General features: G+C 57.0%; 180 protein-coding genes, 4 tRNA genes, 3 rRNA genes and 4 pseudogenes (2 of these 191 cut by a window edge). 113 read left to right on the top strand and 78 right to left on the bottom strand.

Annotation, left to right across the window (positions count from 1 at the left end; all coding sequences use genetic code 11):
• The 50 genes from I9H09_RS03165 to bfr form a co-directional block, all read left to right on the top strand.
• Nucleotides 1–820: ribosomal RNA gene (locus I9H09_RS03165) — 23S ribosomal RNA — on the top strand (it extends 2,074 nt beyond the left edge of the window).
• A gap of 157 nt (nucleotides 821–977) precedes the next feature.
• Nucleotides 978–1,093: ribosomal RNA gene (gene rrf, locus I9H09_RS03170) — 5S ribosomal RNA — on the top strand.
• A gap of 147 nt (nucleotides 1,094–1,240) precedes the next feature.
• The gene (gene birA, locus I9H09_RS03175) at nucleotides 1,241–2,200 is read left to right on the top strand and encodes a bifunctional biotin--[acetyl-CoA-carboxylase] ligase/biotin operon repressor BirA (protein ID WP_122347372.1); all 960 of its coding nucleotides are present in this window, start codon (nucleotides 1,241–1,243) and stop codon (nucleotides 2,198–2,200) included.
• A complete protein-coding gene (locus I9H09_RS03180; protein WP_054997914.1) occupies nucleotides 2,190–2,939 on the top strand; it encodes a pantothenate kinase in 750 nt (249 codons plus the stop codon). Before birA ends, I9H09_RS03180 begins: the two co-directional genes overlap by 11 nt.
• A gap of 7 nt (nucleotides 2,940–2,946) precedes the next feature.
• A complete protein-coding gene (locus I9H09_RS03185) occupies nucleotides 2,947–3,375 on the top strand; it encodes a hypothetical protein (protein WP_005887062.1) in 429 nt (142 codons plus the stop codon).
• Nucleotides 3,376–3,517: 142 nt separating this feature from the next.
• Nucleotides 3,518–3,602 (top strand) — tRNA-Tyr (locus I9H09_RS03190).
• Between the two features lie 24 nt (nucleotides 3,603–3,626).
• Nucleotides 3,627–3,700, top strand: a tRNA-Gly gene (locus tag I9H09_RS03195).
• Nucleotides 3,701–3,726: 26 nt separating this feature from the next.
• Nucleotides 3,727–3,802: transfer RNA gene (locus I9H09_RS03200), tRNA-Thr, on the top strand.
• Between the two features lie 166 nt (nucleotides 3,803–3,968).
• Nucleotides 3,969–4,044, top strand: a tRNA-Trp gene (locus I9H09_RS03205).
• A gap of 46 nt (nucleotides 4,045–4,090) precedes the next feature.
• Nucleotides 4,091–4,459, top strand: coding sequence for a preprotein translocase subunit SecE (gene secE, locus I9H09_RS03210; protein WP_005887064.1), 369 nt, complete (start codon nucleotides 4,091–4,093; stop codon nucleotides 4,457–4,459).
• A gap of 9 nt (nucleotides 4,460–4,468) precedes the next feature.
• Nucleotides 4,469–5,002, top strand: a complete 534-nt coding sequence (gene nusG, locus I9H09_RS03215; protein ID WP_003186097.1) for a transcription termination/antitermination protein NusG — start codon at nucleotides 4,469–4,471, stop codon at nucleotides 5,000–5,002.
• 118 nt (nucleotides 5,003–5,120) lie between these two features.
• The gene (rplK, locus tag I9H09_RS03220; protein WP_002555500.1) at nucleotides 5,121–5,552 is read left to right on the top strand and encodes a 50S ribosomal protein L11; all 432 of its coding nucleotides are present in this window, start codon (nucleotides 5,121–5,123) and stop codon (nucleotides 5,550–5,552) included.
• Nucleotides 5,552–6,247: a 50S ribosomal protein L1 gene (rplA, locus tag I9H09_RS03225; protein ID WP_003400443.1), complete on the top strand. Its 696-nt coding sequence runs from the start codon at nucleotides 5,552–5,554 to the stop codon at nucleotides 6,245–6,247. Before rplK ends, rplA begins: the two co-directional genes overlap by 1 nt.
• Nucleotides 6,248–6,448: 201 nt before the next feature.
• A complete protein-coding gene (rplJ, locus tag I9H09_RS03230) occupies nucleotides 6,449–6,949 on the top strand; it encodes a 50S ribosomal protein L10 (protein ID WP_005887072.1) in 501 nt (166 codons plus the stop codon).
• Nucleotides 6,950–7,028: 79 nt separating this feature from the next.
• Nucleotides 7,029–7,394, top strand: coding sequence for a 50S ribosomal protein L7/L12 (gene rplL / locus I9H09_RS03235; RefSeq protein WP_005768921.1), 366 nt, complete (start codon nucleotides 7,029–7,031; stop codon nucleotides 7,392–7,394).
• 221 nt (nucleotides 7,395–7,615) lie between these two features.
• Nucleotides 7,616–11,689, top strand: coding sequence for a DNA-directed RNA polymerase subunit beta (rpoB, locus tag I9H09_RS03240; RefSeq protein ID WP_005887074.1), 4,074 nt, complete (start codon nucleotides 7,616–7,618; stop codon nucleotides 11,687–11,689).
• Between the two features lie 64 nt (nucleotides 11,690–11,753).
• Complete coding sequence (gene rpoC / locus I9H09_RS03245) at nucleotides 11,754–15,953, top strand: DNA-directed RNA polymerase subunit beta' (protein WP_005887076.1); 4,200 nt, start codon at nucleotides 11,754–11,756, stop codon at nucleotides 15,951–15,953.
• 197 nt (nucleotides 15,954–16,150) lie between these two features.
• Complete coding sequence (gene rpsL / locus I9H09_RS03250; RefSeq protein WP_002555494.1) at nucleotides 16,151–16,522, top strand: 30S ribosomal protein S12; 372 nt, start codon at nucleotides 16,151–16,153, stop codon at nucleotides 16,520–16,522.
• Between the two features lie 122 nt (nucleotides 16,523–16,644).
• Nucleotides 16,645–17,115 carry a 30S ribosomal protein S7 gene (gene rpsG / locus I9H09_RS03255; RefSeq protein WP_004397077.1) on the top strand — a complete coding sequence of 157 codons (471 nt, stop codon included), beginning with the start codon at nucleotides 16,645–16,647 and terminating at the stop codon, nucleotides 17,113–17,115.
• Between the two features lie 30 nt (nucleotides 17,116–17,145).
• Nucleotides 17,146–19,251: an elongation factor G gene (gene fusA / locus I9H09_RS03260; protein WP_122312248.1), complete on the top strand. Its 2,106-nt coding sequence runs from the start codon at nucleotides 17,146–17,148 to the stop codon at nucleotides 19,249–19,251.
• A 30-nt stretch (nucleotides 19,252–19,281) separates the two neighbouring features.
• A complete protein-coding gene (gene tuf, locus I9H09_RS03265; protein ID WP_024670793.1) occupies nucleotides 19,282–20,475 on the top strand; it encodes an elongation factor Tu in 1,194 nt (397 codons plus the stop codon).
• 158 nt (nucleotides 20,476–20,633) lie between these two features.
• A complete protein-coding gene (rpsJ, locus tag I9H09_RS03270) occupies nucleotides 20,634–20,945 on the top strand; it encodes a 30S ribosomal protein S10 (protein WP_002555491.1) in 312 nt (103 codons plus the stop codon).
• A gap of 81 nt (nucleotides 20,946–21,026) precedes the next feature.
• Nucleotides 21,027–21,662: a 50S ribosomal protein L3 gene (gene rplC / locus I9H09_RS03275; RefSeq protein WP_005887084.1), complete on the top strand. Its 636-nt coding sequence runs from the start codon at nucleotides 21,027–21,029 to the stop codon at nucleotides 21,660–21,662.
• A 12-nt stretch (nucleotides 21,663–21,674) separates the two neighbouring features.
• A complete protein-coding gene (rplD, locus tag I9H09_RS03280; protein ID WP_002555489.1) occupies nucleotides 21,675–22,277 on the top strand; it encodes a 50S ribosomal protein L4 in 603 nt (200 codons plus the stop codon).
• On the top strand, nucleotides 22,274–22,573 hold the full coding sequence (gene rplW, locus I9H09_RS03285; protein WP_002555488.1) for a 50S ribosomal protein L23: 300 nt from the start codon (nucleotides 22,274–22,276) through the stop codon (nucleotides 22,571–22,573). Before rplD ends, rplW begins: the two co-directional genes overlap by 4 nt.
• Nucleotides 22,574–22,587: 14 nt before the next feature.
• Nucleotides 22,588–23,412, top strand: coding sequence for a 50S ribosomal protein L2 (rplB, locus tag I9H09_RS03290; RefSeq protein ID WP_005887086.1), 825 nt, complete (start codon nucleotides 22,588–22,590; stop codon nucleotides 23,410–23,412).
• Between the two features lie 16 nt (nucleotides 23,413–23,428).
• Nucleotides 23,429–23,704 carry a 30S ribosomal protein S19 gene (rpsS, locus tag I9H09_RS03295; RefSeq protein ID WP_002555486.1) on the top strand — a complete coding sequence of 92 codons (276 nt, stop codon included), beginning with the start codon at nucleotides 23,429–23,431 and terminating at the stop codon, nucleotides 23,702–23,704.
• Nucleotides 23,705–23,717: 13 nt separating this feature from the next.
• On the top strand, nucleotides 23,718–24,050 hold the full coding sequence (gene rplV / locus I9H09_RS03300; protein WP_002555485.1) for a 50S ribosomal protein L22: 333 nt from the start codon (nucleotides 23,718–23,720) through the stop codon (nucleotides 24,048–24,050).
• Nucleotides 24,051–24,063: 13 nt separating this feature from the next.
• Entirely contained in the window at nucleotides 24,064–24,750 is a 687-nt protein-coding gene (rpsC, locus tag I9H09_RS03305) for a 30S ribosomal protein S3 (protein ID WP_003176422.1), read from the top strand.
• A gap of 12 nt (nucleotides 24,751–24,762) precedes the next feature.
• Complete coding sequence (gene rplP / locus I9H09_RS03310) at nucleotides 24,763–25,176, top strand: 50S ribosomal protein L16 (RefSeq protein ID WP_002555482.1); 414 nt, start codon at nucleotides 24,763–24,765, stop codon at nucleotides 25,174–25,176.
• Nucleotides 25,176–25,367, top strand: a complete 192-nt coding sequence (rpmC, locus tag I9H09_RS03315; protein ID WP_002555481.1) for a 50S ribosomal protein L29 — start codon at nucleotides 25,176–25,178, stop codon at nucleotides 25,365–25,367. The genes rplP and rpmC overlap by 1 nt, the downstream gene beginning before the upstream one ends.
• Nucleotides 25,368–25,369: 2 nt before the next feature.
• Entirely contained in the window at nucleotides 25,370–25,636 is a 267-nt protein-coding gene (gene rpsQ, locus I9H09_RS03320) for a 30S ribosomal protein S17 (RefSeq protein ID WP_002555480.1), read from the top strand.
• A gap of 23 nt (nucleotides 25,637–25,659) precedes the next feature.
• Nucleotides 25,660–26,028, top strand: coding sequence for a 50S ribosomal protein L14 (rplN, locus tag I9H09_RS03325; protein WP_002555479.1), 369 nt, complete (start codon nucleotides 25,660–25,662; stop codon nucleotides 26,026–26,028).
• An 11-nt stretch (nucleotides 26,029–26,039) separates the two neighbouring features.
• A complete protein-coding gene (rplX, locus tag I9H09_RS03330; RefSeq protein ID WP_005887089.1) occupies nucleotides 26,040–26,354 on the top strand; it encodes a 50S ribosomal protein L24 in 315 nt (104 codons plus the stop codon).
• Between the two features lie 20 nt (nucleotides 26,355–26,374).
• Nucleotides 26,375–26,914, top strand: coding sequence for a 50S ribosomal protein L5 (gene rplE / locus I9H09_RS03335; RefSeq protein ID WP_005887091.1), 540 nt, complete (start codon nucleotides 26,375–26,377; stop codon nucleotides 26,912–26,914).
• Nucleotides 26,915–26,927: 13 nt separating this feature from the next.
• Nucleotides 26,928–27,233: a 30S ribosomal protein S14 gene (gene rpsN, locus I9H09_RS03340; RefSeq protein WP_002555476.1), complete on the top strand. Its 306-nt coding sequence runs from the start codon at nucleotides 26,928–26,930 to the stop codon at nucleotides 27,231–27,233.
• Nucleotides 27,234–27,447: 214 nt separating this feature from the next.
• The gene (rpsH, locus tag I9H09_RS03345) at nucleotides 27,448–27,840 is read left to right on the top strand and encodes a 30S ribosomal protein S8 (RefSeq protein WP_002555475.1); all 393 of its coding nucleotides are present in this window, start codon (nucleotides 27,448–27,450) and stop codon (nucleotides 27,838–27,840) included.
• A gap of 12 nt (nucleotides 27,841–27,852) precedes the next feature.
• Nucleotides 27,853–28,386 (top strand): 50S ribosomal protein L6, encoded by a 534-nt coding sequence (rplF, locus tag I9H09_RS03350; protein ID WP_003369019.1) that lies wholly within the window; start codon nucleotides 27,853–27,855, stop codon nucleotides 28,384–28,386.
• A gap of 10 nt (nucleotides 28,387–28,396) precedes the next feature.
• The gene (rplR, locus tag I9H09_RS03355) at nucleotides 28,397–28,747 is read left to right on the top strand and encodes a 50S ribosomal protein L18 (protein ID WP_002555473.1); all 351 of its coding nucleotides are present in this window, start codon (nucleotides 28,397–28,399) and stop codon (nucleotides 28,745–28,747) included.
• 3 nt (nucleotides 28,748–28,750) lie between these two features.
• On the top strand, nucleotides 28,751–29,251 hold the full coding sequence (gene rpsE, locus I9H09_RS03360; RefSeq protein WP_003317099.1) for a 30S ribosomal protein S5: 501 nt from the start codon (nucleotides 28,751–28,753) through the stop codon (nucleotides 29,249–29,251).
• 2 nt (nucleotides 29,252–29,253) lie between these two features.
• Nucleotides 29,254–29,430, top strand: a complete 177-nt coding sequence (rpmD, locus tag I9H09_RS03365) for a 50S ribosomal protein L30 (RefSeq protein WP_002555471.1) — start codon at nucleotides 29,254–29,256, stop codon at nucleotides 29,428–29,430.
• Between the two features lie 3 nt (nucleotides 29,431–29,433).
• Nucleotides 29,434–29,868, top strand: coding sequence for a 50S ribosomal protein L15 (gene rplO / locus I9H09_RS03370; protein ID WP_020290695.1), 435 nt, complete (start codon nucleotides 29,434–29,436; stop codon nucleotides 29,866–29,868).
• Entirely contained in the window at nucleotides 29,869–31,203 is a 1,335-nt protein-coding gene (secY, locus tag I9H09_RS03375) for a preprotein translocase subunit SecY (RefSeq protein WP_002555469.1), read from the top strand.
• Between the two features lie 28 nt (nucleotides 31,204–31,231).
• Complete coding sequence (gene rpmJ, locus I9H09_RS03380; protein WP_002555468.1) at nucleotides 31,232–31,348, top strand: 50S ribosomal protein L36; 117 nt, start codon at nucleotides 31,232–31,234, stop codon at nucleotides 31,346–31,348.
• Nucleotides 31,349–31,478: 130 nt separating this feature from the next.
• Nucleotides 31,479–31,835, top strand: coding sequence for a 30S ribosomal protein S13 (gene rpsM, locus I9H09_RS03385; protein ID WP_002555467.1), 357 nt, complete (start codon nucleotides 31,479–31,481; stop codon nucleotides 31,833–31,835).
• Between the two features lie 30 nt (nucleotides 31,836–31,865).
• Nucleotides 31,866–32,255 (top strand): 30S ribosomal protein S11, encoded by a 390-nt coding sequence (gene rpsK, locus I9H09_RS03390; protein ID WP_002555466.1) that lies wholly within the window; start codon nucleotides 31,866–31,868, stop codon nucleotides 32,253–32,255.
• An 18-nt stretch (nucleotides 32,256–32,273) separates the two neighbouring features.
• Nucleotides 32,274–32,894, top strand: coding sequence for a 30S ribosomal protein S4 (gene rpsD, locus I9H09_RS03395; RefSeq protein ID WP_002555465.1), 621 nt, complete (start codon nucleotides 32,274–32,276; stop codon nucleotides 32,892–32,894).
• Between the two features lie 22 nt (nucleotides 32,895–32,916).
• On the top strand, nucleotides 32,917–33,918 hold the full coding sequence (locus I9H09_RS03400; RefSeq protein ID WP_002555464.1) for a DNA-directed RNA polymerase subunit alpha: 1,002 nt from the start codon (nucleotides 32,917–32,919) through the stop codon (nucleotides 33,916–33,918).
• A 41-nt stretch (nucleotides 33,919–33,959) separates the two neighbouring features.
• Nucleotides 33,960–34,346 carry a 50S ribosomal protein L17 gene (gene rplQ, locus I9H09_RS03405; protein ID WP_005887099.1) on the top strand — a complete coding sequence of 129 codons (387 nt, stop codon included), beginning with the start codon at nucleotides 33,960–33,962 and terminating at the stop codon, nucleotides 34,344–34,346.
• A gap of 263 nt (nucleotides 34,347–34,609) precedes the next feature.
• The gene (gene bfr, locus I9H09_RS03410) at nucleotides 34,610–35,074 is read left to right on the top strand and encodes a bacterioferritin (protein WP_122347371.1); all 465 of its coding nucleotides are present in this window, start codon (nucleotides 34,610–34,612) and stop codon (nucleotides 35,072–35,074) included.
• Nucleotides 35,075–35,168: 94 nt separating this feature from the next.
• Here the strand turns inward: bfr and uvrA are convergent, their stop codons facing one another.
• Entirely contained in the window at nucleotides 35,169–38,003 is a 2,835-nt protein-coding gene (gene uvrA / locus I9H09_RS03415; protein ID WP_024670796.1) for an excinuclease ABC subunit UvrA, read from the bottom strand.
• Nucleotides 38,004–38,132: 129 nt separating this feature from the next.
• Here uvrA and I9H09_RS03420 point away from each other — a divergent pair, with 129 nt between their 5' ends.
• The gene (locus I9H09_RS03420) at nucleotides 38,133–39,527 is read left to right on the top strand and encodes an MFS transporter (protein ID WP_005887108.1); all 1,395 of its coding nucleotides are present in this window, start codon (nucleotides 38,133–38,135) and stop codon (nucleotides 39,525–39,527) included.
• Between the two features lie 9 nt (nucleotides 39,528–39,536).
• Entirely contained in the window at nucleotides 39,537–40,103 is a 567-nt protein-coding gene (locus I9H09_RS03425; RefSeq protein ID WP_024691629.1) for a single-stranded DNA-binding protein, read from the top strand.
• A gap of 240 nt (nucleotides 40,104–40,343) precedes the next feature.
• Here the strand turns inward: I9H09_RS03425 and I9H09_RS03430 are convergent.
• Nucleotides 40,344–41,506, bottom strand: a protein-coding gene (locus I9H09_RS03430) for an IS3 family transposase (protein ID WP_122346372.1) whose coding sequence is annotated in 2 segments (ribosomal slippage) — nucleotides 40,344–41,251 and nucleotides 41,251–41,506 — 1,164 coding nt in all. Because the reading frame shifts where the segments join, the coding sequence is not laid out codon by codon here.
• Between the two features lie 195 nt (nucleotides 41,507–41,701).
• Here I9H09_RS03430 and I9H09_RS03435 point away from each other — a divergent pair.
• The 4 genes from I9H09_RS03435 to I9H09_RS03450 are packed head-to-tail and all read left to right on the top strand — an operon-like array spanning nucleotide 41,702 to nucleotide 46,805.
• Nucleotides 41,702–42,784, top strand: a complete 1,083-nt coding sequence (locus I9H09_RS03435) for a site-specific integrase (RefSeq protein WP_236502635.1) — start codon at nucleotides 41,702–41,704, stop codon at nucleotides 42,782–42,784.
• Nucleotides 42,777–44,345 (top strand): site-specific integrase, encoded by a 1,569-nt coding sequence (locus I9H09_RS03440; protein ID WP_236502636.1) that lies wholly within the window; start codon nucleotides 42,777–42,779, stop codon nucleotides 44,343–44,345. The genes I9H09_RS03435 and I9H09_RS03440 overlap by 8 nt, the downstream gene beginning before the upstream one ends.
• Entirely contained in the window at nucleotides 44,342–46,324 is a 1,983-nt protein-coding gene (locus I9H09_RS03445) for an integrase (RefSeq protein ID WP_248972595.1), read from the top strand. The genes I9H09_RS03440 and I9H09_RS03445 overlap by 4 nt, the downstream gene beginning before the upstream one ends.
• Nucleotides 46,317–46,805, top strand: coding sequence for a protein kinase (locus I9H09_RS03450; protein ID WP_236502631.1), 489 nt, complete (start codon nucleotides 46,317–46,319; stop codon nucleotides 46,803–46,805). Before I9H09_RS03445 ends, I9H09_RS03450 begins: the two co-directional genes overlap by 8 nt.
• Before the next feature lie 125 nt (nucleotides 46,806–46,930).
• Here I9H09_RS03450 and I9H09_RS03455 read toward each other — a convergent pair whose 3' ends face one another.
• Nucleotides 46,931–47,569, bottom strand: coding sequence for a hypothetical protein (locus I9H09_RS03455; RefSeq protein WP_236502632.1), 639 nt, complete (start codon nucleotides 47,567–47,569; stop codon nucleotides 46,931–46,933).
• A gap of 552 nt (nucleotides 47,570–48,121) precedes the next feature.
• Between I9H09_RS03455 and I9H09_RS03460 the strand changes: the two genes are divergently transcribed.
• Nucleotides 48,122–48,781, top strand: coding sequence for a hypothetical protein (locus tag I9H09_RS03460; protein ID WP_236502633.1), 660 nt, complete (start codon nucleotides 48,122–48,124; stop codon nucleotides 48,779–48,781).
• Nucleotides 48,778–49,884, top strand: coding sequence for a helix-turn-helix domain-containing protein (locus tag I9H09_RS03465; RefSeq protein ID WP_248972596.1), 1,107 nt, complete (start codon nucleotides 48,778–48,780; stop codon nucleotides 49,882–49,884). Before I9H09_RS03460 ends, I9H09_RS03465 begins: the two co-directional genes overlap by 4 nt.
• 365 nt (nucleotides 49,885–50,249) lie before the next feature.
• Here the strand turns inward: I9H09_RS03465 and I9H09_RS03470 are convergent, their stop codons facing one another.
• Nucleotides 50,250–50,861, bottom strand: a complete 612-nt coding sequence (locus I9H09_RS03470; protein ID WP_236502318.1) for a hypothetical protein — start codon at nucleotides 50,859–50,861, stop codon at nucleotides 50,250–50,252.
• 1,187 nt (nucleotides 50,862–52,048) lie between these two features.
• Here I9H09_RS03470 and I9H09_RS03475 point away from each other — a divergent pair.
• The 5 genes from I9H09_RS03475 (at nucleotide 52,049) to I9H09_RS03495 (ending at nucleotide 59,183) form a co-directional block, all read left to right on the top strand.
• Nucleotides 52,049–53,476: a protein kinase domain-containing protein gene (locus I9H09_RS03475; RefSeq protein WP_236502317.1), complete on the top strand. Its 1,428-nt coding sequence runs from the start codon at nucleotides 52,049–52,051 to the stop codon at nucleotides 53,474–53,476.
• Nucleotides 53,469–54,626 (top strand): UvrD-helicase domain-containing protein, encoded by a 1,158-nt coding sequence (locus I9H09_RS03480; protein ID WP_236502316.1) that lies wholly within the window; start codon nucleotides 53,469–53,471, stop codon nucleotides 54,624–54,626. Before I9H09_RS03475 ends, I9H09_RS03480 begins: the two co-directional genes overlap by 8 nt.
• Nucleotides 54,627–54,628: 2 nt before the next feature.
• Nucleotides 54,629–56,023 carry a hypothetical protein gene (locus tag I9H09_RS03485; RefSeq protein ID WP_236502315.1) on the top strand — a complete coding sequence of 465 codons (1,395 nt, stop codon included), beginning with the start codon at nucleotides 54,629–54,631 and terminating at the stop codon, nucleotides 56,021–56,023.
• 415 nt (nucleotides 56,024–56,438) lie between these two features.
• Nucleotides 56,439–57,128, top strand: a complete 690-nt coding sequence (locus I9H09_RS03490; protein WP_236502314.1) for a DUF6602 domain-containing protein — start codon at nucleotides 56,439–56,441, stop codon at nucleotides 57,126–57,128.
• Nucleotides 57,129–57,833: 705 nt separating this feature from the next.
• Nucleotides 57,834–59,183 carry an SIR2 family protein gene (locus tag I9H09_RS03495; protein ID WP_236502313.1) on the top strand — a complete coding sequence of 450 codons (1,350 nt, stop codon included), beginning with the start codon at nucleotides 57,834–57,836 and terminating at the stop codon, nucleotides 59,181–59,183.
• Nucleotides 59,184–59,899: 716 nt separating this feature from the next.
• Here I9H09_RS03495 and I9H09_RS03500 read toward each other — a convergent pair.
• A complete protein-coding gene (locus I9H09_RS03500) occupies nucleotides 59,900–60,466 on the bottom strand; it encodes a hypothetical protein (RefSeq protein WP_236502312.1) in 567 nt (188 codons plus the stop codon).
• Nucleotides 60,467–60,663: 197 nt separating this feature from the next.
• Here I9H09_RS03500 and I9H09_RS03505 point away from each other — a divergent pair, with 197 nt between their 5' ends.
• Nucleotides 60,664–60,954, top strand: a complete 291-nt coding sequence (locus tag I9H09_RS03505) for a helix-turn-helix domain-containing protein (protein ID WP_236502311.1) — start codon at nucleotides 60,664–60,666, stop codon at nucleotides 60,952–60,954.
• Between the two features lie 420 nt (nucleotides 60,955–61,374).
• Here the strand turns inward: I9H09_RS03505 and I9H09_RS03510 are convergent, their stop codons facing one another.
• From I9H09_RS03510 to I9H09_RS03545, 8 genes are all read right to left on the bottom strand, one after another.
• Nucleotides 61,375–61,674: a hypothetical protein gene (locus I9H09_RS03510; RefSeq protein WP_122347451.1), complete on the bottom strand. Its 300-nt coding sequence runs from the start codon at nucleotides 61,672–61,674 to the stop codon at nucleotides 61,375–61,377.
• Nucleotides 61,675–61,770: 96 nt separating this feature from the next.
• The gene (locus I9H09_RS03515; RefSeq protein ID WP_122347452.1) at nucleotides 61,771–62,874 is read right to left on the bottom strand and encodes an endo-1,4-beta-xylanase; all 1,104 of its coding nucleotides are present in this window, start codon (nucleotides 62,872–62,874) and stop codon (nucleotides 61,771–61,773) included.
• On the bottom strand, nucleotides 62,874–63,617 hold the full coding sequence (locus I9H09_RS03520) for an inositol monophosphatase family protein (protein WP_005887117.1): 744 nt from the start codon (nucleotides 63,615–63,617) through the stop codon (nucleotides 62,874–62,876). The genes I9H09_RS03515 and I9H09_RS03520 overlap by 1 nt, the downstream gene beginning before the upstream one ends.
• Nucleotides 63,614–64,375, bottom strand: coding sequence for a glycerophosphoryl diester phosphodiesterase (locus I9H09_RS03525; RefSeq protein ID WP_122347453.1), 762 nt, complete (start codon nucleotides 64,373–64,375; stop codon nucleotides 63,614–63,616). Before I9H09_RS03525 ends, I9H09_RS03520 begins: the two co-directional genes overlap by 4 nt.
• Before the next feature lie 6 nt (nucleotides 64,376–64,381).
• Nucleotides 64,382–65,488 carry an ABC transporter ATP-binding protein gene (locus tag I9H09_RS03530; RefSeq protein ID WP_005887123.1) on the bottom strand — a complete coding sequence of 369 codons (1,107 nt, stop codon included), beginning with the start codon at nucleotides 65,486–65,488 and terminating at the stop codon, nucleotides 64,382–64,384.
• The gene (locus I9H09_RS03535; RefSeq protein ID WP_054997918.1) at nucleotides 65,485–66,378 is read right to left on the bottom strand and encodes an ABC transporter permease subunit; all 894 of its coding nucleotides are present in this window, start codon (nucleotides 66,376–66,378) and stop codon (nucleotides 65,485–65,487) included. The genes I9H09_RS03530 and I9H09_RS03535 overlap by 4 nt, the downstream gene beginning before the upstream one ends.
• Nucleotides 66,375–67,268 carry a carbohydrate ABC transporter permease gene (locus I9H09_RS03540; protein ID WP_054989609.1) on the bottom strand — a complete coding sequence of 298 codons (894 nt, stop codon included), beginning with the start codon at nucleotides 67,266–67,268 and terminating at the stop codon, nucleotides 66,375–66,377. Before I9H09_RS03540 ends, I9H09_RS03535 begins: the two co-directional genes overlap by 4 nt.
• Nucleotides 67,265–68,581, bottom strand: coding sequence for an extracellular solute-binding protein (locus I9H09_RS03545; protein WP_236502310.1), 1,317 nt, complete (start codon nucleotides 68,579–68,581; stop codon nucleotides 67,265–67,267). Before I9H09_RS03545 ends, I9H09_RS03540 begins: the two co-directional genes overlap by 4 nt.
• A 166-nt stretch (nucleotides 68,582–68,747) precedes the next feature.
• On the opposite strand from I9H09_RS03545, the gene I9H09_RS03550 reads away from it, so the two are divergent.
• A complete protein-coding gene (locus I9H09_RS03550) occupies nucleotides 68,748–69,872 on the top strand; it encodes an ROK family transcriptional regulator (protein WP_005887129.1) in 1,125 nt (374 codons plus the stop codon).
• Nucleotides 69,873–70,113: 241 nt separating this feature from the next.
• On the opposite strand, the gene I9H09_RS03555 is transcribed toward I9H09_RS03550, so the two are convergent.
• Nucleotides 70,114–70,656 (bottom strand): P-loop NTPase family protein, encoded by a 543-nt coding sequence (locus tag I9H09_RS03555; protein WP_122346573.1) that lies wholly within the window; start codon nucleotides 70,654–70,656, stop codon nucleotides 70,114–70,116.
• Between the two features lie 311 nt (nucleotides 70,657–70,967).
• Between I9H09_RS03555 and I9H09_RS03560 the strand changes: the two genes are divergently transcribed.
• The 3 genes from I9H09_RS03560 (at nucleotide 70,968) to I9H09_RS03570 (ending at nucleotide 73,259) form a co-directional block, all read left to right on the top strand.
• Nucleotides 70,968–71,594 (top strand): FMN-dependent NADH-azoreductase, encoded by a 627-nt coding sequence (locus I9H09_RS03560; RefSeq protein WP_055002460.1) that lies wholly within the window; start codon nucleotides 70,968–70,970, stop codon nucleotides 71,592–71,594.
• Nucleotides 71,595–71,780: 186 nt separating this feature from the next.
• Nucleotides 71,781–72,482, top strand: a complete 702-nt coding sequence (locus I9H09_RS03565) for a glutathione S-transferase family protein (protein ID WP_122346572.1) — start codon at nucleotides 71,781–71,783, stop codon at nucleotides 72,480–72,482.
• A gap of 213 nt (nucleotides 72,483–72,695) precedes the next feature.
• Nucleotides 72,696–73,259 carry a TetR/AcrR family transcriptional regulator gene (locus I9H09_RS03570; RefSeq protein ID WP_005887136.1) on the top strand — a complete coding sequence of 188 codons (564 nt, stop codon included), beginning with the start codon at nucleotides 72,696–72,698 and terminating at the stop codon, nucleotides 73,257–73,259.
• 138 nt (nucleotides 73,260–73,397) lie between these two features.
• Here the strand turns inward: I9H09_RS03570 and I9H09_RS03575 are convergent, their stop codons facing one another.
• The 11 genes and pseudogenes from I9H09_RS03575 to I9H09_RS03620 form a co-directional block, all read right to left on the bottom strand.
• Nucleotides 73,398–73,964: a nucleotidyltransferase family protein gene (locus tag I9H09_RS03575; protein ID WP_081000167.1), complete on the bottom strand. Its 567-nt coding sequence runs from the start codon at nucleotides 73,962–73,964 to the stop codon at nucleotides 73,398–73,400.
• Between the two features lie 156 nt (nucleotides 73,965–74,120).
• Nucleotides 74,121–74,891, bottom strand: coding sequence for an SDR family NAD(P)-dependent oxidoreductase (locus tag I9H09_RS03580; protein WP_122346571.1), 771 nt, complete (start codon nucleotides 74,889–74,891; stop codon nucleotides 74,121–74,123).
• 171 nt (nucleotides 74,892–75,062) lie between these two features.
• Nucleotides 75,063–75,394: pseudogene (locus I9H09_RS26940) on the bottom strand (SDR family oxidoreductase); the annotation flags it as partial.
• Nucleotides 75,369–75,602: pseudogene (locus I9H09_RS03585) on the bottom strand (hypothetical protein); the annotation flags it as partial. The pseudogenes I9H09_RS03585 and I9H09_RS26940, both read right to left, overlap by 26 nt.
• A gap of 82 nt (nucleotides 75,603–75,684) precedes the next feature.
• Nucleotides 75,685–75,924 (bottom strand): hypothetical protein, encoded by a 240-nt coding sequence (locus tag I9H09_RS03590; protein ID WP_003317071.1) that lies wholly within the window; start codon nucleotides 75,922–75,924, stop codon nucleotides 75,685–75,687.
• A gap of 138 nt (nucleotides 75,925–76,062) precedes the next feature.
• The gene (locus tag I9H09_RS03595) at nucleotides 76,063–78,369 is read right to left on the bottom strand and encodes a TonB-dependent receptor (RefSeq protein WP_122346570.1); all 2,307 of its coding nucleotides are present in this window, start codon (nucleotides 78,367–78,369) and stop codon (nucleotides 76,063–76,065) included.
• Nucleotides 78,370–78,439: 70 nt separating this feature from the next.
• Nucleotides 78,440–78,844, bottom strand: coding sequence for an ExbD/TolR family protein (locus I9H09_RS03600; protein ID WP_005887149.1), 405 nt, complete (start codon nucleotides 78,842–78,844; stop codon nucleotides 78,440–78,442).
• Between the two features lies 1 nt (nucleotide 78,845).
• On the bottom strand, nucleotides 78,846–79,538 hold the full coding sequence (locus tag I9H09_RS03605; RefSeq protein WP_024669010.1) for a MotA/TolQ/ExbB proton channel family protein: 693 nt from the start codon (nucleotides 79,536–79,538) through the stop codon (nucleotides 78,846–78,848).
• A gap of 10 nt (nucleotides 79,539–79,548) precedes the next feature.
• The gene (locus tag I9H09_RS03610) at nucleotides 79,549–80,355 is read right to left on the bottom strand and encodes an energy transducer TonB (protein ID WP_122312255.1); all 807 of its coding nucleotides are present in this window, start codon (nucleotides 80,353–80,355) and stop codon (nucleotides 79,549–79,551) included.
• Nucleotides 80,356–80,487: 132 nt separating this feature from the next.
• Entirely contained in the window at nucleotides 80,488–82,272 is a 1,785-nt protein-coding gene (locus I9H09_RS03615) for an IlvD/Edd family dehydratase (protein ID WP_005887155.1), read from the bottom strand.
• A 50-nt stretch (nucleotides 82,273–82,322) separates the two neighbouring features.
• Nucleotides 82,323–83,504, bottom strand: a complete 1,182-nt coding sequence (locus I9H09_RS03620; RefSeq protein ID WP_122346574.1) for a fumarylacetoacetate hydrolase family protein — start codon at nucleotides 83,502–83,504, stop codon at nucleotides 82,323–82,325.
• Nucleotides 83,505–83,618: 114 nt separating this feature from the next.
• Here I9H09_RS03620 and I9H09_RS03625 point away from each other — a divergent pair, with 114 nt between their 5' ends.
• The 4 genes from I9H09_RS03625 to I9H09_RS03640 all read left to right on the top strand — a co-directional run bounded on the left by I9H09_RS03625 (nucleotide 83,619) and on the right by I9H09_RS03640 (nucleotide 87,761).
• Nucleotides 83,619–84,578: a LysR family transcriptional regulator gene (locus tag I9H09_RS03625; protein WP_054997922.1), complete on the top strand. Its 960-nt coding sequence runs from the start codon at nucleotides 83,619–83,621 to the stop codon at nucleotides 84,576–84,578.
• A 162-nt stretch (nucleotides 84,579–84,740) separates the two neighbouring features.
• A complete protein-coding gene (locus tag I9H09_RS03630) occupies nucleotides 84,741–86,138 on the top strand; it encodes an MFS transporter (RefSeq protein ID WP_122312257.1) in 1,398 nt (465 codons plus the stop codon).
• Nucleotides 86,135–86,875 carry an SDR family oxidoreductase gene (locus I9H09_RS03635; RefSeq protein WP_236502309.1) on the top strand — a complete coding sequence of 247 codons (741 nt, stop codon included), beginning with the start codon at nucleotides 86,135–86,137 and terminating at the stop codon, nucleotides 86,873–86,875. Before I9H09_RS03630 ends, I9H09_RS03635 begins: the two co-directional genes overlap by 4 nt.
• A gap of 37 nt (nucleotides 86,876–86,912) precedes the next feature.
• Nucleotides 86,913–87,761: an ureidoglycolate lyase gene (locus I9H09_RS03640; RefSeq protein ID WP_122312259.1), complete on the top strand. Its 849-nt coding sequence runs from the start codon at nucleotides 86,913–86,915 to the stop codon at nucleotides 87,759–87,761.
• A gap of 50 nt (nucleotides 87,762–87,811) precedes the next feature.
• Here the strand turns inward: I9H09_RS03640 and I9H09_RS03645 are convergent, their stop codons facing one another.
• Entirely contained in the window at nucleotides 87,812–88,630 is an 819-nt protein-coding gene (locus I9H09_RS03645) for an alpha/beta fold hydrolase (RefSeq protein ID WP_122325255.1), read from the bottom strand.
• A gap of 287 nt (nucleotides 88,631–88,917) precedes the next feature.
• Between I9H09_RS03645 and I9H09_RS03650 the strand changes: the two genes are divergently transcribed.
• The 3 genes from I9H09_RS03650 to I9H09_RS03660 all read left to right on the top strand — a co-directional run bounded on the left by I9H09_RS03650 (nucleotide 88,918) and on the right by I9H09_RS03660 (nucleotide 93,152).
• Complete coding sequence (locus tag I9H09_RS03650) at nucleotides 88,918–91,203, top strand: mechanosensitive ion channel family protein (RefSeq protein WP_122346568.1); 2,286 nt, start codon at nucleotides 88,918–88,920, stop codon at nucleotides 91,201–91,203.
• A 142-nt stretch (nucleotides 91,204–91,345) separates the two neighbouring features.
• Nucleotides 91,346–92,230 (top strand): sugar nucleotide-binding protein, encoded by an 885-nt coding sequence (locus I9H09_RS03655; protein WP_032618329.1) that lies wholly within the window; start codon nucleotides 91,346–91,348, stop codon nucleotides 92,228–92,230.
• Nucleotides 92,223–93,152 (top strand): NAD-dependent epimerase/dehydratase family protein, encoded by a 930-nt coding sequence (locus I9H09_RS03660; RefSeq protein ID WP_005887177.1) that lies wholly within the window; start codon nucleotides 92,223–92,225, stop codon nucleotides 93,150–93,152. Before I9H09_RS03655 ends, I9H09_RS03660 begins: the two co-directional genes overlap by 8 nt.
• 108 nt (nucleotides 93,153–93,260) lie before the next feature.
• Here I9H09_RS03660 and I9H09_RS03665 read toward each other — a convergent pair whose 3' ends face one another.
• The 5 genes from I9H09_RS03665 to I9H09_RS03685 form a co-directional block, all read right to left on the bottom strand.
• A complete protein-coding gene (locus tag I9H09_RS03665; protein WP_122346567.1) occupies nucleotides 93,261–93,947 on the bottom strand; it encodes an OmpW/AlkL family protein in 687 nt (228 codons plus the stop codon).
• Between the two features lie 103 nt (nucleotides 93,948–94,050).
• Nucleotides 94,051–94,575, bottom strand: a complete 525-nt coding sequence (locus tag I9H09_RS03670) for a DUF3299 domain-containing protein (RefSeq protein ID WP_024669001.1) — start codon at nucleotides 94,573–94,575, stop codon at nucleotides 94,051–94,053.
• 8 nt (nucleotides 94,576–94,583) lie between these two features.
• Complete coding sequence (locus I9H09_RS03675; protein WP_005887183.1) at nucleotides 94,584–95,849, bottom strand: ABC transporter permease; 1,266 nt, start codon at nucleotides 95,847–95,849, stop codon at nucleotides 94,584–94,586.
• A 1-nt stretch (nucleotide 95,850) separates the two neighbouring features.
• Nucleotides 95,851–96,561 (bottom strand): ABC transporter ATP-binding protein, encoded by a 711-nt coding sequence (locus I9H09_RS03680; RefSeq protein ID WP_005887185.1) that lies wholly within the window; start codon nucleotides 96,559–96,561, stop codon nucleotides 95,851–95,853.
• Between the two features lie 68 nt (nucleotides 96,562–96,629).
• Complete coding sequence (locus tag I9H09_RS03685) at nucleotides 96,630–97,223, bottom strand: DUF2796 domain-containing protein (RefSeq protein WP_122346566.1); 594 nt, start codon at nucleotides 97,221–97,223, stop codon at nucleotides 96,630–96,632.
• A gap of 301 nt (nucleotides 97,224–97,524) precedes the next feature.
• Here I9H09_RS03685 and I9H09_RS03690 point away from each other — a divergent pair, with 301 nt between their 5' ends.
• Nucleotides 97,525–97,947, top strand: a complete 423-nt coding sequence (locus I9H09_RS03690) for a nuclear transport factor 2 family protein (protein ID WP_005887188.1) — start codon at nucleotides 97,525–97,527, stop codon at nucleotides 97,945–97,947.
• A gap of 61 nt (nucleotides 97,948–98,008) precedes the next feature.
• Nucleotides 98,009–98,362: a hypothetical protein gene (locus tag I9H09_RS03695; RefSeq protein ID WP_122312263.1), complete on the top strand. Its 354-nt coding sequence runs from the start codon at nucleotides 98,009–98,011 to the stop codon at nucleotides 98,360–98,362.
• Nucleotides 98,363–98,411: 49 nt separating this feature from the next.
• Here the strand turns inward: I9H09_RS03695 and trxA are convergent, their stop codons facing one another.
• The 3 genes from trxA to I9H09_RS03710 form a co-directional block, all read right to left on the bottom strand.
• The gene (trxA, locus tag I9H09_RS03700) at nucleotides 98,412–99,284 is read right to left on the bottom strand and encodes a thioredoxin (protein ID WP_122346565.1); all 873 of its coding nucleotides are present in this window, start codon (nucleotides 99,282–99,284) and stop codon (nucleotides 98,412–98,414) included.
• A gap of 69 nt (nucleotides 99,285–99,353) precedes the next feature.
• Nucleotides 99,354–100,079, bottom strand: a complete 726-nt coding sequence (locus tag I9H09_RS03705; protein ID WP_122346564.1) for a class I SAM-dependent methyltransferase — start codon at nucleotides 100,077–100,079, stop codon at nucleotides 99,354–99,356.
• Nucleotides 100,076–100,525 carry a hypothetical protein gene (locus I9H09_RS03710; RefSeq protein ID WP_005887198.1) on the bottom strand — a complete coding sequence of 150 codons (450 nt, stop codon included), beginning with the start codon at nucleotides 100,523–100,525 and terminating at the stop codon, nucleotides 100,076–100,078. The genes I9H09_RS03705 and I9H09_RS03710 overlap by 4 nt, the downstream gene beginning before the upstream one ends.
• A 176-nt stretch (nucleotides 100,526–100,701) precedes the next feature.
• On the opposite strand from I9H09_RS03710, the gene nrdR reads away from it, so the two are divergent.
• The 9 genes from nrdR to I9H09_RS03755 all read left to right on the top strand — a co-directional run bounded on the left by nrdR (nucleotide 100,702) and on the right by I9H09_RS03755 (nucleotide 107,366).
• Nucleotides 100,702–101,166 (top strand): transcriptional regulator NrdR, encoded by a 465-nt coding sequence (gene nrdR / locus I9H09_RS03715; RefSeq protein ID WP_005887199.1) that lies wholly within the window; start codon nucleotides 100,702–100,704, stop codon nucleotides 101,164–101,166.
• A complete protein-coding gene (gene ribD, locus I9H09_RS03720; protein WP_122346563.1) occupies nucleotides 101,163–102,308 on the top strand; it encodes a bifunctional diaminohydroxyphosphoribosylaminopyrimidine deaminase/5-amino-6-(5-phosphoribosylamino)uracil reductase RibD in 1,146 nt (381 codons plus the stop codon). The genes nrdR and ribD overlap by 4 nt, the downstream gene beginning before the upstream one ends.
• Before the next feature lie 44 nt (nucleotides 102,309–102,352).
• The gene (locus I9H09_RS03725; protein WP_005887203.1) at nucleotides 102,353–103,015 is read left to right on the top strand and encodes a riboflavin synthase; all 663 of its coding nucleotides are present in this window, start codon (nucleotides 102,353–102,355) and stop codon (nucleotides 103,013–103,015) included.
• A gap of 16 nt (nucleotides 103,016–103,031) precedes the next feature.
• On the top strand, nucleotides 103,032–104,123 hold the full coding sequence (ribBA, locus tag I9H09_RS03730) for a bifunctional 3,4-dihydroxy-2-butanone-4-phosphate synthase/GTP cyclohydrolase II (RefSeq protein ID WP_122346562.1): 1,092 nt from the start codon (nucleotides 103,032–103,034) through the stop codon (nucleotides 104,121–104,123).
• A gap of 128 nt (nucleotides 104,124–104,251) precedes the next feature.
• Entirely contained in the window at nucleotides 104,252–104,728 is a 477-nt protein-coding gene (gene ribH, locus I9H09_RS03735; protein WP_024646173.1) for a 6,7-dimethyl-8-ribityllumazine synthase, read from the top strand.
• Complete coding sequence (gene nusB, locus I9H09_RS03740) at nucleotides 104,725–105,222, top strand: transcription antitermination factor NusB (protein ID WP_005887210.1); 498 nt, start codon at nucleotides 104,725–104,727, stop codon at nucleotides 105,220–105,222. The genes ribH and nusB overlap by 4 nt, the downstream gene beginning before the upstream one ends.
• A 16-nt stretch (nucleotides 105,223–105,238) precedes the next feature.
• Nucleotides 105,239–106,204 carry a thiamine-phosphate kinase gene (gene thiL, locus I9H09_RS03745; RefSeq protein WP_122325260.1) on the top strand — a complete coding sequence of 322 codons (966 nt, stop codon included), beginning with the start codon at nucleotides 105,239–105,241 and terminating at the stop codon, nucleotides 106,202–106,204.
• Nucleotides 106,205–106,338: 134 nt separating this feature from the next.
• Nucleotides 106,339–106,956 carry a GTP cyclohydrolase II gene (gene ribA / locus I9H09_RS03750; protein WP_005887214.1) on the top strand — a complete coding sequence of 206 codons (618 nt, stop codon included), beginning with the start codon at nucleotides 106,339–106,341 and terminating at the stop codon, nucleotides 106,954–106,956.
• Nucleotides 106,953–107,366 (top strand): hypothetical protein, encoded by a 414-nt coding sequence (locus I9H09_RS03755; RefSeq protein ID WP_005887216.1) that lies wholly within the window; start codon nucleotides 106,953–106,955, stop codon nucleotides 107,364–107,366. The genes ribA and I9H09_RS03755 overlap by 4 nt, the downstream gene beginning before the upstream one ends.
• Before the next feature lie 32 nt (nucleotides 107,367–107,398).
• Here the strand turns inward: I9H09_RS03755 and dxs are convergent, their stop codons facing one another.
• The 6 genes from dxs to yghU form a co-directional block, all read right to left on the bottom strand.
• Nucleotides 107,399–109,294 carry a 1-deoxy-D-xylulose-5-phosphate synthase gene (gene dxs, locus I9H09_RS03760; protein ID WP_005887218.1) on the bottom strand — a complete coding sequence of 632 codons (1,896 nt, stop codon included), beginning with the start codon at nucleotides 109,292–109,294 and terminating at the stop codon, nucleotides 107,399–107,401.
• 155 nt (nucleotides 109,295–109,449) lie between these two features.
• Nucleotides 109,450–110,337 (bottom strand): polyprenyl synthetase family protein, encoded by an 888-nt coding sequence (locus I9H09_RS03765; protein WP_054989637.1) that lies wholly within the window; start codon nucleotides 110,335–110,337, stop codon nucleotides 109,450–109,452.
• Nucleotides 110,334–110,579: an exodeoxyribonuclease VII small subunit gene (locus I9H09_RS03770; RefSeq protein WP_024668991.1), complete on the bottom strand. Its 246-nt coding sequence runs from the start codon at nucleotides 110,577–110,579 to the stop codon at nucleotides 110,334–110,336. The genes I9H09_RS03765 and I9H09_RS03770 overlap by 4 nt, the downstream gene beginning before the upstream one ends.
• 102 nt (nucleotides 110,580–110,681) lie before the next feature.
• A complete protein-coding gene (gene metC, locus I9H09_RS03775) occupies nucleotides 110,682–111,848 on the bottom strand; it encodes a cystathionine beta-lyase (protein ID WP_122346561.1) in 1,167 nt (388 codons plus the stop codon).
• Nucleotides 111,849–111,913: 65 nt separating this feature from the next.
• Nucleotides 111,914–112,933: a PDDEXK nuclease domain-containing protein gene (locus I9H09_RS03780; RefSeq protein ID WP_024668989.1), complete on the bottom strand. Its 1,020-nt coding sequence runs from the start codon at nucleotides 112,931–112,933 to the stop codon at nucleotides 111,914–111,916.
• A gap of 200 nt (nucleotides 112,934–113,133) precedes the next feature.
• A complete protein-coding gene (yghU, locus tag I9H09_RS03785) occupies nucleotides 113,134–113,976 on the bottom strand; it encodes a glutathione-dependent disulfide-bond oxidoreductase (protein ID WP_053480407.1) in 843 nt (280 codons plus the stop codon).
• A gap of 178 nt (nucleotides 113,977–114,154) precedes the next feature.
• On the opposite strand from yghU, the gene I9H09_RS03790 reads away from it, so the two are divergent.
• From I9H09_RS03790 to I9H09_RS03825, 8 genes are all read left to right on the top strand, one after another.
• Complete coding sequence (locus I9H09_RS03790; protein WP_005887232.1) at nucleotides 114,155–114,931, top strand: ABC transporter permease; 777 nt, start codon at nucleotides 114,155–114,157, stop codon at nucleotides 114,929–114,931.
• Nucleotides 114,928–115,632, top strand: a complete 705-nt coding sequence (locus I9H09_RS03795; protein WP_005887234.1) for an ABC transporter ATP-binding protein — start codon at nucleotides 114,928–114,930, stop codon at nucleotides 115,630–115,632. The genes I9H09_RS03790 and I9H09_RS03795 overlap by 4 nt, the downstream gene beginning before the upstream one ends.
• A 67-nt stretch (nucleotides 115,633–115,699) precedes the next feature.
• Nucleotides 115,700–116,461 (top strand): glycosyltransferase family 2 protein, encoded by a 762-nt coding sequence (locus tag I9H09_RS03800; RefSeq protein WP_054997927.1) that lies wholly within the window; start codon nucleotides 115,700–115,702, stop codon nucleotides 116,459–116,461.
• A gap of 1 nt (nucleotide 116,462) precedes the next feature.
• Entirely contained in the window at nucleotides 116,463–117,077 is a 615-nt protein-coding gene (locus I9H09_RS03805; RefSeq protein ID WP_054997928.1) for a PI-PLC domain-containing protein, read from the top strand.
• A gap of 7 nt (nucleotides 117,078–117,084) precedes the next feature.
• A complete protein-coding gene (locus I9H09_RS03810; RefSeq protein WP_005887241.1) occupies nucleotides 117,085–117,723 on the top strand; it encodes an HAD family hydrolase in 639 nt (212 codons plus the stop codon).
• Nucleotides 117,720–118,451 (top strand): glycosyltransferase family 2 protein, encoded by a 732-nt coding sequence (locus I9H09_RS03815; protein ID WP_122312268.1) that lies wholly within the window; start codon nucleotides 117,720–117,722, stop codon nucleotides 118,449–118,451. The genes I9H09_RS03810 and I9H09_RS03815 overlap by 4 nt, the downstream gene beginning before the upstream one ends.
• Entirely contained in the window at nucleotides 118,448–118,768 is a 321-nt protein-coding gene (locus I9H09_RS03820; protein WP_024668984.1) for a cupin domain-containing protein, read from the top strand. Before I9H09_RS03815 ends, I9H09_RS03820 begins: the two co-directional genes overlap by 4 nt.
• 227 nt (nucleotides 118,769–118,995) lie before the next feature.
• Nucleotides 118,996–120,039, top strand: coding sequence for a WavE lipopolysaccharide synthesis family protein (locus I9H09_RS03825; RefSeq protein ID WP_122346560.1), 1,044 nt, complete (start codon nucleotides 118,996–118,998; stop codon nucleotides 120,037–120,039).
• A 339-nt stretch (nucleotides 120,040–120,378) separates the two neighbouring features.
• Here I9H09_RS03825 and I9H09_RS03830 read toward each other — a convergent pair whose 3' ends face one another.
• The 8 genes and pseudogenes from I9H09_RS03830 to exaC all read right to left on the bottom strand — a co-directional run bounded on the left by I9H09_RS03830 (nucleotide 120,379) and on the right by exaC (nucleotide 127,959).
• Nucleotides 120,379–121,110 carry a LexA family transcriptional regulator gene (locus tag I9H09_RS03830; protein WP_005887249.1) on the bottom strand — a complete coding sequence of 244 codons (732 nt, stop codon included), beginning with the start codon at nucleotides 121,108–121,110 and terminating at the stop codon, nucleotides 120,379–120,381.
• A 358-nt stretch (nucleotides 121,111–121,468) separates the two neighbouring features.
• Nucleotides 121,469–121,996: an inorganic diphosphatase gene (ppa, locus tag I9H09_RS03835; RefSeq protein WP_003366402.1), complete on the bottom strand. Its 528-nt coding sequence runs from the start codon at nucleotides 121,994–121,996 to the stop codon at nucleotides 121,469–121,471.
• A 109-nt stretch (nucleotides 121,997–122,105) separates the two neighbouring features.
• Nucleotides 122,106–122,915 (bottom strand): M90 family metallopeptidase, encoded by an 810-nt coding sequence (locus I9H09_RS03840; protein ID WP_122346559.1) that lies wholly within the window; start codon nucleotides 122,913–122,915, stop codon nucleotides 122,106–122,108.
• A gap of 3 nt (nucleotides 122,916–122,918) precedes the next feature.
• Complete coding sequence (locus I9H09_RS03845; RefSeq protein WP_122346558.1) at nucleotides 122,919–123,566, bottom strand: DedA family protein; 648 nt, start codon at nucleotides 123,564–123,566, stop codon at nucleotides 122,919–122,921.
• Nucleotides 123,567–123,688: 122 nt separating this feature from the next.
• Nucleotides 123,689–123,859 (bottom strand): annotated as a pseudogene (locus tag I9H09_RS03850) (GNAT family N-acetyltransferase); the annotation flags it as partial.
• Between the two features lie 5 nt (nucleotides 123,860–123,864).
• Nucleotides 123,865–124,728 carry an ethanolamine ammonia-lyase subunit EutC gene (eutC, locus tag I9H09_RS03855; protein WP_005887255.1) on the bottom strand — a complete coding sequence of 288 codons (864 nt, stop codon included), beginning with the start codon at nucleotides 124,726–124,728 and terminating at the stop codon, nucleotides 123,865–123,867.
• On the bottom strand, nucleotides 124,725–126,119 hold the full coding sequence (locus tag I9H09_RS03860) for an ethanolamine ammonia-lyase subunit EutB (protein ID WP_005887257.1): 1,395 nt from the start codon (nucleotides 126,117–126,119) through the stop codon (nucleotides 124,725–124,727). The genes eutC and I9H09_RS03860 overlap by 4 nt, the downstream gene beginning before the upstream one ends.
• Before the next feature lie 319 nt (nucleotides 126,120–126,438).
• Nucleotides 126,439–127,959, bottom strand: a complete 1,521-nt coding sequence (exaC, locus tag I9H09_RS03865; RefSeq protein ID WP_005887259.1) for an acetaldehyde dehydrogenase ExaC — start codon at nucleotides 127,957–127,959, stop codon at nucleotides 126,439–126,441.
• Nucleotides 127,960–128,184: 225 nt separating this feature from the next.
• Between exaC and mpl the strand changes: the two genes are divergently transcribed.
• The 3 genes from mpl to I9H09_RS03880 are packed head-to-tail and all read left to right on the top strand — an operon-like array spanning nucleotide 128,185 to nucleotide 130,437.
• Nucleotides 128,185–129,534: a UDP-N-acetylmuramate:L-alanyl-gamma-D-glutamyl-meso-diaminopimelate ligase gene (gene mpl, locus I9H09_RS03870; protein ID WP_122346556.1), complete on the top strand. Its 1,350-nt coding sequence runs from the start codon at nucleotides 128,185–128,187 to the stop codon at nucleotides 129,532–129,534.
• Nucleotides 129,531–130,160 (top strand): flavin prenyltransferase UbiX, encoded by a 630-nt coding sequence (gene ubiX, locus I9H09_RS03875; RefSeq protein ID WP_005887265.1) that lies wholly within the window; start codon nucleotides 129,531–129,533, stop codon nucleotides 130,158–130,160. The genes mpl and ubiX overlap by 4 nt, the downstream gene beginning before the upstream one ends.
• On the top strand, nucleotides 130,153–130,437 hold the full coding sequence (locus I9H09_RS03880) for a YceK/YidQ family lipoprotein (RefSeq protein WP_005887267.1): 285 nt from the start codon (nucleotides 130,153–130,155) through the stop codon (nucleotides 130,435–130,437). Before ubiX ends, I9H09_RS03880 begins: the two co-directional genes overlap by 8 nt.
• Nucleotides 130,438–130,538: 101 nt before the next feature.
• Here the strand turns inward: I9H09_RS03880 and I9H09_RS03885 are convergent, their stop codons facing one another.
• From I9H09_RS03885 to I9H09_RS27050, 3 genes and pseudogenes are all read right to left on the bottom strand, one after another.
• A complete protein-coding gene (locus I9H09_RS03885; RefSeq protein ID WP_122325268.1) occupies nucleotides 130,539–131,180 on the bottom strand; it encodes an oxidoreductase in 642 nt (213 codons plus the stop codon).
• A gap of 26 nt (nucleotides 131,181–131,206) precedes the next feature.
• Nucleotides 131,207–132,934, bottom strand: a complete 1,728-nt coding sequence (locus tag I9H09_RS03890) for a C13 family peptidase (RefSeq protein ID WP_122346555.1) — start codon at nucleotides 132,932–132,934, stop codon at nucleotides 131,207–131,209.
• 140 nt (nucleotides 132,935–133,074) lie between these two features.
• Nucleotides 133,075–133,212 (bottom strand): annotated as a pseudogene (locus I9H09_RS27050) (hypothetical protein); the annotation flags it as partial.
• Nucleotides 133,213–133,398: 186 nt separating this feature from the next.
• Here I9H09_RS27050 and I9H09_RS03900 point away from each other — a divergent pair.
• The 3 genes from I9H09_RS03900 to I9H09_RS03910 are packed head-to-tail and all read left to right on the top strand — an operon-like array spanning nucleotide 133,399 to nucleotide 135,081.
• Entirely contained in the window at nucleotides 133,399–133,761 is a 363-nt protein-coding gene (locus I9H09_RS03900; RefSeq protein ID WP_005887274.1) for a CidA/LrgA family protein, read from the top strand.
• The gene (locus I9H09_RS03905) at nucleotides 133,758–134,474 is read left to right on the top strand and encodes an LrgB family protein (RefSeq protein ID WP_005887276.1); all 717 of its coding nucleotides are present in this window, start codon (nucleotides 133,758–133,760) and stop codon (nucleotides 134,472–134,474) included. The genes I9H09_RS03900 and I9H09_RS03905 overlap by 4 nt, the downstream gene beginning before the upstream one ends.
• Before the next feature lie 16 nt (nucleotides 134,475–134,490).
• Nucleotides 134,491–135,081, top strand: a complete 591-nt coding sequence (locus I9H09_RS03910) for an LON peptidase substrate-binding domain-containing protein (protein WP_005887277.1) — start codon at nucleotides 134,491–134,493, stop codon at nucleotides 135,079–135,081.
• A gap of 143 nt (nucleotides 135,082–135,224) precedes the next feature.
• Here the strand turns inward: I9H09_RS03910 and I9H09_RS03915 are convergent, their stop codons facing one another.
• The 6 genes from I9H09_RS03915 to I9H09_RS03940 all read right to left on the bottom strand — a co-directional run bounded on the left by I9H09_RS03915 (nucleotide 135,225) and on the right by I9H09_RS03940 (nucleotide 139,867).
• Entirely contained in the window at nucleotides 135,225–135,788 is a 564-nt protein-coding gene (locus I9H09_RS03915; RefSeq protein ID WP_122346554.1) for a DUF4136 domain-containing protein, read from the bottom strand.
• Nucleotides 135,789–135,805: 17 nt separating this feature from the next.
• Nucleotides 135,806–136,429 carry a DUF4136 domain-containing protein gene (locus I9H09_RS03920; protein WP_122346553.1) on the bottom strand — a complete coding sequence of 208 codons (624 nt, stop codon included), beginning with the start codon at nucleotides 136,427–136,429 and terminating at the stop codon, nucleotides 135,806–135,808.
• Between the two features lie 19 nt (nucleotides 136,430–136,448).
• Complete coding sequence (locus I9H09_RS03925) at nucleotides 136,449–137,198, bottom strand: methyltransferase domain-containing protein (protein ID WP_122312275.1); 750 nt, start codon at nucleotides 137,196–137,198, stop codon at nucleotides 136,449–136,451.
• Nucleotides 137,195–137,500: a MazG-like family protein gene (locus I9H09_RS03930; RefSeq protein WP_005887283.1), complete on the bottom strand. Its 306-nt coding sequence runs from the start codon at nucleotides 137,498–137,500 to the stop codon at nucleotides 137,195–137,197. Before I9H09_RS03930 ends, I9H09_RS03925 begins: the two co-directional genes overlap by 4 nt.
• 120 nt (nucleotides 137,501–137,620) lie before the next feature.
• Nucleotides 137,621–138,481, bottom strand: a complete 861-nt coding sequence (locus I9H09_RS03935) for a MaoC/PaaZ C-terminal domain-containing protein (protein ID WP_122346552.1) — start codon at nucleotides 138,479–138,481, stop codon at nucleotides 137,621–137,623.
• A gap of 30 nt (nucleotides 138,482–138,511) precedes the next feature.
• A complete protein-coding gene (locus I9H09_RS03940; protein ID WP_005887287.1) occupies nucleotides 138,512–139,867 on the bottom strand; it encodes a 3-oxoacyl-ACP reductase in 1,356 nt (451 codons plus the stop codon).
• A gap of 108 nt (nucleotides 139,868–139,975) precedes the next feature.
• On the opposite strand from I9H09_RS03940, the gene I9H09_RS03945 reads away from it, so the two are divergent.
• From I9H09_RS03945 to I9H09_RS03955, 3 genes are all read left to right on the top strand, one after another.
• Nucleotides 139,976–141,253, top strand: a complete 1,278-nt coding sequence (locus I9H09_RS03945) for an acetyl-CoA C-acetyltransferase (protein ID WP_122346551.1) — start codon at nucleotides 139,976–139,978, stop codon at nucleotides 141,251–141,253.
• A gap of 174 nt (nucleotides 141,254–141,427) precedes the next feature.
• Complete coding sequence (locus I9H09_RS03950; RefSeq protein WP_122346550.1) at nucleotides 141,428–141,706, top strand: hypothetical protein; 279 nt, start codon at nucleotides 141,428–141,430, stop codon at nucleotides 141,704–141,706.
• A gap of 31 nt (nucleotides 141,707–141,737) precedes the next feature.
• Nucleotides 141,738–143,153, top strand: a complete 1,416-nt coding sequence (locus I9H09_RS03955; RefSeq protein WP_122346549.1) for a DUF726 domain-containing protein — start codon at nucleotides 141,738–141,740, stop codon at nucleotides 143,151–143,153.
• Between the two features lie 6 nt (nucleotides 143,154–143,159).
• Here the strand turns inward: I9H09_RS03955 and I9H09_RS03960 are convergent, their stop codons facing one another.
• Entirely contained in the window at nucleotides 143,160–144,188 is a 1,029-nt protein-coding gene (locus tag I9H09_RS03960) for a bile acid:sodium symporter family protein (RefSeq protein WP_042931981.1), read from the bottom strand.
• 85 nt (nucleotides 144,189–144,273) lie between these two features.
• On the opposite strand from I9H09_RS03960, the gene I9H09_RS03965 reads away from it, so the two are divergent.
• Both I9H09_RS03965 and I9H09_RS03970 read left to right on the top strand, forming a co-directional pair.
• The gene (locus I9H09_RS03965; protein ID WP_122312279.1) at nucleotides 144,274–145,077 is read left to right on the top strand and encodes an AraC family transcriptional regulator; all 804 of its coding nucleotides are present in this window, start codon (nucleotides 144,274–144,276) and stop codon (nucleotides 145,075–145,077) included.
• 245 nt (nucleotides 145,078–145,322) lie between these two features.
• Entirely contained in the window at nucleotides 145,323–146,222 is a 900-nt protein-coding gene (locus I9H09_RS03970; RefSeq protein ID WP_005887299.1) for a PA4780 family RIO1-like protein kinase, read from the top strand.
• Nucleotides 146,223–146,550: 328 nt separating this feature from the next.
• Here the strand turns inward: I9H09_RS03970 and cueR are convergent, their stop codons facing one another.
• From cueR to I9H09_RS03985, 3 genes are all read right to left on the bottom strand, one after another.
• Entirely contained in the window at nucleotides 146,551–146,889 is a 339-nt protein-coding gene (gene cueR / locus I9H09_RS03975; protein ID WP_122346548.1) for a Cu(I)-responsive transcriptional regulator, read from the bottom strand.
• Entirely contained in the window at nucleotides 146,886–149,084 is a 2,199-nt protein-coding gene (locus I9H09_RS03980; RefSeq protein WP_005887302.1) for a heavy metal translocating P-type ATPase, read from the bottom strand. Before I9H09_RS03980 ends, cueR begins: the two co-directional genes overlap by 4 nt.
• Nucleotides 149,085–149,153: 69 nt before the next feature.
• Nucleotides 149,154–149,534, bottom strand: coding sequence for a hypothetical protein (locus I9H09_RS03985; protein ID WP_005887304.1), 381 nt, complete (start codon nucleotides 149,532–149,534; stop codon nucleotides 149,154–149,156).
• A gap of 145 nt (nucleotides 149,535–149,679) precedes the next feature.
• Between I9H09_RS03985 and I9H09_RS03990 the strand changes: the two genes are divergently transcribed.
• Together I9H09_RS03990 and I9H09_RS03995 are read left to right on the top strand one after the other, a co-directional pair.
• Nucleotides 149,680–149,877 (top strand): heavy-metal-associated domain-containing protein, encoded by a 198-nt coding sequence (locus I9H09_RS03990; RefSeq protein WP_005887306.1) that lies wholly within the window; start codon nucleotides 149,680–149,682, stop codon nucleotides 149,875–149,877.
• A 151-nt stretch (nucleotides 149,878–150,028) separates the two neighbouring features.
• Nucleotides 150,029–151,225: a multidrug effflux MFS transporter gene (locus I9H09_RS03995; RefSeq protein ID WP_122312281.1), complete on the top strand. Its 1,197-nt coding sequence runs from the start codon at nucleotides 150,029–150,031 to the stop codon at nucleotides 151,223–151,225.
• A 57-nt stretch (nucleotides 151,226–151,282) separates the two neighbouring features.
• On the opposite strand, the gene I9H09_RS04000 is transcribed toward I9H09_RS03995, so the two are convergent.
• Nucleotides 151,283–152,296 carry a zinc-binding alcohol dehydrogenase family protein gene (locus I9H09_RS04000; RefSeq protein WP_122312282.1) on the bottom strand — a complete coding sequence of 338 codons (1,014 nt, stop codon included), beginning with the start codon at nucleotides 152,294–152,296 and terminating at the stop codon, nucleotides 151,283–151,285.
• 111 nt (nucleotides 152,297–152,407) lie between these two features.
• Here I9H09_RS04000 and I9H09_RS04005 point away from each other — a divergent pair, with 111 nt between their 5' ends.
• Nucleotides 152,408–153,331 carry a LysR family transcriptional regulator gene (locus I9H09_RS04005; RefSeq protein WP_024670279.1) on the top strand — a complete coding sequence of 308 codons (924 nt, stop codon included), beginning with the start codon at nucleotides 152,408–152,410 and terminating at the stop codon, nucleotides 153,329–153,331.
• Between the two features lie 436 nt (nucleotides 153,332–153,767).
• Nucleotides 153,768–154,460: an ArsR/SmtB family transcription factor gene (locus I9H09_RS04010; RefSeq protein WP_005887316.1), complete on the top strand. Its 693-nt coding sequence runs from the start codon at nucleotides 153,768–153,770 to the stop codon at nucleotides 154,458–154,460.
• Nucleotides 154,461–154,575: 115 nt separating this feature from the next.
• On the opposite strand, the gene I9H09_RS04015 is transcribed toward I9H09_RS04010, so the two are convergent.
• The 7 genes from I9H09_RS04015 to I9H09_RS04045 all read right to left on the bottom strand — a co-directional run bounded on the left by I9H09_RS04015 (nucleotide 154,576) and on the right by I9H09_RS04045 (nucleotide 161,628).
• Complete coding sequence (locus I9H09_RS04015) at nucleotides 154,576–155,529, bottom strand: adenosine deaminase (protein ID WP_005887318.1); 954 nt, start codon at nucleotides 155,527–155,529, stop codon at nucleotides 154,576–154,578.
• A 78-nt stretch (nucleotides 155,530–155,607) separates the two neighbouring features.
• Entirely contained in the window at nucleotides 155,608–156,573 is a 966-nt protein-coding gene (locus tag I9H09_RS04020; RefSeq protein ID WP_122312283.1) for a 2-oxoglutarate and iron-dependent oxygenase domain-containing protein, read from the bottom strand.
• A 73-nt stretch (nucleotides 156,574–156,646) separates the two neighbouring features.
• Nucleotides 156,647–157,741 carry a BMP family ABC transporter substrate-binding protein gene (locus tag I9H09_RS04025; protein ID WP_236502308.1) on the bottom strand — a complete coding sequence of 365 codons (1,095 nt, stop codon included), beginning with the start codon at nucleotides 157,739–157,741 and terminating at the stop codon, nucleotides 156,647–156,649.
• 215 nt (nucleotides 157,742–157,956) lie between these two features.
• Complete coding sequence (gene fecE, locus I9H09_RS04030; RefSeq protein WP_122346734.1) at nucleotides 157,957–158,748, bottom strand: Fe(3+) dicitrate ABC transporter ATP-binding protein FecE; 792 nt, start codon at nucleotides 158,746–158,748, stop codon at nucleotides 157,957–157,959.
• Between the two features lie 4 nt (nucleotides 158,749–158,752).
• A complete protein-coding gene (locus I9H09_RS04035) occupies nucleotides 158,753–159,721 on the bottom strand; it encodes a FecCD family ABC transporter permease (RefSeq protein WP_122312285.1) in 969 nt (322 codons plus the stop codon).
• Nucleotides 159,718–160,707 (bottom strand): iron-dicitrate ABC transporter permease FecC, encoded by a 990-nt coding sequence (fecC, locus tag I9H09_RS04040; RefSeq protein ID WP_042931977.1) that lies wholly within the window; start codon nucleotides 160,705–160,707, stop codon nucleotides 159,718–159,720. The genes I9H09_RS04035 and fecC overlap by 4 nt, the downstream gene beginning before the upstream one ends.
• On the bottom strand, nucleotides 160,708–161,628 hold the full coding sequence (locus I9H09_RS04045) for a Fe(3+) dicitrate ABC transporter substrate-binding protein FecB (protein WP_122325279.1): 921 nt from the start codon (nucleotides 161,626–161,628) through the stop codon (nucleotides 160,708–160,710). It abuts the gene before it with no gap.
• 243 nt (nucleotides 161,629–161,871) lie between these two features.
• On the opposite strand from I9H09_RS04045, the gene I9H09_RS04050 reads away from it, so the two are divergent.
• Entirely contained in the window at nucleotides 161,872–162,960 is a 1,089-nt protein-coding gene (locus I9H09_RS04050) for a calcium:cation antiporter (RefSeq protein WP_005887329.1), read from the top strand.
• A gap of 63 nt (nucleotides 162,961–163,023) precedes the next feature.
• Here the strand turns inward: I9H09_RS04050 and I9H09_RS04055 are convergent, their stop codons facing one another.
• The 9 genes from I9H09_RS04055 to I9H09_RS04095 form a co-directional block, all read right to left on the bottom strand.
• Entirely contained in the window at nucleotides 163,024–164,379 is a 1,356-nt protein-coding gene (locus tag I9H09_RS04055) for an 8-oxoguanine deaminase (RefSeq protein WP_236502307.1), read from the bottom strand.
• 142 nt (nucleotides 164,380–164,521) lie between these two features.
• On the bottom strand, nucleotides 164,522–165,211 hold the full coding sequence (locus I9H09_RS04060) for an SDR family oxidoreductase (protein WP_005887333.1): 690 nt from the start codon (nucleotides 165,209–165,211) through the stop codon (nucleotides 164,522–164,524).
• A 280-nt stretch (nucleotides 165,212–165,491) separates the two neighbouring features.
• Nucleotides 165,492–166,418: an ABC transporter permease gene (locus tag I9H09_RS04065; RefSeq protein ID WP_005887336.1), complete on the bottom strand. Its 927-nt coding sequence runs from the start codon at nucleotides 166,416–166,418 to the stop codon at nucleotides 165,492–165,494.
• The gene (locus I9H09_RS04070) at nucleotides 166,418–167,518 is read right to left on the bottom strand and encodes an ABC transporter permease (RefSeq protein WP_005887338.1); all 1,101 of its coding nucleotides are present in this window, start codon (nucleotides 167,516–167,518) and stop codon (nucleotides 166,418–166,420) included. Before I9H09_RS04070 ends, I9H09_RS04065 begins: the two co-directional genes overlap by 1 nt.
• A gap of 11 nt (nucleotides 167,519–167,529) precedes the next feature.
• Entirely contained in the window at nucleotides 167,530–169,083 is a 1,554-nt protein-coding gene (locus I9H09_RS04075) for an ABC transporter ATP-binding protein (protein ID WP_122346723.1), read from the bottom strand.
• A 535-nt stretch (nucleotides 169,084–169,618) separates the two neighbouring features.
• A complete protein-coding gene (locus tag I9H09_RS04080; protein WP_005887342.1) occupies nucleotides 169,619–170,212 on the bottom strand; it encodes an IMPACT family protein in 594 nt (197 codons plus the stop codon).
• A gap of 33 nt (nucleotides 170,213–170,245) precedes the next feature.
• Nucleotides 170,246–170,908 carry a TetR/AcrR family transcriptional regulator gene (locus I9H09_RS04085; protein ID WP_005887343.1) on the bottom strand — a complete coding sequence of 221 codons (663 nt, stop codon included), beginning with the start codon at nucleotides 170,906–170,908 and terminating at the stop codon, nucleotides 170,246–170,248.
• Nucleotides 170,909–171,004: 96 nt separating this feature from the next.
• Nucleotides 171,005–172,420 (bottom strand): uracil-xanthine permease family protein, encoded by a 1,416-nt coding sequence (locus I9H09_RS04090; RefSeq protein WP_053480424.1) that lies wholly within the window; start codon nucleotides 172,418–172,420, stop codon nucleotides 171,005–171,007.
• A 186-nt stretch (nucleotides 172,421–172,606) separates the two neighbouring features.
• Entirely contained in the window at nucleotides 172,607–173,527 is a 921-nt protein-coding gene (locus I9H09_RS04095; protein ID WP_005887345.1) for a LysR family transcriptional regulator, read from the bottom strand.
• A 111-nt stretch (nucleotides 173,528–173,638) separates the two neighbouring features.
• On the opposite strand from I9H09_RS04095, the gene aptA reads away from it, so the two are divergent.
• From aptA to I9H09_RS04110, 3 genes are all read left to right on the top strand, one after another.
• The gene (gene aptA, locus I9H09_RS04100; protein ID WP_122350168.1) at nucleotides 173,639–174,985 is read left to right on the top strand and encodes an omega-aminotransferase AptA; all 1,347 of its coding nucleotides are present in this window, start codon (nucleotides 173,639–173,641) and stop codon (nucleotides 174,983–174,985) included.
• 84 nt (nucleotides 174,986–175,069) lie between these two features.
• Entirely contained in the window at nucleotides 175,070–176,563 is a 1,494-nt protein-coding gene (locus I9H09_RS04105) for a CoA-acylating methylmalonate-semialdehyde dehydrogenase (protein WP_236502306.1), read from the top strand.
• A gap of 556 nt (nucleotides 176,564–177,119) precedes the next feature.
• Nucleotides 177,120–177,500 (top strand): 16S ribosomal RNA (locus I9H09_RS04110) (it continues 1,158 nt past the right edge of the window).

Raw genomic sequence — 177,500 nt, forward strand, 5'->3', positions numbered from 1 at the left:
TTTGCACTGGACTTTGAATTTGCTTGTGTAGGATAGGTGGGAGGCTTTGAAGCGTGGACGCCAGTTCGCGTGGAGCCAACCTTGAAATACCACCCTGGCAACTTTGAGGTTCTAACTCAGGTCCGTTATCCGGATCGAGGACAGTGTATGGTGGGTAGTTTGACTGGGGCGGTCTCCTCCTAAAGAGTAACGGAGGAGTACGAAGGTGCGCTCAGACCGGTCGGAAATCGGTCGTAGAGTATAAAGGCAAAAGCGCGCTTGACTGCGAGACAGACACGTCGAGCAGGTACGAAAGTAGGTCTTAGTGATCCGGTGGTTCTGTATGGAAGGGCCATCGCTCAACGGATAAAAGGTACTCCGGGGATAACAGGCTGATACCGCCCAAGAGTTCATATCGACGGCGGTGTTTGGCACCTCGATGTCGGCTCATCACATCCTGGGGCTGAAGCCGGTCCCAAGGGTATGGCTGTTCGCCATTTAAAGTGGTACGCGAGCTGGGTTTAGAACGTCGTGAGACAGTTCGGTCCCTATCTGCCGTGGACGTTTGAGATTTGAGAGGGGCTGCTCCTAGTACGAGAGGACCGGAGTGGACGAACCTCTGGTGTTCCGGTTGTCACGCCAGTGGCATTGCCGGGTAGCTATGTTCGGAAAAGATAACCGCTGAAAGCATCTAAGCGGGAAACTTGCCTCAAGATGAGATCTCACTGGAACCTTGAGTTCCCTGAAGGGCCGTCGAAGACTACGACGTTGATAGGTTGGGTGTGTAAGCGCTGTGAGGCGTTGAGCTAACCAATACTAATTGCCCGTGAGGCTTGACCATATAACACCCAAGCAATTTGCGTCGAATGACCAGATTGCGGTGACTGTGAAGATGACACGAACCGAAAGTTTGCGTCACAAGCGACACCTGAATAACTGACTGTCACATACCCGATTTGCTGAAGCGCGCCGTATGGCACGACTCGGTACCCGAATTTCTTGACGACCATAGAGCATTGGAACCACCTGATCCCATCCCGAACTCAGTAGTGAAACGATGTATCGCCGATGGTAGTGTGGGGTTTCCCCATGTGAGAGTAGGTCATCGTCAAGATTGAATTCCAGAAACCCTCATCGCTTATGCGTTGAGGGTTTTTGTTTTTATGGCGTTCGCCATTTCTGCTTTGAAAACACGTTTTCGTTTCTATGCATCATGTCATTGCGTGGCTATGATGCGTGCCTTACTGCCGGGCGAATTTAAATGCTGACTTTGTTAACGCTTCTTGCTGATGGTGCATTTCATTCCGGCCAGGCTCTGGGCAAGACCTTGGGGGTGAGTCGCAGCGCCGTCTGGAAGCAGCTGCAGCAGGTTGAGGCCGATCTCGGTATTGCAGTTCACAAAGTGCGAGGCCGTGGGTATCGACTTGCGACGCCCATCTCTCTTCTAAGTCCCTCCGCTATAGAGAAAGCGGGCCTCCCTGCCGACTGGTCTGTCCAGACTTATGACTCAATTGACTCCACCAATGCCGAAGCAGTAAGGCTGATTGGTCAAGACGTTTCCATGCCCTTGCTTGTTCTTACGGAACGGCAGACCTCCGGAAGGGGGCGGCGAGGCCGCAAATGGGTAAGTCCATTCGCTGAAAATCTATACTACAGCCTGGTCTTGCGAATTGACGGTGGTATGCGCCAGCTTGAAGGCCTCAGCTTGCTGGTAGGGCTCGCTGTGATGAATGTCCTGCGTGACATTGGAGTTCATGGTGCCGGCCTCAAATGGCCTAACGATGTGCTTGTGGGAAGACAAAAGATAGCCGGCATACTTCTAGAACTTATCGGTGACCCGGCAGATGTGTGTCACGTGGTCATCGGCATAGGGGTCAACGTCAATATGCGGGCTTCTGCCGAGGTTGATCAGCAGTGGACATCTGTACGGTTGGAGACAGGGCGCTTTGTAGATCGAAACGATATTGCCGCTCGAATAAGCAGCCAATTGAATGCGCTGCTGGCTGTGCATCGTAAAGAGGGTTTTGCTGCTTTCCGGGAGGAGTGGGAGCGAGGTCATCTCTGGCAGGGCGCGAAGGTCACATTGCTCTCTGGCGTGGGGGCCGTTGAGGGGGTGGTATTGGGAATCGACTCGCTTGGAGCATTACGCTTGGAAGTCAGTGGTATAGAAAAAAGCTTTAGCGGTGGCGAGCTCAGCCTGAGGTTGCGTGATGATTCTTGAGCTCGATTGCGGCAACAGCTTCATCAAATGGCGGATAACGACCAGCGATCACGCAGTGATGGTCGGTGGCGGTGTAGTGGACTCGGACGCTGCCTTGCTTGAGAGTCTCGGCAAGCTTCCTGGGGTGCCGTTCAATCAGTGCCGCCTGGTCAGTGTTCGTAGCGCAGACGAAACGGCGAAGCTTGTTGCGCTGCTGATCGATGCCTTCTCGGTAACGCCCGTGTGCGCTGCTCCGGCGCGCCAGCTTGCGGGTGTGATCAACGGCTATGAAGATTTCGGGCGTCTGGGTCTGGATCGCTGGTTAGCTTTGGTGGGCGCCTATCATCTCGTTCGTCGCGCATGCCTGGTGATTGATCTGGGGACTGCAGTGACCTCTGATTTCGTCGATGCTACAGGAGGCCATCTTGGCGGGTTCATCTGCCCAGGCATGCCTCTGATGCGCAATCAATTGCGTACGCATACTCGCCGTATCCGCTATGACGATGTCGAGGCCGAAAAGGCTCTCGCTCATAGGGTGCCCGGACGTGCCACAGCGGAAGCGGTGGAGCGCGGTTGTTCTCTGATGCTCCGAGGGTTCGCTTTGACGCAGATCGAAATCGCACGCGGCTACTGGGGGGCTGACTTTGTTATCTTCGTGACTGGAGGTGATGCTGCGCTGGTTGCAGATGTGTTGCCAGAGGCTCGAATTGTTCCGGATCTGGTGTTTGTTGGCCTGGCTCTCGCTTGCCCTTTGCGCTGAGGTACTTATGCGTTGGTTATTTCTTCTCCTTTTGATGCTAAACGGCCTTTATTACGTATGGCACCAGCAAGAGGCTCCTCTCAGGGCAAAAGAGGTCATGCCCTTATCATTGCATAGCGCCCCACGGCAGGATATTCGACTACTGAGTGAGTCGGAGGGAGGCAAGGCAGTAGGTAGTCCCGAAGCAAAATGTCTGTATGTGGGTGGCTTCGCCAGGCAGGAAGAGGCTCGTCTGGTCGAGCAGCGACTGAATAGCCTTGATATTCAATCGCAGTTTCGGCCCGTTCAGTCGGGTGGTTCTACGGTGTACTGGTTAAAAATCACCCCGGAAAGTCGGCGTCTTGTAGAGGCAGATACAATCAGCCGGTTGAGCCAGGATTTTCCCCTGTTAAAAAATCAAATAATGTCATGTGAGGGCATTGCAACTGCTGAGTAGTTTGCATAGAATGGCGCCCGCTTCGCAGTGAGGTGAAAGTCTCATTAACGAAGCTGCAGTAGTCAACGCATGTAACCTCAGGTTTTTACTGAGAAAAAGGTTGACAGAAGGGCGGCATGAGTTGAGAATGCTGCCTCGCTTAGGAGGGGTTCCCGAGCGGCCAAAGGGATCAGACTGTAAATCTGACGTCTACGACTTCGAAGGTTCGAATCCTTCCCCCTCCACCAGATTTAGCGCAAGCTGCAAATTGCGCGGGTATAGTTTAGTGGTAGAACCTCAGCCTTCCAAGCTGATGATGCGGGTTCGATTCCCGCTACCCGCTCCAAGCTTGCAGCTTATGCATTGTGATTTGCTCTTGTAGCTCAGTTGGTAGAGCACACCCTTGGTAAGGGTGAGGTCAGCGGTTCGAATCCGCTCAAGAGCTCCATTGCTAAAGGCAGATATGAAAATATCTGCCTTTGTTTTAGGTGGTTCGGTTGTGTTGGTCCGCCTGATGTCTTGTTTGGATTCTGCTTTTGGGGCAGGTTAATCCTGAATAAGGCATTGAAAAACTCTCGTCAGGTCAGCATAATGTTCGGCCTGATTTTGCTTTTAGGTCAGTAGCTCAATTGGCAGAGCGACGGTCTCCAAAACCGTAGGTTGGGGGTTCGATTCCCTCCTGACCTGCCAGATTTCCTAGATGTAATCTGGCTTTCTTTTCACAGGATCTCCGTAGATGAATCCCAAGGCTGAAGCATCAGACTCTCGCTTTGACTTGCTGAAGTGGCTCCTGGTAGTCGTTTTGGTTGTCGTGGGTGTTGTCGGTAATCAGTACTACTCTGCTGAGCCGATCCTGTACCGCGTTCTTGCTCTCCTTGTGATTGCCGCTGCTGCTGCTTTTGTAGCGCTGCAGACTGGCAAAGGTAAGGCTTTCTTCGTTTTGGCGAAAGAAGCCCGTGCAGAGATCCGTAAAGTCGTTTGGCCTACTCGCCAAGAAACCACGCAAACCACGTTGATCGTTGTGGCTGTTGTGCTGGTTATGGCGTTGCTGCTGTGGGGGCTAGATTCCCTGCTCGGCTGGCTTGTTTCCTTGATAGTTGGCTAAGGGTGTCCCGTGGCTAAGCGTTGGTACGTAGTGCATGCTTACTCGGGTTACGAGAAGCATGTCATGCGCTCGTTGGTCGAGCGTGTGAAGCTGGCAGGCATGGAAGATGGCTTCGGCGAAATTCTGGTTCCCACTGAAGAAGTGGTTGAAATGCGTAATGGCCAGAAGCGCAAAAGCGAACGCAAGTTCTTCCCTGGTTATGTGCTTGTACAGATGGATATGAATGAGGGTACTTGGCACTTGGTCAAGGACACTCCTCGTGTCATGGGTTTCATCGGCGGTACTGCCGATAAACCGGCACCGATCACCGACAAGGAAGCGGAAGCGATTCTGCGTCGTGTCGCTGACGGTAGCGACAAGCCGAAGCCGAAAACGCTGTTCGAGCCGGGTGAGGTTGTTCGCGTCACCGACGGTCCGTTCGCCGATTTCAACGGTACGGTTGAAGAAGTTAACTACGAAAAGAGCCGTATTCAGGTGGCGGTGCTCATTTTCGGACGCTCTACTCCGGTAGAGCTAGAGTTTAGCCAGGTCGAAAAGGTCTAGCTGAGCTGAAATCCCATACCCCGCAGCTTATAGGCTGTGGGGTTTTTTCGTCACTGGGATATACGTGTAAGTAACCGGGGAGCCTTTTTGGCGCTTGAACCCGTAATTGGAGTGCCTCATGGCCAAGAAGATAACCGCGTACATCAAGCTGCAAGTGAAAGCCGCTCAGGCTAACCCAAGCCCGCCAGTTGGTCCTGCTTTGGGTCAGCACGGTGTGAACATCATGGAATTCTGCAAAGCGTTCAACGCCCGTACCCAGGGTATCGAGCCAGGCTTGCCGACTCCAGTGATCATCACTGTATACAGCGACCGTAGCTTCACCTTCGAAACAAAAAGTACCCCTGCATCGGTTCTGCTGAAGAAAGCTGCAGGCTTGACCAGCGGCTCGGCTCGCCCGAACACCGTTAAAGTTGGCACCGTGACTCGTGCTCAGCTGGAAGATATCGCTAAAGCAAAAAATGCGGATCTGACTGCAGCTGACATGGAAGCGGCCGTGCGTACCATCGCCGGTTCCGCTCGTAGCATGGGCCTTAACGTGGAGGGTGTGTAATGGCTAAGCTGACCAAGCGTCAAAAGGCAATCGCCGAAAAAATCGAAGCTGGCAAGTCTTACAATTTCGTAGACGCCGCTGCGCTGCTCACTGAGCTGTCGACTGTCAAGTTCAGCGAGTCCATCGACGTCGCTGTCAACCTGGGTGTTGATCCTCGTAAATCCGACCAGGTTGTTCGTAGCGCTACCGTCCTGCCGCACGGCACCGGTAAAACTGTACGCGTTGCAGTTTTCACCCAGGGCCCGGCTGCTGAAGCTGCTCTGGCTGCAGGCGCTGATCGCGTTGGTATGGACGATCTGGCTGCTGAAATGAAAGCGGGCGATCTGAACTACGACGTCGTTATTGCTTCTCCTGATGCAATGCGTGTTGTTGGCCAGCTGGGTCAGGTTCTCGGTCCTCGTGGCCTGATGCCTAACCCTAAAGTCGGCACCGTTACTCCTGACGTCGCTAACGCCGTCAAGAACGCCAAGGCCGGTCAGGTTCGTTATCGCACCGACAAAAACGGCATCATTCACACTTCGGTTGGCAAGGTCGGTTTCGACGCTGTCAAGCTGAAGGAAAACGTTGAAGCCCTGATCGCTGATCTGAAGCGTATCAAGCCTGCTTCCTCGAAAGGTATTTACGTCAAGCGCATCACCCTGAGCACCACCATGGGCCCAGGCCTGGTCATCGACCAAGGTTCTCTGGAAGCGTAAGACAGAATGGCGCGGTGTTGTTTGCCGCGCTGTTTGAAAGATTGGGGTCCCTGCATGGCGGGGGCTATCCAAGACCGTAGGCGACGCAAGTCTTAAACCACAAGCCTACGCAGATGGTGCTCCCGGTTCCTTACCGAATCAGACACCAAAACGACATCTGGCTTCGGTCGGATGAAACGGTAACAAGCAGGAGTTAAACCCGTGGCAATTAAACTCGAAGACAAGAAGGCCATCGTCGCTGAAGTCAACGAGGCTGCCAAAGCTGGTCTGTCCGCTGTCGTGGCTGATGCCCGTGGTGTGACGGTTAGCGCAATGACCGGACTCCGTAAAGAGGCTCGTGAAGCTGGCGTTTACGTACGCGTTGTACGTAACACCCTGCTCAAGCGCGCTGTTGCTGACACTGAATTCAGTGTCCTCAACGACGTGTTCACCGGCCCGACCTTGATCGCGTTCTCCAACGAACATCCTGGCGCTGCTGCCCGTTTGTTCAAGGAATTCGCGAAAGGTCAGGACAAGTTCGAGATCAAGGCAGCTGCGTTCGAGGGCAAGTTCCTCGCAGCTAATCAGATCGACGTACTGGCAACCTTGCCGACCCGTAACGAAGCAATTTCTCAGCTGATGAGCGTGATTCAAGGCGCTACCAGCAAATTGGCTCGTACTCTGGCGGCTGTTCGCGACCAAAAAGAAGCAGCTGCAGCTTAAGGCTGAGTCAGATCTTTTCGCGTATTTTTGTTTATTTTGATGGTCGCGTAGGCCGTCCCCCAATTCAGGAAATTGAGTCATGTCTATCTCTCAAGACGATATCCTTAACGCCGTAGCTGAAATGTCCGTTATTCAGGTTGTAGAACTGATCAAGGCATTCGAAGAGAAGTTCGGCGTTACTGCTGCTGCCGGTTCTGCTGGTCCAGCCGCTGCTGCTGCTGTTGTTGAAGAACAAACTGAATTCAACGTCATGCTGCTGGAAGCTGGCGAGAAGAAAGTTAACGTGATCAAGGCAGTACGTGAGCTGACCGGTCTGGGCTTGAAAGAAGCCAAGGCAGTCGTTGACGGCGCTCCAGGCATCGTTCTGGAAGCTGTTGCCAAAGACGCAGCTGACAAAGCCAAAGCTACTCTGGAAGAAGCAGGCGCTAAAGTCGAGCTGAAATAAGCATCGATTTTGAGTGTCCAGCCCACGCGTTTAGCGAAAGGCTGATGGCTGGTGGCTTTTGCCACCGGCCTTTTTCCGTTATAGACGATTGGCGCGGTCAACGTTTATAGCGTGTGGTATCCACCGATGGCGGTGGCGCAAACCAAGGGGTTTGCAAGATTTTCTGGCTGCTTCCGTCGGGAGGGAGCCAAACAAGCAGGTGACCAAGCTGGGGAACGCTGATGGCTTACTCATATACTGAGAAAAAACGTATCCGCAAGGACTTTAGCAAGTTGCCGGACGTAATGGATGTGCCGTATCTCTTGGCCATCCAGCTGGATTCGTATCGCGAATTCCTGCAGGCGGGAGCGACCAAAGATCAGTTCCGCGACGTCGGTCTGCATGCAGCCTTCAAATCCGTTTTCCCGATCATCAGCTACTCCGGCAATGCTGCGCTGGAGTATGTAGGTTATCGCTTGGGCGAACCGGCATTTGATGTCAAGGAATGCGTGCTGCGCGGTGTGACTTACGCTGTACCTCTGCGAGTCAAGGTCCGTCTGATCATTTTCGACAAAGAATCGTCGAACAAAGCGATCAAGGACATCAAAGAGCAAGAAGTCTACATGGGTGAAATTCCCCTGATGACTGAAAACGGTACCTTTGTAATCAACGGCACCGAGCGCGTTATCGTGTCTCAGCTTCACCGTTCGCCTGGCGTATTCTTCGACCACGACCGTGGCAAGACTCACAGCTCCGGTAAGCTGCTTTACTCCGCGCGTATCATTCCTTACCGCGGTTCGTGGCTGGACTTCGAGTTCGATCCGAAAGACTGCGTATTCGTCCGTATCGACCGTCGTCGCAAGCTGCCTGCGTCCGTACTTCTGCGCGCTCTGGGTTACACCACCGAGCAAGTGCTCGATGCTTTCTATACCACCAACGTATTCCATGTGCGCGGTGAAAACCTCAGCCTGGAGCTGGTGCCTCAGCGCCTGCGTGGTGAAATTGCCGTTCTGGACATCCTGGACGACAAAGGCAAGGTCATTGTCGAGCAGGGTCGCCGTATCACTGCCCGTCACATCAATCAGCTGGAAAAAGCCGGGATCAAAGAGCTGGAAGTACCTCTGGACTACGTCCTGGGTCGTACGACTGCCAAGGTCATTGTGCATCCGGCCACTGGTGAGATCATTGCTGAATGCAACACCGAACTGAACACTGAAATCCTGGGCAAGATCGCCAAGGCTCAGGTTGTCCGTATCGAGACGTTGTACACCAACGACATCGACTGTGGTCCGTTCGTCTCCGACACATTGAAGATCGACTCCACCAGCAACCAGCTGGAAGCCTTGGTCGAGATCTATCGCATGATGCGTCCTGGCGAGCCGCCTACCAAGGATGCAGCTGAAACGCTGTTCAACAACCTGTTCTTCAGCCCTGAGCGTTATGACCTGTCTGCTGTAGGTCGTATGAAGTTCAACCGTCGTATCGGTCGCACCGAAATCGAAGGTTCGGGCGTGCTGTGCAAGGAAGACATCGTTGCGGTCCTCAAGACCCTCGTTGACATCCGTAACGGCAAAGGCATCGTCGATGACATCGACCACCTCGGTAACCGTCGTGTTCGTTGCGTAGGCGAGATGGCCGAGAACCAGTTCCGCGTAGGTCTGGTCCGTGTCGAGCGTGCGGTTAAAGAACGTCTGTCTATGGCAGAAAGCGAAGGCCTGATGCCTCAGGACCTGATCAACGCCAAGCCTGTTGCGGCGGCGGTCAAGGAATTCTTTGGTTCCAGCCAGCTTTCCCAGTTCATGGACCAGAACAACCCGCTTTCCGAGATCACCCACAAGCGCCGTGTTTCTGCACTCGGCCCTGGTGGTTTGACTCGTGAGCGTGCTGGTTTTGAAGTTCGAGACGTTCACCCGACTCACTACGGTCGCGTGTGCCCTATCGAAACGCCGGAAGGTCCGAACATCGGCCTGATCAACTCCCTGGCAGCCTATGCCCGCACCAACCAGTACGGCTTCCTTGAAAGCCCGTACCGTGTGGTCAAGGAAGGTCTGGTCACCGAAGAGATCGTTTTCCTTTCGGCAATCGAAGAAGCTGACCACGTCATTGCACAGGCTTCGGCCGCAATGAACGACAAGCAAGAGCTGATCGACGAGCTGGTTGCCGTGCGTCACTTGAACGAGTTCACCGTCAAGGCGCCAGCCGATGTCACCCTGATGGACGTTTCGCCCAAGCAGGTTGTTTCGGTAGCCGCTTCGTTGATTCCGTTCCTCGAGCACGATGACGCCAACCGTGCGTTGATGGGTTCGAACATGCAGCGTCAGGCTGTACCGACCTTGCGTGCCGACAAGCCGCTGGTTGGTACTGGCATGGAGCGCAACGTTGCACGCGACTCCGGCGTTTGCGTCGTGGCTCGTCGTGGTGGTGTGATCGATTCGGTTGATGCCAGTCGTATCGTGGTTCGCGTTGCCGATGACGAAGTTGAAACAGGTGAGGCGGGTGTAGACATCTACAACCTGACCAAATACACCCGCTCCAACCAGAACACCTGCATCAACCAGCGTCCGCTGGTCAGCAAGGGCGATCGCGTTCAGCGTAGCGACATCATGGCTGACGGCCCGTCCACCGATATGGGTGAACTGGCGCTGGGTCAGAACATGCGCATCGCGTTCATGGCCTGGAACGGTTTCAACTTCGAAGACTCCATCTGTCTTTCCGAGCGCGTTGTTCAGGAAGACCGCTTCACCACGATCCACATTCAGGAACTGACCTGTGTGGCTCGTGACACCAAGCTTGGGCCTGAGGAAATCACAGCTGACATCCCTAACGTGGGTGAAGCTGCTCTGAACAAGCTGGATGAAGCAGGTATCGTTTACGTAGGTGCCGAAGTTGGCGCTGGCGACATCCTGGTCGGTAAAGTCACTCCGAAAGGCGAGACCCAGCTGACTCCGGAAGAAAAACTGTTGCGCGCGATCTTCGGTGAGAAGGCCAGCGACGTTAAAGACACTTCCCTGCGCGTGCCAACCGGCACCAAAGGTACAGTCATTGACGTTCAGGTCTTCACCCGTGATGGCGTCGAGCGTGACGCACGTGCCCTGTCCATCGAGAAGTCGCAACTCGACGAGATCCGCAAGGACCTGAACGAAGAGTTCCGTATTGTCGAAGGCGCTACTTTCGAGCGTCTGCGTTCTGCGCTGGTGGGTCGTGTAGCGGAAGGCGGTGCTGGCCTCAAGAAAGGTCAGGAAATCACTAACGAAGTACTCGATGGTCTTGAGCATGGTCAGTGGTTCAAACTGCGCATGGCTGAAGACGCTCTGAACGAGCAGCTTGAAAAGGCTCAGGCCTACATCGTTGATCGTCGCCGTCTTCTGGATGACAAGTTCGAAGACAAGAAACGCAAACTGCAGCAGGGCGATGACCTGGCTCCAGGCGTTCTGAAAATCGTCAAGGTCTACCTGGCAATCCGTCGTCGCATCCAGCCGGGCGACAAGATGGCCGGTCGTCACGGTAACAAGGGTGTGGTCTCCGTGATCATGCCGGTTGAAGACATGCCGCACGATGCCAATGGCACGCCGGTGGACATCGTCCTCAACCCGCTGGGCGTACCTTCGCGTATGAACGTTGGTCAGATTCTCGAAACTCACCTTGGCCTCGCGGCCAAAGGTCTGGGCGAGAAGATCAACCGCATGCTCGAAGAGCAGCGTAAAGTGGCTGAGCTGCGCAAGTTCCTTAACGAGATCTATAACGAAATCGGCGGTCGTCAGGAAACCCTGGAAGACCTCACCGACAATGAGATTCTGGACCTCGCGAAGAACCTGCGTAACGGCGTACCGATGGCTACCCCGGTTTTCGACGGTGCCAAGGAAAGCGAAATCAAGGCAATGCTCAAACTGGCAGATATGCCGGAAAGCGGCCAGATGCAGCTGTTCGACGGTCGTACTGGCAACAAGTTTGAGCGCCCGGTAACGGTCGGCTACATGTACATGCTGAAGCTGAACCACTTGGTGGACGACAAGATGCACGCGCGTTCCACTGGTTCTTACAGCCTGGTTACCCAGCAGCCGCTGGGTGGTAAGGCACAGTTCGGTGGTCAGCGTTTCGGGGAGATGGAAGTGTGGGCGCTGGAAGCATACGGCGCGGCGTACACTCTGCAAGAAATGCTCACAGTGAAGTCGGACGATGTGAACGGTCGTACCAAGATGTACAAAAACATCGTGGACGGCGATCACCGTATGGAGCCGGGCATGCCCGAGTCTTTCAACGTGTTGATCAAAGAAATTCGTTCGCTCGGTATCGATATCGATCTGGAAACCGAATAACACGTGACGCGAATCGGGGGCAGGGCGGTATTGCCTGCTCCCCTGCTCCGCCAGGAGGAAAGCCTTGAAAGACCTACTGAATTTGCTGAAAAACCAGGGTCAAGTCGAAGAGTTCGACGCAATCCGTATCGGACTTGCATCGCCTGAGATGATCCGCTCTTGGTCGTTCGGTGAAGTTAAAAAGCCGGAAACCATCAACTACCGTACGTTCAAGCCTGAGCGTGATGGTCTGTTCTGCGCCAAGATCTTTGGCCCGGTAAAAGATTACGAGTGCCTGTGCGGTAAGTACAAGCGCCTGAAGCACCGTGGTGTCATCTGCGAAAAATGCGGTGTTGAAGTGGCCTTGGCCAAGGTTCGTCGTGAGCGCATGGCCCACATCGAACTGGCTTCGCCAGTTGCCCACATCTGGTTCCTGAAATCGCTGCCGTCCCGTATCGGCTTGCTGATGGACATGACCCTGCGTGATATCGAACGCGTTCTCTACTTCGAGAGCTATGTCGTTATCGATCCAGGCATGACCACCCTCGAAAAGGGTCAGCTGCTGAACGACGAGCAGTATTTCGAAGCGCTCGAAGAGTTCGGTGATGATTTCGACGCCCGTATGGGTGCCGAAGCTGTCCGCGAACTGCTGCACGCTATCGATCTTGAGCACGAAATCGGCCGTCTGCGTGAAGAAATTCCGCAAACCAATTCCGAGACCAAGATCAAGAAGCTGTCCAAGCGTCTGAAGCTGATGGAAGCGTTCCAGGGTTCCGGCAACCTTCCTGAATGGATGGTGCTGACCGTTCTGCCGGTTCTGCCGCCAGATCTGCGTCCTCTGGTTCCGCTTGACGGTGGTCGTTTCGCGACCTCCGACCTCAACGATCTGTATCGTCGAGTGATCAACCGTAACAACCGTCTGAAGCGTCTGCTGGATCTGTCTGCTCCTGACATCATCGTGCGCAACGAAAAGCGTATGTTGCAGGAAGCAGTCGATGCACTGCTCGACAACGGTCGTCGTGGTCGTGCAATCACCGGTTCGAACAAGCGCCCTCTGAAATCCCTGGCTGACATGATCAAGGGTAAGCAGGGTCGTTTCCGTCAGAACTTGCTCGGTAAGCGTGTTGACTACTCGGGTCGTTCGGTAATTACCGTAGGTCCGACCCTGCGTCTGCACCAGTGCGGTCTGCCGAAGAAAATGGCTCTCGAGCTGTTCAAGCCGTTCATTTTCGGCAAGCTGGAAATGCGTGGCCTGGCCACGACCATCAAAGCTGCCAAGAAAATGGTTGAGCGCGAGCTGCCAGAGGTCTGGGACGTTCTTGCTGAAGTCATTCGCGAACACCCGGTGCTTCTGAACCGTGCGCCTACGCTTCACCGTCTGGGCATCCAGGCATTTGAACCGGTTCTGATCGAAGGTAAGGCTATTCAGCTGCACCCGCTGGTCTGTGCTGCGTACAACGCCGACTTCGACGGCGACCAGATGGCTGTTCACGTGCCTTTGACGCTGGAAGCTCAGCTCGAAGCGCGCGCGCTCATGATGTCGACCAACAACATTCTGTCGCCAGCCAACGGTGAGCCAATCATCGTTCCTTCGCAGGACGTTGTACTGGGTCTGTATTACATGACTCGCGAAGCGATCAACGCCAAGGGCGAAGGTCGTGTGTTTGCGGATCTGCAGGAGGTCGACCGCGTATTCCGCGCCGGCGAAGCGGCTCTGCACGCCAAGGTCAAGGTTCGTATCCACGAAACGGTCAACGACCGTGATGGTGGCAGCGTCAAGAACACTCGTATCGTCGACACTACTGTTGGCCGTGCGCTGCTGTTCCAGGTGGTTCCGGCCGGCCTGTCCTACGACGTCGTCAACCAGCCTATGAAGAAAAAGGCGATCTCCAAACTGATCAACCAGTGCTACCGCGTGGTTGGTTTGAAAGAGACCGTTATCTTCGCTGACCAGTTGATGTACACCGGTTTTGCCTACTCGACCATTTCGGGTGTTTCCATCGGCGTTAACGACTTCGTTATCCCTGATGAGAAAGCTCGCATCATCGACGCGGCCACCGAAGAAGTTAAAGAGATCGAAAGCCAGTACGCATCGGGCCTGGTTACTCAGGGCGAGAAGTACAACAAGGTAATCGACCTTTGGTCCAAGGCGAACGACGAAGTCTCGAAAGCGATGATGTCGAACCTGTCCAAAGAGCGTGTTATCGATCGTCACGGCGTCGAAGTTGATCAGGAATCCTTCAACTCGATGTACATGATGGCTGACTCCGGCGCGCGTGGTTCTGCTGCCCAGATTCGTCAGCTGGCCGGTATGCGTGGTTTGATGGCCAAGCCTGATGGCTCCATCATCGAAACGCCGATTACTGCGAACTTCCGTGAAGGTTTGAGCGTACTTCAGTACTTCATCTCCACTCACGGTGCTCGTAAGGGGCTTGCGGATACTGCACTCAAAACCGCTAACTCCGGTTATCTGACTCGCCGTCTGGTAGACGTGGCTCAGGATCTGGTAGTTACCGAAGTGGATTGCGGTACCGAGCATGGCTTGCTGATGACTCCGCATATTGAAGGCGGGGACGTTGTAGAGCCGCTGGGTGAACGCGTATTGGGTCGAGTGATCGCCCGCGACGTATTCAAGCCGGGTACCGAAGAAGTCATCGTGCCTGCAGGTACGTTGGTCGACGAGAAGTGGGTCGAGTTCATCGAGCTGAACAGCATCGACGAAGTGATCGTTCGCTCGCCAATCAGCTGTGAAACCCGCTACGGCATCTGCGCCAAGTGCTACGGTCGCGACCTGGCTCGTGGTCACCAGGTCAACATTGGTGAAGCTGTCGGCGTAATTGCTGCACAGTCCATCGGTGAGCCGGGTACACAGCTGACAATGCGTACGTTCCACATTGGTGGTGCGGCAAGCCGGACTTCGGCAGCCGACAGCGTTCAGGTCAAGAATGGCGGTACCGTCCGTCTTCACAACCTGAAGCACGTCGAGCGTGTCGACGGTCATCTGGTAGCGGTATCCCGCTCTGGTGAGCTGGCAATCGCCGATGACTTCGGTCGCGAGCGCGAACGTTACAAACTGCCTTACGGTGCAGTGATTTCGGTGAAGGAAGGCGACAAGGTCGACGCTGGTTCGATCGTGGCCAAGTGGGATCCGCACACCCACCCAATCGTCACCGAGATGAAAGGTACTGTTACCTACGTTGGCATGGAAGAGGGCATCACGATCAAGCGTCAGACAGACGAATTGACCGGTATGACCAACATCGAAGTGCTCGACGCAAAAGACCGCCCGGCCGCTGGCAAGGACATTCGTCCTGCTGTGAAGATGGTAGGTCTGGATGGCAAGGATCTGCTGCTGCCAGGTACTGACGTACCGGCTCAGTACTTCCTGCCGGCTAACGCCCTGGTTGGTGTAGCTGACGGTGCGCAGATCGCGATCGGTGATGTTATCGCTCGTATTCCGCAAGAGACTTCGAAGACACGTGACATCACCGGTGGTCTGCCGCGTGTTGCCGACCTTTTCGAAGCACGTCGTCCGAAAGAGGCGTCGATCCTTGCAGAAGTCAGCGGTACCATCGCATTCGGTAAAGAGACCAAAGGCAAGCGTCGTCTGGTCATTACCCCGAACGACGGTAGCGATCCGTACGAAGAGCTGATTCCGAAGTGGCGTCACCTGAACGTCTTCGAAGGCGAACAAGTGAACCGCGGCGAAGTTATCTCCGACGGTCCTAGCGATCCACACGATATCCTGCGTTTGCTGGGTGTCAGTGCGCTGGCCAAGTACATCGTCAACGAGATTCAAGACGTATACCGTCTGCAAGGCGTGAAGATCAACGACAAGCACATCGAGACCATTCTGCGTCAGATGTTGCGTAAAGTTGAGATTGCCGAATCCGGCGATTCCAGTTTCATCAAGGGCGACCAGATGGAATTGACTCACGTCCTGGTAGAAAACGAGCGTTTGGGCGCAGACGACAAGTTTGTTTCCAAATTCACTCGCGTGTTGCTGGGTATCACCAAGGCATCGTTGTCCACCGAGTCGTTCATCTCCGCGGCCTCCTTCCAGGAGACAACCCGTGTACTGACCGAAGCGGCTGTGACAGGCAAGCGCGACTACCTGCGTGGCCTGAAAGAAAACGTGGTTGTGGGTCGTCTGATCCCGGCCGGTACCGGTCTGGCTTATCACAGCGAGCGCAAGCGTCGTCGTGAAATGGACAAACCGACCCGAGTCAGTGCAAGTGAAGTTGAAGCTGCCCTGACGGAAGCGTTGAACTCCAGCGGTAACTAAGACCAAAGCCTCGGCATTTTCTTCCGGCAACCCGCACATTTCGTGCAGGTTGCCGGGCGAGGCGGCCGGGGCTTTGTCTTGACTGGGCACAGGATCCTCTTTAGACTCTTGTACCCCTAAATTTGGCGGGGCGTTTGTCTCGTCAATTGCTTTTCTTGTAAGACAATAGCGTCGCAAGACAACAGTGGAGCTAGTAGATGGCAACTATCAACCAGCTGGTACGTCAGCCGCGTAAGCGTATCGTCGAGAAATCCGACGTGCCTGCGCTGCAGAACTGCCCGCAACGTCGCGGTGTTTGCACTCGTGTGTATACCACCACGCCGAAAAAACCTAACTCGGCATTGCGTAAAGTCTGCCGTGTTCGCCTGACCAACGGTTTCGAGGTTTCCTCGTACATCGGTGGTGAAGGTCACAACCTGCAAGAACACAGCGTGGTACTGATCCGTGGCGGTCGTGTAAAAGACTTGCCAGGTGTTCGTTATCACACCGTTCGTGGTTCTCTGGATACTTCCGGCGTTAAAGGCCGTAACCAGGGTCGCTCGAAATACGGTACCAAGAAGCCTAAGTAGTATTTGGCTTCTGTTTGAAATTGCAGATTTCTATTTTTCTGAGTCGATAAGAGTAAGGTCGGGCGCATCCTTTGTTGGATGGTGGTCCCGAGCTAACCTGAAGACCGTTTGAGGGCTTATCCATGCCAAGAAGACGCGTAGCAGCCAAGCGCGAAGTGCTTGACGATCCAAAATACGGCAGCCAGATCCTGGCCAAGTTCATGAACCACGTAATGGAAAGCGGCAAAAAAGCCGTTGCCGAGCGTATCGTTTATGGCGCGCTGGAAAAGGTTAAAGAACGCAAGAACAGCGACCCCCTGGAAATCTTCGAGAAAGCTCTCGACGCCATCGCTCCGCTGGTCGAAGTGAAGTCGCGCCGTGTAGGCGGTGCTACTTACCAGGTTCCTGTCGAAGTTCGTCCGTCCCGTCGTAATGCTCTGGCAATGCGTTGGCTGGTAGACTTCGCGCGCAAGCGCGGTGAGAAGTCTATGGCTCTGCGTTTGGCTGGCGAACTGATGGACGCCGCCGAAGGTAAAGGTGCTGCGGTCAAGAAGCGTGAAGACGTGCACCGTATGGCCGAGGCCAACAAGGCTTTCTCGCACTACCGCTTCTAATTTCAGCGTCACTATATTTGCGAGGGCTTTATGGCTCGTACTACTCCGATTAGCCGTTACCGTAACATCGGTATCGTCGCTCACGTGGATGCTGGTAAAACCACCACCACCGAGCGCGTCCTTTTTTACACCGGCAAAAGCCACAAAATGGGCGAGGTGCATGACGGCGCCGCGACCACGGACTGGATGGTTCAGGAGCAGGAGCGTGGTATTACCATTACTTCTGCTGCTATCACTGCCTTCTGGCAGGGTTCCGAGAAGCAACACAAAGACCAATACCGTTTCAACGTTATTGACACCCCGGGCCACGTAGACTTCACCATTGAAGTTGAGCGTTCCCTGCGTGTACTCGACGGCGCGGTCGTTGTGTTCTGCGGTACTTCCGGTGTAGAGCCTCAGTCCGAAACCGTATGGCGTCAAGCCAACAAATACGGCGTTCCACGTATCGTCTACGTGAACAAGATGGACCGTGCCGGTGCTAACTTTCTGCGCGTAATTGCTCAGATCAAGCAGCGTCTGGGTCACACTCCGGTGCCTATTCAGTTGGCCATCGGTGCTGAAGACAACTTCCAGGGTCAAATCGACCTGATGGCTATGGAAGCTGTTTACTGGAATGACGCTGACAAAGGCATGGTTCCTGTTCGCAAGCCTATCCCTGCTGAATTGCAGGAGCTGGCTGATGAATGGCGCGCCAATATGGTAGAGGCTGCAGCCGAAGCCAACGAAGAGCTGATGAACAAGTACCTTGAAGGTGAAGAGCTCACCAACGAGGAAATCAAGGCCGCTCTGCGTCAGCGTACTATCGCTGGTGAGATCGTTCTTGCTGTTTGCGGTTCTTCCTTCAAGAACAAGGGTGTCCCCCTGGTTCTCGACGCCGTGATCGACTACCTGCCGGCTCCAATTGACATTCCAGCTATCAAGGGTACAGACCCTGATAACGAAGAAATTCAGATGGAGCGTCATGCGGACGACAGCGAGCCGTTCTCGGCTTTGGCGTTCAAGATCGCTACCGACCCATTCGTGGGTACTTTGACCTTTGTCCGTGTTTACTCGGGCGTGTTGGCATCCGGCGACGGCGTGATCAACTCGGTCAAAGGCAAAAAAGAGCGTGTGGGTCGTATGGTGCAGATGCACGCAAACGCTCGCGAAGAGATCAAGGAAGTACGCGCTGGCGACATCGCGGCCCTGATCGGCATGAAGGATGTCACCACTGGTGAAACCTTGTGCAACGCTGACAAGCCAATCATCCTGGTTCGCATGGACTTCCCGGAACCGGTTATTTCGGTCGCCGTTGAGCCGAAGACCAAGGATGACCAGGAAAAAATGGGTATTGCACTGGGCAAACTTGCTCAGGAAGACCCGTCTTTCCGCGTCAAGACTGATGAAGAGACTGGTCAAACGATCATCTCTGGCATGGGCGAGCTCCACTTGGACATCCTGGTTGACCGGATGCGCCGTGAGTTCAACGTCGAAGCCAACATCGGCAAGCCTCAGGTTTCCTATCGTGAGCGCATCACGAAGAATTGTGAAATCGAAGGCAAGTTCGTTCGTCAATCCGGCGGTCGTGGCCAGTTTGGTCATTGCTGGATCCGTTTTGCACCTGCTGACGAAGGTCAGGAAGGTCTGCAATTCGTAAACGAAGTGGTAGGTGGTGTTGTTCCGAAGGAATACATCCCGGCTATCCAGAAGGGTATCGAGGAGCAGATGAAGAACGGTGTTGTTGCCGGTTATCCGCTGATCGGCCTGAAGGCTACCGTGTTTGATGGTTCCTACCATGACGTCGACTCGAACGAGATGGCGTTTAAGGTGGCTGCTTCCATGGCGACCAAGCAACTGGCCCAGAAGGGCGGTGGTGAGTTGCTTGAGCCGATCATGGCGGTAGAGGTTGTTACGCCTGAAGACTATATGGGTGACGTGATGGGCGACCTTAACCGTCGTCGCGGCATGATCTTGGGTATGGAAGATACGGTTTCCGGTAAAGTGATTCGTGCCGAGGTTCCGTTGGGTGAGATGTTCGGTTATGCGACTGACGTTCGCTCCATGTCCCAGGGTCGCGCAAGCTACTCTATGGAATTCAAAAAATACAATGCAGCTCCGTCGCACGTCGTCGAAACTGTAACCAAAAAACAAGGCTGATTCAGCGCCTTAGGCTAGGAGTTATTTGTCGTGGCTAAAGAAAAATTTGATCGTTCCCTTCCGCACGTCAACGTTGGCACTATCGGTCACGTTGACCACGGTAAAACTACACTGACTGCTGCTCTGACTCGCGTTTGCTCCGAAATTTTCGGTTCTGCAGTCGTCGATTTCGATAAAATCGACAGCGCACCAGAAGAAAAAGCTCGTGGTATCACCATCAACACCGCGCACGTTGAATACAACTCGCTGATCCGTCACTACGCTCACGTTGACTGCCCAGGTCACGCTGACTATGTGAAGAACATGATCACCGGTGCTGCCCAGATGGACGGCGCGATCCTGGTTTGCTCGGCCGCTGATGGTCCGATGCCGCAAACCCGTGAGCACATCCTGCTGTCCCGTCAGGTAGGTGTACCGTACATCGTTGTCTACCTGAACAAGGCTGACCTGGTAGACGACGCTGAGCTGCTGGAACTGGTTGAGATGGAAGTGCGCGATCTGCTGAGCACTTACGACTTCCCAGGTGACGACACTCCGATCATCATCGGTTCTGCTCGTATGGCTCTGGAAGGCAAAGACGATAACGAAATGGGCACCACGTCCGTTCGTAAACTGGTTGAGACTCTGGACAGCTACATTCCAGATCCAGTACGTGTTATCGACAAGCCGTTCCTGATGCCAATCGAAGACGTATTCTCGATCTCCGGTCGCGGTACTGTTGTAACTGGTCGTATCGAGCGCGGTATCGTCAAGGTTCAAGATCCACTGGAAATCGTTGGTCTGCGTGACACTACCGTCACCACCTGCACCGGTGTTGAAATGTTCCGTAAGCTGCTCGACGAAGGTCGTGCTGGCGAGAACTGCGGCGTTCTGCTGCGTGGTACCAAGCGTGACGACGTTGAGCGTGGCCAGGTTCTGGTTAAGCCAGGTTCGGTTAAGCCGCACACCAAGTTCGAAGCTGAAGTGTACGTGCTGAGCAAAGAAGAAGGCGGTCGTCACACTCCGTTCTTCAAAGGCTACCGTCCACAGTTCTACTTCCGTACTACCGACGTAACTGGTAACTGCGAACTGCCAGACGGCGTAGAAATGGTAATGCCAGGCGACAACATCAAAATGGTTGTCACCCTGATCAAAACCATCGCGATGGAAGACGGTCTGCGCTTCGCAATCCGTGAAGGCGGCCGTACCGTTGGTGCTGGCGTTGTAGCTAAAATCCTCGAGTAAGCTCTTTTTTGAGTGACCTTTAGTGTTTTGAAGGGGCCCCCGCTTAGCGGGGGCCTTTTTTATTGGGTTGACACCCTGTTAGGTCGTCTATAGAATTGCGCCTCCTTTTAACGGGCGTATTGCGCTCGGTGGGAACAGCAATCTGGAGTCTGAATCCAATGCAAAACCAGCAAATCCGTATCAGGTTGAAGGCTTTTGACCATCGCCTGATCGACCAATCAACCCAGGAAATCGTGGAAACCGCGAAACGTACTGGTGCACAGGTGCGTGGTCCGATTCCACTGCCGACTCGTAAAGAGCGGTTCACCGTTCTGGTTTCTCCGCACGTCAACAAAGACGCGCGCGACCAGTATGAGATCCGTACTCATAAACGCGTTCTGGACATTGTTCAGCCAACGGAAAAAACCGTTGATGCGCTTATGAAGCTTGATCTTGCGGCCGGTGTGGAAGTTCAGATCAGCCTCGGCTAAGACTTGGGTCTTAGTCGTGTAACGCTCTGAAATGGGCGGCCATAGCGGGTGAAAGCCCCGTACACTCATGAGGTTTACAACATGACTATTGGTGTAGTCGGTCGTAAATGCGGTATGACCCGTATTTTCACCGAAGAAGGTGTCTCCATTCCGGTCACGGTCATTGAGATCGAGCCGAATCGCGTCACTCAGTTCAAAACCGAAGAAACCGATGGCTATCGTGCAGTGCAAGTCACTGTCGGCGAGCGTCGTGCTTCGCGTGTTACAGCCGCTCAGGCTGGTCACTTCGCTAAAGCGAACGTAGCCGCCGGTCGTACCGTCATGGAGTTCCGTCTTGAAGAAGGCGACTACCAGACTGGCGATCAGATCAACGCTGAAATCTTCGCCGCTGGTCAACTGGTCGATGTGACCGGTCAGTCCAAAGGTAAGGGCTTCCAGGGTACGATCAAGCGTTGGAATTTCCGTGGTCAGGACAATACCCACGGTAACTCCGTCTCCCACCGCGTCCCGGGCTCTATCGGCCAGTGCCAGACTCCTGGTCGTGTATTCAAGGGCAAAAAAATGTCCGGTCATATGGGCGCTGAGCGCGTGACCGTGCAGTCCCTCGAAGTAGTGCGCGTGGACGCTGAACGCAATCTGTTGTTGGTCAAGGGTGCTGTTCCTGGCGCTACTGGCGGCAACCTGGTTGTACGTCCGGCAGCCAAGGCTCGCGGTTAAGGGGAAGCTGACATGCAATTAAATGTAAATGACGCTCAGGCAATCGAAGTTTCCGAACTGACATTTGGCGGCGAATTCAACGAGACGCTGGTTCACCAGGCAGTCGTGGCCTACATGGCTGGCGGTCGTCAGGGTAGCAAGCAGCAAAAGACCCGTTCCGACGTTCGTGGTGGCGGTAAGCGCCCTTGGCGTCAGAAAGGTACTGGCCGTGCTCGTGCCGGTACTATCCGTAGCCCAATCTGGCGTGGCGGCGGTACCACTTTCGCAGCTCGTCCTCAGGATCACACTCAGAAGCTCAACAAGAAGATGTACCGCGCAGCTCTGCGCTCCATTCTTGCTGAACTGGTCCGTACTGATCGTCTGGTCGTGGTTCAGGACTTCGCTGTTGAAGCACCGAAAACCAAAGATTTGCTGAACAAGCTGACTGGCATGGGCCTGACTGACGTCCTGATCGTGTCTGACGCTGTTGACCAAAATCTGTACCTGGCTGCTCGTAACCTGCCTCACGTCGATGTGCGTGATGTTCAAGGTTCCGATCCAGTTAGTCTGATCGCATACGACAAAGTGTTGATCACTGTGTCGGCCGTGAAGAAATTCGAGGAGCTGCTGGGATGAACCAGGAACGCGTATTTAAAGTTCTGCTTGGCCCGCACGTTTCCGAGAAGGCTACGGTTCTGGCAGACAAGAAAGGTCAGTTCGTTTTCAAGGTTGCTACTGACGCAACCAAGCTGGAAATCAAGAAGGCCGTCGAAAGCCTGTTCAGCGTGAAAGTAGAGCGTGTTACTACCCTGAATGTTCTGGGTAAGAGCAAGCGCACTGCTCGCGGTCTGGGCAAGCGTAATGACTGGAAGAAGGCAGTTATCTCCCTTCAGCCAGGCCAAGATCTCGATTTCAGCAGCAGTGCTGAGTAAGGAAGGGGTGCATCATGGCAATCGTTAAATGCAAACCGACTTCCCCTGGCCGCCGTTTTGTGGTCAAGGTGGTCAACAAGGAGCTCCATAAAGGCGCTCCTCACGCACCGCTGCTCGAGAAAAAATCGAAGTCTGGTGGTCGTAACAACAATGGTCGCATTACTACCCGTCATATCGGTGGTGGCGCTAAACAGCATTATCGTCTGGTCGACTTCCGTCGCAACGACAAGGATGGCATCGCTGCCACCGTCGAGCGTATCGAATACGATCCAAACCGTACTGCACACATTGCCCTGCTGCTTTATGCAGACGGCGAGCGCCGCTACATCATCGCCCCTAAAGGCGTGAGTGCTGGCGACCAGCTGGTTGCAGGTGCTTTGGCACCAATCAAGCCAGGCAACGCTCTTCAACTGCGCAACATTCCAGTTGGTAGCACCGTACACGGCATCGAATTGAAGCCAGGTAAAGGCGCACAGATCGCTCGTTCCGCTGGTGCTTCGGCACAGTTGATCGCTCGTGAAGGTGTGTACGTTACCCTGCGTCTTCGCTCCGGTGAGATGCGTAAAGTATTGGCTGAGTGCCGTGCGACGCTGGGCGAAGTCTCGAACTCCGAGCACAGCCTTCGTTCGCTGGGTAAAGCTGGTGCCAAACGCTGGCGTGGCGTTCGCCCAACCGTTCGTGGTGTTGCCATGAACCCGGTTGACCACCCACATGGTGGTGGTGAAGGTCGTACCTCTGGTGGTCGTCATCCGGTATCGCCGTGGGGCTTCCCGACTAAGGGCGCGAAGACTCGTGGTAATAAGCGTACCGACAAAATGATCGTCCGTCGTCGCAAGTAAATAGAGGGATACGACAGTGCCACGTTCTCTGAAAAAAGGTCCTTTTATTGATCTTCACCTACTGAAGAAGATCGAAGTGGCGGCGGAAAAGAACGATCGCAAACCAGTTAAAACCTGGTCGCGTCGTTCGATGATCCTGCCACAAATGGTCGGTTTGACCATTGCAGTGCATAACGGTCGTCAACATGTTCCAGTTCTCGTGAACGAAGACATGGTCGGCCATAAACTAGGCGAGTTTGCCGGTACCCGCACATATCGTGGGCACGTGGCAGACAAGAAAGCCAAGCGTTAAGGGGTAAGGAACGATGGAAGTAGCCGCTAAGTTGTCGGGCGCTCGAATCTCCGCCCAGAAAGCCCGCTTGGTCGCCGACCAGATCCGCGGGAAGAAGGTGGGCGAAGCGCTCAACCTGTTGGCTTTCAGCAGTAAGAAAGCCGCCGAGATCCTGAAGAAAGTGCTGGAGTCGGCTGTAGCCAACGCCGAGCATAACGAAGGCGCAGACGTTGATGACCTTAAGGTCTCCACCGTTTTCGTCAACGAAGGGCGTTCGCTGAAGCGCATCATGCCACGTGCTAAAGGCCGTGCTGATCGCATCGTCAAGCGGTCTTGCCATATAACTGTCAAGGTTGCTGACAAGTAACGGAGTCGAAGAGATGGGTCAGAAAGTACATCCCATTGGCATTCGCCTGGGAATCGTCAAGGAGCACACCTCCGTCTGGTACGCAGACGGTCGGACTTATGCGGACTATTTGTTCGCTGATCTGAAAGTGCGTGAGTACCTCCAAGACAAATTAAAAAGCGCGTCCGTCAGCCGTATCGATATCCATCGTCCGGCTCAGACAGCACGTATCACCATCCACACCGCTCGTCCCGGCATTGTTATCGGGAAGAAAGGTGAAGATGTTGAGAAACTGCGTCAGGACCTGACCAAGCAAATGGGTGTGCCTGTGCACATCAATATCGAAGAGATCCGCAAGCCGGAGCTTGACGGTATGCTGGTTGCGCAGAGCGTAGCTCAGCAGCTGGAGCGTCGTGTAATGTTCCGTCGCGCGATGAAGCGCGCTGTTCAGAACGCCATGCGCATTGGTGCCAAAGGCATCAAAATCCAAGTGAGCGGTCGTCTCGGCGGTGCTGAAATCGCACGTACTGAATGGTATCGCGAAGGTCGTGTGCCACTGCACACCCTGCGTGCCGACATCGACTATGCCAACTACGAAGCTCACACCACTTACGGTGTGATCGGTGTAAAGGTTTGGATCTTTAAAGGCGAAGTAATTGGTGGTCGCCAAGAAGAACTGAAACCACAAGCACCAGCGCCTCGTAAAAAAGCTGCTAAGTAAGGGGTACGCCAAATGTTGCAACCAAAGCGTACGAAGTTCCGCAAGCAGATGACCGGCCACAACCGTGGTCTGGCGCTGCGCGGTAGCAAAGTCAGCTTCGGCGAGTTCGCGCTGAAGTCTGTAGCTCGTGGTCGTCTCACCGCTCGTCAGATCGAGTCAGCGCGTCGTGCGCTGACCCGTCACGTTAAACGTGGCGGCAAGATCTGGATCCGTGTATTCCCGGACAAGCCTGTCACCAAGAAGCCACTCGAAGTTCGGATGGGTAAAGGTAAGGGTAACGTGGAGTACTGGGTTGCCCAGATTCAGCCAGGCAAAGTCCTGTATGAAATCGAGGGTGTTACTGAAGAGCTGGCGCGTGAGGCTTTCGCCCTGGCTGCTGCAAAGCTGCCGCTCGCCACCTCCTTTGTTAAGCGGACGGTGATGTGATGAAAGCGAATGAACTTCGTGAAAAATCAGCACAGCAGCTGAACGAGCAACTGCTCGGCCTGCTGCGCGACCAGTTCAATCTGCGTATGCAGAAAGCAACTGGCCAGTTGGGGCAGTCTCATCTGCTCTCGCAAGTTAAGCGTGACATCGCTCGCGTGAAAACTGTGCTCAACCAGCAGGCAGGTAAGTAATCATGGCTGAAGCCGAAAAAACTGTCCGTACGCTGACTGGCCGTGTTGTCAGCGACAAGATGGACAAGACCATCACCGTTCTGATCGAGCGTCGCGTTAAGCACCCGATCTACGGTAAATACGTTAAGCGTTCGACTAAGCTGCACGCACACGACGAAACCAATCAATGCCATATCGGCGACAAGGTCACTATTCGTGAAACCCGTCCCGTAGCCAAGACCAAGTCTTGGGCATTGGTTGATATCCTCGAACGCGCTGTGGAAGTCTAAGGGCTAGGGGTCGGAGAAATTATATGATTCAGACTCAATCCATGCTCGATGTGGCCGATAACAGCGGCGCTCGCCGTGTTATGTGCATCAAGGTGCTGGGTGGCTCCCATCGTCGTTACGCTGGTATCGGTGACATCATCAAAGTGACCGTCAAGGAAGCAATTCCGCGCGGCAAGGTGAAAAAAGGCCAAGTGATGACTGCTGTCGTAGTCCGCACTCGCCATGGTGTTCGTCGTGCAGACGGCTCCATCATCCGCTTCGATGGCAACGCTGCTGTTCTGTTGAACAACAAGCAAGAGCCGATCGGTACCCGTATCTTTGGGCCAGTGACCCGTGAACTTCGTACTGAGAAGTTCATGAAGATCGTCTCGCTCGCCCCTGAAGTGCTTTAAGGAGATCCGACATGCAAAAGATTCGTCGTGACGACGAGATCATCGTGATCGCCGGCAAAGACAAAGGTAAGCGCGGTAAGGTGCTCAAGGTTCTCGCTGACGACCGTTTGGTCGTTGGTGGGGTCAACCTTGTGAAGCGTCATACCAAGCCAAACCCGATGTCGGGCGTACAGGGCGGTATCGTCGAGAAAGAAGCGCCACTGCACGCTTCCAACGTCGCCATTTTCAACGGCGCAACCAACAAGGCTGACCGCGTTGGTTTCAAAGTTGAAGACGGCAAGAAAATTCGTGTCTTCAAGTCGACCCAAAAAGCGGTTGATGCTTGAACACTGCTAGGTAGAAGACCATGGCACGACTAAAAGAGATTTACCGGAAGGAAATCGCTCCGAAACTTAAGGAAGAACTTAAGCTTTCGAACGTGATGGAAGTTCCGCGCGTTACCAAAATCACCCTGAACATGGGTCTGGGCGAAGCGATCGGTGATAAGAAAATCATCGAGCACGCTGTTGCTGACCTGGAAAAGATCACCGGTCAGAAAGTCGTTGTGACTTACGCTCGGAAATCCATCGCTGGTTTTAAAGTCCGCGAAGGCTGGCCGATCGGCGTTAAAGTGACTCTGCGCCGCGATCGTATGTATGAATTCCTGGATCGTCTGCTGTCGATCTCCCTGCCTCGGGTTCGCGACTTCCGCGGCCTGAATGCCAAGTCCTTCGATGGTCGTGGTAACTACAGCATGGGCGTAAAAGAGCAGATCATTTTCCCGGAAATCGATTACGACAAGATCGATGCTCTCCGCGGTCTGGACATTACCCTGACCACCACTGCCAAGAACGATGACGAAGGCCGCGCATTGCTGCGTGCTTTCAAATTCCCGTTCCGCAACTGATTGGAGTAGGACTATGGCCAAGAAGAGCATGAAAAACCGTGAGCTGAAGCGTCAGCTCACCGTTGCCAAGTACGCCAAGAAGCGTGCAGAGCTGAAAGCTATCATCGTTGATCTGAACGCAAGTCCAGAAGCGCGTTGGGAAGCTACCGTAGCCCTGCAGAAGCAACCACGTGACGCAAGCGCTGCGCGCATGCGTAACCGTTGCCGCATCACTGGTCGTCCACACGGCGTCTATCGCAAGTTCGGCCTCGGCCGTAACAAGCTGCGTGAAGCAGCAATGCGTGGCGACGTTCCAGGTCTGGTCAAAGCCAGCTGGTAAGGCGCACCTCTCGTTTCGGCCCGGCTGGTTACGAAAGTCACCGGTCGGGACGGAGCCTGAATTTGAATCAAGCCCCTTTTGGGGCTTGATTCATTTCCGGGGTAGGACTAGAATTGCCGGCTCGCCTGAGCCCGTGTTTTTACTTGCCCGGAAGTTCTCGGCGATCAAGCTGTAGCCGCAAGGCTAATTATTTTGTTTTAGGAGCGTCTAGCCCATGAGTATGCAGGACCCGTTAGCGGACATGCTAACTCGTATCCGTAATGCCCAGATGGCTGAAAAGCCCGTCGTAAGCATGCCATCTTCCACGTTGAAGGTTGCTGTAGCAAAAGTCCTGAAGGACGAAGGCTACATTGCGGGTTATCAGATCAGCAGCGAAGTTAAATCCTCGCTGTCCATCGAGCTTAAGTACTTCGAAGGCCGTCCGGTCATTGAAGAGGTTAAGCGCGTCAGCCGCCCAGGCTTGCGTCAGTACAAGTCCTCCGATGATCTGCCGAAAGTTCGTGGCGGTCTTGGTGTGTCTATCGTCTCCACCAGTAAAGGTGTGATGACGGATCGTGCTGCGCGCGCTGCCGGTGTCGGTGGCGAAGTGCTTTGCACTGTGTTCTAAGGGGGGATAAGCATGTCACGCGTAGCTAAGAACCCCGTTAAGTTGCCATCCGGCGTCGAAGTCAAACTCGTCGGCCAGCAGCTTTCGGTGAAGGGTGCCAAGGGCACTCTAGAACTGAACATCCATTCGTCCGTTGAGATTGTTGAAGAAGCTGGTGAGCTGCGTTTCGCTGCTCGCAATGGTGATCAACAAACCCGCGCAATGGCAGGCACCACTCGTGCACTGGTTAACAACATGGTCCAGGGCGTAAGCCAAGGCTTCGAGCGTAAGCTCCAGCTGGTCGGTGTTGGTTACAAGGCGCAAGCAAAAGGCACGGTCCTGAACCTTGCACTTGGCTTCTCGCACCCGGTGGACTATGAATTGCCGAATGGCATCACCGCTGAGACCCCCAGCCAGACCGATATCCTGATTCGCGGTATCGATAAGCAGTTGGTTGGTCAAGTGGCCGCTGAGATCCGCGACTTCCGCCGTCCTGAGCCTTACAAAGGCAAAGGTGTGCGTTACGCGGACGAAGTCGTCCGCCGTAAAGAAGCCAAGAAGAAGTAGGGCATAGCAAATGACCGTCAAAAAAGTTACCCGACTGCGTCGCGCTCGCAAAGCACGCCTGAAAATGCACGAGCTAGAAGTCGTGCGTCTCTGCGTGCACCGCTCTTCGCAGCACATTTATGCCCAGGTCATCTCGGCCGACGGCAGCAAAGTTTTGGCAAGCGCCTCGACTTTGGACAAAGAACTGCGTGATGGCGCCACTGGCAACATCGACGCGGCCACTAAGGTTGGCAAGCTGGTCGCCGAGCGCGCGAAAGCCGCGGGCGTATCGCAAGTCGCTTTCGACCGTTCTGGCTTCAAGTACCACGGCCGTGTCAAAGCGCTGGCTGATGCTGCTCGTGAAGGCGGGCTGGAGTTCTAAGTTATGTCAAATCACGACCAAAAACGCGACGAAGGCTACATCGAGAAACTGGTTCAAGTTAACCGCGTGGCCAAAACCGTAAAAGGCGGCCGTATCTTCACTTTCACTGCGTTGACCGTAGTGGGTGATGGTAAAGGGCGCGTTGGCTTCGGCCGTGGCAAGTCACGTGAAGTGCCTGCTGCGATCCAGAAAGCGATGGAAGCTGCTCGCCGCAACATGATTCAGGTTGATCTGAACGGCACTACCCTGCAGTACGCAATGAAGTCTGCTCATGGCGCCTCCAAGGTGTACATGCAGCCTGCTTCCGAAGGTACCGGTATCATCGCTGGCGGCGCAATGCGCGCAGTGCTGGAAGTTGCTGGTGTCCAGAACGTATTGGCCAAGTGCTATGGCTCGACTAACCCTGTAAACGTGGTTCACGCCACATTCAAGGGTTTGAAAGGCATGCAGTCTCCTGAGTCTATCGCTGCCAAACGTGGCAAGCGTGTTGAGGAGATCATCTGATCATGGCTACCGTTAAAGTAACGCTGATCAAAAGCATGACCGGCCGCATCCCTAATCACAGATTGTGCATTAAGGGTTTGGGTCTGCGTCGCATCGGTCACACTGTAGAAGTCCTGGATACTCCCGAAAATCGCGGGATGATCAACAAGGCTTACTACATGCTGCGAGTCGAGGGTTAATCGATGAAACTCAATGATCTGAGTCCAGCGCCGGGTTCCCGTCGCGAAAAGCATCGTCCGGGCCGTGGTATCGGTAGTGGTTTGGGCAAGACCGGTGGCCGTGGCCACAAAGGTCAAAGCTCCCGCTCCGGTGGCACAATTGCTCCGGGCTTTGAGGGCGGCCAACAGCCGCTGCATCGTCGCCTGCCAAAATTCGGTTTCGTTTCCCTGAAAGCCATGGATCGCGCAGAAGTGCGTTTGTCCGAGCTGGCCAAAGTGGAAGGCGACGTCGTAACTGTGCAGTCCCTGAAAGATGCCAACGTGATTAACCAGAACGTTCAGCGTGTGAAAATCATGCTGTCGGGCGAAGTTACTCGCGCTGTCACTATCAAAGGTATCGCTGCCACCAAAGGTGCGCGTGCGGCTATCGAAGCAGCTGGCGGCAAGTTCGAGGAATAAATGGCTAAGCAAGGTGCTCTCTCTGCGCTCGGCAAGGGCGGTATGTCTGAACTCTGGGCTCGTCTGCGTTTTCTGTTCCTGGCGATTATCGTCTACCGAATAGGCGCACACATCCCGGTTCCAGGTATCAACCCTGATCGACTCGCAGAACTGTTTCGACAGAATGAGGGGACCATTCTTAGCTTGTTCAACATGTTTTCCGGTGGCGCGCTGGAGCGGATGAGCATCTTTGCACTGGGGATCATGCCGTACATTTCGGCATCGATCATCATGCAGCTGATGACAGCCGTAAGCCCGCAACTGGAGCAGTTGAAGAAGGAAGGTGAAGCTGGCCGTCGCAAGATAAGCCAGTACACCCGCTATGGCACCGTTGTTCTGGCTCTGGTCCAAGCTATCGGCATGTCCGTTGGTCTGGCGAGTCAGGGCGTCGCGTTTTCTGGGGACCTGGGTTTCCATTTTGTCGCCGTAACCACCTTCGTGGCAGGTGCGATGTTCATGATGTGGCTGGGCGAGCAGATTACCGAGCGCGGTGTCGGCAACGGTATCTCGATGTTGATCTTCGCAGGTATCGTCGCCGGTCTTCCGAGAGCAATAGGGCAGTCTTTCGAGTCTGCACGTCAGGGTGATATCAATATCTTCGCTCTGGTTGCTATCGGTTTGCTGGCAGTAGCGATCATCGGTTTTGTGGTGTTCATTGAGCGTGGTCAGCGTCGTATTGCTGTTCACTACGCCAAGCGTCAGCAGGGCCGCAAGGTCTTTGCTGCACAGACAAGCCACTTGCCGCTGAAAGTGAACATGGCTGGTGTAATCCCAGCCATTTTCGCAAGCAGCATTTTGCTGTTCCCGGCTTCGTTGGGGTCCTGGTTTGGTCAGTCTGAAGGTTTGGGCTGGTTGCAGGACATCTCGCAGTCGATTGCTCCTGGTCAGCCGTTGAATATTCTGCTGTTTAGTGCAGGGATTATTTTCTTCTGCTTCTTCTATACGGCGTTGATGTTCAATCCGAAAGACGTAGCGGAAAACCTGAAGAAGTCCGGTGCCTTTATTCCGGGTATTCGTCCAGGCGAGCAGTCAGCGCGCTATATTGATGGCGTTTTGACTCGCTTGACCATGTTCGGTGCTCTCTATATGACGGCCGTGTGTCTGCTTCCCCAGTTTCTGGTGGTCGCGGCAAACGTACCGTTCTACCTTGGCGGGACCTCGTTGCTGATCGTGGTCGTGGTTGTGATGGACTTTATGTCGCAAGTGCAATCTCACCTCGTTTCGCACCAGTATGAATCCCTGATGAAGAAAGCCAACCTGAAGGGCTACGGTGGCAGCGGCGGTATGCTGCGCTGAAGCACCCCTAAGGTTCGAGGAGTTGGTGATGAAAGTTCGTGCATCGGTGAAAAAGCTGTGCCGTAACTGCAAGATTATTCGCCGCGAAGGTGTTGTTCGAGTAATTTGCAGCGCGGAACCACGTCATAAGCAGCGCCAAGGCTGATTGTGATTTGTGCTTAAGCCCAGCAGCTAGTGCGCTGCTGGGTTGATTATTTGTTACTACAGCGATATTATCTCGCGCCCTATTTCTTGGCTTCCGGGGCGTAGGTAGCTGTCAATTGGAGTCCCACTGAATGGCCCGTATTGCAGGCGTTAACATTCCAGATAACAAGCATACTGTTATCTCGCTGACCTACATCTATGGTGTTGGTCGCACCACTGCACAGAAAATTTGTGCAACCACCGGGGTTAACCCGGCGGTGAAAATCAAAGATCTGAGCGACGAGCAGATTGAACAGCTGCGTGGCGAAGTGGCGAAGTTCACCACTGAAGGTGACCTGCGTCGCGAAATCAACATGAAAATCAAGCGCTTGATGGACCTGGGCTGCTACCGCGGTCTGCGTCATCGTCGGGGTCTTCCAGTACGCGGTCAGCGTACCAAGACCAACGCGCGTACTCGCAAAGGTCCGCGTAAGCCGATCCGCAAGTAATCGCACCAGCGCAACGACAGGAATTTAGTCATGGCAAAACCTGCTGCTCGTCCTCGTAAAAAAGTTAAAAAGACAGTGGTTGATGGCATCGCCCACATCCACGCGTCGTTTAACAACACAATCGTCACCATTACCGATCGTCAAGGTAACGCTCTTTCGTGGGCTACCTCCGGCGGTTCGGGTTTCCGTGGTTCGCGCAAGTCCACCCCGTTCGCTGCTCAAGTAGCTGCTGAACGTGCTGGTCAAGCTGCGCTGGAGTACGGTCTGAAGAACCTCGACGTCAATGTCAAGGGTCCAGGCCCAGGTCGTGAATCCGCTGTCCGTGCATTGAACGGCTGTGGCTATAAGATCGCCAGCATCACCGACGTGACGCCAATCCCGCACAACGGGTGCCGTCCGCCGAAGAAGCGCCGCGTGTAATCCAGGAGACTGTAAGAAATGGCTCGTTACATTGGTCCAAAATGCAAACTTGCTCGTCGTGAAGGCACCGATCTCTTTTTGAAGAGCGGCGTTCGCGCTATCGAATCCAAGTGCAACATCGAAGCAGCTCCAGGTATCCACGGCCAACGCCGCGGTCGCCAGTCCGATTACGGTACTCAGCTGCGTGAAAAGCAAAAAGTCCGTCGTATCTACGGCGTTCTCGAGCGTCAGTTCAGCGGCTACTACAAAGAAGCCGCCGGCAAGAAAGGTGCAACAGGCGAGAACCTGCTGCAACTGCTCGAATGCCGTCTGGACAACGTTGTATACCGCATGGGCTTCGGCTCGACGCGTGCCGAATCCCGTCAATTGGTTTCGCACAAGTCGGTCAGCGTAAACGGCAAAACCGTTAACGTTCCTTCTTATCAGGTTCGTGCTGGCGACGTTGTTGCTATCCGCGAAAAAGCTAAGAATCAGCTGCGTATTGTCCAGGCTCTCGATCTGTGTGCCCAACGTGGCCGCGTAGAATGGGTAGAAGTAGACACTGAGAAGAAATCGGGCGTTTTCAAGAACGTACCAGCTCGCAGTGATCTGTCCGCCGACATCAACGAAAGCCTGATTGTCGAGCTCTACTCCAAGTAAGGGCTAGAAAATAGGTGCATCCATGCAGATTTCGGTAAATGAGTTCCTGACACCCCGCCATATTGATGTGCAGGTTGTCAGTCCAACCCGCGCCAAAATCACTCTCGAGCCTCTCGAGCGTGGTTTCGGCCATACCCTGGGCAACGCGCTTCGCCGCATTTTGTTGTCCTCCATGCCCGGCTGTGCAGTAGTCGAGGCCGAGATTGACGGTGTGCTCCATGAGTACAGCGCCATCGAAGGTGTACAGGAAGACGTCATTGAAATCCTGTTGAACCTTAAAGGTCTGGCTATCAAGCTGCACGGTCGAGACGAAGTTACGCTGACCTTGTCGAAGAAGGGTTCGGGGGTGGTTACCGCTGCCGATATTCAGCTGGATCATGATGTCGAGATCGTTAACCCCGATCACGTAATCGCTAACCTGGCGTCTAACGGCGTCTTGAACATGAAGCTCACCGTAGCTCGTGGTCGTGGTTATGAACCGGCAGACTCGCGTCAAAGCGATGAAGATGAAAGCCGCAGCATTGGTCGCTTGCAGCTCGATTCCTCGTTCAGCCCGGTTCGCCGTATCGCATACGTGGTGGAAAACGCCCGTGTCGAGCAGCGCACTAACCTGGACAAGCTGGTTATTGATCTGGAAACCAACGGTACTCTGGACCCTGAAGAGGCAATCCGTCGCGCTGCAACCATTCTGCAACAGCAGTTGGCTGCGTTCGTCGACCTCAAAGGCGACAGCGAACCAGTGGTTATCGAACAGGAAGACGAGATCGATCCGATCCTGCTTCGTCCGGTTGACGATTTGGAACTGACCGTGCGTTCGGCCAACTGCCTTAAGGCGGAGAACATCTACTACATCGGCGACCTGATTCAGCGCACCGAAGTAGAGTTGTTGAAGACTCCGAACCTGGGCAAGAAATCCTTGACCGAGATCAAGGACGTTCTGGCTTCTCGTGGTCTCTCCCTCGGCATGCGCCTCGACAACTGGCCGCCGGCAAGTCTTAAGAAGGACGACAAGGCTACGGCCTGATCGTCGTAATCACCGAACGCGAGTTTGGTAAGGAATGAACCATGCGTCATCGTAAAAGTGGACGTCACCTGAGCCGTACCAGCTCTCACCGCAAAGCCATGTTTCAAAACATGGCGGTGTCGCTGTTCCAGCACGAGTTGATCAAAACTACCCTGCCGAAAGCCAAGGAACTGCGCCGCGTTGCCGAGCCGCTGATCACCCTGGCCAAGGAAGACAGCGTTGCCAACCGCCGTCTGGCTTTCGACCGTACTCGTTCGAAAGAAATCGTCGGCAAGCTGTTCAACGATCTGGGCAAACGCTATGCAACCCGTCAGGGCGGCTACCTGCGTATCCTCAAGTGCGGTTTCCGCGCTGGCGACAACGCGCCTATGGCGTACGTCGAGTTGGTTGATCGTCCTGTCGGTGGCTCTGTAGAAGCCGCTGAATAAGACACCAGTTTGAACAGAAGACCGGGCCCAGTGCCCGGTTTTTTGTTATCTGCATTTCAGTAAAGCCAAATGTCAGTGCCAATCATCCGTATTGCCATTCTCGGATTGAGTCGAAGTGAGAAACAGAACCGCCCTCATTTAGGCGGTTTTTCGCTTCTGAACGGCGTAGTTTCCCCGCTTTTTGTCGGTTTATTGCGTTTTTTCGGATGACCTCGTGCGGCGCTTGGTTCAAACTATCGGCTTTGAAGCAGGAGTTCGTTGCGATGTTAGGCCACCCGGAAGTAATCGATTATCTCAACACGTTGCTCACGGGCGAATTGGCGGCTCGTGACCAATATTTCGTTCACTCGCGCATGTACGAAGACTGGGGCTTTTCCAAGCTCTACGAGCGCATCGACCACGAGATGGAAGAAGAGGCACAACACGCTGATGCGTTGATGCGTCGTATCCTGATGCTGGAAGGTACGCCGCGCATGCGTCCGGATGATCTGGATGTGGGCACGACGGTCCCTGAGATGCTCGCCAGCGACCTTCGTCTGGAATACAAGGTACGTGCCGCCCTGTGCAAGGGTATCGAGCTCTGTGAGCTTCACGGCGACTATGTCACCCGTGAAATTCTGCGCGTGCAGTTGGCGGACACCGAAGAAGACCATACCTACTGGCTCGAACAGCAAATGGGTCTGATCAAGTCCATAGGTCTGCAGAATTACCTGCAATCCCAGTTCTGATTCAACGCCCCATAAAAAAGCTCCTGCACGCACGTGACAGGAGCTTTTTTGTTTCCGGACCTGAATGAACCCAGGTCCTTCATTAGCGTATTCGCTACGCTTTGTCTCGGGTCAACAGAGGCTTGAGGTAGTGCCCTGTGTATGACTGCTTCATCTCGGCGACCTGTTCAGGCGTGCCGGTTGCGATGATCTGGCCACCTCTCGAGCCACCTTCCGGACCGAGGTCCACCAGCCAGTCTGCCGTTTTGATGACATCCAGGTTGTGTTCGATCACCACCACCGTGTTGCCGTGGTCGCGCAGACGATGCAGCACATCCAGCAACTGCTGAATATCGGCAAAGTGTAGCCCTGTCGTCGGCTCGTCGAGGATGTACAGCGTCTTGCCCGTGTCACGCTTGGAAAGCTCGCGTGACAGCTTGACGCGCTGCGCCTCGCCACCCGACAGCGTCGTCGCCGACTGCCCCAGCTTGATGTAGGAAAGCCCTACATCCATCAAGGTTTGCAGTTTGCGAGCCAGCGCAGGGACCGCATCGAAGAATTCACGCGCTTCTTCGATGGTCATTTCCAGCACTTCGTGGATGTTCTTGCCCTTGTATTTGACCTCAAGCGTTTCGCGGTTGTATCGCTTGCTCTTGCACACGTCACACGGCACATAAATGTCCGGCAAAAAGTGCATCTCGACCTTGATCAGGCCGTCGCCCTGGCACGCTTCGCAACGCCCGCCCTTGACGTTGAACGAGAAGCGACCCGGACCATAGCCTCGCGAGCGAGATTCCGGCACGCCGGCGAACAGCTCACGAATAGGCGTGAACAACCCGGTATAGGTCGCCGGGTTAGAGCGCGGCGTACGACCGATCGGGCTTTGGTCGATGTCCACGACCTTGTCCAGATGCTGCAGGCCATTAATGCTGTCGTGAGTAGCCGCTTCAAGCGTTGTTGCCCCGTTAAGGGCTGTCGCGCTGAGCGGGAACAGCGTGTTGTTGATCAGCGTCGATTTGCCCGAACCGGAAACGCCCGTCACGCAGGTCAGCAAGCCAATTGGGATTTCCAGATTGACGTTCTGCAGGTTATTGCCGCGCGCGCCCTTGAGGGTCAACGAGAGCTTCTTGTTGCGCGGCGTGCGTTTGGCTGGCACTGCAATTTTCACGCGGCCTGACAGGTATTTGCCTGTCAGAGAATCCGGGTGAGCCATCACTTCGTCCGGCGTACCTTGTGCAACGATATGGCCGCCATGCACGCCGGCGCCAGGGCCGATATCGACCACGTAGTCGGCCAGACGAATCGCATCTTCGTCATGCTCGACCACAATCACCGTATTACCGATATCACGCAGGTGCTTGAGCGTACCGAGCAGTCGGTCATTGTCGCGCTGATGCAGGCCAATAGAAGGCTCATCGAGGATGTACATCACCCCGACCAGGCCCGCACCGATCTGGCTGGCCAGACGGATACGCTGGGCTTCGCCGCCAGACAGCGTGTCTGCGCTGCGATCCAGGGTCAGATAGTCCAGCCCGACGTTGACTAGAAACTGCAGGCGCTCGCGAATTTCCTTGAGGATCTTGTCGGCAATTTCGCCGCGTCGTCCGGTCAGTTTCAAAGTGTCGAAATAATGCGTGGCATCGCCAATCGGCAGACTGGTGACTGCGGGCAACGTCTTTTCACCTACCCACACATGACGCGCCTCGCGACGCAGACGAGTGCCGCGGCAATCAGGGCATGGCTGAGTACCGAGAAACTTGGCCAGCTCTTCGCGCACGGTGGCAGATTCGGTTTCCCGGTAACGACGTTCCAGATTCGGCACGATGCCTTCGAACGGGTGCGCACGTTTGACAATATCGCCGCGATCATTCAGATAGCGGAAGTCGACACTCTGCGAGCCGCTGCCGTTAAGCAGAACCTTCTGCATGTCGGCCGGGATTTCTTTGAACGGCACTTCCAGGCTGAAGCCATAGTGCTTGGACAACGAGCCGAGCATCTGGAAGTAATAGACATTACGCCTGTCCCAACCACGTATTGCGCCCTCGGCCAGCGTCAGTTCGGCGTTGACCAGTCGCTTGATGTCGAAGAACTGCTTCACGCCAAGACCATCACAGGTCGGGCATGCGCCAGCCGGGTTGTTGAAGGAGAACAGTTTGGGTTCGAGCTCGCTGATCGCGTGGCCACAGATCGGGCAGGCGAAGCGCGCGGAGAAAATTACTTCTTCGCCTGGCTCGTCGTCCATCGGTGCGACCAGCGCAATGCCGTCTGCCAGCTTCAATGCCGTCTCGAAAGACTCGGCCAGACGCTGCTGCAGATCTGCGCGGACCTTGAAGCGGTCCACCACCACATCGATGGAGTGCTTTTTCTGCTTGTCGAGCTTGGGCAGCTCATCCAGCTCACACAACTTGCCGTTGACCCGAGCGCGAACAAACCCTTGCGCGCGAAGTTCTTCGAAGACTGAAAGGTGTTCACCTTTGCGCTCGCGAATGACCGGGGCCAGCAGCATCAGCTTGCTGCCCTCAGGCTGGGTAAGCACCAGGTCGACCATCTGGCTGACGGTCTGGGCTTCCAGCGGAATATCGTGATCCGGGCAGCGAGGCTGTCCGACCCGCGCGTACAGAAGACGCAGGTAGTCGTAAATCTCGGTAATCGTGCCCACGGTCGAGCGCGGGTTGTGCGACGTGGACTTCTGCTCGATGGAAATAGCGGGCGACAAACCTTCGATCGTATCGACGTCCGGTTTTTCCATCATCGACAGAAACTGCCGGGCGTAGGCCGACAGCGACTCGACGTAGCGGCGTTGCCCTTCGGCGTACAGCGTATCGAAAGCCAGTGAAGACTTGCCTGAGCCGGAGAGCCCGGTAATAACGATCAGTTTGTCGCGGGGAAGTGTCAGGTCAATATTTTTCAGGTTGTGGGTTCGTGCCCCACGTATCAGGATCTTGTCCACTGCGGCCTCGCTTGGCGGGCATAAACGACGGAGTATAAGGCTCCGAGCCATTACGCGGCAAAGCGTCGCGTATGTGCTGTACAACGATGGGACTGGTAGAATCGCCGCCGGTTCACACGAGGTTATTCCATGCACGACACCCACAGCGAGCGTATGAGTAGCGGCGAGACCCGCGCAGCAGGCGGTCTGGCCCTGGTGTTCGCGTTCCGCATGCTTGGCATGTTTATGGTTTTGCCGGTTCTGGCAACCTATGGCATGGACCTGGCGGGCGCGAGTCCTGCACTGATTGGTCTGGCAATTGGCGCCTATGGCCTGACCCAGGCGGTGCTGCAGATCCCGTTCGGAATACTTTCCGACCGGATCGGCCGACGACCGATCATTTATTTCGGGCTGATCATCTTCGCGATCGGTAGCGTGGTGGCGGCCAATGCCGACTCCATCTGGGGGATTATCGCCGGGCGCGTCCTGCAGGGCGCAGGCGCGATCTCTGCCGCCGTCATGGCGTTGCTTTCTGACCTGACTCGCGAGCAGCATCGAACCAAGGCAATGGCCACTATCGGCATGACCATCGGTCTGTCTTTTGCCATCGCGATGGTCGTTGGCCCGGTGATCACCGGCGCATTCGGTTTATCGGGACTGTTCCTGGCAACCGGTGGCATGGCGTTGCTGGGTATCCTGATCGTCGCCTTCGTTGTGCCCAAGGCCAATGGTCCCTTGCTCCACCGAGAGTCCGGGGTTGCGAAGCAGGCTCTGGGGGCAACCTTGCGTCATCCGGACCTGCTGCGTCTGGATTTGGGTATCTTCGTGTTGCACGCCATGCTCATGTCCAGCTTCGTGGCGTTGCCGCTGGCTTTGGTCGAAAAAGCCGGTCTGCCCAAGGAGGAGCACTGGTGGGTGTACCTGACCGCCTTGCTGGTTTCTTTCTTCGCCATGATCCCGTTCATCATCTATGGCGAAAAGAAACGTCAAATGAAGCGTGTTCTGCTCGGCGCCGTGACAGTTTTGATGCTGGCTGAGCTATTCTTCTGGGCATTCGGAGATACGTTGCGGGCACTGGTCATCGGAACAGTGGTATTCTTCACGGCATTTAATTTGCTGGAAGCGTCCTTGCCGTCGCTGATCAGCAAGGTTTCACCGGCCGGCGGAAAAGGCACGGCGATGGGCGTTTATTCAACCAGCCAGTTTCTTGGTTCGGCCGCAGGTGGGATACTGGGCGGCTGGTTGTTCCAGCACGGTGGTCTGGATGTGGTGTTCCTTGGCGGTGCAGCCATGGCCGCCGTCTGGCTCGTCTTCGCAGTCACCATGCGAGAACCGCCTTACGTGACCAGCCTACGTCTGCCGTTGTCGCCGCAAGCGCAGCGTGAAGCAGGCCTGGCAGAGCGTTTGATGTCCGTAGCCGGCGTGACAGATGCAGTGGTGGTTGCTGAAGAGGCAGCCATCTACATAAAACTCGACACAAAATTATTGGATCGCGCCTCTCTCGAGAAGCTGGTCAACCCAGCATCAGAAGCGTGCGAAGCCTAGGAGAACGTTATGGCCCGTGGGGTTAACAAAGTCATATTGGTCGGTACATGCGGCCAGGATCCCGAAGTTCGCTACTTGCCTAACGGTAACGCCGTGACCAACCTGAGTCTGGCAACCAGCGAACAATGGACTGACAAGCAGACCGGCCAGAAGGTCGAAAAGACCGAATGGCACCGTGTTTCGATGTTCGGCAAGGTTGCCGAAATCGCCGGCGAATACCTGCGCAAGGGTTCGCAGGTGTATATCGAAGGCAAGCTGCAAACCCGCGAGTGGGAAAAAGACGGCATCAAGCGCTACACCACTGAAATCGTCGTAGACATGCAAGGCACCATGCAGCTGCTGGGTGGCCGTCCACAGGGCGACGCTCAACAGGGCCAGGGTGGCGGCAACTACAACCAGTCTGCACCTCGTCCACAGCAGTCGCGCCCCCAGCAATCGGCGCCGCAGCAGTCCGCACCTCAGCAAAACTACAACCAGCAGCCGCCACAGCAACGCGACTCGCGTCCTGCGCCGCAACAGCAAGCGCCGCAGCCAGCTGCTGATTTCGACAGCTTTGATGACGATATTCCGTTCTGACCCTCATAAGGTGAAAATGTAAAGATTTTCTGATTACTATTTTTGGATAACTCCAAGTAATCAAAGGGATTTTTGCCGTAGACGAAGGCCTCAGCTCTGTAAAGAGTCTGGGGCCTTTTCTTTACGTCAAAAAAAATAATAAAAAGTTAGGCATAACGGGCAGATGTAAAGTAAAAAGTCGCCATAAGAAATCGTGTAAAGGAACGACATGAAGCTTGAGATCATCCGTCACTGTAGTGGTCAACTGATCCCGGACACGACGTTAAGTTTTTTCTCGTACTGAGCGGGTGCCAGTCCATTATTGAACTGGTGTGGCCGAACCCAGTTGTAGCGATGCATCAGATAATGACTGATATCCCGCTGTGCCTCTTGGGCCGTCATGTAGCCCACGGCGGGTATCCACTCGGTTTTCAAGCTGCGGAATACACGCTCCATCGGCGAGTTGTCGTAGCAATTACCTCGGCGACTCATGCTCTGGCGCATGCGGTATCGCCAAAGCCGCTGGCGAAACTGTCGGCTCCCATATTGGGAGCCCTGATCTGAGTGAAACAGCAGGCCCTGAGGCTTGCCGCGTTGCTCATAAGCCATGTCCAGCGCCTTGATGACCAAGTCCGTGTCCGGTTTGTTTGAAAACGCCCAGCCCACCACCCGACGCGCATAAAGATCCATAACCACCGCCAGGTAATGCCATTTTCCTTGCGCCCAGATGTAGGTGATGTCGCCACACCAAACCTGATTGGGCGCGGGTACATCGAACTGCCGATTCAAAATGTTCGGAATGTCAGGCCTCTCCACTGTTGCTTTTTTATAAGCATGAGAGCCAGGTTGCTTGCTGATTAATCCCAGTTCCCGCATCAGGCCACGTACCTTGAACCGGCCAATTTGCTCGCCATCTTCCTGCAATACCGAAACGATACTGCGGCTGCCAGCAGCGCTTCGACTTTGCCCGAACAGCTCATTGACTCGACTGAGTAAACGAACCCGCTCGGTGTCTGGAGCCCGACGCCGCTGGCAATGGTCGTAGTAGCACGAGCGAGGTGTCTCGAACATCTCGCACAGCAATTCGATCGGCTCATGGGCACCTAGCTGATCGATCAGCGCAAGCGCTCGTGTTCTTCCGACATCAAGAGCGCGGTAGCCTTTTTTAAAATGGATTTCTCCCGCTCAAGACGAGCGATGCGCGCTTCCAGCTCCTGAATTTTCTGCTGCTCGGGCGTCAGGGCTTTGCTCTGAGGCGTCACGCCATTGCGCTCCTGCTGGAGCTGGCTAACCCAGCGACGCAGCGCAGACTCGACCACTCCAAGCGAGCGAGAAGCTTCGACATGGCTATAACCTTGATCGAGCACGAGGCCTGCGGCCTCACGTTTGAATTCAGCGGAGAAGGTACGGCGTTGCTTGGTCATCAGACACCTCTATATCTGGCGATATTCTCGCCTAAATGAGTGTCCGGAATCATTAGACCACTACATCACCCCTCAGGGGAGCAAATCCCCCTAATTCTCGATAGGGAAGGCTTTCCTGTGGCGGCTCCGAACGAGTGGCTTCTTTCGCGCAGGGCGCTTAGCGCGAATACTCTCACGCGTAACGCGAGGGAGTTGATGATCTCGTTGTCGTGGTTTGAGGAGAGAGGGGTAGATCTTGAGCAGCGTATACGTTCCGACCGCATGTTCACTGAGGCTGAAATAAATGGGGGGTTAATCGAGCGCCTACGTCATTCGGTTAAAGAAACAGCTGCTGGATCTGGAGCGAACCTGAGGAGTCTTGCGCGAATTATATCAACCAAAGTTGCCGTCGGTGAGGAGACCTTCAATCAGCGTCTCGGCACAGTTAAAGCTTTCTTGGTGTGGTGTTTCAACGTTCAGATTACAAGTTTGAGCAGTATGGATCCGATGTCTGAACGAGTGAGAATCCATCTGAAATTGGTAGAGCGGCTCATAGATAAAGCATTTATAGCTCAAGCTTCGCCCGTGTCGTCAATGAGGAAAGGGCTGTCTGATTCTGATCGAAAGGAATTTGAGGCCGCAGTCTCTTACAGTAATCCTGATGCTTACGGCAAAAATCAATCTGTGCTCTTTCGGAACTACATATGTGTGACGATTATGCTGAGGTATGGGTTGAGGATGGGGGAGTTATTAAGCTTAAGAATTGACGATATCGTATTCGGGCGTATCTCAGAAATAAGAGTGATCCGTAGACCTGCTGATCCAAATGATACAAGACGCGTTAAGCCAAAAATAAAAAGGCTTGGCAGAGTTCTGCCTTTGGATAACCCTCAATTTGAACGAGAGCTTGCGGAGTATATAGAAGTCCATCGTGAGGCGATGATGGATTACGGAGATGCCCGAGATCATAACTACCTCATCGTCAGCGACGTGGGTGACCCACTTTCCTTGAATTCCTTGGGGGAATACTTTAGGAAGGTACGCCAAACATTCCCCAAAGTTTTGCCGGAAAACCTGACGTCCAAAATGATGCGGCATACCTTTTCCACGGCAGTTGAGCAAAAGCTCCGAGCTGACGGGCACGATGAAGATAGCAGGCGACAAGCCCTCGCAGGTCTGCGTGGTGATGGCACTCTGGAAGCGCAGGACACGTATATTAGAGCAGGAATTGTCGATGAGGCTAATAATACGTTGAGAAAATATCAGTCCGCGTCGATACCGGATTTCAAAAATGAATAATGCTTTGGCTATAAAAGAACTTTTCGATATCTATGAGTGGGAGCAGATCCCAGCAGAGGTAACAACCGCCGAGGGGCATGCGCTAGATACTACTGGCGCGGACTGGTATTTTCCAACGACACTGCGGAGTGAAGTTTCACGGTTTTCGAGTATTAAAAATGAGTCAGCCCGTCTCTCCTTACAATTATACTGCGTTGACCGTGCAAGGACGATTTCGTCTCATGCAGGGCAGGTCATGTTTCTGGACGTTTGGTATGTGATCCTTAAGCGCGCAGAGGCGGAGAGAGCGTTGTCTGACGATTTCAAAGAGGGCCTCATAGGCTTGTTTCAGAGCGCCTTGAAGTCGACTAGAGAAGATCGCCAACTTTGGAGGATGTACAGGCCAATTCGCTGGTATATTTGGTGCTCTGAAAACTATCCTGAGATTGGATTTTGTGAGGCATTTGCCTTAGAGCTTGATAGCATTTCCATCCCTGGTAACCCTAAGGGGGAGTCAGTTCGTAGTGAACATGTTGATAAGGGGCCGTTAAATCGAGGTTTAGAGCTTCAGCAACTGATTAATGCGATGGCGCACTCCACGGATAGCTCGTTGAAGCAGTTACAGGAGCGTGCTGCATTAGCTCTGTTTATTGCCCATGGTAGAAATCCAGCAAACCTTACTCAGCTGTTGGAAACTGATCTCGTTAACCTCACTCCCAATAGCAGCATTCCTACGTGGGTATTAAACTACCCTCGAATAAAAAAGCGCTTAAAACATCCCCGCGATGATATGAAGCAAGTACCAATTCCTACTGAGTACGCAGAGTACTTGCAGGCCATGATCGCAGCAGGAAGAAGCATTGAATGCTCAGTGATGGTCCGTGGTGAGTTGGTGTTCCTGCCAAGACCAATGTTTATCAACGAAAAGACCAACTTGCTTGCGCAAAAAAGCGGGCGTTTGGATCAGTCCTACAACTATGCCTCTTTCGGAATTACGGAACTGCTTCGCTCATTTGTTCGTCGTCACGAGATTATGTCGCCCATAACCCGGCGGTTATTAATAATTTCTGCGCGTAGGTTACGATATACGCTAGCGACTAATTTGGTTCTCGACGGCGTTTCACGGCGTGAGCTTGCAGAAATTCTTGATCATTCAGACTTACAACATGTTCAGGTTTACTTTGAGTTGGCTAGCGGTATTGTCGAGCACTTGGATAAGGCACTTGTAGGTTTTTATGCTCGATTTCTGAAATATTTTCGTGGTCGAGTGGTGCGGGAGGGCGAGGCTGTCATAAATGCAGGTGACGCAAGTAAAATCATTCCCTGTATGGATGTTGGGGAGGAGGTTGGGGTCTGTGGACAGAATGATCTCTGTCGTTTGTATCCACCCTACTCATGCTACAAATGCCCTAAATTCCAGGCTTATGCTGAGGCTGACCATGAGTCGGTATTTGAATTCCTATTTAGTAAGCGTGAGAAAGCTATCAGCGCCGGGAACTCCCGCATCGCTGTTCAGCTTGACGAGATCCTTTACGCAGTCAAGCAAGTAGTGACACTGTGCGAGGAAAGTAAAGTAGCATGAGAAAAATTTCTAAGGTGGTCCCGTTTGTTTCCGGATTGGAGATTGATCGAGAAAAGAATGTGCGTCTTTTAGTTGAGCGCGCAAAAAAAATAGTTCCTCTGGGCTTTGATGCGGTAGAGTGGTACGCATCTACTTGGTTAATTACAGATGGTCCGCTTTCTGTTAGTCCAGGTAAGCGGGCCGGGGATGCAAGTATAAATTTTATCACTCCTCCTAAGTTGGGTGCCAAGCCTTTCACTGGAGAGTGGGGGGATGTAATCAAAGCTCTTATGATGCTGGGTTTCCATAGGAAGCCAACTGCAATGGCAAATATCAGAAAGTTTGTGGCCTCGGCAGGATGCATAGTGCACTTCGCAGGGACCACTCCGCTGCGGGCACTGACTCACGAGATTTTGGATAAGGCGTGTGCGGAGATCAGTGCCGTGTACTCCGAATCTACTGCTTATGGCATGCATAAGTCTATCCATGAATTCGCTGATTATTGTGATTCTAATTATTTATGTAATTCGTTATTAAGCTATCGTTATTCGGCTTTTAAACGGCCTTTATCTAGTAACTCTCGGGAACAGCGTCGTTTAGAAGATGCGGAGTCTGAGATAACCAAGTCCGAAAAAATGGTTTCGGAAAAAGTGCTGGAATCTATCGGTGCGCTGTTTGTAGATGTTCCAAAAGATCACAATCTAAGAATTTATGTCGTGATGCTCACGTTTCTTGCATTTCTGGGCCGTCGATTTAGTGAATTGGCAATGCTCCCCATTCAGTCTTTCCCGCCCGCCCCCAATGGTGAGCTAAGAATTTACACCTTTCCGGGGAAAGCATCGAGCGCAGATGAGCCCGACCCCTTGGAGGCGGTGTATGTGCCTACTGAAGCCGAGGAGGTTATAAAGCAGTGCATGGAAGAGTTTGAGTATTTAAGCAGTAGCCCGAGACTGACTGCGCAGCGTATGAGACTCAATAATGGTCCAGACTTGACATTTGTTCCAAATGTCTCATCCATGCATCGGTTCTATAAGCAGGATCTCATTGATCTTGGTCTGCCGAACTTATTAGGTCTGAACGGGTGGGCAAGGCTGAATGGTTTTGCGTTTCCTGATGATGCCAGGCCGAACTCCGCAGGCGTAGCGACAGGCAAGATTTCATACTTTACCACCAGAGAAGGTATTGTTGGATATTGCAGATCACATTTTGATCGTCGTCAGGTAATGCCGCTCAAAATTGCTAGCACTGGAAAGAAGTATTTTGCTGAGGACATGCTGCTCTTACGGTTCTTGGGGACTTCATCAGGAGCTTATGCTAAGTGGATTGCTCAGCCTATTTCTCATGCACAGCTTACGAGATTTATCAGACATGATATTCGAAATCTGGTAAAAAAATACGTAGGCGAGGATCTACAGCTACAGTTTACAAGCCACCAATTTAGGCACACGTTGAATACCTTGCTGGACGAGGGGGGACTCAGCGAGCTTATGCAGACGCATTGGTTCAATCGCTCGAATCCCCGCGATACAAAGGCATATCAGCATTCGAGTCCGCAGAAAAAAGCACTCATCTTCCGTGAAATGATTAAGTTAGGTGAGGTGGGCGGGCCTCTGGCTGACACCTACCACCAATTACCGGTGCATCAGCGGGATGCTTTTCTCCTTGCTCGTACACGAGCTATCCATGACCTCGGTGTCGGTATATGCTCGCATTCGTTCGCGCAAAGCCCTTGCCCCAAAGGGGTAGAATGTCATGCTGAATGTGATGAGTTCTCATGGATTAAAGGAGATGAGGCCGCTAAGGAAGAGACATTAAGGCTTTATAAAATTAATGTGGTGCAAATTGAGACCGCGACCCAGAAGTATTCTTCTAAGCGGCCAGGGGCGAGCGAACAATGGCTCGATTTCTTACATAAGAAAAAAGTAATTATGCAGAAGCAGCTCACGGATCACGGAGTAGATGTCGTTTCCTTCAAGCTTGAGGCAAAAGCACATGAGTGACCAGAAACCAGTAAGGGCACGGCGCATGTCGAGCGTAGATATACGCTTGATTATTCATGAGCTTGATTGCTGGGCTAGGGGAGAACGAACCGGAGAGTTATCGTGGAGTTTAGTTGAGGAATATTCTGGATTTACTCGCCAAGCACTAAATTCGCGGCCTGAGATCAAAGCTGCATTTGGGACTGCTAAGGTTGCGTTAAAAGGCGGCATCGCAAAAACTCGGATGGATGCAGTCGCCGATAATGCATCGCTCTTGGCAGAGAATAATAGGTTAAAGGCAGAAATTGCACTTTACGCTGCGCGGGAGGCTGGTTGGAAGGCTAGGTGGCAGCGAATCGCATACCATATTAGGTCAGAAGGTTTTCAGATGGGGCGCATTGATCGTCCCGCTCCGGACGGGGCTAAGCTCTCTTCAGATCGGGATGTTGAATCGATTTTGAAGACTGTGGATATGCCTATCCCCCCGTCCGGTCGAGTTTGAGGCAGCGGTGTTGCCTTTAATGAAAACTGGCCTCTTGCATCAGTTTCAATCAGCACCAACACTTGCGGCACTGAGATTTTTGTATGGCTTGATGAGCGTTATTTAAATAACAATGGTCGCTGTGGTTATAGTTCGATCTCGGTTGTTATTATATGAAAATCTTTTTCTCTATTGTCATAAGCCTTTTTTTTCGTATCAAAAAATAAGCCTTTAGTGCCGATTTTGCAGTTCAGAAAATCGGTCGCTAATAATTCGCCTAGGTTTTGCATTGAAAAGTTATTTCTGCTACCACCCGATGCTAAAATACTGTCAGCCATGCACGCAGTATACCCAGTTGCCCTAAAATCGATAATTATGCCACCAGGAGTATGCAGTTCCATTTTCGCAGCTTGCTTGGATAACTCAGTAAGTTTGTGAGTCCAGTTTTTCTTGGATTGAAAGGGTAGTCCCTTGGACATTAGCAGTCTGCCCTGATGGTCTAGAACTTCAATTTGAAATATACCATCAGAGCCGTATAGCTTTTCGGGGGCTCCTTTTCCTCGGCCGCGAAGTTTTGTATGGCTCACCTTCACGGATGCGTTACCGCCCTTGTAGCTGAAAAACTGCTCTCTCGGCATCGCCAGTGCCTGGCCCAGGGCACCGGTAAGGCAGTCTTCATCGGCTTCGTTCATATCGAATGTGGAGACTGCATCAGATACGCCCTTCTTGTATCTGTCCTGCAATTCCTCAAAAATGCTCTTAGGTAGATCAGTCAAGGTAAACAAAAGGGTTCTCTATGTCTGTTTATGGATGTTTATGGCTGTGATTATCGTGTGCCTGATAGCATTATGCCTGACCCGCAGCCCTAAAGGTTTTTACTAAAAAGCAGTAGCAGGCTTGATGCGAAAGGACTTTTTTCCTGAAGTTATCAGTGCTTCCCCCTTCAAAATCGAACAGAACAGCACTTTCAAGTACAGGTCTGTAGCAATGCTTACGGCTTCGCGCAGATGCCATCTGCGGTCAGCCGCATCCACGGACCAGTTAGATTTCCTAGGCGAATACCTGCGCCATCAAAGCTGTATGGATGATACTCACAAGCCGTTACCGCTCTGGTCTCCACCTGACTAAGCCCTTTGTGCGTCTGCGAGGCGGGTCTGACGCTTGGCACCGATAATGACAGGGCATCGTAGCGACGATCCTCAGCATAGCTACTCGCGCACCAGACCTCATGGCCTAGCGATGCTGACCAAAATGTTTTGGTCAGCTATCGTCTCATTTCCTTTTTTTCAACATCAAATGATGTAGAATATCTGGAGATCCCTAGAGGCATACCCTCAATGCATAGCGAAGATTTTGCTTACAGTGACGTCCCTCCTGAGCGCGCCATCGAAGATCTCTTTGGGATAACGGAGTCGGATTTACGCGATACGATGTTTGATTGCTTCAGATCATTCGTAAGCGCTGGTCCTCTTCACCCGAAAGGTTCGGGAGGTACGCTTGCCTGGATTCATGGGATTCGAGCGCTGCGAGCAAAACTTCTTGCTAAGGGCTGGACCTCTGACGATCCGCGCAACCAGCCAAGGGTCGTCTCTCCGGATGGTAAGCATGCAATCACTGTCATCTGCGGTGATGCCAACACGGGCAATCCAAATCAAAAACCCCTGACCCGCAATAAGCGTGGGAGTCAAACGACTAGCAGCGTTTACTACAATGCGGGGCAGCAAGACCTGTTTCCTGTATCACTGGAAGAGCTTCAACGTTTCACTCCAGGACGTAATCAAGAGCAGACGCTTTGGATTTTGCTTTTCCATGTAGATGTTCCCAATCGTGTCGTTCATTACGAGCTTTCTCGTCCGATCAATATGGCCGAAAATGAAAAGGTTGACGACTGGGCCCCTCGGTTCATCATGCCACCGCTGAAACTCGGCGAGCCTGACGAATCCCAAGGACCGGCATCCAGCCCAGACATAGATATTCCTGTCACTCCGAGATCATGAACGAATTAAGCGATTTCAATCCCAACCGTCTCATCCTTGCTAGACAGCGCCGGAGTTTGACCAAGAAATTGCTCGCTGAACGTGCAAGTCTTAGCAGTAAGCTGATTACCCTTTATGAAACCGGTGCTCAAGAGCCGACAACCGAAAGTTTAGGAATGCTTGCCCAGGTCTTGAGGTTCCCTATGAGTTTCTTTTTAGGGCATGACATTGAGGCACCCACTGGTGACAACGCTAGCTTTCGATCCTTTTCGAGGATGACGGCTGGTCAGCGTGACGCTGCGTTGGCGGCAGGGGGTATTGCGTATTTGCTCGCAGATTGGATTGACCTCAAGTTTAATCTGCCAGATGCGGACATTCCGGATTGCTTTGGTATGGATCCTGAGTCTGCTGCCATGGTCGTAAGGACCGAGTGGATTCTTGGCCAAACCCCCATCAAAAACCTAGTTCATCTTTTGGAGTCGAAAGGGGTGCGGGTATTTTCGTTGGCCGAAGAAACTAATCAGGTGAATGCTTTTTCTTGCTGGCGCCGGGGAACCACGCCTTTCGTTTTTCTCAATACTCAAAAGTCTAGTGAAGCCAGCAGGTTCGATGCTGCTCATGAACTTGGGCATTTGGTGCTTCACCGCCATGGGGAAAACAAGGGGAAAGAGATAGAGGCGGAGGCAAATGCTTTTGCGTCTGCCTTATTGATGCCCAGAGATAGTATCCTTGCATATGCATCTGGTTGCAGGACGACGGCTGACATATTGAAGGCCAAAAAACATTGGAACGTGTCCGCGATGGCTCTGACCTATCGTCTGCATAAGGTCGGAATAATTACTGAGTGGGTGTATAGAGATCTTTGTATTGAGTTCTCTGCAATGGGAGCCCGGACTACCGAAATCGACTCATCCCGGAGAGAAACATCTCAAGTGCTGCAAAAGGTTTTAGGGTTTGCACGCGATCAAGGGAAGTCGCTTCAAGGGATTGCTGCTGAGTTGAATGTTACTCATGAAGACCTCGCGCCAATTCTCTTTGGTCTTGCGCCAGTTATTGTGGCAGGGAATCAGGATGGAATTAGGACTACCAGAAAATCTGTTGGTCTCAGGTTAGTTCCAAACTAGGTTCATGATGGTGAGGGGCTCGTTCTAGTGTCCAGATTATGTCGATTTGAACCGGCACATACTGAGAATGCTACGTAAACGTCCGGCCAAGCCACCTTCCGAACTCCAGCATTAAGGGCGATGGTGTCCGCGTATTTTCAAGCGGATACCATCGCCCTTAATGCGTAAGCGCCTGGCGAACGCATCTTTCTAACCCGAAGCTGTAACATATTGGTGTACCGCAAATTTGAGATACTGCGGACACTTCCTCGGTCCATCAAGCGCATTTTTCATGAGTCTTCAGGGCCATATCTAAGAGCCCCCCATTCAGCAGTGCTCTAATCCTGGCGCCTGCGTTATGAAAAAACGCATTGGCTACAAGCCGTTCAGCGGCGCAGCTCCTGGAGATATCCCCGGAGTTTGATGCCTGTATCACATACCTCATTAAAGCCGTGGAGTAGTTCGCCTTGCTGCTTCGGGTTGATCAGTTTGAGCGCAAGTAATGCGTAGAGGAACCCGCTAAACTGGCGTCGGATGTCGTTCTGTGACCATTCAGTAGTCAGGTTGTGAAGAATGTTACCTAAGATGGTTTCGGCCTCAGGCCCTTTCGACTCACCCATAGTGGCAACCACTGACTGAATTAACTCGGAGCGCTTCGCTTCGTATAGTGCGCCGATCTCCAGGGCCATCTGCTGTTGAGTTGCCTCGTCGGACGGTCTCGGGGTGCCTCGCTCGTAGATCGGAACCAAGGTGCCGTCAGGTAGGTGTGCGATAAGCCCCCAAATTTCGATTTTGTCCCACCATTCAGACGGTAGCTCTATAGAGCTACTGCGAGGTATGTAAAGCTTTCCTTCCACAGCCTGGCGGCGACCAATGTTCCGGCCATTGATATGGCCACTATGGGGAGCAGGGCAGATCTTCCCATCGTGAAGTATAAGGTCATGCAGGAGGGGGTGGTCGATTCGATAAAATTTATCAGAGTCCATTTTTGCTGGCATGTCGATTCCTTTACTGATTTTAGGCTAACCCTGATGGCGACGTGCCGGCAGTTCGAGTGAGGGGTAGTGATCAAGCGGTGACGAATATCGCACCTGTGCATTTTATATTCGTCAATGCGATAGTCCAGCTTTACGTCTTATCAAGGCTATGTCGCTGTCGTGCAGCAGCAGCAGCAACGTCAACGTCTAGCCAAACGGGCACATCCTTCAGGGTCTGAGATTAGCCATCTCACCGTGATCGGTTGCTCGCCCAATGGCAGCTCGATGATCGCTGACGCTTGAGGCTTTGGTTTGGGGGCAGCGACCGCGATATTCACAACAAACGCTGGCAGCGCGACCGTCTGCTGATCGCAGAACAGTGGTATCCACCGTCGAACGACGTTTTGGTTGATACAGTGACGATAGCTGCCACGGAGAAGCCAGGTTGCTCGAACTCTTGGGCGACTTGGGTTTTGAAGGATTTCGGGTAGGACTTACGTTGGCGCATGGCGATCCTGGGTTAAGGGTAATTGCGTCCGCTTAAAGATAAGCGGACACAATCGCCCTTATCGAGTAGGTCCGGAAGGTGTGTTCACCGGCCCCTCACAATGCTGCTGCCTGCGGACCTTTTTTCGAGACTTTTTGCGATGAATCGCATCGACTCCATCTAGCTCGCCACCGAACCTAAGAACATGCGCACAGGCAACCGCCTGTTCCGCCTAGGCTTCAGATACCGCGAGGTCGAGCTGTTGCTGATGAATTTCAGGCGCCCATGTGAATTCATCAATGACCTTTTCGCTCATTCACAACCGATGGCAGCCGACAAGGTGAGCGTGCTAGACGAGATCAATGATCGATGCGGCGTGCGGCGCTACGGGTTGCCACTGTGCCCAGCAAGCCTAGCTTGTCTATCTGAAGGAATTGGTGAGCCAGAGCCATACGAAAAGGCCTAGCGAATTGTGGACTGTCAGCTGATACCGAGCCATCCAGCTTTGTGAGAGTACCGTGGTGGTCTGGGAGTGGTGATTGATAGGGTATTATGACGTTTTTCAGCTCATGCTGATTGGCGATTTCTGACGTAGGAATGGATGAAGAATTAGCGAGATTCAAAGGCGTAGCGTTCATCCGGCGATGATGGCAATCTGGACTGCGGAAATGCCGATTGCCCAAACGGCAAGCCTGCCCACCGGCACCTAAAGGAGTTAGGTATGCCAGATTTGTCTCAAGAGAAAATAGCGGATTTACAGAAGAAGTTAGAAACGTATCTAAAACGTCATGGAACACCTGAAGAACCGGAGTTTCTTGCCGCAGGCGGCTCGGCAGCAGTCTTCAAGGCTGTCGCCAAAGGAGGAATGCGAGCGTTTAAGGTGTTCGATCCGAGGTTCATTAGCTCCGAGGAAGGTTCGAAAGAGAGGGAGCGTCTTGAGTTGCAGGGGAGACTCATAAATCACGAATGCGAGAATTTAGTCCAAACGTACGACATTCAGTACCATGAAGACACTGCAATCGTGGAAATGGAGTTTGTCTGTTGGCCACAGCTTAAGAATGTTTTGAGAGATGTTCCAGATGATTGCGTCGAGTCTCTAATTATTCAGCTAATCAGTGCTGTGCGTTTTCTAGAAAATTATGGAGTTGTCCATAGAGATATTAAACCGGAGAATATACATGTATCCGGTGACTTTACTAAGTTAAAGCTACTAGATTTAGGTGTAGTGAGGGAGTTTGACCCTGGGCCTGATGCCGCTGAAACTGATCAAGGTAATCTACGGCCTTTCCTCTCGACAGCCCAGTATAGTTCTCCCGAGTATTTGTTCAGACTTGATGAACCATCGATTGCATTATGGCAAGGGTTAAACTTGTATCAGGTTGGAGCAGTTTTACACGACCTCATCATGAAAGAACCCGTTTTCAGAGCCGAAATGGAGACAGGAAATAGATGGCTGGTAGCTAAAGCCGTTCTTCTTCAACCGCCCAGCTTCAAGGATGGAGATTCGAGACGATTGGCATACCTCAAGGGGCTGGCGGCTAAGTGTCTTATGAAAGACTTAGCAGTTCGTCTCTCTCTTGTTAAATGGGATGACTTTGCCGCCTCAGAAGCCGCATTAGGATTGGCTTCGCTAAAGCAGCGGGTAAAACTGAGGCCTGCTTCACAGCCCGAACATGAAAAGCAGATTAAATTTCAGCGTGAGGCACATCAGACTGCATTGAATGAAAAAATAAGGTTGTTACTAATTTCAGCCTGCGGTACTGACTTGCCACTAGAGTGCGCAGTCTCTCACCTTAATAGCCATTGGGTGGCGACATTTCAATTTGACTGCTCCCGAACAATTAGAGTAGCTGTGCATATGATGCTGCAATGGCAGGATGGGCTATATTCAACGACGGCGAACGTGCTTTTAGCAGGTCGAATTATAAGCACGGGAATGGATTCTAATCTCGGCTCATGTCGTTTCAGAGTTGTTGGTACGACCACTATTGAGGCGGGTGGAGGGACAAATGCAACGTCTATTGTTGAAGATATTTCGGTCGTCGTGGCCGAGGGCTTGACTTTGTTTGATAGCGTTAATGCGGCTGGCGCTAATGTTGAGGAACTAAAGAATAAAGATTTAGGTTTAGGGGAGGCGACGGATGAATAATAATTGGTGGCGCAGTAAAAAAGAAATGGACCAAGCGCAGAAAGATTTTATTGGTCTCCCAGTGGAAGGACGATATCTACTGTCTGGCCCACCAGGTTCTGGAAAAACTAATCTTTTACTACTACGTGCCGAAGTCATGGTGGGTAGTGGTGAGAAGGATATTTTGTTTATTACTTATACCCGGTCCCTAGCGGATTTTATCCGGAGCGGAGCTGTTAACAAAGGATTCGTTAAGCCGGAACAAATTAGAACATTCCATTCTTGGGCGGCTGAGTACGTAAAGCTAAATCTCCGACAAAACTTGAGTTGGGCAGAGGGTGATTTTGATGATGACTCTCGGGCCGCTGCTCTTGCACAGTTGGTTGCCGCCAACGCTTCTAGGCAGTCAGAAAAGATGTACAGCGCTATTTTTGTGGATGAGGCACAAGATCTTTCCGTCGGCGAGCTAAAAGCTTTGCTAGAGTTATCTGACAAAATTTGTGTCTGTGGAGATGATAGGCAAGGGATTTATCACCAAGATGGTATGGATATAGCCGAAAAAATCGGATTGGAAACGCACGCGCTGACAAAGCATTTTCGAATAGGTCAAGAAATCGCAAAGGTTGCAGACCGGCTTATGTCTCCCCCAAAAGGCGGCGTGTCACTAGAGTCCACTTGTAATTATGATCCGACGATCCAAGGCGCTTCGAGTGCCGTGCTGCATACTTGCGCAACAAGGCAGGAGCAGCTTGAAGAAATGCACAGAATTATTGCTGTCCAGCTAGATGCGTTCCCAGGGGAGGCTTTGGGTATATTTTGTCCGATGCAAGAGGACAGACTGGAAGTCAGAAAGTATTTATTAGAAACTGACCTTGCTGAAAAAATTTGTACACATGGGGTGGACCAAGGTGCTACTTTTTCCAGTGATGCAGTAATTCATATAATGACTCTCCATGCTTCGAAGGGGACGGAGTTTAGAGGTGTTCATATATTCGGTGCAGAAGGGCTGCGCAAGTTTCCATTGCGGCGGACGACCTTGAGCTACACAGGAGTCACACGAGCTAAAACAGCGCTGAACGTTTATAAAACCGGTGACACAACGGTTAAAGTGGAAAGCGCGTTCGCTAGGCCAACCCTATTTGGGCTCGATAACATATTTCCGGATGACTAAGCATGACAGATCTTAGATACTTATTTTCGTCTAGAGATGATCTCCCGGATGCATTGTTTTCGATGATGGGGGCGAAATTTAAGACACAAAGCTCATATGAGCTGTTTTCGGAGGGCAGGCAAGGTGCGGTCCTCGGCTTTTCAAGTAAAAGCCTGGAGATTGGCTATGCATCTCCTGCGCTGGTCATTCTTCCAACGGGTAAAACGGCTGAACTTTTTTCTTGGCTTAACACATATGCCACTGAGACCTATCCCCTAAGCCAATTTGGCAGAGTGGTGAGTATTGATGACTTACGTTCTGTAGAGAGCCTTAAAAATACTGGTAACGTGTTTTGGAAGCGGCCCGATCGGTGGCCGTCAGTTATTTTGGGTGAAATCCTTGCGCAGAGCGACTCTGACCCAGCTGTATCTTCCCTTCCCTTATCGAGAGCTAATGCTACCTTCAGTTTTGCAGTCGCCAAATCGGCAATTGCCCACCGCAGCGATTCGGTTTCAGAGGAGTGTTTACGTCGACTTCGAATACTATCCGAAGATAAACGGTTCTTGGAAAGATCCGTAACGTTGACGGACATTATTCCAATTTGGAGAAGAGTCGGATTTAGATGGAATGACGCGGAAGGCCTCCCGCAATTGCTAAAATTAGTACAAGAGTCTCGGCCTGGAGATCTTTTCGAGCCTTCCCACGTCGCTGCACGTGATAGAGTATTTGATGAGTTATTAAGCGATTCTGTTGAACATAGGGTGCTAGCTTTTAGAGATTTCGTGAGTGTTCAAGCATCTGTGGAATGCTACCAAACAGATTCCTTTACCGTTGCTTTTGAAATAGCACTGGCTGCATTCTTGGTAGGAAGAGGAACATCTCACTTCTTTTTACTTAAAGACTTAGCTCGTAAACATCCATCTGTCTATGTCTGGTTTGGGCTATTTGCAGGTCTCGCAGGACCGGTATATTGGGACGTTGCATGGGCGAGGGCAGCGAAAGGAATTGAAAAAACACTTAATACGCATTTCTCTTGGGCTGAACCTCCTATATGTGATATTTCATGGCTGGAATATTCGTGGATAGTGTCCACGGATAATGAGAAGCTAATTACTGAAATTCCTAAGCAGTTGCCGAAGGTATTAACGATTGAGATTTTTCCAGGCACGACTTGCCAGCTAAGACTGAAAGTGGCAAGCCCAGTACAGAAAAATTTGGTCGCGCCGCCTGAGCCACTTTCTGAAAGCGTTTCATTTCCGCAGTCAGATTTAGTTTACGCTTTCGTGAAGGAATTTATTAGGGTCTCGGACAAAGCCAAACTAGATCTGGGCACGGTCCTAAAGGAAGATAAAACCATTGCTACATCTGAGTTGCGGCCTCCAGCTAAAATGACTAAACGTAGCTCAAAAAAACAATGAGATAGTGAAGCAAGTGAGGCGGCGGATCTTCAGCCTGAGCGTGTAGGACTCCCGCCTTTGCTTAGCATTTCTGGGTGTCCACTGGCCTCCGCCCACAGCCGCCACTTTGTAAGCGCTCCCTAAACCCCACTTAGCTAAAGATGAGCAGCGATTTACGCGTTTAACATGTTAGATCGCACGAAAATGCCCTCAATACACGTAATGTCTGACTATTTTCGGCAAATAGAAATGAGTGTCGGGTGGGATTCTGCTTGCCGCGACCATGCGGCAAGTTTATCGGAGGACGTCGATTTAAATTTCATATTTAGGCAAAATCTCATGTAAGTATGTATTGATATCTGCCACTGGAAGAGGTAGGTTATGGTCGAAATTTGTGGTGGATTAGTCTTGATTCTATATATCGAAGGAGTGATAAATGAATAGATTGTTTAAGCGAAAGCTCGAGAATATCCACTCTAATTTGATGGAGGCTCATCGTGACTCTCAATACTACTCATCATCTATCGCTGGTGCTGAGCGAGAAGCGGTCAAGAAGAAGCTTTTATCACTTGCGCTACCCCCAGGTTATCGAATTGGCAGTGGAACTATTGTAGATGCTACTGGGAAGGAAACCGGGCAAGTTGATGGTGTCATCGAGCAGCCTTACTCTTTAAGCTTTCCAGTGGCAACCGATAGTAATAGGCTATACTTGGCCGATACCATTGGCGCCGCATTTGAGATTAAATCAAATCTTAATAGCCAGGGTGATGAAGCCCTAGCAAAGATTAGAGAGATTAGAAGAATCCAAAAGCACCATGTGGAAAGTGATGATATAACGCTTTATGACCTGCTTTTTATCCCGTCATTTATTGTTTCGTTTCTAGGGCCTAAGAAAAAGAAGACGATAGTAGATAACTTTATAAACGTGAGGAATAGTTTTTTTCCAAATGGGGTTCTCGTCCTTGAGAGTGAAATATTTGTTGGGCGAAGTTTTGAGGCTCGCTGGTATTCGGGAGAAGGTAAGGCTGAATGCATTCATGCATTTCTATCATGTTTAATCGAGACGTTAAGATATGGTGAACAAAACGAATTGGATTTGTTGAGGTATTCAGCGCTGCTGAAGTGAGTAAGTAAGGAGGCATCTTAAGAGCTGGGTGCGGAGCCTTATACTTCGTATCCGCTCCAAGAACCTCCTATTCCAAGCCGATAGCTGGAGCTTGATGCTGTGCTCCCGATTTCTTTCTGGAGCCAGCTCGCCATGATGCGACCCTACAAAAAAATCGAAAAAGTTTGTCTGTCTCCCATGCCCTTGGACTTCCGAAAATTTACTCAGATGGATTTGCGGCCTTGGTCGAATTGCATATCAAGATAGCGGTATTCGAACTCGTAGTTTTCGTTTTTCTGAATCCCCCTGTAACCGAGTCAAAATCCTTTACTGGGCTGTGTCACCAAACTCTGGCGTCAGCCTGTGATTCTGTATCAAAGACGGGAGTAGGCCTCCCGGAGTCTGCTTGCGGGGGCTGACTTGAAGCCGCCCAGCGCTGCTGCATTCAGAAGACGAGGTGGTGAGCTACTGTCGGAAAAGGCGCCGATTCTCCGAGCTACCCGTACCGACCCACCTTTGACTAGGTGGGTTCATGGAGCGTTTACAGATCTAGGATTCTGTGGTTACCATCCAAGGAACTAAATTTGTCCATCTTGTTCAATCCCCTAGCCAGTCAGGATGGCTAGTGGCTATTCTTGATTCGCTCACTGGGGGGCCGAGATCCTTGACGAGTCTCGTCAGGTGGCCGCCCCTCGCTCAGCAAGCAAAAAACACTAGGGAGTGTGTATGAGCGATTATGAAAAGTATAAAGACGATGTGACCGATGATATTAAAACTTGCATTGAGGCGATGGGGTGCCAGCCTATACTTTTCGTAGGTTCAGGCCTTACCAAAAGATACCTTGATGGACCTAATTGGGAAGAGTTACTGCACTCGCTAAGTGAAATTTGCCCCGAAATCGATAAGAAATTTGCTTACTATTTGCAGCGCTATCCTAACTTGGTCGACATTGGGACTGTATTCTCAGAGAAATTCAATGACTGGGCTTGGAGTGGAGGTGAGGACCAGTTTCCTAGTGATCTATTTGGCTCGGGTAATGAGTCTGATATTTACTTCAAATATACAGTATGCGAAGTTTTTAAGAGATTATTGAATGAAACGGTTACTACGGGCAAGGAAGAAATTGAACTGCTAAAAAAAATTCACCCTCATTCAATTATCACAACCAATTATGACTGTCTGCTTGAGAGTATTTTTCCTAAGTTTACCCCGATTATTGGGCAGCAGATACTCTATGCAAATCATTCAAGCATAGGTGAGATATTCAAGATACATGGATGTGCTTCGGATGCTAGGAGCATAGTCATTACGCGTGAGGACTATGATAACTTTCTGAAAAAGAAGAAGTATCTAAGCGCCAAAATGCTCGCCTTTTTTGCGGAACATCCGCTTATTTTCATTGGTTACAGTGCCGAAGATCCAAATATCAGGGCTATTCTTTCGGACATTGATGAAATTCTTTCTGAAAGTGGTGCGTTGATTCCCAATATATACCATTTAGAGTGGTCGAGCAAAGAAGTTAGTGACTATCCTAGACGTGAGCGCCTTATATCGGTATCCGAAAATAAGAGTATCCGCATAAAAAGTATCGTTGCGCATGACTATAGTTGGGTATACAAGGCTTTTGGTGCGAATCAAGCCTTAGAGAATGTAAACCCAAAGTTGCTGCGTGCCTTATTGGCAAGGACCTATGAGCTAGTGCGTTCTGATATTCCTAAAAATCCCATACAAGTTGATTATACTGTACTTGCAAATGTCTCCGAGTCAGATGGAGCATTAGCCAAGCTCTATGGGATAGCTAACACTTCTGACGGGCTAGCTTTCAATGTGAACTTTCCGCATACACCGTCCACGTTAGGAGTAAGTTTAGGTTTCAAAGGGTGGCATGATGCGAATAAATTACTTGAGATATTGAAAAATACAACGGGTGTTGATATAAAATCCTTCGATAACAAATATCACTGTGCTGTAATGAATGGCAGTGAGGTTCAAGCACACCGATATTCTAATCTGCTGCGGCAGTTGCTTGAGAAGATAAAAAACGGAGATGAGTATACATTAGATTTGCCCACATAGTCGCTTGTGCCTATGCTCAGCTTGGAGTGCTTGCTAGCCTGGGCGTAGGTTAGGAAGGCCGCTATCGAGCTGATAGCTGCCAGTGGACGGTCGCTGGAGGGCTAGAGTGGCAAAGCATCGGAGCAGCACCGATTTTATTTTTGTAACGCAAAAATTTTACGTAACGTAGGTCATGTTACGCAAAAATATAGCGTTACAGAAATCAGCAGGCAGGGTCTGTGCATCCAAATAGATACATTAGCAATGTGCAGTTTTCACACATTGCTATTAGTCCGCATCGAATTCTCGGATGTACAGCTTATGCGGCTCGCAGCGCACCCTTTGCCAGCCGTCAATGTACAAAAGCTTGCCGCTTCCTCCACATATCTCGCACGTGTGCAGCGCATGTCGTTCTGCATACTTTACCCATTCATTAGCATGAGGGTTGCGACCGGCTACCAAGATCCGTAGGGTCCCCAATTTTTCTACGACGCTCAGCAGATGCGTCGGCGCTTGGCCGAGATGTCCATTCGCCTCGGATACAAGTGAGCAGAGTGTTGCCACTATCGCGAACCATCCCTCGCCGCATCGAAACGTAAATTGGGGGGCGATATCGTCTTGGAAGGCCCTAGGGAAACGAAGTTTAAGATCTGATTCGAGATCGGCCAGCTTGACCATCTTTTTAGCACCTTTTTTTAGTTCATGGGCTTACAGGGTTGCTAGAGTTGGATGCTTAATCATTCCTCGGGATCGAAGGTTTTTGCACCATTTCGGGCGAGAGTCTCTATGGTCTCCTGAACGAAAGCTTCCATGCGGTTCATATATTCTGTGTTTTCCCTAGGGCCGCGCAGCTCGCGCTTGCGATCTATTCGGTTGAGCGGTGCAGGTTTGAGCTTAGATTTTTCGGCATGCTTTTTCGCTAAGCCGAACTTCTCTACGGGTGGTAATGACATGTGGAAAGTCGGTGATCCGGGAGGTAGCGTATCAAGCCGTTGATGGGCCTGATAAAAATTGGCAAAGTACGTCCAGCCAAGAGGCGTAAAAGAGAGAATTCCGTAGTCGCTCCCACTGCGGGTGGTGACCCACAAACTATCTCCCCGAGCATGAATCTGGACAATATCGGAGGTCTCAATCCGATGGCTGTCAGCAAATGTTCCAAATCCATCAGCGCAGACATGCCTCCAGACTTCCCCCTTCAACATAGCGGGGGGCTGAACATGAGCGTTCGTGACGAAGCCCGTGAACACGACTCCAGCGGCATCGGCTTTCAACTTTATTATTGCTGCTTCAATTCTGTCATTCATCTCATTCCACTCTCCGCATTAGGGGATACGGATGGACACGCAGGCCAACAACTGACGATTCGGAATCCCGGGCGCAGCCAAAACATTCGCAATCGTTAACGAAAAATCGATTAAGATATATCTTAAAATCATCTATCGTTGATTCCAAAAATAACCTATCCCTGTGTCCAATGCCAGCTTTGCTTGGGCAATGACTGATGGATTTCAATGAAGCGGTCGGTTTGGCCGTCCAGACCCTGCGTCGTAATAAAGGACTCACACAAAAAGATTTTTTAGGGACGGTATCCACCCAATATCTGAGTGATTTGGAATGCGGAAAGCGAACACCTTCCCTTGCAGTTTTAGCGCGTATTTGCGAGCGGTTGGACGTGCATGAAGCTTTGCCGTTGATCTTGGCAAAGCACTTTATGCGGCCAGCCGATTCCGTCCCTCAGGCAATTCGTGATATTGAGAGGCAGCTTTGCATGGCAGGATTTCTCAGGTCGTGACCCGATGGCGAAGCACTAGGCCAAACAAAGCGTGCGGCAGATATCTGTCCTTGGCGATCACTAGCGAGTAGAAAAAACGTAAAGCATGATCTTTACGCAGGCTTGTTAGATAAGCGTGTCCGGTATTTTTCGACCGTTGATATGGAGCCGTTCTTTACGTTTTTCAAGTTGTGGACCTTGACAGGTTGGCTGTAGACCTCGTAATATAAGGGCTATAGAGAAATTGGCTTGGTTTTTCGTCGACCCTTATGGGAACTACCGTTCTAGGATATAGCTGACACCGATGACATAAAGGCGATTGATTGTCTGGCAGGAAAAGCCTGAATAATCACCTTTAGTCATTAAAAAACCCTCTTCGCCGTAAAGCCAAGAGGGTTTTTTTTGACCTGTGCAAGCTACCAAGGGGGAGGCCCAGAACGATTATTGATGGGTGTCGACTTTCTCGGCCGGGTAAAATTCGCCCTCTCGGCCCATTTCTGCCAAACGCTCGCGCACGATAACTTCGGCGCTGGCCACGGCGGCTTTGTCGTCAGGGTTTACCAGTTGCAGGCACAGGCGCCGCGTATTCTGATCGTGGGTACCTTCGCTGAGCATGTCGTGGGTGAAGACCTGTTCACCACGCCACAGGCATAACTGGGTATGCGTCCCTCCGAGCCATATTTCGTTGATTGAATCGAGGTCGCTGGTGGCCAGTTGGTCCACGGTGATCGTCTTGTCCATTACGCTGTACCTTTCAGTGAGTCGATAAGGGTCTGACGTGCAGGCGCAGCGGGTCGTTCCCGGCATCGGCTGTTTGATCGCGCCAACGGTGGCCGATCAATCAGAAACAGGCAGCGCTCGCTCCAGACAATGCTCAACCACCCAACTCGCGGGCTTCACCTCGCCCTGCGGCCCGAATACCAGTGCTCGCTGTGCCAATGGCCCATTGTGCAGCGTAGCTCCGGCAACATGCGGGCTGTCCCATACGCCCCAGGCAATGACGGTAGATACAGACCGCGTGGCAAGGACCAGGTCGAGATACCGTTTGTAGGTTCCTGCAACCGAGTTATCACGGTCTGCGACAGAGCCGGTGAGTCGGCTGTCATCCACGTCCAGTTCGGTGACGTGGACCGATAAGCCCATATCCCGAACTGCCAGGATGAAGCGCGACAGGCCCGGACCAAATGTGTCTCCAGCACGCAGGTGTGACTGGATGCCAAGACCATGCACCGGCACGCCGCGCTGCTTGAGCCCACGCAGCATGGCGAGTACCGCTGCGCGTCTGCCTTCACCGTAGGGCGTGTCCTTTTCCAGTCCATAGTCGTTGTAGCAAAGCAGGGCGTCCGGATCGGCTTTGTGCGCTGCTTGAAAAGCGATATCCAGATAGCGGGGGCCGAGTTGCTGATACCAGAATGAGTTGCGCAGCCCGCCTGGCTGGCCGTCTTCTGGCTGGATGGCTTCATTGACAACGTCCCACGCGCTGATCAGGCCGCGGTAATGACTGGCGACAGTCGTGATGTGCGCAGTCAGCACGTCTTCCGCATTGGTTGATGTGACTGTCCTATGAACCCAGTCGGGCAGAGATCGATGCCAACAGAATGCATGCCCGCGCATGCGCTGATCATGCGCTTTCGCAAAAGCTGCAATGGTGTCGGCAGGCGTGAAGTCATAGCGCTCCGGCTCTGGATGGATCGAGTTCCATTTCAAGGCATTCTCGGGCACCAGGATATTGGCTTGGCGGGCGACCAGATCAAGGTAGACCGCATCGTCTTTCAGCTTTGCCGGATCAACAGCGAAACCTGTCCATATGCCTTTTTTGGCTGCGAGCTCACGCAAGGGGGTCAGGGTTTCAGCAGCAGACAGCAGCCTGCTGCCCACGAACGGCGCGCAGGCCAGCAGGCGCAGAAATACTGTCAGAAAACTACGTCGGGTAGGGCGCATTACGCACCAAAAATTCCCATCAACTCTTCATGCCCGACCATTACGGTCATCGAGCCTTGCTTCTGTTCGCCCTCTATCTCACACAGCAACCCGGCCTCACGACAAATTACCGCACCCGCGGCGATGTCCCACAGGCTAGTGAATTTCTCCATGTACCCATCCGTCTGCCCCAATGCGGCAAAGGCCAGGCCGATGGTAGCGCAGCGATAGCCTGCGAGCCCCCAGCCTTGTTGGCGCAAGGTCAGTTGTAGTCGGCCCAGTTCTTCAGCGTCCCAGCGGGTGTTTTCGCCTATGCCGGCAATGCGCAGGTGCTCTGGTGGTTGTGGTCGCACGAAAGGGACGCCGTTGCGCAGCAGGCCATCGCCAGTGCGGGCTGCCAGTGTGTAACCCAGCGCCGGGTAGGCGACAACGCCGATTTCCGGCACGCCGGCCGACATGTACGCGACTGCGATGCCCCACAGCGGTGTGCCGCGCAGGTAGTTGCCGGTGCCGTCGATGGGGTCGATGACCCAGCCGTCGGTGATGAATTCACCGCCCATTTCTTCGCCGAGGATTGCGTCGTCCGGGAAATGCTTGCTCAGTTCTGCGCGAAGCAACTGTTCCACTTCAAAGTCGGCACGGGAGACAAGGTCTTGCGGGCTTTTGGTGGTGACGTCTAGCGTATGGCGGTCGTTGAAGTAAGCCATGGCCAGGCCAGTGGCCTTTTCTACGGCTTGCATGGCGACGCTGAGTCGGTTGTTCATTGCAGACGGTCTCCGTTTGGCAGGCTCAGCAGGTCCGGGTAGTCGCTGAGTATTGACTGCGCGCCGCGTTCAAGCAGGTAGCGCGCGCGTTCCGGGCTGTTGATGGTCGCAACGGCGAACTCGATGCCGCTGCTTTTCAGGCGCTCAAGGTGATGGTCATCGAGCATGTCGTCAAGTACATGAAGTATTCGACAGTCATATTCGGCGAGCAGGGCGACTGGATCGGCCGGCGCCACTACCGAAGCTATGGCCAGCGGCACTTCGGCCCATAAACGGCGAGCAGCCGTGAGCGAGCGTACTGAAAAACTGGAAACAAATAGTGCTTCGTTGTCGGCTGGCCACAGTCTTTTGAGAATGGGCATGACAACCTCCGCTGTCTCGACGTCATCACCGATGGTCGGTTTGAGTTCAACCTGCAGGCCAAGCTTCAGGCGTAAGGCGCAGTTCACGACCTCTTCAAAAGTGGGGACCTGCAAGCCAGCGAATTCAGGTGCGAACCAGCTGCCTGCATCGAGTTGGCGGATGGCATTCAGGTCATGCAGCACCACAGCGCCGCGACCGTTGGTGGTTCTGTCCAGCAGGTCGTCATGAATGACAACGGGCTGACCGTCGCGCGTCAGTTTGACATCGATCTCGACCCAGCGAGCGCCGCGTTGCGCAGCTGTCTCAAGGGCCAACAAAGTGTTTTCCGGCGCGTAGGCCTTGGCACCGCGGTGAGCGATCAGTGGCGAGCGGACGAGGGGAGCGTGTTTGGGCATGGACGATCACTTGGCGGGTTGGGAAAAGGAGACGAGCTGGCGCTTGCCACTCTCGACATCGAACAGCAAGGGTGTGGCATTGAGCCCCAGTCGGACTTGGGTGCCAGGCATCAGCTGCTGGCGCCCGGCAAGGCTGACAACGCAGCGTGTCCCGGCCAGTTGGCAATAGAGCAGGCTGTGGCTGCCGAGGTTTTCAGAGGACTCGACCGTCGCAGTCACACCTTCCTGGTTCAGCGTGAGTGTTTCAGGCCGCAGCCCGAGCAACCATTTGCCCACGTGGTTGGTGGCAAAGCCGAGTTTGACGGGCAGGCGTTGCCCGTCTGCGAGCATCAGCACGTTGTCTTCCTGACAGGTCACGGGCAGCAGATTCATGGGCGGCGTACCGATGAAACCGGCGACAAAGGTGCTGGCCGGCTGATCGTAAATATCGGCGGGGGTGCCCACCTGCTCGACGTGCCCCCGGTTGAGAATCATCACGCGATCTGCGAGCGTCATGGCTTCGGTCTGGTCGTGAGTGACGTAAAGGATCGTGGCACCGGTCTGTTGATGCACGTTACGGATCAACAGACGTGTTTCGTGACGCAAGGCGCTGTCCAGATTGCACAGTGGTTCGTCGAACAGAAGCACCGGCGGCTTGCGAATCAACGCCCGTCCTATGGCTACACGCTGGCGCTGACCCCCTGAAAGCTCTCCGGGCTTGCGCTGCAGCAGGTCCAGCAACCCCAGCGAAGCGGCGCAGGCTTGAATGCGCTCATCCCGGTCCTTGCGTGAAACGCCTTCAAGCTTCAGCGCGTAGCCTATGTTCTGGGCCACGCTCATGTGCGGGTAAAGCGCGTAGTTCTGAAAAACCATCGCGCAGCGGCGTTCTTTGGGCGCAAGCCGGGTGACATCGCGGCCACCCATCATGACCTGCCCTTGGCTAACCTCTTCCAGACCGGCAATCAGGCGCAGCAGTGTGGACTTGCCGCAGCCGGACGGGCCAAGAATGACGCTCAGTTCACCCGCCTTGAAGGTCAGGTCCAGACCGTGAAGAACAGGCTCCGCACCGTATGTCTTATGCAGGCCGCTGAGAACGATAGCCGGAGCGCATGCAATGGGGGTGAGGGCGGTCATTTACCGACTCCAATCAAGCCTTTGACGAACCATCGCTGCATGAGCGCGATGACGAGGACTGGTGGCAGCATGCTGACTACAGCGGCGGCCATCAGCAGGTTCCATTCGGGGATTTGCGTATTGTCGGTTGGCAGGAAGCTGGCGACACCCAGTACCAGTGTGCGCATGTCCTCACGATTGGTCGCGACCAGCGGCCACAGGTAGTCTTTCCAGGCACCGATAAACACCAGCGTGCCCAGCGCTGCGAAGTTGGTCTTGGACAGTGGCAGCAGAATGTCGACGAAAAAACGCCACGGTCCTGCGCCATCCATTCGCGCGGCTTCGACCAGTTCGGCGGGCAGCGTCTGGTAGAACTGTCGAAACAGAAAGGTACCGGTAGCCGATGCAATCAGCGGCAGCGCCAGGCCGGGGTAGCTGTCCAGCAGATTGATGGTCGGCACCGGGAGCCACTGGATGCCCAGCCATTGCAATACGCTGCGCACTGGGCCGAGCAAATCACTGGCGACCGAGTAAGTCGGAATGATGCGCACCTCCAGCGGCAGCAACAACGCGCCCAGTACGGCGAAGAAAATCACCGAGGTGTAGCGGCTGCGAAAGTACACCACCGCAAAGGCGGTCAGCGCCGAGAGCGTCAGCTTGCCGATTACCACGAGTGTGGCGACCAGCAGGCTGTTGCCGAGCAAACGCAGCAAGTCCAGCCGCTGTGTCACTTGCGCAAGATTTGTCAGCAATTGGTCGCCAGGTATCACTGCCAGCCCTTGGCTGAACAATTGCGAATTGCTGACCGTCGCCGAGCAGAACGCCAGGTACAGAGGCCCCAGCGCGAATATCAGCCCCAGAATCAGCAGCAGGTAGGCGCCTGCGTCGAGCAGTCGGTTGCGCTCGTTCATGTTTTCACCCCGCGTCGCTTGAGGCGCGTCATGAGCTTGAACTGGGCAACGCTCAGCCCTACGACCGTCAACAGCATGAGCACCGAAAGCGTGGATGAACCTGCCAGGTCCAGCCCCATGAAACCGTCGGTGTAAATCTTGTAAGCCAGCACGTTGGTGGCATCGCCAGGCCCGCCGTGGGTAAGGGTGTCGACCAGGCCGAAGCTGTTGGACAGGCTTTCCAGCAGGTCGATGACGAACACGAACAGCAGGTAGGGCGCTATCAGTGGCAACTGAATATCGAGCATGCGCCGGAACGGGCCTGCACCGTCCAGTGCCGCAGCGGCAAGGTAATCGTCGGGTACTGATTTCAGGCTTGCGACCAGCATCACGAAATTGAACGGCACCAGGCACCACGCATAGGCCACGATCAACAACAGCATGCTTTGCATCGGGCTGGCGTAGGGCGCCCAAGTGCCGGGAGCAATTGCGTTGAGCCAGGCAAAAATGCCCATAACCGGGTTGGCCAGCACGTGAAAGACAATGCCGATGGTGGCGCCCGACACTGCGTAGGGCCAGATCAGCAGGTTACGAAACACAGCGTTGCCGCGCAGTTTCAGCTCAAGGCACAGCGCAAGCACCAACGCGATGAGGATCGAAAGCACCACACTCGACAGGCTGAACACCAGCGTCGAGCCCAACGATGCGAGCACGCCGGGGTCTTTCAGTACACGCCAATAATTGCTCAGGCCGACAAATACCTCGTTGCCTCCGAAGGGCGGTACAAGGTGAAACGACCACCAGACCGCCTGCACCGCAGGCCAGTAGAAAAACAGCCCGAGCGCCAGCAGTTGCGGCAGGGCAAACAGCAGCGCTGTACGTGGCTGAGGAAAGTGTGCGGTCGGCTTCATGGCGTCGCCTCGTCAGTCGGGTGGCTGGCCTGGCTCTGGTGCATCTGTTGAAACAGACTGAGCAACTCGTTGGCGCGCAGGGTTGACTGGTGCAGCGCGTGATCAACGCTTTGTCGGCCTGCGAGTGCGTTTTCCATCTCCTGCGACCAGATCAGGCGCATCAGCGTGATGAAGCCGCAGCGCAGCGGGGTAGATGGCTGGCCGTCAATGTCATTGAGTGCAGCCAGGCCGACCGTCACCGCCGACGGTTGCTGTGCAGTGGATTGCAGCGTCGCCGCTGCAGCCTGAGTGACTGGCAAGTAGCCGGTCCGGGCGCTGAACATCAATTGGTTTTCCGGTTGCAGTAAGAACGTCAGGAATTGCGCTACCAACTGGTCATCCTGAACAGAATGCCCACGCATCACCCACAACGAGGAACCTCCGGGAACGTTGGCGCGCCGCTGGCTATTCGCATAGACCGGTAGCGCTGTGACGTCGATATCGGATTTGAGCGTGCTGCTTACAACATTCCAGGCGCCCGTGGAATCAATCAGCATGGCGCAATCGTCAGTGGCGAACGCCAGCGCCTGCTGGCCACTACGGGTTGAGTCCTCGTATCTAACCAGCCCTTCGGCAGTCCATTGAGCAAGGTCATTCATCAGGCGCAAATGCGTGCCTTTATCGAACTGGTAACGATCCGTTCCGTCGACACGTATCGCGACATCAGTACCCTGCGCTGCGCTGGTTTGCTCCAGCCAGATCCACGACGCGAACTCGGTGGCGACAGGGCAGGCATGACCATTTTTCTTCAGGGCACGCAGGGCCGTGGCAAATGCTTCCCAAGTGGCGGGCGGCTGTTGAATGCCTGCTGCGGCCAACGCGTGGCGATGGGTGTACAGCACGGCGGTCGACACAGCGAAAGGCTGTGCTGCCAGAGCGCCGCTATCGTCTGCGTAGTAGCGGCGCAGCGCAGGCAGAAACGTGTCGGTCGAATAGGCTCTCTGATGTTCGGCCATCATGGTTTCGACAGGCTGCGTGGCGCCACCCAGCAGCATGTCCGGCGTGGCTACGTCATAAATCTCCACCAGAGCGGGACCAATGCCCGCTCGATAAGCCGCTACGGTTTTTTGTAACGTCTGCTCGTAGGTTCCCTGGCGGATACAGTGCAGGCTATCGCCTTCTTCATGCTGTGCATTGAAACGTTTGCACAGGTCAGCGATGGCGCTACCGGCCGCACCACCGTGGCTGTACCAGAACTCGGCTGGCGCAGCACAGGTCTGGGCGGCGAGGGGCAGCAGAGCCAGCACGGACAGAATTTTATGGATGAAAGGCATGAGGACACTCACAGGATCTGAGTGTTATTTAATACAGGTAGTGTGTAGTATTTGTGACCTGCGTGGTTTTTATTAAATTTTCATGATTGAGGCGTGTAATCGGCGACGAGCGATACACTGCCCCACACGCCGACAGTTTTAACCCTCTTCTGACACGTTGACCCTCATGCCCCTCGACCTTCAAACGCAGCCGCACCCGCTATTGAGCCTCAACGAGCGCAAGTTGCTGGACATCCTTCGGCGGCGTGGCGCCATCACCCGCGCTATCGTATCGACCGAAATGGATCTGGCTCAGCAGTCGGTTCATCGTCTGATCGAAGAACTGATCAGCCGAGGTCTGCTGCGCAGTGGCGAACGTGTGAAGAACGGTCGCGGTCAGCCCAGCCCGCGTATCGAACTGGTCAATGAAGCGGTGTACGCAATCGGCGTGTCGATCAACACTGACTCGGCGGTGGTCTGCGTTGCCGATCTTGGCTGCAACGTCTTGGAGCAAGTCACCCTGCGTACGCCACCGTTGAGTCGCAACAGCACGCTGGATTCGCTGGAAAAAACCATCGAGCGCATGCTGCAACGCAATGGTATCGACGCTGAGCGTGTCATCGGAATTGGCTTTGCCATCGCCGGTTTCTTCCTCCAGAACCGCCAGGTCAATGCCCCCGAACCGCTGCGCGACTGGTCATTGATAGACTTGCAGCCAGTCCTCGAAGAGCGCTTCGGCATGCCGGTCTGGCTGGAAAACAACGCCACTACAGCGGCCATCGGCGAAAGCCTCGTGGGGGCAGGGGCCTGGGCGTCCAACTTCATCTACCTGTCGTTCAACTTCGGCTTCGGCGCAGGCGTGGTCATCAACGGCAAACCGTATTTTGGCAGTCACGGCAACGCAGGGGAGATCACCCTGTACAACGATGAAGAGTCGGTAAACCGCCCGGCGTTGCGCTACCTGCTGGAAGAGTTGCACCAGAACGGCGTGCAGGTCGACTCAATCGAAGACCTGCGCTTGCGCTTCGATCCCTACTGGCCAGGCGTGGACAACTGGCTAAAACGCATCCAGCCAACCCTCGACCGTCTGGTCAACGCACTGGCAGGGCTGTTTGACCCTCAGGCCGTGGTGTTTGGCGGGCAGTTGCCACCTGAACTGGGCAGGCGCCTGATTGCCGCTACAACGTTCTGGGGCACCCACCGCTACAACTCGCCACCGCCTCGGCCGCAGTTATTGCTGAGTGAGACCAATGGAGATGCAGCGGCTATTGGTGCGGCGCTAGTGCCGTTGAAAGAGCGGTTTTTTGTTTGATCAAGTGGTACGCGCTCGGGTCTGGTAAGCGGCTTGCCGATAGTCGACGACTCCCGGATCTCGATCTCTGCGTGATCAGCGCCGTCGCTTTTACCACCAGCGTCATAGAACACGCGCAGAAATGCCTGGTCCGCAAGCTCATGCCGGCCATGCGACTGGCGCAAAGCGTTACCGCTTATGAGTCAAAACGCATATTACGAAGGTGTGCTGAAAGTCGTGCTTTTCCTTTTCCAGTTTCTAGCTATGGCGATACTTTTGACAAAGCCTGAATAACATCCGCTGCCATCTTTTCAGCACTGCTCAACCCAGCAACTCTAACAATTGGAACTGTTTGCCTGGACAGCCACGCCTCGTGCCACGCCCTGTTGCGTCCTGAAAAAGTCGGGTCGTCATACTTCGATGCCCATTCCCGGAAGGCCAGATGAATCTCATGCATGTCGCCACCTGGCGCGATCCGGTCTCCAAAGCGCTTCTTTTCACGCGCCGCTAATCTTTCAAGGCGAACGGCGGTTGGCGTTGCGACAAACACAATCACGTCGGCGTTGTTAATTAATGCATCTCCCCAACCCATACAGGATCCGGTCAGCACCCAGTTGTCGTCCTCTTGGCTTTGCTGAATCAGGTCCACGCGCTCACTGGGCGCGCGTTTGGTTGTAAAAGGTGGGTCGGTAGGCAGCCAATAGAAGTCATCCACGTCTAGATGAAGAAGGCTGAGCAAGGAGGCGAGGGTATGACCCAGCGTCGTCACGCCGGCACATGAGGCACCTGTGATGTAGGTCCGCAATTTTTTACTCCATAAGTAACTGCCAGCGTTGAGCAGTCTGCTGTTAATACCATCCAAAGTCGTACATTTTTGTGGATTATCGATTACAGCTTTAGCCGATTTTGTAAAAAAATCACTCACTCAGGTCTGAATTTAAGGCGCCTGAAACAGACAGCAAGCATTCGTGAATGCGGTCTGACGAAGTCGCCGCGTCGCTTTCGGTCAGTGGCAGACTTCCAGATATCTCCGCATTACCACCGGGAACATCAGCGACCGCCTGATGGACTAAATTAAGTTACTTCTGCGGCTGTCCCCCAACAGGAATGAAATCGATGCATATTCTTCACATCGCCAGTTCTCCACGCGGGGAGCGCTCAGCCTCCCTGAAATTGGCCTCGCGCTATCTTGAGACGCTAACCTCGCTTCATCCCGGCGCTACCATAGATGTTCTGGATGTCTGGACGACAGAGCTGTTGCCGTTCGACGGTCCTGCCTTGAATGCGAAGTACGCGGACCTCCAAGGCTTGCAAATGAGCCCTGAACAACAGGCGGTGTGGAAGCAGATACATGCATTGAGCGAGCGTTTCCATCTGGCCGACGTCATCCTCTTTAGCGTGCCTATGTGGAATTTCGGTATCCCTTACCGGCTCAAGCATTTGATTGACGTAGTTTCCCAGCGTGGCGTGCTGTTCGAGTTCGACGCCCAAGGCATGCGAGGTCTTCTTAAAGGCAAGAAGGTAGTGGTGTTCGCCACCCGCGGTGTGGCGCTTGGGGAAGACTTCCCTACTGAAGCTTACGATCATCAGGTCGCGTACATCAGAACCTGGGCGCGGATGGTGGGCATTACGACCATTGATGCGATCCTGTCAGAAGCAACGCTTGCGGATCCTGCAACGGCAGATGCCAATTTTGCTGCAGCGCTGACAGAGGCGTCTAAGCTGGCTACAAGCGTTGTATGAAACGTCAGCGTCTAATGTCGATGGGCAGGGCGCTCTGACCGGGGCGAAAGCACGCGCTGCAGCTAATGCGGCGCTCGCGGCTACCTAACAAATGTTAGGTGGCCTATTGACGCAGGCCACTTATCATCCTATGGTTTACCTAACTAACAACCGTTAGGTAGATTTTTCTCACTCCAAGGTATGCCCATGAATTCGAAATTGCAGCTGTTTACGTCCCCTTCGGCTTTCCCCAATCCCCAGCGGCTGCGCTTATTCATTCATGAAAAAGGCATCGCCGACCAGTTTGATGAAATCATCTATGACATGGCCCCGGGAGGCGAGCAGCGCGGCTGGCGTCACCTGAACATGAATCCATGGGGTGAAACACCAACTCTCCAGCTGGCCGATGGTGGCTATATTTCCGAAACCCCGGCAATCGCTCGTTTTCTCGATCAGTCCTACCCTGGTCGCAAGATCATGGGCGATGGGGCCCTTGAGCAGGGACTCGACAATATGTGGGATAACCGCATATGGGTGCATATCCTCTATCGGATTGTTACGGCTTTCCACGTATTGCACACAGGACTCGGATTCAAGCTCGAACTGACCAAGAATGAGGCGTGGGGTGAGCACTGCCGCAAGGAGGCGCTTACACACGCGGCACTGGTTAATCGTCATTTGTCTGATGGTCGCGAATGGCTGCTCGGCGGCACTGAGCCCACGTTTTCCGGTATAACGCTGGCTACCGCCATCGCATTCTCCAAGTTCCCCGTTAACGCTACCCCTCTGGATGAGCGTTTCGAACATCTGGACGCTTACTGGAAACGCTGGCAGAAACGGCCAGGCTTTCAGGCTGCTTATGCTGATCGCAGCAGCGGTATACCAGAACTGGATTCGCCCACTGTGTAATTTCCGCTCGTTAAACACTGAGCAATCGTCGAGACAGCGGCTGGATGGCAGTCTCGGCGTAAATACCTTGGGCGCGCTCGACGTGTGCCAGCCATGCAGACGTCAGGTAGATACTTTTTGCAGCCCGATCTTGCCTACCTGACAAATGTTAGTTTTTTTGCTTTACCATGCCCGGCTTCCTCGAAACTCGCCCGAAGTGCGAAAGGCACGACAATGAGCACCAACGCCCGAGAGGCCATACTCATGGCCGCCAGGAACATCGCCCAGTCACAGGGTTACAACGGGCTGAATTTTCGCGATCTTGCTCATGAGGTCGGCATTAAGCCAGCCAGTATTTATTACCACTTTTCCAGCAAGGCCGATTTGGGTGTCGCTGTTGCCAAACGGTACTGGGAAGACGGTGCAGCTGCGCTCGAAACTATCTCTGAGCAAACTCCGAATCCTGTCGAAGCACTTCATCGTTTCCCCGAAATTTTTCGGCGCTCGCTTGAAGCTGGAAATCGCCTGTGCCTGTGCAGTTTCGTGGGGGCTGAAACCGATAATTTACCCACCGAAATGTCCCAAGAGATACAAGCATTCACAGAGGTCAATGTTGACTGGTTGAGTAAGCTACTTGTCGCCGCACACGTCTGCGAGCCAGTTGATAGCGACGCGCGCGCGCGAGCTATTTTTTCTGCCGTGGCGGGCGCCCAGCTCATCGCAAGAAGCAGGTCAGATATCTCGCTTTTCGATACCCTGATCGACGCCTACCGAATGCATGGGCCGCTCCCGGCATAATTTAAAACCATCCGCCGTGTACCTCGGCAAGAGTCCGCATTCGTTCGAGACACTCTGCTCTGAAGATTTGGCATGCCGGAAGAAGCGGCGTCTGCAGCCCAATAAATTCGTTCATCGGCATACTCCGCGCCTTCCGATTCAACTTTGCGGATCTACGATCCTGAGCCAAGGCCAGCGAGCTTGATAACTTTTCGCCTTCTGATCGAACATATCCGGCTTGGGATTCTTTGGATTGATACGAAGTAGCCCTTGCTCGGTGTCTGCCAGGCCATTGGGAGCATAGACTTCGCCAGTTTCAACATCCCAACCAATGCAGGTACCGGCAATCAGGTAGCGATCAATCCCTTCTTTAGCAGAATGAAGCTGAGGATAATCCCCGCCAAACCGCTGGTTGTACCACAGGTGAACGCGAGCCTGATTCTTGATCTCAATGTTAACTTCGAGATCCTGGAAGAGACGCTGAACAGAGCCGATGACCTCATTCTCGGCCTCCCAGGATAGATCATTGTCGAAGTAAAAAACGTCGTAATCCTTCACCCCCCAGGCTGACGGCAGGCGAGCCTGATGATTCCAGAATGCTTGGAACAGGCAGCCAGCGGTGAGCATGCATTGATTCAAGCCGAGTGAAGGCAAGCGTGAGATGATTTCAGCATTTATCGGATTGGCCATTGCTATCCTGGCAAACCTCTCGACAGTCAACGTCATTTTCATCCAATCTAATCCTGGCGACCGGCAATACATCTTGGCCTTGTAAAACTCCGCCAAGGACAGCGTTTTTACACACTATGACTATGGGCCAAAACAGCCGCTCAAATAGGCAGGTCAGGCCGGCAGCGATCCTGTTTTCGCGAGCGACATAAGTCACCAGACAATAGGTTTGTCGTCCCACGCCCAGAAGGACCCGCTGTCGGATGGTCCATGTGCTCCTACCAGCTCAATAATGCGATCCGCCGAGAACGCCGGTTCGAACAGTTGGCCATCAGGCACGTTCGCCTGGAATGGCTGAGACAGATCCGTGTCCGTCGTGCCTGGGTGTATTGCCAGAACAGTGGAGGCAGGATTCAGGCGTTTCAATTCGATACTGGCTGTGTGCATCAACTGGTTGAGCGCTGCTTTGCTGGCTCTGTAGCTGTACCAGCCGCCCAATCGATTATCGCCGATAGAGCCGACTCTGGCAGAGAGCGCCGCGAAGGTAGAAGGTTGTTTGCGCAATAACGGGAGCAGGTATTTGAGCAAAAGGATTGGAGCAAACGTATTGGTCGCAAAGCTTGCTTGCATGCCCGCAAGGGTCAACTGTGCCAGACCCTTTTCTGCTCTTGCGCCGTCCTGATGAAGAATGCCTAGCGTACTAATGACAAGGTGCAGATGATCACATCCTTCAAGTATCTCGCTCGCGAGTGCTTCAAGGGACTGCTCGCTACGCGCGTCGCAGTCGACCCGTTTCAGGCGGTCGCCATATTGCTCTGCAAGCTTTGCCAGTTCCAGGGAAGTGCTGGCTTCTCGCGCTACCGCCCATACCTGAGCCACATCATCGCGAGCAAGCAAAGCCGCGCAGAGTGCCAGTCCGATACCTCGGCTGGCTCCGCATATCAGCACGTGAGCTTCGCTGTTCAGTTCGGGTATCAAACTCATAAGGCACCTTGAGGAGCGTGGTTACGCTGGTCGCTTTGTCACGATAAGCAGCATTTAGTCCAGAGACCGCAGAGAGTAGCAGTCGAAGCAAATGATGGGCAGCTTCTGGCTGATTGCTGTCTGTCGTAATGGGCAGTTATCGACCCGTTACAGCCATTCGTGCGGCAGTGTTCAAGTTTCGCTGTCATCCAATACCACTGGCGTCGCTGCCGACCCTGCCAGCAGACCTCCATCAATGTTGAACTCACTGCCGGTAATGTATGTAGCCTCATCGGTGGCCAATAACAGGGCCACAGCCGCCATTCTTCGGGCATGCCAAATCTTCTGAGTGGAGTGTCTCGAACGAGTGCAGCCATTCGCTCTTCACGACCCACATCAGCACCCAGCATGGGCTCCCAAATGGGGGTAAGGATGGCGGCCGGGTGGATAGAGTTGCATCGAACTTTCAATCCTTGCTCGGCGCAGTAAAGCGCCACCGTCCTGGATGTATTGCGTGATGCTGCCGCTAGGGGATGTCACAGGATTACCCCGCACTTGCAGAGAATCCTGACCTGCCGCGGCGCTGACCTGAGTCTGACGGATCGGTTGAAGGGGAGGGGTTTACTTGAGCTTCTGGACGTTATTGAAACTTGACTCGTAACGCGTCATGGTCACGCCACAGCCTTGCATCAACAGTGCAAGCAACGCAACCACCAGAAGGCTTCCTTTCACTGCGTTTCCTTGCTTGAGTTATTTGAGGGCGTGATTATCAGAAACCTCAAATTCAAGGGCAATGCTTGATGGCAGGCGTGACCTACATCCTCAGCGCGATAGCCTCGGCCACAAGGCACTCCAGTGCAAACTGCTCGGTATAGGTCATCTGAATCGGCGTGGTTTCGCCCTTGACGGTCCTTTCACCATCAAGAATGTAGCGAATACGTTTGTCAGTCACACCGATACGCTTGGCGATCCACGATGGGGTTTGCCCGATGCGCGAGATCAGTTTGTCGGCGTATTCGGTTGAAGGGTTATAGAGTTCTGCGTTGGGTGTCATGGGGTGTCCAGATATAAGTCGGCGCTATGTAGATGGGGAGTATGCAGCACCGTGCGCTATTCGTCGCCAGTCGCCCGGCTCACTCCCGCAAGCAAGTGAGCAGCAGGCCGGGCAACACACGTCCACCATCAGCAACAATTACAACTTCACCCCCAATGTCACAAACGCACTACGTGGCGTCCCCACTTGAAGAATCTGCAAGTTGCCTGACGGGTCGGCAGCGGCACTGGCGTCGGTGTTGAGGGTAGATATGTAGCGCTTGTCGAACAGGTTGACCATGTTCAGCGAAACGGTGGTGTCCTTGAGGGCGCCGAGTTTGCCGAAGTCGTAACCCAGGTTGGCGTTTGCCAGCCAGTAGCCGCTGACGCTGGAGTCGTTGGTGTAGGTGTAATAGCGTTTGCTGACGTAATTGCCTTGCAGGCCGGCGTTCCAGTGTTCCCAGTTCCAGTCCAGGTTGCTTGAATACATCAGCTTCGGCGAGTCGACCACGGTTTTGTCTTTGACATGCACGGTGCTGCCGCCGCTGGAGTAATCATCATCGTAAGTGCTGCGGTTATAGGACATGGAGTTGCTCCAGCGCCAGTGTTCGTCGGGTGTCAGGCCGAATGACAGCTCCAGCCCTCGACTGGTGACCGAGCCGACGTTGGCCACGCCGTTCTGGCAGATCACGATCCCGGTGCAATTGGTGATGGCGACCAGGCGATTGTCGAACTTCGTGCTGTATACCGCCGCCGATGCCGAATACAGCTTCGTGCTGCGACGCAGGCCCAGTTCGACGGTTTTCGAGGTTTCGGGTTTCAGGTCCTTGAAGCCATTTTGCGCGTCTACGGCAGTCTGGGTGGTGAAGAACGGGCTGTAACCGCCGCTCGGAAAGGCTGCCATGTTTTCCGAGTAGGAAGTGAAGACCTCGTCGTCTTCGTCGAGCTTATAGGTCGCGCCCACCTGCGGCAGGAAGCGGTCCCGGGCTTCCAGTGAGCCATTGGCGTAACCGCCACCCTTGCCTTCGGCGGTAGATGTGGTGACCGTATTTTTCGCGCCGAACTCGAGTTTGAGGCGGTCATCGAGCAGAGTGTAGGTATCACGCAAGTAGAACTGTCGGGTCAGGTCGTTGTAACTCTGGTCCAGCACAGTAGCCGCCAGCGGCAAGCCGTTGGTTTTGACGATGTGGTTCTGCGGTGTCGCATTGGTGGTGTCGAACAGGTAACGAGCAATGTCGTTCTTGTTGGACTGAATCCAGAACCCGCCCTGAATTTCATGCTGGCCCAGGTAGTAGGTCAGCGAGCTCTGGAACCCGGTTCTATCAATACCGTACTGCGTGCTGCGAATCGAGTTGCTGGGCACCGTGTTAGCGCCGCTGGTGTAGATGAACGGGTAATAAGAGTTGCCCCGGCCCGAGTCGTGATGGTGATAGACGGTGGCGTCGAGGACCAGATCATCGGTCAGCGAGAAGTTGCCGTTGAGGATATCCAGTTCGTCGTCGCGCAGGCTGCTGGCGTTGTAGGTTGCATCGCCTGCGCTGGTTACACCGCCGGTATAAATGCCGTTGGCAGCGTTGACTGCGCGGGGCCAGTCGGGTGTGTAATAGCTCCAGTTGTAGCCCAGTCGCTGGATAATGCTTTGCGACATGTTCGGCAAGTTGGCTTCGTCATGCGACGAGGTGCTGTGAAAGAAACTCACGCGGTTGTCGCCGAAGTTGTAATTGACCTTGGCGTTCACAGCATCGGACTTTTGCGGGTTGTTGTGGCCTTTCCAGGCGTCGGCGTCGTATTTTTCTCCCGACACGTAAGCCGACAGGCCGTTGTATTCCCCTGTGTCGACCCGCATGAACGTGCGCGAAGTGTCGTAGCTGCCCATGGTCTGCGACAGCCGCGCGCCGAACTCTTTATCGGGGTTGGAACTGGTGAACTGGATAGTGCCGCCCAGATCACTGTTTGACGCCGTGCCAAGCGAACCCATGCCGGGAGCCACTTCGCTGGCTGCAATGTTTTCCGCAATGATCGCTCGGGTAATGCTCAGGCCGTTGAAGTTGCCGAAGCTCATGTTGCCGAGTGTGACGCCGTCCAGTGTGTAGCCCAGGTGGTGCATGTCGAAGCCGCGCAGGCTGATGCGCTGGCTGCCTTCTTCACGGCCCAGCGGGTCGCCGGACTGGAAGTTGACTCCCGGCAGGCGCTGCAGAACCTTCAGCGGGCTGGTGCCTGCGGAATAAGCCTTCACGTCTTTTTGTGTGACGCGTTGCACCTGACGGGTTTCGCCCTGGCCGATCACCGAGACGGTGCCCAGCGTCGTGGCCGTGGCATCGTCGCTGGCTGGCGGCGTGACAGCCACTGGCACATTGTCGTCGGCCCGAATGAACGGGCTGATCAGGCACAGTGAATTCAATGAAATCAGCAGCGCAAGACGCGTTACTGGAAATCGAGAGGCGCGCGGTATCGATCGAGTGTTCATGAAAGGTTTTCCTGGGGCGTCAGGGGGCCGCACTGGCGGCATGTGTCATTAGGGAGCGGCAGGTTTTATGTCAGGGGCTTTCGGTTACGACCGACAGGCGACTGATCCCGGCTTTCTGGACATCGGCCAACACCTGAGCGACTCGGCCATAGCCGGTCGCCTGGTCGGCGCGCAGGTTGATCGCGACGTCCGGATCCTTGTCGTGAAGGTTTTGCAGCGCGTCCGGCAGTTGTTCCAGCGCTACCGCTTCACTGTCGATAAACACGCCACCGCTGGCATCGACGCTCACCACTACCGGGCTGGCCTGATCCTGTGAGGGCGTGGCGACCGTTTGCGGCAGATCCAGCGGAATGGAATTATTGAGCAGCGGCGCGGTGATGATGAACGTCACCAGCAGCACCAGCATCACGTCCACCAGCGGCGTGATGTTGATGTCGCTGATTGCATCGTCATCACTGGAAGTTGAAAAGGACATGTCAGATCACTCCTTTCAGGTTGGGGGCTGCCTTATCGCGCTTTCCGGGTTGAAGCCGGAACGCGTTGCGTTGCGAGAGGTTGAGAAAGTCCACGGCGAACTCGTCCAGATCCGCGATCACCAGTTTCATGCGTCGTCCGAAAAAGTTGTAAGCCAGCACCGCAGGCACGGCGACTGCTATGCCGACGCCGGTCGCGACCAAGGCTTCGCCGATAGGCCCGGCGACCACAGCGATGCTGGCAGACTTGGCCTGGCTTATCGCAGTGAGCGCATGAATGATTCCGAACACGGTGCCGAACAAACCAATGAACGGCGCGGTGCTGCCGATAGAGGCGAGCAGGATCATGCCGCTTTCAAGATGACGTCGTTCCTTGTGGATCTGCTGGCGCAGGCTGCGCTCCAGCAGGTCCTGGCGATTCCAGCTGTGGCCAAGGTCTGGCGAGTCATGAGGCGCGGCGAGGGCTTGTGCGCCAGCATCGGTCAGGCGCGCCAGGCTGCCTTCGCCGTGGGGCAGCTGCAGTGCATTTTGCAAGTCGCGTGCGGCCCAGAACTGCGTGGCGTAACGTCGATTCTGCCGCGACAGTCGCCAGTGCTGGAACGTCTTGCCAAGCAACAGCGCCCAGGTCACCAGCGAGAAGATCACCAGCAGGATCATCGAGGTCTGGGTAATGATTACGGAGTAAGCGGTGTTCATGACGTAAGCCTCAGGGTGCGAGTTTGAAAGCCAGGGGCACGTTGACCCAGCCTTCGACCGGGGTGTCGCCGCGTTTGGCGGGAATAAAGGTCCACTGCCGAACAGCCGCTTGCGCGGCTTCATCCAGCGCTGGCACGCCGCTCGATTGCTGCACCTGTACCTGGTCGGCACGTCCGTTGGGCAGCACGTGGACGCGCAGCAGCGTCGTGCCTTCCTGGTGTCGGCGTGCGGCGGCGGGCGGGTATACCGGCGGCGGGTTATTCAGGTAACCCGCCCGGCCAATTGGCGCGGTAGTTGACTGCGTCGCAGCCGCGGCAGGCGCTGGCGCCGGTCTCGTCGCCGGCGCAGGTGCGGGTGGCGCTGCGGAAGGGGCTTGCGCAACTGGTTTGGCCACGGCTTTTATCGGCGGTGATTTTGCTTGGGCCTTGGGCCTTGGCAGCTCGGCTGGCGCAGGTTTGGGAGGCGGCGTGGGCGCAGGGCGCGGCGCTTCTGGCTGAGCTACAGGTTCGGGCGGCTGCGGTGTCGGCTGGGCTGACGGCGGAGCAGGCGGCGGCACCCATTGCACGGTGATCGGCATCGGTGGAGTCGGTTCGGGCGCTTGCGGATGATCGGCCGTCAGCCACAGCACCAGTGCCACATGCAGCCCGAGCGCTGCCAGAATCGCCGATGTATTGCCCAGCCACGCTTTCGGAACGTTGCCTCCATGAGGCGGGACGAACAGCGAAGATGGCGCCACACAGCGCGTGCCGACAGGCGGTTCAGGCCAGGAGCGGCATTCATGCGGCGGCAGTCGGCGGGGCAGGATCAGCGTTGACATGGAATCGGCTCACCATCGAAAGAGTACGAACCCGCGACGTAACAATGCGGGCTCGTTTCAACTGGTGAGGATATTAATACTCATTGTGTGTATTAATTATGACCGCCTCCGTTCGATCCGATTTTCTTTCGCTTAATGCGAATGCCTTGGCGGCCCATTGCGGGCGATGATTCTCATGTGCAGGGTGGCCGGTTCCAGGCAGCCACCGGTGGACAGCTGCCCGACCAACTGTCGGTAGAGTTCCTGCCAGGGCGTTTGTGACGGCGCCATTGAAGGTGTCCAGGCTTGTCGACGTACGGCAAGTTCCTCGTCGTCTACCAGCAGGTTCACCGAACGGGCATTGAGGTCCACCCGCAAACGATCATTGGTGCGCAGCAATGCAAGGCCGCCACCGATGGCGGCCTCCGGAGACATGTTGAGTATTGACGGGCTTGCCGAGGTGCCGCTCTGGCGCCCATCACCCAGACAGGGCAGCGAGTCGATGCCGCGTTTGATCAGCGCTGCGGGTGGGTCCATGTTCACCACTTCAGCGCTGCCAGGGTAGCCGACGGGGCCTGCGCCACGGATTACCAGAATGCAGCGCTCGTCGATATCCAGCGTCGGATCATCAATGCGCGCGCGGTAATCCTCGGGCCCCTCGAACACGATAGCGCGCGCTTCAAAGCTGTTTTCGGCTCCGGGTTCGGACAGATAGGTTTTGCGGAAGGCCTCGCCGACGACTGACATTTTCATGATCGCGCTGTCGAAAAAGTTGCCGCTGAGCACGATAAACCCGGCACCGTATTTGAGCGGTTTGTCGTAGGGCAGGATGACTTCGGTGTTGCTGGTGACTGCCGTGCGGACGATGTCGCCTATCGATCGGCCGCTGACCGTGGCGCAGTCTTCATGCAGGCGCCCGGCTTTTTGCAGTTCGTGCATCACGGCAGGTACACCGCCTGCATGGTGAAAACCCTCGCCAAGGTATTTGCCGGCCGGCATGCAGTTGACCAGCAAGGGGACATCGACGCCGATACGCTGCCAGTCTTCCAGGCTCAGTTCGACGCCCATATGGCGGGCGATGGCGATCAGATGTGGCGGACAGTTGCTCGACGCACCCAGTGCCGAAGCGACAGCAATAGCGTTTTCGAACGCTTCTCGGGTCATGATTTGCGAAGGGCGGACGTCTTCCATTACCAGTTCACAAATGCGTTTGCCGGTGGCGTAGGCCATCTGCCCGCGTTCGCGATAAGGTGCAGGAATACTCGCGCAGCCGGGCAGCGACATGCCCAAGGCTTCAGCGATCGCGTTCATCGACAGGGCGGTGCCCATAGTGTTGCAGTGGCCGATCGAAGGCGAGGCGGCGGTGGTCATTTCCATGAAGCCTTCGTAGTCGATCTCTTGAGTCGCCAGCAGCTTGCGCGCATGCCAAAGCACTGTGCCGGAGCCGATCAATTCGCCTTTATGATGGCCGTCGAGCATCGGCCCGCCGGATAGCACAATGGACGGCAGGTCGGTAGTCGCGGCGGCCATCAGGCACGCAGGCGTTGTCTTGTCGCAACCGGTAGTCAGCACGACCCCGTCCAGCGGGTAGCCATGCAGAATCTCCACCAGCCCCAGGTACGCCAGGTTGCGATCCAGCGCAGCAGTCGGGCGACGGCTCTGTTCGGCGATCGGATGCACCGGGAACTCCATCGGGATGCCGCCCGCGTCGCGAATGCCGGCCTTGACCCGTTGGGCCAGTTCGATGTGATGGCGATTGCAGGGCGTCAGGTCGCTGCCGGTCTGGGCGATCCCGATGATCGGACGACCCGATTGCAGCTCACTGCGTGTCAATCCGTAATTCATGTAGCGCTCGACATACAGCGCAGTCAGGTCGGCATGCTCAGGGTCGTCGAACCATTGCTGGCTGCGCAGAGAGCGTTTGGGTGGCAGGCTCATGGGCGTGTTCTCTTGTTATGTGGTGAAGCCGGAAGAGTGCGCAACGTCGCTTAGCGTTTCAGAAGGCCTCGGGCTGACAGGTTATGAAACAGCGCGCCGATCCCGAACGTCCACGGCGCGGCGGCATTGCTGTACGTCACCTCGTTGTGCAGGCTGCCGAGAAACGGGCTGCTGATGCGCACCAGGTCGCCGGGTTTGTGAGTGAAGCCAGCGCCAGGGTGATCGCGATCCTGGGTCGGGGCGAACAGCGTGCCAAGGAATAGCACCAGGCCGTCCGGGTACTGGTGACAGCCATTGAGGGTCTGCGCCACGATATCCAGCGGGTCGCGACTGATCTGATCCATCGAACTGGCCCCTTGCAGCCGGTAAGCGTCGGTCCCCTCAACTGTCAGGTCGATCACGCAGTGGCGCACGTCATCAAGGCTGAAATGCTCGTCAAACAGCCGAATAAACGGGCCGATGGCGCATGAGGCGTTGTTGTCCTTGGCCTTGCCCAGCAACAGCGCGCTTCGTCCTTCGAAGTCACGAAGGTTCACGTCATTGCCCAGCGTCGCGCCTACAACATGACCGCGACTGTTGACCGCGAGCACCACTTCGGGCTCGGGGTTATTCCAGTGCGAATCCGGGTGAATGCCGATCGGGCTGGCGCTGCCAACGGCTGAAAGCACAGGGGCCTTGGTGAAAATCTCTGCGTCGGGGCCTATCCCGACTTCCAGGTATTGCGACCACATGCCTTTTTCGAGCAGCACCGCCTTCAGCAGCATAGCCTGCTCGGAGCCAGGCTTGACCGCGCGCAGGTTGTCGCCGATGACCTTGCGCACCGTCTCGCGGACACTGTCGGCAAGCGTTGCGTCGCCTCCGGCTTTTTCCTCGATGACTCGTTCGATCATGCTGGCGGCGAAGGTCACGCCGGCGGCCTTGATCACCTGTAAATCCAGTGGCGCCAGCAAGCTGGGACGGTCACGGTTGGTGTGTACGCCACTGTTCGCCAGCAGCGCCGCAATGCTTGCGACAAAAGTACCCGAAGCGTTGCGCACAGCCTCTACTGGGGAGTCCTGCTCCAGCAATTCGCTGACCGTGGCGAAGTGCGCCGACAGGTCGAACACCCCATCAGCGCGCAGTACCACAGGCGAGGGGCCAGCCACGTTGCCGGGAATCCAGGCGCGTCCGATCAAGGTGGCAGGCGAGCCATCGGTTGGCAGGGTGTTTTCAGGCGTAAGACGGATGGGCATGGCGAACGCTTCCTGGTCCATAAAAACTGCACGCTAGGTGGCTGCCTGGATAAACTCCAATGGCAAATATTCACTTATCGATAACCTGGCGTTATTGCTGCGCAGAGGGAACCCATGTCGGACCTGTCGTTTTCGAGCTTCTGTAACTGGTTGAAATATCGCCATCTGATTCTGATCGACACCCTCGGGCGTACCCAGAACATGCACCTTGCTGCGCAGCAGATGAACCTCAGCCAGCCTGCGCTGAGCAAGATGCTCAAGGAAATAGAGAGTCTGCTGGGTTTCGCGATTTTCGAGCGTTTGCCGCGCAGCATGGTGCCGACTTCACTGGGCGTGCAGGTGGTGCGTTACGCCCAGCTTGCCTTGAACGATGCGCGTACGTTCGTCGAACAGATCAACAACCTCAGCGCCGGTGGCCATGGACACCTCAAGGTCGGCGGCATCTTCGCTGCCACGGCGGTGGTGCTGCCCGAGGCCATCGTGCAGATCAAGGAACGGTGGCCGTTGCTGTCCATCGAGGTGGTCGAGCAGACCAGCGATCACCTGATGGAAATGCTGGAAGAGCGAACACTGGACCTGGCCATCGGCCGATTCACCGAAAAGGGCCAGCAGCAGCGTTATGATTTTCAGGCACTGGCGCCCGAACCGTTCAGTATCGTGGTCAACAGCCGTCATCCGTTATGCGATGCAGGGCCGATGAGCTTGCAGCAATTGGTGGACTGGCCATGGATGCTGTATCCGAAAGGCACGCCGATACGCGGACGTATGGAAGCAGCATTTGCCGAGGCCGGTGTCGGCGTGCCGCGCAATACCATCGATACCATCTCGATGCAGACCTTCCTCAAGGTGCTGCAAAGCGGCCCGATGATCGGCATGTTGCCTGACGCGATGGTTGCACCTCATCTCGAAAGTGGGCTGCTCAGGACATTGCAAACGCAGATGCATCTGGTGCCGCAGTTCTACGGGATTCTGACCCGCAAGAGCGAGCCACTGACCGGCCCCGCTCAGGAATTCGCCAATATCCTGCTGGAAAACGCGCGTCTGGTTCAGGAAAAGCAAGCGCCAGGTTCATGAGGTAGAGCAATAACCGTGCGTTATCGATTAATCCAAAAATGCCATTGGGATTGAATCACTCCCTGACCTAGATTATTGGCCAGCACATGCAATGGGGCATTCAGTGATTTAGCTGTGTCTGCCCGCACGACCCACTCAATAAAAACAATGAGGCATGCCCGCATGCCAAGGGTTATTCACATGCAGACCAATGCCGAACCGCAGAGCTCCGACGCAGGATTTGAAGACCGCACTTATCGCAAGGTTATCTTGCGAACTCTGCCGATCCTGCTGCTGTGTTACATGGCCGCCTATCTGGACCGGGTCAATATCGGTTTCGCCAAGCTCGACATGCTCAACGATCTGCAATTCAGCAATACCGTCTATGCGCTGGGCGCGAGCATGTTCTTCTGGGGTTACTTTCTGTTTGAAGTACCCAGCAACCTGCTGTTGCACAGGCTTGGCGCGCGTTTCTGGATTGCCCGGATCATGTTCACCTGGGCACTGGTGTCCATTGCAGTCGCCTTCACCGTACCCCTCGCACAGTTCTTCCGCATTGAATCGAGCAGCATGTTCTACGTGCTGCGCTTTTTGCTGGGTATCTGTGAGGCAGGTTTCTTTCCCGGGGTCATTCTGTACCTCAACTACTGGTTTCCAACGCACCGTCAAAGCCGCGTGATGTCCGGTTTTCTGATGGCGCTGCCGGTCAGCCTCACGCTCGGCGGCATGCTGTCCGGCTGGCTGATGAACAGCATGAACGGCATACACGGCATGGCCGGATGGCAGTGGATGCTGATCATCGAGGGTATCCCGTCAATCATCATGGCGGTCGTGGTGATCGTTTACCTGTGTGACAACATCGACTCGGCCAAATGGTTGTCGGCACCTGAGAAAGCCATGCTCAAGGCCAATCTGGTCAGCGACAATCACGGCAAGGCCTCGCGCCTGAGCGAGGTGTTTTTCAACCCGCGCGTCTGGCTGCTGGTGTTGATTCTGCTGACATTCAACACCGGCTTTTATGGCCTGGCGTTCTGGATGCCGTCGATCATCAAAAGCGCAGGTATTGCCAATACCTTTCATATCGGTTTGTTGACCGCCATTCCCTACAGCATCGCCACCGTTGCCATGTTGCTCAATGCACGGCACTCCAATCGCACTGGCGAGCGGCGTCTGCACGCGGCAGTGCCCGCGTTCATTGGTGGCGTCGGTCTGATTCTGAGTGCTTACTTTGCTCACAATCTGGTGCTTTCGGTGCTGTTTCTCAGCGTGGCGGCGTCAGGGCTGCTCAGCCTGATGCCGATATTCTGGACGTTGCCGGGGACCGTGCTGTCAGGCGTTGCGGCAGCAGCCGGGATCGGGATGATCAATGCGATCGGCAACCTGTCCGGTTTCACCGGCTCGATGATCACTGCTGTCGCTGAGACCATGACGGGTGACATCAATAACGGCACGTACGTGCTGGCCCTGTGCCTACTGGTCAGCGGCGGGTTGATTCTGTTGATCCCGCGCAGCATGCTCGACAAGACCGGCGCTGCTCCGGTAATGGTTACTCCCACTCTTTCTGGCATGGAGAAAGTATGACCATGAGCGACAAACGAGTACTGATTACCGCGGCTGGCCAAGGTATCGGGCTGGCCAGTGCCAAGGCGTTCGTCGAGGCTGGCGCTGAGGTCATTGCAACTGATCTGGACCTGAGCAACCTGAGCGGTATAAGCGGACTGCAAGCCATTAAGCTGGACGTTACCTCGGCCCAGGCGATCCGCGAACTCAGCGAGCAGATCGGCCCCATCGATGTGCTGTTCAACTGCGCAGGCTATGTGCATTCCGGCACCATCCTGGAATGTGACGAGGCAGCCTGGCTGCACTCGATGGATCTCAATGTCACCGCCATGTACCGCATGATCCAGGCCTTTCTGCCGGGCATGCTGAGCCGCGGTGGCGGTTCGATCATCAACATGGCGTCGGTGGCGTCCAGCGTCAAAGGCGTGCCCAATCGCTTTGCCTACAGTGCCAGCAAGGCGGCGGTGATCGGGCTGACCAAATCGGTAGCTGCAGATTTCATTGGTCAAGGCATCCGTTGCAATGCTATTTGTCCGGGCACGGTGGATTCACCGTCTCTGCGAATGCGCATTGCCGCGCAGGCCAGACAGCAGGGCATTACCGAGGCACAGGTCTATCAGCAGTTTGTGGATCGACAGCCCATGGGACGTATCGGCAACGTGGAGGAAATCGCGCAACTGGTTATTTATCTGGGCTCTGATGCCTCGTCCTACACCTCCGGTGCTGTGCATGTGATCGATGGTGGAATGAGCATCTGAACCCATTTTTGCAGCCTCGACAGAACAGGAGAACTCGATGAAATTGCTACGTTACGGTGAAAAAGGTGCTGAAAAGCCCGGCCTGCTGGATGCAAGCAACCAGATCCGCGATCTCTCCGCGCACATCAAAGATGTTGCAGGCGATGCGTTGAGCCCAGCCAGCCTGGCCAGCCTTGCGGCACTTGACCCTGCAAGCCTGCCGCTGGTGCCGGGTCAACCGCGTATCGGCGCCTGCGTCGGGCAGGTCGGCAAGTTCGTCTGCATCGGCCTGAACTACGCCGACCACGCCGCCGAATCCAATATGGAAATCCCGAAAGAGCCGATCATCTTCAATAAATGGACCAGCGCCATCTGCGGCCCGAACGATGACGTCCAGATCCCGCGTGGCTCGCTCAAGACCGACTGGGAAGTGGAAATGGGCGTCGTGATAGGCAAGGGCGGGCGTAACATCGACGAAGCCAATGCAATGGAGCACGTCGCTGGCTACTGCGTGATCAATGATGTGTCCGAGCGCGAATGGCAGCTCGAGCGCGGCGGCACATGGGATAAGGGCAAGGGCTTCGATACCTTCGGCCCGCTTGGCCCTTGGCTGGTGACCCGCGATGAGATCGCCGACCCTCACTCGCTTGACCTGTGGCTTGAGGTCGATGGCCATCGTTACCAGCAGGGCAATACCCGCACGCTGATTTTCTCGGTGCCGCAATTGATCGCTTACCTGAGCCGGTGCATGAGCCTGCAGCCGGGTGATGTGATCTCGACCGGCACGCCACCGGGCGTCGGCCTTGGCGTCAAACCCGAGCCCGTGTTCCTGCATGCCGGGCAGCGTATCCGCCTGGGCATCGCCGGGTTGGGCGAGCAGAATCAGTTGACCGTTCAGGCCGACTGATTCTGTGTGAGAGGGGAGTCGGCAATCGACTCCCTGTTGTACGCAGGGCTTCAGCTCTGCAGAAACGTCAGCAAATCCTCGTTCAGTTGTTGCGCATGGGTCACTGCAAAACCATGCGGAGCGCCAGGATAAACCTTCAGTACCGCGCCCTTGATCATCTCAGCAGCCCGCTTGCCCGACGCCTCGAATGGCACGACCTGGTCACCATCGCCATGAATCACCAGGGTCGGCACATCGATTTTGGCCATGTCCGGACGGAAGTCTGTGGCGGAAAACGCCGTAACGCAATCCAGCGTGCCCTTGAGTGAGGCGAGCAGGGCGATGTTCAGGGTTTGGGTCTGAACGCCTTCAGAAACTTCCTGACCTTTATTCAGGCCGTAGAACGGTGTCGCAAAGTCACTGATGAACTGGGCGCGGTCCTTCATCAGGCCGTCCTTTATGCCATCGAAAACGGATGCGTCGACACCTTCAGGGTTGTCTTCGGTCTTGAGAAAAAACGGCGTGACGGAGCCCAGCAAGGCGAGCCTGGCGACTCGTTCGCTGCCATGCCTGGCAATGTAGCGCGTCACGTCGCCGCCGCCCATGGAGAAGCCGACCAGCGTTACGTCGCGCAGGTCGAGGTGCTCGATCAGCTCAGCGATATCGTCAGCAAAGGTGTCGTAATCGTAACCGCTCCACGGCTGGCTCGAACGGCCAAAGCCGCGCCGGTCAAAGGCGATGGTGCGGTAGCCGTTGCTGCTGAGGTGCTCCATCTGGTATTCCCACATGTCGCCATCCAGCGGCCAGCCGTGGCTGAACAGCACCGGTGTGCCCGTGCCCCAGTCCTTGTAATAGATATCGGTGCCATCTTTGGTCTTGAACGTGCTCATGCCGATTCCTCTCGTTTCAGATGATCTGGCTTGCCAGTCAGGTTGCCACGTGTCGAGCCTGTTGACTGTACGCATGCAGATGTTACGGCTCTCGTCTTTTCCGGCATTTGGCCTGTTGCATAGTTCAGTCCGAATGTCCGAGAGGCATGCCTGACTCGTGCTGCAGAGCGCTCCGCTGAAACATCGGCTCATTGTATTTCCCTGTGCAAACCGAACTTGCCGGGCAAACAGGAATCAGTTCCTTGGGTTGAGGCTTCCTGAACCTGAATATTGAAGGAGAAAACGGCGTGGCGTCTCAGCTGAAAATCTTGATCCTGTCGGGTCTGTTGTTATTCGCAGGCAGCTTCAACCTTCAGGCGGCCGATGTACCCGCACTGCCAATGGGCGCTGCGGTGCCCGCCGATGACAAGGCGGCGGACAAGGCCGACAGCAAGGCAGCCGACAAAGCGCCCGCCAAGCCGGACGACAAGGCCGCAGCCAAACCGGATGCAGCGTCAGACGCTGCTGCAGACCCCGCCGCCGCTGACCCGGCTGCCGAACTTCTGGTGCAGGGCGGTTTGCTCGGCGCTATCAGTACCAGCATTGATGACGTGCAGGAAAAGCTCAATCTGGATGACAACCTGTTCGACGCCTGGCGATTGCGTGCCGACCGTGCAGCCGACGAACTGGAAAAGCTGGTCAACAAGCGCACCACGCGTTCGCCCTGGAGCGTGGTCGGCGACTTCCTGGCCTTGTCGTTCGTGTGGATGGGAGCGTTCGCGGTTCTGACGACATTGGGTCGCTTTCTCGCCGTTCGCTTGTGCAAAACCCCCTTCATGCAGGTTCGCGAGCGCAGTCAGGCGCTGCTCAAATACGTCTTGCCGTTTACTTTGCCAGCCATCATCTGCCTGCCACTGACCCTCTATGTCAGCCACTTCATGCCGTCCTCGGTCGGTCGCGCTCTGGCGCTGTGTTTTGCCTACGCCACCAGCAGCGGCATCGTTTCCACTTCGGTGCTGCTGTGCGTGATCGTGATGTTCAACGCAGGGCACAAGCGCGCTGCGGTGCGCATGATTCGCCGTTATTCACCCAAGCCGTTGTTCGTGGTGGGCTTTCTGGCAGCGCTGAGCGATGCGCTGACCAGCCCGCAGATCGCCCGGCAACTGGGCAGCAACGTCACCACCAGTGTTGCGGTGTTCACCGGCCTGTTCGCGTCGGTGGTGTTCTGCATGCTGATCATCAAAGTGCGTCGGCCAGTGTCGCATCTGATCCGTAACCGGTCGCTGAGCAGCCGCTTGCAGCGGCCTGCACTGCAACAGTCGCTGAAGATATTCTCCAACCTGTGGCACCTGCCTATCCTGCTGATGATTCTGGTCTCGGCGATCAACCTCATCGGCGCCGGTGAAGACAGCCAGGAGGCGCTGCGTTGCGCGCTGTTCACCACCATATTGCTGATTGCCACGGTTTTCCTCAGTATCGTGTTCCAGCACCTCTTCAAACCCGCCGAATCCCTCGGGCGCGGCGGGCATGTGTACAAGGCACGCTTGCTGAGCCTTGTGTACGCCGTGTTGCGTATCGCACTGGCGCTCACCTTCATCGAAGTGTTGGGGCGTATCTGGGGGTTCTCGATGTTCGAGTTCGCCCAGCGCAATACGCTGGGTCGGGTGATCAGCGATTCACTGAGCAGTATCGGGCTGATCTTTGTGGTCACCTGGCTGCTGTGGGTGGTGCTGGACACTGCGATTCAGGAAGCCCTCAAACCACCGATCAATCATCGCAGCGGCCGTCAGCCCAGTACGCGGATCAAGACCATCCTGCCGTTGCTGCGCAATGCGGTAAAAATCATTCTGGTGGTGATCTGCGCGATCACCACCATGGCCAATCTGGGGATCAACGTTGCGCCACTGCTGGCGGGTGCCGGTGTTGTCGGCCTGGCGATCGGTTTTGGCTCGCAGCAATTGGTTCAGGATGTGATCACCGGCCTGTTCATCATCATCGAAGACACGTTCTCGGTGGGCGACTGGGTGGTGCTGAGTACCGGCCATTCGGGGTCCGTGGAAAGCCTCACCATCCGCACCGTGCGTCTGCGTGACGGCAAGGGCTTCGTCCACTCGGTGCCGTTCGGGCAGATCAAGGCGGTCACTAACCAGTCACGCCAGTTCGCCTATGCGTTCTTCTCGGTGCAGTTCACCTACGACTCGGACATTGATGACGCGCTGGCGCTGATCCGTGAAACCGGTCAGTCGATCAGCGAAGACATCCTGCTCAAGCACAACCTGCAAGGCCCGCTGGAAGTGTTCGGGGTCGATCGCATGGACCTGAATGGCGTGGTGCTGACCGCGCAGTTCCGCACCTCGTCAGGCGGGCAGTATGCGGTCGGGCGTGCGTTCAATGAGCGTCTCAAGCGGCTTGTGGACAAGAACCCCAACGTGCGCTTCGCGCAGACTTATCCACAGATGGTCATGGGGCCGGGCTTCAATAATCCTCAGGCTGGCGTTGAAGCCGAAGGGCCGCCGGCGCCATCGGACCCTGCCGTCGCTACGCCATCTGCGCCGACACCTGCGCCGCTCGGTCTGCCCAAAGGAAATGCATGAGGCCAAGGCGCTGCAACGTGTTGTTGTAGCGCCATCGCCCAGCCAGACTGCGCAACTGTTGGGGGTTGGCAGCCAACGTGTTATGTTTGCAGGCGTTTTTCAATTGTTTGTTTGATTACCTGATTCCGAGCCTGCTGACTCTATGCGAATGCGCCTTATGCTGTTGGGCGGCGGGAATGCCCTCGGGCAGGCGCTGATTCGTCTGGGTGCCGAGGAAGACATTGGCTTCCTCGCACCACGTCCACCGCAAGACGGCTGGGACGTGGCGAGCCTCACGCAACTGCTTGACGACACCCGTCCCGATGCCTTGATCAACCTTGCTTACTACTTCGACTGGTTTCAGGCAGAGGTGGTCAGCGAAGCGCGTCTGACTCACCAGGAGCGCTCTGTCGAGCGTCTGGCCGAACTGTGTCAGCACCACAACATCACTCTGGTACAGCCTTCCAGCTACCGTGTGTTCGATGGCTCGCGTGCGACCGCCTACAGCGAAAAGGACGAGCCAGTGCCGTTGGGCTTGCGTGGCCAAGCGCTGTGGCGTATCGAACAAAGCGTGCGCGCGACCTGCCCGCAACATGTGCTGGTGCGTTTCGGCTGGCTGCTGGACGACAGCGCCGACGGCGTATTGGGTCGCTTTCTGTCGCGCGCCAAAGAGCCTGGCGAAATACTGCTGGCCGATGATCGACGTGGCAATCCGACGCCCGTCGATGATGCTGCGCGAGTGCTTATTTCGGTGGTCAAGCAACTCGATTGCGAAGCGCCGCTGTGGGGCACTTACCACTATGCCGGGCACGAGGCGACCACGCCATTGGCGCTAGGACAGGCAGTGCTCACCGAGGCGCGTATTGCGCATCCGCTGGCCATCGAGTCGCCTACCGCGCAGGCCCACGCCGCGCGCCCCGATGCAGCCGAAGAGCCGCAGCACGCGGTCCTCGCCTGCAAGAAGATTCTCCACACTTTCGGCATCAAGCCTCGCGCCTGGCGGGCCGGCTTGCCAAGCCTGCTGGATCGGTATTATCGACATGTCTGACGCTCCTGTTCTGATCACTGGGGGGGCTGGCTTCATCGGCTCGCACCTGACCGACGCATTGCTCGCCAGCGGGCACAGCGTGCGCATTCTCGACAACCTTTCGGCGGGCAAACGCAGCAATCTTCCGCTCGACAACCCACGGGTCGAACTGATCGAGGGAGACGTGGCAGACGCCGCACTGGTCAAACGTGCCGCACAGGGCTGCCGGGCAGTCGTACACCTTGCTGCCGTAGCCTCGGTGCAAGCGTCAGTCGATGACCCCGTACGTACCCATCAGAGCAACTTCATCGGGACGCTGAATGTATGCGAAGCGATGCGCGAAGCCGGCATCAAACGTGTGATCTTCGCCTCCAGCGCGGCGGTCTACGGCAATAACGGCGAAGGCGATGCGATCACCGAGGACACCGTCAAAGCGCCGCTGACCCCTTATGCGTCGGACAAGCTGGCCAGCGAGTTCTACCTGGATTTCTATCGCCGCCAGCATGGTCTGGAGCCAGTGATCTTTCGCTTCTTCAACATCTTCGGCCCGCGCCAGGATCCATCTTCGCCATATTCCGGGGTGATCAGCATCTTTGCCGAGCGTATCCAGAACGGTTTGCCGATTGTCGTGTTTGGCGATGGCGAGCAAACGCGCGACTTTTTCTACGTAGGGGATCTGCTCAAGCTGCTGCTGCAGGCCCTGTCGCGGGAAAGTGCGATTGAAGGTGCGATCAACGTGGGTCTGAACAACACGACCTCGCTCAATGAGCTGCTGTCGGCGCTCTCGCAAGTGGTCGGCAAACAGCCGGAAGTCAGCTACCAGGCGCCGCGCTCGGGCGACATAAAACATTCCCGCGCCAGCAACCGGCGTTTGCTGGAGCACTTCACGGTGGATGAGCCGACACCCTTGCATCGCGGCCTTGAGCTGTTGATAGGGCAGTGAATCCGGCGTTCAGCGTTACACACACACACAAATCTGGCTGACTACTAAAAACGACAAAGGCACCCGCTGAGGGTGCCTTTGTGTTTGTGGCGCTTGAAACTGTGCAGGTCAGAACTTGTAACCCACGCCCACCATGTACACCCACGGGTCGATATCCACATCCACTTTGGTCTTGCCGACAGCCAGCGCAGAAGGCCCGTCGACGGTAGCTTTGGTGTCGATGTCGACGTACCAGACCGAGGCGTTGACCAGAACGTTTTCGGTGATCATGTAGTCCATGCCCAACTGTGCAGCCAGGCCTACCGAGTCCTTGAGCTTGAGGTCACTGAAACCCTGATTCTTGAGGTCGCCGGTCAGGTCGGTGTCGAAGAACGTGGTGTAGTTGATACCCACGCCCGCGTAAGGCTGGAATCTGGACGAGGGTTCCATGGGGTAGTACTGCAGCGACAGGGTGGGCGGCAGTTGTTTGATGTCCGCCAGCTTGCCATCCAGTCCAGGGCCCAGGCCTTTGACCGATACGGTGTGGCTGAATGGCGTGGCGGCCAGCAGCTCGATGCCGACATGTTGAGTCAGCATGTAAGCGAAGGTCAGGCCCAGCTGGTTTTCGCCATCGACAGTGGCTTTGGTGCCGGAAACCTTGGCGCCGTCGAGCCTGACTTCGCTGCTGTCTTCGTTAGGCTGGACGTGCGCGACACCGGCACGGACGATGAAATCGCCTTTTTCGTAGGCGTGTGCCGCAACCGGGGCAGTGATGGCGAGCGCGACAAGGGACGCGCTTAGCAGGTGCTTGTTCATGGAGGCTCCAGAGATCAGTCAAAATTTATGGGCGTAATGTTAAAGCGCTGTCGAGCGGCGGCTTTGACTCAGCTCAATGAAATCGCTGGGAACCTCGTCATCCTCATGAATCCGGCAACTCGTAGACAAGGATCTTGTCTGCCTGCATCTGATAACCCGCTTCTGCCAGTTCGCTGCTAGACGACTTGGCCTGCATCGGTCCTTCGATCCAGTACGGCTGATACAGCTCATCGACCTTCACGCCCAGCTCACTCGTGACATGCACGATCTGGTTCGCTGGTGGCGGCGGCACATGGATGCAGGCACCGAAATACGGCACCAGCAAAAACTCCGTCACTCTGCCTTCTTCACTGACCTCGAGCGGCACGATGTAGCCCGGCAAACGCACCATTTGTCCATCCAGTGCCTTGACCACCGGCGCATGCGGTGCCAATTGATGGGCCGCAGGCGCTGCCTCCATGGCCAGTGCATCGGACAGCTTGGACATATCGTGTATGGGAGCCGTTACCGGCTTCACCACAGGTGCATCGGGCGGAATCATGTCATTCCAGGTCAGTATCCGCGGCTCGGCGGCCCACAGTTGAGTGGTCACCGAGAGCAGCAGAGTGAGTAGCATGCGCCGCATCATGAAGGTCCTCATAAACGAATCGACAGTCCATCGGCCAGTGACTGCCTGTAGGCTCGCCAGGCTGGCACGGTTCCCATCAACAGCGCGCAACCGAGAATGCCACCCAGTAAAGTCCATTCATATTGGCCAGGTGGCATAGACGAGAGGTACAGGCCGTAGTTGTCCAGTACGTAGTCACGTGCCGCAAAAATGCCGATATAGAGCAGTGCAAGGCCGCTGATGACACCGGCCAGCGCGAGTGCGAAGGCCTCGAGTATAAGCAGGCTTGCGACGTGCCAGGGACGCGCGCCGACCGAGCGTAGAATCGCCATTTCCCGGCGTCGCTCGTTGAGGCTGGTGAGAATCGCGGTGAGCATGCCGATCAGGCCGGTCAGCACCACAAACAGAGAAATCACGAACAGCGCTTTCTCGGCGGTGCCCATCAAGCCCCACAGTTCTTGCAACGCCACACCCGGGAGAATCGCCAGCATGGGTTCGCCCCGGTATTCATTGATCTCGCGTTGCAGGCTGAACGTCGAAATCTTGCTGTTCAGGCCCAGCATGAATGCAGTAATTGCGGTGGGTGTCAGGTCCATGTTGCGCGCCTGATCGGCCGAGATTCGCTCATTGCCGCGTGCCGGAGCGCCGTTATGCCAATCGATGTGAATGGCCTCCATGCCGCCCAGGCTGATGTGCAGTGTGCGGTCAACCGGCGTGCCGGTCGGTTTGAGAATGCCGACCACAGTGAACGGCTTGTCGTCATGCTTGACCAGGCTGATCGCCGCCACACCGTGCGCCAGTACCAGCTTGTCGCCCAGCTTGTAATGAAGCGCCTTGGCCACTTCAGAGCCCAGCACCACTTCGAACGGGTCGGTGTTGAACTCGCGCCCATCGGCCATCTGCAAGTGCTGCTGGCGGCCGAATTGATAGTGTTCGAAGTACGAGGCATTGGTGCCCATCACCCGATAGCCGCGGTGCGAATCGCCGAGGGAGATCGGGATTGCCCATTTGACCTGCTTGTTCTCGGCAAAATGCTCGAAGCTGTCCCAGCGAATATTATTGGTGGCGTTGCCGATGCGGAACACCGAATACAGCAATAGATTGATGGAGCCGGAACGTGCGCCGACGATCAGGTCGGTGCCGCTGATGGTGCTGGCGAAACTGGAACGGGCTTCGGTGCGCACGCGCTCGACGCCGAGCAACAGGCAAACCGAGAGAGCGATGGCGAAGGCGGTGAGAAACGCAGTGAAGCGGCGATTGGCGAGGCTGGCGAGCGCCAGACGAAACAGATACATCTCAAATCTCCACGGCAACGGCGGCGCGATTCAGGTCGCTCAGCGACAGGTTGCGATCAAACAAGGGCGCCAGGCTCTGGTCATGACTGACGAACAACAGGCTGGCCCCGGCTTCGCGGCATTCGGCGAACAACAGGCGAATGAACGCCTCGCGCGAATCGGCATCCAGCGCAGAGGTGGGCTCGTCGGCAATCACCAGCTCCGGCTGACCGATCAACGCCCGTGCGGCGGCCACACGTTGCTGCTGGCCGATGGACAGGGAATCGGCGCGGCGGGCGAGCAGTGCCGGATCTTTCAGGCCCAGGTGGGCGAGCAGGGTAGTGGTGGCTTTTTCAACGCTGCCGTGACGTTGCCTGGCGCGTTCTGCACGGACGTTGGAAAAGTGGCAAGGCAGCTCGACGTTCTCTCGGACCGACAAAAAGGGCAGCAGGTTGAACTGCTGGAATATGTAGCCGGTGTGATCGACACGGAAGCGATCACGGGCTGCCGACGACAGGCTCGATAACTCCTGATTCAGTAGTTTGATGCTGCCACTGACGGGTTTTTGAACGCCGCCCAGCAGGCCCAGCAATGTGGTTTTGCCGCTGCCACTGGGGCCTTTGAGGAACAAGGTTTCGCCGGTTTCCAGACGAAACGCCGGGATGTCCAGCAACTGCGGTTGGCCTGGCCAGTTGAAGGTCAGGTCCGACAGCTCGATCAGTGCTTGGGTCATGGCTGACTCACGCTCGGTTGGAAATTAAAAGACCGGGCCAGGCCCGGTCGTTGTGCCGCAAAATGCGATCAGAATTTCAGCGTAGGGTTGGCCGCTATCACTTCCGCGCCCGACTGGCCGCCTGGCGAGATCAGTTGTACCTGAAGCTTCTTGGTGTCGGGGAAGGTTTTGAAGATTTGCGACAGGTCGAGCTTCTTCAAAACGGACGGTGCGTCGCAGACGAACTTGTAGTGACCATGAATTTCACTGTGCTCATGATGATCTGCGTCGCCTGCTGCGGCGTGTTCCTCGTGGTCATCATCCTTGTCGCCAAACAGCGGGCTTTCCAGCTTCACCGAGCTGGCCGAGCAGTTGGCTGCATCGGCAATGCTGAACAGTGCATTGGGCTTGAGCAGCAACTCACGTGCCTTGGCCACTTTGGCCTTGTCTTCGGCAGAGGTTGCCACGTGCTCGAAGCCCACGATATTCATGGCCGGGCTGTCAAACTCGAACTCCAGCGTCTTGCCTTCCAGCACCACGTCCAGACGCCCTACGCCGTGCTCATGGGCGCCAAGGCTGCCATGTTCCTCACCATGGTCGTGGTCATGATCGTGTTCTTCTGCCGCATGAGCGGCAAAGAGTGGCAGCAGGGCGAAAGGCAAAGCGAGTAGCAGGCGGCGCATAGCGAACTCCGGAACAATATTCAAAAAACTGTTATGTGATCTTATAACAAGTGTCGATGTGGGTGGACGTGTTTTTATCCTGGGCGTGGCCTGACGAGCCTCTTTGGGGGCTGAGTTGTTGGTGCTGACTGGAATACCTTGCCCAGTGCTTATGCAGAAGTAGTCTCACACTTTGCGTCATCAAGTCCTACTCTGAAAGATGAAAGTCTCTACACCTGCGCCGGATGCGTCAGGAAGGTTTTCAGCGCCAGCCGGGCCATGTGTTCGACGTGGGTCGAGTGCGACATCAAGGAAGATACCCATGAACAAGCTCCATCCGAACAGAGAAATCCTGCGCGCGGTGTACAAGGATCTGACACGCATTACCGAATTCGCCGACGCTGACATCGTGCTGCACAAGGCTGATCAGGGCGCGGGTGGCGGTCTTTCCATTGCCATCGGTAGAGACGCGGTGCTGTCCCACGAGCTGAACCTGCTCAAGCGTACGCATCAGACGCTGTACATGGATGTTCACGAGATCGTTGCCAACGCACATTTCGGTTCGGTGGTGGGAGAGATACGCGCTCGCTGCGAGGGGCGGAAGATCATCATGCCGTTTTGCGGTCTGTGGCGGTTTCGTGATGGACGGATCGTCGAGCACTGGGAAAACGTCTACGACGTGCGGTCGCTTGGCGACTTCATGAACGGCAAGGCGCCGGCAGCCAATCAGTGGCATTACGGTTGAGAATGGGAAAGTGCGTCTGCCTGTGGGAGCATGTGTGCCTGACTGTCAGCAGGTACACATCATGTTGCGTATTCGTGGAACCGTAGGCCAGTGGCCGGTGGATTTGACCTTGGAACTGGATGAAGGTGACTGGGCTCAGCTGGGCGCGCAGCTCAAGGTTGCCGCGCCTGATATATCGGTCGCCGAGGTTGAGAGCAAGCCGCTTGGCCAGGACGACAGGCTATGGCAGGTCGCTCAGGAGCTGCTGCAGAAGGCCGGGCAGATGAGTGGGCCGGATTTACTGGGGCAACTGGAGGGGCTGGCCGGCAGCACGGCAGCCGGCAAGCATCTGCTGGTGCGTCTGAGGCATAGCGCAAACGTGAAGGTAGAAAGCGGCGGAGATGCGCCGCTTTACAGCTGGATCGAAGCTGTTTGATCTGACGCCGTCCACACACTGGCACCCATGCGGTGCCAGTGTGTTGAGCTTAGTACAGCGCGGCGAACAGCTTGCGACGATAGGCAGTGACCAGCGGGTGATCATTGCCCAGCAGGTCGAACACTTGCAGCAGCGTCTTGTGCGGCAGGCCCTCGGCGTAGCTGCGGTTGCGAATGAACAGCTTGAGCAGGCCTTCCAGTGCAGCTTCGTACTGCTGGCGCGATAACTGCTGAATAGCCAGTTGGTGTGCGGCTTCGTCATCCTGCGGGTTTTGCGCCAGGCGGCTTTTCAGCTCGGTGGCATCCGGCAGGGTCGCAGCTTCAGCCAGAAACGTCAGCTGTGCCTTTGCACCGGCCAGTTCGGCTTTGTGTTCGTCCCCCGTGACCGCATCCAGCACTGCTTTGGCTTCGCTCAGTTCGCCACGTTCGGCCAGGCAGCGTGCATACAGAATCAGCGCGGCAGCGTTGGTGTTGTCCTCGCCCAGCAGCAGCTTCAGTACTGCTTCAGCCTCGGAAAAACGGCTTTCGGCGAATAAGGCCTGTGCCTGCTTGAGCGGGTCGGCAGCCGGTGGCGGCGGCATTACCACATGTTGTTCGAGAATTTTGCGAATCTCCGACTCCGGCTGCGCACCGGCAAAGCCATCCACCGGCTGACCGTCCTTGAACAGCACCACGGTCGGCAGGCTGCGAATACCGAAGCGTGCTACGACATCCGGCTCGGCATCACAATTGACCTTGGCTAGCAGCAGTTCGCCCTGATAACTCTCGGTGATCTGCTGCAGCAGCGGCATCAAGACCTTGCAGGGCGCACACCACTCGGCCCAGAAATCGACCAGCACTGGTTGATCGAATGACTTGTCGATCACCATCTGATCGAACGTAGCCGTGGTGGCGTCGAAGATGTAAGCAGTGTCCTGGCTCATTGCGCGTCTCGAAGAATCTGAATGCCGCCAACTATAAAGCCCGCAGCGCAATGCGCAAAGCGGCGTCGGCTATAGTGCGCCGAATGCAGGCTGATCCAGCGTGGTAACGCCGTTCCGGGCGCTCTGCGTCTGGTCCTGAGTGCATCGCACGGCGTGATACAAACTCACGTCGCGAAACTCGTGGGGTTCTGCCAGGTCCGGCAACGTGTGTGCATGCAGTATCGCCAGGCGCTGGTAGGCAGCGTGCCTGAAGTCGCGCACGCGCGAGTCTGCCACCAGGGCCTGGCGGCCTCGAGAGAGAAACTGATCAAGCAGCGGCAGATTGGCGCGGTCGTACAGCACGTCGGCGACCAGGATCAGGTCAAAGCGATCAGCTTCGGCGAAGAAGTCAGCGGAGTAATTCAACTGTACCTGATTGAGCTCGGCATTGGCCCGACAGGCGGCAATAGCCAGTGGGTCCAGATCACACGCCACCACCTCGATTGCCCCGGCTCTGGCCGCCGCAATGGCCGCCACACCTGAACCTGCGCCGAAATCCAGTACTCGCTTGCCTGTTACCCATTGCGGGTTTTCAGCCAGAAAACGAGCCAAAGCCAGACCGCTGGCCCAGCAAAAGCTCCAGTACGGCGGATCTTCCAGGATGCGGCGCGTTTCATCCGGGCTGAACGCTCGGTCCATGTTGGCATCGTCGATCAGCCACAGTTTCAGTGCTGTGCCCGGCAGTGCCGTTACCACCAGTCGGGCGTCGCCGAGCAATTCTCCCAGCGCGTCTTGCAGATGTTGCGGGGCGATCATGGCGCCTTGACGAACTGTAGTTGGCCGAGCATTTGAGTGGTGGGCTGATCGATGCGCATCGACGGCAGGTGCAGAATGAGCTGCCCTGACTGGCTGGCTCGACCGCGCAGCTCCACTCGTCCGCCTACCGGGAAGGCCTCCGGGTTGAAGCGCAACTGGAAGGGCAGCGACTTGCCGTTGCCTTTAAGCAAGGTGTTGGTCAGCAGCTTTTGCGGACGACCGCGATCGTCGATCACCAGCATTGCCAGTTCGACCTCGGCCCCGGCCGGCACGCCCAGCAACTGACCGCTGATCTCGCGCTGATAAGGTTGCAGCGGCCCTGGGCCGGCAGGCAACTTGATCGCCGGCGCAACGGGAGGAGCGGCAACAGGTTTCGGGGCATCGTTGCTGCTGCACGCGGCGAGCAGGCCAACGAGGCCTAGCAAAAACAGGGGTCGTAGCGTCATCAAAAGCTCCATAAAACAAATATCGAAAGGCTGTGCGACGCCAGAGGTGCAGTATTACCGAGCCAAGGCAATTTAACATCGCTTTAATGCGCGTCTATATACCGCAAACCCTCAGCCTTGTCTTGCCGACAGGATGCGCTAACATGGCGCTCCTCATTCTTTCGTTGCCAGCCACCATGCACTGTCCCTTCTGCGGTGCCAATGACACCAAAGTCATCGACTCCCGCCTCGTCGCCGAAGGCGAGCAAGTACGCCGCCGACGTGAATGTCTGGCTTGTGGCGAGCGCTTCACCACGTTCGAGACCGCCGAGCTGGTCTTGCCGCGCCTGATCAAGCAAGACGGCAGTCGTCAGCCTTTCGATGAAGAAAAGCTGCGCGCCGGCATGCAGCGGGCTCTTGAAAAGCGCCCCGTGAGTGTAGAGCGTCTTGAAGCGGCGCTGGCCCATATCAAGCACAAGTTGCGCGCAACCGGCGAGCGTGAAGTCAAATCCCTGGTGGTGGGCGAACTGGTCATGACCGAGCTGCAAAAGCTCGATGAAGTGGCCTATATTCGTTTCGCTTCGGTGTACCGCCGCTTTCAGGACCTCAACGAGTTTCGTGAAGAGATCGACCGTCTGGCCCGCGAGCCGGGTAAGGAATGAGTGCATTGTTGACTGAGCAGGCTGCCCTTGACGTTCATTACATGGCCCATGCGCTGGAACTGGCGCGCAAAGGCCTGTACTCCACCCACCCCAACCCGCGAGTCGGTTGCGTCATCGTGCGCGATGGCCAGATCGTCGGTGAAGGCTGGCATGCCCGCGCGGGCGAGCCTCACGCCGAAGTGCATGCCTTGCGTCAGGCTGGCGAGCTGGCAAGAGGCGCTACCGCCTACGTCACGCTGGAACCGTGCAGCCACCAGGGCAGTACGCCGCCCTGTGCCGATGCGCTGGTCGAGGCCGGGCTGTCCCGCGTCGTTGCTGCCATGCAGGACCCCAATCCCGAAGTTTCCGGTCGCGGACTGCTACGTTTGATGAACGCGGGCATCGGTGTTCAATGCGGTGTGCTGGAAAACGAAGCGCGAGCACTGAACAAAGGCTTCCTCAAGCGCATGGAAACCGGACGTCCCTATATCCGGGTCAAGCTGGCAATGAGCCTGGATGGCCGCACTGCGATGGCCAGTGGCGAAAGCCAGTGGATCACCGGCCCCGAAGCCCGTTCTGCGGTGCAGCGTCTGCGCGCGCAGTCGAGTGTCGTTCTGACGGGCGCCGACACCGTGCTGGTGGACAGCGCCAGGCTGACCGTGCGCCCTGAAGAACTGGGGCTGAGCGCAGAGTTGACCGCATTGGCTGCTGCGCGTCCTCCCTTGCGCGTATTGATCGACGGAAGGCTGCGCGTGCCACTGGACGCGCCGTTTTTTCAGGCAGGTAATGCCCTGGTCGTGACCTGCGCGGCTGCGTCGGCGCGGGGTCGCTATCAGGAAGACGGCCACGAAATGCTGGCGCTGGCCGACAGTGCGGGCCATGTGGACCTGCGCAAGTTGATGGGCGAGCTGGGCGCGCGTGGCGTCAACGAGGTGCTGGTCGAGGCTGGCCCGCGTCTGGCGGGTGCTTTTGCGCGTCTCGGGCTGGTCGACGAATTTCAGATATTCATTGCCGGGAAGTTTCTCGGCTCATCGGCCCGGCCGCTGCTGGATCTGCCACTGGCGCAGATGAGCGAAGCGCTGGAGCTGAACATCGTGGAAATGCGAGCCGTCGGCAATGACTGGCGAGTCATTGCTCTCCCAGTCTCCGTACCCGGCGTATAATTCCCGGCTTCGCCTAGCGCAGCCCTTGTTCCCCCGGAGGACCCATGTTTACCGGCATCATCGAATCCATTGGCAGCATCCGCGCCCTGACTCCGAAGGGTGGCGACGTCCGCGTTTACGTGGAAACCGGCAAGCTCGACCTGAGCGACGTCAAGCTCGGCGACAGTATTGCCGTAAACGGCGTGTGCCTGACCGCAGTGGAACTGCCCGGCGATGGCTTCTGGGCTGACGTCAGTCGCGAAACCCTTACCGTTACCGCGTTTGTCGATCTGAAAAGCGGCAGCCGGGTCAATCTGGAAAAAGCCCTGACACCGACCACGCGCCTGGGTGGCCATCTGGTCAGCGGCCATGTCGACGGCGTAGGCGAAATCGTCGCCCGTGCCGACAACGCCCGCGCCATTCAGTTTACGGTGCGTGCGCCGCGTGAACTGGCCAAATACATCGCCCATAAGGGTTCGATCACGGTCGACGGCACCAGCCTGACTGTCAATTCGGTCAATGGCGCGGAGTTCGAACTGACCATCGTGCCTCATACCTGGAGCGAAACCATCATGGCCGACTACCAGCCTGGTCGTAAGGTCAATCTGGAAGTCGACCTGCTGGCGCGCTATCTGGAGCGTCTGCTGCTGGGCGACAAGGCTGCCGAGCCGGGTCATGGCACAATCACCGAAAGCTTTCTGGCCGAGAACGGCTACCTGAAATCCTGAACCAAGGGGGTGCCGCGTGGCGCTCAACAGTATCGAAGAACTGGTCGAAGACATTCGCCAGGGCAAAATGGTCATCCTCATGGATGACGAAGACCGCGAGAATGAAGGCGACCTGATCATGGCCGCCGAGTGCGTGAGGCCTGAAGACATCAACTTCATGGCGCGCTTTGCCCGTGGCCTGATCTGCATGCCGATGACCCGCGAGCGCTGCGAAACCCTCAAGCTGCCACTGATGGCGCCGCGCAACGGTTCAGGTTTCGGCACCAAGTTCACCGTGTCCATCGAAGCCGCCGAAGGCGTGACGACCGGCATTTCCGCCGCAGACCGCGCGCGCACCGTACAGGCAGCGGCAGCCAAGGAAGCCAGAGCTGAAGACATCGTCAGCCCGGGGCATATATTTCCGTTGATGGCCCAGGCCGGTGGCACGCTTGCTCGTGCCGGCCACACTGAAGCCGCCTGCGACCTTGCACGGATGGCCGGGTTTGAGTCCACAGGCTTGATCTGTGAGGTCATGAACGACGACGGCACCATGTCGCGTCGCGCCGAACTTGAAGCATTTGCCCAGCAACACGACATCAAGATTGGCACCATCGCCGACCTGATTCACTACCGGATGATTCACGAGCGTACCGTTCAGCGGATTGCCGAACAGCCAATGGACAGCGAACTGGGCAGTTTCAACCTGGTTACTTACCGCGATTCGGTCGAGGGTGATGTGCATCTGGCACTGACTCTGGGCAAGATCTGCGCAGAAGAGCCGACCCTTGTGCGAGTCCATAACATGGACCCGCTGCGCGACCTGTTGATGGTCAGGCAACCCGGCCGCTGGAGCCTGCGCGCCGCCATGAGCGCGGTCTCCAAGGCAGGCAGCGGTGTGGTCCTGTTGCTCGGTCATCCGCTGGACGGCGATGTATTGCTGGCCAATATTCGCGAAACCGCCGGGCAACAACCGATCAAGACGCCGACCACGTACAGCACGGTTGGTGCCGGTTCGCAGATCCTTCGTGACCTCGGCGTGCGCAAAATGCGCCTGATGAGTTCGCCAATGAAGTTCAATGCGATATCCGGTTTCGATCTGGAAGTTGTAGAATACGTGCCCTCCGAATAAATACCGGCAGGCCGATGCGTGCGAAAGAAGGTTTTCGCAGGTTTTGGCCTGACAGTTGCGATTCGTGGCCTACTATCCCTCAAAGTCCGCCTCAAGGCGCGCTTGCTCTTTAATACGAGACTCACCGAATGACCTTGAAGACCATCGAAGGTACTTTCATCGCCCCCCAAGGACGCTACGCCCTGGTAGTTGGCCGTTTCAACAGCTTCGTCGTGGAAAGCCTGGTTAGCGGTGCCGTCGATGCGCTGGTACGCCACGGCGTCAGCGAAAGCGACATCACCATCATCCGCGCGCCGGGTGCCTTCGAAATTCCGCTGGTAGTGCAGAAAGTTGCTCAGCGCAGCGAGTTCTCCGCCATTGTCGCGCTGGGCGCGGTGATCCGTGGTGGTACACCGCATTTCGAATACGTTGCAGGCGAATGCGTCAAAGGCCTGTCTCAGGTTTCCATGGAGTTCGGCATTCCGGTCGCCTTTGGCGTATTGACTGTCGATTCCATCGAACAGGCCATCGAACGCTCCGGCACCAAGGCCGGCAACAAAGGCGCTGAAGCTGCCCTGTCCGCGATTGAAATGGTCAGCCTGCTCTCGCAGTTGGAGGCCAAGTGATTTCCGACGACACCGATCAGTTCAATCCGCGCGACGCTAAATCGCCGGAAGCCGCCAAGGGCAAGAGTGCCAAGCGTCGCGAAGCGCGTCAGATGGCAACCCAGGCGCTGTATCAATGGCACATGGCCGGCCATGCACTGAACGAGATCGAAGCACAGTTTCGCGTCGACAACGACTTCAGCAACGTCGATGGCACCTACTTCCATGAGCTGTTGCATGGCGTGGCGACCAACAAGACCGAGATCGACACCGCGCTCTCGCCTTGTCTCGACCTGACCATCGAAGAGCTTGATCCGGTTGAACTGGCGGTATTGCGCCTGTCCACCTTCGAGCTGCTCAAGCGCATCGATGTGCCTTATCGCGTGGTGATCAACGAAGGCATCGAGCTGGCGAAAGTCTACGGCTCCACTGACGGCCACAAGTTCGTCAATGGCGTGCTGGACAAGCTGGCGCCGCGCCTGCGTGAAGTCGAAGTGAAGGCCCACAAGCGCTGATCCGCGCCTGACCTTCATGGGAGAGTTCGAGCTGATCCGCAACTACTTCGCTGCCGCGCCCTGTGCGCAGGCAAGTGAAGAGGTTGCCTTGGGGATTGGCGACGACTGCGCGCTGCTGGCGTTACCGCCCGGCGAGCAGTTGGCGATCTCGACCGATACCCTGGTGGCCGGGGTGCATTTTCCCGATACCTGTGACCCCTTTCTGCTCGGCCAGCGTGCGCTGGCGGTGTCGGCCAGCGATCTGGCCGCGATGGGCGCTCGTCCTGTTGCCTTCACTCTTGCCTTGACCTTGCCGCGCGTCGATGGCGAATGGCTGCAGGCGTTTGCTCGTGGCCTCAACCTGATGGCGCAAGGCTGTACGCTACGCCTGATCGGAGGAGACACCACTCGCGGTCCGTTGAGCCTGACGCTGACAGTGTTTGGCAGTGTGCCCGCCGGGCTCGCCCTGACGCGCGGCGGCGCTCGCGAGGGCGAGCTGTTGTGTGTTGGCGGCACGCTCGGTGACGGCGCAGGAGCACTGCCACTGGTGTTGAATCAGCGCAGCGCGCAGGCGTCGATTGCCGAGCCGTTGCTGGCTCGCTATTGGTCGCCACAGCCTCAATTGGCGCTGGGCCAGGCTTTGCGCGGCAGTGCGACGTCGGCGCTGGATATCTCCGATGGCTTGCTCGCTGACTGCGGGCATATCGCACGCGCTTCCGGTGTGCGTCTGGTGATCGAGCGTGACAGGCTGCCCTTGTCGCAGCCACTGCTGGCGCTGCTTGGCCTGTCGGGCGCGCAACAGGCTGCGCTGAGTGGCGGCGATGATTACATACTGGCATTTACTCTACCGTCCGAGCAGCTTGCCGCTTTACAGGCACAAGGCTTGCCGGTGCATGTGATCGGACGGGTGGAAGCCGGGCAGGGCGTGGTTCTGCTCGACGGCGCCGGCGCCGATATCACTCCCGATAACCTTGGCTACCAGCATTTTGGCGGCGCGCAGTGACGCGATGCCTCCAGTCTATCTATCGAACTTTATGATCTAAACCCCCGATAATTCAGCCTGAGCGTCCGCAGGAACCTGCTGTTACAATGCAAATCTTGCGAATTTCCAGTCTTCATACTGATCAGGAGCACACGGTGCCCGTCGTATTTGTCGCCGCTTCCAAACTGCCCACCCCTTTTGCAGAGTTCGCCATGCACGGCTTTATCGAGTCGGCAACCGGCCGCGAACATGTCGTCCTGAGCCTGGGCGACGTGGCGGATGGAGCCCCGGTTCTGGGCCGCGTTCACTCGGAATGCCTGACAGGTGATGCCCTGTTCAGCCAGCGTTGCGATTGTGGCTCTCAACTGGAGGCTGCACTGCGTGCCATTGCCAGCGAGGGGCGCGGGGTTTTGCTGTATCTGCGCCAGGAAGGGCGCGGTATTGGTCTGATGAACAAGATCCGCGCTTATGAATTGCAGGACGGCGGCGCCGATACGGTCGAAGCCAACGAACGTTTGGGCTTTGCCGCCGATCAGCGTGATTACGCCATTTGCCTGCCAATGCTTCAGCACCTTGGCGTGCAATCGTTGCGCCTGATGACCAATAACCCTCGCAAGGTCAAGGCGCTGACCGACATGGGCATCAACGTCGCCGAACGCGTGCCGCTGCACACCGGGCAAAACCCGCACAACCGCCTCTATCTGGCGACCAAGGCCGGCAAGCTCGGGCACATGATGGGCAATGAGCATCAAAGTGAGGTAGGCCCCGCGTGACACGCAGCGAGGTGCGTCAGAAGCTGGAGATGGCCTGGTGGCGACAACTGGGCCTGACCCTGGCGCCGTTACTGGTGATTTGTCTGTTTTTCGGCTCAAGCGAAGCGCTTGTTCCGGTGCTGGCGGTGCCGCTGTTCATCGCTGGAATAGGCTCGATGTTCGTCAGCCTGAAACCGTTCGGTTCATACAAACGCGCATTGGCTGCTACTCAAGCTGCGATCGACACCCCGGAAGAACCGGCAGCCTGGATCAGGCTTGCGGCAGTCCGACGTCTAGCCTTCCTGGCAGCCGGCCTGCCCGCCTGGATCGCGGCCATCGCGGTACTGTTCGGGCTGCACCCGCTACCGGTCTGCCTGCTGGCGTTTTCCAGCGTGGTGCTGCTTTATTTGTATCGGCTTCCTACAGCCTGATAAGCCAAGGAGCGGAGGGTGTCCGCTCTCCATCAGCCGATTAACGCCAATCGCTCGTTGATCGCCGCTTCTATCCCTTCAGCATTCAGCCCGCACTCGGCCAGCATCTGCGCTGGCTTGGCATGCTCGACATAAACGTCCGGCAGGCCCAAATGCAGCACTGATTTGAGGATGTTGACGCGGGCTAGGAATTCGCTGACCGCTGCACCGGCACCGCCCATCACTGCGTTTTCTTCCAGCGTGACCAGCAGTTCGTGACTGGCTGCAGTTTCGCGTACCAGTGCCTCGTCCAGCGGTTTGACGAAGCGCATGTCGATGACCGTGGCGTCGAGTTTCTCGGCAACGACCATTGCGTCGCTCAGTTGCACACCAAACACCAGTATCGCGACGCCCTGACCTTGTCGACGCACAACGCCTTTGCCGATTTCGACCGGCTTCAGGCTGGCCTCAATCTCCGCGTTGGGCCCCGTACCGCGCGGGTAGCGCACTGCCGCAGGTCCGGTATGCAGATAGCCGGTGCTGAGCAATTTGCGCAGTTCGTTCTCGTCGCTCGGGGTCATCACCACGATGCCGGGGATGCAGCGCAAGTAGGAAAGATCGAAGCTGCCCGCGTGCGTCGGACCGTCTTCGCCGACCAGTCCGGCACGGTCGATGGCGAACAGCACGTCGAGGTTCTGCACCGCGACGTCATGCACCAATTGGTCATAGCCACGCTGCAGGAATGTCGAGTAGATCGCCACCACCGGCTTGCTGCCTTCGCAGGCCATGCCCGCCGCCAGCGTCACGGCGTGCTGCTCGGCAATGGCGACATCAAAATAACGCTCGGGGAAGCGCTCGCTGAACTCCACCAGGTCCGAACCTTCCTTCATTGCTGGCGTAATGCCTACCAGGCGCGAGTCGGCCTCGGCCATGTCGCATATCCACTGGCCGAACACACCCGAGTACTTCGGTGCGCTGACTTTTTTCTGGATGCTGACCGGCGCATTCAACGGTTCGAGTTTGGTGATCGCGTGATAGCCGATCGGATCAACTTCCGCCGGTGCGAAGCCTTTGCCTTTCTTGGTCACAACGTGCAGAAATTGCGGGCCTTTGAGATCGCGCATATTACGCAGCGTGGCAATCAGGGTCGGCAGGTCATGGCCGTCGATAGGGCCGATGTAGTTCCAGCCCAGCTCTTCGAAAAGCGTGCCCGGAACCAGCATGCCCTTGGCGTACTCTTCGGTTCGGCGCGCTATTTCCCAGGCACCCGGCAGACGCGAAAGCACTTTCTTGCTGCCTTCGCGCATGCTCGTGTAGGTGCGGCTGGAGAGAATCTTGGCCAGATAATTCGACAGCCCGCCGACATTGCGCGAGATCGACATGTCGTTGTCGTTGAGGATCACCAGCATGTTCGCTGCCACTTCCGGCGCATGGTTCAACGCTTCGAAAGCCATGCCGGCGGTCAGTGCGCCATCGCCGATCACTGCAATGGATTTGCGCTCACTGCCTTGCAGGCGCGAGGCAATGGCCATGCCCAACGCGGCACTGATGGAGGTGCTGGAGTGGCCGACACCAAATGTGTCGTACTCGCTTTCGCTGCGACGCGGGAAGGCTGCAACTCCGTCTTTCTGGCGCAGGGTGGACATGCGCGCGCGGCGGCCGGTCAGAATTTTGTGCGGATACGCTTGATGGCCCACGTCCCACACCAGACGGTCGTCCGGCGTGTCGAAGACGTAATGCAGCGCAATGGTCAGCTCGATGACCCCAAGACCGGCACCAAAATGCCCTCCGGTCTGGCCGACGGAGTACAGCAACTCCAGGCGCAGTTCATCGGCCAGGGTTTCCAGCTCGGCTTCGCCCAGTCGGCGCAAACCGTCCGGGGTGTCTGCTTGATCGAGCAACGGAGTAACCGGGCGCTCGCGGGGGATCTCTTTGAACGTCGTGGGCATCAGGCGAATCGTTATAAGTAAAAGAGGTGGCAGTTTACCTTATGCATCGCACGCTGCCCATGAAGTGAGTCGGCGGATAGTCCGTCGATTGATACGCTTGAAGATTCAGACCGGATGAACCGTGGTTGATTCATCGGTTTTCAGGTGGATTGTGATCAGTGTCGGCGTTCGACGATATAACGGGCCAGATCGCGCAACGGCTCTGCGGCCGGACCGAACGGGTTCAAGGCGTCGAGCGCCATGTCACGCAATTCCAGGGCATAGCTTTTGGCTGCGTCCAGGCCCAACAGCGCAGGGTAGGTGGGTTTGTCGCGGGCAATGTCGGCGCCTTGGCGTTTGCCGAGCGTCGCGGTATCGCTTTCGACGTCGAGAATGTCGTCCTGAACCTGAAAGGCCAACCCGACCGCCCGTGCATACACCTGCAGCGAGTCAAGCCGGGGCTGATCCGCCTGACCGCTGGCCAGAGCTCCGAGCCGTACACTGGCTTCGATCAATGCGCCGGTCTTGTGGCGATGCATGTATTCCAGCGCAGCCTGATCCAGCTTCAGCCCCACCGAACCCAGATCGATCGCCTGTCCGCCGACCATACCGGCCGGTCCGGCTGCTGCTGCCAGCGTGCTGACCATCTGCAGTCGAGTGTCGGCGTCACGTGAGGTCAGGTGCGGGGCGAGCAGGGCAGTAAAAGCGAGGCTTTGCAGACCATCGCCAGCAAGAATCGCACAGGCTTCATCGAATGCCTTGTGCGTGGTGGGCTGGCCGCGGCGCAGATCGTCATCGTCCATCGCTGGCAGGTCATCGTGTACCAGTGAATAAGCATGGATCAGCTCGACTGCGCAGGCCGCACCGTCAGCATCCCTGGCCTCGCCGCCCAGTGCTTCGCATGCCGCGTAGGCCAGCAATGGGCGCACTCGCTTGCCGCCATTCATCACGCTGTAGCGCATGGCATCGTAGAGGCGCGCCAGTTCCGGGCCTGGCGCTTGAAACAGGCTTTCCAGAGCAGCGTTCACACGGGTCTGGCTCAGTGCCTGGTAGCTCGCGATCATTCAGGCAGTTCCGCAGTGTCGAAGGGCTCTTCGGTCAATTCGCCATCGCGCTCCAGGAGTACCTGAACCTTCTGTTCAGCCTGCGTAAGGGCGCTCTGACACTCGCGGGTGAGGCGCACGCCTTGCTCAAAGGCGGTCAGAGAATCTTCCAGCGACAGTTCGCCATTCTCCAGGCGCTCTACCAGCGCTTGAAGATCAGCGAGGGACTGTTCGAAATCCAGTGCAGCTTTCTTGCGGGCCATGAGGGCATTTCCGGTAGAGACTAAACCGCGCGACACTAGCAGAGCGATGGCCTCGGGGCAAATGGCGGCGATGGGCGTCCGCCTTTGCTGCGAGCAAAAGGTCTACCCCGCTGCAAAACCGTTCTGCAGGTCGGCGATCAGATCTTCCGGGCTTTCCAGACCTACCTGCAGGCGCAGCATAGGACCGGCACCGCGATCAGGTCCGTGCTGTTCGACCTCGGTAATCAGGCTTTCAAAGCCGCCCCAGGAGTAGCCGATTCCAAACAGCTTCAATGCGCTGACAAAGCGGTCCGTAACCTGGCGATCGGCGGACTTGAACTCGAAGCTGAGCAAGCCGTTGCAGCCGTGGAAATCACGTTTCCAGATGGCATGACCCGGATCATCCGCCAGCGCAGGGTACAGAACCCGGGCAACCTGAGGCTGAAGCTGCAGCCATTGGGCGATCTGCAGTGCATGGCGTTCATGCATGGCCATGCGCGCGGCCAGGCTGCGCGCTCCGCGGAGTACGAGATAGGCGTCGTCCGGGCTGACGGTGTTGCCCACAGCGGTGTTCATCGCCTTCAGGGTTTTCCAGTGCGCCTCGGTGGTGCTTACACTGCCCATCATGACGTCCGAATGCCCGGCCACGTATTTGGTGAGGGCCATCAGGGAAATATCTGCACCCAGCTCAAGCGGTTTGAACAACACGCCCGACCCCCACGAGTTATCCACAGCCAGCAGCAGGTTTTTCGATCTGCACAGCTGCGAAAGCGCGGGCAGGTCGCACATGTCGAAAGTCAGCGAACCCGGGACCTCGGCGTAGATCATGCGTGTATTGGCTTTGATCATGGACGCTACGTTGCTGCCGTCGGCGGCATAGAAGTCGAACTGAATATCGAAAGCCGTCAGCATCGTGTTCGCCAGCCGCCGCACCGGACCGTAGACCGATTCGGTGATCAGCACGTGATCGCCAGGTCGCAGAAACGCTTGAAACATTTGCGCTACCGCTGCGAGCCCGGTGGGGTACAGACAAGTGCCGTGAGCGCCTTCAAGCTCGGAAATCAGGTCCTGCAAAGCAAACGCGGTCGGGTTGCCATTGGCGCCGTAGGTCAGCGAACGTTCCGGGCCTGCCGTGCGAACCTCGGCTTCCCGCAGGCTCTCCAGGCTGTCGAACAGCACCGTACTGAGGCGAACCACTGGTGGATTGACCGCACGCCCCGGACCGCTGCTGGCACTTCGGCCACGTTGCGACAGAGCGGTGTGGGCGCGAGGGTCTTTGCTGTGCGGCATCTAAGGCTCCGTGAGGTGAAGTTGTCGTCCGCACAAGCGTAATGCATCCATGCAGTTGTCAGGTATTACTGATCGTCCTTCGCGACGTCCAGGGCGTAGAACTCGTGAAGTTTGGCCTGCAACAACTGTCGGTCCGGTAATCGAGTCTGGTATTCGGCAATCAACGCAGGTGACAACGAGCGATTCAGAGCGTACTCGACCACCTCATCGTTTTTGCTGGCACACAGCAAGACGCCAATGGCGGGGCTTTCATGGGGTTTGCGCTCGGTCTGGTCCAGTGCTTCCAGATAGAAGTTCAGCTTGCCCAGGTATTCCGGTTCAAAGCATCCCACTTTGAGTTCGATGGCAACCAGGCAGTTGAGGCCCCGATGAAAGAACAGCAGGTCGAGTGCGAAATCCCGTCCGCCCACCTGCACTGGGTACTCGGAGCCGACAAAGCAGAAGTCGCGGCCCAGCTCGATCAGAAACCCCTTCAGGCGTTGCAGCAAACCGCGATGCAGGTCCGCTTCGGCGTGCCCTGCAGGTAGCTCCAGAAACTCCACCAGGTAGGCATCACGGAATACATCCATAGCCGCCGGTCGGGTCTCCTTGAGCATGGCTGAGGCTTTGGCTGGCTGGGTGACACTGCGCTCGAACAAGGCGGTTTTGAACTGGCGCTCCAGGTCGCGGCTGGACCATTTTTCCCTGATTGCCATTTGCAGATAGAACTCACGCTCTTCGGGGCGTCTGCTTTGAGTGAATATGATCAGATGGTGGGTCCACGGCAATTGTGTCAGCACTGCTGACACTTTCTCATTGTCACGGTAAACCTCGAAGAATTGGCGCATACGGAACAGATTTCGGCGGGTAAACCCGCGCAATCCCGGCTGGGTGGTAGCCAGATGTGCGGCGAGCTGGCTGACTACAGCATCACCCCATTCGGCGTTTTCAATCTTGCGGCTGATGTAGGCGCCGACTTGCCAGTAAAGCTCGATCAGGCGCGTATTGACAGCTTGTGCTGCCTGCTGCCGGGCGCCTTGAATCATGGCGAGCACTTCATCAAACCGATCGGTTGACGGTGCCTGCGGAACGTCGGAAGTACTCATGCTGCAAGTACTCCACAACGTATCGAATTGGCAACCAGTTGCGAGAGAAGAGTCGAGCGGGTGGTTCCATGATCCATGTGAGCGCGTCCTTGGGGGCAGTAAGGCCGGCTACTTTACGTGCAGATCACTCCCCTCGGGCGCAGCATTTTCGCTGGTTTTGTCACATCAGGTTTCTCTTCGTGCCGGCCTTGACTTGCTCTTTATTTTTCCAGGTCGGATGCGTCATGCCGCTCTGGAACCTGATCCGATTCCTCTCCCCATGTGCGATTGACCTTTTGCCCTTTCACCACTGCCGGGCGTGCTGCGATCTCTTCTGTCCAGCGGATCAGGTTCGGGTATTCGTGTACCGACAGGAACTCGGCAGCCGAATAGACTTTGTTCCGCACCAGCGCGCCATACCAGGGCCATACCGCGATGTCGGCAATGGTGTAGGTGTCGCCAGCCAGATAGCGATGCTCCGCAAGGCGACGGTCCAGTACATCGAGTTGCCGCTTGGCCTCCATCGCAAAACGGTTGATGGGGTACTCGAGCTTCTCGGGGGCATACGCGTAAAAATGCCCGAACCCGCCGCCCAGGTAGGGTGCCGCGCCCATTTGCCAGAACAGCCAGTTCAGCGTTTCAGTGCGCCCTGCATGGTCTGCAGGCAGGAAGCTGGAAAACTTCTCTGCCAGATACAGCAGGATCGAGCCGGACTCGAATACCCGCACAGGCGTTTCATGGCTTCGGTCCACTAATGCCGGGATCTTGGAGTTGGGGTTGATCCCTACAAACCCACTGGAAAACTGATCTCCCTCGGAGATGCGGATCAGCCAGGCATCGTACTCCGCGCCGCTGTGCCCCAACGCCAGCAACTCCTCCAGCATGATCGTGACCTTCACGCCATTGGGCGTTGCCAGCGAGTACAGCTGCAGCGGGTGCTTGCCGACGGGCAGTTCCTTGTCGTGGGTAGGACCTGCGACGGGCCGATTGATGCTGGCAAACGCGCCCCCCGACGACGTATCTGGTCGCCATACCTTGGGCGGCGTGTAAGAAGTACTGGTCATGGAAAGCCTCGCTTGTTCGATGATGATCGCTGGCGGATGCCTTTTATTGATTCGGGAGTTTGTGGAATGTTCCTACGATAATCAAGGCGGCGTCCTATAGCTGGCGTTCATCGAAAGAGAGGAACATGTGCCTGCAGCACAAAGTTGCAAGGTTCTCTCTCAACAGCTAGGCACTCGTATGTCGTCACTTCGTAGCGCAGGCATCATCAAATGGCGTGATCTCGTCATCAATCTTGTCTCCAAAGAAATCAAGATCCGCTACATGGGCGCGACGTTAGGGTTTGTATGGTCGTTGGGTAACCCGCTGGTCGTCACCCTCACGTACTACACCGTATTCACTTATATCCTGCCAAGCAGCCAGGATCGTTTTGCGCTTCATCTGGTGACAGGCGTCGTTCACTGGATGCTGCTGGCGCAAATCGTTTCGCAGGGCGGCGAATGGCTTATCAATAATGGCAATCTCATTCGGAAGTTACGCTTTCCGCGCCTGTTGCTGCCTGTCTCCGGGGCGATCACGATCCTGGTGTTCTGGAGTGGGTGCCTGATCATCTATGCGTCATTGTTTATTGCCCTTGGCGGTGTGCCTACACAGGCGTTGCTGTTCTATCCGGTCGTGCTGCTTTCGTTCATTTCTCTGGTCATGGGCATCGGTCTGGCGCTGAGCATTATTCAAATAACTGTCAGGGACGCCAGGCACTTCATCGACGTGTTTTTACCCCTCCTGTTCTGGTTGACGCCAATTGTGTGGGTCACCTCTTCATTACCTGAAGGTATTGCACGTATTGCGGCCTATAACCCGTTCGCCCTGTACTTCAACAGCTTCAGCAGTATTCTGCATGCCGGAGTTGTCCCGGACACTCGCGATCTGGTGCTTTGTGTGCTGCTGGGTGCTGCATCACTTGGGGCAGGGCTATGCCTGTTCCGAAAAGTGGATCGTATGGTGGAGTACCTATGAGCAACGTCGTCATCAAGGCGGAACATCTCTCCAAGCAGTTTGTTCTTCGCCACAACAGGGGCGGTCTGAAGAAGAAGTTTCTGGGGCTGTTTGATGCCCGGCACCGCGAGCGTGTCGAAGACTTCACCGCCGTCGATGACGTGTCGTTTACTTTGTGCAAAGGGGAGTCGCTGGCGCTTGTAGGGCATAACGGGTCTGGTAAAAGCACGCTGTTGCAACTGGTGTCACGCATCCTGTTGCCTACCAGCGGACGCCTGACCACTGTGGGCCGTGTAGCGCCGTTGATAGAGATTGGAGTGGGCTTTCACCCTGAGCTGACTGGCGAGGAAAATATTTACCTGAATGCCAGCCTGTTCGGATTGAGCAATAAGGAAATACGTAGTCGCTTCAATGAAATCGTTGATTTTTCCGGCCTGGGAGATTTCATCGATACACCGGTAAAAAACTACTCGTCGGGCATGTACATGCGACTGGGGTTCTCGGTAGCGGTCCACGTCGAGCCACAGACGTTGCTGGCTGACGAGGTGCTTGCAGTCGGCGACGAAACGTTCAAGCGCAAGTGCCACGAGCGAATCCGGAGCATGCAGGAGGACGGCATGGCCTTGATTCTTGTTACTCACGCGGTAGACGAGGGCAGAGAATTTTGCCAGCGATATATGACCCTCGAGCGTGGCCGGATGATTGGGCAGGGCTGTTATTAATGCCGTTGCCCATGCAGTTGAAAGTTGCCTCCCTGCGTATCTGAACGACTATTCATAAGGTATTTCCATGTTGCAAATAATCGTTCCGATGGCCGGGGCCGGGAGCCGCTTTGCCGTCGCCGGCTACCCGGAACCAAAGCCGCTGATCCCTGTGCATGGCGTACCGATGATCAAGGTCGTGATCGACAACCTGATGCCGGACTGTCCACATAAATTCATCTTCATCTGCCAGTCGGAACATGTTGCGAGGTATGGGCTGAAAGAGAAGTTGAGTGCCTGGGCACCCGGTTGCGATATCGTCGAATTGGATGGCGTAACCGGGGGCGCAGCATGTTCCGTCTATGCTGCAAGGCACCTGATCAACCCTGACCAGCGCGTCATGATTGCCAATAGCGATCAGTACGTCGACGTGGACATCAATGCCTATCTGCAGGCAATGGACGAGACTGATGCAGCGGGCCTGATCATGACCATGAAAGCCAATGACCCGAAGTGGTCATTTGTCGGCATCGACGCAGAAGGTCTGGTCAATCGTGTGGTCGAGAAGCAAGTCATTTCCGATGAGGCCACTGTCGGCATCTACAACTTTCACAACGGAGCCCAGCTGATATCCGCCATCGAGGCGATGGTCATGAAAGACCTTCGCGTAAATGGTGAGTTTTACATCGCACCGGCCTACAACGAGATCATCGCTCAAGGCGCCAGGGTCATCCATTACAGCATCGGCTCAGAAGGACACGGCATGCATGGCATGGGCATTCCTGCAGATCTGAACCTGTTTCTGTCGTTACCGCTCAGCCAGCTTGCAGCTTCAGGCAGTGGAGGCTGACATGCAGATCATCAGTCATCGCGGCTACTGGCTGCACAAGCCCGAGCGTAATTTGTCGCAGGCATTTCACCGCTCCTTCGATCTTGGCTTCGGCACTGAAACCGATGTTCGTGACGTCGCCGGTCAACTGGTCATTTCCCATGACATGCCGGTGGGCGGCGAGCTGACGCTTGATGGCTTGCTTGACATCATGGCCGGTCGCGACCTGCCGCTGGCTATCAATATCAAGGCCGACGGCATGGCGCAGGCCATCAAGAATACCTTTGCACGTCATGGGCATACCCGATGGTTTGCCTTCGACATGGCCATTCCCGACATGCGTACTTATCTGCAGGAAGGGATGGTTACCTACACGCGTCTCAGCGAAGTCGAGCCTTCGCCGGTCTGGATCGACAAGGTCTCTGGTGTCTGGCTGGACGGGTTTGAAAGCGAATGGTTCTCCAATCAGGTCATTGCCGATCTTCTGGCCTTGGGTAAGCACGTGTGTGTGGTATCGCCGGAACTGCACGGACGCGACTGTGACCCGTTATGGAAGCGATTGCTCGACTTCAGGTCGCAGACGCGTCTTACGCTCTGTACCGACACTCCCACAGATGCGGCCAGTTTTTTCAAGTGAGGCAGTCATGATCAAGGCGGTGATATTCGATATGGACGGTGTCCTGATCGAGGCCAAGGAATGGCATTACGATGCACTGAACAAAGCACTCGGCCTGTTCGGCTACAACATCAGCCGCCACGAACACCTGACGGCTTATGACGGTCTGCCCACCTCCAGAAAACTCGATATGTTGAGCGTCGAGCGTGACCTGCCAGTGGCCCTGCACGGGTTTATCAACGAGATGAAACAGCAATACACCCTTGAAATCGTCTATGCCCGGTGCAAGCCTACCTTCGTTCATCAGTATGCGCTGTCATCCCTGAAAACACGGGGCTACAAGCTGGCCGTGGCGTCAAATTCCATTCGCAACACCGTCGATGTGATGATGGACAGGGCGGACCTCAGCCGCTACCTGGACCTGCAACTTTCCAATGAGGATGTGAAGCACGCCAAGCCAGCGCCGGACATCTACGTCAAAGCCATTCGGCAGTTGGGTTTGCAGCCAGAGGAATGTCTGATCATTGAAGACAACGAGAACGGCATCAAGGCTGCCCGGGCTTCCGGCGCGCATGTTCTGGTCGTGGCGGAAACCTGTGACGTGAACCTCGGCAACATCCTTGGCACGCTGGAAACAATAAATGTCGGCGAGGTAGCCAGCCTGTGAGTACGCTCAACATCATTCTTCTCTCGGGCAAAACGGGGTATGCCCGACGCGATGACGGTGAGTACCCAGAATACCTTCGTGAGTGCAATGGCAAACCCTTGATCCACTCGCTGATCGACAACTGCGCAGCGCTGGCACCCGCGAGACTGATCTGCACGTTTTCAAACGACGATGTCGTCAGGCTGCACCTGCGTAACATGATTCAGCAAATGCACACGTCTGCCAGTGTCCTGCCGGTTCACAACCTCACCCAAGGTGCAGCCTGTACCGCTCTTCTGGCGAGTGAGCAAATCGACAACGATGACGAACTGCTGATTCTTAGCGTGAGTGATTTTCTGGATACAGACCTGCAAGCGGTCGTGCGCTGGTTTCGTGAACGAGGTGATGATGCCGGCATCGTCATCTTCAACTCCCTGCACCCTCGTTATTCGTTCGCGCGTCTGGATGGTGACAACCGGGTTATCGAAGCTGCCGAGAAAAACCCGATCAGCCCTAATGCCATCGCCGGCATGTACTGGTTCAGGTCCGGCTCGCTGTTTGTCACGGCGGCCAAGGAAATGATCCGCAAGGACGCTCGGGTCAACGGCAACTTCTACATTGCCCCGGTACTTAACGAACTGGTGCTTTTGCAGAAGATAATCGGTGCTTTTCGTGTTGAGCCCAACCAGTATCGCCCCCTGAAAACCCAGCGCCAGCTGCATGCGTTCGAAGCAGGGGACGCACGATGAAAACAGCGAAGCTGGAAGACATGATCAAAGGCTGGTTCGTGGGGGGGTTCCAGCCCGCAGCGTTCAGCACCAACGCCTGTGAAGTCGGGGTCAAAAGCTACCAGGCTGGCGATAACGAAGCAGCCCATTATCACAAGGTCGCAACGGAGATTACTTTGGTGCTCTCCGGGACAGTTCGCATGCGTGATCAGGTCTGGCAGGCGGGTGACATCATTGTTCTTGAACCAGGCGACGTCACTGCGTTTGAAGCGCTTTCCGATACGACAACAGTGGTTGTGAAGGTGCCAGGTGCGCTTGATGACAAGTACGTTGTCTGACCCATGAAAACCGCCTTGCTTCAGTATCACTGCCGTCTTGGCTGCACCCCGGCAACCTTCCTGCGCAGCTGCTGCTAACCCTTTTGGTCGAGCATCATCTCGTTCCACAAGCATCCGGCCCGCAAGCCGGAGCTACTCAAGAGCCCTCAACGCGTCTTTCAGTGTGCCTTCTGATCAATATTCATCGCCGGTTCACAGTTGTCGTTTTCCGATTGCAAGGTTGAAATATGCACCATCTTGTACCTGTCGACTCCAGGCAGATCAGCGTCGTGATTCAGGGGCCTCTCTGTCTCAATGTGGGACCTGATCGAAGTATTTTCGCGTGCATCCGCTCGATCAGAACGCACCTGCCTCACGCCGAAATCATCGTGTCTACTTGGCGCAATGAAGATGTTTCAGCCGTTGAAGCTGAGCGGATAATAGTCTCGGATGATCCGGGAGCTTTCATTGATGATGCCGGTAATCAGATCAACACCAACCGCATGTTGCAGTCGACGCTGTACGGCATTCAGGCGGCCACAAGACGTTATGTCATGAAAATGCGCGCAGATCACAACCTGACCAGCGCAGCACTTGCCGTTATAGGCAGCGCGGAGGATACCGGGTCTGACAATCCGCCTCTTTTCGACACGCCCATCACCACAACGACGCTTTATATCCGCAACCCCGAACGCTTTCCAATGCTGTTCCATATTTCGGACCTGGTTCAGTTCGGCACCCGCGACGCCATGCTCTTCATGTGGGAGCACCCGCTGTACGAAAGAACAGATCTTTTCAACAAAAAACCGTCCCGTAACCCGTTCGGAAACTTCATCGGGTATACGTCCGCGCGTATGGTGAGCGAACAGGCACTCATGCTGAGCGTCATGCGCAAGCGAGGTATCGATGCGCGACTCGCAAAGCCCTGTCAGATAGGCCTCGGCAATCTGAAACTGTGGGATAACATCCTGAGGTGTAATTTCAGTGTGTTGAACCATTACGAAGCGGGGGTCGATTTCCCGGAGCGCTTTACCGCAAACGAATACATGCTGAACACACTCTATACATCAGATGACATAGACCAACTTAAACGTCTGGGGCCGGGTGCTTACAGACTGAGGTTAGCGCGCATCTGGCTCAATCAATATGCACTGAGCTGCTTGCGCCCCGGCTGGTGGATCTCGTTCGTCACCATCGTACTCTTCAGCACCTCGCCACCGCTTGCCCGAGCCGTGCGGTCGTGTTGGCGGAAATACCGGAAACTGGTGCATGCAGCGTCGTATCGGGTTTAGACGGCGCTAAGCCACGTAAATGCGTGTGCCGGCGGCGCATCTGCCGTGGCGGAATCAGTACGTTTGCATCGCGTCCAGTTTGATTTATTTGTGACAGGCATTAAAAAGCCGGCTTGTGGCCGGCTTCTCGTAGGTGATTCCGATCTATTTTTGATAAACCGCAATCGCCTTCAACAGGTGCGCTCCTGAAGAAGCGCGAATAGACAACAGGGCAAACGGATCACATGCCTCGTTCAAGCACCACACCGCTGAACAGCGCCGGGTACTCTGGATGGCGCACAGGATACTAAAACTCACCCCTCATGCCCAGCCTCAATACCTTGCCGCTCCAAAGTCCTCTCACAACAGCAGCATCGCATTGCGGCGGCTATTCAGGGTCGACCACCAGAATATCCAGCCCAAGATGCGGATTTTTTCCCGGTCTATGTCCTCGGCGCTGAACACTTCGTCAGGGTATTCGGCGTCGTTGTGGCTGCGCAGGCGCAGGCCGCCGTTGGGCAAGCGGTAGAGGTAGCGGACGCGCAGGATGCCGCCGTGCTCGAGGGCGTAGATTTCGCCGTCGATGACCTGGGTCAGTTCGCGGTCGACGCCGAGGATCGAGCCGTCCTGGATCTTGTCGGCCATGCTGTTGCCGACCATGGCGACGCACATGCAGCTTTTCGGGTCGATGCCCATGGTCTGCAGAACTTGCAGGGGCAGGCGTATCTTCTGGCCGGGGGCTTCGGACAGGACGGTTTTGCCGACGCCGTGGGTAGATTCGACCTCCATGTAAATCTGGATTTCCACGTCACCGCGCAGGACGTTTCTCGTTTGCTGGATAACCATTCGGGTATCGCCAGCGGTGTGTTCATGGGCGGGTTCATTGGGGTGTTTCGGGCCATCACCGGTACGCAGCCAGCGTGCATTGACGGTTAATAATTCAGCCACCTCGTCAATGCGCGCCATGGGTACGCCGCGTTTGAACCAGTTATTGACGTGCTGCGGCGTGATTTTGCGGTTGGCGGCAAAATCAGTCGCTGTGAGGTGGCACTCCCGAAGGAGGATGCGGAGTCGATCGCCTGATGTATTCATGGGGCGAAGTTTACGGGCGTCGCTTGGGCGTTTAAATGAACGAGGTGTTGAGGTCGACGTTATCCCAAGGGGCTGGCGGCTATCTGGACTACGGATGGAATCAATGTTGTGTAGGCAGATTCCGTAATAGCGTTTTTTCGACTAAACGGCGTATCTGGCGTTTACCCCGGCTATACGGGCATTAACGGACTGTTTATGGAATGGCTAAAAGAACAACGCATTTTTAAACGTGCTATTTGCAAAAAAGCTTGAGGGGGAAGTTCTCAGGGGAGGTTGGTGGATACGGCGGGGATCAGGCGGGAAGGTGAAGCGTGTTTCCGGACACTGTGTGCAGTGCCCGGAAACGCTTGATCGATGATCAGCCTTTGAAAGCTGCAACCGATTTGGTGATCTCGGCGCGGGCAGCGTCAGCGTTGCCCCAACCTTCGATTTTCACCCATTTGCCTTTTTCGAGATCCTTGTAGTTCTCGAAGAAGTGTTTGATCTGCTCAAGCAACAGCGGTGGCAGGTCGGTGTACTCTTTCACGTCGACGTACAGCTGAGACAGCTTGTCGTGTGGTACTGCGATGACTTTGGCATCGCCGCCGCCGTCGTCAGTCATGTGCAGGATACCGACCGGGCGTGCGCGGATGACCGAACCAGGGGTAACCGGGTAAGGGGTTACTACCAGGACGTCCAGCGGGTCGCCGTCGTCAGCCAGGGTGTTGGGAATGAAACCGTAGTTGGCCGGGTAGAACATCGGGGTTGCCATGAACCGGTCAACGAACAGGCAATCGGAGTCTTTGTCGATTTCGTATTTGATCGGCGCGTGGTTGGCCGGGATTTCGATCGCGACGTAGATGTCGTTCGGCAGGTCTTTGCCTGCCGGAATCTTGCTGTAGCTCATTGGGCATTGTCCCCTGGTTGACCAGACAGATTGTGGCGCGAACCGCCATAAAGTGGTCCGGATTATAGGCATATTCTGTTTTGGTTGCCACGCATGGCCTTGGCAGCGGTCAGTTGTCCTGACAAACCGAGGCGTGTTGGCGAGCTGTGTTCAGGCGTACCAGAGGGTTCTGGCGGTAGAACGCCTTGAGTTGTGCGTAGACCGCCGGGTACTGCTCGTGCAACAGGTCGGGAGCGCTGAAGAAGTACTCGCTGGTCACCGCAAAGAACTCGGCGGGGTCTTGAGCAGCATAAGGGTCAATGGCGGTTTCTGTATCCGGGTCCTGATCCAGTTGCTGGTTGAGGTCATCGAACGCGCTCTGCATGACACTGGCCCATTCGGTCACCTGCATGTCACTGTGCAGCGGCGGCAGGCCGTTGGCGTCGCCGTTGAGCATGTCTAGTTTGTGCGCCAGCTCGTGAATGACCAGGTTGTAGCCGTCCCAGTCGCCGCTGCTCTGCACGCCTGGCCAGGCCAGAATGACCGGCCCTTGCAGCCACGCCTCGCCACTGTGTTCGCCGTCCCACTCGTGCTCTACGCCGCTGACGTCGCGATGGCGTTGCGGGCTGACGAAGTCGTCGGGGTACAGCACGATCTCGTGAAAGCCCTGATACCAGTTGAGGTCACCAAGGCTCAGCAATGGCAGTTGCGCCTGAGCTGCCAGGAACAGCCTTTGCTCGTCATCGAGCTCTACGCCCGGCAGCGCGCTGAGGTATTTGTCATTCAGAAACAGCACGCAGGCATCGCGAAGGTGTACGTCTTGATCAGCGCTTAAACCGTCGAGAATGGGCAAACGCTCGCGCACTTTTTGCCACAGCTCGGCAGCAACCGGGTGCCTGGCAATGGTGCGTCGCCTGCGCCAGTTGCTGAGTGACCACATGGGTCAGCGAGCGTCGACCGGGGGCGCGCTGCGGCTGCGCACCACACCGATGATCATCGGCACCAGCGAAAGCACAATGATCGCCAGCACCAGCAGGGTCAGGTTGTGTTTGATGAACGGCACGTTGCCGAAGAAGAAACCCAGCGTGACCAGGCTGCCGACCCACAGTACCGAGCCCAGCACGCTGAAGCCCACAAAACGCGGATAGGACATTCTGCCGACACCCGCCACGAATGGCGCGAACGTGCGGATGATCGGCAGAAAGCGCGCCAGCGTCACGGTCTTGCCGCCGTGGCGTGCGTAGAAATCCTGGGTGCGCAGCAGGTAGTCGCGGCGGAAGATGCGCGATCTGGAGTTGCTGAACAGTTTTTCGCCAACGGTGCGGCCGATGACGTAGGTGGTGCTATCGCCCAGAATAGCCGCGAGCATCAGCAGCCCGGCCAGCAATACCGGGTCCATGCCGCCGCCAGCAGCTACGGCACCGGCAATGAACAGCAATGAATCGCCCGGCAGGAAGGGCATGACCACCAGCCCTGTCTCGCAGAAAATCACCAGAAACAGAATCGCGTAGACCCAGGGGCCATAGTTGGTCACCAGCAGATCAAGGTAGACGTCGAGATGCAGAATAAGGTCGAGCGGGTTGAATTCCATTGAAGCACCTGAGGCGATCACCCTGTCCGGGGTCGCATGCGGAAGAAGCGGCTGCGCGGCATTATAGAAGCAGAATGCGCAGAAGGGGTTCCGTAATAATGCGCGGGCAGGTTTGCGTGATCATCGGCGACCAACTGGCGACGGTCGACCTTGGCTAGGCAGACGTCGGTGAGAATCCGTTCGCGTTTCAACAAAAGCGATAAGTCGCTCGGACAGGGCTGGCAAAAGCCCGGAAGTCTTACTTCATCTTTATTGGCCAGCGCCAGGTAGATAGCCGACTCATCGCGTCGCAGGCAAGCTAATGCGGGTCAGTCGGACCATCGAGCAGGAAATTGCCGATCTGCTTGCCTGAATTGTCGGCAGATCCATCGGACTCCAGGGTCTTCAACTCGGCTTCATCCTTCAGGCTGACGCCGGAAATCTTCCGTCGGCAGGCTTCGCGCATCAGGTACAGCAGGCGGTGCGCGGCCATCGCGTAACTCAGCCCTTCCAGACGCACGTTGGAAATGCAATTGCGATGCGCGTCATTCAGGCCTGCCTTGGGGGCGTAGGTGAAATACAGCCCCAGGCTGTCAGGGGAACTCAGGCCGGGGCGTTCGCCGATCAGGATGACCACCATCTTCGCGCCGAGCAGCTCACCGATTTCGTCCGCGACGGCCACGCGGCCCTGTTCGACCATGATCACAGGCGACAGCGTCCAGCCGTCGGAACTGGCTTGTTCTTCGAGCCGTGTGAGAAAGGGCACGGCATGCCGATGCACGGCGAGGGCCGACAGGCCGTCGGCCACCACCACGGCAAGATCAAGACCGCCTGGGTGAGCTGCAGCGTAGTCGCGCAGTGTCTGCGCAGACTCGTCGTTCAGGCGACGGCCCAGGTCCGGGCGTTGCAGGTAGCAGTGCCGGTCGGCAGCAGCGCTGTGCAGCAGCAAGGTTTCGCGGCCTTTTTCAGTCAGTTGAGCGCTGATCGCCGCGTGATCGAACGCGAGATGCACGGCGTCGCGCGCTTGGGCATGTGCGGCTTGAAAGTCGAGCTGCGCGGCGGTAGGCAAGCTGGTACCGGTGCGGCCCAGTGCAATGCGTGCCGAGGTCAGGCGGCGCAGTTCCAGCCAGGGGTTGGCTGGCTGGGTGCTGTCTTGGATCTCGTTCATCGGCTTGTCACTCATGCGATGTGCGCCAGTGCCTGGCGAAAGGCGAGCGGAAGGCTGTCACCGAAGCGCACGCGGCCGTCGGCCTGAGTGAAAATGCCCATTTTTTCCAGCCACGCTTCGTATTCCGGTGCGGGACGCAGGCCCAGGCTTTGTCGGGCGTACAGCGCATCGTGGAACGAGGTGGTCTGGTAATTGAGCATGATGTCATCGGAGCCGGGAATACCCATGATGAAGTTGATCCCGGCCACCCCCAGCAGCGTCAGCAGGGTGTCCATGTCGTCCTGGTCGGCCTCGGCGTGGTTGGTGTAGCAGATGTCGCAGCCCATCGGCACCCCCAGCAACTTGCCGCAGAAGTGATCCTCCAGACCTGCACGGATGATCTGTTTGCCGTTGTACAGGTACTCCGGGCCGATGAAACCGACTACGGTATTGACCAGAAACGGGTTGAAATGCCGTGCGACGGCGTAGGCGCGGGTCTCACAGGTCTGCTGATCGACGCCGTGGTGGGCGTTGGCTGACAGCGCGCTGCCTTGCCCAGTCTCGAAATACATCAGGTTATTGCCGAGGGTGCCACGGTTCAGGCTCAGTCCCGCTTCATAGCCTTCCTGCAGCAACTTGAGGCTGATGCCGAAACTGGCATTGGCGGCCTCTGTGCCGGTGATCGACTGAAAAACCAGGTCTACCGGCACGCCCCGGTTGATCACCTCAATGGACGTGGTGACGTGGGTCAGTACGCAGGACTGGGTCGGGATTTCATAGCGCTGGACGATGGCGTCGAGCATTTCCAGCAACGCGACAATGGATGAAGTGCTATCAGTGGCCGGATTGATGCCGATCATGGCGTCGCCGTTGCCGTACAGCAGGCCGTCCAGCACGCTGGCGGCAATGCCGGACGGGTCATCGGTGGGGTGATTGGGCTGCAGGCGGGTCGACAATCGACCGCGCAGGCCCATGGTGTTGCGAAAACGGGTGACGACACGGATTTTCTGCGCCACCAGCACCAGATCCTGCACACGCATGATCTTCGATACTGCGGCGGCCATCTCCGGTGTCAGGCCCGGTGCCAGCGCACGCAAGCTGGTTTCGTCAGCCAGGTCGCTGAGCAGCCAGTCACGAAAGCCGCCGACGGTCAGGTGGCTGACCGGCGCGAAGGCCGCTTTGTCGTGAGTGTCGATGATCAGGCGGGTGACTTCGTCCTGTTCGTAAGGGATCAGGGCTTCCTGGAGAAAATGAGTGAGCGGAATATTCGCCAGCGCCATCTGTGCGGCTACCCGTTCGCCGTCATTTTGCGCCGCGACTTCCGCGAGGTAATCACCGGAACGCGCCGGGCTGGCCTTGGCCATGACTTCTTTGAGGCTGTCGAAGCGGTACGTCTGCGCACCGACAGAATGGGAAAAGCTCGCCATACAGATTCTCCATGACGTCGCGCTGCTCGCGTCGAACGTAGTCTTTCGGCCAAACCGGTGACGTCCCGGTTCATACGACTGTGGGAAGCGATGTAAGCAATTAATACTCCATTCGGGCCGCAAGTGCGATTTTGTAGGCGTAAGCGGAGGGTCTAGGGGCGGGTTGCATCATCCAGGAGCGATGAGCGGTCGTATGATGCACAGCGTTGGTGCGCGTGTTTTTAATGGCGTAGAGCTTCAGAAACAGCGTTACCACGCCGGAGCGTGGTAACGATCATCGATCTCGAAATGACTATCGATCATCAAGCTATCAGCGGGCTTAGAAAAAACCCAGCGGATGGGTGTCGTAGCTCACCAACAGGTTTTTGGTCTGCTGGTAATGCTCAAGCGCGACTTTGTGGGTTTCGCGGCCGACGCCGGATTTCTTGTAACCACCGAATGCGGCGTGCGCCGGGTACAGGTGGTAGCAGTTGGTCCAGACGCGTCCTGCCTTGATCGCTCGGCCCACACGGTAAGCGCGGTTGATGTCACGGGTCCACAGGCCGGCGCCCAGACCAAACTCGGTGTCGTTGGCGATCGCCACAGCTTCTGCTTCGTCCTTGAAGGTCGTGACGCTGACTACCGGGCCGAAGATTTCCTCCTGGAAGACGCGCATCTTGTTATTGCCTTTAAGCAATGTCGGCTGGATGTAGTAACCCGTCGACAGATCGCCCTCCAGCTTCTCGACCTTGCCACCGGTCAGCAACTCGGCGCCTTCGCCCTTGGCGATGTCGAGGTACGAAAGAATCTTGTCGAATTGTTGCTCGGACGCCTGGGCACCGACCATCGTGTCGGTGTCGAGCGGGTCGCCACGCTTGATCTTCTCGACCTTGCGCAGCACTGCTTCCATGAACTGCGGGTAAATCGATTCCTGCACCAGTGCGCGGGAAGGGCAGGTGCAGACTTCGCCCTGATTGAAGAACGCCAGCACCAGACCTTCGGCGGCTTTGTCGATGAACTCCGGTTCGGCGCTCATGATGTCTTCAAAAAAGATGTTCGGTGACTTGCCGCCCAGCTCGACGGTAGACGGGATGATGTTGTCCGCGGCTAGTTTCATGATATGCGAGCCGACGGGTGTCGAGCCGGTGAAGGCGATTTTGGCGATACGCTTGCTGCTGGCCAACGCCTCACCTGCCTCGCGGCCATAGCCCTGCACGATGTTCAGCACGCCAGGAGGCAGCAGGTCGCCGATGAGTTCGATAAGCACGCTGATCCCCAGCGGGGTCTGTTCGGCAGGCTTGAGCACTATGCAGTTACCGGCAGCCAGCGCCGGGGCGAGTTTCCAGGCGGCCATCAGGATCGGGAAGTTCCACGGGATGATCTGCCCGACCACGCCCAGCGGCTCGTGAATGTGGTACGCCACGGTGTTGCCGTCTATTTCGGCAGCGCTGCCTTCCTGAGCGCGCAGCACGCCAGCGAAGTAGCGGAAGTGGTCAGCGGCCAGCGGAATATCGGCGTTGAGGGTTTCGCGAATCGCCTTGCCGTTGTCCCAGGTCTCGGTGATGGCCAGAACTTCCAGATTGGCTTCGATGCGGTCGGCGATTTTCAGCAGGACCAGCGAACGGGCCTGTACTGAGGTCGAGCCCCAAGCGTCGGCGGCAGCGTGCGCAGCGTCGAGTGCCTTTTCGATGTCTTCGGCAGTAGAACGCGGGAATTCGGCAATGGGCTTGCCGTTGACGGGCGATGTGTTGGTGAAGTACTGACCTTTGACCGGCGCGACGAATTCGCCGCCAATATAGTTACCGTAGCGTTCCTTGAAGTTGACGATAGCGCCTTCGGTACCGGGATGAGCGTAACGCATGGTATGTCTCCTGGTTCTTGTTGTGAGGGAGTCTGTGTCGATTCTGCTTTCGGGTGTGTGGCAACAGGCGTTCAAGAATAGGCCATTTGTATTCAGCCGTGATCAGGACTTTAGGCTTATCTGCCGCGCATTGAAATGCCCCGCGCGCGCAATCCGGCGCACAAACTCAGGGTGCCATTTCACCGCCCCTACGTTAACCTGCGTGGATGTTCTGAGAGGTTGGTCATGCACATTCATATCCTTGGTATCTGCGGCACGTTCATGGGTTCGCTGGCGGTACTCGCCAAAGAGTTGGGCCATCGGGTTACCGGGTCCGACGCCAATGTCTACCCGCCGATGAGCACCCAGCTCGAAGCTCAGGGCATTGAGCTGACTCAGGGTTACGATCCTGTGCAACTGATTCCGGCACCGGATCTGGTGGTCGTCGGCAACGCGCTGTCGCGTGGCAACCCGGCGGTTGAATATGTCTTGAATCAAGGCTTGCCCTACGTGTCTGGTCCGCAATGGCTGGCGGACCACGTGCTGCAGGGCCGCTGGGTACTGGCGGTGGCCGGTACGCACGGCAAGACCACCACCAGCAGCATGCTGGCCTGGGTACTGGAACACGCGGGCATGAGCCCCGGCTTTTTGATTGGCGGCATCCCACAAAACTTCGCGGTATCGGCTCGTCTGGGTGGGACCCCGTTTTTCGTGGTGGAAGCCGACGAATACGACAGCGCCTTCTTCGACAAACGCTCCAAGTTCGTCCACTACCGTCCGCGCACTGCGATCCTCAACAATCTTGAGTTCGATCACGCCGACATTTTTCCCGATCTGCCAGCCATCGAGCGCCAGTTTCACCACTTGGTGCGCACCATCCCGAGCGAAGGTCTGGTGATTCACCCGACCACAGAGCCCGCGCTGTCACGCGTCATCGAGATGGGCTGCTGGACGCCGGTGCAGACCACGGGTCAGGGCGGTCAGTGGCAGGCGCGGCTGTTGAGCGAAGACGGTTCGCGATTCGAAGTGCTGTTCGAGGGTGAGCTACAGGGCGCGGTCGAATGGGACATGACCGGTCAGCACAACGTCGCCAATGCGCTGGCGACCCTCACTGCCGCGCGCCATGTCGGCGTGGTGCCATTGCTTGGCGTGCAGGCATTGAGCGCGTTCAAAAGCGTCAAGCGCCGTATGGAAAAGGTCGCCGACGTTCGCGGCATTACCATTTATGACGATTTTGCTCACCACCCGACTGCGATCGCGACCACCCTGGATGGTCTGCGCAAGAAGGTCGGCGCTGCGCCGATCATTGCGGTCATCGAGCCACGCTCCAATTCCATGAAGCTCGGCGCACACCGCGACGGTCTGCCGGAAAGCGTGAACCAGGCCGATCAGGTGGTCTGGTATGCGCCGCCCAATCTGGGCTGGGACCTTGCTGCCACCGTAGCTGGGGGAACTGTACCAGCGCAGGTATGTGATTCGATTGAAGCGATTATCGATCAGGTGAAGAGCCAGGCGCAGCCCGGCACGCACATCGTGATCATGAGCAACGGCGGCTTTGGCGGTCTGCACGGTAAACTGGCCGAGGCGCTGAAATGAGCGGCCCGGATCGCGTCACGGTTGCCATGACCGGCGCATCGGGTGCGCAATATGGCCTGCGTTTGCTGGATTGTCTGGTGCGAGAGGATCGGGAAGTACACTTCCTCATTTCCAAGGCTGCGCAACTGGTGATGGCCACCGAGACTGATGTGCGCCTGCCGCCCAAGCCGATGATGATGCAAGCCTTCCTGACTGAGTACACCGGCGCCTCAGCCGGGCAGATTCGTGTGTATGGCCGTGACGACTGGATGTCGCCAGTCGCTTCGGGTTCGGGTTCGCCCAGCGCAATGGTGGTAGTGCCGTGTTCCACAGGGTCGCTGTCGGCAATTGCCACCGGCGCGTGCAACAACCTGATCGAGCGTGCCGCCGATGTGACGCTGAAAGAACGTCGTCAGTTGATTATTGTGCCTCGCGAGGCGCCTTTTTCCAGCATTCACCTGGAGCACATGCTCAAGCTGTCGAACATGGGGGTGGTGATTCTTCCGGCATCTCCCGGTTTTTATCATCAGCCGCAGACCATCGACGACCTCGTGGACTTCGTGGTTGCGCGAATTCTCAATCTGCTGAACATCCCTCAGGACATGCTGCCGCGCTGGGGGGAGCACCATGTGGGCGCGGATGAGTAAGCTGCTGCTGGTGGCGTTGGTGCTGACACTGACCGGCTGCGCCACGGCGCGCACCCTGAATGCGGCGAAGCCTGGCGCGCCAGTGGTGTATGCGGGTACCCGGCTGAACATGTACGCGCTGCAGGGCGGCTGCTGTGCCGCCGACCGTTTTGGTGCAGAAGCCCCGAGCTATCCGGGCCTGGACCTGCCTGGCAGCGCGCTGCTCGACACCTTGTTGCTGCCGCTGTCGTTGCTGACGGCGGCGGGCTTCGGAGTGCAGGCTACGGGTGGGCTTTAGGGGGTTGATCTTCTTGCACTAGTACCAGGACGACTATCGTGCCATTGCCCTGCGTCACGAATCGTCAGTCTGGGAACGATCATCAAGCTCCTGCCGCCGGCTTATTTGCCCAGTTTGCGCAGCTCATCCGACTCGACAATCCGCACACCATTCTGTTCTTCCAATGCAAGACGCCACATCGCGCGGGCCAGTTGGCAGGCTTCGATGGCGCCGTATTTGCCCGGGATCAGTTTGGCGATGGGGGCGGCCAATTGTTCGACCCAACGGGTCTCACTGCGGCTTCCCACCAGCAGGGAAGGGCGGGCGATGGTCAGTTGCGGCCAGTCCTGGGCACGAAGCGCCTGTTCCGTTTCGCCTTTGATGCGGTTGTAGAAAGTGCTGGATTTGGGGTCTGCCCCAATGGCGCTGATGACCAGTAAATGACGCGCACCCAGCTCGCGTGCCCGCTGCGCGAAGGAAACTACCAAGTCCAGGTCGACCGCCTTGAAAGCGTCCTGCGAACCTGCTTGCTTGATCGTGGTGCCCAGGCAGCAGAAAGCAATGTCCACACGCCCATCCAGTGCAGGCAGCAGCGCAGTCAGATCGCCGACCGGGTTCTCGAGGTGGGGATGTTCCGCCAGCAGGCGGCGCGTCGGGGCCAATACGCGGCTGACGGTTGGCTCGTTGAGCAGGCGATCAAGCAAATGCTCGCCGGTAAGCCCCGTGGCTCCTGCAAGCAGGATGTGTTGCGGCGTCAGATACATAGACTTCTCCCTTGATTCTGATAAGCCTAGCGGCTTGTCGAGGTCTTCGCTTCCGTGCGATTCAACGCCGTATTCAAAGCGCGTTCGGCCTGGCTTCTGCGCAACTGCTGCCAGCGCGCCAGAACTCCTTTGGGTGCCCATATCTGCGGCTCGGAGGCCTCGAAACTCTCTTCGGTCTCGCGTTGCGCGACATAGGTTTTGGCATCATTGAAAGCTTGTTGCAGGTCATCGGTTTCGACCAGTGCCCGGGCAAATAGTGCATCGCCGAAATAAGTGAAGTCGGCTTCTTCCGAGCAGCCGAACGAGACCCTGTCTTCGCGTGAGGCGGTCATGATCAGGGTACGCTCGTCTTTGAGGTCCGAGATGAAACCACCGGAGTAACAGGCCGAAATCACCACTACCTTGTCGCGATTTTTCAGCGGTGCAAGGGCGGCAGCCAAGGCGTCGGCGGGCAGGTCGGCCAGCGACAGGCGTGGTTGATCCAGCACCAGCTCGTGGTCCTGAGTGCCGTGGCTGGTCAGGTAAATGAACACCAGGTCTTCCGGGCCGGAGCGCTGGGCGATGGTCTGGACTGCGCGCGTGATGGTCTCACGGGTGGCCATCGGGCGGTCAGCCATGTGGTCGCGGTGGTTGACCAGGCTGATCTGGCCGGCAGCGCCGAATCGGGATTTGAGCAGGTTGCTGACGTAGTCCGCCTCGCGCATGAACACACTTTGCTTGCCGTCGCCCCCCACAACCAGCGTGTACAACTCGGTGGCCGGCGTGGAGGCTGGCACGGCAGCGAGAGCCTTGTCCAGCAGGCTGCCTTGCGCCAGCAACCCGGCTTCAAGCGGATCGGGCAGTAGCTTGCCTTTGGCATCACGCACGCGTTGGCCGTTGGTCCAGATGCCTCTTTCTTCCTTGCCTTCCGGCGATATCAGTACGCCGTTGCCCTGATAGGTGTCATCGGCGAATTGCCCGACATAGCGGCTGCCGTCAGCCAGTTGCAACTGACCCTGGCCCGAAAAGCGCCAGTTGTCGAAGTCGCCCTTGTAGCGACTGCCGTCGGAGCCGATCAGTTCGCCCTTGCCGGTCAGCGCGCCCTCTTTGAATTCACCGCTCCAGACATCGCCATCGCTATTTTCATAGCGGCCCTGGCCGTCAATCTGGCTGTTGCGGAAGTGGCCGACGTATTGATCGCCGTCAGCGCTGGTAAAGCTGCCGACGCCTTGCAACTGGCCGTTGACAAAGTTGCCACTGTATTGGTTACCGCTGGCGTCACTGCGTGAGCCCTCGCCGTTGGCTTTGCCATTGGCGAACATGCCTTGGTGCTGGCTGCCGTCTTCCAGCTCCAGACGACCAGGGCCGTCGTACAGCCCGGCCTTGAACTGGCCTCGGTACAGCACGCCTTTGTCTTTTTGCGTGCCTTCGCCATCGCGCAGCCCGAGTTTGAAGTTCCCCACATAGCTCGCGCCGTTGTGGCTGGTCAGTCGGCCCTGGCCGTGAAACAGGCCTAGTTCAAAGCCGCCTTTGTAGACATCGCCGTTGGCTGCGTGCCATTCACCCTGGCCCTGCCACAGGCCTTTCTCGAACTGCCCGGCGTACCAGCTGCCGTTCGGGTAATCGATTCGCCCTTGGCCCTGCAACGCACCGTTGACGATGTCACCGCGATAACGTCCGCCGTCTGGCAGACGGCCGTCGGGGGGCAGCAGTGATTCGCCATCACCGCAGCCTGCGATCAAGAGGGTCAAAGCCAGTGGAGCGAGCGCGCGCATGTGATATCCCGGGAGATTGATTCAACGGCGGCCTCGGCTCTGCTTGAGCAGATGTCTTGGGGCACGACCGCAGAGGAGTATGCCGCAGCGAGTAAGCGGGATGAAACAGTCTGTTACGACTGTTTCATGTTTTAAACGTGTTACACGAAACAAAGCGTTAGCGGTTCAGCGATAAAGGCAGGTTTTTCCTGCCCCTCGACCTCCGTCACGTCAGTCAGCCGGACCACGAAACGAACGCGCGCACTGACCGGCAGCGGCTGAATGAAGCGCACGCCTTCCTTGTCCGATGGGTTTTGGCCGCAAGAGCTGCGGTCGTCGGGTTGCAGGTGAATCACAAGATCAGCAGCGGGCTGGCCGGTGCTCAAGTGACCGACGGCGCGCGAATACCGGGTCATAGTCTCTGGCCCGGCGTGTTTATAATGACGCCGTGACGTCGCCGGATTGGTTTATTTGCTGGAGTTCTCATGTTGTTACGGGGTTTGACATGGCTGGTGCTGTTCCAGTTACTGGGAACGGCACTCAACCATCTATTTCTGTCGATACTGCCAGGGCCGATCATCGGCCTGGTATTGCTGATGGCCTATCTGATGATGCGTGGTGAGGTGAGCGAACCTGTCAGCGTGGCGGCCAGCAGCCTGTTGCGTTATCTACCACTGCTGCTGGTGCCGCCAGCTGTCGGTGTGATGGTTTACGCATCCGCCATCGCCGAGGATTTCTGGGCGATCTTCGGCACGCTCACCTTGTCGCTGATGATTTCACTGACGTTTGCCGGCTGGCTGATGCAGAAACTCATCCAGCGTCAGAGCCGTCGCCGGGAGGTCTCATGAGCATGGACTGGCACGGTGCGTGGCTGTCGGTGATTCACCATCCCTTGTTCGGGATCGCGATCACGTTGGGGGCTTATCAACTGGCGATGGCCGCGTACGAAAAAACCCGCTGGCTGTTCCTGCAGCCCGTGCTGGTGTCGATGATTGTGGTGATCGGGGTCGTGCTGTTCTGTGGCCTTGAGTACGAAGAGTACCGTAAAAGCACTGAAATCCTCGGTACGCTGCTGGGGCCTGCCACCGTTGCGCTGGCCGTGCCGCTGTATCTGAACATGCGACGGATTCGGCAGTTGCTCTGGCCGGTGTTGACTACGCTGGTAATCGGCGGGGTATTTGCCACCGGGCTTTGCGTGGGGCTCGGAGTACTGTTTGGCGCCGATCACATGATCCTGATGACAATGGCGCCGAAGTCGGTGACATCGCCGATCGCCATGCTGGTGGCCGAGCAGATTGGCGGAGTCGCTGCGCTGGCGGCGGTTTTTGTATTGATTACCGGGGTATTTGGTGCCATTTTCGGCCCGGGTCTGCTGTCGCTGGCCGGGGTGGATCATCCCGCAGCTCGCGGCATGGCACTGGGCTTGACCGCGCATGCGGTGGGAACGTCCGTGGCATTGCAGGAAGGTGAGGAATCGGGGGCTTTTGCTGCGTTGGCAATGAGTCTGATGGGCGTTGCAACGGCATTGTTCCTGCCGCTGGCAATGTCGCTGGCCATTTGAAGGGAGGGGGCTTTACATGACATTGCCATTGTTTCCACTGAACGCCGTACTGTTTCCGGGCTGCGTTCTTGATCTGCAGCTGTTTGAAGCACGCTATCTGGACATGATCGGCCGCTGTATGAAGCAGGGCCAGGGCTTTGGTGTGGTGTGCATCACCGAGGGCAGCGAGGCCGGGTCTGTGCCGGACGGCTACTCGCGGATTGGCTGCGAAGCGCTAGTCGAGGATTTCGAGCAGCAGGACAACGGTCTTCTGGGCATCCGGGTCGTGGGTGGACGCCGCTTCCGGGTAGTCGCAGCCGAAGTTCAGCGCGATCAATTGCTGGTGGCCGAAGTCGAGTGGCTGACAGAGCCTGAAGAGCGTCCTTTGCAGGAAGAAGACGCCGACCTCGTCGCGCTGCTCGAAGCCCTTGCCGAGCACCCGATGGTCGCGTCGTTGAACATGGGCGTGTCCGCCGAGGGCCAGTATTCGCTGTCCAATCAGCTCGCCTATCTGCTGCCATTCACGGAAAAGGACAAAGTCGGCCTGCTGGAAATCGACGACCCCGAAGAGCGCCTTGACGCGATTCAGGAACTGCTCGATGAAATGCAGGGCGATATGCAGGCTTGAGGTTAAACGTAATCTCGTGCCAATGCTCCGCGTTGGCATGCATTGAGTGAGACTTTACGTCACAACCCCAAGCTACTCACTCAAGGCCGGACGCAGAGCCTGCGCAACGAGAATCGTGACTGTCGCACGGTATTAAGGCTCAATCACCGCGGCGGGTATTGCTCCAGTATCTTCGCGACGGTCGTGCGGATAGCCTGGTCGCGTTCAGCCGGGTTGCCGGCATTGTCACTGAGAATGCGCTCGGTGCTGCCGCGCCAGACCAGTTTGCCGTCCTTGCCGTCGAACAGATCAATCTGCAGGGTGCTGACCTTGTAGTCGACGCTGCGCGTTTCGGTGTTCATCGGGCCGCTCCAGTAGCCGTAGCCTCCCCAAGGGCTCCAGCCGCCGCCGTAATTGGTGCTGACGGTCTGCTGGCGATTTTCGACAATCAGCCAGGTCTGCACTTTCAGATCCGCGCGCGCGCCACTTGCGGCCATGCGCAAGCCGCGCTGGTCCAGCTGCTCGCTGATCGACTGACGGATGCGCTGCTCGGTCAGGTCGCTTTTGAGGCGCGGGTCATCCGGTTGATACTGAACGCCGGGCTCCTTCCAGCTCCAGGTGCGATAACCGGCGAAATCCCGCTGGGCATCAAAGTCACGATTGATCGAGTTGCTCTGACAGGCAGCCAGTAGCACAGCGCAGGACAGCAGGACGATACGGCGGAACATGGCAGTTCTCCGAAAGGTTACGAAGGCGGATAAGCCGTCAGCGCTTGTTGCACGGCCTGACGTAGAGCTTTGCTGCGGTCTGCCAGATTATTGCTGCTATGTGCGTCTGCACTGGCGCTCCAGACGGGCTGGCCCGTGCGGGCATCGAACAGGTTGATCTGCACCACCATTACTTTTTCCTGATACGTGCGCACCACCGGCACGCTGGCGTAACCGCCATAACCTGGCCGATAGCCACCGTAAGGCCCGTAGCCCGGGCCGCCACCGTAATACGGATCGACGTCTTCGCGCACCTGACGCAGGCGCACCTCCTGACGCGTCGTGGCGCTGACGTACAGGTCGGCAGGCTGATTGTTGCGGGCTGGCCGCAGGCCACGCTGATCCAGGCCATTGCTCAACGCTTCGACCACCTGCGCCGAATCCACCCAGGCTGTTCCGGGCGGCAACTGCCCGTTGAGCCAGCCCCAGGTCCGGTACTTCGCATAATCTCGCGGCGGCGCAGGGTAGGCGCTCATGTCCAGCGTGTTGGCTGCCTGCTGCGGCGCAGGCGGCATAGGCAGCGAACTGGCCACGTAAGGATTGTCGCTTTGGCAGGCACTGACCCCGAAGAACAGAGCCAGCAAGGCAAGACGGTACTTCATGGTGGTCTCCGCAATAGTGTCAGACCGGACGGCAGATCCAGTGCAGGTATCGACCCAGCCCTGCAAAGGCTGGGTGACGCCGATGCGCCAGCTCCATCTCCAGCAGCTCTGTCAGTTCGGCCCGAGCCTGGAATTCTATCGGCATGTAATCGTGAAACACCCGCACACCGCTACGGGTTTCGATGCTCCACAACCCCTCAAGTTGCGCCTCTAGCTCACGAGGGTCGAGCGGTTGTTGAGGTGTCAGGCTCTGCTTTTCTCCGGCCATGTCATTCTTGCGCATCTTGCGGAAATGGCCTTTCAACAGGTTGCGATAGATCAGCGCGTCGCGGTTATAGAACGCCAGTGACAGCCAGCCGTCGTGCTTGGTCAGCTGGCGCAGCACGGGAAGGATCGTGTGCGGCTCGGCGAGCCATTCCAGCACAGCGTGGCACAGCACCAGATCATATGTGTCACTCAGTAATCCGGGCAGCGCTTGCCAAGGGGCCTGAATGAAGGTTGCCGTCTGTCCGGCATCGGCGAAACGCTGGCGCGCGCCTTCCAGCATGGGCTCGGCAGGTTCGGCCAGCGTCACCTCGTGGCCTTGCTCGGCCAGCCACAGCGACATGTGGCCCAGGCCCGCGCCGATGTCCAGCACGCGCAGTGGTCGGTCCGGCAATGCCTCGGTCAGATCTGCCTGCAGCACGGCGAGGCGAATGGCGCCTTTCGCGCCGCCATAGATCTTTTCCGCAAAGCGGGTCGCCAACTGGTCGAAATGACGGTCACTCACGGGGCGAATCTCCGTTCGCTGTCCGCCAGTTTGTTGCGTACCACCTCTTCCATGTCCAGCCCCAGTTCGCTGCACAGCAACAATAGGTACAGAACGATATCGCCAACTTCCTGGCCGGCATGCTCCAGTTGGTCGGCAGGCAGCTCGCGGGACTGGTCTTCACGCAGCCACTGGAATATTTCCACTAGCTCGGCCATCTCCACGCTGGCCGCCATGGCCAGGTTCTTGGGGCTGTGAAATGGCTTCCAGTCGTTCTGGTCGCGAATACGGTGCAGGCGTCGGGTCAACTCGTCGAGGTTCATTGTGCTCTCCTGAAGACGCATAGCTTCAGGGGGAACGGTCCGCCAGGCAAGTGGGCGTTCGGGTTTGTTCAGCCAAGGCTCAATCATGACCAGAGAGCCATGCTCCCGAATCAGGAAAACCTACCGGGTAACCGGTTGCCAGCTACCAGTCATGTGCACAATGTCATTGTCGTCATCCACCCGGAACTGCCCCTGCGAACCTCCGGCACTGGCCGACAGCATCACATCGGCAGGCAGGCGCACCGACTTCTTGAACTGTGCGCTGATTTCGATATTCGAGGTGGGCAAGTGCTCATCGAGTGCGGCCAGGGCGCGTGCCTTCAGCCACATGCCGTGAGCGATGGCCCGTGGGAAGCCGAACATCTTGGCGCTGGGTGCGCTGAGGTGAATCGGGTTGTAGTCGCCAGACACCTTGGCGTAATCGCGGCCAATCTGCGGCGGTGCCCGCCAGCTTTCCACCTGCATCAGCGGGAGCTGCACCGACTCTTCCGGCTCAGCGGACGAGCTGTCCGATTCGGCAGCGGTACAAAGCATGGTGCTTTCTTCTTCCCAGAGCAGCCCCAGCCCGTCTTCGGCCTGCGTCACCAGCGTGAACATCGCGCCCTTGCGGTGCGGGCGCAGGTTGGTGGCCTGCACGCTGATGTACAGCTGACTGACGCCACCCAGCGGGCGATGGATACGGATGCAATTATCGATGTGAATCAGCCCCAACAACGGGAACGGAAATTCCTGCGACGTCATCAACTGCATCTGTAGCTGAAACGCCATGACATGCGGATAGGTCGGCGGCAGCAGGCTGCTGTCCTCAAACCCACAGACCTTGCGATATGCCTCTACCTTTGTAGCGTCTACTGCAACCCAGCTGCGCAAGCCAAGATCGGGTAACTGCGAGCCTGTCACCTTGCGGCGGCGCATTGCCGCCTGCAGGAACAGGTTTGAAAGGGGTTGCAGAGAATCGAGGTAGCGCCAGCGAGCAGTCATTATCCATCTCCTTGAGCTTGGTACAGGGCCTCAGGCCCCGATTACACTTTGACCACATACACGCAACACTTGACCGCTCACCGCGCCGCTGCCTGCCTGGCTGAACCACGCCACCGCTTCGGCAACATCCTGAGGCGAGCCGCCCTGGCCCAAAGTACTCATGCGCCGACCCGCTTCGCGCAGAGTGAAAGGCATCTTGGCCGTCATCTTTGTTTCGATAAAACCTGGGGCAACTGCGTTGATACTGATACCACGGGCCTTGAGCGCCGGGGCCATGGCGCGGGCAAAGCCGATCAGCCCGGCCTTGCTGGTGGTGTAGTTGGTCTGACCGCGATTACCGGCGATACCGCTGATCGAGGCCATCAGCACGATTCGTGCGTTGTCGTTCAGTGCGCCGCCGTCAAGCAGGGCCTGGGTCAGTACTTGCGGGGCATTGAGGTTGACGGCCAGTACCGAGTCCCAGAAGTCCTCCGGCATGTTGGCGAGCGTCTTGTCGCGAGTAATGCCGGCATTGTGAATCAGAATATCGACGCCCCCTGGCAAGTGCTCGAGCAACTGGGCGGGAGCATCCTCGGCACAGATATCCAGCGCCAGAGCCTGGCCGCCGAGTCGCGAGGCCAGTGCTTCCAGTTCATTTCGGCTTTGTGGCACGTCCAGCAGGATGACCTGTGCGCCGTCACGCGTCAGGGTTTCGGCAATCGACGCCCCAATGCCCCGCGCAGCGCCGGTGACCACAGCCTTGCGTCCGGCCAGCGGGCGTGTCCAGTCCTGGACCTGTGTCGGGCAGGCGCTCAGGTGAACGAGCTGGCCTGTAATGAACGCCGCTTTGGGTGTGAGGAAAAAGCGCAACGCGCCTTCCAGTTGATCCTGCGCATCTTCATCCACCTGCAACAGCTTGACTGTTGCACCGTTGCGCATTTCTTTGGCCAGCGAGCGGCTGAAGCCTTCTATCGCCTGCTGAGTGCTGGCCGCCAGCGGGTCTTCCAGCGTTGCTGGCGACCTTGCCAGAATCACCACATGCGCGCAGTGGTCGAGGTTGCGCAACAGGGGTTGAAAGAAATCACGGAGCTGCTTGAGCTGGTCGGTTCGCAGGATCTGACTGGCATCGAAAACCACTGCCTTGAGCCGAGGCCCCTGATTGGCCACCCAGGTGCTGGCACCGGGCATTTCGCTGCCGAAGCTGTAAAGCGAGTCGGTCAGGCGGCTGGCGAATTGACGGACCTGATCGCCCAACGGTCCGGCGCTGATCAAAAGCGTCCCTTCGACGGGGCGAAGGCGCCCGGCCTGCCAGCGCTCCAGGTGCGCAGGGGCTGGCAGACCTGTAGCGTTCACCAGACGCCGACCCATATCGGAGTTGGCGAAATCTATGTAGCGATCTGACGGCATGGAACACTCTCCTGAAGTCGGGGTTCAAAGGAATGGACCACGTTGGTACGACGTTCGTTCTTGCGATCGACACGGCTCATTCATTCGTTTGTAGAAAGGGAGTTTTCCATGACGCATCCACGTCGGGTCGCCATCGTCGGCGGTAACCGTATTCCGTTCGCGCGCTCCAACGGCCCTTACGCGAAGGCGAGCAATCAGGACATGCTGACCGCGGCCCTCGAAGGCCTGATCGAGCGTTTCAATCTGCATGGCTTGCGCTTGGGCGAAGTGGTGACCGGCGCGGTACTCAAGCACTCCAGAGACTTTAACCTGACCCGTGAATGCGTGCTGGGCTCGCGGCTGTCCGCGCAGACCCCGGCCTACGACATTCAGCAGGCGTGCGGCACCGGGCTGGAGGCGGCATTGCTGGTAGCCAACAAGATCGCGCTGGGGCAGATCGACTGCGGCATTGCCGGAGGCGTGGACACTACGTCGGATGCGCCTATAGGTGTCAATGAGGGGCTGCGCAATATCCTGCTGCAGGTCAATCGCAGCAAAACTCCTGGCGACAAGCTCAAGACCCTTCTGCAACTGCGCCCGCATCATCTCAAGCCCGAGCTGCCGCGCAACGGTGAGCCGCGCACAGGCCTTTCCATGGGGCAACATTGTGAGTTGATGGCGCAGGCCTGGGGCATAGAACGTGCGCCGCAGGACCAGCTTGCGCTGGAAAGCCACCTGAAAATGGCCGCGGCCTATGCCGAGGGCTGGCAGGATGATTTGATGACGCCCTACTTGGGGCTGAACCGTGACAACAACCTGCGCCCGGACCTGACGCTGGAGAAACTGGCGAGTCTCAAGCCCGCTTTCGAGCGCAGCGCCAAGGGTACGCTGTCGGCGGGCAACTCGACGCCGCTGACCGACGGCGCGTCCGTCGTGCTGCTGGCCAGCGAAGAGTGGGCTCGCGAGCGGGGTTTGCCGGTGCTGGCTTACTGGCGTGATGGTGAGGCGGCGGCTGTGGATTTCGTCAAGGGCGCAGAAGGGCTGCTGATGGCTCCGGTCTATGCCGTGCCGCGTCTGCTGGCCCGCAATGGCCTGACCCTTCAGGATTTTGATTACTACGAAATTCACGAAGCCTTTGCTGCTCAGGTGCTGTGTACCCTCAAGGCTTGGGAGGATGCCGATTACTGCAAGACCCGCCTGGGGCTGGACGCGCCGATGGGGACGATCAATCGCAGCAAAATGAACGTCAAAGGCAGTTCGCTCGCAGCCGGCCACCCGTTTGCCGCCACCGGAGGCCGGATCGTCGCCAACCTGGCCAAACTGCTGGATGCGGCAGGCAGCGGGCGCGGACTGATATCCATCTGCGCCGCAGGCGGGCAGGGCGTGACGGCGATACTTGAGCGTTAGGCAAATACCCGGGGACATGGGCATAATCCGCTGCTGCGTGGTCAAGGTTGGACGCGGAGCGTCCAGAACGGCATGCCCACGCGGAGCATGGGCACGCATTTCGTGACACTCTGCGTCACAGCCGCGCGAGGGATGGCTAATCAGTACTATTGGCGTGTAACGTTGAGGTAAAGCATGGGGCTCATTATTGGCGTGTCGGTACTGGCAGTTCTGATCAGCGCCGCGCTCTATCTCTTCGACAAAGGCGCGCGGACTCGCTGGTTGCGGCTTTACATCGGCCTTGCGCTGATCGGTTTGCTGATCGGCGGGATGGGGTTGCTGGTGGGGCTGGTGTCCGATGACATCGAAGGTTATTTTTTGCTGGTTGCCAAATGGGTGATCGCCGTGACCGGTATCATGTTCTGCCTGCGACTGATCATGCTGATCGCCAAACGCTTCATCGTCAGAAATTGAGCGCGCAATTCCCCATGCGTGACAGGACAACGTGGAAAATCATTTCAAGTTTCTGACCCTGCCCAAGACATCGGGCGAGGTCGCCAACGTCTTCATTCACGGATACTCGTCAGGCCACGATCTGGATGACCGGCGCATGCTGGCCAACAGCATCCCCGGCGCCTTGCGTCAGAGCGTGAATATTCTGGCCTTTTGGCCGTCGAGCCATTTCACCCAGATGGATAATCGCTCTCGGGGCCTGCTGATGGCTGCCGCTCGTGTGCATCCACTGGCGGGTGCAGCGGCGCTGGCTGGGGACCGTGTCGTGCATTTCGCGCGTATCCGCAACCGCGCCCGGGACATGGGTAAAGTGCTGCTGGCGCAACTCGATCGCTACTTGTTCGAACATCATCCGGGCGTCAAACGCGTTAATCTGATCGGTCATTCTCTGGGCGGACGATTGTTGATCAGTGCGCTCAAGCACCTGGAACAGCCTCTTGAGCATGGTCTGGTCGTGGACGACGTGCTGTTGATGGCTGCAGCGGTGCGCATCGAGCCCGGCGAGGCGCAAGCGCTCAAGCAGAAGATCAGCGGACGGCTGATCAACGCCTATTCCAGCGACGACCATGTGCTGCTGCTCAACCTGGGCGAGAAAAGCCTGGGGCGCACGCCAGTCGAGCATTTTGAAAACGTGCGCATGCCGGGCTACCGCCACCATCATTACTGGCGACGCTTGCACGAGGTGCTGATCGCCACCGGGTTCAGCGGCTGCGAAGGGCTGAAAACCGGTGTTGCCGTGTTACCGACAACGACCCGCGACCCGGTCTTGCAAGACACCTGGCTACATGACGTATTGGCGCGCTCGCCGGATTACGTGCTGGAAGCGGCGATCAGGCACCTGCGCAGCAGTCGCTGGACCCGTCTCAAGGAAACCGAGGCGAACCGCACGTACGCCTTCGTGCGTGAGTTTCAGCTGGTTGCCGGGCACTTTCTGATCAATGCTGCCCGACGCAGAGGCGTGCCTTACACGCGAGTGCTGGGCATGCTGGCGCGGCAATATGGCCTGGACGCTGCATTGCACCAGTGCGCAACGGTCGTTGAAGTGGAAGAACTGCTGCTCAAGACCTTTTTCCGCCACGCGTTCAACAATGAACATCCGCTGGTGCAAATGCCCCGTGCCAGCGTGGGCGCGATGGGTTGGGAGGTATACGCCGCGCATGTCGATGCCTTGGCCGAACGCTTGACCGTTGCAGCGTTTTTCAAACCCGTGTTGCCTGACACCCGTGCACTGCCTGAAAAAGCGCCCGGTTCGATCAAGGGTTTGCTGGGCGCGATTCGCCAGGCCCCGGTGCAGCGCCTGCTGACACATTTCGGCACTGCGCTCAGGCCAGGCTATTCGGCGCTGATCCCGACCGTGGCGATCGTTTTCTATGCGCGCGTCACGCTTGATGACGACGCGCTGATGTAGCGTGCGTCAGGCGGCACGCGCCTCTTCCAGTGCGGCTTCCGACAATTGCTGACGGTGACGGCTGGCATAGCTCTCGGCAATCACCGAGCATACGATCAACTGCATCGGGTGATAGATCATGATCGGTAGCAGGATCAGCCCCAGCCCAGGATTGCTGCCGAAGATCAGCGCCGCCATCGGCGCACCGGCTGCCAGAGACTTCTTGCTGGCGCAGAACACCGCAGCAACCTTGTCGGCATGATTGAACCTGAGCACCCGCGCAGTGCGTGTGGTCATCAACAGAATCACGGCCAACAGTAGCGCGGTGCCGATGAAGGCGGTCAGGAGCACGCTGTTGCCCTGGCTTTGCCACATTCCCGAAATCATCGAATTGCAGAACGCCGCGTAGACCAGCAACAGGATGACCATCTTGTCGATCAGGTTGGTGTACTTCTTGTGCCGTGCGAAGAGTTTGCCGAGCAGTGGTCGCATCAGCTGGCCCAGCACCAGCGGCAACAGGAGCATGGCGCACAGGCTCAGCAGGGTGTCACCCAGATCGATACCGCCTGCGCCAGTGCCGACCAGCAGACTAACCAGCCACGGCGTGATGAAAATCCCGATGACGCTGGACATGCTGGCGTTGAGAATCGCGGCGGGAACGTTGCCGCCCGCACTGCCGGTCAGCGCCACCGAAGACGAAATGGTCGAAGGCAGGGCGCACAGGTAGAAGAAACCCAGCATCAGCAACGCCGGCACGTGCGAGCTGAGCAGTCTGTCACAGGCCAGCCATATCAGCGGGAACACCACGAAAGTGAACACCTGGATCATCACGTGCAGTCGCCAGTTGGTCAGGCCTCTTTTGATCTGCTCGCTGGAGAGGTTTACGCCGTGCAGAAAGAACACCACAAACACGCCGATGTTGATCACATATTCGGCGTGCATGTTGCCGCCGGTAGCCCCGAAACGCGGAAAAAAATAAGCCAGTACCGTGGCCAGAACCATGCCCCACAGGAACCAGTCGGTGGCGACGCGCTTGAAGTGTTTGAGTGATTGCATGGCGAACTCGGACATCTTTTGTCATCAGGGATGCGCGCAGGCTACTCTGTTGTCCAGCAGCCGTCTTGCGACACAAGGCCATAAGATGCCGACTAACGGACAACTCGATCAGCGTCATCCTGAAGGAGAGCGACAGATACCGGCGCTGTCCGGTTTGCCGCGTCCGCTGTATGCCCGCGCCGAAAGCCTAAGTGCCGGTTCATGGACGCCGCCTCATCGTCACGACTGGGTGCAGTTTTCCTATGCAATCAGCGGCGTCCTGGGGGTACATACTGCCGAGGGCAGTTTTTTTGCTCCGCCGCAGTGGGGCGTCTGGGTGCCTGCCGGGCTTGAGCATGAGGTGGTGACCTCCATGCGCGCCGAAATGCGCAGTTTGTACATTCGTACGGCTGATTCCAGCTGGGCACCGCAGTGCTGTCGGGTTCTAGAGGTCACGCCGCTGGCCCGCGAGCTGATCAAGAGCTTTTGTCTATTGCCTGCGGACTATCCCGAGCAGGACAGCCATGAGTCACGGCTGGTGCAGGTGCTGCTGGATCAACTGGCGGGCTTGCCCGAAGTCGGATTCTCACTGCCGTTGCCGCGTCATCCGCGCTTGCTGGGGCTGTGCAACGAATTGATCGAGGAACCCGGCCAGTTGATCACCTTGCACGACTGGGCCGATCGTTTGGGAACGTCGGAGAAAACCCTGATGCGCCTGTTTCAGCGTGAAACCGGGTTGAGCTTCCGGGGCTGGCGTCAGCGAGCACGCTTGCTGTCTTCGCTTTCTGCACTGGAAGAGGGCGCCAGTGTCACCCGGACCGCGCTGGCCTGCGGCTATGACTCGACATCAGCCTTCATCGCAGCGTTCAAGGGGTTGTTCGGCTATACACCCGGCGACCTGTTCAAGTGAAATCGCTTGGCCTGGGCGCACTGAGCCGGGTATATCGTCGCGTTTTTTCTGCCTTTACATGTTTTGTCCCGGAATATCTTTCTTCTGCCGCGCGGCACGAAAGGTGCTTGAAACCGGGGCATTGAGCGGTTTTTGATTAAAAAACCTTTCAATCCAAAGGGCACTACCCCTACTCGCTGGCGGAGGATTGCCGTATAACGGCAACAATCGCGTATCTGGCAACAAAGGACCCACAATAAAAGCTGATGAAAACTCCTAAACGCATTGAACCCCTGATCGAAGACGGTCTGGTCGACGAGGTGCTGCGCCCGCTCATGAGTGGTAAAGAGGCAGCTGTTTATGTGGTGCGCTGTGGCAACGAGCTGCGGTGTGCCAAGGTTTACAAGGAGGCTAACAAACGCAGTTTCCGTCAGGCGGCTGAATATCAGGAAGGCCGCAAGGTACGCAACAGCCGACAGGCTCGGGCCATGGCCAAGGGCTCGAAGTTCGGGCGCAAGGAAACCGAGGACGCCTGGCAGAACGCCGAAGTGGCTGCACTGTTTCGTCTGGCCAGTGCTGGCGTCCGGGTGCCCAAACCGTATGACTTCCTTGAAGGCGTACTGCTTATGGAGCTGGTGGCCGACGAATACGGTGATGCCGCCCCGCGTCTGAACGACGTGGTGCTGGAGCCGGATCAGGCGCGCGAGTATCACGCGTTCCTGATCGAGCAGATCGTGCTGATGCTGTGCGCCGGTCTGGTGCACGGTGACCTTTCCGAGTTCAACGTTTTGCTGGCGCCATCCGGTCCGGTGATCATCGACTTGCCGCAAGCGGTCGATGCAGCGGGAAACAACCATGCGTTCAGCATGCTGGAGCGCGACGTCGGCAACATGGCGTTGTACTTCGGCCGCTTTGCGCCTGAGCTGCGCAAGACCAGGTTCGCCAAGGAAATGTGGTCGTATTACGAGGCTGGCACCTTGTCGCCAGCCACGGTGCTGACCGGCGAGTTCGACGAGCCGGAGGACGAAGCCGATGTCGGTGGCGTACTGCGCGAAATCGAAGCAGCCCGTCTCGACGAAGCCCGCCGTCAGGCAGCCCGTGCTGCAGATGATGAGCCGCCGGGTAAATCCGCCGAAGAACCGCCACCGCCGTGGATGCAGCACTGACCTTTCCCGTGTCTATCGTGCCAATGCCCCGCGTTGGCATGCAGTTCGTGACGCTCTGCATGACAAATATTCAGACTGGTGGCACAGCAAGCGTAATCGGGCACAAGGCCTGAATAGCGCTTGCATCTTTACGGCCTAAAGCAGGCGTTAGTGCTGATGTGCGACGCGAAGCGCCACGAGCCGCATTCCCACGCGGAGCGTGGGGACGTATTGATAACTGCCCGGCTCGCTCCCACGGGAGTGTTGCGAGACCTGTCTTAGGCAGTGTCTAGCAACACCCGCCCGACGCCAGGTCCTTGAGGATCGGGCAGTCGGGTCGGTCGTCGCCCTAGCAGTGTTCAACCAGTTCCTTAAGCGTGTCGCGCAGGCTCGCCAGTTCCTCGATCTTGCGATCAAGGTCGCTTATGTGTTTTCGAGCCAGCGCCTTGACGTCGGCGCTGGCGCGTTGGCGGTCTTGCCAGAGGGTCAGCAGTTTGCCGACCTCGTCCAGCGAAAAGCCCAGATCCCTCGAGCGCTTGATGAACGCCAGCGTGTGCAAGTCTTCTGTGCTGTACAGGCGATAACCGCTGTCGCTGCGATTGGCCGCTTTCAGCAGACCAATGGATTCGTAGTAACGGATCATCTTTGCGCTCAAGCCGCTGCTTTTTGCAGCCTGGCCGATGTTCATGGTTTTTCCTCCAGGTCGCGCGGTTTCCAGGTTTTCAACAGCAGAGCGTTGCCCACCACGCTGACGCTGGACAAGGCCATTGCCGCGCCCGCCAGCACCGGGTTGAGGTAGCCCAGCGCGGCCAGAGGAATGCCGATCAGGTTATAGACGAATGCCCAGAACAGGTTCTGGCGGATCTTGGCGTAGGTCCGGCGGCTGATCTCCAGGGCTGCCGGTACCAAGCGCGGATCGCCGCGCATCAGGGTGATACCTGCGGCATGCATCGCTACATCCGTACCGCCGCCCATCGCAATGCCTACATCAGCCGCCGCCAGCGCCGGTGCGTCGTTGATGCCGTCGCCGACCATTGCCACGACATGATTGTTTTTCAATTGCGTGACGGTGTCCGCCTTGTCGGCAGGCAGCACCTCGGCATGCACATCATGGATGCCCAGCGCCCTGGCAACGACTTGCGCGCTGCCGCGGTTATCGCCAGTCAGCAAGTGGCTGGTGATACCACGCGCGTTCAGCGCCCTGATCGCCTGATCGGTGCCGGGCTTGAGTGTGTCACCGAAGGCGAACATGCCGATCACCTTATGCTCCGGTGCTGTTTCGATCAGCCAGGAAAGGGTACGCCCTTCGGCTTCCCAGACACGTGCAGATTCGGCCAGCTGGCCCATCGGCAGGCCGCTTTCGTCCAGCAGGCGCCGATTACCCAGCGCCAGCTCACGGCCCTGAACAGTACCGGCTATACCTCGGCCGCTTAGCGCGCGGCTGTCTTCGACCGGATCGAGTTTGAGTTGCCATTCATGGCAAACGTCCAGCACCGCTTTGGCCAGCGGGTGCTCGCTGCCGCGTTGCAGGGCGCCTGCCAGTTGCAGCAGGAGTTCTTCGTTGCCCAGCACCGCGCTCATGTTGGTGATGCGTGGTGTGCCCGAGGTCAATGTGCCGGTCTTGTCGAACACCACGGCGTCAACGTTGTGGGCACGCTCCAGTGCGTCGGCATCCTTGATCAGAATGCCGTAGCGCGCCGCCACGCCGGTGCCAGCCATGATCGCCGTTGGCGTCGCCAGCCCCAGAGAGCAGGGGCAGGCGATCACCAGCACGGCCACGGCATTGATCAGCGCCACTTCCAGAGAGGCGCCAACCAGCATCCAGCCCGCCAGCGTAAAGAAAGCGATCACCAGAACAGTCGGCACAAAGACCTGGCTGACTTTGTCCACCAGCTTTTGAATGGGCGCCTTGCCCGACTGCGCTTCTTCTACCAGGCGAATGATGCGCGCCAGAACCGTCTCAGTGCCGATCGCTGAAGTTCTGATCAGTAGACGGCCCTCACCATTGATGGCGCCGCCCGTGACCTTGTCACCCGATTGTTTGAACACCGGCAGACTTTCTCCAGTGATCAGCGCTTCGTCGGCATGACTGCGACCTTCGAGCACCTCGCCGTCTACCGGGAAGCGTTCTCCAGGCTTGACCAGCACGTAGTCGCCAATTCGCAGTTTGCTGATTGCCACTTCATGCTCAACGCCATCGACCATGCGCAGCGCGTGCTCCGGGCGCAGGGCCTCTAGGGCACGAATGGCGCTGGCTGTCTGGCGTTTGGCCCGGCTTTCCAGGTATTTGCCCAGCAACACCAGCGCAATGACTACCGCTGACGCTTCGAAGTAAAGGTGCGGCGTGGTGCCGGGTGCGGCGCTCAGCCATTGGTAGGCACTCAGCCCGTAGCCGGCGCTGGTGCCGATGGCAACCAACAGGTCCATATTACCGGCGCCTGCTCGCATGGCTTTCCAGGCGGCGACATAGAAGCGCGCGCCCAGAATGAATTGCACCGGTGTCGCCAGCGCAAATTGCGCCCAGGCGGGCAGCATCCAGTGCAGACCCAGAGGTGCCATTGCCATCGGCAGTATCAACGGCAGTGCCAGTGCGATTGCCAGTACCAAGGCCCAGCGCTCATGCTGCAAGTGACAGCGTTTGCTGTCGGCTTCGGCGCGATGGTCCTGAATCAGCGTTGCACCATAACCGGCGCGGCTGACAGCGGCGACCAGCGTCTGCGGGTCGGTTTGCAGGGCGGTGACTACGTGGGCGCGTTCACTGGCCAGATTGACCGTCACGCTGTTGACCCCCGGCACTTTGGCCAGGGCACGTTCGACCCGGCCTGCGCAACTGGCGCAGGTCATGCCGCTGATCGGCAGGTCGAAGGTGGTGGTGTCTTGCATCTCTATCACTCCCTGAGGCTGGATACCTGCAAGGATCAACCTTGCCACATGGGCAAGGTCAAGCGCGAATCAATAGTTGAGGTCGGCCTTCTTGAGGTACAGCCCGTTCAGGTCGGTGGCAATGCGGTATTTGAGAATGTCCCCGGCGCGCAGTTTGATCTTGATGTTGTTCTGCGCTTCCATGCCTGATTCGCAACCCCTGACGGCGCCGCCTAGCCTGCGCAGCCGCACGGACACTTCACCCGGCGGCAGGTTGAAAGACACCGAGTCCTCTTGAAACAGGCGCCCGGCCAGTTGATCCTGAACATAAATACCGATTTCACAGGAGGTAGCCACCTCCAGTCGCTCTCGGGAAATGATCAGGATGCCGTAATCCTGAGCAGCCTGCGTGGCAGGTGCGATAGCCAGAAAACCGAGAATGGCGAAGAGACTCACTGCTGACCAGCGCATCGCTGATACTCCTGATGTAAACGTATTGACTCAGCTTGGCCCACGATCAGCCTGAATACCAGCCCGGCAGGAATCACAGAAACTTGACCTTGTCATGATGGCAAGGTTGAAGATGCCCGACATTCATCACAGAAGGAGTAGCACCATGCAGTTATTCAACGTTCAAGGCATGACCTGCGGGCACTGTGTTCGCGCCGTGACCGACGCCATCCGGCACGATGATCCCGCCGCCGATGTTCAAGTCGAGCTGGCCAGCAAGGAAGTCAGGGTGCAGAGCAGTCTGTCGCCAGAGCAGATTATCAGGTTGATCGGCGAAGAGGGTTATCAGGCGCAGTTGGCCTGAGCCTTGGCGAGGGAAGCCGAACTTGCGAAACAGGGGCGGCTCCCGGTATATAAAGTTTGAAAAACTTTGAATTAATTATCCTGTCCTCCGTCCTCTGCTAGGTATGCCGGTTAAACTGGCCCGTTGCTTTGCAGTCGTTGATGGACATCTGATGAATCTACGAACGATCCTTATCCTTGGCTCCTTGAGCGCCTTCGGCCCGCTGGCCATCGATTTCTACCTTCCTGGTTTTCCCGCCATAGCCTCGTATTTCGGGACCGACGAGAAGCACGTACAGCTGACCTTGGCCGCCTACTTTCTGGGCCTGTCCCTTGGCCAGTTGGCCTATGGGCCGGTAGCCGACCGTTTTGGCCGGCGTGTCCCGATGCTGGTCGGCGTTGCCCTGTTCATGCTGGCCTCGGTGGCCTGCGCCTTTGCTCCGAGTCTCGAGTGGCTGATCGGCGCACGTTTCGTTCAGGCGTTGGGTGGCTGTGCCGGGATGGTGCTGTCGCGTGCGATCGTCAGCGACAAATGCAATGCCGTCGAGTCGGCCAAGGTCTTCTCGCAACTGATGCTGGTGATGGGCCTGGCGCCTATTCTGGCGCCCATGCTCGGGGGCGTGCTGGTCAGCAGCTTTGGCTGGCAGTCGATCTTCGTCAGCCTTACGCTGTTCAGCGGGGCCTGCCTGACAGCGGTTGCAATCGGTCTGCCGGAAAGCATGCCCGCCAGCGCGCCTCGTCAGCCATTGAGCGGCGCATTGCGGCAATACGCCAGCCTGTTCAAGGACCGCGTGTTTATCGGCCATGCCCTGACAGGTGGTATCGCCATGGCCGGAATGTTCGCTTACGTTGCCGGGTCGCCCTTTGTCTTCATCAAGCTTTACGGCGTACCTGCCGAGCATTACGGCTGGCTGTTCGGGATGAATGCGGCGGGCTTCATTCTGGTTGCGCAGATCAACGCGCGCGTGCTGCGCAAGACTGGCCCTGCATTCATATTGTCACGCACGGTATGGGTCTACCTGACGGCGGCGCTGGTCTTGCTGGCGATCACCGGGCTGCGTACCGAAGCGCTCTGGCCTTTGCTGGTGCCGCTATTCATATGCGTCGCGAGCCTGGGCTGCATCATTCCCAACGCCTCGGCCTGTGCCATGAATGGTCAGTGGGCGCGCGCTGGCAGTGCATCGGCATTGCTGGGGTGTCTGCAATTCAGCGTCGCCGCCGTCGCTGCCAGCCTGGTGGGCGTGCTGCATGACGGCACGGCCACACCAATGGCGCTGGTCATCAGCCTGTGCGGCTTACTGACGGTGGGCCTTTCGGTGTTGACGCGTCGCGCGCAGCACACTCGGGACGCCAAGGCGCAGACTGCCTGATCCGTTTCGGCGCGGGAGCCGGTCGTTGTGCGACTGACTCCCGCGTTCTGGCGTGCCTCAGAACCCTTCAAGCACTACCTTGCCTTTGGCAGTGCCGCTTTCCAGCAGGGCATGAGCGCGGCGCAGGTTTTCGGCGTTGATGCTGCCGAAATGTTCACCGAACGTGGTTTTCAGTGTGCCAGCGTCGATCAGCTCGGCCACCCGGTTGAGCAGGTTGTGCTGTTCGATCATGTCCTCGGTTTCAAACATCGAGCGGGTGTACATGAACTCCCAATGCAACGAAAGGCTCTTGCGCTTGAGTTTCGAGACATCCAGCGTTTTTGGGTCATCGATCAGGGCCAGTTTGCCCTGCGGCTTGAGCGCCTCGACCAGTTGATCCAGATGCTGTTCGGTCTGGGTCAGGCTGGCCACGTGGGTCACCTGGTTCAGGCCGACACGTTTGAGTTCTTCGCTCAATGGCTTGCTATGGTCCAGCACTTCATGTGCGCCCAGCTCGCGAACCCAGCGTTCGGTCTCGGGGCGCGAAGCGGTGCCGATGACCTTGAGTGAGGTCAACTGCCGCGCCAACTGGGTCAGGATCGAACCCACACCACCCGCCGCGCCGACGATCAGCAGGCTGTGCGGGCCTTCGCCTTTCTGCTGAGCAATTTCCAGGCGCTCGAACAGCAGCTCCCAGGCAGTGATGGCAGTCAAAGGCAGCGCTGCTGCATGAGCAAAGCTCAGGGTCTTGGGCATATGGCCGACGATGCGCTCATCGACAACGTGCAGTTCACTGTTGGCGCCTGGTCGGGTCAGGGAACCCGCGTAAAAAACGTTATCACCTGGCTTGAACAGGGTGACCTGGCTGCCAACGGCTTTCACCACGCCTGCCACGTCCCAGCCCAAGACCTTGGCCGCACCGTCTTCCGGCTGGACGTTCTGGCGAATTTTGGTGTCCACCGGGTTGACCGATATTGCCTTGACCTCGACCAGCAGATCGCGTGCGCCCGCGACCGGTTCTGGCAGCTCGATGTCCTGCAATGCTTGGGTGTCGCTGATCGGCAACGAATGGTAGTAGGCAATGGCTTTCATCACGGGGCCTCCTCGGAAAATGATGGAGAGATCATTGGCTATTTCCAGTAAAGATAAAACCCGTTAAAACTGCAGTCTGTTTCAACTTTATTTTGATAATGCGAGGCTTTGATGCTGCGTTTTGATGACTTGCAGTTGTTCGTGCGTGCAGCGGACCTGGGCAGCCTTTCTGCTGCTGCGCGAGTGATGGACATGTCTGCGGCGGTGGCGAGTGCGGCGCTCAAGCGCATTGAACGGCAGTTGGGCGCGCGTCTGCTGGCGCGCTCTACCCGCAGCCTCAGGCTTACCGCAGAGGGCGAGGGGTTTCTGGAATATGCCCGTGCGGCGCTGGGTAGCCTTGAAGAAGGACGCAGATTGTTGGCCAGCAGTCAGGATCGCTGCGAGGGCGTGCTGCAACTCTCTGCCCCCTCGGACCTGGGTCGTAACGTGCTCTTGCCCTGGCTGGATGACTTTCAGCAGCAGCATCCGCAACTGACCGTCCGGCTGTTGCTGGGTGATCGCATAGCTGATCTATTTCGCCAGCCTGTCGATGTCGCGCTGCGTTACGGCGAACCCGAGGACTCCAGCCTGGTGGCGCTGCCGGTTCTGCCTGACAACCGGCGGGTGCTGTGTGCCGCTCCGGGTTATCTGGAACGCCACGGTGAGCCTCATCAAATCGAACAGTTGGCGCAGCACAATTGTCTGCTGTTCATGTTGGGTGATCGCGTGCATGACCGCTGGACGCTGAATGACGGCAAGCGTGAAATCAGTCTGACGGTCAGCGGTAATCGCTTCAGCGACGATGCCGACGTGGTACGCCGCTGGGCCGTGGCGGGCGAGGGAGTCGCGTACAAGTCCTGGCTGGACGTTGCTGCAGACGTCAGAGCCGGCCGCCTGAAAGTGCTCATGCCCGACCTGACCGGAGAGCGCGCCCCGCTGAACTTGTTGTGCGCGCACCGTGCGCAACTCAGCAAACCGGTCAATCTGCTGCTGGATATGCTCAGGTCTCGCTGTAAGCAACATGCTGTAGGCCCGTCGCCTGTTGGTTTGTTTTAATGGCTACGTGTGACAGGGAAATAGCCTACGGACACTTCGGAAAATAGAGTATTTAAATGCAATTCAAATCTGCAAAGTTCTGCTTCAGGTACTAACTTGAAGCCGACTGTTGTTGAGGGGTTTTGGCATTTTTGTCATAGGCATGGCGCTTGTGTTTTCCGTTACTTTTTCAGGGGTGCGCTGAAAGCCCTTGATTAGAGCGGTTTCTGTGTAATGGCTAGTAGCCGCCCAATCCGGCGTGACACTCCAGCTTCAGGCGGTTTTGCGGGTGTTCGCGCGACCACAGTGCGCACCAGCAGTTTTTCACCCGCCGGGGGCGCAGGCCATAGAGTTTATACTTGTCATTTCAGGTCAAAGACGCGTTCAACTTTATCAGCGCGTGATTACAGTCATTAAGTCACCGAGACAGATGAATGTTTCAACAGGGAGTGAACACATGGAATATGGTCCGCGCATCAGCCAGATTGCAACATTGCTGGCCGACCCCAAGCGCAGCGCAATGATCTGGGCGTTGATGGACGGTACGGCTCGTTCCGCCGATGAGCTGGCGATTCTGGCGGGGCTCTCTACGTCTTCGGCGGGGGCGCATCTGGCGCGTCTGGCCAATGGCGGTCTGTTGAAGCAGGAAGCCCGGGGGCGAAAGCGGTTTTTCCGTCTGGCCGCGCCGGAAGTCGGTGCTGCCGTGGAAGCGCTGGCCTGTGCGTCGCAGGCCAGCGCCGTGCAGATCAGTCGGCGTTTTGCCCAGCCCATGCCTCCCTTGCCACTGCGGCGCGCAAGAATCTGCTCCGATCACCTGGGCGGTGAAATGGCTGCCGAGCTTTATCAGCGGTTGCTGGGGGCCGGCTGGATAGAGCAGCAGGAGAAGCGTATCGAAGTGACGAGCAAGGGCGTGGCCAGCTTTGCCGAGCGCGGCATCTACATACCTGCGCTGGCACAGCGCAAACGCGAAACAGTGTGTGCCTGCCCGAAACTGAGCGACCACAGCGCGCACCTGGGGGGCGCGCTGGGGGCGGGGTTGTTGCAGTTGTTCATTCAGATGGGCTGGCTACGTACCACTGAGGAGTCCAGCACGTTGCAGGTCTCGTCCAGCGGGCAGCGGGAAATCAGCAAGATAGCTGCAGCGGCCTAAGAGGGCATGCCTCAATACCGAACGCAGAGCGTCCAGACCTGCGTTCCTGCGCTGGAGCGTGAGGAACGACAAGTGCAGGATTGATGCTCCGCGCTGTTTCCGGGAGTAGAGCGTTTCAGGGCTTGACCAGGCGGGCATCCAGGCTGTTTTGTGCCAGGCGGGTGGCCTGGTCCTGAGTCATGCCCAGGTGCGTATACAGCGCATGGAAGTTCTCGGTCACGTAGCCGCCGAAGTAGGCCGGGTCGTCGGAGTTCACCGTGACTTTCACGCCGCGCTCGAGCATGTCGAGGATGTTGTGCCGAGCCATGTCGTCGAACACGCAGAGCTTGGTGTTGGAGAGCGGGCAGACGGTCAGCGGGATCTGTTCGTCGATGATGCGCTGCATCAGCCGCTCGTCTTCGATGGCGCGAACGCCGTGGTCGATACGCTGGATTTTCAGCAGGTCCAGTGCTTCCCAGATGTACTCCGGCGGCCCTTCTTCCCCGGCATGGGCCACGGTCAGGAAGCCTTCGTTGCGGGCGCGGTCAAACACGCGCTGGAACTTGCTCGGCGGGTGGCCCATTTCAGAGCTGTCGAGGCCCACGGCGACGAACGCATCGCGGAACGGCAGCGCCTGGTCGAGGGTCTTTTCGGCTTCGTCTTCGGACAGATGACGCAGGAAGCTCAGGATCAAACCGCTGTCGACACCCAGCTTCGACTTGCCGTCTTTCAGCGCACCGGTAATCCCGGCCAGCACCACTTCAAACGCAATGCCACGGTCGGTGTGGGTTTGCGGATCGAAGAATGGTTCGGTGTGGATGACGTTCTGTTCCTTGCAGCGCTGCAGGTAGGCCCAGGTCAGGTCGTAAAAGTCCTGCTCGGTGCGCAGCACGTCTGCGCCGCGATAGTACAGGTCGAGGAATTCCTGCAGATTGTTGAAGGCGTAAGCCTTGCGCAGCGCATCTACGTCATTCCACGGCAGGGCAATCTTGTTGCGCTCGGCCAGGGCGAACAGCAGCTCGGGTTCCAGCGAGCCTTCGAGGTGCAAGTGCAGTTCTGCCTTGGGCAGGGCGTTCAACCAGTCGTACATATTCTTTTCTCATCAGGTGCAGATGGCGGGCATTCTACAGATGCATGCCGCTGCGCAGGGTAAAACCTGACCGAACGTTCAACTTGGCTCTTGTTCGCGACGATAGGCGTAAGTATCGGCGAAGCGTGAAAGCAGAAATTCGGCACACGTCGTTACAGGGTAGCGGGCCGGATGAGTTTCGCTCTGACAGCCAGGCAGGCACTCGATGCGCGTGTCCGGATGCGGTTCGGCAAAGAACGGCATCGAATAGCGATCGACACCCAATGGGCTGATGACCCGGTGGGGCGTGGACAGATAACGATCATTGCTCCAGCGCGCCATCATGTCACCGAGGTTGACCACGAAGGTGCCGTCGACAGGCGGTGCGTCGATCCATTCGCCGCTTACGTCGCGAACCTGCAGACCGCCCGCCGTGTCCTGGTACAGCAAGGTGATACAGCCGTAATCGGTGTGCGCTCCCGCGCCTTGTTGCTCGGCTGACGTCGCGGTGTGCCGTGGCGGGTAATGAATCATGCGCAGCACGCTGACCGGGTCCTTGAAGCGCTGATCGAAAAAGTCGTGCTCGATGCCCAGAGCCAGTGTCATGGCGCGCAGCAGGGTTTGCGCCAGCGCCTGCATGTCCAGGTAATGCTGCTCCATCAGGCTGGCCCAGCCGGGAATGTCCGGGTGCCGATTGGGGCCGCGCAACGGTTTGCCGGCCAGTACATCGGAATGGCTGGCCTCCATATGCAGGCCCATGTCGAAGGTTTCTTTCAGGTCGCTCGGCAGGCCGGGGTCCAACTGCTCGGTGGCAATCGCGCCGTAGCCACGATGGTGAGTGCTTTGGGTGATATCGATCCTGAGCTTTTCGGCTGCATCCCTGGCGAAGAAGTCCTTGGCGGCGGCCTGTACCTGTTCGATGCGTTCGGCGCTGATCGGGTGGCCTTTGATATAGAAAAAGCCCCATTCACGGCAAGCGCTGTCGATCTGTGTGGCGACAGCCTGCCAGGCTTGGGCGTCCGCGCCGTAAAGCGGGCTGATGTCGATGACGGGAAGCTGGTCCATTAACCGTTCCTGAGCGTTCGGTGGTGTTCAACAGAGAGGGACGTGCCCGCCGAGGCAGGCAGGCAAAACAGCGTTACTTGGGAAGTTCGGCCTTGATCCCTTCCACGTAATAGTTCATCGATGCCAGCTCGGCGTTGGTCGCAACGACGCCATCGGCAATCTTGATCGTGCCGTTCTGGTCCTTGATCGGGCCAGTGAACGGGTGGAATTCGCCGCTTTCGATGCTGGCGATGATCTTCTGCGCCTCGGCCTTAACGTCAGCCGGCACGACGTCGCTGATCGGCAATTCGACGGTACCTTCTTTCAGGCCGCCCCAGTAGTCCTGCGGTTTCCAGGTGCCGGCGATGGCGCCCTCGGCGGCCTGGGTGTAATGCGGGCCCCAATTGTTGACGATGGAAGTCAGCACTGCCTTTGGCCCGAAATGCGCCATGTCCGAGGCGTAACCTACCGCGTAGACGCCACGGCGCTCGGCCGTCTGGATCGGTGCCGGGCTGTCGGTGTGCTGGAAGACTACGTCGACGCCCTGATCGATCAGGGCGTTGGCGGCGTCCGCTTCCTTGCCCGGATCGAACAAGGAGTTGACCCAGACCACTTTGATTTCAGTGCCCGGGTTGTATTTGTTCAGCGCCAGCTGGATGGCGTCGATGTCACGCAGCACTTCAGGGATCGGGAATGAGGCGACGTAGCCGATCTTCTTGGTCTTGGTCATTTTCGCTGCGATGTAACCGCTGACGTAGCGGCCTTCATAAGTACGGGCCAGGTAAGTGCCCATGTTCTTGTCCTGCTTGTAACCGGTTGCATGCTCGAATTTCACTTTCGGGAATTGCTTGGCGACTTTCAGGGTCGGGTTCATGTAACCGAAGGAAGTACTGAAGATCAGGTCATAGCCGCCCTTGGCCATGTTGCGAATCACCCGCTCGGCGTCGGCACCTTCCGGCACGTTCTCCACGTAACTGCTGCTGACCTTGTCGCCCAGCGCCTTGACCATCGCCAAGCGGCCCTGTTCGTGCTGATAGGTCCAGCCGTGGTCGCCGATAGGGCCGATGTAGACGAATCCGACTTTCAGCGGATCGGCGGCCGATGCGAGCAGGCTGGAGCCGATGCCGACGACAGCGGCCATGGCGCACAGCAGTTTTTTCAGAGGACGACGTGGGTTGGTCAGGTGCATCGGGTCTAGCTCCTTGCGGTCTTGTTGGAGTGCATACTCCCGACAATGCAAATAACTGACCAACAGGACAACTATGTCGCCAGCGCGTCTTTGATTCTGCAAGGAGCGTGGGAGCGGACCGCGCGACGCTCTCACGGCCTTCGGCCAGAATCAAAAACAGACTTGTGTACCGTACGAAGTGCAGCGCTACGGTGCAGAATCGAGCGCCAGCGCCGTCAACTGGTGCAGCGGGTGCTGCGCTCGACAATGCACATCGGCGTGCCGGCCACCGGTTCGCGCATGATCTGCACCTGCACGTCGAACACCTGGCAGACCAGCTCGGCAGTCAACACCTCGCCCGGCGCGCCGCAGGTCATCAGACGCCCACCCTGCATGACTGCCAAGTGGTCGGCGTAACGGCAGGCCTGGTTGATGTCGTGAAGCACGGTAATCACGGTTTTGCCTTCGGCGCTCAGTTCGCGCATCAAATCGAGCAGCTCGACCTGATGGCTGATGTCCAGATAAGTGGTCGGCTCATCGAGCAGGACGATGGCGGCGTCCTGCGCCAGAATCATCGCCAGCCACGCCCGCTGGCGTTGCCCGCCGGAAAGATCCGACAGCGGACGCTCGGCCAGCGTATCAAGCTCCATGCGCTGCATCGCTTGATCGACGCTGTGCTGATCGGCACCGCTCAGGCGCCCCCACAAGCTGTTGTGCGGGCTGCGCCCGTAAGCGACCAGTTGGCGCACGCTGACGCCTTCCGGAATCGGCAGCACTTGCGGCAGAAACGCCACCTTGCAGGCCAGCTCTCTGGCAGATAACTGACTGTAGTCCTTGCCGTCCAGGCTCAACGTGCCCGATTGCGGTGTGAGAATGCGCGCAAAAGCCTTGAGCAGAGTGGACTTGCCGCAGCCGTTGGGGCCGATCAGCGCCGTGACCTGTCCTGCTGGCGGGCTGAACGACAGGTCCTGCACGATGCGTGCTGTGCCGTAGCCGATGTCGAGGTGCTGCGCCTTCAGAATGCTCATGGGATCAACCTTTGAATCGGGACAGCAGCCAGAGGAAATACGGAGCGCCGATCACGGCTGTCAGAATCCCCGCCGGGATTTCACTGGGGGCGATCAGGGTGCGGCCTAGCGTATCGGCCAGCACCAGCAACAACGCGCCCAGCACCATCGATGCGGGCAGCAGGTATTGATGATGCCCGCCGACCAGACGCCGAGCCATGTGCGGGGCGACCAGCCCGACAAAACTCACCGGGCCGATGATGCCCACGCCCAGACTGGTCAGCAGCACCGCGCTGCCCATTGCCAGCCAGCGAGTCCGTTTGAGGCTGGCCCCCAGGCTTTGCGCCGCTTCATCGCCAAGCCCGATCAGGTTTAGCGGCTTGGCCAGCAGAAGGCTCAGCGGTATCAGCAGCAGAAGCGGCGTGGCCAACAGGACGTGGTGCCAGTTGCGGCTCCACAAACTGCCGGTCAGCGCCAGCAGCGCCGTGTTGATGTCCAGTGGATTAGCGAGAATCATGAATTCGGTGATGCTCGACAGTGTGACCGCAATCGCCACACCCGACAGCGCGAAACGCACGCCGGAAAACTGCACGCCGGTGTTATACAACGCCAACAGCAGTGCCCCTGCGGCGCCGCCCAGGCAGGCCACGAACGGCAGTGCGGCCACCGGCAACTGCGGCAAACCGATGATCGCGATGGTCAGCGCCAGCCCTGCACCCTGGGTCACGCCAAGTATTTCCGGCGAGGCCAGCGGGTTGCGAATCACACCCTGAACGATGGCGCCTGCCAGGCCGAATGCGCAACCGGTCATGACCGCGATCAGGCCGCGCGGCAGGCGATGATTCCAGACCTCGAAGTCTTTGCTGTCGTGAGCGATCAGATGGTCGAGTACCGCGCCGGGCGTCAGCCAGGCGGTGCCGGCGCTGAGGCTCAACAACAGGGCCAGCGCCAGCAGCATGATCAGTAACAAGAGTCCTGAGCGAGGCTGGTTCACAGTGCGCGCCTCGCCAGAAACAGAAAGAACGGCGCGCCGATCAACGCAGTCACCACGCCCGCCGGGGTTTCGACGGGGAACGCCACCGCGCGGCTGATCAGGTCGGACGCCAGCACGATGGCCGCGCCCAGCCCGGCACTGACCGGGATCAGCCAACGGTAGTCATTGCCCAGCCATTGCCGGGCGATGTTGGGTGCAATCAGACCGACAAAGCCGATGGGGCCGACTGCGCACACGCTGGCGCCGACCAGCAGCAGGCTGACCACGAACACCAGCAGGCGCAAGGCGCCGATGCGCACACCGAGCGAGCGGGCGGCGTCTTCGCCGAGGTTGATCAGGTTCAGGCGCGGCGCACAGGCAATTGCCAGTACCAGACCGATCAGCGTGCAGGGCCAGAGCAGTTGCAGTTGTTCTGCTCCGACGTTGGCCAGCGAGCCTGCCAACCAGTTGAGCACGCTCTGCGCCTGGACCTCGACAAGAATCACAGTGAGGCGGGTCAGTGCTGCGCAGAGTGCTGCGACGGCGACGCCTGCCAGCACCAGTCGCCCTTGGGAGGTGGCAGGCGACCACGCGCCACCAAGGCTGAACACGGTAATCCATGCCAGCGCACCGCCGAGACAGGTCATCAGCAATGCGCCACCGGGAAACGGCAGGGCAATTAGCCCGGTGGAAAACAGCGCGAGCCCCAAGGCAGCACCTGCGGTGACGCCGAACAGTGACGGCGAGGCCAGACTGTTTCGGGTAATGCCCTGCATCAAGGCGCCGGCGACGCCCAGGCAGGCGCCGACCAGCGCAGCGCACAGCGCACGCGGTACTCGCAGTTGGGCGACGATGTAGGCAATGTTGCCGCCTTCGCGACCCTGGGTGAACAGGCCGTTCCACGCGTCGACCTGGCGGATGCTGAAGGACGACAGCGCGAACAGCGACACCCAGAAAAGTCCCAGGCAGGTCGCGGTGATCACGCCTGCCATTAGCCAACGGCGCATTTAAGGGTTCAGCACGGCCTTGCCGCCCTTGAGCACGGCAAGCGCATCGTCGGCGATCTGCTCGGAGGCCATGATCCCGCGGTTGCGCGCCCAGCTGTCGCCGTCGACTTCGGCCACCTGTTTATTACGAACTGCGCCAAGTACCTGCCACAGCGGTTGCTTGCTCCAGCTGTCGACAATGCTCGGACGACGATAATGCCCGACCAGCAACCAGGCAGGGTCCAGCGCCAACAGCTGTTCCAGGTTGACGAACTCGGTGGGCGCAGCGTTCTTGCGCACTTCCGGCACCTGCAAACCGATGGCTTGCAGCACGCTGCCTGCATAGGAGTGCGGGCCGTGAACGGAGAAGCTGTCTTCGCGGGCAACGCCGAACAACACCTTGGTATTGGCCGGAATCTGCTCGGCGACGGTTTTCAGATGCTGTTTGTTTTCCGCGATGCGTGTCTGCATCTGCGGACCTTTGCCCAGCGCCTTGCCGATCAGTTCGGCGGATTGCAGGCTGCCCTGATAATCCTCGCCACGCGACGGCAACATCAATGTCGGCGCGATGCTCGCAAGGTCGTTGTACAGCGCCTGATGACGGCCAAGGTCGGCAATGATCAGGTCAGGCTTGAGCCGCGCGATCACCTCGATATTGGGTTGCGAGCGCAGGCCTACCGACTGCCATTCGCCCACAGCTTTGCGCACGCGGGGCAGCACCCGATTGGCATCGCCATCGTCTGCAGCACCGACGGGCGTCACGCCGACCGAAGCCAGCCCGTCGAGAAACGAAAACTCCAGCACTACCACGCGTTGCGGGGTGTCTGGCAGATGGACCTTGTGCTGGCCGTCATCGATGTCGATAGGCGCTGCCTGGGTGGCGCTCGCCATCAGGGTCAGCAGGCCGCAAGCCACCAGATGCGGAAGTCGAAAAGCACGCATGGCGTATGTCCTTTCTAGCAGAAGCAGAATCGTGAAAACGGGCGCGCCATAAAGGCCACGAAGAAAATGGCGGGCACTATTTCACATCGTGGCGGCGGGATCAAAAGTCATTTACGCATGAGTGCAGTTCGCATTCTGGCTATTTTATGAAACCTTTTGTCACACAAGCTACTCTCAGACGCTTCACTGTTGGCCACCTTCATGTACATCCGCGGCGATGTCGCAAGGTTCGGGGTATAAAAAATGGGCGCATTGCTCAAGCAAGAAAAGTTTCTGCTGCTGGCGATCATCGCCACGTTCGTGGCCTATCCGCTGGAGCACGTGCTGCTGGGCAACGGCCAGGTCGTCGCGCTGGTGTCCGGTCTGGCACTGGTAGGGTTTATCGTCTGCGCCTCGATGCGCGTTGCGCACCACGCAGAGATGCTTGCTGAAAAAGTCGGTGATCCCTATGGCACGATGATCCTCACCCTGTCGGCGGTGCTTGTCGAAGTGGTGATTCTGGCGATCATGATGAGCAACGAGCCATCGCCGACGCTGGTGCGCGACACGATCTACTCGGCTGTGATGCTCGACATCAACGGCATTCTCGGCCTGGCGGCCCTCATGGGCGGCATCAAGCATGGCGAGCAGTCATATAACGATGACTCGGCGCGCACTTACAGCGTGATGATCCTCACTGCGATGGGCGTCTCGATGGTGGTGCCCGAGTTCATTCCCGAGGGCGACTGGAAGATCTACTCGGCGTTCACCATCGGCGCGATGGTTCTGCTTTATACCCTGTTCCTGCGCATGCAGGTCGGGCCGCACAGCTACTTCTTCAGCTACAGCTACCCGGAAAAGAAAAAGCGTCAGGGTCAGGCCGAGGAGCATGAGTCGGTCAACCTGACCCGCTCCATCGCCACCCTGGTGACGGGCGTTGTGGTGATCGGCGCATTGGCGGAAGTCATGTCCAAGACTGTTGACCTCGGTCTGGAAGGTACGGGCGCGCCGCCGGTCATGACTGCGATTCTGGTCGCCGCCATTTCCGCTGCCCCTGAGATCCTGACCGCTTTGCGTGCGGCCCTGGCCAACCGCATGCAGTCAGTGGTCAACATTGCTTTGGGCGCCTCGCTGTCCACGGTGATCCTGACCGTTCCGGTCATGGAGGCGATGGCGCTTTACAGCGGCCAGCCGTTCCAGATGGCAATGACGCCGGTGCAGACTGTGATGATCTTCATCACCCTGTTGGTGTCCGCCATCAACCTGAACGACGGCGAAACCAACGCCATCGAAGGCATGACTCACTTCGTGCTGTTTGCGACATTCATCATGCTGTCGTGTCTGGGGCTTTAGGGCTCATTACCTATCGTGCCCACGCGGAGCATAGGCACAATAGGTAGAGTTGGTTCCGTATGCTCAGCCCTGAATCAGCTCCCGCGCTGCCTGGCGGTGATCGGCAATCAGTTGACTGATGTCCAGCCCTTCAATCTGGCCATCGATCACCCGCCACTGACCTGCGACCATTACCCGATCCGCACGATCCGCGCCGCACAACAGCAGTGCCGACAGCGGATCGTGGCTACCGGAAAAGCGCAGTTCGTCCAGCTTGAACAGGGCCAGATCGGCCTGTTTGCCCACTGCCAGCTCACCGATATCGGCGCGTCCCAGTAACTGCGCCGAGCCCTTGGTTGCCCAACCGAGGACGAGTTGCGGGGTGATTTTCTCGGCGCCGTAGCGCAGGCGTTGCAGATAAAGCGCCTGGCGGGCTTCGAGCATCATGTTTGACGCATCGTTGGACGCTGAACCATCGACGCCAAGCCCCAACGGCGCGCCTGCAGCAATCAGCTCCAGTGTCGGGCAAATACCGGAAGCCAGGCGCATGTTCGAGCTGGGGCAGTGACAGACGCCGGTGCCTGCTGCGCCCAGGCGAGAGATTTCAGCAGGGTTGAAGTGGATGCCGTGGGCCAGCCAGGTACGCGGGCCGAGCCAGCCGACGCTGTCCAGATAGTCCACGGTGCGCAGGCCGAAGCGTTGCAGGCAGAAGTCTTCCTCATCAAGGGTTTCGGCCAGATGGGTGTGCAGCCGCACATCGAGCTTCTCGGCCATCGCGGCGCTTTCAGCCATGATCTGTGGTGTTACCGAGAAGGGCGAGCAGGGCGCCAGGGCTATCTGGATCTGCGCGCCGTCGCCACGTTCGTGCCAGGTTTCGATCAAGCGCTGGCTGTCGGCCAGAATCACTTCGCCCTGCTGCACCGTCTGCTGGGGCGGCAAACCACCTTCCGCTTCGCCCAGGCTCATCGAACCGCGTGTCAGCATCGCGCGCATGCCCAGCTCACGCACGCTCTGCACCTGCACATCAATGGCGTGCTCCAGCCCGTCGGGGAACAGATAGTGATGGTCGGCAGCCGTGGTGCAACCCGACAGCAGCAGCTCTGCCAGAGCAACCTTGCTGGCGACGGCCAGCTTTTCAGGCGTCAGGCGCGCCCACACCGGATACAGAGTCTTGAGCCATGGGAACAATGGCTGATTGACCACCGGCGCCCAGGCGCGCGTCAGGGTTTGATAGAAATGATGATGGGTGTTGATCAGCCCCGGCAGCAGCACATGTTCGCGGGCATCGAAAGTTTGCGCGCAGGGCCTTGAGGGCTGCTGCCCGGCGGCCAGCATTTCAGTGATGACACCACCCTCGATGACGAGGCCGCCACGGGCGTCCAGATCATTGGCGGTGAATACGGCGAGTGGGTTTTTCAACCAGATACGGGTCGCGGGCATGGGCCGGCTCCTCTGAAAAGGGTTCAGGGTTAGCCAGCTCAGTGTTGCCCTGTCTGCTGATCCAGGGTTGCCAGAGGCATACAGCCCCCGGCAAGGTCGGCGAGTCTATCGGCGGGATTGATTGCTGATCAACACCTGTTGATCACCAGGCAATGGTATTGCCCTGATAATCGACGAAGTGATGACCACCTTTGCCCGCATACGCATTGAGCTGCTCGACCAGCCCGGTGGTGCTGGTCAGCACATCGATGGCAGCGTTTTCACCGCCCATGTCAGTCTTGACCCAACCCGGATGCATCGACAGCACAGTAGGGCGGTTTTCGCCCAGCTCGGTGACAAAGGTGTTAGTCATTGAGTTGAGCGCCGCCTTGCTGGCCTTGTACAACGCCAGGTTCGCGCCATCCGGGCACTTCACGCTGCCCAGCCATGAACTCATGAACGCAAGCACACCCGTTTCAGGACGGATCTGATCGACGAAACGCTCGGCCAGACGAATAGGCGCAACCGCATTGGTCAGAAACAGTTGCCCAAGTTCAGCTGCGGTCGACTTCGCTGCGCTTTGATGTTCCGCGCCTGTGATCCCTGCATTGACGAACAGCACGTCGAACACCTCGCCTCGCAGCTTCTGGACCAGCACTTCAAGCGACGCGATTTCGTCGAGGTCTACGGCTTCGATGCGGACGCCCGCGACTTTTTTCAGGTTTTCGGCGTTTTGCGGATCACGAACGGTGGCGGTGACTTTCCAGCCCTGTTCGGTCAACCGCTCAACCAGCCCGAGCCCCAGGCCTCGCGAGGCGCCGATGACAAGAGCGGTTTTTTGGGTAGTGGTCATGAATGACTCCTTGGCAGATTGAGAGATAGACTCCATGGCAGCGCCAGCAAGACCTCTCGAAAGTTCGACCTTGCAGCGTACTCCTGCCTATGAAGTGTTGGAATCTCTGTCAGCCTAAAACGTTCAGGGGGAATGATCTGGACGCTCGGACATCTCGTTCCTCACGCTCCGCGTGGGAATGCGTTGTTTGACGCTCTGTGTCACAGATCTGCGCCGCACCGCACCGCCAGGATCGGACGCGGAGCGTCGCACGGTAGTCAAAGCTTGCAGTTGAACCCCATCAATGCCCCGCTCGCCACGGCTGCCCCAGTGACACCGGCGCATAGAGCCGGGTGCGCAGCGCATCGCGGGAGAGCAGGACCAGGACGACGATGGTTGCCACGTAAGGCAGCATCGCCAGAAGGTTGGACGGGATGGCCAGGCCGATGCCTTGCGCCACCAGGTGCAGGATGCTGGCGAGGCCGAACAGGTAGGCGCCAAGCAGCAGGCGCCAGACACGCCAGCTGGCGAAAACCACCAGGGCCAGGGCGATCCAGCCACGTCCGGCACTCATGTTTTCTGCCCACATTGGCGTGTATGCCAGCGACAGGTAAGCCCCTGCCAGACCAGCCATTGCGCCGCCGAACAGGACCGCCAAGGTGCGCACCCGCAACACCGGCAGCCCCATTGCGCTGGCGGCGTCCGGGTTTTCGCCGACCGCCTGGATGATCAGCCCGACGCGGCTTTTCAGCAGCGCCCATGCCACCAGCGCAAACAGCGCAAAAGACAGATAGACGAGCAAATCCTGGGCAAACAGCATGCGGCCGATCAGCGGGATATCGCTCAGGAAGGGAATCGCGACCGGCTCGAAGCCACTCAATGGTTTGCCGACCCAGGCCGCGCCGACGAAGCTTGAAAGGCCGACACCAAAAATGGTCAGCGCCAGCCCGGTCGCCACCTGATTGGCGTTGAATACCAGCGCGACCACGGCAAACAAGGCGGACAGCAGCATGCCCGCCAGCATTGCCAGCAACACGCCCAGCCACAGATTGCCAGTGCTCAGCGCGACGATGAAACCGGTCACCGCGCCGAACAGCATCATGCCTTCCTGGCCCAGGTTGATGACGCCGCTTTTCTCGCAAATCAGTTCGCCCAGCGCAACCAGCAGCAACGGTGTACCGCAACGGACCATGGCGTAGAAAATGTTGCTCAGCAGGTCGATATCCATCATGCGGCTCCTGTGACAGGTGTCATCTGGCGCTTGGCCCAGCGTTGCTTCAAGCGGGGGCGGTAAAGAATCAGCACGTCGCAGGCGAGCAGGAAGAACAGCATCATCCCTTGAAACAACTGAGTGATTGCGAGGGGCAGGTTCAAGGTCATCTGCGCGTTTTCTCCGCCCAGGTAGAGCAGGGCGATAAGCAGGCTGGAGAACAGAATGCCGATGGGGTTGAGTCGGCCAAGAAAGGCCACGGTAATTGCGGCGTAGCCATACCCCGGGGAAACCTGCGGCACCAGTTGGCCGATGGGGCCGGTGACCTCCGAAACACCCGCCAGCCCGGCCAGCCCACCGCTGATCAACAGCGCCAGCCAGACCAGTTGCTTCTCGCGAAAGCCGACGAACCCGGCTGCGCGTTTATCCAGCCCCAGCACTTTGATCTGGAAGCCGACAAAGCTGCGCTGCAGCAGGACCCAGACCGCGACCAGCGCCAGCAGGGCGAAATACACGCCGATGTGCGCACGACCCTCGTCCATCAGCAGCGGCAACCGGCTGGCGTCGCCGAAGGTCGCGGACTCCGGGAAGTTCATGCCTGCCGGGTCCTTGAGCGGCCCGTGTACGAAGTACAGCAGCAAGTTCAGCGCAATGTAATTGAGCATGATGCTGGTCAGGATTTCGTTGGCATTGAAGTGAGTGCGCAGCCACGCCGTTACGCCAGCCCAGGCCGCGCCTGCCAGGGTTCCCGCCAGGAGTACCATCACCAACGCCCAGCGACTTTCCATCTCGATGATATTCACTGCTACCGCACTGCCCGCCAGCGCGCCGAGCAGCAACTGGCCTTCAGCGCCGATGTTCCAGATACGGGCCTGGTAGGCGACTGCCAGCCCCAGCGCGCAAAGCAGAATCGGCAGCGTCTTGACCATCAGTTCCGACAGGCCATACAGATCGCTGACCGGTGCGATCAGCAGGGTGTGCAGCGTCACCAAGGGGTCGAGTCCCAGGCCGATGAACAACAGCGAACCACAGACCAGTGTCAGGACGGCTGCGAGCAGCGGAGAGCACCACAGCATGGCGCGTGATTCCTGACCGCGCGGTTCCAGAGAAAGCAGCATGTTTTGCTCCGTTAACCAGGCATGTGGGCCCGGGGTTGAGAATGTTCGAACTGTCCCGCCATCCATCCACCGATCTGCACGGCGCTGGTTTGTTGCGTCGGGATCAGGTCGGAAAGCTGACCTCCGCTCAGCGCGGCAAGTCGGTCGCTGATCTGGAACAGTTCGTCGAGGTCTTCGGAAATCACCAGAATCGCAGCGCCGGCATCACGCAAGGCAATCAGCGCCCGGTGAATGGCTGCTGCTGCGCCGACATCCACGCCCCAGGTCGGGTGTGCGGCAATCAGCAGTTTCGGGCTTTGCAGGATTTCCCGGCCGAGAATGAATTTCTGCAGATTGCCGCCCGACAGGCTGCGCGCGGCAGCCTGAGCATCGGGCGTCTTGACCGCGAAGCGGCGAATGATGTCATCGGCCAGTGCGCGAACCTTGCCGCGCTGAATAAGGCCCTTGCTTACCAAGCCTTGCTGGAAGGCAGTCAGCAGGGCGTTATCGGCCAGACTCAACTCCGGCACTGCGCCATGTCCCAGCCGTTCGGCAGGCACAAATGCCAGGCCGCGCTTGCGTCGCGCCTCAGGGCGCAAATGGCCGACCGGCGTGTCTTCGAAGCGCAGGGTTGCCGCCTGCGGGTGAGGCAGCGTCTGCTCGCCGCTCAACAGCGCGAGCAATTCATCCTGACCGTTGCCTGCCACACCCGCGATACCGACGATTTCGCCGCTGCGCACGTCCATACTGAGATTCTTCAATGAGCAACCGAAAGGATCAGGGTTGTGCCATGACAATCCGCCGACCCGCAGAAACGCAGTGCCGCCGCTGACCTTCTGGTACTGCGCGGTCAAGCCCTCGGCATCACCGACCATCATCCTTGCCAATGCCAGGTCCGAACATTCAGCCGGGACGCAGTGCCCGGAGACCCTGCCGTTGCGCAGCACCGTTGCGCTGTGGCAGAGCGCCCGGACTTCGCCCAGTTTGTGACTGATGAACAAAATACTGCAGCCTTCCTCGGCCAGGCGTCTGAGGGTGACGAATAGCTCTTCGGCTTCCTGAGGTGTGAGCACCGAGGTAGGTTCGTCGAGAATCAACAGGCGAATGTCCTGCATAAGGCAGCGAATGATCTCGACTTTTTGCCGTTCACCAATCGACAGGCTGTGAACCAGACGCTGCGGTTCCAAGGCCATGCCATAGCGTTGCGAGACCTCACGAATGCGCGGTTCCAGTTGTTTTGGCGTGCCGGCGGCAGCACCCATCGCCAGCGCAATGTTCTGCGCAACGCTCAGGGTCTCGAACAGCGAGAAATGCTGGAACACCATGCCGATCCCCAGGCTTCTGGCCTGGGCCGGGTTGCGCATGACCTGCGCGTTGCCTTGCCAGATGATCGACCCTGCATCCGGTTGAGTGACGCCATAAATGATCTTCATCAGCGTGCTTTTGCCCGCGCCGTTTTCACCCAGCAAGGCGTGAATCTCGCCGGGCTGAATGGTCAGGTCGATAGCATCGTTGGCCAGGCAGCCGGGATACCGTTTAGTGATGTGGCGCAGTTGCAGACGCGCAGGTATCGCATGGTTTGACATGAAGGGCTCTGGGCAAAAAAGAGGGTCGCCTGTGGATAAAGCAAAATCCTGGCCAAGGGGTCAGGATTCAAACGCGCCGCTCTGAATAGGGGCAAATAGGAGCGTCAGCCATGAATTATCGACTTTGGCTGGCACTTACCAGACTGTTCAGGCACCAGATCGGGGCGTACCTGCGTTAGCGAAGTCCGAATTTGGCTCATTGAGTTGAGCAGAAAATGTACAGCAAGCGTTGGAGGCGGTGCGATGAACCATTGCGCAGATCTTGCACCTGTTATCCACAGGTTACTCCACAGTTCCTGTGCGCAACCTGCCTGGCGCAGCATAACGCTGCGCTGACTAGCGCCCAAAGGTGCTAAGGCGCGCTAAGCGGCTGTTTTTTCGCTGTTTTCAGGCGCGAGAACGTAAATTGTTCAAAAAATGATCATTCGCCTGAAACGCCCGGCCCACAAGGCGTGCGATGGACTGTGCTCAGCTTATCCACAGTCGGATGCACAGTAGATGTGGGCAATTACGAGAACCAGGCGGATGCGAGCATTCAGTTGTCCACAGACGGCTGCAGGAGAATTCTGCCGCGGCTCAGATCAGCCAGTTGTTGTTGCAAAACGTCGAGATGCTCCGGGCCGACAGCAATTGCCATCTGCACGCCGTTGGCGGTGAAAACCTCATGGGTCACGAGGCCGTTCAGCTCCGCGAGGCGTAGTTTGACCAGCGCGAGTTCACTGAAGCTGCATTCCAGAGCAAACGACGAACGCTGAACCAGCGGCAGGCGCTCGGCCTGCTGCAAGCACTTGTTGGCGCCGCCGCCGTAAGCACGAGCCAAGCCCCCGGTGCCCAGCTGGATGCCGCCGTACCAGCGAATCACTAGCACCACCACCTGATCGAATTCCTGTGCCTCGATGGCTGCAAGAATCGGTCTTCCTGCCGTACCGCCCGGCTCGCCGTCGTCATTGCTGCGGTACTGAGCGCCCAGTTTCCAGGCCCAGCAATTGTGGGTCGCGTTCAGGTCGCTGTGCTGCTCAATGAACGCCTGGGCATCGGCAGGGTTGTCGATGGGCGCTGCGAGGGTGATGAAGCGGCTCTTGCGGATTTCTTCACGAAACTCGCAAGGGCCGAGGAGGGTATAGGGCATGCGGGTGTCCTTGCTGGCGGCAAGGTGCGGATTCTACAAGGCCGGCGGTGTCAGCCCACAACCTTTGAGGATGATCCGGATAAGATTATCGCTGGCTTGCGTCATGTCCTGGCGTGTCAAACGGCTGCGGCCGGTCACACGGCAGATCTGGGTCGCGAAGTCGGCGTAATGTTGGGTGCTGCCCCACACGAGAAATATCAGGTGGACCGGGTCGACCGGGTCCATCTTTTGCGCGTCTATCCAGGCTTGAAAAACCGCTGCCCGGCCCTGAAACCACAGGCGATAGTCCTGATTGAAGTATTCAGTCATACATTCACCGCCGCTGATGATTTCCATCGCGAAGATGCGAGAGGCCTGGGGCTGACGACGTGAGAACTCCATCTTGGCGCGAATGTAGCCGGCCAGTGCTTCGGCGGGGTCGTCGTCGACGCTGAGGTTGTTGAAGGTGCTGTCCCACAGTTCGATGATGTTGCTCAGTACCGCGACATAAAGGCCGAGCTTGTTCGTGAAGTAGTAATGCAGATTGGCTTTTGGCAGTCCGGCTTTCAGCGCGATGGCATTCATGCTGGTGCCCTTGAAGCCATGACGGGCAAATTCATCTTCGGCCGCCTGGATGATCGCGTCCTCGTTCTTCTGACGAATTCGGCTGGCAGGCTTGGAGACGTGAGCGCTGTGTGCTGGGACTTCGAGGGTCATAAGCAATTCCGGACAGGTCATGGGGGCACTACGAGTGAACAGATAACTCACCGGCGGCTATCCCGCAAGCGCCGGTGCAAGTGCAATTGTCGAAAGTTAAAGTGGCTGCTCGAGGTGCTTGGGTTCCGGCACCTTGTCGGATTGGACTGCGGCGACTTTACCCTCTGGAATCAGCAAGCACATGACAATCGCAGTGATGCCGCCACTGGTGATCGCCGAATCGAACAGGTTCTGAATCAACTGCGGCATTTGATGCAGCAGCGAAGGTTGCGCCGCGATGCCAAGACCAACGCCAAACGAGGTCGCAATGATCAGCATGCTGCGCCGGTCCAGTGGCGACTGAGCCAGAATCCTCACGCCTGCCGCCGCAACGCTGCCGAACATCACCAGCGTCGCGCCACCCAATACCGGCTTGGGGATCTGCTGGACGACGGCGCCAATGTGCGGAAACAGCCCAAGGATGAAAAGCACCGCGCCGATGTACAAACCGACATAGCGGCTGGCGACGCCGGTCAACTGGATCACGCCGTTGTTCTGCGCGAACGTGGTATTGGGGAACGCGCTGAACGTAGCGGCAATCATGCAGCTCACCCCATCGCCCAGCACTCCGCCCTTGAGGCGCGCCAGGTAACCCGGGCCGCTGATCGGTTGTCGTGCGAGCATGCAATTGGCGGTGAGGTCGCCGACTGTTTCGATGCTGCTGATCAGATAAATCAGCGCGATAGGCAGGAAAGCGCTCCAGTCGAAGCTGAAACCGAATCGGAACGGCAACGGTACGCTGATCAACGGCAGGTCATGAATAGGCTGGAGCACCAGCTTGCCGCTGAACCAGGCGGCAAGACTGCCAATGGCCAGGCCGATGATGATCGCCGACAAGCGTACCCAAGGGGTATTCGAACGGTTGAGCAGGATGATCACCGCCAGTACGAATACACCCAGCGCCAGATTCAGCGGTGCACCGAAATCCGGTGCGTTGAAGCCCCCCCCCAGATCGGTCACACCGACTTTTATCAGGCTAACGCCAATCAGCGTGATCACGATGCCGGTCACCAGCGGCGTTATCACGCGGCGTAGCTGGCCGATACAACGGCTCAGGATTATCTGTACCAACGCGCCGAAAAAGCACACGCCGAAGATCATCGCCATGATGTCCTCCGGGCTGCCACCGCGCTGCTTGACCAGAAAGCCTGCTGAAAGCACGGCCCCCAGAAAAGCGAAACTGGTGCCTTGCAGGCAGATCATTCCGGCCCCAATACCAAACGGGCGACGTGCCTGAATGAACGTGCCAGTGCCTGACACCATCAAGGCCATGCTGATCAGATAGGGCAGGTATTCGGTCAGTCCCAGTGTCGAGCCGATAATCAACGGCGGTGTGATGATGCCGACGAAGCTGGCGAGTACATGCTGAAGCGCTGCCAATAGGGCGGTCAGCGGTTTTGGTCGGTCGTTCAAGCCGTAGATCAGGTCGTTATTGTCACAATCTTCAACGCGTTCAGGAGTGTCAGGCTGCATGGCGAGGTCTCGGAATGGGAAATGCCACTGGCTGGCGTGTCACTTTTTCCTGATGTTGCAAAAAGCTGTCCACCCACTCAGGTTATTGTTGCGAAAGTCGGTGTATTGCCAGATATATCAGCCTGATAGCGTTTTTACGGGTGCCCGCGATTCAGACGAATCAATCCGGTGTCTGGCAGAAATGTGTCATCGGGTAGCAGCCAGTGCTTCCAGAAAGCTTTCCAGCACCAAATGAGGGCGTCGGCCCTTGCGCGTTACCGTGACAAGGTTGAGGTCATAAAACTTCGAGTCAGGTTTCAACGCACGTAGCCTGCCTTCCTGTACCCAGGCGTTGGCGTAATGATCCGGCAGGTAACCGATGTAGCGCCCGGTCAGAAGAAGAAACGCAATGCCCTCACGGTCGGAGGCGCTGGCCGTGCAGGTGAGCGCTTTGTAATGATCCTGAATGTCGTGGGGCAGGCGGAAGGTAGGAGTGATCGCTTCCTGCTGTGCAAGGCGATCGTCATCCAGCGTCGAATTGTCGGCGTAAAAAAGCGGGTGACCGACTGCGCAGTAAAGCAGTGAGCGCTCGCTGTACAGCGCGTGATATTCCAGCCCCCGCAACGCGCTGGCCTGGGGAACGACACCCACATGCAGGCCGCCGTCGAGAACGCCCTGTTCCACTTCGGCGGGGGCAACCATGCGGATATTGATATGCACGCCTGGGCCGCGCTCCTTGAGCCTGGCCAGTGCATGGGTGATGCGCATGTGGGGGAGGGTGACCAGGTTGTCGGTCAGGCCGATGTTCAACTCACCGCGCAAATTTTGATGCAGACCGTTGACTTCGGTCCTGAAGCTTTCCAGTGCGCTGAGCAACTGCAGCGATGATTGGTAGACCTCGCGGCCTTCATCGGTAAGCGAAAAACCGGCCCGCCCTCGCTGACACAAACGCAGGCCGAGGCGCTGCTCCAGGTCGCTCATCTGTTGGCTGATGGCGGACCGGCCAATACCCAGCGCACTTTCGGCAGCCGAAAAGCCGCCTGCTTCGACCACACTCTTGAAGAGGCGCAGCAAGCGGATATCAAAATCACTGACTTGCGCCAACGGATCGGAACGGCGAAGGCTCATTGTTTAGTAAATGCCTAACTAAAGATCGTGAAAATCATGTTTCACCAACTTTAGTCCCGTGGCACCTTGGCTGCAATCACTGTTCGTCTACGTGCCTGCGAGGCTCGCTCCATGAATATGTTTGAATCGTCAGAAGTGCCAGTCACCAGCCAGCTGAAGCTCGATGCTCACTGGATGCCTTACACCGCGAATCGTAATTTCCACAGCGACCCACGCATGATCGTCGCCGCGCACGGCAGTTATCTGACAGACGACAAGGGGCGCAAGATCTACGATGGCCTTTCCGGTCTCTGGACCTGCGGCGCGGGGCATACTCGCAAGGAAATTCAAGACGCTGTGTCGCGGCAACTGGGCATCCTGGATTACTCACCCGGCTTTCAGTTCGGGCACCCCCTGTCATTCGAGCTGGCGGAAAAGATCACCGAGTTGACGCCGGGCAATCTCAATCACGTCTTCTATACCAACTCTGGCTCCGAATGTGCGGACACAGCGGTGAAGATGGTGCGCGCCTACTGGCGGCTGAAAGGCCAGGCCAGCAAGACCAAAATGATCGGCCGCGCGCGTGGTTATCATGGCGTGAATGTAGCCGGCACCAGCCTGGGCGGCGTCAATGGTAATCGCAAAATGTTCGGTCAGTTGATGGACGTCGATCACCTGCCGCACACCTTGCTGGCCAGCAATGCTTTCTCCAGGGGTATGCCCGAGGCCGGCGGTATCGCGCTGGCCGACGAGATGCTCAAACTGATCGAACTGCACGATGCATCGAATATTGCGGCGGTGATCGTGGAGCCGATGTCAGGTTCGGCGGGTGTGATTGTTCCGCCACAAGGCTACCTCAAGCGTTTGCGCGAAATTTGCGATCAGCACAACATCCTGCTGATCTTCGACGAAGTCATTACCGGCTTCGGTCGTACTGGCTCGATGTTCGGCGCCGACAGTTTCGGCGTGACTCCGGACCTGATGTGCATCGCCAAGCAGATCACCAATGGCGCCATTCCGATGGGCGCTGTTATCGCCAGCAGCGAGATCTACCATACCTTCATGAATCAGCCCACGCCGGACTATGCCGTCGAGTTTCCGCATGGTTACACCTATTCGGCGCATCCGGTGGCATGCGCGGCGGGGTTGGCTGCGTTGGAGCTGTTGCAGCGTGAACACCTGGTGCAGCAGGTTGCAGACATTGCGCCGCATTTTGAAAGCGCGTTGCACGGTATCAAGGGCGCGAAGAATGTCGTCGATATTCGTAATTACGGGCTGGCAGGGGCCATCCAGATTGCACCCCGCGACGGGGATGCAATCGTGCGGCCTTTCGAGGCTGGCATGAAACTGTGGAAAGCAGGTTTCTATGTGCGCTTCGGCGGCGACACTCTGCAGTTCGGCCCGACCTTCAATAGTAAGGCGCAAGACCTCGATCGCATGTTCGACGCCGTGGGCGAGGTATTGAACCAGCTTGATTGATCACGCTGGCAGTCTTCTCGCACAGATACTTTTTCCTGTCAGGGGTGAATAGATTCGCGCCTGACGCCGTTTTCTGGAGTTTTCATGAGCAACATTCAGCACTTGATTCATGGCGAGTTCGTGTCCGGCAACGGTCGCGTGGCAGATGTGTTCAATCCGTCGACCGGGCAGGTTATCCGCCAGGTGGCGCTTGCCAGCCGTGAAACCGTTCAGCAAGCCATCGACTCCGCCAAATCTGCGTTCCCGGCCTGGCGCAACACGCCGCCTGCCAAACGTGCCCAGGTAATGTTCCGTTTCAAACAACTGCTGGAGCAGAACGAAACACGCATTGCCCGGTTGATCAGTGAAGAGCACGGCAAGACGCTGGAGGATGCGGCTGGCGAGCTCAAGCGCGGGATCGAAAACGTGGAGTACGCCTGCGCAGCGCCGGAAATATTAAAGGGTGAGTACAGTCGCAACGTGGGGCCGAACATCGATGCATGGTCCGACTTCCAGCCGCTGGGCATTGTTGCGGGTATCACCCCGTTCAACTTCCCGGCCATGAAGCCGTTGTGGATGTACCCGTTGGCGATCGCGTGCGGCAACTGCTTCATCCTGAAGCCGTCCGAACGTGATCCGAGCTCCACGTTGTTGATTGCCGAATTACTGCATGAAGCCGGGTTGCCGAAGGGTGTGCTGAATGTGGTGCATGGCGACAAGGTGGCCGTCGATGCACTGATCGAGGCGCCAGAGGTCAAGGCACTGAGCTTTGTCGGCTCTACGCCGATTGCCGAGTACATCTATAAGGAGGGCGCTGCACGGGGCAAACGGGTTCAGGCGTTGGGCGGGGCCAAGAATCACGCCGTGCTGATGCCGGACGCGGACCTGGACAACGCAGTCAGTGCCCTGATGGGCGCGGCCTACGGATCCTGTGGTGAACGATGCATGGCGATCTCTGTAGCAGTCTGCGTGGGCGATCAGATTGCCGATGCGCTGGTGGCCAGGCTCGTTCCGCAAATTCAGAGCCTGAAGATTGGTGCCGGTACTGCCTGTGGCCTGGACATGGGGCCGCTGGTTACCGGGCAGCATCGCGATAAGGTCAGCGGCTATATAGAAGATGGCGTGCAATCGGGCGCTACTCTGGTTGTGGACGGCCGGGACCTGCAGATTGCCGGGCATGAGCAGGGCTTTTTCATGGGAGGCTGCCTGTTTGACCGCGTAACGCCGCAAATGCGTATCTATAAAGAAGAGATCTTCGGGCCGGTGCTCTGCATCGTGCGCGTGGATAGTCTTGAGCACGCCATGCAACTCATCAATGATCACGAGTACGGTAACGGCACATGTATCTTCACCCGCGATGGCGAAGCGGCGCGGCTATTCTGTGATGAGATTGAAGTAGGGATGGTCGGGGTCAATGTGCCGCTGCCCGTGCCGGTTGCCTATCACAGCTTCGGTGGCTGGAAGCGTTCTCTGTTTGGCGACCTGCATGCTTATGGGCCGGACGGTGTGCGCTTCTATACGCGGCGCAAGGCGATTACCCAGCGCTGGCCGCAACGTGCCAGCCATGAAGCGTCGCAGTTTGCGTTCCCCAGTCTGTAAATTTTCAGGAAGGGAGATCGTTCTTTACAATGATCTCCCGCGTTTACTGGGGGTCACCGAGCGGATTGCAGGTTTTTGAAATTAACGGACTTCCGGCGCAGACGGAAACGAAAAAGCCTTGTAGATCAATAGGTTGCAAGGCTTCGGAGTGAAGAATCAGCGAGGGAGGAGGTCGAGTCTGCAGTGATCGACAGCGGTGAGAAAAAAGAGTTTGACACGCGGTTGTAACGCTGTAGAATTCGCCTCCCGCTGAAGAGCAACTGAAGAGTTGATCGAAGCGCAAGTGGTTGAAGTTGCAAAGGAAACTTTGAAAACTTCTAAAAATAACCGCTTGACAGATACAAGAGACGCTGTAGAATGCGCGCCTCGGTTGAGACGAAAGGTCTTAACCACCCGCTCTTTAACAACTGAATCAAGCAATTCGTGTGGGTGCTTGTGGTGTCAGACTGAAGTCAACAGATTATCAGCAACCCAAGTTACTCCGCGAGAAATCAAAGATGTAACCAACGATTGCTGAGCCAAGTTTAGGGTTTTCTCAAAACCCAGTTAGATGTTTGAACTGAAGAGTTTGATCATGGCTCAGATTGAACGCTGGCGGCAGGCCTAACACATGCAAGTCGAGCGGCAGCACGGGTACTTGTACCTGGTGGCGAGCGGCGGACGGGTGAGTAATGCCTAGGAATCTGCCTGGTAGTGGGGGATAACGTTCGGAAACGGACGCTAATACCGCATACGTCCTACGGGAGAAAGCAGGGGACCTTCGGGCCTTGCGCTATCAGATGAGCCTAGGTCGGATTAGCTAGTTGGTGAGGTAATGGCTCACCAAGGCGACGATCCGTAACTGGTCTGAGAGGATGATCAGTCACACTGGAACTGAGACACGGTCCAGACTCCTACGGGAGGCAGCAGTGGGGAATATTGGACAATGGGCGAAAGC

The sequence above is a fragment of the Pseudomonas tremae genome, assembly GCF_023278125.1.
GTDB classification, from domain to species: domain Bacteria; phylum Pseudomonadota; class Gammaproteobacteria; order Pseudomonadales; family Pseudomonadaceae; genus Aquipseudomonas; species Aquipseudomonas tremae.

Bases quoted from the DNA above. Each gene is read 5' to 3' on its own strand.
- I9H09_RS03705 (WP_122346564.1), bottom strand. From the start codon at position 100,079: ATGATCGCCCCGCAACATCTGCAAGACGCGCTGGGAGAATTGCTCGGC.
- fusA (WP_122312248.1), top strand. From the start codon at position 17,146: ATGGCTCGTACTACTCCGATTAGCCGTTACCGTAACATCGGTATCGTC.
- trxA (WP_122346565.1), bottom strand. From the start codon at position 99,284: ATGAGCCAGGACACTGCTTACATCTTCGACGCCACCACGGCTACGTTC.
- I9H09_RS04020 (WP_122312283.1), bottom strand. From the start codon at position 156,573: ATGGACCAGCTTCCCGTCATCGACATCAGCCCGCTTTACGGCGCGGAC.
- I9H09_RS03460 (WP_236502633.1), top strand. From the start codon at position 48,122: ATGCATAGCGAAGATTTTGCTTACAGTGACGTCCCTCCTGAGCGCGCC.
- I9H09_RS03560 (WP_055002460.1), top strand. From the start codon at position 70,968: ATGCATATTCTTCACATCGCCAGTTCTCCACGCGGGGAGCGCTCAGCC.
- I9H09_RS03880 (WP_005887267.1), top strand. From the start codon at position 130,153: ATGAGTAAGCTGCTGCTGGTGGCGTTGGTGCTGACACTGACCGGCTGC.
- I9H09_RS04055 (WP_236502307.1), bottom strand. From the start codon at position 164,379: ATGCCCGCGACCCGTATCTGGTTGAAAAACCCACTCGCCGTATTCACC.
- I9H09_RS03480 (WP_236502316.1), top strand. From the start codon at position 53,469: ATGAATAATAATTGGTGGCGCAGTAAAAAAGAAATGGACCAAGCGCAG.
- aptA (WP_122350168.1), top strand. From the start codon at position 173,639: ATGAATATGTTTGAATCGTCAGAAGTGCCAGTCACCAGCCAGCTGAAG.
- I9H09_RS04005 (WP_024670279.1), top strand. From the start codon at position 152,408: ATGCTGCGTTTTGATGACTTGCAGTTGTTCGTGCGTGCAGCGGACCTG.
- I9H09_RS04000 (WP_122312282.1), bottom strand. From the start codon at position 152,296: ATGAAAGCCATTGCCTACTACCATTCGTTGCCGATCAGCGACACCCAA.
- rplB (WP_005887086.1), top strand. From the start codon at position 22,588: ATGGCAATCGTTAAATGCAAACCGACTTCCCCTGGCCGCCGTTTTGTG.
- I9H09_RS03490 (WP_236502314.1), top strand. From the start codon at position 56,439: ATGAATAGATTGTTTAAGCGAAAGCTCGAGAATATCCACTCTAATTTG.
- rpsC (WP_003176422.1), top strand. From the start codon at position 24,064: ATGGGTCAGAAAGTACATCCCATTGGCATTCGCCTGGGAATCGTCAAG.
- cueR (WP_122346548.1), bottom strand. From the start codon at position 146,889: ATGAACATCGGCCAGGCTGCAAAAAGCAGCGGCTTGAGCGCAAAGATG.
- I9H09_RS03885 (WP_122325268.1), bottom strand. From the start codon at position 131,180: ATGTATCTGACGCCGCAACACATCCTGCTTGCAGGAGCCACGGGGCTT.
- I9H09_RS03965 (WP_122312279.1), top strand. From the start codon at position 144,274: ATGCCGACTAACGGACAACTCGATCAGCGTCATCCTGAAGGAGAGCGA.
- I9H09_RS04105 (WP_236502306.1), top strand. From the start codon at position 175,070: ATGAGCAACATTCAGCACTTGATTCATGGCGAGTTCGTGTCCGGCAAC.
- I9H09_RS03795 (WP_005887234.1), top strand. From the start codon at position 114,928: ATGAGCAACGTCGTCATCAAGGCGGAACATCTCTCCAAGCAGTTTGTT.
- I9H09_RS03770 (WP_024668991.1), bottom strand. From the start codon at position 110,579: ATGGCCCGCAAGAAAGCTGCACTGGATTTCGAACAGTCCCTCGCTGAT.
- I9H09_RS03690 (WP_005887188.1), top strand. From the start codon at position 97,525: ATGAACAAGCTCCATCCGAACAGAGAAATCCTGCGCGCGGTGTACAAG.
- ubiX (WP_005887265.1), top strand. From the start codon at position 129,531: ATGAGCGGCCCGGATCGCGTCACGGTTGCCATGACCGGCGCATCGGGT.
- fecE (WP_122346734.1), bottom strand. From the start codon at position 158,748: ATGAGCATTCTGAAGGCGCAGCACCTCGACATCGGCTACGGCACAGCA.
- I9H09_RS03595 (WP_122346570.1), bottom strand. From the start codon at position 78,369: ATGAACACTCGATCGATACCGCGCGCCTCTCGATTTCCAGTAACGCGT.
- rplV (WP_002555485.1), top strand. From the start codon at position 23,718: ATGGAAGTAGCCGCTAAGTTGTCGGGCGCTCGAATCTCCGCCCAGAAA.
- I9H09_RS03605 (WP_024669010.1), bottom strand. From the start codon at position 79,538: ATGAACACCGCTTACTCCGTAATCATTACCCAGACCTCGATGATCCTG.
- rpsQ (WP_002555480.1), top strand. From the start codon at position 25,370: ATGGCTGAAGCCGAAAAAACTGTCCGTACGCTGACTGGCCGTGTTGTC.
- I9H09_RS03670 (WP_024669001.1), bottom strand. From the start codon at position 94,575: ATGATGCGGCGCATGCTACTCACTCTGCTGCTCTCGGTGACCACTCAA.
- rplW (WP_002555488.1), top strand. From the start codon at position 22,274: ATGAACCAGGAACGCGTATTTAAAGTTCTGCTTGGCCCGCACGTTTCC.
- rpsL (WP_002555494.1), top strand. From the start codon at position 16,151: ATGGCAACTATCAACCAGCTGGTACGTCAGCCGCGTAAGCGTATCGTC.
- I9H09_RS03510 (WP_122347451.1), bottom strand. From the start codon at position 61,674: ATGGACAAGACGATCACCGTGGACCAACTGGCCACCAGCGACCTCGAT.
- I9H09_RS03860 (WP_005887257.1), bottom strand. From the start codon at position 126,119: ATGGCGAGCTTTTCCCATTCTGTCGGTGCGCAGACGTACCGCTTCGAC.
- I9H09_RS03665 (WP_122346567.1), bottom strand. From the start codon at position 93,947: ATGAACAAGCACCTGCTAAGCGCGTCCCTTGTCGCGCTCGCCATCACT.
- dxs (WP_005887218.1), bottom strand. From the start codon at position 109,294: ATGCCCACGACGTTCAAAGAGATCCCCCGCGAGCGCCCGGTTACTCCG.
- eutC (WP_005887255.1), bottom strand. From the start codon at position 124,728: ATGAGTGACAAGCCGATGAACGAGATCCAAGACAGCACCCAGCCAGCC.
- rplE (WP_005887091.1), top strand. From the start codon at position 26,375: ATGGCACGACTAAAAGAGATTTACCGGAAGGAAATCGCTCCGAAACTT.
- rpsJ (WP_002555491.1), top strand. From the start codon at position 20,634: ATGCAAAACCAGCAAATCCGTATCAGGTTGAAGGCTTTTGACCATCGC.
- I9H09_RS03725 (WP_005887203.1), top strand. From the start codon at position 102,353: ATGTTTACCGGCATCATCGAATCCATTGGCAGCATCCGCGCCCTGACT.
- I9H09_RS04075 (WP_122346723.1), bottom strand. From the start codon at position 169,083: ATGTCAAACCATGCGATACCTGCGCGTCTGCAACTGCGCCACATCACT.
- I9H09_RS03185 (WP_005887062.1), top strand. From the start codon at position 2,947: ATGCGTTGGTTATTTCTTCTCCTTTTGATGCTAAACGGCCTTTATTAC.
- I9H09_RS03800 (WP_054997927.1), top strand. From the start codon at position 115,700: ATGTTGCAAATAATCGTTCCGATGGCCGGGGCCGGGAGCCGCTTTGCC.
- rpmD (WP_002555471.1), top strand. From the start codon at position 29,254: ATGGCTACCGTTAAAGTAACGCTGATCAAAAGCATGACCGGCCGCATC.
- I9H09_RS03620 (WP_122346574.1), bottom strand. From the start codon at position 83,504: ATGCCCATCCGTCTTACGCCTGAAAACACCCTGCCAACCGATGGCTCG.
- I9H09_RS03465 (WP_248972596.1), top strand. From the start codon at position 48,778: ATGAACGAATTAAGCGATTTCAATCCCAACCGTCTCATCCTTGCTAGA.
- thiL (WP_122325260.1), top strand. From the start codon at position 105,239: ATGGGAGAGTTCGAGCTGATCCGCAACTACTTCGCTGCCGCGCCCTGT.
- rpsN (WP_002555476.1), top strand. From the start codon at position 26,928: ATGGCCAAGAAGAGCATGAAAAACCGTGAGCTGAAGCGTCAGCTCACC.
- ppa (WP_003366402.1), bottom strand. From the start codon at position 121,996: ATGAGCTACAGCAAGATTCCGGCAGGCAAAGACCTGCCGAACGACATC.
- rplF (WP_003369019.1), top strand. From the start codon at position 27,853: ATGTCACGCGTAGCTAAGAACCCCGTTAAGTTGCCATCCGGCGTCGAA.
- I9H09_RS03515 (WP_122347452.1), bottom strand. From the start codon at position 62,874: ATGCGCCCTACCCGACGTAGTTTTCTGACAGTATTTCTGCGCCTGCTG.
- rpsD (WP_002555465.1), top strand. From the start codon at position 32,274: ATGGCTCGTTACATTGGTCCAAAATGCAAACTTGCTCGTCGTGAAGGC.
- I9H09_RS04090 (WP_053480424.1), bottom strand. From the start codon at position 172,420: ATGCAGCCTGACACTCCTGAACGCGTTGAAGATTGTGACAATAACGAC.
- I9H09_RS03960 (WP_042931981.1), bottom strand. From the start codon at position 144,188: ATGCAATCACTCAAACACTTCAAGCGCGTCGCCACCGACTGGTTCCTG.
- I9H09_RS03660 (WP_005887177.1), top strand. From the start codon at position 92,223: ATGTCTGACGCTCCTGTTCTGATCACTGGGGGGGCTGGCTTCATCGGC.
- I9H09_RS03890 (WP_122346555.1), bottom strand. From the start codon at position 132,934: ATGCGCGCGCTCGCTCCACTGGCTTTGACCCTCTTGATCGCAGGCTGC.
- metC (WP_122346561.1), bottom strand. From the start codon at position 111,848: ATGCCGCACAGCAAAGACCCTCGCGCCCACACCGCTCTGTCGCAACGT.
- mpl (WP_122346556.1), top strand. From the start codon at position 128,185: ATGCACATTCATATCCTTGGTATCTGCGGCACGTTCATGGGTTCGCTG.
- I9H09_RS04080 (WP_005887342.1), bottom strand. From the start codon at position 170,212: ATGCCCTATACCCTCCTCGGCCCTTGCGAGTTTCGTGAAGAAATCCGC.
- I9H09_RS03765 (WP_054989637.1), bottom strand. From the start codon at position 110,337: ATGATCGCGAGCTACCAGGCACTGAGCCAGACCCGTGTGAACGCTGCT.
- I9H09_RS04070 (WP_005887338.1), bottom strand. From the start codon at position 167,518: ATGCTGCTTTCTCTGGAACCGCGCGGTCAGGAATCACGCGCCATGCTG.
- rplK (WP_002555500.1), top strand. From the start codon at position 5,121: ATGGCCAAGAAGATAACCGCGTACATCAAGCTGCAAGTGAAAGCCGCT.
- ribH (WP_024646173.1), top strand. From the start codon at position 104,252: ATGACCTTGAAGACCATCGAAGGTACTTTCATCGCCCCCCAAGGACGC.
- I9H09_RS03915 (WP_122346554.1), bottom strand. From the start codon at position 135,788: ATGTTCCGCCGTATCGTCCTGCTGTCCTGCGCTGTGCTACTGGCTGCC.
- rplN (WP_002555479.1), top strand. From the start codon at position 25,660: ATGATTCAGACTCAATCCATGCTCGATGTGGCCGATAACAGCGGCGCT.
- I9H09_RS03920 (WP_122346553.1), bottom strand. From the start codon at position 136,429: ATGAAGTACCGTCTTGCCTTGCTGGCTCTGTTCTTCGGGGTCAGTGCC.
- rplP (WP_002555482.1), top strand. From the start codon at position 24,763: ATGTTGCAACCAAAGCGTACGAAGTTCCGCAAGCAGATGACCGGCCAC.
- I9H09_RS03810 (WP_005887241.1), top strand. From the start codon at position 117,085: ATGATCAAGGCGGTGATATTCGATATGGACGGTGTCCTGATCGAGGCC.
- I9H09_RS03625 (WP_054997922.1), top strand. From the start codon at position 83,619: ATGTCGGACCTGTCGTTTTCGAGCTTCTGTAACTGGTTGAAATATCGC.
- rplC (WP_005887084.1), top strand. From the start codon at position 21,027: ATGACTATTGGTGTAGTCGGTCGTAAATGCGGTATGACCCGTATTTTC.
- I9H09_RS03570 (WP_005887136.1), top strand. From the start codon at position 72,696: ATGAGCACCAACGCCCGAGAGGCCATACTCATGGCCGCCAGGAACATC.
- rpsH (WP_002555475.1), top strand. From the start codon at position 27,448: ATGAGTATGCAGGACCCGTTAGCGGACATGCTAACTCGTATCCGTAAT.
- rplO (WP_020290695.1), top strand. From the start codon at position 29,434: ATGAAACTCAATGATCTGAGTCCAGCGCCGGGTTCCCGTCGCGAAAAG.
- I9H09_RS03540 (WP_054989609.1), bottom strand. From the start codon at position 67,268: ATGAAGCCGACCGCACACTTTCCTCAGCCACGTACAGCGCTGCTGTTT.
- I9H09_RS04050 (WP_005887329.1), top strand. From the start codon at position 161,872: ATGGGCGCATTGCTCAAGCAAGAAAAGTTTCTGCTGCTGGCGATCATC.
- I9H09_RS03980 (WP_005887302.1), bottom strand. From the start codon at position 149,084: ATGCAAGACACCACCACCTTCGACCTGCCGATCAGCGGCATGACCTGC.
- secE (WP_005887064.1), top strand. From the start codon at position 4,091: ATGAATCCCAAGGCTGAAGCATCAGACTCTCGCTTTGACTTGCTGAAG.
- I9H09_RS03520 (WP_005887117.1), bottom strand. From the start codon at position 63,617: ATGAACAACCGACTCAGCGTCGCCATGCAAGCCGTAGAAAAGGCCACT.
- I9H09_RS03420 (WP_005887108.1), top strand. From the start codon at position 38,133: ATGCACGACACCCACAGCGAGCGTATGAGTAGCGGCGAGACCCGCGCA.
- I9H09_RS04045 (WP_122325279.1), bottom strand. From the start codon at position 161,628: ATGCGTGCTTTTCGACTTCCGCATCTGGTGGCTTGCGGCCTGCTGACC.
- I9H09_RS03945 (WP_122346551.1), top strand. From the start codon at position 139,976: ATGACGCATCCACGTCGGGTCGCCATCGTCGGCGGTAACCGTATTCCG.
- nrdR (WP_005887199.1), top strand. From the start codon at position 100,702: ATGCACTGTCCCTTCTGCGGTGCCAATGACACCAAAGTCATCGACTCC.
- I9H09_RS03400 (WP_002555464.1), top strand. From the start codon at position 32,917: ATGCAGATTTCGGTAAATGAGTTCCTGACACCCCGCCATATTGATGTG.
- fecC (WP_042931977.1), bottom strand. From the start codon at position 160,707: ATGCGCCGTTGGCTAATGGCAGGCGTGATCACCGCGACCTGCCTGGGA.
- I9H09_RS03995 (WP_122312281.1), top strand. From the start codon at position 150,029: ATGAATCTACGAACGATCCTTATCCTTGGCTCCTTGAGCGCCTTCGGC.
- I9H09_RS03940 (WP_005887287.1), bottom strand. From the start codon at position 139,867: ATGCCGTCAGATCGCTACATAGATTTCGCCAACTCCGATATGGGTCGG.
- I9H09_RS04025 (WP_236502308.1), bottom strand. From the start codon at position 157,741: ATGCACCTGACCAACCCACGTCGTCCTCTGAAAAAACTGCTGTGCGCC.
- birA (WP_122347372.1), top strand. From the start codon at position 1,241: ATGCTGACTTTGTTAACGCTTCTTGCTGATGGTGCATTTCATTCCGGC.
- I9H09_RS03985 (WP_005887304.1), bottom strand. From the start codon at position 149,534: ATGCGCTGGTCAGCAGTGAGTCTCTTCGCCATTCTCGGTTTTCTGGCT.
- I9H09_RS03180 (WP_054997914.1), top strand. From the start codon at position 2,190: ATGATTCTTGAGCTCGATTGCGGCAACAGCTTCATCAAATGGCGGATA.
- I9H09_RS04010 (WP_005887316.1), top strand. From the start codon at position 153,768: ATGGAATATGGTCCGCGCATCAGCCAGATTGCAACATTGCTGGCCGAC.
- I9H09_RS04095 (WP_005887345.1), bottom strand. From the start codon at position 173,527: ATGAGCCTTCGCCGTTCCGATCCGTTGGCGCAAGTCAGTGATTTTGAT.
- I9H09_RS03545 (WP_236502310.1), bottom strand. From the start codon at position 68,581: ATGCCTTTCATCCATAAAATTCTGTCCGTGCTGGCTCTGCTGCCCCTC.
- rplA (WP_003400443.1), top strand. From the start codon at position 5,552: ATGGCTAAGCTGACCAAGCGTCAAAAGGCAATCGCCGAAAAAATCGAA.
- I9H09_RS03845 (WP_122346558.1), bottom strand. From the start codon at position 123,566: ATGGAATTCAACCCGCTCGACCTTATTCTGCATCTCGACGTCTACCTT.
- I9H09_RS03535 (WP_054997918.1), bottom strand. From the start codon at position 66,378: ATGAACGAGCGCAACCGACTGCTCGACGCAGGCGCCTACCTGCTGCTG.
- I9H09_RS03685 (WP_122346566.1), bottom strand. From the start codon at position 97,223: ATGCGCCGCCTGCTACTCGCTTTGCCTTTCGCCCTGCTGCCACTCTTT.
- I9H09_RS03710 (WP_005887198.1), bottom strand. From the start codon at position 100,525: ATGACGCTACGACCCCTGTTTTTGCTAGGCCTCGTTGGCCTGCTCGCC.
- I9H09_RS03675 (WP_005887183.1), bottom strand. From the start codon at position 95,849: ATGTATCTGTTTCGTCTGGCGCTCGCCAGCCTCGCCAATCGCCGCTTC.
- I9H09_RS03695 (WP_122312263.1), top strand. From the start codon at position 98,009: ATGTTGCGTATTCGTGGAACCGTAGGCCAGTGGCCGGTGGATTTGACC.
- I9H09_RS03550 (WP_005887129.1), top strand. From the start codon at position 68,748: ATGCCCCTCGACCTTCAAACGCAGCCGCACCCGCTATTGAGCCTCAAC.
- I9H09_RS03930 (WP_005887283.1), bottom strand. From the start codon at position 137,500: ATGAACCTCGACGAGTTGACCCGACGCCTGCACCGTATTCGCGACCAG.
- rpmJ (WP_002555468.1), top strand. From the start codon at position 31,232: ATGAAAGTTCGTGCATCGGTGAAAAAGCTGTGCCGTAACTGCAAGATT.
- I9H09_RS03475 (WP_236502317.1), top strand. From the start codon at position 52,049: ATGCCAGATTTGTCTCAAGAGAAAATAGCGGATTTACAGAAGAAGTTA.
- I9H09_RS03425 (WP_024691629.1), top strand. From the start codon at position 39,537: ATGGCCCGTGGGGTTAACAAAGTCATATTGGTCGGTACATGCGGCCAG.
- rplR (WP_002555473.1), top strand. From the start codon at position 28,397: ATGACCGTCAAAAAAGTTACCCGACTGCGTCGCGCTCGCAAAGCACGC.
- I9H09_RS03575 (WP_081000167.1), bottom strand. From the start codon at position 73,964: ATGACGTTGACTGTCGAGAGGTTTGCCAGGATAGCAATGGCCAATCCG.
- I9H09_RS03805 (WP_054997928.1), top strand. From the start codon at position 116,463: ATGCAGATCATCAGTCATCGCGGCTACTGGCTGCACAAGCCCGAGCGT.
- I9H09_RS03635 (WP_236502309.1), top strand. From the start codon at position 86,135: ATGACCATGAGCGACAAACGAGTACTGATTACCGCGGCTGGCCAAGGT.
- I9H09_RS03440 (WP_236502636.1), top strand. From the start codon at position 42,777: ATGAATAATGCTTTGGCTATAAAAGAACTTTTCGATATCTATGAGTGG.
- I9H09_RS04085 (WP_005887343.1), bottom strand. From the start codon at position 170,908: ATGACCCTCGAAGTCCCAGCACACAGCGCTCACGTCTCCAAGCCTGCC.
- I9H09_RS03840 (WP_122346559.1), bottom strand. From the start codon at position 122,915: ATGTGGTCACTCAGCAACTGGCGCAGGCGACGCACCATTGCCAGGCAC.
- I9H09_RS03435 (WP_236502635.1), top strand. From the start codon at position 41,702: ATGATCTCGTTGTCGTGGTTTGAGGAGAGAGGGGTAGATCTTGAGCAG.
- rpsG (WP_004397077.1), top strand. From the start codon at position 16,645: ATGCCAAGAAGACGCGTAGCAGCCAAGCGCGAAGTGCTTGACGATCCA.
- I9H09_RS03610 (WP_122312255.1), bottom strand. From the start codon at position 80,355: ATGTCAACGCTGATCCTGCCCCGCCGACTGCCGCCGCATGAATGCCGC.
- bfr (WP_122347371.1), top strand. From the start codon at position 34,610: ATGTTAGGCCACCCGGAAGTAATCGATTATCTCAACACGTTGCTCACG.
- I9H09_RS03900 (WP_005887274.1), top strand. From the start codon at position 133,399: ATGTTGTTACGGGGTTTGACATGGCTGGTGCTGTTCCAGTTACTGGGA.
- I9H09_RS03830 (WP_005887249.1), bottom strand. From the start codon at position 121,110: ATGAATACATCAGGCGATCGACTCCGCATCCTCCTTCGGGAGTGCCAC.
- exaC (WP_005887259.1), bottom strand. From the start codon at position 127,959: ATGCGTTACGCTCATCCCGGTACCGAAGGCGCTATCGTCAACTTCAAG.
- I9H09_RS03905 (WP_005887276.1), top strand. From the start codon at position 133,758: ATGAGCATGGACTGGCACGGTGCGTGGCTGTCGGTGATTCACCATCCC.
- rplD (WP_002555489.1), top strand. From the start codon at position 21,675: ATGCAATTAAATGTAAATGACGCTCAGGCAATCGAAGTTTCCGAACTG.
- I9H09_RS03990 (WP_005887306.1), top strand. From the start codon at position 149,680: ATGCAGTTATTCAACGTTCAAGGCATGACCTGCGGGCACTGTGTTCGC.
- I9H09_RS03615 (WP_005887155.1), bottom strand. From the start codon at position 82,272: ATGAGCCTGCCACCCAAACGCTCTCTGCGCAGCCAGCAATGGTTCGAC.
- I9H09_RS03485 (WP_236502315.1), top strand. From the start codon at position 54,629: ATGACAGATCTTAGATACTTATTTTCGTCTAGAGATGATCTCCCGGAT.
- I9H09_RS03525 (WP_122347453.1), bottom strand. From the start codon at position 64,375: ATGCCCAAACACGCTCCCCTCGTCCGCTCGCCACTGATCGCTCACCGC.
- I9H09_RS03470 (WP_236502318.1), bottom strand. From the start codon at position 50,861: ATGCCAGCAAAAATGGACTCTGATAAATTTTATCGAATCGACCACCCC.
- rpoB (WP_005887074.1), top strand. From the start codon at position 7,616: ATGGCTTACTCATATACTGAGAAAAAACGTATCCGCAAGGACTTTAGC.
- rplQ (WP_005887099.1), top strand. From the start codon at position 33,960: ATGCGTCATCGTAAAAGTGGACGTCACCTGAGCCGTACCAGCTCTCAC.
- rpsE (WP_003317099.1), top strand. From the start codon at position 28,751: ATGTCAAATCACGACCAAAAACGCGACGAAGGCTACATCGAGAAACTG.
- I9H09_RS03505 (WP_236502311.1), top strand. From the start codon at position 60,664: ATGGATTTCAATGAAGCGGTCGGTTTGGCCGTCCAGACCCTGCGTCGT.
- rplX (WP_005887089.1), top strand. From the start codon at position 26,040: ATGCAAAAGATTCGTCGTGACGACGAGATCATCGTGATCGCCGGCAAA.
- I9H09_RS04065 (WP_005887336.1), bottom strand. From the start codon at position 166,418: ATGGATATCGACCTGCTGAGCAACATTTTCTACGCCATGGTCCGTTGC.
- I9H09_RS03600 (WP_005887149.1), bottom strand. From the start codon at position 78,844: ATGTCCTTTTCAACTTCCAGTGATGACGATGCAATCAGCGACATCAAC.
- I9H09_RS03935 (WP_122346552.1), bottom strand. From the start codon at position 138,481: ATGACTGCTCGCTGGCGCTACCTCGATTCTCTGCAACCCCTTTCAAAC.
- rplL (WP_005768921.1), top strand. From the start codon at position 7,029: ATGTCTATCTCTCAAGACGATATCCTTAACGCCGTAGCTGAAATGTCC.
- I9H09_RS03655 (WP_032618329.1), top strand. From the start codon at position 91,346: ATGCGAATGCGCCTTATGCTGTTGGGCGGCGGGAATGCCCTCGGGCAG.
- I9H09_RS03820 (WP_024668984.1), top strand. From the start codon at position 118,448: ATGAAAACAGCGAAGCTGGAAGACATGATCAAAGGCTGGTTCGTGGGG.
- I9H09_RS03500 (WP_236502312.1), bottom strand. From the start codon at position 60,466: ATGAATGACAGAATTGAAGCAGCAATAATAAAGTTGAAAGCCGATGCC.
- I9H09_RS03910 (WP_005887277.1), top strand. From the start codon at position 134,491: ATGACATTGCCATTGTTTCCACTGAACGCCGTACTGTTTCCGGGCTGC.
- I9H09_RS03580 (WP_122346571.1), bottom strand. From the start codon at position 74,891: ATGAGTTTGATACCCGAACTGAACAGCGAAGCTCACGTGCTGATATGC.
- I9H09_RS03825 (WP_122346560.1), top strand. From the start codon at position 118,996: ATGCACCATCTTGTACCTGTCGACTCCAGGCAGATCAGCGTCGTGATT.
- ribD (WP_122346563.1), top strand. From the start codon at position 101,163: ATGAGTGCATTGTTGACTGAGCAGGCTGCCCTTGACGTTCATTACATG.
- I9H09_RS03790 (WP_005887232.1), top strand. From the start codon at position 114,155: ATGTCGTCACTTCGTAGCGCAGGCATCATCAAATGGCGTGATCTCGTC.
- rpsK (WP_002555466.1), top strand. From the start codon at position 31,866: ATGGCAAAACCTGCTGCTCGTCCTCGTAAAAAAGTTAAAAAGACAGTG.
- I9H09_RS03645 (WP_122325255.1), bottom strand. From the start codon at position 88,630: ATGAGCACGTTCAAGACCAAAGATGGCACCGATATCTATTACAAGGAC.
- I9H09_RS03565 (WP_122346572.1), top strand. From the start codon at position 71,781: ATGAATTCGAAATTGCAGCTGTTTACGTCCCCTTCGGCTTTCCCCAAT.
- I9H09_RS03680 (WP_005887185.1), bottom strand. From the start codon at position 96,561: ATGACCCAAGCACTGATCGAGCTGTCGGACCTGACCTTCAACTGGCCA.
- I9H09_RS03950 (WP_122346550.1), top strand. From the start codon at position 141,428: ATGGGGCTCATTATTGGCGTGTCGGTACTGGCAGTTCTGATCAGCGCC.
- I9H09_RS03530 (WP_005887123.1), bottom strand. From the start codon at position 65,488: ATGACCGCCCTCACCCCCATTGCATGCGCTCCGGCTATCGTTCTCAGC.
- I9H09_RS03445 (WP_248972595.1), top strand. From the start codon at position 44,342: ATGAGAAAAATTTCTAAGGTGGTCCCGTTTGTTTCCGGATTGGAGATT.
- I9H09_RS03450 (WP_236502631.1), top strand. From the start codon at position 46,317: ATGAGTGACCAGAAACCAGTAAGGGCACGGCGCATGTCGAGCGTAGAT.
- I9H09_RS03590 (WP_003317071.1), bottom strand. From the start codon at position 75,924: ATGACACCCAACGCAGAACTCTATAACCCTTCAACCGAATACGCCGAC.
- rpmC (WP_002555481.1), top strand. From the start codon at position 25,176: ATGAAAGCGAATGAACTTCGTGAAAAATCAGCACAGCAGCTGAACGAG.
- I9H09_RS03630 (WP_122312257.1), top strand. From the start codon at position 84,741: ATGCCAAGGGTTATTCACATGCAGACCAATGCCGAACCGCAGAGCTCC.
- I9H09_RS03495 (WP_236502313.1), top strand. From the start codon at position 57,834: ATGAGCGATTATGAAAAGTATAAAGACGATGTGACCGATGATATTAAA.
- I9H09_RS03780 (WP_024668989.1), bottom strand. From the start codon at position 112,933: ATGAGTACTTCCGACGTTCCGCAGGCACCGTCAACCGATCGGTTTGAT.
- I9H09_RS03640 (WP_122312259.1), top strand. From the start codon at position 86,913: ATGAAATTGCTACGTTACGGTGAAAAAGGTGCTGAAAAGCCCGGCCTG.
- rpsM (WP_002555467.1), top strand. From the start codon at position 31,479: ATGGCCCGTATTGCAGGCGTTAACATTCCAGATAACAAGCATACTGTT.
- I9H09_RS03970 (WP_005887299.1), top strand. From the start codon at position 145,323: ATGAAAACTCCTAAACGCATTGAACCCCTGATCGAAGACGGTCTGGTC.
- I9H09_RS04015 (WP_005887318.1), bottom strand. From the start codon at position 155,529: ATGTACGACTGGTTGAACGCCCTGCCCAAGGCAGAACTGCACTTGCAC.
- I9H09_RS04060 (WP_005887333.1), bottom strand. From the start codon at position 165,211: ATGACCACTACCCAAAAAACCGCTCTTGTCATCGGCGCCTCGCGAGGC.
- secY (WP_002555469.1), top strand. From the start codon at position 29,869: ATGGCTAAGCAAGGTGCTCTCTCTGCGCTCGGCAAGGGCGGTATGTCT.
- yghU (WP_053480407.1), bottom strand. From the start codon at position 113,976: ATGACCAGTACTTCTTACACGCCGCCCAAGGTATGGCGACCAGATACG.